Origin of the sequence: Mycolicibacter longobardus, assembly GCF_002102265.1 — a bacterium.
GTDB lineage: Bacteria > Actinomycetota > Actinomycetes > Mycobacteriales > Mycobacteriaceae > Mycobacterium > Mycobacterium longobardum.
In genome coordinates this window covers 55,777-278,525 of sequence record NZ_LQPG01000010.1, presented here as the reverse complement: position 1 = coordinate 278,525, position 222,749 = coordinate 55,777, and the positions used below count along the sequence as shown (strand labels likewise).

The window sequence follows — 222,749 nt, the reverse complement described above, 5'->3', positions numbered from 1 at the left end:
GCCAGCTGGACGTGGCGGCCCAACTGCTCGCTGAGCGCGGCCGCGACCGGCGCCAGCGACAGTTTGGGATCCGGTCCGTCCTTGGGACGGCCCAGATGCGCGGCCACCACGACCTTGGCGCCGGCGTCGACCAGAGCGCGCAGCGTCGGCACCGATGCGGTGATCCGGCCGGCGTCGGTGATGTTGCCGTTCTCGTCGAGCGGGACGTTCAGGTCGGAGCGCACCAGCACGCCCCGCCCCGAAACTCCCTCGGCGATCAGTTCTTGGACTGACTTGACGGCCACGATCGCGCTACAGCGACTTGCCGACGAGCGCGACCAGGTCCACCAGACGGTTGGAGTAGCCCCACTCGTTGTCGTACCAGGACACGACCTTGGCCTGCTTGTCGATCACCTTGGTCAGCCCGGCGTCGTACAGCGACGAGTGCGGGTCGGTGACGATGTCGCTCGACACGATCGGCGCGTCGTAGTACTTCAGGATGCCCTTCATCGGCCCCTCGGCAGCGGCCTTCATCGCGGCGTTGATGTCTGCGATCGTCGCCGACTTGCTCAGCTCGGCGGTCAGGTCGGTGACCGAGCCGGTGGGGATCGGCACCCGCAGCGCGTAGCCGTCCAGCTTGCCCTTCAGCTCGGGCAGCACCAGGCCGATCGCCTTGGCGGCGCCGGTCGAGGTGGGCACGATGTTGACCGCGGCGGCGCGGGCACGGCGCAGGTCCGAGTGCGGGCCGTCCTGCAGGTTCTGGTCCTGCGTGTAGGCGTGGATGGTGGTCATCAGGCCGCTGACGATGCCGAACTCGTCGTTGAGGACCTTGGCCAGCGGGCCGAGGCAGTTCGTGGTGCACGAGGCGTTGGAGATGATGTTCTGGCTGCCGTCGTACTTGTCGTCGTTGACGCCCAGCACGATGGTGATGTCCTCGTCGGTGGCCGGCGCGGAGATGATCACCTTCTTGGCGCCCGCGTCCAGGTGGCCCTTGGCCTTGGCGGCGTTGGTGAAGATGCCGGTGGACTCGACGACGACGTCGACGCCCAGGTCACCCCAGGGCAGGGCCGCCGGGCCCTCCCTGACCTCCAGCGCCTTGATCTTGGTGTTGCCGACGACGATGGTGTCGTCGCCTTCGAGGCTGACGTCGTAGGGCAGCCGGCCCAGGATGGAGTCGAACTTCAGCAGATGCGCCAGGCTCGCGTTGTCGGTCAGGTCGTTGACCGCGACGATCTCGATGTCGGTATTGGCACCCTGGGCTTTCTGCGCGTCCAATGCCCTGAAGAAGTTGCGCCCGATGCGGCCGAAGCCGTTCACGCCTACCCGGACCGTCACTGGTCTCTCCTTGTGTTACTCAGTTTGCTGGTGTACTCGCCGTCAGCCTAGTGCGTGACCGAGCCCACTGGGCCCACAGGCCCTTCGGTACGGGGGGACCACGAGCCGTGATCTATCGGGTGGTGATCCGGACCGGGAGCTCGTCGCCAGGCTCGGGCCACGGCTGGCGACTGAGCATGTCTGCCACCGCCACGTAACCCGCTTCGATCAGTCCGGATTTCGCATCGAAGATCCGGTAGGCCTGTTCCCTGCGGTGGATGGGTTGGCCCTCCAGCACGATCACCCGCAGATCGCCTTCGGCGAAGTGGCAGCGGCGTTGTACCGCCGCCAGCAGCTGCTCGTTGTGCAGGTGGCCTTCTCCGAAATTCCAGCCGATCAGCGGGCCGGCGATGATCTCCCCGTCGCGGATGCTGTAGTCGGCGAGGTTCGCCTGTCCTTTTAAAGCCCGGGGCAACAGGCCATTCAGGGCCCGGCCCTGCAGGTGCATGGCGCGAAACGCCCCCGGGACCTTGTCCGCCACCACGTCGGCGGTCGACTGGTCGTAGAACTTCGCCAACTGGTTGATGACCAGCGCCGAGCTCTTGACGATGTTGGACTCCACGGTGTCCTCGGTGCCGGCGCGGAAGCACCAGAAGCTGGCCGCCCAGTTTCCGGCGTAGTACCGCATCGCCGGAAGGAACGAAATCTGCTGCGGGAACATATTTCCGGCAACCGGGACCACGACGAGCCCGACGAACAGGATGGCCAGCAACAGCGGCGACCGCAGGTCGTAGACGCTGATCTCGGGGTGCTGCCCGAACAGGAAGAACAGCGAGAATCCGAAGAACACGTTCCATTCCAACGGGACTCCCATCGGGAGGTTGGAAAGGATGTTCAGGTGGAAGATCACCATGAACGCGATCAGGAACCACCGCCACGGCTGATCTCCGGCGACCAGCACCAGCAGTGCGGGCACGACGAATTCGGCTGTGGTGCCACCGACGTGCGCCATCAGCTGCGGTATCCGGGTGGGGCGCAGATCGTTGACGTGATCCCGGTACATCAGGTGCTTGACGCCGGTGAATATCTTCGAGCGCAGCAGGGCGTTGTTGCTCGTCATCACCGCGACCACGTACGGGAAGTGGTGGTTGAGTTTGGATGTGGCAGCCCCCCACCACAACCCGAGCAGGATGAGCTTGAACGCAGCCATCTGGTCGACGTAGGGGAAGAAGAACACCAGCAGGGTCAGGCCGTAATGCTCGGCGCGGGCCGCCAGGAAGATCGTCTTGTCCCGCAGACCCAGCACAATCAGGGCGACGACCGTCGGCGCGACCAGCGTCGGGTCGAGCAGGCCCACCGGGCCGGGGCCGCCCTGCCCGGGTGACAGCAACAGCCAGATACCGGAGACCAGAACGGCGGCGTACAGCGCGACGTCGACGACGGTGCGGGTGTCGCCGCGGGTGAGCGGAACCCTCTCCGGCCACGGCGGCAATCGGATTGTGTTGGGCCGCAACCAGTACAGGACACCTCCGATGGGCGGCCAGAACCGTGCGGTCAGCGGACCCGATCCGCAGCCCAGGCCCAGGATCTCGAACAGCAGGCTGAAGACCACCAGTTTCTGGTAGACGATCGGCTGCGTCCACCACTCGGCTATGCGGCCGAGCCCGCCCAGGCCCGGGGTCAGTGCGATGACCGCCGCCGCGCCCACGGCGTAGGCCGCGATCTTGAGCAGATAGATCAGGTAGACCCCCGACGGGGTGCCGAAGCCCTGTTCGGCCCAGTGCCTGCTACAGATCTGGACCCGGGTCGCCCAGGGGGTGGTGCGCCAGGTCTCGGGGTCCACGTCGGGAATCGACGGTTTGATGAACCCCATGCTGCCCTCACTTCCTGCCGTGTGCCCGTTCTGTTATAGCGGTAAGCGCAGGCGCGCGAGGGTCATTCGGGTGGGTCGGGGTCGCCTCGGAGGAGTTCTTCGGGGTGATGGGCGTGGTTGATTTCTGGTGGGGTGGTGCCGTCGGTCCAGGCGAGGCGGCCGGATTCGGTGACGATGGTCTGCTGGCGGCCGTCGGTGGTGTCGGTGTGATCGCCACCGCAGGCGAAGAACAGTTCGTCGGCGTTGGTGCGCCCACCGTTGGCCCACGGCCGGGAGTGGTGCACTTCGGAGTGATAGCCGGGCACCAGGCAGTTGGGTCGGGTGCAGCCGCGATCTCGGGCGTAGCAGATGAGGCGTTGGTCGGCGGTGGCGATGCGTTTTTGCCGGCCGAGGTACAGCGCTCGCTTGGTGTGGTCGTCGAAGACAGCGAGGTAATGGATCGCGGTGGCGGCCATCGCGATCAGGTCCCGCATCGGCAGGCGGGATCCACCGCCGGTCAGTGCCGGCGGGGGCATCGAGATGGTGGGGTTGGTCACGGCGTGGGCGGCTTGGTTGAGTTCGGCCAGGGTGGTGGTGACGACCACGGTGACCGGATGCCCACGATGGCTACCCATTTTGCCCGAGGCGATCGCGGTGGCCATGCCCAGCTTGAAGGCATCATGGCGGCGTTGCGCTGGGGTGCGGGTGTCACCGGCAGCCGGGTCGGCCGCATCGGGAAGGTGACGTCCGGGCCGGACCGCGGCGTCGATGGCTTCGAAGTAGGCGCGGGCTTGCGGGTCCAGCAGCCCGGTGAGTTTCGACATGCCGTCGGGGCCTTGGCGGCCCAACACCAGGCTCCGGCGCCGGGCCCGGTCTTCATCGGAGAACAGGCCGTCGGGATTGAGGTGATCGGCGATGCGCTGCCCGATCTTGGTGACCACTCCGGCATCCACCCGGGTGGCGTGGGCGACCAGGGCGGCTTCGGCGTCGACGACATCAGCGACCGCCACCGAGGCCGGCAGGATATCGACGGCCTGGCAGACCGCGCGAATGTGATCCTCACCAACCACGCCGGCTTCGACGGCGGCGGCCAAAGCCGGCAACTCCGGGGGGATCTGCGCGCCGGTCAGGGAGCGGCGGGCTCGGATGCGGGCGGCCAGCCGGCAGCGGCGGGTGATCTCCCGCGGGGTGATCCGCAGACGCTTCCACACTGTGGCCCGCACCGCTGCGATGGAGCCCTCGGCATCGGGTGGGTCGGCCAGTTCCCCGAAGATCCGGTACATCAATCCGCGGTTGGTGCGTTCCTGGGTCTCCAACCGCTCAGCCACATCGACCCGAAAATCCGTGCCCACCAAGTCCGATGAAGTCTCCCGCAGCACCGTATAGGCGGCATCAATGGCATCCAGGGCGGCGGAGATCCGCTCCCGCGCCGCCACCGCACCCAAAGCCGTTGCCATACCCCGACGCTAAGAACCAGTACCGACAACACCGGCGAACCGAACCGCGTCGAACGGGTGGCCTGTGGATGAAACCCCAACTGGGGATAACAAGGCTGCTCGGAAGGGCATCCAGGTAGCAGTTCTGCTACTGTCGATAGATGGCCGTTATCCCACAGAAGGAGCTGCGTAACAACGTGGCTGAAGTGCTCCGGCGAGCGGAAAGCGGCGAGGAGATCACCATCACGGTTGCCGGCAGACCGGTGGCACAGCTCGGCCCAACAGCGCCTCGGCAATGGGTCTCCGGTCAGGCGTTACGGTCGATTTGGGCCGCTCCCGCTCCTACGACATTGGACGCGGACATCGAGCAATTCACGGCCCCGCTGGTCGACCCCTTCGAATGATGCGTGCGTTGCTCGACACTTCTGTGCTGATCAGTGCAGACCCGCCGCCCGACATCAAGGCGGCGATCAGTGTCGCCTCGGTTGCTGAACTCCAATTCGGCGTGCTGGTGGCCATCGATGACGAGGAGCGAGCCCGTCGCGCGCTGCGGTTGGGCGCGATCGAATCGGCTTTCGACCCGCTACCCATCACCGTCGCGATCTCCCGCGAATGGGGCCACCTGTCCGCCGCCGTACGCAACCGCGGCGGCCAGCCTCGTCGACGCGCGATCGATCTGGCGATCGCCGCAACCGCCAATGTGCATGGCGTTCCGCTGCTGACCCACAATTGGGGCGACTTTCGCATCATCGACGACCTTGTCGACGTGCGCAGCCCCGCTGACATCCCGGCGCCCACGCCCGAGCACCCTGGCGACTGAACCGCTCCCGTCAGGCGTCTTCCAGCAACTCCGGGGTGACCGCGGACTCGGTGTCGGGTATGCCGTCCTGCTTGGCCTTGCGGTCGGCCATCGACAGCAGCCGACGAATCCGGCCCGCCACCGCGTCCTTCGTCATCGGCGGATCGGCCAGCCGGCCTAGTTCCTCCAACGACGCCTGCCGGTGCTCGACCCGCAACTTGCCGGCCGAGGCCAGATGATCGGGAACGGTGTCCCCCAGGATTGCCAGCGCGCGTTCCACCCGCGCAGCCGCCGCCACCGCAGCCCGCGCGGAGCGGCGCAGGTTGGCATCGTCGAAGTTGGCCAGCCGGTTGGCGGTCGCGCGCACCTCGCGGCGGATCCGGCGCTCCTCCCAGACCAACCGGGTGTCCTGAGCGCCCATCCGGGTCAGCAGCGCCCCGATCGCCTCGCCGTCGCGCACCACCACCCGGTCCGCGCCGCGCACCTCCCGGGCCTTCGCGCTGACCCCGAGCCGCCGCGCCGCCCCGACCAGTGCCAGGGCGGCCTCCGGGCCCGGGCAGCCGACCTCCAGCGCCGATGAGCGACCGGGCTCGGTGAGTGAACCGTGCGCCAAAAACGCTCCCCGCCAGGCGGCTTCGGCATCGGCGATGCTGCCGCCGACGACCTGGGCGGGCAGGCCCCGTACCGGGCGCCCGCGCAGGTCCAGCAGCCCGGTCTGGCGGGCAAGGGCTTCGCCGTCCTTGGTGACCCGCAGCACGTAGCGGGTGCTCTTGCGCATTCCGCTGGCGGACAGCACGTGCACGATGGCGTTGTAGCCGTACAGGTCGAAGATGTCCTTGCGCAGTCTGCGGGCGATGACGCCCAGGTCCACCTCGGCTTCGACGACCACCCGGCCGGCCACGATGTGCAGTCCGCCGGCGAAGCGCAGCAGCGCCGCGACCTCGGCGCGGCGCGCGCTGACCGAACTGACCACGAGACGGCTCAGTTCGTCCTTGACTTCGGCCGTCATCGCCACGACTTGTCACCTCCCGGCCCGAGCCCGCTCGGTCCACTCACGCCGGATTGCCGGCCCCCGCCCTCGGCCGGCGTCGCGGCAGGTGTCGGAACCGTCAGTGATGATGCGCCAACGTCCCGAACCCCGTCCAGCGCCGCCGCCAACTTTCCTGGGTCATGTAAAGGTGTACCAGGTCTGGCCACATCGACGAACTGAACCTCGGCCGCGAACAAGGTGGCGGCCCGCCGCAACTGCTCGCGTTCGCGCTCACTGGGCACCCGCCCGGCATCGATGATGATGTGGTCGACGGTGAAACCGGGTGCGTGCTGGGCCAGTACGTGCAGGTGCCGCTCCACCGAGAATCCCGCGGTCTCCCCCGGTTCGGCGACCAGGTTGAGCACCAGCGCCCGCCGGGCCTTGGTGGACTGCAGTGCCTGGGCCAGCCCCGGCACCAGCAGGTGCGGAATCACGCTGGTGAACCACGATCCGGGGCCGAGCACCACCAGGTCCGCGGACATGATGGCGTCCACAGCCTGGCGTGTCGCCGGCGGGTTGCCCGGCAGCAGCCGCACCCGGCGCACCTTTCCCGGTGTGGTCGCGATGGCCACCTGACCCCGGATCACCCGGAACAGTCGCGGGTCCGCGTCGAGCCCGGACACATCGGCTTCGATCTGCAGCGCTATCGGGCACATCGGCAGCACCCGCCCCTTGACGCCCAGCATCCGGCCGAGCTCATCGAGCGCGGCCACCGGGTCGGCCAGCACCTCGTTGAGACCGGCCAGCAGCAGGTTGCCGATCGGATGACCGGCGAGCGCGCCCGTGCCGCCGAACCGGTGTTGCAGGATGGTCGCCCACAGCCGCCCCGTGGGGCTGTCGGAGGCCAGCGCGGCCAGTGCCATGCGCAGGTCCCCGGGCGGCACCACGTCCAGCTCGCCGCGCAGCCGGCCCGATGAGCCGCCGTCGTCTGCGACGGTGACCACCGCGGTGACGTGCGGGGTCAACCGGCGGGCAGCCGACAGCGTCGCATACAGACCGTGCCCACCACCGAGCGCGACGATGCTCAGGTTGCCGTGCGCGGGCTCGACACTCATTCGCGGCCCAGATCCCGGTGCAGCACCCGCACCGACAGCTCGCTGTTGTCGGCTTCGGCATCCCGGGAGTCCAACAGCCGCGCCAACGCCTCAGCGATGGCGACACTGCGATGTTTGCCGCCGGTGCACCCGATGGCCACGGTCATGTATCGCTTTCCCTCTCGTCGATATCCGCCGACCACCAGAGTCAGAAGCCGGTGGTAGGCCTCGAGGAACTCGTCCGCACCCGACTGGCTCAGCACATAGTCGCGGACCGCCGGGTGCTGGCCGGTGTGCGGACGCAGCTCGTCGACCCAGTGCGGATTGGGCAGGAACCGCACGTCCATCACCATGTCGGCGTCCATCGGCAGGCCGTACTTGAAGCCGAAGGACTCGACCGTGATGGACGTCGGGGCGCTGACGGCATCACCACCGAACATCTCCTCGATGCTCTCCCGCAGCTCGCGCACGCTGAGCACCGATGTGTCGATGACCAGATCGGCGACCGCGCGTACCGGCGCCAGCATGACCCGCTCGGCCGCGATGCCCTCGGTGAGGGTCTGTTGCCCCTGCAGCGGGTGGCTGCGGCGGTTGCTCTCGTAGCGACGGATCAGCGCGTCGTCGCTGGCTTCCATGAACAGCACGCGGGGATTGATGCCGCGGGTCGCCAGTTCGGTGCGCACCGAGTCCAGATCCCCGGTGAAACCGGCCGAGCGCACATCCATCACCACCGCCAGCTGGGTGATCCGCGAGCCCGCCGCCAGGCCCAGATCCACCATCCGGGTGATCAGCTCCGGCGGCAGGTTGTCGGCGACATACCAACCCAGATCCTCCAGCACCTTGGCCGCGGTGCCACGTCCCGCACCGGACAGGCCGGTCACCAACACGACGTCGATGCCGGCACCGTCTCCGGGTCCGGCGACGTCGCGCTCTCGCACGCCTTTGGCTGATTCCCTGTTCATCCCGACATCCGTTGTTGTTCAGCGACGCCCGACGCGCCATCGGCTCCCAGAGCCTCGAGTACGGCCGCGGCTGTCGCCGCACCGATCCCCGGGATCGAGGTGAGCTCCTCGACGGTAGCCCTTTTCAGCCGGGCCACCGAACCGAAATGCGAGATCAAGACTTTGCGCCGGTGCTCACCGAGCCCCGGCACCGCATCCAGCACCGACGCCGTCATCCGCTTGGACCGCTTGCTGCGGTGGTAGGTGATGGCGAACCGGTGCGCTTCGTCCCGGATTCGCTGCAACAGGTAGAGACCTTCACTCTGCCTCGGCAGGATGATCGGGTCCGGCTCCGAGGGCACCCACACCTCCTCCAGGCGCTTGGCCAGGCCGATGGTGGCGACGTCGGTGATCCCGAGCTCGGCGAGCACCGCGGCCGCGGCGTTGACCTGAGGCGCACCGCCGTCCACCACATAAAGGTTGGGCGGATAGGCAAACTTGCGTGATTTTCCTTCGGGGGCAAGCGTTTCGGCGTCCAGGTGCCGACGAAACCGACGGCGGGTCACCTCGGCTATCGAGGCCACATCGTCGGAGCGGCCCTCGCCGGCCGCCTCGCGGATCGCGAAGTGGCGATAGTCCGACTTGCGGGGCAATCCGTCCTCGAACACCACCAGTGACCCGACCACGTCGGTGCCCTGCACATGGCTGATGTCGACGCATTCGATGCGCAGCGGAGCATCGGCGAGCCCCAATGCCTCCTGAATGTTCTGCAGTGCAGCGGATCTGGCGGTGAAGTCCCCGGCACGTTTCAACTTGTGTTGCTGCAGTGCGTCTTTGGCGTTCCGTTCGACTGTCTCGGCCAATACCCGCTTGTCGCCGCGCAACGGCACTCGCAACGACACCCGCGAGCCCCGCAGGTCTGACAGCCAGCTGGTCAACTCGTCGGCGTTGGAGGGCAGGCAGGGCACCAGCACCTCGCGCGGCACCGGGTTGATCGGCTCGTCGGCCGCTCCCTCCAATTCGGCCTGGTCACCGTAGAACTGGGTGACGAACTGCTCGACCAGGCTTTCCATGGAGCCCGCGGAATCACCGGGGTCGCCGGGCTTTTCCACGATCCAGCCGCGCTGCCCGCGGACCCGTCCGCCGCGCACGTGGAACACCTGCACCGCCGCCTCCAACTCGTCGTCGGCGAACGCCGCCACGTCGGCGTCGGTGCCGTCGCCGAGCACCACGGCCTGCTTTTCCAAGGCCCGCTTGAGCGCCGCGACGTCGTCGCGCAGCCGCGCGGCCCGTTCGAAGTCCAGCTGATCGGAGGCGGCCAGCATCTGCTGTTCCAGGCTACGGACCAACCGGTCGGTCTTGCCGGCCAGGAAGTCGCAGAAGTCGTCCACGATCCGCCGGTGCTCCTCGGCACTGACCCGTCCGACGCACGGCGCCGCGCATTTGCCGATGTAGCCCAGCAGACAGGGCCGGCCGATCTGCTGGTGGCGCTTGAACACCCCGGCCGAGCAGGTGCGGGCCGGAAATACCCGCAGCAGCAGATCCAGGGTTTCGCGGATCGCCCAGGCGTGCGAGTAGGGCCCGAAGTAGCGCACCCCCTTGCGCCGCGGCCCGCGGTAGACCATCAGCCGCGGGTACTCCTCATTCAGGGTGACCGCCAGCACCGGGTAGGACTTGTCGTCGCGATAGCGGACGTTGAACCGGGGGTCGAATTCCTTGATCCAGTTGTATTCGAGCTGCAGCGCCTCGACCTCGGTGTTGACCACCGTCCACTCCACCTTGGCGGCGGTGGTCACCATCTGGCGGGTGCGCGGGTGCAGCCCGGCGATGTCGGCGAAGTACGACGTCAGCCGCGACCGCAGGCTTTTCGCCTTCCCCACGTAGATGACCCGGCCGTGCGGGTCGACGAACCGGTAGACACCTGGCGCAACGGGAATGGACCCGGGCGCCGGGCGATAGGTCGCGGGGTCTGGCACGGCTTCTAGGCTAGTGTTTTCCGGCGAGCAGACGCACAATCGCACTGCGGAGGCGTCACAAATGCGAATCTACGTCTGCTCGCGAGGGGGACGGTAGCGCGCGAGTAGGGCCCGCATGGCCCGCATGGCCTCCACCGCGTCCTCCCTGTCGGCGGACTGGATGGCCACCAGCGGAATGTATTCGTCGTCGGGCAACTCCAGCCGGGCCCACCGTTTGCCGGGCGGGAAGGTCACGCCGACCACCTGCGACCACGGAATCAGCCGGTCTCCGAGCGCATTGCGGACCGACACGCCCGACTCGCCCACCCGTACCCGGGCCCGCGTCAGAAGCAGCATCGCACCGGCCACGATGAGGCCGAGCACCACCACCGCCACCCGATCGTAGGTACGAAAGATCACACCGCTGGCGCGGATCGTCAGCAGAAAGCTGACCACGACATGGATTGTCACGATCGCGATCGCCACGGCCCACACGCCGTAGCGCATCATGCGCGGACGCACCTGTAGATCCCAGTGCTGGGAGCCGGACGGGGCGGTCACGGCGCGGCGCGAAGCTCGCGCAGGGTCAGCGCCGTGCTCAGCGCGGCGGCGGCCGCCTGGGCCCCCTTGTCCTCGGTCGAATCAGGCAGACCGGCGCGGTCCAGCGCCTGCAGTTCGTCGTTGACCGTGAGCACGCCGTTGGCAACCGGGGTCGCCGCGTCCAGCGACACTCGGGTCAATCCTTGTGTCACCGCGTCGCATACGTAGTCGAAATGCGGTGTGGCACCGCGGATCACCACGCCCAGAGCGACCACGGCGTCGTGGTTGCGGGCCACCTCCTGGGCGACCACCGGGATCTCGATAGCGCCGAGCACCCGCACCACCGTCGGTTCGGCGATGCCGGCGTCGGCGGCCACCTTGCGGGCGCCGGCCAGCAGGGCGTCACAGATGCGGGTGTGCCAGGTGCTGGCCACGATCGCCAGGCGCACGCCCGAAGCGTCCAGCGCCGGCATGTCCGGCACTCCTGCGGCAGGGCTCACAGGGCTCCGCCGAACTCGTCGGGCAGGTGGCTGGACTCGTCGTAGTCCTCAAGCCCGATCAGGTCGTGGCCCATCCGGTCGCGCTTGGTCATCAGGTAGCGGATGTTCTCGGAGTTGGCCCGCACCGGCAGCGGCACCCGCTCGATGATGTGCAGCCCGTAGCCGTCCAGGCCGACCCGCTTGGCGGGGTTGTTGGTGAGCAGCCGCATCGAGCGGACGCCCAAGTCCGCCAGGATCTGCGCCCCGGTCCCGTAGTCGCGCGCGTCCGCCGGCAGCCCCAGCTTGAGGTTGGCGTCGACGGTGTCGTCGCCGGCGTCCTGCAGCTGGTATGCCTGCAGCTTGTGCAGCAGCCCGATGCCCCTGCCCTCATGGCCGCGCATGTAGAGCACCACCCCGCGGCCCTCCTGCGCCACCATCGCCAACGCGGCGTCCAGCTGCGGGCCGCAGTCGCAGCGCCGCGAACCGAACACATCGCCGGTCAGGCACTCCGAGTGCACCCGAACCAGCACGTCATCGCCGTCGTTGTGCGGCCCGGCGATCTCACCGCGGACCAGCGCGACGTGCTCGACGTCCTCGTAGATGCTGGTGTAGCCGACCGCCCGGAACTCGCCGTGCCGGGTCGGGATGCGGGCCTCGGCGACGCGCTCGATGTGCTTCTCGTGCTTGCGACGCCACTCGATCATGTCGGCGATGGAGATCAGCGCCAGGCCGTGTTCGTCGGCGAAGACTCGCAGTTCGTCGGTCTGGGCCATGGCGCCCTCGTCCTTCTGGCTGACGATCTCGCAGATCGCGCCGGCGGGCTGCAGGCCGGCCATCCGGGCCAGGTCGACTGCGGCTTCGGTGTGGCCCGGGCGGCGCAGCACGCCGCCGTCCTTGGCCCGCAACGGCACCACGTGGCCCGGCCGGGTGAAATCGTCGGCGACACTGCCCGGATCGGCCAGCAGGCGCATCGTCGTAGCCCGGTCTGACGCCGAGATCCCGGTCCCCACGTTGTTTTTCGCATCGACGGTGACGGTGTAGGCGGTGCCGTGCTTGTCCTGGTTCACCGCGTACATCGGCAGCAGGCCCAGCCGGTCGCAGATGGCGCCGTCCAGCGGCACGCACAGATACCCGGAGGTGTAGCGCACCATGAACGCCACCAGTTCGGGGGTGGCCTTCTCGGCGGCGAAGATCAGGTCGCCTTCGTTCTCCCGGTCCTCGTCGTCGATGACGACGACGGCCTTGCCCGCCGCGATGTCGGCAACCGCCCGCTCGACGGTGTCCAACTTCGTCATCTGCGCCACCTTGAGTTCGCCATCGGAAAGCGCCCGGTCGGCGCAACCCGCCCGTCCAGTATGAACCACCCCGGGACGAGCGTTTGCCCCGTGACTCATTGGGCGGGATTTGTGACCAGTCGCTCCACGTACTTGGCGATGACGTCCACCTCGAGATTGACCAGCGTGCCGACCGGTGCCCGGCCCAGCGTGGTCATCTCCAGTGTGGTCGGAATCAAAGAGACTTCAAAGAAGTGTCCTGGGTCATTGACGTCGGAGCCCAGCCCGGACACGGTCAGCGAGGTGCCGTCGACGGTGATCGAGCCCTTCTCCACCACGTAACGCGCCAGCGCCGCCGGTAGCCCGATCCGGACCACCTCCCAGTGCTGGCCGGGTGTGCGGGCCAGCACCCGTCCGGTCCCGTCGACATGGCCCTGCACGATATGCCCGCCCAGCCGGCTGCCCAGCGCGGCCGCGCGCTCCAGGTTGACCGGGCTGCCGACCTGCAGCGACCCCAGGCTGGACCGGTCCAGGGTCTCGCGCATCACGTCGGCGCTGAATCGGCCGCCGGGCTGCACCTCCACCACCGTCAGACACACCCCGTTGACCGCGATCGAGTCGCCGTGGCGAGCGTCGGAGGTGACGGTGGGCCCCTGGATGACCAGGCGCGCAGCGTCGGCCAGGTCTTCGCGGCCGACCAGCTCGCCCAGCTCCTCGACGATTCCGGTGAACATCGCACCAGGCTAGCGGCGATCGCAAGCGCGACGGAGTCGGGCGCAGCGGGTCGTCGCCATCAGGCCAGACCGCGCCTGCCCGACGGCCTCTATACGATGTCCCCCATGCGCAGACTTCTCATCGCCCTGGCCACCGCGACCACCGCAGCCGCGCTGTTCTCCGGCTGCTCATCCAAGGACGCCGGCGGGCCGCTGCCGGAAGCGCCGACGCTGGTCAAGGAATCGGCCACCACCACCGCCGACCTCCAGAGTGCGCATTTGGCGCTCTCGGTGACCGGCCAGATCAAGAACCTTCCGGTCAAGACCCTCGAGGGTGACCTGACCAACAAGCCGACCACCGCGGCCAAGGGCAGCGCGACGATCATGATGCTGGGCTCGGACGTCGACGCCAAGTTCATCGTGATCGACGGCGACCTCTACGCCGCGATCACCGGCGACGACTACGACAACTACGGCGCCGCCGACAAGATCTACGATGTGGCCGCGATCCTGAACCCGGACAAGGGCCTGGCCAACATGCTCAGCACGCTGACCGACCCGAAGGCTGACGGCCGCGACACCATCGACGGCCAGCAGACCATTCGAGTCACGGGCAATGCATCCCCCGACGCGGTGAACGCGCTGGCGCCGCAGCTGAAGGCCACCGCGCCGACCCCGGCCACGGTCTGGATCCAGGAGGAGGGCGACCACCAGCTGGTTCAGGCCCAACTGACCCCCAGCTCGGGCAACTCCATCCAGATGACGCTGTCGAACTGGAACGCCCCGGTCACCGTTGAGAAGCCCGAAGGAGCCTGATGCGGGTCAACCGCAGACTCGCGATCAGCGCGGGTAGCCTCGCGGTCCTGCTCGGCGCCCTCGACACCTATGTCGTGGTCACGATCATGCGGGACATCATGGCCCCGCAGCCGGCCGGCGTCGGGATCCCGATCAACAAGATCCAGCAGCTCACCCCGATCATCACCTGCTATCTGCTGGGTTACATCGCCGCGATGCCGCTGCTGGGCCGGGCCTCCGACCGCTTCGGCCGCAAGCTGCTGCTGCAGGTCAGCCTGACCACGTTCGCCATCGGCTCGGTGGTGACCGCGCTGTCGACGGACCTCACGACGTTGGTGGCCGGGCGCACCATCCAGGGGATCGCCAGTGGCGCCCTGCTGCCGGTGACCCTGGCCCTGGGCGCCGACCTGTGGTCGCAACGCAACCGTGCCGGGGTGCTCGGCGGGATCGGCGCCGCCCAGGAGCTGGGCAGCGTGCTCGGCCCGCTCTACGGCATCTTCATCGTCTGGCTGCTGCGGGACTGGCGCGACGTGTTCTGGATCAACGTGCCGCTGACGGCGATCGCGATGGTGATGATCCACTTCAGCCTGCCGTCGCGGGCCGAGTCCTCAGATGACGAAACTCCACCCGAACGCGTCGACGTCGTCGGCGGGCTGCTGCTGGCGGTGGCCCTGGGCCTGGCCGTCGTCGGGCTCTACAACCCGGAGCCCACCGCCAAGCAGGCGCTGCCCGACTGGGGGCTGCCGGTGCTGGGCGGCGCCCTGGTGGCCACGGTCCTGTTCGCGGTGTGGGAGCGCTTCGCCCGCACCAAGCTGATCGACCCGACCGGGGCGCGGTTCGGTCCCTTCCTGGCCGCGCTGGGCGCCTCGGTGTGTGCCGGTGCGGCTCTGATGGTGACGCTGGTCGACGTGGAGCTGTTCGGGCAGGGCGTGCTGGGTATGACCCAGAACGAGGCCGCCGGGCTGCTGCTGCGGTTCCTGATCGCGCTGCCGATCGGGGCCCTGGTGGGCGGCTGGATCGCGACCCGGGTCGGGGACCGGACGGTGGCGTTCGTCGGCCTGCTCATCGCGGCCGGCGGCTACCTGCTGATCTCGAAATGGCCGGTGGATCTGCTGAGCTACCGACACGACTTCTTCGGCCTGTTCAGCCTGCCCGCCCTGGACACCGACCAGATGCTGGCCGGCTTCGGGTTGGGCCTGGTGATCGGCCCGCTGACCTCGGCGGTGATGCGCGCGGTGCCGCAGCGCGAGCACGGTATCGCCGCGGCCGGTGTGGTGGTGGCCCGGATGACGGGAATGCTGGTCGGCATGGCCGCACTCTCGGCCTGGGGTCTGTACCGGTTCAACCAGATCCTGGTGGGCCTGCCCAAGGTGCCGGGCGGCAGCCTCGCGGAGAAGATGGCCGGCACCGCCGCCAACTCCAAGCTGGCGTTCGCCATGATGTACGGCGAGATCTTCGGGATCACCGCGGTGGTCTGTGTGGTGGGTGCGGTGCTGGGGCTGTTCATCGGCAGCAACAGCGATTCTGCCGAGGAAGCCGACCTGCCCGAGCCGGAGGCCAGCCTGGCCCGGTGAGGCCGTTAGTGCGGCACCAAGCTCAGTAGCAGGTCGGGGCCGATCTGCTCCAGGGTGTCGTAGCGCCAGCGCAGCGCCCTGGCGATGTTGGGCACCCCCACGTCGTCCACGGCGGTGACCGGCCCGCCCAGCAGGATCGGCGCCACGTAGGCCAGGATCCGGTCGATCGCGCCGGCCCGCAGGAACGCTCCGGCCAGCGTGGGACCGCCCTCGAGCAGCACATCGGTGCGGTCCGACAACGCCCGCAGCACCTCGGCCGGGTCGTGGGTGCGGATCACCATGGTGCGCGAGTCGTCGTTGAGCACCCGTGCGTCGGCGGAGATCTCGCGTTCCCCCACCACCACCCGCAGCGGCTGCCGGGCGGCCAGCGAGCCGTCGGGCAGCCGGGCGGTCAGCGTCGGATCGTCGACGAGCACCGTGCCGGTGCCGACCACGATGGCGTCGGCTGCCGCGCGACGGCGATGCAGGTCGGCCCGGGCGGCCTCGCTGGTGATCCACTGACTGGATCCGTCGGCGGCCGCACTGCGGCCGTCGATGCTGGTGGCGTACTTCCAGGTGACGTGCGGACGGCCGGTGCGCTGCTTGTGCAGCCACTCCCGCAGCGGCCCGGCGGTCACCTTGTCGGCCTGCACTCCGGAGAGCACTTGCACCCCCGCCTCGGCCAGTCGCGCCGCCCCTCCCGCCGCGGCCGGGTTGGGGTCGTCGACGGCGTAGATCACCTGCGCCACACCGGCGTCCAGCAGTGCGTCCACGCACGGCGGGGTTCGGCCGTGGTGGTTGCACGGTTCCAGGGTGATCACCGCGGTGCCGCCGTCGCTGAGTTCACCGGCCCGGCGCAGCGCCACCACCTCGGCGTGCGCCTCCCCGACCGGACCGGTTCCGCCGACGCCGACCACCCGGCCGTCGCGGTCCAGAACGACCGCTCCCACCGGTGGATTGGGGTAGGTACTGCCCTTGACGCGTTGCGCCTGTTCGACGGCCAGTGCCATCGCGGCTTCCAAGGCCGCGGAATCGCTCATCAGCGCAGATGCGGTGACGCGGCCAGGGCCTGGCGACGCAGTGATTCGACCGCGGCCGCCGGATCGGCGGCGCTGTAGACGGCCGACCCGGCGACAAAACAGTCGACACCGGCCTCGGCGGCCTGTTCGACGGTGTCGGCGTTGATGCCGCCGTCGATCTCCACCAGGATGCTCAGCTCCCCCGCGTCGACCAGCTTGCGCACCACGCGGACCTTGCTCAGCACCTCGGGGATGAACGACTGCCCGCCGAACCCGGGTTCCACCGACATCACCAGCAGGGTGTCGAAGTCTCGCAGGATCTCCAGGTAGGGCTCCAGCGGGGTGCCAGGTTTGACGCTGAGGCCGGCTTTGGCGCCGGCCGCCCGGATGTCGCGGGCCACCGCGACGGGGTTGTCGGTGGCCTCGGCGTGGAAGGTGACGTTGTAGGCGCCCGCCTCGGCGTAGGGCGGCGCCCAGCGGCCCGGGTCCTCGATCATCAGGTGGCAGTCCATCGGGATGTCGGTGGCCGCCAGCAGGCTCTCCACCACGGGCAGCCCGAGGGTCAGATTCGGCACGAAATGGGCGTCCATCACGTCGACGTGCAGCCAGTCCGCGCCTTTGACGGCGGCGGCCTCATCGGCGAGGCGGGCGAAATCCGCCGACAGGATCGACGGTGCGATCATGGGTCGTGACATGGGCCTGAGCCTACTAAGAGTGCGCGTGAGCACGTCGTTGCGGGCGGCCGGGACCGTTTGTGTAGGCGTCACGTGCCCGGCAGCGGACCGATCCATCGTTCGCTTCCGGCAATGCCTTCCGGGTGTGCGCGCAAGACGGCCTCGATGGCAGCGGTCAGGACAGTGATCGCGGCCCGGGTACGGGTGCGTGTCGAAGGGAGCAGAATCAGGCCTGAATGAGTCCGGCCCTGCGAGAGCCACTCCGCCGCCAGCGGCCGGAAGTCCTTGATGTTGTTGGTCACCACCGCCCGACCTTCGCCCGCCGCAGCCTCCAGGATCGTCCTATCGCTGCAGCCAACCAAGTCGTCGCGATCAGCGACCGCGATTACGTCATGGCCGGCCTCGCGCAACAACACGGCGATCTGCGGCGAAAGCTGCTCATCCAGCAGCGCTTTCACCTGCGCAGAGCCCGCTCGCCGGCGATGCTCGCCGCCCGCCCACGTTCGTATTGGGTCTCGTTGAATTCGATCTGGGCATCGATCTCATCGCGATACTCGCCGTAATAGGCCACCGCCGCCTGCACCAGCCCGATCGGAATCTGTAGGTATTCGGCGGCCTCACTGATCGAATTGTCGTTGTCGCGGACCGTGGCGATCACCTCCCAGACATCCAGCCCACGGCCGACCAAGCTCGCTCGCCGGCCGCTGGGCCCGTCGAGAAACTGGATCAGCGGATGCGCGTCGTGACGCAGGCCTTCCTCCACGTAACGCTGCGCGAGGGACCGTTCCGGCATCTGGGCACCTCGCGCGCGCTCGCTGAGACGCTGACGCACCCCCGGAGCGAGCCGCAGGGTGTAGTGATCAGCCACGCCACCACGGTATCACTGGTGTCACGGCGTGGCACACCGTTGGCTACCGGGGTAGCACCTGCAAAGCCGCGGCGAACATGGCGTCGGTGCCGTGCCGGTGCGGCCACAGCTGCACGTAGGGACCGTCCCCGAGCGCGTCGGTAGGCGCGAACAGCGGCCGGGTGTCCAGCGCGGTCACCGGATGCCGGCGCAGCGCATCGGCCACCACGCCGACGGTTTCGGCCAGGTGCGGCGAGCACGTCGCGTAAAGCACCACCCCGCCGGGCCGGGTCAGGGCGATAGCCGCGGCCAGCAGCTCACGCTGCAGTTTCGCCAGCAGGGGGATGTCGGCGGGTTGACGGCGCCACCGGGCTTCCGGGCGCCGCCGCAGGGCGCCCAGGCCGGTGCACGGTACGTCGACCAGCACCCGGTCGAAGCCGGGCTCCAGACCGGACTCACGGCCGTCGGCGATCAGCACGTCCACATCCAGACCGCGAGTGTTCTCGGTGACCAGGGCGGCGCGCTGCGGCGCCTGCTCCACGGCGGTGATCCGCGCCCCGGTCTGCGCTCCCAGGGCGGCCAGTAGCGCGGTCTTGCCGCCCGGACCGGCGCACAGGTCCAGCCACCGGCCGGTGTCGCCGTCCACCGGGGCCAACGCGCAGGCGCGCGCCACCAGCTGGCTGCCTTCGTCCTGGACCAGGGCCTGGCCGGCGCGCACCGCTTCGAGCCGGCCGGGGTCGCCGCCGGGCAGGTAGACCGCGTACGGCGAATACCGGCCGACTTCGCCGTCCACGGCGGCGGCCAACTCGGCAGCGGTCAGCACACCTGGCCGTGCGGCCAGATGCACCCGGGGGCGTTCGTCGTCGCCGGCCAGCACGGCGTCGAGCTCACCGGCCGCAGCGCCCAGCGCATCGGCAAACGCCTGCGCTATCCAGCGCGGGTGTGCGCGGACGAAGGCCGCATGGCCGATCGGATCACTGGCTGCGTCCGGTGCGAGCTCCGCGGTCCAGGACTGCTCGTCGCGGGCGCTGATGGTGCGCAGCACACCGTTGACGAAACCGGCTCGCGCCGAGTCGAATTCGATGGCCGCCTGCTCTACGGTGGTGGACACCGCGGCGTGCGGCTCCACCCGCGTGCGCAGCAGCTGATAGCTGCCCAGCCGCAGCAGGTCCAGCAGCACCGGGTTGATCGTGTCGGGTGAGCGTTGCGCGGCCGCACCGATGATCGCGTCGAGCAGTCCGCGGACCCGGCAGGTGCCGTAGGTCAGTTCGGTGGCGAAAGCGGCGTCGCGGCCGGTGATCCCGCGTTCGGCCAGCAGGGCCGGCAACGCCAGGTTGGCGTAGGCGTCGCGCTGCGAGACCGCCTGCAGCACGTCGAATGCGGCGCGACGTGCAGGGTCCAGTGGTTTACGACGGGTCTTGCGCGGGCCGCTCTGGCCGCGTTGCGGCCGGCGGGACGGTCCGGTCATGACGCCTGCACCCCGGAATCGAGCCGGGCCCCACGCGCCCAGTCGGCGGCATCCATGAGTTTCTTTCCGGGCGGCTGGATCTGCCCCAATCGCACCGGCTCCGATCCGGTACCCACCCAGACATCGCGGCGGCCGACGTGAATCTCCCCGGGCGACAACTCTTCCGGCCCGGCATCGGCGAGGCGGACAGGGCCGAGTTTCACGCGCAGGTCACCGATCACCGTCCAAGCCCCCGGGTGCGGAGTGACGGCGCGGATACGGCGCTCGATCACCGCGGCCGGCAGATCCCAGCGCACCCGCGCGTCGTCGACGCTGATCTTCGGCGCGTAGCTGACCCCGTCGGGCGGCTGGGGCACCGCGCTCAGTGCGCCGTCGGCTATCCCGTCGAGGGTGGCCGCCAGCAGTTCGGCACCGGAGACCGCCAGCCGGGCCAGCAGTTCACCCGCGGTGTCGTCGGCCCGGATCGTCTCGGTGGCGACGCCGTACACCGGCCCGGAGTCGAGTTCCGGCTCGATGCGGAACGTCGTCGCGCCGGTCACCTCATCGCCGGCGGCGATGGCCGCCTGCACGGGGGCCGCGCCCCGCCAGGCCGGCAGCAACGAGAAGTGCAGGTTCACCCAACCGTGCTTGGGCACCGCCAACAGCCCGTCGCGCAGCAGCGCACCGTAGGCGACCACCGGGCAGCACTCCGGCGCCAGTTCAGCCAGCTCGGCGACCGATTCGGGGGCGTTGGGTTTGGCGGGTCGCAGCACCGGGATGTCGTGGTCGAGGGCCAGGCGCGCGACCGGAGACGGCTGCGGGCTCCCCCGCCGCCCGGATGCGGCGTCCGGCCGGGTCAGTACCGCGATCACCTCGTGTCGAGGCGAGTCGATGAGCCGTTGCAACGACGGCAACGCGGTGTCCGGGGTGCCGGCGAAGACGATGCGCACCGAGACAGTCTAGGGAACCGGCGGTTCAGCGAGGCTCGACGCAGGAGAGCCGAAGCTGGGACCGCCGTATCAACACCGGCGGTTCAGCGAGGCTCGACGCAGGAGAGGCGAAGCTGGGACCGCCGTATCAACACCGCGGGTCCAGCCCCGTTCCGTACGGTGGCTGGATTGCGGCGAGCCACAGCTCGTGGGCTGCCCGGGCGCATTGATCGACGGGTTGCGATGTGTCCACGCGATGCGCGGTGTCCCACTCGAAGTCTTGAGCGGCCAGCGCGGCGGCGATCTGCGGTGTCGCATCGGAATTGCCCGGTGCCCGGTTTCTGATTCGGTCGGCCGCGACGTCAACCGGTGCCACACAGCGGATCTCGGTGATCGCCGCGTGTTTGTCGGCGGCCAGGCGACGGACCTCGGCGCGGGTTTCCGGATCGCGCCAGGTGCCGTCCAGCACCACAGACTGCCCGTCGGCCAGGCACCGGCCCGCCCGGTGCACCATCTCCCGGTAGACGGCGGCGACGTTGGCCGGGGTGTACAACCCGGAGTCGAGGTTGCCCGGCTCTCCGCCGAGTTGTCCGGAGTCGCGCAGTTCCCGACGCACATCGTCGGTGGACAGCACCACCGCCCCGGCCTGTTCGGCGAGATTTCGGGCCAGGGTCGACTTCCCGGTGCCGGGTCCGCCACCGACGAGCGCCAGCCGAACGGCACCGTCCTCCAGGTGGCGCAGGGCGATGGCGAGATGGCGTGCCGCGGCGGCGTCGGCCCCCTGTTTTCCCTGCGTCAGCTGCACGCAGTCGACTTTGGCCCGCACCACCGCGCGGTAGGCGATATAGAAGTCCCGCAGTGAGGACGGCGCGGTGTCGCCCGAGTAGGCCGTGTAGCGGTCCAGGAAATGGTCGCCGAGGTCTTTGCGCCCGAGGAATTCCAGATCCATCGCCAGGAAGGCGGCGTCGTCGATGCGGTCGATGTAGCGCAGCTCATCACTGAACTCCAGACAGTCCAGCAGCACCGGGCGGTTGTCCACCCAGAAGATGTCGTCGGCCAGCAGGTCGGCATGGCCGTCGACGATGCAGCCCTGCTCGATCCGCTGACTGAACAGACACGTCCGGCCGGCCAGGTATTCGGCGGCGAGGCCTGCAACACGCCGCAGGGACTCCGACGGGACGGCGGTGTCGGCGTGCCGGTCCAGTGTGGGGAAGTTGTCAAACCAGCGCCGGTGGATGGCCCCGGGCTCGCCCTGCAGGCTGATTCGCCGGCTGCGCTGGGTTCGGGCGTGGAAATCGGCCAGCAGGCCGGCGATGCTGTCCAGCACATATTCGACGGGTTCGCCGCGTTTCACCATCGACGCCAGCCGCTCGTCGTCGTGGTAGCGCCGCATCACGATGATCGGTTCGGAAACCGCACCGGACGGGTCGCTGAAGTGTCCGAGCCCGAAGTAGCTGTCCGGGGCAAGTCGGCTGTTCAGCTGGACTTCTCGCGTGCACGCCTCCTCGCGCTGCTCAACAGTGCGGAAATCGAGGAAGTCGGTCTGCACCGGCTTCTTGGCCTTGTAGGCCCGGTCGCCCACCAGGACAACCATGCCGGAGTGCGTTTCGTAGGCCTCGACGTAGGGCGCATCCCGGTTGCCGTGTGTCGCGAACTCCATGGCACCCAGTGTTGACTATCGCGGCCGGGCTCGCAGACGGGTCATTTCGAGGCGGGCCTGGGCCGGACGACGATCACCGAGGTCTTCGCGGCCTGGGCCACCGTGGAACCGACCGAACCCAGCAGCTGGCTGGCGAAGCCGCCACGGCCGCGACTGCCGACCACCACCAGTTGAGCCTGCTCAGCCGCGTGGACCAACCAGCGGGCGGGCTGGTCGGCGACCACTCTTCGCTCGACGGTCACATCGGGGTACTGCTCCTGGTAACCCGCGAGGCGTTCGGCGAGTACCTCGTCTGCCTGGCGCTCGTAGTCGCTTCGGTCCATGTTGAGCAGCGGCATGACCCCGACGTCGATCCAGGCGTGCAATGCCACCAGCGGTACGCCGCGGCGGGAGGCTTCGTCGAACGCGAGCGCCGTGGCCGTCTCCGATGCGCGTGAGCCGTCGATTCCCACCACCACGGGTGCGTCCGGCGCCGCATCCCGGCCGGCGCGAATGATCGCGAGCGGGCCGTGCGCGTGGTGAAGCAGGCTGGTGCTCACCGAGCCCAGCAGCAGCCGGCCGAGCGCGCCGAGTCCGGTAGCGCCGACGACCATCATCCAGCAGTCTTTGGTGACATCGATCAACGTCGGGATGACCTTCGAGTAGGCGATCTCGGTGTGCACCTCGGGCGACGCGCCCTCGCCTCGGCTGGAATCGACCACCTTGCGGGCCCGGGTGATGATCTCCTGCGCCGCGTCGGCCTGCCAGCTGGGAATGCCGTCGGTCAACGGGCCGGTGGGCCATCCGGTCTCCAGGGGAGTCACCACGTGCAGCAAAGTGATCGGCAGGTTGCGCATGATCGCCTCGTGCGTCGCCCAGGCCACCGCGGCGTCGGCTTCCACCGATCCGTCGACAGCCACGACAATCCCGGTTGTCGTCCTGACCTGTGACATCGTGTGGCCCTCCCGCCATTTTTGGTCGCCCGGCTAGCCGGTTCGACTGTGAATCTACTGTGGGCGCAGATGTCTCGGCAGAGTCCTTGGACCTGAACTGAGGAGCCGTTGGCCCTCCGGGGCGTCGGGCTACAGACCGGTCGGGTAGGTCTCCGGTGTCTGCCCGGCGATCCAGAGGCTCGTCACCTCCAGCGGCTCCAGCGCGCAGGTCTGGTCGATGTGGATGATCGCGTCGAACTGATCGGCCGGCCGGACGTGGAAATAGTGGCTCTGCCGCTCGGTCGCGGGTTGATAGATCACGCCGATGGCGCGTCCCAATCGCACCGCGTCCAGTGGATCGCCGGCCGCTGGAGTGGCCGGGCTCGGCACCAGGAATGCTTGCCGGCCGGTGGCGTGGAAGAGATCCTCGATGCTGCCGTTCAAGGCGGGCTGGACCGCCTTGCATTCGGCGGGCCCGCCCCAGTCGCTGGCCGCGGTGACGGTGCCGGTGTAGGTGCTGAAACCGATGAGGCGCACCTGGTCGCCGTAAACCTGGCGGGCCAGTTGACCGAGGGTGAGCTGACCGTCACCGCTCATCTCCGTCGCTCTGGCATCGCCCACGTGCGAATTGTGTGCCCACACCACGATTCGTGCCGGTGTGGTCGAGTCGCGACCGCGATCCAGATGCGTCAGCAACACGTCGAGGGTCTGCGCCATGTGCTGGTCGCGCAGGTTCCACGAGGTGACGCGACCGCTGAACATCGTGCGGTAGTACTCCTCGGCGTTGCGGACGGTTTGGGCGTTCTGCAAGGCGCAGAACAGTTCTTCCTCGGCGACCTGCCCGTCCTGCGCCGCATAGCTCAACGCGTTGCGCTGCAGATCGACCAACTGCGAGACCGCTTCGCGTTCACATGACGGGCCGGCGCCGAATGCCGCACCGGCTCCATAAGACTGGCCGTCGTCGGCGGAGACGTCGTCGAAGCATCCGTAGCGGGTACGGGCCCGCGCCCCCGCGGCCGGGTCGACCGTGTCGAGATAGCTGACCACTTCCTGAATCGAACGGTGCAGGCTGTACAGATCGAGGCCGTAGAAGCCGGTTTGGTGCCGGCCCGCTGATCTGCGCTCACGATTGTGGGCGCGCAGCCAGTCGACGAAGTCGCGGACCACCACGTTGCGCCACATCCAAGCCGGGAAGCGTTCGAATCCGCTCAGGGCGGCATCGGCGGTCTTGTCGTCGCCGAGGCCACGGACATAGCGGTTCACCCGATAGGCGTCGGGCCAGTCGGCCTCCGCGGCCACCGCCCAGAACCCCTTCTCCTCGATCAGCCATTTCGTGATCTCGGCGCGGGCCTCGTAGAACTCGTGGGTGCCGTGCGAACTCTCACCGATCAACACAATGCGGGCATCGCCGATCAGCTCCTCCAACACTGCCGGCGGTGGAACTCCGGCCGGAGCGTCGATCGCGACGCGACCGACCACCTCTGCCGCGGTCGGCTCCGGTGGCCTGCCGGCCCGGGTCCCGGTGGTCGGGGTGGCAAGCAGCCGGCGAACCTCGTCGTCGGTGACCTGGGTGAAGTCCCAGAACGATTCCCCGACCGCAAGAAACGGGGCGGGCATGCTGGCACACACCATGTCGTCGACGACGCCGGCGAATTCCCGGCAGGTCGACTCAGGGGCCGCCGGGACCGCGATCACCAGGTGGGCGGGCTGGGCGTCTCGCAGTGCCTGTACCGCCGCGAACATGCTGGCCCCGGTGGCCAACCCGTCGTCGACCAGGATGACGGTGCGGCCGGCCACTTCCAGGGGTGGGCGGCCGCCGCGGTAGGCGGCCTCGCGCCGAACCAACTCCCTGCCTTCACGTTCGGCGACATCGCGTAGTTGTTCGGGCGTGATGCGCAGGCCGCGCACCATGTCGTCGTTGACGACGACACGTCCCCCGCTGGCCAACGCTCCCACCGCGAATTCTTCGTGGCCGGGCGCACCGAGTTTGCGCACGATGAACGCGTCCAGCGGTACCTGCAGCGCGGAGGCCACTTCCCAGGCGACCGGGATTCCGCCGCGGGCCAAACCGAGCACGATGACGTCGTCGCGGTCCCGGTATGCGTCGAGCAGACCCGCCAAGATCCGGCCGGCCTCCCTGCGGTCACGAAATATCTGCCGCGGCTGCCGCTTCCTGACATCGGCCACGCTGGTCATCGCCGGTCCTTCATGGTGCCGTCTCCTCTTGCTCGACGACTGATATCACCGATATCACCCGAAAAGGCCACGTCACGGAAGGGGACGAAGTCCCGGATTCGCAGGGCCCTTCGTCGCCGTTGTCCCAGAGGACCAACGGCTCTTTTCCAATCACGGGATTGGCGCAACCATGGAAGGCGGGTAGAGATCGGAGGTCGAGATGTCTGCCGCGTCGGTGGAGACCGAAGTCATCCGGGCTGCCGTTCGGGCGGCCTGCCGCGCCCCGTCGATTCACAACATCCAGCCGTGGCGGTGGGTGTTCGAGCACGACGAACTGCAGTTGTTCGTCGACCCGAACCGGGTCCTGCCGTCCGACAGCGGTGGGCGTGAGGCGGTCATGGGTTGCGGGGCGGCGCTGGATCACCTTCGAGTCGCCATGGCCTCGTCCGGCCTGCACTGCCATGTCGAGCGTTTCCCCAATCCCAATGATCTGAACCACCTCGCGTCGGTTCGGTTCTCCCCGATGGACTACGTCACCGACGGGCACCGCAGTCGAGCGGACGCGATCTGGGTGCGTCGTACCGACCGGTTGCCGCTGGCCCCTCCCCCCAGGTGGGGAGCATTCGAGCCGGTGTTGCGCAACCACGTCGACCACTACGACGTGCACCTGGACGTACTGCCCGAGCAGGCGCGTACCCGACTGGCGCAGGCGGCACAGTTCGCCGAGTCGCTGCGTCTCTACGACTCCATGTACCACGCCGAATTACACCGGTGGACAGTGCCATTCGAGTCGTCGACGGGTATCCCCTACCGCGCGTTGGCCTCGTCCTCCGAAGGCGAGCGGGTCGATGTCGGACGCAGGTTTCCCACGCCGAACCACCCCGAACGCCGGACCCAGATCGCCGAAGATCAGTCCACGATTGTGGTGCTGTCCACCGAGACCGCCACGCGCGCCGCCGCTTTGGCGGCCGGTGAGGCTCTCTCCGCGGTACTGCTGGAATGCACCATGGCAGGCTTGTCCACCTGCCCGTTGACTCATCTCACCGAAGTTCAAGTCGCCCGCGACATCGTGGAGACCCTGGTGGGCGGCAACGTCGTGCCCCAGATCCTGATCCGGATCGGACATGCTCCCGACACCGAGGAACCGCCACCCCGCACCGGGCGGCGTCCGCTTGATGACGTTCTGATCGTCCGCGGCGGATAGGACGCGCGATGTTCGGGCCGCACTCCCCCTCCCGCCGGATCGTCGTCGGTCTCGACGGTTCACGCGCGGCCATGCAAGCCGTCAGGTGGGCCGTCGACGAAGCCGTCGACCGCAATGTGCCGTTGTGGTTGCTATACGCGATCGATGACACCGGCGATGGTCGCACCGATGCGGCGGCGCAGATCGCCACCGCCGAAAAGACGGTCCGCAGCGCGATCTCGACGATCGAATCACTGGGAACGCCCGTCAAGGCGGAAGCCGAGATCGTGCGTCGCCACCCGGTGACAGCGCTGTTGGAGGCCTCGCGGTCGGCAGCCATGGTCTGCGTCGGCTCCATCGGATTCGACCACGCGGTACGCGGTCGGATCGGATCCACCAGGTCGGCCCTGGCGACATCGGCGCACTGTCCGGTAGCGGTCGTGCCGCGGACCCCGCACCCCGCGTCACACGGAGCCGGGTTGGTGCTCGCCGTCGTGGACGGTTCATCGGCCACGGACCGTGTTCTTGAGCTCGGTGTCGCCGAGGCACGCCTTCGTGCCGCGCCGCTGCGTGTTTTCACCATGAGCCGCGCCCGCCGCGGCCGGCAGGCCGATACGGCGGCGCCGGTGGACCAGCGCGCCGTCGCCGATGCCGAACGCCGGGTGGCACGCTGGCGAAGCAAGCAGCCGAACCTGGACATCGAGCCGGTCAGTGACCACAACGGCCTGCTGAATTACCTTGAGCACCTGCAACGCAACGGCACGCCGATCCAGCTGATCGTGGTAGACCCGCGCCGCCCCGGCCCGGTGGATGTGTTACTGGGGGCGTCTGCTCGCGCGCCCCTGGAAGCCGCAGGCTGCACCGTGATGACCTGCGACCGGACCCGGTGGTTGTGAGCCCCGTTCAGCCGATGTGCAACGGGTCGATCTGCACCCGCACCGGGTGGTGTGACCCGCGCGCACTGAGCACCCCGATGCCGCGGCGCAACGCCACCGCCAGCGCCAGCCCGTGGTCACGGCCGGCCCGGACCAGCATTCGGATCACATCCAGCTCGTCGGGGACGCCGGCCGGACGCCGCACCCCCGGCGGCAGCGGCACCGGGCCGAGCAGATCGGCGCCGTCGGGCAGCCGCACCTGCTCCAGCAGTGCCGTCACCGATTCCGGATCACCGTCGAGGGCGGCGATGTGCACCGCGGGTGGCAGCCCGACCTCGGCGCGGGTGGCCAACTCGGCCTGGGCGTGGCCGACCGGATCCCACCGGATGAGGGCCTGCACGGTCGGTATCGACGACTCCGCGACCACCGTCACCACCCCGCCGGCGTCGCGCTCGCGCACCAGGGCCGCCGCCGCCATCCAGCGCCGCAGGGTGTCCTCGGCGGCGCGCAGATCCTGACGGCCCAGCAGCGCCCAACTGTCCAGCAGCAGCGCCGCCCCGTATCCGCGAGGGGCGCGCGGTTCGGCCCCCGGAGTGGCGATCACCAGTGCCGGGCCGTCCTCGATGCGGTCGACGATGGTGTCACCGGCGGAGGTGACGACCGGGGTGCCCGCGAAGGCGCGGCCGAGTTCTTCGGCGGTGCGGCGGGCGCCGATGACCACCGCTCGCACCGTGTCCGACCCGCAGCGCGCACACCGCAGCGCGGGGTCGACCCGGCCGCACCAGCGGCACAGCGCCGCCCCGTCGCGCTCCGGAAGCGACAGCGGTCCGGTGCAGTGCCGGCACCGGGCGATCGCGCGGCAGCGGCCGCACGCCAGCGACGGTACGTATCCGCGCCGCGGCACCTGCACCAGCACCGGCGCCCCCGCGGCCAGGGCGCTGCGGGCGCTCTGCAGGGCGACTGATGGCAACCGGGCGGTGCGCGCCGCCGGGTCGCGCTGCTCGGCGTATCCGGTGTCGTCCAACGCCACCACCCGCGGCGCGGCTGCCCGCAACACCGCCCGTGGTGCCACCAGGTCGTGCGCCCACCCGGTGTCCACCAGTGCCTGTGCCTCGGCCGTGCGGGCGTACCCGCCGATCAGAGCCGCGCAGCCCGACAGGTGCGCCCGCAACATGGCGACCTCGCGGGCGTGCGGATAGGGCGCCCGCGGTTCGGCCAGGGAGTCGTCGCCGTCGTCCCAGACCATCACCAGGCCCAGGTCGGCCAGCGGCGCGAACACCGCACTGCGGGTGCCGATCACCAGCCGAGCCGAGCCGCGCAGCGCCGACAGCCAGCGCCGGTAGCGGGTGGCAGGCCCCAGCCCAGCCGACAGCGCGACGACCGCCGACTCGTCGATCCGGGCGGTCGCGGCGCGCAGCAGCGCGTCGACGTCGCGCTGGTCCGGCACGATCGCCAGGGCGGTGCGTCCGGCCCGGATGGCGGTCGCAGCGGCTTCGGCGAACCGGTCGGTCCACGAATCCCCGGGCAGCACCTGCCACACGGCGCGCGCGGCCCGGCCTTCGCCGAGGGCGGCCAGGAACGTCCCGCCGGCCCGGTACCGTTGCCAGCCCGCCGGGTCGACCGGTTCGGGCATCGGCGTCTCGAGTGGCGTCGCTGCTTCGCGCTCCACCCGGGCGTGCCGCGGCGGTACCGCCAGCCGCAGCACGTCGGCCCGGCTGCCGGCATAGCGCGCGGCAACCGCTTCCACCAGCCGGCGAACCTCGGGGGTGAGCACCGGTTCGGACGAGACCACCCGCTCCAGCCGTCCCAGCCGGCCGGCGTGGTCGGTGTCGGCGCGGCGCTCCCAGACGAAGGCGTCGACCAGCCGGCCGTGGAAGCGCACCCGCACCCGCACCCCGGGCAGGGCGTGCTCGGACTGTTCCGGGGTGACCAGGTAGTCGAACTCCCGGTCCAGGTGCGGCACCGACAGCATCGGCAGCACCCGGGCGATGGGTTCGCTGTCGACGCTCACCACGCAGGTCTAGCAGACTCCGCCGACCGCGGCAGCCGGTGGATCACAGGCCGGGTGCCCTGTGTATCGGCGACGGCGCCCCCGGTCACGCTGAATTACCTTGCTGCGGTATGCCCGAGGAGCAGGGAGCCCAGCCGCAGGCGGTACGCGCCCGCCAGGCGGCACTCACGTCGAGATTGCAGATCGCAGCGCGGACCGACCGGGTACTGGCCGCGACAGTGCGCGACGCCGCCGAGCACGCCCGCGACGGCCGTCAGCGCCTGGACGCCATCCGCGCCGAGATCCGCGACGCGATGGCCGACCAGCGGACGCCGGCCCTCGACACCCCCGCCGGCACCCGCCAGTTCCAGCTCTTCCTGGCCGCCAAGGCCCGCGACATCTGCCGGGTGGTCACCGACGCCATCGCCGACAACCGGGTCCAGACCGCGCTGCTGCGGTCGGTGGGCGCCGGCTACGGCGTCCCCGCTCGGGTGCGCGACCGGATCAACCGGCTGGCACTCGCCGACGACATCGGCCGGGTGGAGAACGCGACCGAGGCGATCAGCGCTGCCGACATGATCCGCTACGACAACGCGCTGCGGGTCCGCGACGGGCTTGCACTCAACTCCGGCGATGGCGCCGCCCCGGTGCTGCTGCTCAGCTATGACCCGGCGGCGTTCGCCGGCCGGGGCCGGGCCGTCATCGCGATCGGTGATCCCGATACCGCGGACAACACCACCGTGTTGGTGCCCGGCGTGCACAACAGCGTCCGCGACGGCTACCTGTCACAACCGGACGGCGACAACGTCTACCGCGAGGTGGTCCGGGCCGATCCGGACCGTACCAACTCGGTCATCCTCTGGATGGGCTACCGCGCGCCGGACAGTCTGTTCGATCCGGCTGTGGCGCAACCGGCCTCGGCCCGGGCCGGCGGTCGGCTGCTGGCCGCGGACGTCAATACGCTGCGGGCGGCGCACACGGGCGCATCGCACGTCACGGTGATCGGCCATTCCTACGGTTCGACGACGGTGGCCGACGCCGCGGCAGGCTTCGGGATGCGCGCCGACGACGTGGTGCTGGTCGGCTCGCCGGGAACCGACCTGGCCCGCAGCGCCAACGACTTTCACCTGCCGGCAGGCGGGCACGTCTATGTGGGTGCGGCGTCCTCGGATCCGGTCACCGGTTTCGGTGGTGAACCGCAACTGCCCGTCCCGGGAACCTCGGCGACGGTCGGGCTCGGCAACGACCCGGCGGCCCAGGGCTACGGCTCCACCCGGTTCAAAGCCGAACCCGCGGGTCCGAGGCTGCCGATGACCGGACACGGCTCCTACTTCAGTCCCGGCGGGGAGTCGCTGTTCAGCATCGGTGACATCGCCTCCGGCCACGGCGACGCGCTGGCGCACGACCGTATGACCGCACCGCACCGCCGCCGGCTGCCGGCGTTCGACCCGGAGCGGTTACGCCCCGGGACCGGGAACCACCGGCATTGACCGGGACCGGCCGAAGAAGAACCCCGCCGTGATGAGCAGCTGCGCCGCCGCGTAGCTCCACCAGACCGGCACCGCCAGCAACTCGTTGCCCAGCACGAACCTGCTGATGGCGATCATCGCGTCCGACACCGCGAAACACACCGCGCCCACCGCCGTCCAGCGGGTGGGCAGGTCCGCCAGCAGGGCGGCGCACACCATGGCGCCGAGCACCGCGACGTAGACCGTCACCGGGACGGTCATACCTTCGCGGACCAGGCCGGGCCAGAACCAGACCAGCAGGGCCAGGCAGCTCACGCAGACCAGGCCCACCCCGATCAGCCGGCCGCGGGAGACCACCGCCAGCGGAGCCAGCGCGGCCAGGTAAGCCAAGTGCGCCAACAGGAATGCCGACAGGCCTGCCACGAATGACGGCTCCCACCACGGGATCGCCAGCAACCAGTCGCCGGTGGCCGACAGAATCAGCGCCGGGATCAACCAGCGTGCCTCGCGCAGGATCGGATGCGCGACCGCGGCAAAGGCCAGCAGCACAGCCATGGACGCCTTGAACGCGGGCTGGCCGATCCATTGCCCGGTCAGCGCTTCGCCGGGCGATGACCGCAGCGCCACCACCGTCAGAAAGACTCCGTAGCCCACGCCGGCCCAACCGGCGGCGGCCCACGCGGAGAAGACCCGTCGCGTTGCGTACGGTGTTTCCATGCCGGCTATCGACCCCATAGTGCTGAAGGTACTGGACGCCGTCCCCTTCCGACTGTCACTCGACGACGGCGTGGAGGCCGCGCGTCGCCAGATGCGGGACCTGCCCCGCCTCCCGGTCCACCCGGATCTGCCCAGTGAAGACCGGGTGATCGACGGCCCCGGCGGCGGACTGCCGGTGCGCATCTACCGGCCGCCGAGCACGGATGCCGGCGACGCCCCGGTGGTGGTGTTCTTCCACGGTGGCGGTTTCGTCGCCGGCGACCTGGACACCCATGACGGCACCGCCCGCCACCATGCGGTAGGCGCCGACGCGGTGGTGGTGTCGGTGGACTATCGACTGGCCCCCGAACATCCGTTCCCGGCGGCGGTCGAGGACGCCTTCGCGGCCACCGAGTGGGTGGCGGCCAACGCTGCCGAGTTGGGCGTCGACGCGGCCCGGCTGGCGGTGGCCGGGGACTCGGCCGGCGGGAACCTGGCCGCGGTGGTGTCTCAGCTGGCCCGCGACGGCGGCGGTCCCGCGATCGCGTTTCAGCTGCTGTGGTACCCGGCGACCACCTACGACATCACGTTGCCGTCGTTCACCGAGAACGCCCATGCGCCGATCATCGACCGCGACGCGGTCGCCGCGTTGAGCATCACCTATGCCGCCGACGTGGACCTGAGCAACCCGCCGGCGACGCTGGCGCCGGCCCGCGCCGCGAATCTGGCCGGCCTGCCGCCGGCTTACATCGCGGTGGCCGGCCACGACCCGCTGCGCGACGACGGCATCCGCTACGGCGAGTTGCTGGCCGCGGCCGGCGTGCCGGTGCAGGTGCACAACGCCGAGACCCTGATTCACGGCTATCTGGGCTACGCCGGGGCGATTCCGGTCGCCACCGAGGCCACCGACCGCGGGTTGGCGGCGTTGCGAGCTGCCCTGTGGGCCACCGTTTCCTGATCCGATGCGGCTGAACCAGGCCACTGTCGGCAGCACCGACATAGACCGCTCGGAGCGGTTCTACCGGCTGCTGGGTCTGCGGCTGATCGTCAAGACCGGCGACTATCTGCGGTTCGAGTGCCCGTCCGGGGACAGCACGTTTTCGGTGCAGCGGGTCAGCGAGGTGCCGGCGGGCGAACAGGTGACGATCTATTTCGAAACCGACGATCTGGACTGCGAATACGAGCGCCTGCGGGGTTCGATCGAATTCAGCCAGCCTCCGACCGACATGCCATGGCTGTGGCGAGAGGCCCGGCTGCGTGATCCCGACGGCCACCGACTGTGCCTGTTTCACGCCGGCGACGCCCGCCGAAATCCGCCGTGGCGGCTGAACGATTTGCCCTGACGATCTACCGTCGGGCGCGCTACCGTCGATCTCGATCGATACCGGCGACGAGGAGCAGACGTGACCGAGGGACCCGACCACGAGATTCTGATCGTCGGCGCCGGCTTCTCCGGCATCGGGGCGGCGATCAACCTCGACCGCGCCGGCATGGCGGATTATCTGATCATCGAAGCCGGCGACGGGGTCGGCGGCACCTGGCACTGGAACACCTATCCCGGTATCGCCGTGGATATTCCGTCGTTCTCCTATCAGTTCTCCTTCGAGCAGAGCCCAGCCTGGTCACGCACCTACGCGCCCGGCCGGGAACTGAAGGCGTACGCCGAGCACTGCGTGGACAAGTATGGTCTGCGCTCGCGAATCCGGTTCGCCACCTTGGTGGCATCGGCGGAATTCGACGAGGAACACGGCTGGTGGCGAGTGCGGACGGACCCCGGCGGTTCAGCGAGGCTCGACGAAGGAGAGGCGAAGCTGGAACCGCCGCATAAACCCAGTGGAGAGATCAGCGCTCGGTTCCTGATCAATGCCAGCGGGGTGCTGACCACCCCGAATCTGCCCGACATCCCCGGAGTCGACACTTTTTCCGGGGTGACCATCCACACGGCGCGCTGGGATCATTCGCAGGACCTGACCGGTAAGCGCGTCGCGGTGATCGGCACCGGCGCCTCGGCGGTGCAGGTGATCCCGGAGATCGCGCCGATCGTCTCCTCGCTCACCGTTTTTCAGCGGACCCCGATCTGGTGTTTCCCCAAGTTCGACGTGCCGCTGGCCGCACCGATGCGCTGGGCGATGCGACTTCCCGGCGGCATGGCGCTGCAACGGCTGGCCAGTCAGGCTTTCGTCGAGGCGACTTTCCCGATCGCCGCGCAGTACTTCACGGTGTTTCCGCTGGCCAAGCGGATGGAAACGGCCGGCCGGGCTTATCTGCGCCGGCAGGTGCACGATCCGGTCGTGCGTGAACAGCTCACCCCGAGCTACGCGGTCGGGTGCAAACGCCCCGGCTTCCACAACACCTACCTGTCGACATTCAACCGGGACAACGTGCACCTGGTCGTCGACCCCATCGAGCGGATCACCCCCACCGGCGTCGTCACCGCCGGCGGAACAGCCCACGAGGTCGACGTGCTGATCCTGGCCACCGGGTTCAAGGTGATGGACAGCGACAACATTCCCACCTTCGCCGTCACCGGGGCGGGCGGGCAGACCCTGAGCGAGTTCTGGGACAAGCACCGGCTGCAGGCCTATGAAGGGGTCAGCATCCCCGGATTCCCCAACCTGTTCAGTGTTTTCGGCCCGTACGGCTATGTCGGCTCGTCGTACTTCGCGTTGGTCGAGGCCCAGACCCACCACATCGTGCGGTGCCTGAAGCGCGCTCGGGGACGCGGCGCCACCCGGGTGGAGATCTCCGAGGCGGCCAACGAGCGCTACTTCGCCGAGATGATGAGCAAACGGCACCGGCAGGTGTTCTGGCAGGACAGCTGCCAGCTGGCCAACAGCTACTACTTCGACAAGAACGGCGACGTCCCGCTGCGGCCCACCACCACCGTTGAGGCGTACTGGCGCAGCCGGCGTTTCGATCTCGACGACTATCGGTTCAGCGCCTGATTTTCTAGCGCGCGGAATCAGATGGCGCGCTTGAGGTCGTCGACCTTGTCCAGCTGCTCCCACGGCAGTTCGATGTCGGTACGGCCGAAGTGGCCGTAGGCGGCGGTCGGCGCGTAGATCGGCCGCAGCAGGTCCAGGTCACGCACGATCGCACCCGGGCGCAGGTCGAAGACCTCGGGCACGATCTTCTCGATCTTCACCGGGTCGACAGTCGCGGTGCCGAAGGTCTCGATGAACAGCCCGACCGGGGCGGCCTTGCCGATGGCGTAGGCGACCTGAACCTCGACCCGCTGCGCCAAGCCGGCAGCGACGATGTTCTTGGCCACCCAGCGCATGGCGTACGCCGCGGAGCGGTCCACCTTCGACGGGTCCTTGCCGGAGAACGCGCCGCCACCGTGCCGCGCCCAGCCGCCGTAGGTGTCGACGATGATCTTGCGGCCGGTCAGACCGGCGTCACCCATCGGCCCGCCGAGGACGAACTTGCCGGTCGGGTTGATCAGCACACGAGTCGAGGAGGAGTCCAGCGTCTCGTGGGCGAGTTCCGCGAGGACGGTGTTGATCACGTGCTCCCGGAGATCGGGGTCCAGGGTGTTCACCAGGTCGATCCCGGCGGCGTGCTGGGTGGAGATCACCACGGTGTCCAGCCGGGTCGGGACGTCGTCCTCGTACTCGATGGTGACCTGGGTCTTGCCGTCCGGGCGCAGGTAGTCCAGCGTGCCGTTCTTGCGGACCTCGGTCAGTTTCCGCGACAGCCGGTGGGCCAAGGCGATCGGCAGCGGCATCAGCTCGGGGGTGTCGGCGATCGCGTAGCCGAACATCAGGCCCTGGTCGCCGGCGCCCTGGGAGTCCAGCGGGTCCGCGGCGCCCTCAACCCGGGCTTCGTGGGCGGTGTCGACACCCTGGGCGATGTCGGGCGACTGCGCACCGATCCCGATGTTGACGCCGCAGGTCTCACCGTCGAAGCCCTTGTCCGACGAGTCGTAGCCGATCTCCAGGATCCGTTCGCGCACCGTGTTGGTGATGTTGGCGAACGCCTCGCGGGCGCTGGTCGTCACCTCACCGACCACGTGCACCTGACCGGTGGTCACCAGGGTTTCCACCGCAACCCGTGAGCGGGGGTCATCGGCCAGCAGCGCGTCGAGCACCGAGTCGCTGATGGCGTCACAGATCTTGTCGGGGTGTCCCTCGGTCACCGACTCACTGGTGAACAGCCGACCCTTTTCGCTCACAATGTCACCCTCCGGGTAATCGATCCAAAAGTTAGCTCGGGCAAATATAGCTATGCGCTCCCAGGGACCGCTTGGCAGTCCGGTGCCCCCGGCACGGGCCGGGGTAATGCCTGCGCTCCCCCGCGACCGGCCCTGCGGGTGCCTACCTTACCGTCCGGGTCACCTCGATCGACAGTCCGGGTTGCCTCGGTGAGGCCCTCACGGGGTTCACGGTGTGGCCGGCGTCACCGTCTCGACCCGGGCCGCCCAGCCGACCAGCGACCGCAGGTAGCGCAGCACCAGCTCGTCGGGGTGAGCCTGCGGGTCGGTGAGATGGAGCCGGGCCAGTTCCTCCACGGCCGACAACAACAGCCTGGCGGTCGCGCCGTCGGCGTCGACCGGCCGGCCGGCGAGCCGGGACAGCCGGTCCGCGGCGATCTTCCGGGCGTAGCGACGTCCCATCTCGGTGCGGGCCCGCAATTGCGGCGGGGCTCCCGCGGGCGGGCTCAGGATGATGCGCCAGCTTGTGGGCGCCGCGTGGAGATAGGCCAGGATGCCGCGGCCCAGTGCGTCCGGGTCGTCGCCGGGTGGGCCGTCCACACTGCGCATTCCGGCGAAGGCGATCTCCGATTCGCGGTCGAGCAGGGCCGACATCAGTCCGGCCAGGTCGCCGAAGTTCTGGTACACCACCGTCCGAGTGACCTGTGCGGCGCGAGCAACCCGTTCGATGGTCACCGCGGCGAAACCCTCGGCGGCGACGATGTCGCGGGCGCAGTCGAGCAGCTGCATCCGCCGGGCCGGTGCCGGCATGCGCCGCCTGGGCGCCGGCTGCGCGCTCATCGTGATGCCGGCAGTTCGAGCAGCAGCGCCACCGCCCGGGCCGCACTCTGCGCGGCGCTCTCCATGGTCGCCGACCAGTCGGTACGGGTCCAGTCCCCGGCGAGCACCAGGCTCGGGACCGAAGTGCGCTGATCCGGACGCAGCCCATCGGTGCCCACGACCTGCGAAAAAGTGGCCTTCGGCATCTTCACCACCTGCGCGGCGACCACGTTCGCCTCGGCGGCCGCCGGATAGTAACGGCGCAGCAGTTCCATCTGCTCGGCCACGATCTGTTCGTTGGACCGGTGGATCTGCTCGTAGGCGCCGCTGGTCGTCAGGCAGTACAGCCAGGCTCCGGCCGGATCACGGCCGTGCATCCGCTGCCGGTCGAACACCTCGTCGATGATGCCCTCGCCGCCGATCACCGCCTCCATCGCCGCCTCGGTCCCCAACGGCCGGTCCAGGTAGAGGTTGGTGCTCACGATCGGCGTGTAATGCAGTTTGTCTGCCGCGGCGTAGATTTCGGCATGCTCAGGCAGGTCGTCGAGCAAGCCGCCGATATTCGAGTTGGGCACCGCGCACACCACGGCGTCTGCCGGCACTTCACTGCCGTCGGATAACTGCACGGCGCGGACCGCGTTGTCTTCCACCACGATTCGCCGGGCGATCGCCCGGTAGCGCACCTCGACGCCGAACCGCTCGAACGCGGCGAGCGCGCCGGAGATATAGAGGGTGTCGAGGTCGGTGGTGGGATAGCCGATCGTCACCGCCCGGCGGTGACGCAGCCCGAGCCGGATTCCGGTGGCCAGAACGTCGGCGAAGACCTTCGCCGCACCGCGGTCCACCGGCTCGGCGGCGATCCCGAGGGCGAGCCAGTCCCACACCGCTTTCCGGGACCGCGCGGGCATCCCGACACGTCGAAGCCACTGGTCGGTGCTCAGTTCGGGCAGATCGGCGGGTTGAAACAGCGCCTCCCCCACCAGGCGCGTGGTCGCAACGGCGGTGCGCAGCCGGTCGAGCAGGCTGGTATCGGGGTGCGCCCCGAACAGCGTCCGCACCGCGCCGAGCCCCCGAGTCGCCATGGTGGTCGTGGCGCCACCGGGCCAGCGCAGCGTTCCGCCGGTCGGAAACTCGACCATCGACCGGGTGCCGACGCTGGTCAGGTACCGGAACAGGTGCTCGTAGCCGCTGGCGATGACGTGCTGACCGTTGTCGGGGAGATCGGCTATCCCCTCCACCTGCATCGCGTGGGTGCGTCCCCCCAGCCGCCCGCGCCGCTCCAGCAGGGTCACCTTCCTGCCCGCCTCGGCCAACCAGACCGCCGCAGCCAGCCCCGCCAGGCCGCCGCCGATCACCACATATCGTCGATCGTCCATACCAGCCCCTTCCGTGTAACTTACGAATTGTAAGTTACACCGTCCGCAGAGCGGTGGCGCATCACACGAACGGGCTCGCCGGCCGCTATCCGGCGCTGGCGTCCAGGAAGGCCACCACCGCATCCACGATGCGACTGGCCATCAGTGTCTTGGACCCGGGCTCCAGGGCGGACTCGGTGCCGTCGGCGGCTAGCAGCCAGCCGTCGTTGTGGTCCACCTCGAACGCCCGACCGTCCCCGACGGCGTTGACCACCAGCAGGTCACAGCCCTTGCGCCGCAGTTTCGCGCGAGCGTGGAACAGCACGTCGCCGTTCTCGTCGCCGGTCTCCGCGGCGAAGCCGACGATGGCCCGCATATGGGGCAGTTGCCCGTCGCCACGGGCGCGTACCGCGCCGGCCAACACGTCGTCGTTGCGGATCAGTTCGATGGTCGGGCCCTGCTCCTCGCCGGGCCGCTTCTTGATCTTCGCCTGCGCCGCGCGGGCCGGGCGGAAGTCGGCGACGGCGGCGGCCATCACCAGCACCTGCGCCTCGGGCGCGTGTTTGGTGACGGCGTCATGCAACTGCTGGGCTGAGCTGACATGCACCACATCGACGCCGGCAGGATCGATCAGCCCCGCGGTATGCGCCGCGATCAACGTGACCTCCGCGCCGCGCTGGGCCGCCACGCGGGCCACGGCGTAGCCCTGTTTGCCTGAACTGCGGTTGCCGATGAACCGGACCGGATCGATCGGTTCACGGGTGCCTCCGGCGGTGACCAGCACCTTCTGCCCGGCCAGGTCGTAGGGCAGTGCGTCGGCTCGCTCCAGCAGCAACGACGCGATGGTGTTGATCTCCTCGGCCTCGGGCAGCCGGCCGGGCCCGGTGTCAGCGCCGGTCAGCCGGCCCGATGCGGGTTCGAGGACCACTGCACCGCGCGTTCGCAACGTTGCCACATTTTCCCTGGTGGCCGGGTGCTGCCACATCTCGGTGTGCATCGCCGGTGCGAACAGCACCGGGCAGCGCGCCGTGAGCAGGGTGGCGGTCAGCAGGTCGTCGGCGCGGCCCGCGACCGCACGGGCCAGGAGATCCGCGGTGGCCGGTGCCACCACCACCAGGTCGGCCTGCTGGCCGATGGCGACATGGGGAACGGCCGGCACATCGTCGAACACCCCGGTGTGCACCGGCTGCCCGGAGAGCGCCTCGAAGGTGGCCGCGCCGACGAACCGCAGCGCGGACTCGGTCGGGACGACGCGCACCGAGTGACCGGCCTCGGCCAGCTGTCGGACCACGGTGCACGCCTTGTATGCGGCGATGCCCCCGGAGACACCGACGACGACCCGCTTGCGCTCCACGGTGCCGCCCGAGTCCCTGCTACTCGCCTTCGGTGTATTCGAGCAGGTCGCCGTGGATCTCACGCATCGCGATCGAGAGCGGCTTCTCCTGCAGGCCGGGCTCGACCAGCGGCCCGACGTACTCGAGGATGCCCTCGCCGAGCTGGTTGTAGTAGTCGTTGATCTGGCGGGCCCGCTTGGCCGCGTAGATCACCAGGGCGTACTTGCTCGAAGCACGCTGCAGCAGCTCGTCGATGGGCGGGTTGGTGATGCCGAGCGGCGTGTCGTATCCGCCGATCAGAGCCGGGTCGAACTCGTCGGAATCACCGGCCGGCGACAAACTGGCCGAGTCGGTCTTCGAGGTACTCACTTAAGACAATCTCCTGAGCTCTTTGGCTGGGGCGGGTCACGCCTGTTGTTGTCCGGGCAAATCAGACCGCGCCCGGTGCGGTGTCCACCAGCAAGGATACCAATTCTGAGCAGGCTGTTTCCAATCGACTGTTGACCACGACCGTGTCGAAGTCTCCTTGCGCCGCCAGCTCGATGCGCGCGGTGTCCAGCCGGCGCTGCATGACCTCCGCGGATTCGGTCCCCCGGCCGATGAGCCGGGCCTCCAGCGTCTCCCAATCCGGCGGGGCCAGAAATACCGTGACGACCTCCGGCAGGGCCTTCTTGATGGCCCGGGCCCCGGCCAGGTCGACCTCGATCAAGACCGGGCGGCCGGCGCGGGTCGCGTCGATGACCGGGGCCGCCGGGGTGCCCGATCGTTGCAGGCCGCCGTAGATGTCGGCCCACTCCAACAACTCGTCCGCCTGGATCAGGCGTTCGAATTCCTGGGGTGTGACGAAGCGGTAGTCGACGCCGTCCACCTCCCCGGGCCGCGGGGCCCGGGTGGTGGCCGACACGCTGAAATACAGGTCCGGTACCCGCTCGCGCAGGCAACGGACCACGCTCGACTTACCGACCGCGGATGGGCCGGACAGCACCACAACGCGTCCCGCGTGTCGGCTGTCCGGCCCTCCACCGGCACTCACCGGCAGGTCAGGAGAAGTCGAACTTCTCCAGCAGCGCCTTGCGCTGCCGGTCACCCAGGCCGCGCAGGCGGCGGGTGGGGGCGATCTCCAGCTCGGTCATGATCTCCTGCGCCTTGACCTTGCCGACCTTCGGCAATGCCTCCAGCAGCGCGGACACCTTCATCTTGCCGAGGACCTCATCGGTCTCGGCGTCCTTGAGCACCTGCTTGAGATTGGTGCCGCCACGCTTGAGCCGGTCCTTGAGCTCCGCTCGGATTCGACGCGCGGCCGCCGCCTTCTCCAACGCGGCGGCGCGCTGCTCGTCGGTCAACTGGGGAAGGGCCACGATTCCTCCGTATCGTCATCATCGGCAACGCCGATGTTTTCCTTGTCTCGGCCAGGTACTCCGGCCAGAGACGACGACCGTACCCACGCCGTCTGACGAAATCTAACCCCACCCCCCGTTTCCGGCTACAAATGCCCAGCGTGCGGCGTCTGAACACGGGTGACCTGACCCGCCCCGGACGCCACCGGGCGACCCGCCGCCCGCCGGCCACCCGCCCCGCGACCAAACCCACAAAACCATGTTCTAGCTGGTCTTTTATTCGTCGCGATCGGATGTGTCGGGCGGCCCTGGCCGGCCGCAGCGCGGCGCCCGGGACCCGCCGGAAGCTCGATGGCATTGAATTCGCACCTCACGGCGTGTCGCGCGTGTCGCACCCGGACCAACTACCCCGCGTAGTAGTCGCTATCCGGCGGTCAGGTACGCCACGGCGTCGCGCAGCCGCTCGGCTGCCGCGCGCAGCGACCCGACATCGGGACCGGCACGCAGAACTTCGCGGGAGACCGCCGGCAGCAGCGTGCCCGCGGCGGCCCCTCCCAGCCCTGCCAGCGCCTCGGGACGCCCGCCCTGTGCCCCGATCCCCGGCACGAGCACCGGGCCGCCCAGGGCGCTCAGATCGGGCACCTCGCGCAGCGTGGCGCCGACCACCACCCCGATCGAGCCGGGTTGCGTTCCCGCCACCCTGTTCGCCTCGCCGGCGGCGTCGACGATCGCCTGCGCCACCGTGCGCCCGTCCGCCCGGGCGCGCTGCACGCTCGCCCCCTCCGGGTTGGAGGTGGCGGCCAGCACGAAGACGCCCCGCCGGTGGGCCGCGGCGGTCTCCAGCAGCGGCTGCAAGGATCCGAAGCCCAGGTACGGCGAGGCGGTCACCGCGTCGGCCGCCAGCGGTGAGTCACCGGCCCAGGCCGTCGCGTAGGCGGCCATCGTCGAGCCGATATCGCCGCGCTTGGCATCCGCCAGCACCAGCACGCCGGCCTCGCGCAGCGCCGCGATGGTGCGCTCCAGCACGGCGTAGCCGGCCGATCCGTACGACTCGAAGAACGCCACCTGCGGTTTGACGACGGCGAACCCGGCGAACGCCGCGACGCACGTCTCGCTGAATGCGGCCAGCCCGTCGGGTGTGGCCGGCAGTCCCCAGGAGGCGAGCAGTTCGGGGTGCGGGTCGATGCCCAGGCACAGCGGCCCGCGGGCCGCCATCGTCTCGGCCAGCCGAACGCCGAACCCCCCAGCCACTACTGCCCGCCGAGCGTGCTGTGCAGTTCCTGCAGGGAGCGCACCCCGATGTCGCCCCGGATACCGGCCTCAATGCCCTGGACCGCGGCGGCCGCCCCCTGGACGGTGGTGACACACGGGATGTTGACGCTGACCGCGGCCGAGCGGATCTCGTAGCCGTCCACGCGCGGACCGGAGTTGCCGTACGGGGTGTTGATCACCAGGTTCACCTCACCGGCCCGGATGGCGTCCACCGCCGACAGTGTCGGGCGATCGGGGCTGGGCTCCTCGAAATTCTTGCGGACCACCTCACACGGAATACCGTTGCGGCGCAGCATCTCCGCGGTGCCCTCGGTCGCCATCACCCGGAAACCCAAGTCGGCGAGCCGCTTGACCGGGAAGACCAGCGAACGCTTGTCGTGGTTGGCCACCGAGACGAAAACCGTGCCCTGGGCCGGCAGCGACCCGAAGGCCGCGGTCTGGCTCTTGGCGAACGCGGTGCCGAAGTCGCGGTCGATGCCCATCACCTCGCCGGTGGACTTCATCTCCGGGCCCAGCAGCGAGTCGATGCCGGAGCCGTCGGCGCGGCGGAAGCGATGAAATGGAAGGACGGCCTCCTTAACCGCGATCGGCGCGTGCGGGCCGACGGTGGCACCGTCCCCGGTGGCCGCCAGCAGGCCCTCGGCCCGCAGCTCGGCGATGGTGGCGCCCAGCATGACTCGGGCGCAGGCCTTGGCCAGCGGTACGGCGGTGGCCTTGGACACGAACGGCACGGTGCGACTGGCGCGTGGATTGGCCTCCAGTACGTAGAGCACGTCGTCTTTGAGGGCGAACTGCACGTTGAGCAGTCCGACCACCCCGACACCGTGGGCGATGGCCTCGGTGGCCCGGCGCACCTTCTCGATGTCGCTGCGGCCCAGCGTCACCGGCGGCAGGGCGCACGCGGAGTCGCCGGAGTGGATGCCGGCCTCCTCGATGTGCTCCATGATCCCGCCGATGTAGACCTCGGTGCCGTCGCACAGAGCGTCGACGTCGATCTCGATGGCGTCTTCCAGGAACCGGTCGACCAGCACCGGATGCTCCGGTGAGAGTTCGGTGGCCCGGGTGATGTAGCCGCGCAGGGTCTCCTCGTCGTAGACGATCTCCATGCCGCGCCCACCAAGCACATACGACGGGCGGACCAGGACCGGGTAGCCGATGTCCGCGGCGATCCGGCGGGCCTGCTCGAAGGTGGTCGCGGTCCCGTAGCGCGGCGCCGGCAGGCCGGCGCTGGTCAGCACATCACCGAAGGCGCCGCGGTCCTCGGCCAGATCGATGGCCTCCGGGCTGGTGCCGACGATCGGCACGCCGGCGTCGGCCAGCCGCTGAGCCAGCCGCAGCGGGGTCTGTCCGCCCAGTTGCACGATGACACCCACCACGCCGGGCCCGCCCTGGCCGGACTGCTGTTCGGCGTAGTACACCTCCAGCACGTCCTCGAACGTCAACGGTTCGAAATAGAGCCGGTCGGCGGTGTCGTAGTCGGTGGACACCGTTTCGGGGTTGCAGTTGATCATCACGGTCTCGAACCCGGCCTGGCTCAAGGTGATCGCGGCGTGCACACAGCTGTAGTCGAACTCGATGCCCTGGCCGATCCGGTTGGGCCCGGAACCCAGGATGAGCACCTTGGGTTTGGTGTTCTGCACGGCCACCTCGGTCTCGGCGGCCGGGTCGAGCTCGAAAGTGCTGTAGTGGTACGGCGTTTTTGACTCGAACTCCGCCGCGCAGGTGTCGACGGTCTTGAAGACCGGGTGGATCCCCAATCGGGACCGCAGCAGCCGCACCCCGTTCTCGCCGGCCAGCTCGGGGCGCAGCACGGCGATCTGATGATCCGACAGGCCGCTGTATTTGCAGCGCCGCAGCAGGTCCGCGTCCAGCACCGGGGTGTCGATGACCTCGGCGCGCAGCGCCACCAGGCCGTTGATCTGCTCGACGAACCACGGGTCCACCCCGGAGGCCTCGGCGACCTGCTCCACGCCGGCGCCGAGCCGCAGGGCCAGTTCGATGTCGTAGAGCCGTCCCTCGGTGGGGGTTCGCAACCGCTGCAGTGCGTCGTCGGCGGTCCCCTCGGGGTCGGGCTTGGTCCAGAACCCGGCGCGGTCGGTCTCCAGCGATCGCATCACCTTGCCGAGCGATTCGATGAAGTTGCGGCCCAACGACATCGCTTCGCCCACCGACTTCATGGTGGTCGTCAGCCGCGGGTCGGCGCCGGGGAACTTCTCGAACGCGAAGCGCGGCGCCTTGACCACGACGTAGTCCAGCGCCGGCTCGAAGCAGGCCGGGGTCTCTTTGGTGATGTCGTTGACGATCTCGTCGAGGGTGTAGCCGATGGCGAGCTTGGCGGCGATCTTGGCGATCGGGAAGCCGGTGGCCTTCGAGGCCAGCGCGCTGGACCGCGACACCCGCGGGTTCATCTCGATCACGATGAGCCGGCCGTCTTTGGGGTTCACGGCGAACTGGATGTTGCAGCCGCCGGTGTCCACCCCGACCTCGCGCAGGATCGCGATGCCCAGATCACGCATCCGCTGGTATTCCCGGTCGGTCAGCGTCATCGCCGGTGCGACGGTCACCGAGTCGCCGGTGTGCACGCCCATCGGGTCGACGTTCTCGATCGAGCAGACCACGACGACGTTGTCGTTGCCGTCGCGCATCAGCTCGAGCTCGAATTCCTTCCAGCCGTAGATGGATTCCTCGATCAACACATTGGCGGTCGGCGAGGCGGCCAGGCCGTCCCCGGCCATCCGGGCCACCTCGTCGAGGCTGGCCGCCAGGCCGGAGCCCAGGCCGCCCATCGTGAAAGAGGGCCGGACCACGACCGGCAGGCCGAGTTCGGCGACGGTCGCTTCGACCTCCGCCATGGTGTAGCAGACCCGGGAGCGGGCCGACTCGCCGCCGACCTTGGCCACGATGTCCTTGAACTGCTGGCGGTCCTCGCCACGCTGGATGGCTTCGAAGTCGGCGCCGATCAACTCGACGCCGTAACGTTCCAGCACCCCGTGCTCGTGCAACGCGACGGCGGTATTCAGCGCGGTCTGCCCACCCAGGGTGGCCAGCAGGGCGTCGACCTTGTTCCCGCGCTCGGCTTGTTGGGCGAGCACCTTTTCGACGAACTCCCAGGTGATGGGTTCGACGTAGGTGTTGTCGGCGTACTCCGGGTCGGTCATGATGGTGGCCGGATTGGAGTTGACCAGGCTCACCTGCAGGCCCTCGGCCTTGAGGACCCGGCAGGCCTGGGTCCCGGAGTAGTCGAACTCACAGGCCTGGCCGATCACGATCGGCCCGGAGCCGATCACCAGCACATGGCGCAGGTCGCTGCGGCGCGGCACTAGCTCTCTCCTCTTCTTGCGCGAGTTCTTCTTGCGCGAGCGTGCGCAGATGTACGCCCGCCCGCGGCATGTCGTGTGCAAACACGCACACTCGCGGCAAAGTTGCTCACTGCCCCGTTGTTCACTTCCCTGACCCCATCAGGTCGACGAACTGGTCGAACAGGTATTCCGCATCGTGCGGTCCGGCAGCGGCCTCCGGGTGGTACTGCACCGAGAAGGCCCGGCCGTCGGCGAGCTTGACGCCTTCGACCACACCGTCGTTGGCGCAGGTGTGGCTGACCACGGCCGGGCCGAAGTCAGTGTCGAAGCGCTGGCCCGCTTCTCCCTCCAGGGCGAATCCGTGGTTCTGCGCGGTCACCGCCACCCGGCCGGTGGCGTGGTCGATGACCGGGATATTGATCCCGCGATGGCCGAACACCATCTTGTAGGTGTTCAGACCCAGGGCCCGGCCCAGGATCTGGTTGCCGAAACAGATTCCGAACAACGGGATTCCGGCACCCAGCACCTCACGGGTCAACCCGACCATCCGATCGGCGGTGGCCGGGTCACCGGGCCCGTTGGACAGGAACACCCCGTCGGGCTTCAGCTCGGCGATCGCCTCGAAGTCCACCGACGACGGCAGCACGTGACTGCGAACTCCGCGGCGGGAGAAGTTGCGCGGTGTGTTGGTCTTGATGCCCAGGTCCAGGGCCGCGACGGTGAACCGGTGCGTCCCTTCGGGTTCCACCACATACCCCGCGTCGGTGCTGACCTGCCCGGCGAGGTCGGCGCCGAGCATCGACGGCTGATCTCGGACCCGGCTCACCAACTCTTCCGACGGTGCAAGCGCGTCACCGGAGAAGACCCCGGCCTTCATCGAGCCGTGGTTGCGCAGGTGGCGCACCACGGTTCGGGTGTCGACACCGGCGATCCCGACGATGCCCTGGCGCACCAGCTCGTCGTCCAGGGTTCCGGTGGCCCGCCAGTTCGATGCCCGCGGCGACGGGTCGCGCACCACATAGCCGGCCACCCAGATCTTCTCGTCGCGGCTCTCCCCATCTTCGCGGTTCCAGCCGGTGTTGCCGATCTGCGGGGCGGTGGCCACCACGATCTGCCGGTGGTAACTGGGGTCGGTCAGCGTCTCCTGGTAGCCGGACATGCCGGTGGAGAAAACCGCCTCGCCCAGGGTCTGTCCCACGGCTCCGAAGGGTTCTCCGGTGAACGTCCGGCCGTCCTCGAGAACCAGCACCGCGCGCGCGTTCATTACTCGTCTTCCTCTTCCTCGAGCCAGCGGGAGTGATCAGCGCGGTCGTCCGCACGGAAACCGGTGTCGATCTCGGTGCCCGACGGCAGTCGCCAGCGGATCGCCAGCACTCCGTTGTTATGCCGGGTTGGGATGGCGCGGCCGGCGATTCCGCGTTCGGTGCGGACCGCGATGACCGCGTCCTGCGGAATCCAGATCGGCCGAGCGCCGCTGCGCTGCACCATGATTCCCTCCGGGTAGCGGGTCAGCACCGCCTTGGTGCGATAACCCAGGTCCCCCGCCACCACCCGGTCGTTCCACTTCGGCGCCAGCGTGCAGCCGAGGTACTGACCGCGGGTGGCGTCGACGGTGGGCGGGCCCACCGTGTCGGGCACCGTCGGCAGCGTCCCGATCAGGGCGTCCTGCAGCTGGCCGCGCCGGCGCCAGCCGCGCATCATCATCCGGATCACCACGCCGATCAGCACCACCAACACCACAGCGAAGATCAGCGACCCGACCATCGTTGGCGTGTTCATGCCGGGCTCTTCCCGTCGCGGGCGGTGATCCGGCCGCGCAGCAGCGTCGCGGTGACCGCCGCCGGCAGGGTCATCGTCTCGTAGGGGGTGTTGGCCGAGCGGCTGGCCAGCTGTGTGCCGGTCACCACCCAGTTGGCGTCGACGTCCACCACGGTCAGGTTGGCCGGTTCGCCCACCTCCAGGGGGCGGCCCTGATCCGGCAGGCCGACGATCTGCGCCGGCCGCTCGCTCATCACCCGGGCCACGTCACGCCAGCTCAGCAGCCCGGGCTGCACCATGGTGGCCACCACCACCGACAGCGCGGTCTGCAGCCCGAGCATTCCGGGCCGGGCTGCGGCGAATTCGCAGGTCTTCTCGTGCTCGGCGTGCGGGGCGTGGTCGGTGGCCACGCAGTCGATGACACCGTCGGCCAACGCCTGGCGCAGCGCCGCCGCGTCGGATGCCTCGCGCAGCGGCGGGTTGACCCGGTTCATACCGTCGTAGCCGGCGAGTCGGCTGTCGTCGAGCATCAGGTGATGCGGTGTGACTTCGGCGGTCACCGAGATGCCCTGGCCCTTAGCCCATTTGAGGAGCTCAACCGTTCCGGCGGTGGACGCGTGGCAGATGTGCAGGCGGGCGCCGGCGTCGCGGGCCAGCAGCGCGTCCCGTGCGACGATCGACTCCTCGGCGACGCGCGGCCAGCCGGCCAGTCCCAGCCGGGCGGCGTTGGGGCCCTCGTGGGCGACCGAGCCGACGGTCAGCCGAGGCTCTTCGGCGTGCTGGGCGATCAACACCCCCAGTCCGGTGGCGTATTCCAGCGCCCGGCGCATGACCAGCGGGTCGGCCACGCACACCCCGTCGTCGGAGAACATCCGAACACCGGCGGTACCGGCCGCCATCATGCCCATCTCGGTCAGCTGCGTGCCGCCCAGTCCGACCGTGACGGCGCCGACCGGGTGCACGTCGACCAGGCCGATCTGCTGCCCGCGCGCCCAGACATGGTCGGTGACCACCGGCGAGTCGGCGACGGGATCGGTGTTGGCCATCGCGAACACGGCGGTGTAGCCGCCGAGAGCCGCTGCCGCCGAGCCGGTTTCGATGTCCTCGGCGTATTCGCGTCCCGGCTCGCGCAGATGGGTGTGCAGGTCGACGAAGCCGGGCAGCAGCACCTGTCCGGGCGCGTCGATGACCTCACACTCGTCGGGAACAGCCAGGCCCGCACCGATCTGGGCGATCTGGCCGTCTTCGACCAGCACGTCGACCTGGTCGCCCTCGCCGTAGCACCGCACTCCGCGGATCAGCACGCTCATGCTTCGACCGTTCCCGTCTCCCCCACCAGCAGATGGAACAGCACCGCCATCCGCACGTGCACGCCGTTGGAAACCTGTTGCAGCACCGCGGATTGCGATGAGTCCGCCACCGACGAGGAGATCTCCATACCGCGCAGCATCGGGCCGGGGTGCAGCACCACCGCATGCTCGGCGAGCATCGCCCGGCGCTTCTCCGACAACCCGTAACGCACCGAGTACTCCCGCGTGGACGGGAAGAACCCGCCGGTCATCCGTTCGGCCTGCACCCGCAGCATCAGCACCGCGTCGGCGGCAGGCAGCTCGGCGTCGAAGTCATGCGAGACCGTCACCGGCCATTCGGAGACCCCGACCGGCAGCAGGGTCGGCGGCGCCACCAGGACCACCTCGGCGCCCAGCGTCGCCAGCAGACTCACATTGGAGCGGGCCACCCGGCTGTGCACGATGTCGCCGACTATGACGACACGGCGGCCTTCGATGCCGCCGAGTCGCTGCCGCAGCGTGAGCGCGTCCAGCAACGCCTGGGTGGGGTGCTCGTGGGTACCGTCGCCGGCGTTGATCACCACCGGGCCGCCCTGCGCACCTGCGGTCCACTCGGCGAGCAGGTGGGCCGCGCCCGAGGACGGATGCCGGATGATCAGCGCGTCGGCGCCGGCGGCCCGCAGGGTCAGCGCGGTGTCGCGCAGCGACTCGCCCTTGTTCACCGAGGACCCCGACGCGGACACGTTGACCACGTCGGCGCTCATCCACTTGCCGGCCACCTCGAAGGAGACCCGGGTGCGGGTGGAGTTCTCGTAGAACATCGTGATCACGGTGCGCCCGCGCAGGGTGGGCAGCTTCTTGACCTCACGGCCCAGCAGGGCCTGGGCGAAGCGGTCGGCGTCGTCGAGGATCGCGGTGGCCTGATCGAGGTTCAGGTCCCCGGCCGCCAGCAGGTGCCTGGTGCTCATCGGGTGATCACCACCGCGTCGCGGCCATCGTGTTCGGCCAGCAGGACGTGCACGCTTTCGCCGCGAGCGGTCGGCACGTTCTTGCCGACGTAGTCGGCGCGCACCGGAAGTTCGCGGTGGCCGCGGTCCACCAGGACCGCCAACTGCACGATCCGGGGCCGTCCGACGTCGCGCAGGGCATCCAGGGCGGCGCGCACCGACCGGCCGGCGAAGAGCACGTCGTCGACCAGGATCACGCACGCATCGTCGATGCCGCCCTCGGGGATCGAGGTGGGTTCCAGGGCCCGCGGTGGCTGGCGCATCAGGTCGTCGCGGTACAGGGTGATGTCCAACGCGCCGTGCGCGATGTCCACACCGCAGAATTCGCTGATCTTGCCGGCCAGCCGCTGGGCCAGGGTGACGCCGCGGGTCGGGATGCCCAACAGCACTACCCGCGGGGCGCCCGAATCGGGATCGTCTAAGGCGGTCTTCTCGATGATCTGATGTGCGATACGAGAAACAGTGCGACCCACATCCGCCGAGGACATCAATTCCCGGTCGGTGCTGGAATTACCGGCAGCGCCCATGCGAAACCGCAGGACCTCCTTCTCCGCCTCGCGGGACGGATCGTTAAAGGATGTCGAACTGCCGGGAAGAATAGCATCCGTGCGGCTCGGGCTGCGCCATGGCGCCGACCCGCGACGCCCGGCTCCGCGCGCTTGCGATCGCCGCTAACCTGAGCCGGTGAATCTCGACCCCAACCAGGCGCCCATCCGCGAGGCCTGCGACACCGGCGTGCTCGCCGGCGCCGTGACGCTCGTCTGGCAGCGCGGCCAGGTGCTGCAGGTCAATGAGATCGGCTATCGCGATGTCGGGGCGGGGCTGCCGATGACCCGCGACACAGTGTTCCGGATCGCCTCGATGACCAAGCCGATCACCGTCGCCGCCGCGATGACCCTGGTCGACGAAGGCCGGCTGCGCCTCAACGACCCCATCGCCCACTGGCTGCCGGAGTTGGCCTCGCCGAGGGTGCTGATCGACCCGGCCGGGCCGCTTGAGGCGACCACCCCGGTCCGGCGCGCTCTCACCATCGACGACCTGATGACGCACCGCTGCGGCATCGGCTACGGCTTCTCGGTGCCCGGCCCGATCGCGCGGGAGTATCAGCGGCTGCCGTTCGGGCGGGGGCCCGAGGCCTGGCTGACGGCGCTGGCCGCGCTGCCGCTGGTGGATCAGCCCGGTGAGCGGGTGACCTACGGGCACGGCATCGATGTGCTGGGCGTGGTGCTGTCACGGATCGAGGGCAAGCCGCTGCCGCAGGTGCTCGACGAACGGATCCTGGGGCCGCTCGGGATGTCCGACACCGGCTTCTGCGTCTCCCCCGCGGCACGCGGGCGCAGCGCCACCATGTACCGCGTCGACGGAGACACCCTGCGCGACGATGCGATGGGCCCGGTGCCGATCGCCATGCCGGCGTTTCCCAACGCCGGCGGCGGGCTGATGTCCACCGCCGACGATTACCTGGCGTTCGCACGAATGTTGCTGGCGGACGGCATGGTCGACGGGACCCGGGTGCTCTCGACCCAGGCGGCGCAGGCGATGCGCACCGACCGACTCACCGATAGCCAGAAGCGGCACCCGTTCCTGGGGGCGCCGTTGTGGGTCGGCCGCGGATTCGGGCTCAACCTGTCGGTGGTGACCGATCCGGGCAAGTCGCAGCCCCTGTTCGGTCCGGGAGGTGCCGGCACGTTCAGCTGGCCGGGCGCCTACGGCACCTGGTGGCAGGCCGATCCGTCCGCGGATCTGATCCTGCTGTACCTGGTCCAGAACTCACCGACGCTGTCCACCGACGCGGCCGCGGCCGTCGCTGGCAACACCTCGGTTGCCAAACTGCGGGTCGCGCAGCCGAAGTTCTTGCGCCGGACCTACGCCGCGCTGGGGCTGTGAGCCCGGCTCACTCGCAGGCACACTCGGCACGTTTTAGAGCATCTTCCCCGCAGCGCGCGCCCTCTCCAGGGCGGCCTCGCGCATCTGCTCGCGCTCCTCGGAGGTCCATCGAGTCGTCGGCTCGAACACCAGGGTCTCGACCGTGTAGCCCAGCATGGTGAACACGTACTCCAGGTAGGGCCGCTGAAAGTCCTGCAGGTCGTGCCGGCTGCCGTCGTAGACGCTGGAGCGGGTCAAGATGAGCTGTACCGGCTTGCCGTCGCCCAACGTGCCCACGTGTTCACCGCGTTCGTTGACCGTGAAGCTGGCCATCGGTTGCACAATGACGTCGATCCACGCCTTCAAAGCATGCGGCACATGCCAATTCCACATCGGCGACGAGACCACGAGGCGGTCGAAGGAGCGGACCCGTTCGATTTCGGCCAGCACCTTCGACCAGATCTGCTTCTGCTCAGGTGTTCGTCGCTCGCCGTAGAGCGGTGCGAACTTGGCGAAGGCGGCATCGCGCCCGAAGGTGACCATCTCATCGGTCCACACCGAGAACCGTTCCACCTCGCCGACGACGTCGGCGGGCGCAGCGTGCAGGAACGCCTCGGCCAGCGCTGAGGACAGCGAATGCTCTTGCTTCGGACTCGCCTCGACCCACAGGGTTCTCATGGCGGCCATTAGATCATCGAGATCGGCGAGATCTTGACGCCGACTTCGAGTGCCCCGGCCAGCTCACGTGCGGTGTCGTAGTCGAAAACGACATGCCCACAGATGATGTCGACGTCGCGCCTGGCGCGCTGCATCGGGTTGGACAGAAAATGCACGCTGGCGCCGGATGCTTCGAGCAGATCGGCGATCACCGAGCGTGATTCGTGCACGATATGCGCCGCCGCCGCTCGGGCGTCGGCGCGAACCGCCCGGCTGATGCGTTCACGCGCAACCACCGCGTCCTGAATCCGGCCGACCGTGTCGCCGAGCAACCCGTGCAGGGCGCGCAGCCGGACCCGAGCGTCGCCGAGGCGGATCTGGGCGGCAGGCTGGTTCTTCTGCGCCGCACCGGAATACGCCATGACCCGCTCGCTCAGCCGCTGGGCGAACAGGTCGGCCACCTGTTCGGCCGCGCCGAGAGCGGGCATCGCGGCGACCAGCGCCAGCGCCGGAACCATCGGCCACCGGTACGCCGACGCATCGTGCAGCGCGGCGCCGGGCGCTGTTCCCGAGTAGATGTCGATGACCTTGACCAGTCGGTGCGCCGGCACCCAGACATCCTCGATCACCACGTCATTGGACCCGGTCGCCCGCATCCCGGCGGTGTGCCAGACATCCTCGACGGCGATGTCGGTCGCCGGCAGCAGCACCAACGCCGGGTAGGGAGCCTCATCGGGCCCGCAGATGGCGCCGACCATGATCCAGTCGGCGTCCATCACCCCGGTGGCCCACGACCAGCGCCCACTGAGGCGAATCCCGTCGCCGTCGGGCACGCCGCGGCCGGTCGGGGCCAGCGGCGCGGGGCACAGCACCGGCCCGTCGGCGAACACCTCGTCCTGGGCCTGCTCACCGAAGAGCGCCAGCATCCAGTTGTGCAGCGTGTAGAACGCCAGCGTCCAGGCGCTCGACGCGCAGCCGTGCGCCATCCGGCGAACCGGATCCAGGATCTGCGGGAAGTCGGCCTGCTGACCGCCGTAGCGCGCGGGCAGCAGCAGGCCGGCCAGCCCGGACTCGCGGTAGTCGCTGATGGTGGCGGGCGGAAGCCGGCGCAGTTCTTCGGCTTCCGCGGCACGTTCGCCCAGGCGCGAGATGAACTCCTCGGTCACGCAGAAGTCTGCAGCGGTCGTCATGCACCGGACCGTACCATACCTTTTGGTATGGAGTCAGTGGCGCAACATCACGTCCAAGAACGGTTCCCGCCAGCCCACCGCGCGTGGACTCGGCCGCGAACCGGCCAGATGCAGGATTCCGATCCCGGCGGCGAACGTGGCATTGGCCCGCATGTCCGCCTCATCGGGACCGAATCCGTCATCGAGAAAGGCCTGCCGGACGGCGGTGAGCACCCGCCGGTCCGAACTGCGCACCGCCGCCGCGACGCTGTCCTCCGAACGCGCCCACTCGCGCATCGCACGTTCGAGCATCCAATGCGCGGGCCCCACCAACGAATTCATCATGCGCGACAACCGCTCACGGGGCGGCAACGTGGCCAGCGCGTCGAAGTCGCCGCGGTCCTCATCGCGCGCAGCAGCCCAGGTATCGGTCAGGGCCTGCCGGTAGGCCTTCATGTCGGTGAAATGCCAGTAGAAGCTGCCTTTGGTGACCCCGAGCCGCCGGCAGAGGCGGTCGATGGTCAGCGCTTTCACCCCGGACTCGGCGAGAATCCGGAAGCCGGCCTGCACCCAGTCCTGCACGGACAGGCGGGAACCGCCTCCCGACCCGCCAGCGGATTCCGACTTGGCCATGGCGAGTCAGCGTACTGACCCGAATGTCAGGTTGTGTCACGCGTCGACCCCGGAAGCGTGCGTTGACCCGACATTCGGCGGGTGAGAGGCAAATCAGTCCACGTTCGCAGTCCGCGAATAGCGGGCCAGGGCATCCTGCGTGAACACCGCCAGACCCAGGTCCGGGTTGTAGCCGTGGATCTCCTTGACGTCGAGGTCTGCCAGGAAGTACAGGATCTCCTTGGAGACCACCTGACCGGGAACCAGCACCGGGAAGCCCGGCGGATACGGCACCACAAAGGTGGTCGACACCAGAGTCTTGCCGTCTGCCACGCGGCGGCCGGCGTCCCCGATCAGCACATATTCGCGGTCGGACTCCTCGTAGCCGCCGTAGAAGGCCGACCGCATGTCGCCGAATGTGCTTGCACCGCCTGGACGAAACGCCGGCGCGAACTCACTGAAGTCCGGCAGCGGCGGCAGATCCGCGGTGATCTCGACCATCTTGCGTTCCTGCAGGGCGCGGTCCTCGCTGCTGGCGGCGTTCCAGGCGCGGTCCAGTTCGCCCGAGACCCGGCGCAGCGCGTCGAGCAGGTAGTGCACGCTGGACCAGGTGACCCCGATGGTGAAGATCAGCAGCACCGAGTTGATCGAGGTCTTGTTGATCTGGATCCCGAAGCGGTCCATCAGGATCTTCTCGCGGAAGTCGTAGCCGTTCATCCCGGTCTTGCCGACGTACAGGGTGACTCGGGTCGGGTCGAGCACGAACTCGTCGGACCGCCAGGCCTCGTTCCACTCCGCCAGGGCACCCTGGCGAACCTGGCGGTAGGAGCTGACCGCCGACGCCCGGAACCGATCGGGCACCAGGTCGTCTTCGTCGAGGATGCGGAACCACTTGCTGATCACCCGGTCCTTGCGGACCCGGTGGCGAAACACCAGTGCCATGTCGTAGACCCGCCGCACCATGTGGAAGCCTTCGATGTCCACCTGCCGGCGAGCCAGGTCCAACGACGCCAGCAGCTGCTGGTTCGGCGAGGTGGAGGTGTGGGTCAGAAACGCCTCGGTGAACGCGTCTCGAACCAGCGCGTTGAAGTCCTGGTCCCGGACGTGGATCATCGAGGCCTGGCGCAGCGCCGACAGCGACTTGTGCGTGGAGTGGGTCGCGTAGACGCGCACCCGCGCCGAGGGGTCGGGCAACAGCCGGTGCTCGCTCCACTGGGAGCGGTCGACGCCCTCCATGGAGGCGCGCCAAGCCTGGTACTCCTCGGCGTAGACCGGTGAGGCGAGCATGTTCTCCAGGCGTTCGGCGGCGACCATCGCGGTGCGCTGCCGGGCCCACGGCACCGCGGTCGCGAAGGCATACCAGGCTTCGTCCCACAGGAAGCAGATGTCCGGCTTGATAGCCAGGACCTCCTCCATCACCCGCTGCGGGTTGTAGACCACGCCGTCGAACGTGCAGTTGGTCAGCGAAATCATCCGTACCCGGTGCAGCTGCCCGGCGGCCTCCAGGTCCAGCAGCGCGCGTTTGATGGTCTGCAGCGCCACCGCACCGTAGATCGCGAACGGCGCCAGCGGGTAGGCGTCCAGATACATCGGGTACGCGCCGGCCAGCACCAGGCTGTAGTGGTGGGACTTGTGGCAGTTCCGGTCGATCAGCACGATGTCGCCCGGCCGGGTCAGTGCCTGCCCGACGATCTTGTTGGCCGTCGAGGTCCCGTTGGTCACGAAGTAGGTGTTGTCGGCGTTCCAGGTCTTTGCGGCCTTGTCCATCGCGATCCGGATGGTGCCGTGCGGGTCGAGCAGCGAATCCAGGCCGCCGGACGTCGACGACGTCTCGGCCATGAAGATGTTGCGGCCGTAGAACTCCCCCATGTCCTGCAGCGAGCGTGAGTTGAAGATGCTGGCGCCGCGGGCCACCGGAAGCGCGTGGAACTGACCGACCGGCTCGGCCGCATAAGCGCGCAACGCATCGAAATACGGTGTGGCGTAGCGCTTCCGGATACCGGCCAGCACGGTGCTGTGCAGGTCGGTGACGTCGTTGAGCCGGTAGAAGGTCCGGTCGTAGACATCCGGCTCCACGTCGGCGTCGGCGGCGATCGACTCGTCGGTGAGCAGGTACATGTCGATGTGCGGGCGCAGCAGGCGCATCCACTCACCGCACTCGATGGCGTCACGACTGGAATCGACGACTCCGGCGTCGTCGTTGGTGCCCAGCAACGTGGTCATCAGCGGTACCCGGTCACGCGAACGCAGCGGCAGGTCGTGCCGCACGATCGCGGCTTGGATCTCGCCGTTGAGCGCGACCGCGGTGATGGCGTCCTCGACGCTGGACACCACCAGCAGTTCGATCTGTACCTCGTCATCGGGCTTGCGCAGCGCACGAAGGCTTTCCGCCAGGCTCTCGGGCGCCTCCGGCGGCGAGTCGTCGGCCAGCAGCACGGTATAGAACTGCTGCTGGCGGGCCTGAGCCACCAGTTCCTGATCGGACAGCGGCGAGCCGATGTCGAACAGCGCCGCGCGGTCCCCGTAGTCCGACAGCAGCCGCACCACCAGCGAGACCTGCTCGCTGAGCGACACCGTCGCCATCGCCTCGAGGTAATTGCGGAACGCCGCCAGCCGCGTCGCACCGGGAAACAGCCAGTACCGCTCAAAGGCCCCGAGGCGGTGCATCAGGCGCCGCGCCTGCGCCACGTGGTGGGCGGTGTCCAGGCCGGCGCGGTCGACCGCGGCCAACTCCCGACAGGCGTCGTCGAGCAGATTCCAGGTGTCCACTCGGGAATACGACGGGTTTGCCACCGCCGCCAACGCCGATACTCGTAGCCTCCGATGCCGTCCGTCGCTTTCCGAGCCCATGGAGCCAGTCTGCCTGTTCGACGCCGGCATCGGGACCCTTTGAGGCCGCGCTACGACACGTCGACCCCGCAATATGGGAGCCAAACACCATGCCGGCACCGCCCCTGTGGTCAGCCTCGGTCTGGTGGATCGGAGTCCGCGTCGGGCGCGGGCTCCGCCGGCTTGGTCGCGCCCCGCACCGCCAGCGATGCCGCCCGCAGCTGCGGCGTCACCAGCATCACCTGGCCCAGCACGCCGTTGACGAAGCCGGGCGAGTCGTCGGTGGACAGCTCCTTGGCCAGCTTCACCGCCTCGTCGACGGCGACGGGTTCCGGCACGTCCTCGGCGTGCAGCAGCTCCCAGATCGCCACCCGCAGGATCGCCCGGTCCACGGCCGGCAGCCGCTCCAGCTTCCAGCCCTGCAGGTGCGAGGTGATCAGGTCGTCGATGTGGGCGCTGTGCTCGGTCACGCCGCGGGCCACGGTGACGGTGTAGGGGTGCAGCGGCGCCACGTCGGGCTGCTCGCTGGCCAGCGCCATCCGAATCTCCGCGCCCTGGGCCGGGGTCAGCCCCCGGGCCTCGGACTCGAAGAGCACGTCGACGGCGCGCTTGCGGGCCTGGTGCCGGCCCTTAACCGGCTTGCCAGCGGGCATGGTCAGGAGTTGACCCGTCCCAGGTAGCTGCCGTCGCGAGTGTCGATCTTCAGCTTGTCTCCGGTGTTGATGAACAGCGGCACGTTGATCTGCGCGCCGGTCTCCACGGTCGCGGGCTTGGTGCCCGCGCTGGACCGGTCACCCTGCAGACCGGGCTCGGTGTGGGTGACCTCCAGCTCGACGCTGACCGGCAGCTCCAGGTACAGCGGCACCCCGTTGTGGAAGGCGATCTGCACCGGCATGCTCTCCAGCAGGTAGTTCGCCGAGTCTCCGACGAGCGCCTCGGGCAATGGGTGCTGCTCGTAGTCCTCGCTGTCCATGAACACGAAGTCGGCGCCGTCGCGGTACAGGAAGGTGGCGTCGCGCCGGTCGACGGTCGCGGTCTCCACCTTCACCCCGGCGTTGTAGGTCTTGTCCACCACCTTGCCCGACACCACGTTCTTGAGCTTGGTGCGCACGAAAGCGGGGCCCTTACCCGGTTTGACGTGCTGGAACTCGGTGATCTGCCACAGCTGGCCGTCGATCACCAGCACCAGTCCGTTCTTGAAGTCAGCAGTTGAAGCCACGGTCTTTTCTTCTCTCCTAGAGAATGGTCAGTTAGTTAGGGAAGTCGATTCTTCCCCTTAGCGGATTGACCTGCACTTATGGCAAGCCATTCCCGGATTTCCGACTTGCACAGCGCAAGAACGTAAGATAACGGTTGTGCCGGAACCTTTGCTGTACGCCCTCACGGAATCCTGGGAGCTGGCACTGCTGTCCGCCAACCGCTCCCCCACGACGATCACGTCCTACCTGCGCGGGGTACGGCTTTACCTGGAATGGTGTGGCGACAACGAACACGCGGAGCAGCTTACGCGGCCCACGGTGCAGCGTTACATGGGCGAGCTGATCGCCGAGGGCAAGGCTGCCAACACGGTGGCCCAGCGCCTAGCCGCCCTGAAGCAATTCGCCCGGTGGCTGGTCGAGGAAGGCGAGATCTCCGAGGACCCGCTCTGGGGCGTGCGGGCACCCAAGATCCCCACCAAAGTCACCCCGGCGCTCTCCGACGACCAGCTCAGCGCACTGCTTGCCGCGTGCCGGGGCAATGGCTTCCGGGACCGCAGGGATACCGCCATCGTGCGACTGATGTTGGAGACCGGTATCCGCGCCTCGGAAACGGTGGCACTGACCGTGGCCGACGTGGAACCGCTGCGGGGCGGCATGGTGACCATCCGGCACGGTAAGGGCAGCAAGGGACGCACCGCGCCGTTCAGCCCGCAGACAGCCACCGCGCTGGACCGATACCTGCGGATACGCGCCACTCACAATCTGGCGGCCACCCCAGCGCTGTGGCTGGGAGTCGGGGGCAACCGGGGGTTGAGTTATCACGGCCTCAACGACACCCTGCGCGACCGGGCCAAGACGGCGGGAATCTCTGGTTTCCACCTCCACCTAATGCGGCACACCGCCGCGACTCGATGGCTGCGCGCCGGGGGCAGCGAACAGGGATTGATGTCGGTGGCCGGGTGGACGAGTCGGTCCATGCTCGATCGGTACACCGGAGCGTCCGCCTCCGAACGGGCCGCCGCCGAGGCGCGCGGGCTGAATCTGGGCGAACTGTAACGAAACCGGTCAGCGGTGCCCGCCATCTCCAGTCGAATGAAAGTCATCCTATAGTCGGGCTATAGTGAAAACCCTTGCCCTACTTAGGGTTACAACGACTAGACGTCCAGAGTCTGCTACGCTAGTCAGTACAGCGCCCAGGTGAATCGGAATCCGACCGAGCCGCTGCCCTCGGAGGGGGTAGACGCCTGGACCAGCGTGACAATGTGACGAGGCACCAAGCGCAGCGCACACCGCGAGACACCGGAGTGTCGGATTCCGGCCCGGTCTCGGGAGCCGTGCGACAGAAGATTCACGCTGTCGCGGAGGTTCCCCCCCGATGAACAAAGAGCTAAGCCGGGCTGCCGGTCGGTACTCGCAGCTAAAGCGCGTCCGTTCCCTCGATGACCCCGAGGTAGTAACCGCCCACCGAAATCTGGCCACCGCTCGAATCGCCGAGCACGCCGCCGAGGTGATGCAGTCTTGCCCGCCACTACTACCCGACCAAGTGGAGCGGATCGCCCGTGTCCTGGGCGGTGAGAAGTGACTGCCATCAACGACGGGCTGACCCCCACCGAGCGGTCGCTGCGCAGCCGCACCGCCGCACACGCCTCATGGGCGAACACACCCGACCGCACTGCACGCACCGCAGCAGCCCGTCAGGCTGCGTTGAACCGCTTCGCTGACCAAGTGGACCCCCATGGCTCACTCTCCCCGGTAGAGCGCGCCCAGCGCGCGGAGAGTGCGCGAAGGGCCTATTTCGCCGGGCTGGCACTGAAGTCCGCGCGGGCACGTCGTCGCCGCGCAGGCGGTGTCGCGTGATCCGGGGCCGGTAGCAGTGAGTAGCGGCAACGCGGTGAAGGTGGGCGACCGGGTTCATCTGGATCGTGATGAGTCCCGGTACCCGAGCAGAGGCAGCTGGCCGCAGTTTCGGGCCAAGGCGGGGACCGTCGTCGAGGTGAACCGGTCAGGGCGGGGTGCCACCGAGTTTGGGGTGGCGCTCGGGAAGGTGACAGCCCGCACCGATGGTCGGGGCGCGCTCAACTGGGATGCGGGGTCTGTCTTCTGGTTCAGAGCACACGAGCTGTCGCGGGTGAGGTCCCAGAGCAACGGTGACGGCCGTATGCCCAGCCTCGGCGGTGATGAGTCCAAAGAAGCCGGGCCAGCCTGTTCTAGTGGCGATCCTGGTTTCCCCGGCTGCGCTGACGATCCGCGCCAAGGTGCTCATGTGGGTCGTCAGGAGTGCCACCGGGAAACGTCTGCGAACCTCGCCGCCGCCCGACGAGAGATCAGACGATGAGGGAGGTAGACGGAGTCGCGGAGATCCGCGAGGCCGTCGCCGCACGACCCACCCAAGGGGCGTCTTTGTCGCGTAAGTGCTTTGGCTGGCAGGCGGTTGAAGCACGGTGTCGCGAGATGCCGGATTGGATCGCCTCGGGCAGTCATCTTGAGTTGCGCTTCGGTTGGTCGAAGGAGCAGACCGCCGCCGTCGCCGACGCCCTGGGCCTCGACGCCACGATGACCGAGGACATGCGACACGTCACGGCGATGATGGTGCGCGACATCGTGGTCAACTGGCAGACCCGGGGCAAAGAGACGTTCTACTCGCGGTCACGAGACTTCTACAGCGACATGCCCCGCCGCTACCGCACCATCGAATTCCTGTCCTATCACTACGTCACTGGCGTATCGGACTGGCTGGCAAGTCGGGGGTACATCACCCAGACGTTGGGCAAGCGCAACCCCGGCCCCGGCGGCGATTCCTACCGCACATTCGCCAAACCCACCCCAGTGTTGCTCGATTTGGTCACAGGCCTGATCGATGTTGCCGAACCACGTATGGCGGAGAAGACCCCGGAGTTGATCATCCTGCGCGACGAAGGCGGCAAGTCGGTGGACTATGACGACACCGAGGAAACCCGCCGGATGCGGGCCGAGATGGTCGAGATCAATGCCCGCATGCGTGCACTGTGCCGCCCCCGCCTGGATGGCCGCGAAGTTCAAATGCCCTGGCTTGTCAGGATCTTCAACGTCGACTTCGACCACGGAGGCAGGCTCTACTTCAAAGGCAACTCCAGTCAGAACATGCCCAAGGTGGATCGGCGGCGGGTAGAGGTGGAAATCGATGATGCACTCCACACCACCACCGAACTGGACTATTCGACCTTGCATCTGGCCCTGGGCTACGCCGAGGAGGGGGAACGCCGACCTCGCCAGCCTTACGAGATCAAGGGCTTCTCCCGCGATGAGGTCAAGGTTGCCACCAACGTTGCGATCAACGCTCCTAGCGAACTGAGCGCCATCCGCGCGATCGCCATGGACCAGGCCGAGAAAGAGCGAAAGAGTCACCCCACCCGAACGGACCTGGCCCACGCCCACACGGTGTATCGCCGCCTTACTCGCAAGCACTGGAGAGCACGGAACCTAATCGGCTCCGGGGCCGGCCTTCGCCTGCAACGGATTGACTCTGACATCGCGGTGCAGGTGATGCTCTCCATGCTGCGCCAGGACATCCCGGTCCTACCCATCCACGACAGCTTTCTGGTGGCTACTCACCATCAAGAAGAGTTGTGGATGGCTATGGCATCTGCAGCCAAGGCCAGAGGCTACGACCTGGAGATTCACGGAGAAGACAACACCTTCAGGGCGCAGGCAATTACTCACCCAGGTGTCACGTCCACCAACTATCTCACCGAGGTACCCCGACCCACCCCGCACCGTCCCTACCTCCCTACTGGAGGATACTGCTCTGACCAGCACCTTTATCAGGGCACCAACGGTCGGCTGTCTAGCGAACCGAGCGGCAAGACCCGACAAAAGGAGTGTTCGGGCACCGATCCGCCCCGTTGGGTGTACCCCGGGCTACCACGGGTCTTGCTCAGATCGGTTGGCCCACCGCCAGGTTCAAAAGGCTTGGGGCTGCGCGATGGCGAACATCAACGATGTCAGCGAGCGCACCATCGAGGATATGCGCGCCTACCTGTCGGCTGGCCGGATCACCGACAACACCGACGGCGTGACCCCAGCCGAGGCAGCCGCGATGGGCTGTGTCATCGCCGAAACACAGCGCCGCGCCATGATGCGCGTTACCAGCCCCACACGCGCTGGTGTCGAGTTGGCCGAGAGCCCCCGCGATTTCGTTTCCCTTCCGTTCGGGCATGGCTGGGCGAAGCACTCGGCGACGCTTCCGAACCGAGGGCTTCGGGAATTTTTCCATGCAGGCGAACGCTGTTCATGCGGATGAACGTTTGCCCACATGAACGATGGAAGGAAAATGATGTGACCGACGAACTCAACGCCATGACGGCGACTCAGTACAAGACGTATGAGAACCGGCTGCGCCGGGTAGCCGCGCGGCAGGGCTTGCGGCTGGAGAAGTCCCGACTACGCGATCACCGCGCTGTCGGATACGGCACCTATCAGCTTGTCGATGTCGCCTCGAATACCCTCGTCAGCTATAGCGGCACCAACGGGTACGGCTTGGGATTGGATGACATCGCTACGACTCTGTACGAGTAACCGCACGCTCCACTCCAAACGACGGATTCGACAGGGTGCCCGACGGATACCGGAGAGTTTGACGATGACGAACCCCGACCTGGGTCGCCTGACCGCCGTCCCTGCGCGTGATGTGTGGTGGGATAGTCCGTCAGATCAATCGTTGTCGGGATGCTCGTCCAGGTAGTCGGTCAGCTTCTTGAGCATTGCCTCGGGGGAGATAGGTGGCTTGATGCTGAACTCCAGCTCCTGGAAGAGCATGCCAGTCAGAGTGATGAAGCCCTGGAGAAGTCGGTAGGTGCCGTGCTCCTGCGCTTGCACTTCCTCGACTTTGGTCCAGGACCGCTGGGGATCGTCACCGACGAGGTAGGAAGCCATGACGTTGATGGCCACGCGGGCGTTGTCGTCGGCCTTGTTCGGGAAGCTACCCACGCGGTCGAGCCTGCCAGACCGGCGGGTCGGCAGAAGCAGCGCCTGGACGTGGCGGCGGGCCAGGAGTCGTTGGTCAGTATCGGCATGGGGCGGGCCTGTGATGTCGATACCCTCGACAGTCACCGCCTGGTTCAGGTCATTTATCGCGTTCGTGCGGGAGACGTTCACACAGCCGCCGAGGCATCCGTTTTCCGGGCAAGGCCCGTGCTGGCACTGCTGTAAGACGCGGTGACCTGACGGTCCAAGGGCGGAGGCATCTCAGGAGGTTGCGTGCCGCGCCTATGCGCGTGCTTCCCTCGTGCCGCTGAGATGCCGTGAGATCATCGAAGTAGTCTGAAGTAGGGAGCACGAATGGCTAGCGGTTTCAAGATCAACAAGCAGGGCATCCGGCAGATGACCCGTGAGATTGAGCGAGAGTTCGCCAAGAACCCCGTTCGGGTTCCCCTTCAGGCCGACCCCTCCGGGGTGCAATTGCCGCTCGCGACGACGGTCAACACCTACCACGGTCCAGTAGTCACCGTCACGGGTAACCATGCTCAGCTCGCATGGAACAATCACGCCGTGGCTCAGGGGCAGGAGAGCACCGAGCAGGTCGCCCCCGGATACGAGGAACTGGCCGACCTCGTGACTCGGCTCCTGGCCAGCCTCCCCTCACTCAGCCTCGACACCGACGATGAGACAGAAGCACACGCCACCAGCGAGACGATCTTGCGCGAAATCGTGAGGGCGAAACCCGACAGAGGGGTCGTGAGGCGAGGCGTCACCATGCTCAAAGGCCTACTGGCCCCCATCGCATCGGGCATAAGCAAAGCAGTCACACAAGAGTCCGCCGAGGTGGCACAGCAGATGATCGAGTCACTGGGTAACACACTCCCGTTGTGAGCCATGCCCGACCAGCCAGGCGGCCAGTGGTTCGCGATCGCTGCTGCTTCGAGACCATCGCCAACGATTACACGCAGCCCCTTCCGCTACATGAATGACCGGCGGCGCTTGAACGCCGCGATGTCGGCCTTGGTCAGCAGGAACCATTCGCCGTTACGGCGGCGTTCGCGGAATCGCTCATGCCAATAGCGCTCGATCCCCACCGCGTCGTCGGTCTCAATGGTGTGCACCACTTCCAGCTTCTCGGGCAGCTGTAGCCCGATCTCATAGGCGCGCCGCCCGTGGTCGTTCGACCGACCGATCTTGTGGAACTTCCCCGACCGGACGAGGTAGACGTATCCCGGCACCGGCTGCGCGGCATCCTCGTCATCGCCGCCGGTGGAGTCCGGTACGGGCTCGTCGGCGACAGCCGGGAGCATCGCCGCGAGGATCGCCACTGACGCTCCCGTCGCATATTCCCGTTGACTGCCCGGTTTTGAGAATACTAGTTATGCGACAGGTTTTCAAGACTTCCGGGGCGTCCATTCAGCCAGGAAGTGCAGTCCGTGGTCGGCATGCTGTCGCAGTCGCATCAACCCATCGTTTTTGTGACGCGGCGGTTATGGGCATGTCGTTCCAGTCGCAGGCGGGGTACTATCGCCTCAGAGCCACTCCGCATGGCTGACCCCGAGTCGAAACAGTGCCCGTACTACTGGATCGGCATTCGAGGGCAAGGTCCTCAGGATCTGCGGTATCCCATCCAGTGCCTGACAGGCGGTGGGTACGGGGCGTCGTCTATTTGATCAGAGCCATTGGAGATGAACCATGACAGAAAACTCGGCTGAGAAGCGCGCCGCACGCAAGTATCAGGCTGAGCATCCAGGAACCACGTACCCCGAGGCGCTGCGTCGAGTTCGAGAGCTACGGGGAACGGCGGCCGCCGCCGAGAGGTATGACCTGGCCGATTATGCGCCGACTATCCAGGAAATGCTCGAGGCCGCCGTGGCGGGCGACCATCAACTCGTCGGTGTCGATTTGACGGTGAACGAGACCGGTGGATCGTTCGACGTTGATCTAGGACCCGAGATTGAAGAGGGCCCGGTTACTGTCGATGCAGTCGATGTCGATGTCAGTTCGCTCTGGTACGACGAGATGGAAGAGTTCGACGGCGGCACGTCCGTCGGGGAAGCCCACGTCGAAGCGAAGGTCACCTATTCGGTGTGCGTGTACAAGTCGACGTTGTATTCGGCACCGGACGACGTCAGGTGGGAGGTCGTTGACCACGACTGGAATGACCACTACGTCAGAGTTTCCGGGGAGTTCGAGGCTGAACTCGTATACCAGTACACCATCATCGATGGCTACGACCACGTCGACAGTCTGACGCTGGAAGACTTCGTACAGCTGAAGGATGTGTCGGCACCCCCGCTGAGCTGAACGCACCGGCACGGCGGGGCCCTGGCCCAAGGGGTTACCCCCGATCGCTTTCGAGACAGCACGCAACCCTGGATTGGCTTGGGCCGACAACGCCGACCGCAACCGACACGCCGTTGACCGACTGACCAAACTCTCGCCCTGCCGCGCGTACCGTCGAGGTTCGTCATGATCGACTGGAACACACTGGGTCAGCCTAACTTCGACCGCATCGTCGAGGCCCTGATCCGACACCGGTTCGGCGAGACGGTGCGCGCCGTCAACGGAATGGGCGGCGACGGAGGCATCGACGTCGAGATCCGGCCTGACGGCGGTGGTCTGTGGATTCTGCAGCTCAAGTACTTCCCCGACGGGTTTTCGTCAGTCCGGGGTGCGCGCCGCAAACAGATCGCGCGTTCCTTCCAAGCGGCGTCCAAGCACTCGCCCGCAAAGTGGACGCTGGTGGTGCCATGGAAGTGCACCAACTCCGAGCATAGGTTCGTCAAGAACCTAGGCGGCGGAAAAAGGCCACCCGTGATCACCATCATCGACCGGGACGAGTTGGATGCGTGGCTGGCTGACGCGCCACAGATCGAACGGTGGGCTCACCGTAACGTCACCAGTGAGCTACGGGAAATGGCGCGCGATTTCGGCCAGGAGACGGCCGCCCTGCTCGGCGGGATGCCAGATTTGGTTACCCGCGTGCACAGCCTGGGCCGACTTGCCGACGCCACAGACTTGGACTGGAAAGTTGCCTTCACCAGTGACGACGATGTCACCGCTCTGACCATCCGCCCCCGCCACCCCGACGCTGCAACCCGCAGCCCGATCCGTCTCATCGTCGAGACCGATCAACTCGACGAAGACCACCACCCCGAGCTGCAGGAGAACATCCTGCGCACTTTGGCCTACGCGCCTTCTGGCCGACTGCGCATTCCGGGTGAAGTCGTCCGATCGGTGCGCTTCGACGGGCCCGAGTTCATCACCGGCAACTACCCGCCCGGCACGGTCGAGATCGTCACCGAGCCCAGCGGCGCGGCCATAGGCCAGCGCCTCGAAGTCCGCGTCTTCCGGGATGACGACCTGATTGCTAGCTTCGAAGGCCGAATCACGCACGCCGCCCCGGGTGCGATCGGCGCCTCCATCGAAGTCTCCCTTTGTAGCGGAAATCTCGATATGCGTGTACGGCTGCCCTTTGAGGTCGATTCGCGCACCACTACCGCCTCGCCGGAGTTCCCAGCCCCAGGAATGGACTTGCGACTGAATTACGACGCGGCGGTTCGGCCAGCTCAAGCCGAAGAGGCACTCTCGACCTACCGCGTGCTTTACTTTGCGACCCGCCTGGAGTTTCGATTCAACGGTGACTTGCTCGCCGCCGTGCAGATCGGCAGTCCCCGATCTGCCAGCGACTATAACGAGGGCCTCCTCGCCATGGAACAGTTCGCCTACGACCTTGATGTCGTTCAACGCCACACTGGTCACTTCTTTGACATGCCCGACGAGCTACGTCCGGGTGACCGGGTCCGGATGCGCGTCGCCAGGCTGCTCATTGAGGGCTACGTCGTTGCGTCACCTCGTGCGCGGGTCTTGACATTGGGAATGACCGGAACGGATACCCCTGCAATTCGCGCTAGATTGCTGGAGCCGCAGCCACTCGTGTGGCCAGTCGGACCCCATACCGTCGAGGTAGCGGGCCGCGAACTCGTTATCGGTGACGTCTGCTGGGTACATCCGCAGGCAACTGCGATCAACGGTAATGAAGCGGTTGCAGCTCTCGATTCTGGCCAGGCCGAGGGCTTCGAGGTGCGCTTCCGGCCCGGTGATGATCCCTACTTCTACCTCACCCTCGCTAACCGGTCGCGCGAGGAGATTTCGCAACGTTACCTCGCCCTTTGGTCCTTGCACGGGGTCGACCAGCCCGGCGTCGTTGACGGCCAGGACTCTTTTGAACTTGCCTGAGGTCGTTGCACTCACATGCAGCGGCGTGCTCGGCCGTCCCTGCTCACCATTAGGCAGGTCTCGGAGCGGGCCGCAGATGACGGCTTCTCAGAAGACCAACGATCACCCATCTCATACGAGACCACTTTCAAGAATCGTCACCTGCTGATACGGCACGAAAACGACGCCGCGTTGTAGTCCTCTCGAAACTAAAGAATTGAGATGAACGCTCGGCGGCGACTGCATCGACGGCTACCGTCCGCTGTGTTGCGGGCAGTACGCCAGGATCGAGGTCTCCACGATGGCGGTCACCTTGGTCTTGTCGGGCTTGTCGGGGCGCTCTTCCTGCCCCTCGTAGGTGACATCGATGGTCTGCTGCTTCGAATGAGTGCCCAGGTAGGTGCAGACCTCGTGGCCCATCGTGATCGCGCCGGGACGATCTTTGATGGTGAGTCCGCGAGCTTTCAGCGTCTCGATGAAGAACTCGTCGGCCTCTGGCTGTGTTCGCTGGGTCGGAACGGGCCGCCGATCCGCTTCGCTTCCAGGCCTCTGTCGGGGGGCCGACGTGCTGCGCCGTGCAGCAGAACTTCTCGCGTCGCGGATGCCGTCCATGCACCCCTGCATGTAGTCGGCTGAGTCGATCTTGGGACCGAGGCCCTTTAACGCCAGGTCTTTTCGGCCATCCAGGCTGTCCTCGCATATTTCCTTGGGGCTCATGCCGTGCTTGTCTAGCAGTTCGTCCAAGAACTTCGGCTCCGACCCGTCTTGGTACCCGATGTTGTAGGAGTCTGAGTGGTCCGAAGGATGCATGTGAATGAGTACTGCGATCAACACCCATATCGCCCCGATTGCTGCCCCCGACGCCGCTAACCAACGGCCACGCTGAGAGGTCTGGCGTATATGCACCAGCTCAACGACTCCGAGCGCCATTCCTGTTAGTGCAACAGCGGTGAAGGCATAGAAGGCCCAGCCAAGTGGTACGCACCCGCCTCCGAGCCCCCCGATCAGTGCTAGGACCAAAGACCAGGTTGCCCAACGGCTTCGGCGCATCTCGATAAGTTGTTCGTCTAGTTCCTGCACCTGACCGACGGGTCCTTCTGACGCCGCGCCATCAAGCCTGGCCGAGGTTGGGGCAGCCTGGGTAGGCGCTTCGTGGAGTTCGGGTGTGGGAGCCGCGAGTGTTGCTGCCCCAGCGGCGGCGATTGTCGCGTGGCTGACGGGCGCTGGCAGAGCGGCCCGAGCTGCCTGAGCGAGGTCCCTGGTGGTGGGGTAGCGCTCGTCGGGGTCCTTGGCCATGCCGATGGCGATGACGCCGTCCATCGCAGGGGGCACGCTGTCCCGGATGGTCGACGGTCGTGGGGGCGGGTCGAACATGTGGCCTGTCGCGATCTGCTCCAGGCTCTCGCCGGGAAACGGCTGCTGTCCGGTCAAGGTCTGGTGCAATACGCAAGTCAGCGCGTAGACGTCGGCGCGGGCGTCGGCTGCGCCGGTTCGGAACCGCTCCGGGGCCATGTACGGCCACGTCCCGAGCGTCATGCCGGTGCTGGTCAGTCCGGTCTCCCCGGCGACCCGGGCGATCCCGAAGTCGATCAGGTAGGCGAAGTCGTCTTCGCCGACAAGGATGTTGGAGGGCTTGACGTCGCGATGGGCAAGGCCGATCCCGTGGGCGGCCTGTAGCGCTGATGCGATCTGCTCGATGAATGGCTACCGCACGGTCGGGGTCCAGTGGTCCCTGGGCGAGCAGGGCCTGAAGGTCACGGCCATCGACGAGACGCATCGCTACGAACAGACGGCCATCGATCTCGCCGAAGTCGTAGATCGGCACCACATGCGGCTCGTTGAGGCTGGCCGCCGCCTTCGCCTCCCGCAGGAAACGTTTCTGGAACCCGTCGTCACCGGCCAGATGTGCGGGTAGCACTTTGACGGCCACGGTGCGTTCGGTGATCGTGTCGAAGGCTCGCCAGACCTCTCCCATGCCGCCACGGCCCAGAACTTCGACCAGCTGGTAGCGCCCGAACGGTGTGCCTTCCATGCGGTTCCCTTCTCAGTGGTGGCTCATCGCAAGTCGAGTGTCGGATGTTCGTATGTCAGGGAGCTTGGTGCGCTGCGCGCTGCTTCCGGTGATGGGACATCATTCATATCCAAGGTCTTTGAGTCCGGCCAGGCACCCCGCGACGATGTCCTCGCGGTTTAGCCCTCCGCCGTATTCCGTACCCCAGCGGCCAACGGCGGCACATGCGAACTTAGGGGCATTGCCCTTTCCGGCCAGCTCCTTGCCCCAGTCGTGGGCATGCTCATACCCGTATCGCCATGACTCGTTGTGCCCGGTAACGCTTGTGCACCCGGCGACTTGCGATGCGAGGGCAAGCGACGCAACAGCCACCATCAAGATTCGGTACCGCTGTCGTCGTTGTCCCGTCATCGGCCCTCCCTCGTCGTGATTAGGGGAGGGCTCGGCGAGTTGCCCCTCCGTGCGGTCCCTTCCAAGTGGCATCGTTCGCCCGCAGCCTAGGAGCGCAGGGTGACAGACTTGCTGGCGCTCAGCGATTTAGATCGGCCCGGTCTTGGCGTTGTGCGCTGGACAGTATGAAGAAGTCGCGCCCTTGACGATCCAGGTTGCGTTGTAGCTGGGGTTGCGAACACCCCACATGTTCAGCTTCCCGACTACGGCTCCGGTAACGGTGGGTGAGTCCTTGCCCTGGTCGAACAAGTTGCAGACCAGGTGGCCGGTGGCGATCAGCTCACCCCGGTTGTAGTCCTTGACGTCGAAACCTGTATCCCTCAGGTAAGACAGGCCATTGAGGAATTTCGAATCGGCATTGTCGGCCAACGCGGGAGTGGCCGGGCCAACCAAAATCGCTCCGGCTGCTAGCACTCCAGCCAAGACGGTGGCGAACTTCCTGGTTCTCATTCGGTTCCCTTCTGTGGGGCGAAACGTGGGTCTGCTGCATCGCCGGGGCGCTATGGCCGGTGTCATCACACGGACAAACTCGGGCAAGTACACCTGCCTATTCACCGGCTACGTCTGGTGACTCCACCTATGTGGAGTGGCTGGGAACCGGTGGTGATGCCAGTTCTGCGAGGTGTCGGGGACTGTGATTCCTTGACTGTGCTCGTGTCATGTCAGTTGGGCAGGTTGTCGGTGTTCTCGTACCAGCGGCCGATGTCGTTGCATAGCAGCGGTAGACCCTCCGGAGACTGCGCGATCCCCTGACTTTTGCCGCAGTAGGTTCCAGGGTCGCGGACTCCGATCAGTGGTGGCACGGCCGTCCAGTGCCCTTGTGACGGGTTGTAGATGTCGGCCAGGCAGAGGTAGGCCTCTCCGAATCTGCCCAGGCCGAAAGGGAAATGACGGCGGGGGGCGCAGGACGCTCCCTTGGCTGCTCCGCTGCGGATATTCGGTGCGCAGCTTGGCCCGTCACATGGCGTTGCCGACGCGCCTGGTGCAGGTGCCGTGACCGCTGCAGCGATGGCAGCGCACGCCGCCGCAAACCGTGTCATCGCAACCAGGTACGGGCGACGCGTTGGTTTGGCGGTCACGGGTAGCCGACCTCTGGGCAAAGGTTGTCGACGGCCACGTGGACGACAGATCCGACTTCCGCACTGCTGAAGCGGCGGGAGCCGCCGTCTTCGAGGGTGTCCCAGATGATCCCCTTGGCGTCGTCGGATGAGCCCCCGCTCCGTCTAACCTGGCACGCTTGGTGCCCCGCCTTGAGTACCACGTCGTCGGTTGGCCTGGGGCGCAGCAAGTACTGGTCGACCGCCGCCAGGTACTGCTGTTCGCCCGGACCGCTGGCGAACGGTTCGGCGGTTGCGGACGCTGCTGCCGCCACAGTGAGGCCACCTACCGCGAGCAGGATGCAGACCCCGGTTCTGAGTCGATCTCGAAGATGGGAGTCAGTGCGCCCGGTGGTCGGTGCGCAGGTCTGTGTAAGCCCGACCATTGATCCCAAAACCGCTGCCCCACGCCTGATTTTCTTCACTTCCGTTCTCCCTGCTTGGTCGATGCGAACTGGTCACCAGCTGACGCGGCTATCGCTCCCCTGGACTGTTACCGTCCGGTCCGTCTGCACCATCAACACCCGCTGGTGTGCCGATGCCGCCTTCACCACCGCTGCCGCCACTACCGCCAGCGCCGTCCCCGATAGCATCGCCGCCCGCGCCGCCATTGCCGCCGCCGCCACCTGCGGCCTGCTGACCGCCGGGGGTGAGCCCGCCGTCACCACCTTGGCCGCCGTTGCCGCCGTCACCGGCTGCGCCATCGTGGCCAGCTATCTGGCCGTGCCCTGCCGCAGCACCCTGCCCGCCGACACCGCCATCACCACCACGGCCTCCCTCGGTAGGACTCGTCGCATGATCGGTACCGTTAGCACCCCTGCCGCCGTCACCGCCGGACCCACCGTTGCCGCCATTGCCTGCCACGTGACCGTCTCCGCCGACGCCACCCGCCCCACCGGAACCTCCGTTTCCGCCATCGCGGCTGCTGAACCACGGGGAGGCTGCGCCTTGTTCATAACCCTGCGTGCCGGGCGATCCTGCGCCCCCATCACCGCCACGACCGCCGTTACCGTCCCACGCACGGGTGATGCCGTCGACTTCCAGGCCGCCACGGCCCCCGTTCCCTCCCCCGCCGCCATCTCCGGCTGCAAAACCACCGAAGGCCGTAGGAGGTGATGACTGACCATCTACCCCAGCGCCGCCATTGCCGCCGTTACCGCCCCGACCGGCGATGCCGTTGATTCCATCAGCAGCGCGGATACCACCGAGGCCCTTGCCGCCCGCGCCTCCTGCACCGGCGTTGCCTCCATTGCCACCGCCTTGACCCGCGTAGCCATCCGGGTGGTTCTCCCCGCCGATCACGTTAAAGCCGGTGGAGTGCCCGTCAGCACCGTCTGCTCCGTGACCGCCGACGCCACCATCACCGCCGTTGCCGCCTTCTCCGCCCTCACCGAGATCACCTGATCTGCCGTCACTGGCGAGCAGTCCGCCCCGGCCGCCGCCTCCGCCTAGACCCCCGTTGCCGCCGTTTCCTCCGTTACCGCCGTTGGTCCCGTCCCCGGCTACTGCGCCTGGTTGAGAAAGTCCGGCTGCGCCGTCGGCTCCGTCTCCGCCGCGACCACCCGTACCCCCGTCACCGCCGTGACCACCGGCACCGAAAAGCTGGCCGCCAGCACCGCCGACACCACCAGCGCCGCCGTCTCCGCCAGCACTGCCCGAGCCGCCATGAACACCACCTACGGCCCCGTCGACAACTGCAGCGTTTGCACCGGCCCCTCCGCTGCCCCCCTTGCCGCCCTCGCCGCCAGCACCGAACAGCAGTCCGCCCGCACCGCCAGCACCACCCGCGCCGCCATCGCCACCGAGACCAGCGTGAACGCCCAGAACACCGGCACCGCCATTACCGCCGTTACCACCACTGCCGCCGTTGCCGAAGAACACGCCGCCGCTACCACCAGCGCCGCCCGCTCCGCCGTTGCCGCCGAACTGGCCATCACCGCCGTTGGTGCCGTTACCGCCGTTGCCGAACAGGAAGGCGGCGTTGCCACCCTCGCCGGGCGTGCCGTTCACCGGGGCCGGAAGCGCAAAGGTGGTGAATCCACCGGCTTCACCGTCGGTGGCGCTCCCGGCGTTTCCGCCGTTGCCGAAGAACCATCCGGCGTTGCCGCCGCTGCCGCTGTAGCCGTAGCCGTTACCGCCATCGCCGAACAACCATCCAGCGTTGCCGCCATCAGGGTTGGCGGCTGTGCCGTCAGCGCCGTCACCGATCAGGTACTGCCCCGATATCGAGTTGACGAAGTTGGCGAATGCTTGGCCGCCGGAGCTGTCGATCCAGGTGTCGATGGAGGTATGCAGCGGGGTGTAGAAGAACTCGTTGAACAGGACTGCTCCGAAGCCGGGGTCGTCCAAGTTCAGAAGTAGGGCATCCCAGTTGTCTTGCAAGAGCAGGGCATCCCACGCCGAGCCGAGCACCTCGGCGTCGGCCCACGTCGAGGACTCGAACAACGACGCCACCGTATCGATGATCACGTCACCAACTTCGGCCCGTGCGGCGGGCACAGTGGTCAACGGCGTCACCCCGAACGCCAGGAACGCACCGACGGCGGTACCGACGCCCAGTGCGCGACGGCGACCGGTTTTGCCATCGTAAGAGCGAGTCTTGTCGGCGCGTCGACCCGGCTCCACGGAACGGCGATGAGCCATCAATCTGTCCCCCTTTTGAGGCATCAAGGGATTTCTCAGGTTGTCCCCAGGTGTCCGTTCACGTTACAGGCCGTTTACGCATGGGTGCAATCGACATGAGTGTATTGCGCTCTGGCCGATTCCGCGCGGGCCGTATGTCGTTGGACACCGTGCCCGACGACCAGCCCAAGCCAGCCCTCAACCAGACCACCCGCCTTTTCGGGGAACGGGTCCGCGACCGCCGCATGGCACTGGGCCTCAGCCAAGAGGCCGCTGCTGTCCGCTGCGGCGTTCACTGGACTCAATTTGGAAAAGTGGAACGGGGCCAGCGCAGCCTGCGCCTAGAAACGATCGTCAAGATCGCCGCAGGTCTCGAAATCGATGCCGGGGAGCTGGTAAGTAACCTGCCCATGCCGCCACAACCCTGACCCCTGGGGACGTGACCACGCCTATCGCGGCCCGATCGAGGAACACATCGCCGACCACTTGAGTCCCTGCGGGTCGTGGACGTTCATGCGATCGAAGCGGTCGTTGTCAGCACGCAGCTTGGCGATGTGTTCTGGGTCGACAGTGGCGGGCCAGTACCCCAGCTCCTCGGCAAGCCTGCGGAGCTCATCCTTTGTCGAGCTTGCCGGGTTTCCTATTGAGGTCAAGATGGGTTGACCTACCACCAGAAGGGTCGGTCTCCAGGTCACGCAGACGCTTCCTCTCCGCGTGCCGGGCGGCCTGGTCGCCCTGTCGCGAGTAGATCGACTGGTGCCACTCTTTGACAGGTTGTGGCTCACCGATCCAGCCGCGTTCAGCGCTCATCGGCCTCGGCTCCGACGGTATCGGAGACGACCGCATCCACCCGGGCGTCGAAGTCTCCACCTTCACGGGGCATCTCAAGGCTCAGTTCAGATCCCTCGACCAGGTGATCTCGACGTTGAGTGCCATCACTCGACACCGTCGCCACCTCCCTCGGCAACTTCCACAAGCAGTCCGCGTCCGACCATGTCCGAGAACCATTCATGAAGTATCTGGCGACGACGAGGATCACCACCGGACATCTCCTCGACGTATAGGCGCTCCAACTCCGCGATCGCGAACTCCTGGCCGTCTACAGTGCGCCGATAGAGGAGATCGTCGCCATCGAGATCGTCGTAGATACCCACAAGGCCGCACTCGATCACATACTCGCGAATCGCAGCATCGCCGTACATGCGGTATTCGCGTTTGAGCAGGGTGTCGTCGTCGAGTGCCTCAATCTCCGAAGCCAGCGACGCGAGCAGTTCCTGGTCGCGCCAAATTGTCCCAGTGCTGGTTTCCCTGTACAGGGTCACAACGCCTCCGCTACCACAGGCCCCTGCCGAAGGGCCGCTCTTGCCGACACCGGTTGGTGTGGGCCGCTTCGTCATCCGAGCCACCCACGAGCGTGGGGTTGGCGTGCCATCAAGTCGGAGCTTGGCGACGGCAACTCATGAAGCCCCTCCAGAATATCGCGGTGCGTCGACAGGTCAGGTGGCAATCGAGAGGAATTAGGAAACAGGAAGATCCGGCCGACAACGGCCGGGGGGTTCGGATGGTGGCAAGTAGCGCAATCGGAGAGTGAGATCCAAACCGCCGTCACTTGCTACTTGTTGCTGCGTCTCGGTAGGCCCACTATAGGGGCCGCATCGCTCAGAATTCCTTGCTCTGCAGGGACTTTTGGTAGGTAAGCGCGTGCCATCAACGTCAACCAGTTGGTACTTCGCTGTGCCCCGATCGGTACACCCGAGCATCCGCTTCCGAACGGGCCGCCGCCGAGGCGCGCGGGCTGAACTTGACTAGATCCGAAGTCCGCCACTCCACGGGACGATATCGTGAGCGAAACCCATGGGTGAACCCGCCAACGCGTCACATCCTCAAACCACGACCACAAGAAAAGGAGAGGTGGGATGAAACTACTCATCGCCGCTCTTGCGGCAAGCATCGCAGCGGCACCGATTGCTAGTGCTGATGACCAATCACTCCTCGACCGTAACCAATCATTTCTCGACCGGGCTCACGAGCTTGGCGTGCCAAGTCAGTACGGCTTCCTTGGGCGTGCGGATGACAACTCCACTCTTTATCGAGGATTGGAGATTTGCCGCAACCTCAGAGACGGCATGACCCTTGAGCAGATGGAACCGAAGCCGTCTGGTAGCCCGATCCTCGACGCTTCTCCGATGTTCTATTGGGAGATTGCTCAGGCGGCACAGCAGAAAATTTGCCCTGACACCCTTGGTGTGCCCAGTGAAAGACCGAATACCTAGCTAGCCTCGACGTTTCATGCCGGGGTTGTGGTGTGGCTGAGCAACTTGGGATTGCCGTTTTCGGGGGTCGGCCTGTGGCGGGTCGCCCGATGACGTCGGGTGGCGCTGGGGTCCTTGGTCTTTCAGCTCGCAGGGGCAATCGTTTCGGTCGTCAAGTCGGTGTGGGTAGGGCGTTGAGCCTGGTCACGGCATCAGCGAGGAGTTGGGCCCAAGGGCTGCGGGAGGCCAGGCGCAGATGAGTTCGTTAGGCGTGGCGGCTGATTCGTGCGGCGGTGGAAAACAGTCGCAGGCGCAGTCGTTTCGGTTCCCAGCACCGGGCGGAGTGCCCGGGCAGTCACAACGAATTACCGTGAAAGCGCGAGGCTAAGTCACGTCGTCGGTCTAGACGGCTCAGGATCGCCTCCGCCCTGCCCAAGGGGGTTCCCCTTCCCGTGATTGTTCACCAGGAGTCCGCTCAGGCATCAGCAATCGGCCACCAGAGTGCGCTCTCCCCCACTCCCCAAGCTCAGCATCGCCTGGCGGTGTACCTGAGTCTCGGCGCGCCTTCGCCCTTAGATCGTCGCCCCAAGTGGGCCGGTTCGGCGGTGGCCACGGTAGGTCACTTCCTCGGCCTCACCACGGTTAGCTGATCCCTAAGATAATTACCCGCACAGTGTTGGCCCGCGACCTCGTTTTACCTGGTCAGAGCACAGCGCTACCTAATCCAGAATGGTCAGTTCCTTGGGGAACCGAGTCAGCAATTCCGGGGCTTGCCCGGGGGTATCCGCGACCACGAGCGTGTCCTCGATGCGGACGCCGCCACGATCAGCCAGATAGACGCCGGGCTCCACGGTCACCACAGCACCGGCAAGCAGTGTACCGTCGGCCGCCGCGTTGATTCCCGGCGCTTCGTGAATCCGCAGGCCCACCCCGTGGCCGAGGCCGTGTCCGAAGGTGTCGCCGTACCCGGCCTCGGCGATCACGGTGCGCGCGGCGGCGTCGACCTCGCATAACCCCGCGCCGGGCTGCAGCGCGTGGCGCCCGGCCCGCTGGGCGGCCGCGACCACCTGGTAGATCTCCCGCTGCCAGTCGGCCGGCGGCCCCAGTACGAAGGTTCGGGTCATATCGGAGTGGTAGCCGGCCACCAGCGCGCCGAAGTCGATCTTGACGAAGTCGCCGTCGGCCAGCACCGCGTCGGTGGGCCGGTGATGCGGGATCGCCGAGTTGGGCCCCGCCGCCACGATCGTCTCGAAAGATGCGGCGTCGGCGCCGTGATCGAGCATCAGGGCTTCCAGTTGCCGGCCGACCTCACGTTCGGTGCGGCCCGGCCGCAGGCCACCGCGTGCCACTAGATCACTCAGGGCGGCGTCGGCCGCCTCGCAGGCCAGCCGCAGCAGGGCGACTTCGCCGGCGTCTTTGACCTCGCGCAGCGCCTCCACCGTGCCCGAGGCGCGGACCAGCTCGGCTCGCCCGTTCGCTCGTCCGGTCTCTAGGGCCGCCGACAGCGCGTCGAACCCGTCCACGGTGACCACGTGGGCCTCGAACCCCACCCGGTGCGCCCCGGCCGCCGCGGCCTCCGTGACCAGATGACACGCCCCGGCGCGCTCAATGGCAATCTGCAGGTCGGGGGCCTGCCGGGCGGCCTGGGTGCGATATCGCCCATCCGTCGCCAGCACGGCCGGCCGGCCGTCCGCGTAGACCAGCAGGGCCCCGGCCGAACCGGTGAATCCGGACAGATAGCGCACGTTGACCAGGTCGGTGACCAGCATCGCGTCCAGCTCGGCGGCGTGCATTTCGGCACTCAGACGCGCCCTACGGGAGGAATGTGTCACGCGGTGTGACGGTACTCGCTACGCTGTGGCCCCATGAGCAAGTGGTTTCTGCGGGGTTTGGTCTTCGCTGCACTGATGGTCGTGGTCCGCCTTATCCAGGGGGTGCTGATCAACGCCTTCGAGTCGAAAGCGAGCCTGATCAGCCTGACGCTGATGATCTTGTTCGCGATCGGCGTGATGGTGTGGGGCTACGCCGACGGCCGCGCGGACGCCAAGGCCCATCCCGACCCGGACCGGCGCGATGACCTCGCCATGACCTGGCTGGGTGCCGGGCTGGCCGCGGGCCTGCTCAGCGGCCTGGTCTCCTGGATCATCGGCCAGTTCGACAAGGCGCTCTACATCAGCACCTTCTTCAACGAGCTGACCAGCTTCGCGGCCTTCACCGCGCTGCTGGTCTTCGTGACGGGGGTGGCCGCGGTCACGCTCGGGCGCCGCCGCATCGACAAGGACTACGAGAAGCTGCCGGTGCGCCACCACGGCCTGGCCGCCGAAGGCCAGCCGGCAACCGATGTGTTCGCCACCGTGGGCGCCCCGCCGGCCACCGAAGCCGAGTCCGCCGCCCAGGCCGAGGCGGCCACCCAGACCGAAGCCGGCGCTACCCTGGGCGCCCCGGCCGCAGGTTTCACCACCGAGGAGTACCCGGCCGACGCGACCACCGAGATCCCGGCGGTCGAGGACCCCGAAACTCAGCCCGGCGACTCGGCCAGGTAGCGCAGCGCCAGCAGATACCCGCGCACCCCGAGGCCGACGATCACCCCGCTGGCGATCGGGCTCAGGTAGGAGTGCCGCCGAAAGTCTTCCCGGGCATGCACATTGGAGATGTGGACTTCGATGAGCGGCGCGGGCAACTCGGCGCAGGCGTCGCGCAGCGCCACTGAGGTGTGGGTCAGGCCACCCGCGTTGAGGATCACCGGCTCGGCGGCGTCGGCGGCCTGATGAATCCACTCCAGCAGCTCGGCTTCGCTGTCGCTCTGGCGCACCACGACGTCGACACCCAGCTCGCTCGCCTCACGCTCGATCAGCGCCTTCAGGTCCGCGTAGCTGGTGCTGCCGTAGACATCCGGCTCACGCCGGCCCAGACGCTGAAGGTTCGGGCCGTTGATGACGTTGATCCGGTTCATCGTCGCTCCAATCGGAATCGCCGACCCACCTCGTCGTAGGCGGCCGCCAGCAGCATCGGGTCGGGTCCTTCCAGCCGGCCCGGCTTGGCCAGCCCGTCGAGCACCACGAACCGCAGCACGCCGGCCCGGGTCTTCTTGTCCCCCATCATGTATTCCAGCAACGCGGGCAGGGCGTCCTCGTAGTAGCTGACCGGCAGGCCGAGCGACAACAGAATCGAGCGGTGCCGGTCGGCGGTCGCGTCGTCGAGGCGTCCGGTGATGCGGGCCAGCTCCGCGGCGAAGACCAGCCCGACCGATACCGCGTCGCCGTGACGCCACTGGTAGTGCTCCAACGCCTCGATCGCGTGCGCGAGAGTGTGGCCGTAGTTGAGGATTTCGCGCAGGTCCGACTCTTTCTCGTCGGCGGCGACCACTTCGGCCTTGACGGTGATGGCACGCCGGATCAGCTCGCCGAGCACCTCACCCGCCGGGTCCATCGCGGCTTCCGGATCGGCTTCGATCAGGTCCAGGATCACCGGATCGGCGATGAAGCCGGCTTTGACGATCTCCGGCATGCCGGCGACGATCTCACGCTGCGGCAACGTCTCCAGCGTGGCCAGGTCTACGACCACCGCGGCGGGCTGGTGGAACGCGCCGACCAGGTTCTTGCCGGCCTCGGTGTTGATGCCGGTCTTGCCGCCGACCGCGGCGTCGACCATCGCCAGCAAGGTGGTGGGCACGTGCACGATCGAGATGCCGCGCAACCAGGTGGCCGCGGCAAACCCCGCCACGTCGGTGGCGGCACCCCCGCCGAGACTGACCAGCGCGTCGCGGCGATCCAGCCCGATACGTCCCAGCACATCCCAGATGAAGCCGAGCACCTGCAGCGATTTGCCGTCCTCGGCATCCGGGATTTCGATGCGGTGCGCCTCGATACCCTTGTCGGACAGGAAGGTTCGGATTCCCTCGGCAGTCGCCTCCAGCGTCGGCTGGTGCAGGATCGCGACCTTGTTGCGGCCGGCGAGCAACCCGGCGAGATCTCCGAGCAGGCCTTTGCCGATCACCACCGGGTAGGGCGGGTCGGTGGCCACCGTCACGGTGATCGGCTCGGGAATGTCGGTCACTTGCGTCCTCCGGTCTGTCGTGCGGCCAAGGTGGCGGGTGTGGGCGGCGAACCCGCGGGTGGCGATGCAGCCGGCTGCTGCGCTGACCCGGCGGCGCGGCCGGCCGATGCGGTGGCCTCCAGCCGGGACACGATATAGCGCACCACCGCCCCCGGGTTACGCCGGTTGGTGTTGACTCGAATCGTCGCCAGCCGCCGGTACAGCGGCACCCGCTGCGACATCAGCTCACGAAACTTCTCGGCCCGGCCGGGGCCGGCCAGCAGCGGCCGTACCGTACTGCCACCGGTGCGCCGGATCCCCTCGGCCGCGCTGATCTCGAGGAACACCACCGTGTGCCCGGCCAGCGCTTCCCGCACCCCGGGTGTGGTGACGGCTCCCCCACCCAGCGACAGCACCCCCTGATGGTCGGCCAGCGCCCCGCGGATCACCTCTTCCTCGATACGGCGGAACTCCTGCTCGCCGTCGGTGGCGAAGATGTCGGCGATACTGCGGCCGGTTTTGGCCTCGATGGCGGCATCGGTGTCCAGCATCTCGACACCGAGGGCCTTGGCCAGGCGCCGCCCGATGGTGGACTTGCCCGCCCCGGGCAACCCCACCAGAACCGCTCGGGGCGCCACCGCTACCCCGACGCCCGGGCCTGGTCGCCCGGCTCACGGTCGGCCACCGAACGTCGGTAGGCCTCGATGTTGCGCCGGGTTTCGGTCAGCGAGTCCCCGCCGAACTTGTGCAGCGCGGCGCGGGCCAGCACCAACGCCACCATGGCTTCGGCCACCACGCCCGCCGCCGGCACCGCGCACACGTCGGAGCGTTGATGGATCGCCACCGCTTCGTCGCCGGTGGCCATGTCGACGGTGGCCAGGGCCCGCGGGACGGTGGAGATCGGCTTCATCGCCGCGCGCACCCGCAGCGGCTGGCCGTTGGTCATGCCGCCTTCGAGCCCGCCGGCCCGGTTGGTGGAGCGCACCACGCCGTCGGGACCCGGGTACATCTCGTCATGAGCCGCGCTGCCGCGGCGGCGCGCGGTGGTGAAACCGTCGCCGATCTCGACGCCCTTGATCGCCTGGATGCCCATGATCGCCGCGGCCAGTTGGCTGTCCAGCCGGTCGTCGCCGCTGATGAAGGAACCCAGCCCGATCGGCAGGCCCGACACCACCACTTCCACCACCCCGCCCAGGGTGTCGCCGTCGGCCTTGGCCGCTTCGATCTCGGCGATCATGGCCTCTTGGGCCTGCTGGTCGTATGCCCGCACCGGACTGGCGTCGATGGCGTCCAGGTCAGCCGGTTGCGGCACCGGCCCGTCGTAGGGGTCGGACGCCCCGATCGAGATCACATGGGAGATCACCTGAACGCCCAGTGCCTGGTCCAGGAACGCCCGGGCAATGGTGCCCGCGGTCACCCGGGCGGCCGTCTCCCGCGCACTGGCCCGCTCCAGCACCGGGCGAGCGTCGTCGAAGCCGTATTTGAGCATGCCCGCATAGTCCGCGTGGCCGGGCCGCGGCCGGGTCAGCGGTGCGTTGCGAGCGCCGCCCTCGCTGTCGAGCACGGCCTGGTCCACCGGGTCGGTGGACATCACCGTCTCCCATTTGGGCCATTCGGTGTTGCCGATCTCGACGGCGATCGGGCCGCCCAGGGTGACGCCGTGGCGCACCCCGGACAGCACGGTGACCGCGTCGGCCTCGAACTTCATTCGGGCGCCGCGACCGTAGCCCAGACGCCGGCGGGCGAGTTGGGCGGCGATGTCAGCCGAGGTGACGGCCACTCCGGCGACCATGCCCTCGACCAAGGCCACCAACGCGCGACCGTGTGATTCCCCGGCGGTTATCCAACGCAACACGTGTCCCATCTTCCCATGCCGGTCATGTCCGCCCGGGCTTGGAGGACTTTACGGTTGCGCACATCGACCGCTCAGCGCGGCAACAACCGGGATTGGCTCCGCCCACCGCCCCGCAACGGGGTTCGTGGGGATTCAGGAGCCGTTTTTGAGGATCAGATAGGTGACGGCGTCGGGGCCGTTGTTCGCGTTCAGCTGGCTGCCCGCATTCCCGACGACGCCGTCGAGGATCCTGTCGAAGTCCTCGGCGGAGGTCTCCGGGTCGATCAGCACCAGCGGAGACTCACCGGGCGCGACAGCCGAACTCGGGTCCAGCAGGTACCCGCCGAACGAATCCGCGTTGGCGGCAGAGGTCTGCGCGAACAGGTCCAGCCACTGTACGGTCGCGTCGGTTCCCTCGGCGCTGGACAGCTGAACCGCCGGAACCTGCACGTCAGGCAGGGACGGCGATGCCATGTTGTTGGCGAGTACGGTGCCGCCGACCACGACCGCAGCAGCTGCCAATCCCCCGATTAAAGTTCGCTTCACGGTCACCCCCTCGTTGGCTCATCCCGGTCAGCAGTAGTTCAATACGGTGATATTACCTAATAACGGGCTGAGTGGCAAACATTCCTGGCAAAGGCAATATTGGCATTAATTTGTGGCGCTCGTCTCAGTCCGGGCCCGCTACCTGGGCGTACCTGGGCTCACCTAGGCCGCTCGCCACCCCTCGGTCCCGCTCAGCACACCCCCAGCCCGGCAGCCACGGCGCTGGCCAGGCACATCGACGGCCCGTGCGGCACCGTCCGCTCCCGGCGTGCCGCCACCGCGAACAGCCCCCACAGTCCGGTCAGCAGCGGAGCCGACACCGCGGCCAGAAACCACACGTCGGCGCCGAAGCAACCCGTGAGCGCCCCGAGGCCTGCCGCGAGTTTGACGTCACCGGCGCCCAACCCGGCCGGCACGATCAGGTGCACCAGCAGGTAGACGGCGGTCAAGGCCGCCGCCCCCGCCAGCGCAGCGCCCCCGCGGCCCGCCCCGGCCGCCACCGCGGGCACCACCACCGCCGCGGGCAGGGTCAGCCAGTTCGGCAGCCGGCGCTGCCGGATGTCGTAGCCGCTCAACACTGCCAGCCACACCACGACCAGGCCCGCCACCGCCCCCTCCATGGGGTCATGTTCAGGCCGGGTCGGTCACCGCGCAAGTCATCTCGGCGCGGGGCGCGGGCCGGCCGGTGAACAACTCGACCTGGGTGAACGCCTGGTGCAGCAGCATCTGCAGGCCGCTGATCACGGTGCCGCCCGCGGCGCTCACCGCGACCGCCAACGGTGTCGGCCAGGGCTCATAGATCGCGTCCAGCAGCACCGGCACTCCCGCCAGCACCGGCGCGTAGCGGGCCGCGACGTCGGCGGGAAGGGTGCTGACCATCACCGCGGCGGCGGCGGCCGCCGCACCCAGAGCCGGATCGTCCAGCGCGCAAAAACGGGCCGGCACACCGGCATCGGTGGCCAAGGCCACCACCCGGGCGGCGTTGTCCGGGTTGCGGGCGGCCACCGTGATGTCATCGACCCCAAGTTCGGTCAAGGCGACGACCGCGGCCGGGGCGGTGCCCCCCGAGCCCAGCACGATCGCCCCGCCCGCCGAAACGAGACCCGCCGACCTGAGCGCCCCGGTCACCCCGTCGACGTCGGTGTTGTCGGCCAGCCAGCCGGTCGCGGTGCGCACCAGGGTGTTCGCCGAGCCGATGCGTTCGGCACGTTGGGTGCGTTCGTCGGCGAAGGCCAGGGCGGCGAACTTGCCCGGCATGGTGACCGACACACCGACCCATTCCGGCCCGAATCCGGCGACCAGCGCCGGCAGCTCCTCCGCGCTGCACTCGATGCGGTCATAGGTCCACCCCCGCAGGCCCAGCGCCCGATAGGCCGCCAGGTGCAGCTGCGGTGAACGCGAGTGGGCGATCGGCGACCCCAGCACTGCGGCTCGGCGCGGCCCCGGGTCAGCGGGAGCTGTCGAGGACACCGCTGCCCAGCGCCATCTGGATGTTGCTCAGATGCTCCTGATAGTTATGGGTGAACAGAGTTGTGCCGTCCTTGTCGACGGTGACGAAGTACAGCCAGTCACCCGGATCGGGATGCTCGGCGGCCTTGATCGCCTCCACTCCCGGTGAACAGATCGGGGTGGCCGGCAGCCCGTCGGAGGCGTAGGTGTTCCACGGCGTCACCTTGGCCCGGTCGGCGTCGGTGGTCGCGACCTCCTGCCGGTCCAGCGGGTAGTTGACCGTCGAGTCGAATTCCAGCCGCTGCGGCTCGTTGAGGCGGTTGTCGATGACCCGGGCCACCTTGGCGAAATCCTGCGGTAGGGCTTCGCGCTGCACCAATGACGCCACCACCAGCAGTTCATAGGGAGTCATGCCCAGCTGTTCGGCCGTGCCGGGCAGTCCGGACTTGGCCAGTTCCGCGGCGCTCTGGCTGATCAGCTTGGACAGCACGGTCGACGCCGGCCCGGTCGGGTCGACGTTCCAGGTGCCCGCCGTGATCAGTCCCTCGATGCGCCGGTGGTCGCGGCCCATCTTGGTGACCGGTCCAATGGCCCAGTCCGGTACGGACAGGGCCTCCGGAGTCTCCGTCTCCGCGGCGCGCCGCAGGTCCTGGGCCTTGAGGCAGTGGCGATCGCCGTTGAGGTCCAGACAGCTGGCCTCGGCGATCAGGCTGAACACCCCCGGCGTCACCCGGTCGGTCTTCATGTCGGTGATGTCGTCCAGCTGGCGGCCTTCCGGAATCACCAGCTTGCCCACCCGATTCTCCGGGTCGATGAGCTGCTGCACCGCGGCGGCGGCCGGGATCTCGGCCCGCAACCGGTAGAAGCCGGGCTGGATCGCCGCTATGGCGGCGTTACCCTGCGCGGCGTCGAGGAACGTCCCGACATTGGCGATCACGCCGGCGGCCAACATGGTTTCGGCGATCGCGGTGGTGTAATCGCCCTCCTCGACCTCGATCAGCACCTGCTGGCCGCCGTCGCCGGTGTAGTCCACCACGGGACCCGAGTGCCAGAACTTGGAGCCCAGGAACACCGCGGCGACCACCGCCATGGTGACCAGCGCGACACCGAGTGCACCGACCAGGCGGCGGCGCCGGTTGTGCTGGCGTTGCCGACGTTTGTCGCGGGCCCGCTGGGTCCGGCCCATCCGGCGCCGCGGCGCTCCGACCGCTTCGGGTTTGGCCTTCTTCGCGGAATTGTCGTCAGACATCCTTGTCCTCCGTCGGCGTCGCCGGGGCCGCCGTCTGGCCCGCCCGGCGCTGGTCGAGCCAGCTCTGCAGGATCGTCACCGCGGCGGCCTGATCGATCACCGAACGCTGACGTTTGGAGCGCACCCCGGCCTGATGCAGTGACCGCGCCGCGCTGACGGTGCTCAGGCGTTCGTCGGCCAGCCGCACCGGGGCCGGCCGATCGCGTTTGGCCAGCACCCGGGCCAGGTCGTCGGCCACCGCGATGGCGTCCTCGGCGGCCGACCCGGTCCGGTCCGCCAGGGTCCGAGGCAGTCCGACCACCACTTCGACGACGTCGAATTCGTCGGCCAGGTCGGCGAGCCGACGCAGGTGCGAACCCGAGGTGTGCCTGCGGACGGTCTCCACCGGGGTGGCCAGCAGCCCGTCGGGGTCACTGCACGACACCCCGATGCGCACACTGCCCACATCCACTCCGAGCCGTCGTCCGCGGCCGGGATCATCCGGCCCGCCAGGCCGGTCCGGGGTGCGATGGCGGGGTGAGGTCACGCCGGCGCGCTCCGGGCGACCGCCGAGCGGACCGCCGCCAGGGCGGCGTCGATCCCGCTCGAGTCCTTGCCGGAGCCCTGCGCCAGGTCCGCTTTGCCGCCGCCGCGGCCGGACACCGCCGCCGCCAGGTCCTTGACCAGATCGTCGGCGCGCAGCCCGAGTTCCTGCGCGGCCGCGTTGGCGGCGACCACGTAGGGCACGCTGTCCGGCGAACCCGGGGGTGCATCTGCGATCAGCGCCACCACTGCGGGTCCCTCGCCCAGTTTTCCGCGGATGTCGCCCGCAAGGGAACGTAAGTCGCCTGCGCCGATACCGTTGGACATTTTTTGAGCCACCAGTCGCACGTTACCGACTTGCTCGGCGCCGGCGGCGGCATTTGACGCAGCAGCCCGCGCGCCGGCCAGCCGGGCGCGGTCCAATTCCTTCTCCGCGGCCCGCAACCGTTCCACCAGGGTGGCGACCCGGGCCGGTACCTCCTCCGACGGCACCTTCAGCGAGGAGGCCAGGCCGGCCATCAGCGCCCGCTCCTTGGCCAGGTGCCGGAACGAGTCCAGCCCGACATAGGCCTCCACCCGGCGTACTCCGGACCCGACCGACGATTCGCCCAGGATGGTGACCGGGCCGATCTGCGCCGAGTTGTGCACATGGGTGCCGCCGCACAACTCCAGCGAGAACGGGCCGCCGATCTCGACCACCCGCACCCGATCGGGGTACTTCTCGCCGAACATCGCCATGGCGCCCATGGCCTTGGCCTTCTCGAGGTCTTCGGTGAAGGTGTGCACCTCGAAGTCGGCCTGCACCGCCTCGTTGGTGACCTCTTCGACTTGGCGGCGCTGCTCATCGCTGAGCGCGCCCTGCCAGTTGAAGTCGAACCGCAGATAGCCCGGCCGGTTCAGCGAGCCGGCCTGAACGGCGTTGGGCCCCAACACCTGCCGCAGTGCGGCGTGCACCATATGGGTGCCGGAGTGGCCCTGGGTGGCGCCCTTGCGCCAGCCGGGATCGACGGCCGCGGTGACCGTGTCGCCCTCGACGAATTCACCGGACTCGACGTTGACCCGGTGCACGAACAGCGTCTGGGCGATCTTCTGCACGTCGGTGACCGCGGCGTGAGCTGTTCCGGCGCTGATAGTGCCGGCGTCGGCGATCTGCCCGCCGGCCTCGGCGTAGAGCGGGGTGCGGTCCAGCACCAGCTCGACGTGGTCAGCGGCCACGTCCTCGTGGGACACCACCGGCACCCGCCTGCCGTCGACGAAGATGCCCAGGATGCGGGCTTCGGTGCTGAGCTCGTCGAACCCGGTGAACTCGGTGGGTCCGGCGTCGATCAGCTCCCGGTAGGCGCTCAGGTCGGCGTGGGCGTGCTTGCGGGCGGCGGCGTCGGCTTTGGCGCGCTGGCGCTGCTCGGCCATCAGGGAACGGAACCCAGCCTCGTCGACCTGCAGTCCGGCTTCCGAGGCCATCTCCAGGGTGAGCTCGATCGGGAAGCCGTAGGTGTCGTGCAGGGTGAAGGCGTCTTTGCCGGACAGCACGGTGACCCCGGCGGATTTCGTGGCCTCCGCCGCGTCTTCGAACAGCTTGGAGCCCGACGTCAGGGTGCGGTTGAACGCGGTCTCCTCGGCCACCGCGATCCTGCTGATCCGGTCGAAGTCGGAGACCAGCTCCGGATACGACGGGCCCATCGCGTCACGCACCGTCGCCATCAGCTCACCGACAATCGGGCCCTCGATACCCAGCAGCTTGGCCGAACGGATCACCCGGCGCAGCAGTCGGCGCAGCACGTAGCCGCGACCGTCGTTGCCGGGGCTCACCCCGTCGCCGATCAGGATGGCCGCGGTCCGGGAGTGGTCGGCGATGATCCGGTAGCGCACGTCGTCGGCGTGGTTGCCGGTGTCATAGGGACGGGCGGCCACTGCGCCTACTGCGTCAATAACCGGCCTTACCAGATCGGTCTCGTAGACGTTGTGCACACCCTGGAGCAGGAACGCGACCCGTTCGATGCCCATCCCGGTGTCGATGTTCTGGCGCGGCAGCGGCCCGAGGATCTCGAAGTCCTCCTTGGAGGTGCCCTCGCCGCGCTCGTTCTCCATGAACACGAGATTCCAGATCTCGATGTAGCGGTCCTCGTTGGCGACCGGGCCGCCGTCGACGCCGAATTCGGGGCCGCGGTCGTAGTAGATCTCCGATGACGGCCCGCAGGGGCCGGGGATGCCCATCGACCAGTAGTTGTCGGCCATGCCGCGACGCTGGATCCGCTCGAGCGGCAACCCGGCGATCTCCTGCCACAGCGCGATGGCCTCGTCGTCGTCGAGATAGACGGTGGCCCAGATCCTTTCCGGATCCAGCCCGTACCCCCCCTCGTCGACGCTGTTGGTCAGCAGCGTCCAGGCCAGCTCGATCGCGCCGCGCTTGAAGTAGTCACCGAACGAGAAGTTGCCGGCCATCTGGAAGAAGGTGTTGTGCCGGGTGGTGATGCCCACCTCGTCGATGTCCGGGGTGCGGATGCACTTCTGGATGCTGGTGGCGGTGGCGTACGGCGGGGTTCGCTGGCCCAGGAAGAACGGCACGAACTGCACCATGCCGGCGTTGATGAACAACAGGTTGGGGTCATCCAGGATCACCGAAGCGCTCGGCACCTCGGTGTGGCCCGCCTTCACGAAGTGATCAAGGAAGCGCTTCCTGATCTCGTGTGTCTGCACTATCTATCGCTTCCCGCCGTCTCGCTCATTTAGACGGCACTACAGTACCGGTCTGCCCATCGCGTTTTTTGTAGGCAAGGACCCTCAGGTGCCGGCGCCCACAAAACTCAGTCGCACGCTCCGGCGTGGGTTGTCGCGGTTGAGATCGACCAGGACGACGGACTGCCAGATTCCCAGCAGCGGCTCACCGCCGGCCACCGGCACCGTGATCGACGGCGCCACGATCGCCGGCAGCACATGGTCGGCGCCGTGCCCCGGCGACCCGTGGGCGTGCCGGTAGCGATCGTCGCGCGGCAGCAACCGCTCGAGGGTGTCGACGAGGTCGGAGTCGGACCCGGCGCCGGTCTCGATGATCGCCACCCCGGCCGTCGCATGCGGCACGAAGACGTTGCACAACCCGTCGCCGTGGGCCGCGCAGAACGACCGCACCTGCGCGGTGAGGTCGACGGTGCGACGAAGGGTGGTGTCGACGTCGAGCACTTCGGTGTCCATTACTCCAGGGTAGAGACTCGCTTTATGCGGCGAGCAGACACAGAATCGTGCGATCCGGGGCCGTCAACGTGCGATTCTGTGACTGCTCGCGGGGTGATCGGTGGGGTGAGAATCAGCGCTCACCGTTGATCAGCGCGAGGCGCGCCAGGGTGTTCTGCGCCATTTTCACGTGTGCGGCGTCGACCAGCACCCCGTTGACCCCGACCGCGCCCAGACCCTTCGCCTCGCCCTCGCGGTAGGCCGCCATGTTGCGTTCGGCCAGCGCGATCTCCTCGGCGGTCGGCGAATACACCGCGTTGGCCACCGGGACCTGGCTGGGGTGGATCGCCCACTTGCCGGTGTAGCCCAACAGCGAGCCACGCCGGGCCTCCTGCTCGTAGCCGGCCAGGTCGGCGTAGTCGGGGTAGGGCGCGTCGATGGCGTCGATTCCGGCGATGCGGGCCGCGACCAGCACCTTGCTGCGGGCGTAGTGCCAGAAGTCGCCGGGATAGTCCCAGATCGGCACGAAGTTGGTGTCCACCCGCGCGCCCTGGGACAGCGAGAAGTCGCCGACGCCGAAGATCAGGGCGTCGATCCGCGGGCTGGCCTTGGCGATCTCTTCGGCGTTGGCCAGGCCCTCGACCTCTTCGATGAGCACTTCGAGGCGGATCTTGCGGTCCAGCCCGAGCTTGGCCTCCAGCTGGGTGAGCAGCAGATCGACCCACCACACGTCGCGGGCGATGCAGGCCTTGGGAACGACGATGGTGTCCAGGTTCTGTCCGGCGGCGGTGACGACCTCGATGATGTCGTCATGGCACCACTGGGTGTCCAGGCCGTTGATCCGGATGGCGCGCGCGGTGCGGCCCCAGTCCAGGTCGTTGAGCGCAGCGATGACCTTGGCGCGGGCGGCCACCTTGTGGGCGGGCGCGGTCGCGTCTTCCAGGTCCAGGAAAACCAGGTCGGCTTGGGAGGCGGCGGCACGCGCAAACATGTGGTCGTTGGCGGCGGGCACGGCCAGCTCGGAACGGCGCAGCGGCATTGGGGTCTCCTTCACAGCACGCCGCGGGCGTGCAGATCGTCGATGTCGGACGGGGTCAGGTCGAGCAGTTCGCGATAGACGTCGGTGTTGTGTTCGCCCAAGCGCGGACCGAGATGCTCGACGCGTCCGGTCGCGGCCGAGAATCTCGGCACCGGGGCCTGAACGGTCATCGCGCCGAGTTCGGCGTCGCCGACCTTGACGAACACCTCGCGGTGGGCCAGCTGTTCGTCGGCGACCAGGTCGGTGATGTCGTAAACCGCTGCGGCCGCGACCTGTTCGGCCTCCAAGACCGCCATGGCCTCGGCCAGGGTTCTGCCGGCGACCCAGTCCGCGACCACCCGGTCGACCTCGGCGGCGCGGGCCAACCGGCGTTGCGGGTCGCTGAAATCGGCGTCGTCGACCAGGTCGGCGCGCCCGATCGCGCGAAACACTCGCAGCGCCAGCGCCGGTGAACTGCCCGACATCGCCAGCCAGCGGCCGTCGGCGGTGCGATAGGTGTTGCGCGGCGCGGAGATGTCCCAGCGGTTGCCGGCGCGGGCCGGCACCAGCCCGAGCTGGTCGTAGCCGAGCAGCGTCTGTTCCAGCAGGCGGGCCAGCGGGTCGATGAGGTTGACGTCGATCAACTGGCCCGGCGCACCGTGCACGTCCCGGTGGTACAGCGCCATCATCACCGCGTAGACGGCGTTCAGCGACGCCACCCCGTCGGCCAGCATGAACGGCGGCAGGGTCGGCGGGCCATCGGCTTCGCCGGTGATGTTGGCGAACCCGCTCATCGCCTCACCGAGGGTGCCGAAGCCGGGCCGTTCGCTTTTGGGGCCGGACAGGCCGTAGCCGGTGATGTGCAGCATCACGATGCGGTCGTTGACCGCGCGCAGCGCCTCATAGTCCAGCCCCCACCCGCGCAGCGTCTGCGGCCGGGTGTTCACGATCACCACGTCGGCGTGCGCCGCCAGTCTGCGCACCAGATCCTGGCCTTCGGGCACCCGCAGGTTGCAGGTGATCGACCGTTTGTTGCGCGACACCGACTTCCACATCAGCCCGACGCCGTCGCGCTGATGACCCCAGCTGCGGATCGGATCCCCGGAGCCGGGTTGCTCGACTTTGATCACGTCGGCGCCGAACTCCCCGAGATAGGTGGCCACCAGCGGCGCCGCGGCCAGGGTGGCCAGGTCGAGCACCCGGATGCCTTCGAGCATCATGCGGCGCGGGGCGGACGCGACAGGCCCAGGTGGTCACGCAGGGTGGCGCCCTGGTAGCCGGTGCGGAACAGGCCGCGGCACTGCAGCTCGGGGACGACCATGCGCACCACGTCTTCGAAGGCTCCCGGCAGATGTGTTGCCGCCAATACGAATCCGTCGCAGGCGCCGGTGTGAAACCACTCCTCCATCTGGTCGGCGACCTGGGCTCCGGTGCCGACGAACCGCGGTCCCTGCAGCAGGGTCGCCCGGTGCCCGGCCAGGTCGCGCAGCGTGACCGTGTCGCCGCCGATGTGGGCTCGCAGGTTCTGCACCAGCCCACGGATCCCGGACGCCGATGCGATCAGCTCGTCGGTGATCGGGGCATCGAGGTCGTGCTGGGCGAAGTCGTAGTTCATCAGCTCCGAGAGCAGGGTGAGCGAGGCCATCGGGTGCACGAGGTCGTTGAGGAAGACCTGCTCGCGGTGTTTGGCATGGTCCTCGGACTCCCCCACCACCGCGTAGGCCATCGGGCACAGCTTCACCGAGGACGGGTCGCGGCCGGCGTCGGCGATGCGCTGCTTCTGGTCGGCGTAGTGACCGCGGGCGACCTCGATGCCGGGGTCGCCGGTGAAGATCAGATCCGCCCAGCGAGAGGCGAATTCACGCCCCCGGCCCGAGGACCCGGCCTGGATGATGACCGGGCGGCCCTGCGGGGTCCGTGGAACGGTCAGCGGCCCGCGTACCGAGAAGTACTCGCCCCGATGGCGCAGCTCGTGCACCTTGTCGGGGTCGGCGAAGCGGCCGGCGTGCCGGTCGGCCACGATCGCGTCGTCCTCCCAGCTGTCCCACAGGGCGGCCACGGTGTCGAGGAATTCGTCGGCGCGGTCGTAGCGCGCGTCGTGATCCAGATGGCTGTCCAAGCCGAAGTTCTGGGCTTCGCCGTCGTTGACCGAAGTGACCACGTTCCACGCGGCGCGCCCTCCCGACAGGTGATCGAGGGTGGCGAAGGTGCGCGCCACGTGAAACGGCGCGTAGTAGGTGGTGGAGTAGGTCGCGCCCAGCCCGATCCTCGAGGTGGCCTGGGCCAGGACGCCGAGCACGGTGGCCAGGTCCAGCTTCACCGGCCGTGCGCCGTAGCGCACCGCCTCGGCAACCGAGTCACCGTAGATGCCCGGCATCGCCAGCCGGTCGTCGAAGAACATCAGGTCGAAGCAGCCCTGTTCGAGCTGGCGGCCGATCTTCGCGTAGTAGGCGGCGTCGAGGTAGCCGTGCTCGGTGGCCGGGTGACGCCACGATCCGGCGTACACGGAGGCGTTGCCGGCTTGCATGAAGGCGACGAGGGCCATCTGATCGGTGCGGGAGGTCATGATTGATATCTACCATCTGATATATCAGATATCAACTGTGGTATTCGGTGTGTACCATTCCTGCCGTGACGGCCAACAACGTCGACATCGGCGGCACCGTGCGCGAGCGCGCCGCACGTGAGCTGCGCAACCGCATTCTCACCGGCGCACTGGCCCCCGGCACCCGCCTCGACCTGGACGCGATCACCGCGGAGTTCGCCACCAGCCGCACCCCCGTCCGCGAGGCGCTGCTGGAACTGTCCTACGAAGGGCTGGTGCAGGTGGCGCCGCGCAGCGGTGTGACGGTGATCGGGATACGCCCCGAGGACGTCCTGGACAGCTTCACCATCCTGGGCGTGCTGACCGGCCAGGCCGCGGCGTGGGCAGCCGAGCGGCTCACCCCCGAAGACGTCAAGCACCTACGCGCACTGGTGGCCGAGGTCGAGTCGCTGCGCGGTTCCGACGGCATCGGGGACGCCAACTGGCACTTCCATCAGGAGATTCACCGCGCCGCCCACTCGCCGCAGCTGCTCATCCAGATCCGCCATGCGGCACGGGTGGTGCCGACGAACTTCCTGACCGTGTTCCCCGAACATGAGCACCATTCGCTGGAAGACCACCGCAAGCTCGTCGCTGCGCTGGCCGACGGGGACGCCGAGGCGTCGCGGGCCATCGCCGAGCAACACGTTCTGGACGCCGGGCGCTCGCTCGCCGATTGGCTGGGCCAGGCCGGCTCCGGCTGAGTCACCGGTGGCTCAGCTCCGGCGACGGATGAAGGCACGCAGCCTCTCCAACCGCCCGGCGATCTCCCGCTCGGCGCCCCGGCCGGTGGGCTGATAGTAGTCGACACCGACCAGTTCATCCGGTGGATATTGCTGTGCCACAACGCCTTCCGGATTGTCGTGGGCGTAGCGGTAGCCGACCGCGTTGCCCAGAGATTGGGCCCCCGCGTAATGGCCGTCGCGCAGGTGCGCCGGTACCGCCCCGGCCTTACCCGCCTTGATGTCGTTCATCGCCGCACCCAGCGCGGTGGTCACCGCATTGGACTTCGGAGCGGTCGCCAGATGCACGGTGGCATGCGCCAGGGTCAGCTGCGCCTCCGGCATACCGATCAGCGCGACGGTCTGCGCGGCGGCGACCGCGGTCTGCAGCGCGGTCGGATCTCCCATCCCGATGTCCTCGCTGGCCAGGATCATCAGCCGGCGCGCGATGAATCGCGGATCCTCCCCCGCGACCAGCATCCGGGCCAGGTAGTGCAGCGCGGCGTCGACGTCGGAGCCACGCACCGACTTGATGAACGCACTGATGACGTCGTAGTGCTGGTCGCCGTCGCGGTCGTAGCGCACCGCGGCCTGATCCAGCGACCCCTCGACGATCTCGACGGTCACGCGCTGCCCCGCTTCGGCAGCCACCTCGAGTGCCGTCAGGGCGCGGCGCGCATCCCCGGCGGCCAACCGGACCAGCAGGTCCACCGCGTCGGGCGCCACCTCGATGCGCCCGCCCAGCCCACGCTCGTCGTCGATGGCGCGGCGCACCACGGCGGCGATGTCCTCGGGCCCCAGCGGCCGCAGCTGCAGAATCAGCGACCGCGACAGCAGCGGCGCCACCACCGAGAACGACGGGTTCTCGGTGGTGGCCGCCACCAGCAGCACCACCCGGTTCTCCACCGCGGCCAGCAGCGCATCCTGCTGGGTTTTGGAGAACCGGTGTACCTCATCGATGAACAGCACGGTCTGCTCGCCGTAGGCGGCCGCGCGCCGGGCGGTGTCGATCACGGCGCGCACTTCTTTGACCCCGGCGCTCAGCGCCGACAGCGCCTCGAAGCGCCGGCCGGTGGCGCCGGAGATCAGCGAGGCCAGGGTGGTCTTGCCGGTACCGGGCGGGCCGTAGAGGATGACCGACGCCGCCCCGGAGCCATCGACCAGGCGGCGCAGCGGGGATCCCTGACCCAGCAGGTGATCCTGGCCGACCACCTCGTCCAGGGAGGCCGGGCGCATCCGCACCGCCAGCGGTGCGGAGGTGCCGGTGCCGGGCTCGGGTGCCGGGGCGCCGGTCAGGTCGAACAGTCCGTCGGACACGCCTTCAGGCATACCATGCGCCGCCGGATCGCCGCCGCGTTCCGCTGTGACGGCGGCGGCTCCGGCAGCGTCAGCGTCAGCGTCAGCGGTGCACGATCACCCCGCGGATGTTCTTGCCCTCGCGCAGGTCCGCGTAGCCCTCGTTGACCTGTTCCAGGGTGTAGCGGCGGGTGACCAGCTCGTCGAGCTTGAGCTGGCCGGCGTCGTAGAGGCGCAGCAGTCTCACGATGTCGTACTGCGGGTTGGCGCCCCCGAACAGGGTGCCCTTGATGGTCTTGCCGAACAGTGCCAGCTGGGTGCCCGAGACCTGCACGTTGAGGTCCTCCATGCGGCCCAGAGCGGCGATCACGACGGTGCCGCCCTTGCCGATGGTGTTGAACGCCGCGGTCGTGATGGCCTCGTCCAGGTCGCCGACGGTGATCAGGGCCTGGTCGGCCATCTGTCCCCAGGTCAGTTCGGCGATCTGGACCATCGCCTCCTCGGGGGTGGCGAACGCGTGGGTGGCGCCGAGCCGCAGGGCGGTGTCGCGTTTGAACTCCACCGGGTCGACCGCCACCACGTACTTGGCGCCGGCGTGCGCGGCGCCCTGTACCGCGTTGATGCCGACCCCGCCGACGCCGTAGACCACCACGGTGTCGCCGGCGCGCACCCCGCCGTCGTAGTTGGCGGTCGCCCAGCCGGTCGGCACGCCGCAGCCCACCAGCACCGCGGTCTCCAGCGGCAGCCAGTCGTCGACCTTGACCACCGAGTGCTGTGGGACGGTCGCCCGCTCGGCGAAGGTGCCCAGCATGCAGAACCCGCCGTAGTCGGTGTCACCCGAGTGGAATCGGAAGGTGCCGTCGGGCATGCAGCCCTCCAGGATGGTGGCGCCCATGTCGCACAGGTTCTGCCGCCCGGTCGAGCAGTACCGGCAGACTCCGCAGCTGGGGATGAAGCAGCACACCACGTGATCGCCCGGCTTGACCTTGGTGACCCCGGGGCCGACGTCCTCGATGATCCCCGAGCCCTCGTGCCCTCCGACGATCGGGAACCGCGCGGGCCAGTCGCCGTCGGCCAGGTGCAGGTCCGAGTGGCACAGGCCGGCGGCGGTGAACTTGATCAGCACCTCGCCCGGGCCGGGCCCGTCCAGGTCCAACTCGATGATCTCGAAGGGCTGGTTGGGCGCATGCGCCACGGCGGCAATTGTTTTCATGACTGACATCCAACCGGCTCGGGAGCCATGGCGGCCGAATTCAGCCGGATTGCCACGCCGGTCCAGCTCGCCTCTCTTCGTCGAGGCTCGCTAACCGCCGGATTGCGTCACGAAGTCGATAAGTTCCTCGACGCGGCCGATCAGCTCCGGCTCCAGGTCGGTCCAGTCCCGCACCCGGCCCCGGATGCGCTGCCAGGCCGCGGCGATGTCGGCCTGGCCGGCATGCGGCCAGCCCAGCGCGGCGCAGATCCCGTGTTTCCACTCCACGTTGCGCGGGATCTTCGGCCACTCCCGCAGACCGAGCCGGCCGGGCTTGACCGCCTGCCAGATGTCGACGTACGGATGCCCGACGATCAGGGTGTGCGCACCGCTGGGTCCGCGGCGCACCGTCTCGGCGATGCGGGTCTCCTTGGAGCCGGCGACCAGATGGTCGACCAGCACCCCGAGCCGACGGCCCGGCCCGGGCTGGAACTCGGCCACGATGCCGGCCAGGTCATCGATTCCGCCGAGGTATTCGACCACCACTCCCTCGACCCGAAGGTCCTCACCCCAGACCTGCTCGACCAGTTCGGCGTCGTGGCGGCCCTCCACGTAGATCCGGCTGGCCAGGGCCACCTTGGCGCGGGCGCCCGGCACCGCCACCGATCCCGAGGCGGTGCGCGCCGGCGCCTTGGGTGCGCTGGGCCGCGGCTCGGTCAGGATCACCGGCTTGCCGTCGATCAGGTAGCCGGGGCCGACGGGGAAGCCGCGGGTGCGGCCATGGCGGTCTTCGAGGTCCATCCGTCCGTAGGCCACCCGCACCACTGCGCCGACGTAGCCGCTCTGAGCGTCCTCGACCACCATGCCGCGTTCCACCGGAACCTCGACGGACCGGATCTTGCGGGCGGTGTGCGGGTTGTCGGCGAGGATGTCGGTTCCATAGCGGTCGGCCACGGCAGGCAGCTTAGGCGGGCATCGCTCCGCCGAGTGGGACCCTGGCGACGCGATTCCGGCGCGTCCCGTCGTGAGAATCCCACTCGGCGGGAAGGGCCGGGGACCAGCGAGCGGGACAGCCCCACACGGCAAGAATTCCTCTTAATTTCTAAGAGATCTCTCGCAACATACGTAACAATAACAACTCAGTTAACTAAAGCATCTTTTGTTTACTTTTGCCTCAAACAATAACAACAGACTCATTTGTATCTTTAGGTGCTGAAAATGTGCAATTTCATCATTTATCGCGTTAAGCTCGTAAACCTCACTGATAGACAACTATCACGGAGGTTGTGATATGTACCGGAACACGGCACGGCGTGTCGTGCAGTTCGGGAGGCGGCACCGCAACTGGTCCGCATCCGGGCTGGTCACCGGGGGGATTGTGGGAGCGCTGCTGGCCTCGACCGGAATCGCTCGTGCAGACAACATGTTGATGGGCTGGGACGCCGTCGCGCAATGCGAATCGGGCGGCAACTGGGCCGCCGATACCGGGAACGGTTTCTACGGTGGACTGCAGTTCAAACCGTCGACCTGGCACGCATTCGGCGGTGTGGGATCGCCGGCGAAGGCGTCACGCGAGGAACAGATCGCCGTCGCCAATCGGGTCCTGGACGAACAGGGTCCCTATGCCTGGCCCCATTGCGGTCCGGGGCGGGTATTCCCGTCGTCGGTGAAGGGCTGGGTGCCGCCGGCGATGCGCGGTCTGCTCAAACCGTTCTGGTGAGTCCGGCTACTTCGGCGACAGCACCGCCTGGGTCTGGGTGACCCGCGCGACCAGCTTGCCCCGATCGTCGGTCAGATCGGTCTGCACCACGATCGTCGTCCGGCCGACGTGCAACGGAAGACTGGTCGCGGTGACGGTGCCCTCGCGCACCGCCCGGAAGAAGTTGGTCTTCGACTCGATGGTCGAGGTGCTGGCGCCGTGGGGCAGATTCGCCACCGCGCACACCGCGCCGACGGTGTCTGCGAAGGCCATCAAGGCTCCCCCGTGCAGGATGCCGGCGGTGGTGCATCGCTCCGGCGCCCACGCCATGGCGGCGCGCACCTGTTGCGGTGTCAGTTCGACGAACTCGATCTGCAGGGCGGCCGCGAACGGCATATTGGCGATGACCAACCGGGCGAACTCGGCCGAATCCATGCCTGCCAGCCTTGCCGACAGCGCCGTCGCTGTCCAGGGGCGGCCTCAGCGCTGCTGGGGCACCGCGTCGATCCCGGCTTCCTTGCGCTGGGCCGCGGTGATCGGGGCCGGGGCATCGGTCAGCGGGTCGATGCCGCCGCCGGACTTCGGGAATGCGATCACCTCGCGGATCGAGTCCACCCCGGCCAGCAACGCCACCACCCGGTCCCAGCCGAACGCCAGCCCGCCGTGCGGCGGTGCGCCGAAGCTGAAGGCGTCCAACAGGAATCCGAACTTTTCGGCAGCCTCGGCTTCACCCAACCCCATCACCTTGAAGACCTGCTGCTGGACGTCACGGCGGTGGATACGGATCGAACCGCCGCCGATCTCGTTGCCGTTGCACACCACGTCGTAGGCGTCGGCGAGCACGGTGCCGGGGTCGGATTCCACGCTGCCGGCATACTCCGGCTTCGGCGAGGTGAAGGCGTGGTGCACCGCGGTCCACGCTCCGGAGCCGACGGCGACGTCACCGGCGGCGGTGGCGTCGTCGGCGGGCTCGAACAGCGGCGGGTCGACCACCCAGGTGAACGCCCAGGTGTTCGGATCGATCAGATCCAGGCGCCGGGCGATCTCGCCGCGGGCTGCCCCCAGCAACGCCCGGGACGGCTTGGCCGGCCCGGCCGCGAAGAAGATGCAGTCCCCCGCCGCGGCGCCGACGTGCCCGGCCAGCCCGGCGCGTTCGGCGTCGGTGAGGTTCTTGGCCACCGGCCCGGACAGCTCACCGTCCTCGCCGATCAACACGTACGCCAGGCCCTTGGCTCCGCGCTGCTTGGCCCATTCCTGCCAGCCGTCCAGGGTGCGCCGCGGCTGCGATGCCCCGCCCGGCATCACGACGGCACCCACGTAGGGAGCCTGAAAGACCCGGAAAGTGGTGTCGGAGAAGAACTCCGTGCACTCCACCAGTTCTAGGCCGAATCGCAGGTCGGGCTTGTCGGAGCCGAACCGGCGCATCGCGTCGGCGTAGCTGATTCGGGGCAGCGGAAGCGGCAGGTCATAGCCGATCAGTGCCCACAGCGCTTTGAGCACCTGCTCGGCGATGCCGATCACGTCCTCGGCGTCGACGAAGCTCATCTCCAGATCCAGCTGGGTGAACTCCGGCTGACGGTCGGCCCGGAAGTCCTCGTCCCGGTAGCAGCGCGCGATCTGGTAGTAGCGCTCCATACCGGCCACCATCAGCAGTTGCTTGAACAGCTGAGGGCTCTGCGGCAGCGCGTAGAACGAACCGGGCTGCAGCCGCGCCGGCACCAGGAAGTCGCGGGCGCCCTCCGGGGTGGATCGGGTCAGGGTGGGGGTTTCGATCTCGACGAACTGGTGCTCGGCCAGCACCGCACGGGCGGCCGCGTTGACCTTGGAACGCAGCCGCAACGCCGCGCCGGGGCCGTCCTCGCGACGCAGATCCAGATACCGGTGCCGCAGCCGGGCTTCCTCGCCGGCCGACTCGTCGAGTTGAAACGGCAGGGGCGCAGCCTCATTGAGCACCTTCAGCGCCGTCGCGTTGACCTCGATGGCCCCGGTGGGCAGCTCGGGATTCTCGTTGCCCTCGGGGCGAACTTCGACTACACCGGTGACCGCCACACAGAACTCCGCCCGCAGGCGGTGGGCCTGCTCGAGCACCGCGGCATCGCGAAACACCACCTGCGACACCCCGGAAGCGTCGCGCAGGTCGATGAAGATGACCCCGCCGTGGTCGCGTCGGCGCGCCACCCAGCCGGCCAGCGTGACGCTCAGCCCGGCGTCGGTGGCCCGCAGTGAGCCGGCGTCGTGGCTGCGCAGCACGAATACCCCCTTGTTGACGGATTGCTAGGTAACGGTTCGACGGTCGCCAAGTCTAGAGGCATCTCGCGGCACTGCCCCGCGCCGGTCGGTGCTCTAAGCTGGCTGACTGTGACCAACGGCACCGATGACCTCGACTTCGACTACGACGACGAAGACGACGAAGACGAGTACGACGAGGACGCCGCGGCCGCACCGAAACAGGCCAAGAGCCTCAAATGGGGGCTGGCAGCCGTGGTCGTGCTGGCGGTGGTCGCCTTGGTGCTGGTCGCGGTGGTGCTGGTGGGCGGTAGCCCGGCCAAGGGTCCGCTGGACGGCACGGCCGCCAGCCGCAACGCGAGCGCGTCGGGCATCGCCAGCGCCGACGACACCGGGCCGGTGTCGATCATCATCAACGACCCCAGCTGCGTCGCCTGGGGGTCGATCAGCAGCAACCTGTCCAACACCCTGTCGATGCTGGGACACGGCAAGTGGAACGAGCGCGATCAGTCGATTCCGGCCGCCGCGTGGGACGACGAGCAGAAGAAGGAGTACCTGGTCGCCGGGCAGGTGGTGCGCAACGCCGCCGCGCAGACCGTCGGGCTGGTGAAGCTGACCCCGCACCGGGTGATGCGCGAACTCTACGAACAGTTCATCGCCTACGCCCGCACCTTCGTCGAACACATTCCCACCTACACCGAGCGGGACGCCGCCCTGGCCGGCACCGCACACAGTGCGGCGTCGGCGCTGGCCGCGATCTGCGCCGCCGCCAACAACGGCTCAGCGGCGACCCGCGCACCGCTGGTCGAGGCACAGGCGACGCCCACCAAGACCGCCCCGCCCGGCAACCCCACCAACCCGCAGCGCTACCTGACCGGTCCCAACCCGGTGTGCGCGGACTGGAAGACCACACTGGACAAGTTCGGCGCCGACGCCGCCGAGTGGCATGGGATCGACCCCAGCATCCCGGGGACCTACTGGAACCCCCAGCAGAAGGCGGTCAACCTGGCGGTCGGGCCGATCATGATCAGTCTGGCCAACAAGATGCAGCAGCTCGGCCGTCGCAGCAACAACCCCACGCTGCAGGACTTCGCGGAGCTGTCCGCGCAGTACCGGCGGGCGTTCGTGCTGGCGCTGCCGACCTATGACCCGTCCGACAACTATCTGGCCAACGCCGCGACGTTCATCTCGACCACGGTGTTGGGCGCGTGCGCATCGGCAGCGACGACGGGGTGACAGACCGGCCCCCGCGTGGGGCCACCACCGGTTGGCAAGACCGTTGGGGGCCCAGCTGACCCGACCCCATCAGCGCGGCGAGCGGCGCAGTGACCCGCAGAAAAACCAGTGCCCCGCCACCTTGCTGGTGGCGAGGCACTGATCCCGTTATGAAAGTGTTCTAGGCCCAGCTGGAGCCGACGGAGGCGTCGGTGTTGGCCATGTTGTTGCCGGCGGTCTGCACCTTCTGACCATGAGCGTTGGCCTGCTCATAGATCACCGCGAAGTTGCGGCCCAACTGCGCCACAAACTCCTGGCAGGCCACCGAACCCGCGCCGCCCCAGAAGTCCCCGGCGGCCAGCACATCGTGCACGATCGCCTGGTGCTCAGCCTCCAGCGAAGCGGCCTGCGCGCGGATCAGCGCACCGTGAGCGTTGACATCACCGAACTGGTAGTTGATAGACATCAGTCATAGCTCCTTTTGCTAGCTGCCCGACAGGATCTGCTGCGAGGCAGCTTCCTGCTGCTCGTAGTGGTTGGCGTCACGAATCAGGCCATCGCGGACCCCGTGCAGCATCGTCACGATGTTGCGAAACGCGGTCTGCATCTGACCCATGGTGTCCATCGACGTCCGCTCGGCCAGACCACCCCAGCCAGCGCCGGAGATGTTGGTCGAGGACGCCCACATCCGGCGGGCCTCATCCTCAACGGTCTGCGCATGCACATCGAAACGACCCGCCATGGCACGCATGGCGTCCGGGTCGGTCATAAAACGGGCGGTCATGATTTCTCCTTCTTGCTCGGAATTCGTTGTGGTGCCGGACGCCGGTCCGGCGGACACGTGTGTTCAGGGCCCCTTCCGCTACCCGCCGGCCGGCGAACGGGGCATAACTTTGGGGGCCTTGGCGGCGACAGCGCCGAGTCCGCGTCCGGCCATCGCGCCCATCAGCGCGTTGCCGAACGGGCCGCCGGGCATTCCCGACGACGCCGACATGGTCTGGATCGGGGCGCTGACGGTGGTGGCCGGCAGCACGGGGGCGGCACGGACCATGCCGTCGGCGGCCATCGACCAGGCCTGCGGCACCTTCAGCGCGCCCATCGAGGCGGCCTGACCGAGCTTGGCGGAGATGGCGTTGGTCGCCGAACTGAAGTGGCCGGCCAGCACGCCGACCGCGCCTTGCAGCTTGTCGTTGACGAAGTCGCCGATCTGGGTCATCAGGGTGCCGGCGCCGCCCCCACCGGCGGTCTGTCCGGCCAGTGCGCCCGTACCGGCTGCCCCACCCATCCGGGCGAACTGCATCAGCATCGGCAGCATTCTGGCACCCATCATCAGCGGCATACTCGCCGTGTTGATGGGTGACATTATCGAGCTGATCTGCGTGGCGAGAAGGGTCTCGTCGGCGATGCCGATCATGGACGGATCGATGCCGGCCGCATCGAAGAGTCCGCCGACGGTGGCAAAATCATAGCCCGGGTTGGTAGGCGGGGTGCCGGGGGTTCCGGGTACCACCGGATCCCCACTCGCAGCCGATCCCGGCGTTGCCCCCTGCGCGGACTGCGGCGGCGGCGGCTGCTGCTGCAGCGCGTTGTTGTTGGCCTCCGCGGCCCCGCTGTAGGTGTCCATCGCGGCGCCGTCGGTGGCCCACATGACCTCATACTGGTGCTCGACGGTCTGGATCAGCGGGGTGTTCTGCCCGAAGAAGTTGGTCGCGATCAACGCCAGCAGCATCGCCCGGTTGGCCGCGATCACCGGCGGGGGTACCGACGCCGAGCGCGCCGCCTCGAACAACGCCGCAGCCTGCGTCGCGAGCTGGGCGTTTTCCGCGGCGTTGGCCGCCGCCGTCTCCAGCCAGGTCACATAGGGCGTGACGGCAGCCGTCGCCGACGCCGAGCCGAGCCCGGTCCAGGTCGAGTCCAGATTGGCGATCACCGAGTGCGTGGACGTCGCGGACATCGCAAGCTCTGCCGACAGCTGAGCCCAGGCTTCGGCGGCCTCCAGCAGCGGTGCCGAACCCGGTCCGGTATATATCAAGCCGGAATTGATCTCCGGCGGAAACAGACTGAAGCTCATCTATGCGCCCCGCCTCAACCGGCCGAAGAGGCGTTGACGGCCTCGGTGAAGGCGTAGGCACTCCCGTTGCTGCTCAACGTCGCCGCGATCTGCTGGTGCACCGCCGCGGCCTGAGCGCCGACCTCCTGGAACAGCGCGCCGTGAACGGAGAACTGGGCCGCGGTCAGCGCGGACACCAGGTCGGCGGCAGGCGCGATCACACCGGTGGTGGGGGCAGCGGCCGCCGCCACTCCCGCGGTCATGGAGTCCCCGATTCCGGACAGGCTTCCGGCAGCAGCCGTCAGATTCTCTGGCTGGGCGGTTACGAACGACATCTTGGGCCTCCTGGGAACGTGCGCGCGAGTCGGTGAAATGTTGGCTGGGCGAAGTCTGCGTCAATACTTGACGTAGGTCACTCTAGCGGACCGTTGCGATAACGGCCTGATAAAGGTGTGACTGCAGAGGCGAACGACAACTCACGTCCGGTACCAGGCCGAGCTGGCAGGAGACGAGCTGACGCGTTCACCTGGCGGCAACCTCTCTAGAGAGACGTGGCAGAAACCTATGGCAGGCCGTCGCGAGTGAGCCCCACTGCCGGCCGGATGCAGAACGTAACACCGCTACCAGCAAGCGGTACAGCAGCGCGACAAACATTCAGTAAAGGTTTGGAAACTGGTCATACAAGGGTGGAGACGCTTAATTAACTAAGCGGATTTGTCACAGCCAACCGGCCTGAACGGGGTCTGACGGCCGGTTCCGGTGTGCGAAGCTAAGGTGGCCCAAAACCGGACGGGCCGGCCCCCTGTACCCACGGACAACCCCACGGAGCGTGCGATGACCTTCAACGAAGGTATGCAGATCGATACCAGCACCACCTCGTCCGGCGGTGCCGGCCGTGGGATCGCCATCGGCGGTGGTGTCGCGGGGCTGGTGGTGTTGGTGGTGGCGCTGTTGCTGGGGGCCGACCCCGGTGACGTACTCAGCCAGCAGCCGGTGGATCCCGGGCAGTACGCAGCGCCGGGCTTCGATCTGAACAAGTGCCGCACCGGCGAGGACGCCAATAGATACGTGCAGTGCCGGGTGGTCGCCACCGCCAACTCGGTGGACGCGGTGTGGTCCGACCTGTTACGCGGTTACACCCGCCCGCAGGTGCAGCTGTTCAGCGGACAGACGTCCACCGGCTGCGGAGTGGCCAGCAGTGCCGTGGGTCCGTTCTATTGCCCGGCGGACCGGACCGCCTACTTCGACACTGACTTCTTCAACGTGCTCGTCGACCAGTTCGGCTCCAGCAGCGGCCCGCTGGCACAGGAATACGTGGTGGCCCACGAGTTCGGCCACCACGTGCAGAACCTGCGCGGCGTGCTCGGCCGGGCCCAGAGCGGCGCGCAGGGCCCGACCGGCGCCGGAGTCCGCACCGAACTGCAGGCCGACTGCTACGCCGGGGTGTGGGCGCACTACGCATCGGTGACCAAGCAGGCGAGCACCGGGGTGCCGTTCCTGCAGCCGCTGAGCGACGACGACATCCGCGACGCCTTGTCGGCGGCATCCTCGGTGGGCGACGACCGCATCCAGGAAGCCGCGACCGGCCGGGTCAACCCGGAGTCCTGGACCCACGGCGCCTCGGCGCAGCGTCAGCACTGGTTCACCGTCGGCTACCAGACCGGCGACCCCAACCAGTGCGACACCTTCGCCACCAGCAACCTGGGCTAGCGGCGGACGCCGCCGTCAGGTCAGCCCGGGAGCAGTCCGCGCAGCTCGGCACGGCCCGCGTCGTCGAGCGGCAACAGCGGGCGCCGCGGCACTCCGGCCGGCACCCCGAGTAGCTCCAAGCCCGCCTTGACCGTGGTGGGCAGCCCACCGGCCACGATGAACTCCAGCAGCGGCTTGAGTTCGTCGTAGCGCGCCTGCGCGGTGTCCAGGTCTCCCCCGGTGACCGCCGCGTACAGATCCAGGCATGGTTGCGCGCGCAGGTTGGGTGCCGCAGTGCACCAGCCGGCGGCACCGGCGCGCAGTGCCTCGAGCACGAGCGGGTTGCTGCCGTTGAAGAACGGCAGGCGTCCGCCGGACAGCTCGGCTATCCGCAGCATCCGGGTCAGATCTCCGGTGGACTCCTTGACCATGGTGACGTGCTCGATGCTCTCGAACATGCCCACCAGCAGCTCGGGGCTCATGTCCACCCCGGAGGTGGCCGGGTTGTTGTAGGCGACGATGTCGATGCCGACGGCGTCGGAGACGGCCGCGTAGTGGGCGGTGATCTCCCGTTCGGAGAGCTTCCAGTACGACACCGGCGAGACCATCACCGCAGCAGCACCGGCCTGCGCCGCGTAACGGGCGCGCCGCACGGTGCGCGCGGTGGTCAGGTCCGACACCCCGACCAGCACCGGAAGCCTCCCGGCTACCGCCGCCATCGTGGTGTCGACGACGATGTCGAATTCGTGCTCGTCAAGGTAGGCGAGTTCACCGGTGCTGCCCAAGGGGGCGATGGCGTGCACGCCGGCGTCGAGGAGTCGCTGGGTGACGGTAGTCAGGACGGCGGTGTCGATACCCTCGTCGTTGAACGGCGTTATCGAGTAGCCGATGACGCCGCGCAAAGGTGCTGCCACGAAGTGCTCCTTGAGTTATCCGGTGATTGCGTCGGGGTGGCCGGCCAGTGCACGGCGGGCGTAGTAGGCGAAATTGGCCACGCTGCGGCTGGGCGACAGGGTCCAGTCGTGGGCTTCGCGGGCCAGCTTCTCCGGGAGTTCCCTGATGGTCCCGGCGGCCATGGCGGCCAGCTGCAGGGCGGCCGCACGCTCGATCAACACCGCCAGGGAGCAGGCCTCCTCGACGCTGGCGGCGGCCACGATCTGACCGTGGTGCGCCAGCAGGATCGCCTTCTTGTCGCCGAGGGCTTCCGTGATTATCTCGCCCTCCTCGTTGCCGACCGGTACGCCCGGCCAGTTCGGCAGAAAGGCGCAGTCGTCGTAGAGCGGGGTGGTGTCCATGTGGGAGATGACCAGCGGTGTCTCCAGCATCGACAGGGCGGCCACATGGAAGGGGTGGGTGTGCACGATGCACTGCACATCGGGGCGGGCCCGGTAGATCCAGCTGTGGAAGCGGTTGGCGGGGTTGGCCATGCCCGGAGTCCCCGAGTCCGCAAGAACACAGAGGTCTTCGTCGACGAGCAGCAGGTTGGCGTCGGTGATCTCGTCGAAGCCCAGGCCGAGCCGCTGGGTGTAATAGGTGCCGGACGCCTCGGCCCGGGCGGTGATCTGCCCGGCCAGGCCCGAGTCGTGGCCGCGATCCGACAGCGCCCGGCAGGTCAGCGCCAGCTTCTGGCGGGTGGACCACTGCACTTGCGCGAAGTTCTCCGCAAGGCCCCGCTGGGCACGCTGCATCAAATCGGATTTGGAATCGTCGAACGTGGTTCCCACGGCAACTCCTCGGTGGCGGCCAGTGATGACACCACCTTATGCGATAGGACACCTTGTGTCATATCTGTGCGATCATGGACACATGACTGAACTGTTGCGGACCGTCCGCAAGCAGCGAGGACTGACTCTCGAAGACCTCGCCGGGCGAACCGGGCTGACCAAGAGCTACCTGTCCAAGATCGAACGCAGCCGCAGCACGCCATCCATCGCGACGGCCATCAAGGTCGCCCAGGCCCTGGATGTCGATGTGGCGCAACTGTTCTCCGAACAGCGCGAGGAGGACAAGATCACCGTCGACCGGGCCGCCGACCGCAGCGCGAATCGGCAACGCTACCGGGCGATCGCGTCGGGAATGCTGGGAAAGTCGATGTCGCCGTTCGTGGTGCGCCCCACCGGGCGCACGCTTCGCGAGGCTGACCCGCTGCACGCCCTGCACACCGGTCAGGAGTTCGTGTTCGTCCACGCAGGAACGGTGGAGCTGGAATACGGCGATGCGACCTGGACCTTGGCGGCCGGTGACAGCGCCTACTTCGACGCCTCGATCAACCACCGCATCCGCACGGTCGGGCCCCAACCCGCCGAGGTCGTCGTCGTCGCGGAGGCCGGCCCGCAATGACCAACGACACCCAACTGTTGTTCTCCTACGGCACCCTGCAGCTACCGGAGGTGCAACGCAGCACGTTCGGGCGCGAGCTCGACGGCCGGCCCGACGCGATCGTGGGCTATGACCTCGACTACGTGATGATCACCGATCCGGAGGTGGTGGCGGTCAGCGGCAGCGACCGTCACCCGATCCTGCGCCCATCGGCAGCACCCGGTGCCCACATTGACGGCACGGTGTTCGCGATCAGCACCGCGGAACTGGCGGCCGCCGACGACTACGAAGTCGACGCCTACCGGCGGGTTTCGGTGCCGCTACGCTCCGGCGCGCAGGCCTGGGTGTACGTGTTCGCCGACTGAGGTGTCGCTACCAAGGCCGGGTCGAGCAGGACACACCGCTGCCGCCCTGCTGCGACACCACCACTTCGCCGTCGACGGCGATCTCGCAGTGGAACTCGGGGTTGATCCTCAGACCTCCGCTGGCGGTGACCAGCGCCCACTGGCTCGGGTCGGCCAGGGTGGTCGTGTAGACCAGGGGCTGTCCCCCGCTGATCGGCACGCGAACCGTCTCCAGGTACTCCGAGGAGTTGGCGTTGTAAGCCGACATGCTGGGCGGGTCGGTCTTGATGTAGGAGATGTTGCCGGTCAGGTCGCTGGTGGCGGTGATGGTGTAGGTGACCTCGTGGCCGCCGGCCGAGCTCTTCTTCGGGGCTTCGGCCGGCGATTGGGGAGCACTTTCCGTCGGGGATGGCGCCGGCGCCTCAGCCGAAGGTTCTGTCGGGGTTTCCGGGTCCGCCAGTGACGTCGCCTGGCCGGCCAGCATTCCGACCGCCGCCGCCAGCAGCGCCGTGCCGACCCCGGCTGTCGCTTTCCGCATGATCGTCATACCGCGTAACGCTACCGGAGCTTGCCGAGTGACGACTTTTGTCACGCTCTGAGTCGGCGTGCGTACAACAACTCGACATTCGGCTTGGTCCCGGTCCAACCGGCTGCCCGAAGTGCGGTCTGGACCCGCTCGAGTATGACGGCCGGCCGATCCCGAAGCAGGCCACTGCTGACTCGGACGATCACCCAACCTCGTGCCGCCAACTCGGCGTAACGGTCGATGTCCGCAGTTCGTTGCCGGGGATCGGTCCAATGCTGAGCACCGTCGAACTCCACTCCCACTCGGTATTCGGGCCAGCCCATGTCGATGCGGGCGAATGGGCGTCCGTAGTCATCTCGCACGACGATCTGGGTCACCGGCGGCGGCAGGCCACTGCGAATCATCAACAGTCGCGTCCGAGTCTCCTGCGGTGACTCGGCCCCGCCGTCCATCAACGAGACCGCTTGCCGCAGCTGAGTTATGCCTCGTGCACCGCCATGACGGTCGGCCACTTCTGCCACCTCACCCGGGACGAGTCCGGTGGCATGTCCCAGTGCGTCAAGCCGGATCACCGCGGTCACCAGTCCCGTCCGGCGCCCGACATCGAATGCGGTCCGCGCGACAGTAGTGGTCGGTATCCCCCGGATCAGACATGTCTCGTCCGGCCGCAACTGCTCGCGACGGATGACGATCCCGTCAACGGAGCCGGGAGCAGTCCGGTTCAGCTCGGCCGGCAATCGGGCATCCAACCACCGCGAACCGTGCAACGCCGCGGCGGAGACCCCGGCAACCGTGGCGGCGCGGCCCGACCACAACCAGGCCGCAACCGCGCGGGTGACGGGCGTGAGTTCCTGCCCATTCGGCAGGTAGACGTTGCGGTAGAGCATCTGATGCCGGCTACGCAGCGTCCGCCTGGTGACCCGGCCCGCCGCCAGCGCCTCGGTGCCTACGAAGGGCCAGCCTGCTTGCCTCATGGCGGTCACACTGACGGTTCACGCCGTCATCCGTGTGCCGAGCGTCGGGTTATGTCACGCGTTCTGTGGATAACCGTGTATCAAGGCGACATTCGGCGTAGGACGTCGGCCACGACGTCCTCAAGCGCAACGTCGACCTGCTCCCCGGCGGCCAGATTCTTGACGCCGACGGTGCCGGCCTCCAGGTCGCGGTCCCCGGCGACCAGGGCGAGCGCGGCTCCGGAGCGGTCAGCAGCGCGCATCGCGCCCTTGAGGCCGCGGTCCCCATAGGCCAGGTCCACCCGCACCCCGGCCGCGCGCAACTGCCCGGCCACCACGGCGAGCCGCAGCTTGGCCGCCTCCGAAAGGCCCACCCCGAACACGTCGCACCGGGTGGTCTGGCCCACGCTCTTGCCCTCGGCGGCCAGCGCCAGCAGGGTGCGGTCCACCCCGAGCCCAAAGCCGATTCCGGACAGATCCTGCCCGCCCAGCTGGCGCATGAGCCCGTCGTAGCGGCCACCGCCGCCGATCCCGGACTGCGCGCCCAATCCGTCGTGGACGAACTCGAAGGTGGTCTTGGTGTAGTAGTCCAGCCCGCGCACCATGCGGGGGTTCACCACGTAGGGCACCCCGAGCGCATCCAGGTGCGCCAGCACGGTGTCGAAGTGCATCCTCGCGGCCTGCGAGAGGTGATCGAGCATGAGCGGGGCGTCGGCGGTCATCTCACGCACCTGCGGGCGTTTGTCGTCGAGCACCCGCAGCGGATTGATCTGCGCGCGCCGGCGAGTCTCATCATCGAGGTCGAGGCCGAACAGGAACTGCTGCAACAACTCTCGATAAGCCGGCCGGCAGGTGTCGTCGCCCAGCGAGGTGAGCTCCAGCCGGAAGCCGTCCAGGCCCAGCGAGCGAAAGCCCGCGTCGGCGACGGCGATCACTTCGGCGTCCAGCGCCGGGTCGTCGACGCCGATCGCCTCCACCCCGACCTGCTGAAGCTGCCGATACCGGCCGGCCTGCGGACGCTCGTAACGGAAGAACGGCCCCGAGTAACACAGCTTGACCGGCAGCTGGCCGCGGTCCAGCCCGTGCTCGATCACCGCACGCACCACCCCGGCGGTGCCCTCGGGCCGCAGCGTCACCGACCGGTCGCCACGGTCGGCGAAGGTGTACATCTCCTTGGAGACCACGTCGGTGGACTCCCCCACCCCGCGGGCGAACAGCGCGGTGTCCTCGAAGATCGGCAGCTCGATGTCGCCGTAGCCGGCGCGGCGAGCGACCGCCAGCAGCCCGTCGCGCACCGCGACGAAACCGGCCGAGGCCGGCGGAACGTAATCGGGCACCCCTTTGGGTGCGGCAAACGTGCTCACGCACTGAGCCCTTCCAGGAACGGGTTGTACCGGCGTTCGGCGCCGATGGTGGTCTTCGGTCCGTGGCCGGGCAGCACCACTGTCGCATCGTCAAGAGTCAACAGCTTGTCGACGATCGACGTCATCAGCTCCCGGCCACTGCCGCCGGGCAGGTCGGTGCGCCCCACCGAGTTCTGGAAAAGCGTGTCACCACTGAACACCACCTCTTTGGCGTCGCCTTCCACTCGGAAGACCACCGAGCCGCGGGTGTGCCCCGGGGTGTGGTCGACCGTGACGGGGGTGTCGCCGAGGCCGAGCTTGTCCCCGTCGCGGTCCAGTTCGACCAGCTGCTTGGGCTCGGAGAACATCACCTTGCTCAGTGCGCCGAACAGTGCCTGGCCGGGCAGCGTGCCAAGGGACCGCAGCGGGTCGGTGAGCATGAAGCGGTCCTCGGGGTGGATGTAGGTGGGGCAGCCGTAGGTGTCGGAGACCTTCTGCGCCGACCAGATGTGGTCGATGTGGCCGTGGGTGAGCAGCACCGCCGACGGCGTCAGCCGATTCTCGTCGAGGATGTGCTGAAGCCTGGCCATCGCGCGCTGTCCGGGGTCGACGACGATCGCATCGGCGCCCTTACGCCGCGCCAGCACGTAGCAGTTGCACGCCAGCATTCCAGCGGGGAATCCGGTCACCAACACATCGACCAGTTTCCCATTGCGCGCCCACTCGGCGGTGACGCGGGCAGCCCACGCCGGCTCTGGCAGACTTGGAACCCGACTCAGTCAGCGAGACAGGGAGGTTACTGCCGGTGCCCACGAACTCAGAACGGCGTGCCGCCGCCAAGCGCAATCTGGACCAACAGGTGCAGCAGCGTGCCGAGGCGGCCCGCAAGCAGCGCCGCCTGCTGATGATCGTCGGCGCGGTGGCGGCGGTGCTGCTGATGGCCGGTGTGGTGTTCGTGGTCCTGCGCGACGACGGCGACGCGGGCAACATCAACGCGAGCGGCTCCTCGGAATCCTCAGCGGCCTCGCCGGCACCCACGGGCGGCGCGGGGCAGCTGCCGAAGTTCACCGCGTCGCCCGAACTGGGCGCCAACTGCCAGTACCCGAAGGCGCGCCCGGCCAGCAAGGCGGTCGAGCCGCCGCGCTCCGGCAAGGTCCCGACCGATCCGGCAGAGGTCAGCGTGTCGATGATGACCGACCAGGGCCCCATCGGTCTGATGCTCAGCAACGCCCAATCACCGTGCACCGTCAACAGTTTCATCAGCCTGGCCGCGAAGGACTTCTTCAAGGACACGCAGTGCCACCGGCTGACCACATCGCCGACGCTGAGTGTGCTGCAGTGCGGCGATCCGGCCGGCGACGGCACCGGTGGCCCCGGGTATGAGTTCGCCAACGAGTACCCCACCGACCAGTACGAATCCGGCGACCCGGCCGCCCAGCGGCCGGTGACCTACCCGCGCGGCACCGTGGCCATGGCCAACGCCGGGCCCGGCACCAACGGCAGCCAGTTCTTCCTGGTGTACCGGGATTCGATGCTGCCGCCCCAGTACACGGTGTTCGGCAAGATCCAGGACGACGGCCTGGCCACCCTGGACAAGATCGCCGAGGCCGGTGTGCAGGGCGGCGCCGACGACGGCCCGCCGGCCGTCAAGGTGACCGTCAAGTCGGTGCAGGCCGACTGACGGGGGCGGTGCCTAAGCCGCCGACGTGATCCGGTAGACGTCGAAGACGCCCTCGACGTTGCGGACCACGTTGAGCAGGTGCCCGAGATGCTTCGGGTCGCCCATCTCGAAGGTGAACCGGCTGATCGCCACCCGGTCTCGTGACGTGGTGACCGAGGCCGACAGGATGTTGACCTTCTCATCGGCGAGCACCTTGGTGATGTCCGACAGCAGCCGGTGCCGGTCCAAGGCCTCGACCTGGATGGCGACCAGGAACACCGACGACGGCGAAGGCGCCCATTTGACCTCGATGATCCGCTCGTCCTGCTGGCGCAGCGCGTCGGCATTGGTGCAGTCGGTGCGGTGCACCGACACCCCGCCGCCGCGGGTGACGAAACCCATGATCTCGTCGCCCGGCACCGGGGTGCAGCACTTGGCCAGCTTGGTCAGCACCCCGGTGGCGCCGGGCACCGCGACGCCGACGTCGTCGGTGTGGCGCTCGCGGCGCGTAATGGTCAGCGGGGTGGAGCGTTCGGCCAGATCCTCCTCGGCCTGGTCCACCCCGCCGAGCTGGGCCACCAGCCGTTGCACCACGTGGTGTGCCGAGATGTGGTTCTCGCCGACCGCGGTGTAGAGCGCGGACACGTCGCTGTAGTGCAGTTCGCGGGCTACCGCGGCCATCGACTCGCCGTTGACCAGGCGCTGCAGCGGCAGGCCCACCCGGCGCACCTCGCGCGCCATCGCGTCCTTGCCGGATTCCAGCGCCTCCTCGCGGCGCTCCTTGGCGAACCACTGCCGGATCTTGGCCTTGGCGCGCGGCGACACCACGAACTGCTGCCAGTCCCGCGACGGCCCGGCGTTCTGCGCCTTCGAGGTGAAAACCTCGACCACTTCCCCGTTTTCGAGCTTGCGCTCCAGCGCCACCAGCCGGCCGTTGACGCGGGCGCCGATGCAGCGGTGGCCGACCTCGGTGTGCACCGCGTAGGCGAAGTCGACGGGGGTGGATCCGGTGGGCAGGGTGATCACATCGCCCTTGGGGGTGAACACGAAGATCTCTTTGACAGCCAGGTCATACCGCAGCGACTCGAGGAATTCGCCGGGGTCCGCGGCTTCCCGCTGCCAGTCCAGCAGCTGGCGCATCCAGGCCATGTCGTCGATCTCTGCGGCGGTGTTGAGATGCGGAACACCGTTGCGGCCCTTGGCTTCTTTGTAGCGCCAGTGGGCGGCAATGCCGTATTCGGCGGTGCGGTGCATCTCGCGGGTCCGGATCTGGATCTCCAGAGGTTTGCCCTCCGGGCCGATCACCGTGGTGTGCAGAGACTGGTAGACCCCGTAGCGCGGCTGGGCGATGTAGTCCTTGAACCGGCCGGCCATCGGCTGCCACAGCGAGTGCACGACGCCGACCGCCGCGTAGCAGTCCCGGATCTCGTCGCACAGGATCCGCAGCCCCACCAGGTCGTAGATGTCGTCGAAGTCGCGGCCCCGCACGATCATTTTCTGATAGATCGACCAGTAGTGCTTGGGCCTGCCCTCGACGGTGGCGGCGATCTTCGACTTCGCCAGCGTGTTGACGATCTCAGCGCGCACCTTGGCCAGGTAGGTGTCCCGCGACGGCGCCCGATCGGCCACCAGCCGCACGATCTCCTCGTAGCGCTTCGGGTGCAGGATCGCGAACGACAGGTCCTCGAGTTCCCACTTGACGGTGGCCATACCCAGCCGATGTGCCAGTGGCGCAATGACTTCCAGCGTCTCACGCGCTTTGCGGGCCTGCTTCTCCGGCGCCAGGAAGCGGATGGTGCGCATGTTGTGCAGCCGGTCGGCGACCTTGATCACCAGCACGCGCGGGTCACGCGCCATGGCGATGACCATCTTGCGGATGGTCTCGGCCTCGGCCGCGGTGCCCAGCACCACCTTGTCCAGCTTGGTCACCCCGTCGACCAGGTGGGCGACCTCGTCGCCGAATTCGCCGGCCAGTGCCTCCAGCGTGTAGCCGGTGTCCTCGACGGTGTCGTGGAGCAGCGCGGCCACCAGCGTGATGGTGTCCATGCCCAGCTCCGCCAGGATGGTGGCCACGGCGACCGGATGGGTGATGTAGGGATCACCGGAATGGCGCGTCTGGGTGGCGTGCCGGTCTTCGGCGACCTCATAGGCGCGTTGCAGCAGCGCCAGATTGGCTTTCGGGTAGTACTGCCGGTGCACCGCGACCAGCGGCTCCAGCACCGGGCTCAGGGCGCCGCGCTGGGCGGTGATGCGGCGGGCGATCCGGGCCCGCACCCGCCGGGAGGCACTGGTGGGGACCTTCAGCAGATCGGTCTTCTCGGTGGGCGAGTCCTGGGCCACGGCTTCGTCATCGGCCTGGGCAACATCAACGCCGTGCTGCTCATCCGCCACTGAACTCACCTCCGACCACGAGAATACGGCTAAACGAGATGCAGGCTGTCCAGCCGCAACGGTGCCACCGCGGCACGCCCGCCCATTCCGGCCAGCTCCAACACCACCGCCGCCGCAACCACGTCTGCTCCGGCGCGACGCAACAGTCGCTGCGTAGCGGCCAGGGTACCGCCGGTGGCCAGGACGTCGTCGACGATCACCACCCGGCGGCCGGCCAATTCGATTCCGTTGGCCGGGATCTCCAGCACGGCGTGGGCGTATTCGAGCTGATAGGCCTCCGACAGCACCGGCGGCGGCAGCTTGCCGCCCTTGCGGACAGCCAGCGCCCCCACCCCGAGCCGGTCGGCGACCGCCCCGGCCAGCAGAAATCCCCGCGCGTCGATGCCGGCCACCAGCTCCGCCCCGGCAGCGACGCGGGCCAAGGCGTCGGTGACCGCGGCCAGCCCGGCGGCGTCGGCGAACACCGGGGTCAGGTCTTTGAACGCGATTCCCGGGCTGGGGAAGTCGGCCACCTCGCGGGTCAGCGACGCGATGATCTCGGCGGCGCCCCGCGCCGGCCCGGCCGGGTTCACTGCTGCAGCGCCCAGCGGTCCATGTTCCAGCCGGCGCCCCACCGGGTGGGGTTGGCGGCGACACCGTAGGTCTTCTTCGACGACAGCAGGGTGCGTTGCTGTCGGTACAGCGGCAGGGTCGGCATGTCGGCCCACAGCACCGGGGCGCTCTCCCCCAGCAGCCGGACCAGCTCCGCGGGGTCGGCGGTGATGGCCAGCGCGGAGATGATGCCGTCGATCTGGTCGTTGTGGTAGCCGGACAGGTTGTTGCCGTTACCGCTGAACAGCTCGTAGGCGTCCATCACCGACGACCCGGTCGAGCCGCTGCCGGTGGATCCGCCGGTGCTGGCCAGCAACACGTCGATCTGGCCCTCCCGCAGCGCCTGCGGGCCCACGGTGTCCGAGGCCACCTCGGTGACGGTGATGCCGGCCGGCGCGCACGACCCGGTGATCGCCCCGACCACCGCGGCCAGCCGGGTGTTGGGCCCGCGGTAACCGATTCGCACCGTCAGGGGTTTGCCGGTCAGCGCCTCGCGGGCGGCGTTCGGGTCGGCGTGCGCGAACTGTTCGGCCTCGGGCACGTTCTCGGCCTGGTCGAAGGCGTCGTCGATGGCGGTGTTGAGCCGCGAGTTGACCACCGGCACGCCCGCGTCGCGGGCGATCACGTCGCGCGGAGTGCACAGCGCCACGGCACGGCGGGCCGGAGTCTCCGACAGCGGGCCGGACGGGGCGAAGATGAGCTGCTCGATGCCCCCAGACGGGCTGTCGTCGCTCTGGTAGTCGTCCGGGGTGATCAGCGAACCGGCGGATCCGGTGGCCACATCGACGACCTCGACCACGCGCTTGTTGACCCGTTCGGCGATATCGGCGCCCTGCGGCCACACCGTGATCCGTTTGGTGACCGGCTTGGCGCCCCACCACAGGTCGTTGGCCACCAGCACCACGGCGCCGCCCTCGAGCACCGAGTCGATCTTGTAGGGGCCCGACGACGGGAAGTGCCGCAGGTCGGCACTGCGGTCAAGCTGCCAGGTGGTGTTCCATGCCTCGGCGATCTTGGGCATGACGTCCTCGGGGGGACCGAGTTTCCCCAGCACCGCGTCGGTGGTGTTCACACCGAGTTTGTCGCTGATGATGTGCGCCGGCATCATCGACGTCGCGGTGAACAGCTCCTCGTAGTCGACGATGTTGCGGTCGGGAAAGAACGACACCCGGGCCTTCTTCGCGCCGGGCTGGCACTCGATGTTGTCGATGTCGAGGTAGCCGGCTCGGCTGGCCGCGTCGAAGCCGGGGAAACGGCCGGACTGAGCCGCCCACGCCAGCACCAGGTCGTCGCAGGTGATGGGTTTGCCGTCGGAATACACCGCCGCGTCGGCGATCTGGTAGTCCAGCACCAGCGGGGCGCGGCCCACCACCGAGATGCTGCCGAAGTCGTGGTCGGTGACGATCTGGCCGTCCGGCCCGTGGTAGCCGAAGCCGGTCAGGGTGCGGGAGAACGCCTGGGGCCCGGCCGAGGCGGCGCCGGCCACCGTGGTGCTGTTGTAGGTGATCAGGCCGCCGTCCACGGCGTAGTCGATCTGATCGACCGTGGCGCTGGTGCACGCCGACACCGACCAGGCGCCGAGGCTGGTGACGATCGCCACCAGCAGCGACACAGCGTGCCGCCAGCGGGCCGCCATCGCCGGTTACCGTCCGGTGCCGGGCTTGCCGGTCGGACGCTGGGTGCGCCGGCTGGTGGGACGTACCGGTTTGGCACCGGCGGCCGGCGCGGCCGGCGCGGCCGCCACCGAATCCGCTTCGTCGGCGGTGGTGTCGGCGGCGTCCGCGGTGTCATCGTCCACGGCAGCCGCCTTCGAGCCGGCCGCGGCGTTGCGCCGCCGCATCACCCGGCGGGTGTGGTTCTGCACCAGCTCGGTGCGTTCCCGCAGGGTGACCAGCAGCGGCGTGGCCAGGTAGATCGACGAATAGGTGCCGACGACGACGCCGACCAACTGCACCAGCGCAAGGTCTTGGAGAGTCCCCACCCCCAGCAGCCATACCGCGACCACCATCAGCGAGATGATCGGCAGCGCCGAGATCAGACTGGTGTTGATCGACCGCATGAAGGTCTGGTTGATGGCCAGGTTGGCTTGCTCGGCATAGGTCAGCTTGGGTTTGTGCTGGAAATCGTGTGTGTTCTCCTCGACCTTGTCGAACACGATCACGGTGTCGTAGATGGAGAACCCGAGAATCGTCAGCAAGCCGATGACGGTGGCCGGCGTGACCTCGAATCCGACCAGCGAATACACCCCGGCGGTGACGAGGATGTCGAAGACCATCGAAATCATCGCCGACAGGGTCATGTACCACTCGTAACGCACGGTGATGTACAGCGAGGCCAGCAATAGGAAGACCACCAGGGCGATCACGGCCTTCTGGGTGATCTGACTGCCCCAGGTCTCCGACACCGCCGAGTCGCTGATCGCCTGCTTGCTGGGCTGCCCGTTGGGGCCGGCCGGCTGGAAGGCGTCGAAGAGGTCATCGCGCAGCTTCTCGGTCTGCTCGTTGGTGAGCGTCTCGGCGCGGATCTGCACGGTCGCCGAGGTGCCGTTGCCGACCACGACCACAGATTCAGGGCTGTTGCCGACGCTCTTACGGAACACCTCTTCGACCTGGGTGACGCTGGTGTCGCCGCGCGGGAACGACACCTTGGTGCCGCCGGCGAAGTCGATGCCGAAGGTGAAGCCGCGGACCAGGATGCTCACGATGGCGATGGCCACCATCACGCCGCTGATCGCGTACCACATCCGCCGTTTGCCGATGACCTCGAACGCACCGGTGCCGGTGTAGAGCCGCGACAGGAAGCTGTGCTTCGGCGCCTTGGCCGAGGTCTTCGTCTTGCGGGCGGTTTGTTCTGTGGCGGTGCGGCTCTCGGTGTGTTCTACCGCCGCGGCGTCGTTTTTCGCGGACTTCGTCCCGCGCTTCGTGCCGCCCTTGGTGCTCGGTTTGGCCATCTGGCTATCCCTGTCCCGTCGACTGGGCGGTTGTTACCCGCGTGCGCGTTTTGGCTGCGGCCTTGCCGCCCGTTCCGCCTCCCGATTTGGCCACCGCGCGCCGCTCGCGTGCGACCTGCTGGACCGCACCGAGGCCGTTGTAGGACGGCTTGGCCAGCGTCGGCGACTTGGACGCCAAGTACACCAGCGGCCAGGTCACCAGGAACACCACCACAATGTCGAGGATCGTGGTCAGGCCCAGCGTGAACGCGAAACCCTTCACCTGGCCGACCGCCAGGAAGTACAGCACCGCCGCGGCCAGGAAGGTCACCGCGTTGCCGGACACGATGGTCTTGCGCGCCCGCGTCCACCCGCGCGGCACCGCCGAGCGGAAGGACCGGCCTTCCCGGATCTCGTCTTTGATGCGTTCGAAGAACACCACGAACGAGTCGGCGGTGGTACCGATACCGATGATCAGACCGGCGATACCGGCCAGGTCGAGCGTGTAGTTGATGTATCTGCCCAGCAGCACCAGGATCGCGTAGACCATGGCGCCGGCCAGCACCAGCGACAGCGCCGTCAGCACGCCGAGCACCCGGTAGTAGAGCAGCGAGTAGATCAGCACTAGTGCCAGGCCGATCGCACCGGCGATCAGACCCGCCTTCAGCGACGTCATTCCCAAGGTGGCCGAGACGGTTTCGGCTTCCGACGCCTCGAACGACAGCGGCAGCGACCCGTACTTCAAGACGTTGGCCAGCTGACGCGCACCATCCGGGGTGAATCCCGGTGACCCGCCGGTGATCTGGGTCCGGCCGCCCGGGATGGCCTCCTGGATCTGCGGGGCGCTGACCACCTGCGAGTCGAGCGTGAACGCAGTCTGGGTGCCGATGTGGGCCGCGGTGAAGTCGGCCCAGACGTCGGCCGCTCCACTCTTGAACTGCAGCTGGACGATGTTCGAGCCGCTGCGCTGGTCCATACCCGAAGTGGCGTCGGCGATCTGGTCACCGCTGATGATCGACGGCGCCAGCAGGTAGGCGGTCTGGTGGTCCTGCGAGCAGGTCACCAGCGGCAGGTCCGGGTCGTCGTTGCCGGCCAGCACGTCTTCCTTGTCGCAGCGACCGGCCTGGATCTGCAGGGCCAGCGCCTGCACCACCTTGTTGTCGCTCTGCCGCAACCGCTTCTCAGCGGCGATGCGGCCCGCCAGACCCTGCGCCTGGCCGCCCTGACCGGGGAGCCCCGGTAAGCCGGGCAAGCCGAGACCGGGCAGGCCGGGAAGCTGCGGACCGGGGCTCGGCGCCTCGCCGGGCGAACCCGGCGCGGTCGGTTCCGACGTGTTCTCGGGGCCGGGACTCTCCGAGGTGGTGCCCGGTGCCGGGGTCGGCTCCTGCGGGAAGGGCCGCGGCTGGGCCGGCGGGATCAGAGGCTGCTGCGGGAAGGATCCCCCGTTGCCGCCGAACGTGCCTTCTCCACCTGCCCCGGATCCGCCGGGCAGGGTTTGGTCACCGGGAGTGGACTGACCCCCGGTGAACGGCGAGCCGGGCTGGGCGGGGATACCGGGGGCGCCGGGAAGCAGGCCCGGAGGCAGACCCGGAGCGCCGCCGCCGGCTCCCGGAGGCAAGCCGGGGATACCGCCGCCGGCCCCGGGAGGCAGACCCGGGATACCGCCGCCGGCCCCGGGAGGCAGACCCGGGATACCGCCACCGGCTCCCGGAGGCAGGCCGGGGATGCCGGGTGCGCCTCCACCGGGAAGGCCAGGCATCCGGCCGCCGGCGGCCTGTGCCGCCTCCTGCACGGACACGCCGCTGATCACCGGCCGGATGTAGAGCCGGGCCGTCTGGCCCAGCGTGCGGGCTTCGTTGCCGTCGCTGCCGGGCACGGTGATGACCAGGTTGTTGCCGTCGATGATGACTTCGGAGCCGGACACCCCGAGGCCGTTGACCCGGGCGCTGATGATCTGCTGCGCCTGGTTGAGCGCTTCGCGGGTCGGCGAGGAACCGTCCGGCGTGCGCGCGGTGAGCGTCACGCGGGTGCCGCCCTGCAAGTCGATGCCGAGCTTGGGTTCGGCGAGCTTGTTTCCGGTCAGGAACACCAGCAGGTAGACGCCGATGAGCATTGCCAGGAACACCGCCAGGTTGCGGGCAGGGTGCACCGGCACCGAGGGCGATGCCACGTTGTTGGGTCTCCTTCGCTCATTGCGCGATGCGCTCTCGAGATCGTCGGGGCTGGTCCACGCGCGGTCCGCCCGCAGCGATCAGTTCGACTGCACCCGCCAAAGGGTACGTGCCCGACCGGCGGGCTCGCTCGTTGGGCGGGCGTTCCGCGCGTCGGGGGCTAAGTGCCTTCGGCGGCCTGTTCGACCGCGGCCTCGGCAGTGAGCTCCTCCGGCTCGATCCTGTCCCGGACTGCGAGCTTCATCCAGGTGGTCACCACGCCCGGCGAGATCTCCAAGTCGACGTCGTCATCGGTGATGCGGGTGATGGTCCCCTGCAGGCCAGAGGTGGTGTGCACACGGTCACCGATCCGCAGCGACTCGTGCAGGTCGATGGTGGCTTGCATCGCGCGCTTCTGCCGCCGCGAGGCGAAGAACATGAACGCGCCCATGACGATGAGCAGCGGCAGGAAGGCAACCATGTTGTTCATGACGACAACCGATCTTTCGACTTGTTCGAACTAGTCTCCGGCCCCGGCCCACATGGGATGTGGCGGGCCACTGTGATGACAACAGTGTGCCATTGTGTCCGGCCACTCCGAGTCGGTACCGGTTGTCCCACCCCCTAGGCTGTGGGTGCTAGGGGTCAGGATTCTCGAGGGAAGGTTTGGCCGATGAGGAACATCGCGTGTGGTCTCGCGACCGCCATTGCACTGGCGGCGGCTCCCCTGGCGGTGGGAACGTTCGCGTTGCCCGCCGTCGGCTCGGCTGCGCCGCTGGACTGCCCCGGCGGCCAGTACTGGGAACCGAGCACCAACACCTGCATGCCGCTCGGCCAGGGACCGACACCGCTGGACTGCCCCGGCGGCCAGTACTGGGAACCGAGCACCAACACCTGCATGCCGCTCGGCCAGGGACCGACGCCGCTGGACTGCCCACCCGGCGAATATTGGCAGCCTTTCGCCCACGCGTGCCGGCCGCTCGGCCAGGTCTGATCCGGGGAAACAACCGTCAAGGAGGCCAAATCCATGCCTGTGCCAACGGTGCCGCAGAGCCGTCACCTGGCCACTGAGATCCCCGGACCCGGCTCGGTGCGGCTGGCGCAGCGTCGTACGGCGGCCGTAGCGCGCGGGGTGGCCAGCACGCTGCCGGTCTACGCGGCACGTGCCGGCGGCGGCATCGTCGAGGACGTGGACGGCAATCGGCTGATCGATCTGGGCTCGGGCATCGCGGTGACCACGGTGGGCAACGCCGCTCCGCGGGTGGTGGATGCGGTGCGCAGCCAAGTCGCCGAGTTCACCCACACTTGTTTCATGGTCACCCCCTACGAGGGGTATGTGACTGTCGCCGAAGCGCTGAACCGGCTCACCCCGGGCAAGTTCGAGAAACGGTCCGTGCTGCTCAACTCCGGCGCCGAGGCTTTGGAGAACGCCGTCAAGATCGCCCGGTCCTACACCCGCAAAACCGCGGTGGCGGCGTTCGACCACGGCTACCACGGCCGTACCAACCTGACGATGGCATTGACCGCCAAGTCGATGCCGTACAAGAGCGGGTTCGGCCCGTTCGCGCCCGATATCTACCGCGCGCCGGCGTCCTACCCTTACCGAGACAGCCTGATCGACAAGGATCTGGGCACCGACGGCGAGCGGGCCGCCGAACGGGCCATCGGCGTCCTCGAGAACCAGATCGGCGCCCACAACCTGGCCGCGCTGGTCATCGAACCGATCCAGGGCGAGGGCGGGTTCATCGTCCCGGCACCGGGATTTCTGCCTGCGCTGCTGGCCTGGTGCCGCGACAACGACGTGGTGTTCATCGCCGACGAGGTGCAGACCGGTTTCGCTCGCACCGGGGCGATGTTCGCCTGTGAGCATGAGCCGATCGCGCCCGACCTGATCTGCACCGCCAAAGGCATCGGCGGTGGGCTGCCGCTGGCGGCGGTCACCGGGCGTGCCGAGATCATGGATGCCCCGCAGGTCAGTGGCTTGGGCGGGACGTTCGGCGGCAACCCGGTGGCCTGCGCGGCCGCGCTGGGGGCGCTGGCCACCGTCGAGGCCGAGGACCTGGTGGGGCGCGCCCAGCGGATCGAGCGGGCGGTGTTGGAGCGCCTGAGCCGGCTGCAGGCCGACGACGACCGCATCGGCGATGTTCGCGGCCGCGGCGCCATGATCGCCGTCGAACTGGTGCGGCCCGAGACCGCCGAACCGGATCCTGCCCTGACGAAGGCGCTGGCGACAGCGTGTCATCGGGCCGGCGTGATCGTGCTGACCTGCGGGACGTTCGGCAATGTGCTGCGGCTGCTGCCGCCGCTGACCATCAGCGACGAGCTGCTGGCCGAAGGCTTGGACGTGCTGGCCGACGAACTGGCCAAGCTGTAGTCGACGACTCAGTCGGGTTCGCGGTCGGCGACCAGCTCGTTCAGCAAGTCCGTGATGTGGGTAAGGCCGGCGGCGGTCGTATCAAGCCGTACTCGGATGGCGCTGAAGCCGTCATCAACGCGAGCGAATCCTTCGTTGACATGGCGCCGCAGGTCAACCAGGTCCTCGCGCATGGCATTGAAGCTTGCCGTGGTGGCCTGATGGAAATCACGCATCTCACCACGGAAATCACGCATCTCACCGCCGAGCTGCTCGACGTCGCGGTCTGCTCCCCCGGCGAGCACTCGCGCGGCAACCGCGTCTTGCTTGGCCTGCTGCAACTGCCCGGTCAGTTCGTCGACCCGTGATTCCAATGCGTCCACGCGGGCTTCAAGGTTTTCCGGCCCCTCCGTCATGCGACGAAAGCCTACCGAGCCGCGGTCCAAAGTGCTGTCGCCCATTCACAACCCGGGTCGACCTAGTCGAACAGCCCCTGTTGCCCCAGCCCGCCTGCCCCAGCCGGCGGCACCATGCCCAGATGCGTCCAGGCCGCCGGAGTCGCGACACGGCCCCTGGGGGTGCGCGCGACCATCCCGGCCCGCACCAGGAACGGCTCGCAGACCTCCTCGACGGTGGCGGCTTCCTCCCCCACCGCGACCGCCAGCGTGGACACCCCGACCGGGCCGCCGCCGAAGCTGCGGGTCAACGCCGACAGCACCGCCCGGTCCAGGCGGTCCAGGCCCAATTCGTCGACGTCGTAGACCGCCAGCGCGGCCTTGGCCACATCGCAGGTGATCACCCCGTCGGCGCGCACCTCGGCGTAGTCCCGCACCCGGCGCAGCAGTCGGTTGGCGATCCGCGGCGTACCACGAGACCGCCGGGCCACCTCCGCGGCGGCCTCAGCCCCCAGCTCGATCCCGAGGATCTTCGCCGAGCGTGCCAGCACCCGCTGCAGTTCGGCCGGCTCGTAGAAATCCATGTGCGCGGTGAACCCGAACCGGTCCCGCAGCGGGCCGGTCAGCGCACCGGAGCGGGTGGTCGCACCAACCAGGGTGAACGGCGCCACCTCCAGCGGAATCGACGTGGCCCCAGGACCTTTCCCGACGACGACGTCGACCCGGAAGTCCTCCATCGCCAGGTACAGCATTTCCTCGGCGGGCCGGGCGATGCGGTGGATCTCGTCGATGAACAGCACGTCGTGCTCCACCAGATTCGACAGCATCGCCGCCAGATCCCCGGCGCGTTCCAGCGCCGGCCCCGACGTCACCCGCAATGAGCTGCCGAGCTCGCTGGCGATGATCATCGCCAGTGACGTCTTACCCAGTCCGGGCGGGCCGGACAGCAGGATGTGATCCGGTGTGCCGCCGCGGTTCTTGGCGCCCTCGATCACCAGCTGCAGCTGCTCACGCACCCGGGGCTGTCCGATGAACTCGGCCAGACTGCGCGGCCGCAGGCCGGCGTCGATATCGCCTTCGCCCACCGTCAGCGCCGGGGACACCTCGCGGGCGTCGGGGTCGTCGGGCTCACTCACTTGGTCTTCCCCAGCCGGCTCAGCGCGGTCCGCAACGCGTCGGACGTGCTGATCTCGGGTTCGTCGGCCAGCACCTTGTCAATGGTCTCCTCGGCCTGCTTGGCCGCAAAGCCAAGTCCGACAAGGGCTTCGACCACCGGCGCCCGCACCGCGTGACCGCCGAAGGCGCCGCCGGGAGCGGCCACCGGCCCGATCTTGTCGCGCAGTTCCAGCACCAGTCGCTCGGCGCCGCGCTTACCGATCCCGGGCACCCGGGTCAACGCGGCGACGTCGCCGTCGGCCAGCGCCCGGCGCAGCGCGGTTGCGTCGTAGACCGCCAGGGTGGCCAGGGCGATCTTGGGTCCGATCCCCGACACCCCGATCAGCGTGAGAAACAGATCCCGCGCCTCGGCGTCGGGAAAGCCGTACAGCGTCATCGAATCCTCACGCACGATCATCGCGGTGATCAACCGGGATTCGCTGCCGCGGTGCAGCGCCGACAGTGTCGACGGCGTGGCCATCAGCTTGTAGCCGACGCCGGCCGCTTCGACCACCGCGTGGTCGAGTGCGATGTCGATGACCTCGCCGCGCACCGAAGCGATCATGCTCGGGCCGCCTTGAGCTTGGCGGTGTAGCGCCGCCGCTGTTCGGCGGCCAGTGCCTCGGCCGCTGCCATCCGGGCGATCATCGGGGCCCGCCAGCAGTGGCAGATCGCCAGCGCGAGCGCATCTGCCGCGTCCGCGGGGGTCGGTTTCTGCTGCAGGCCAAGGATTCTGGTGACCATCGTCGTCACCTGGGCCTTGTCGGCGGAACCATTGCCGGTGACGGCCGCCTTGACCTCGCTGGGGGTGTGAAAGTGCACGGCGATGCCCCGGCGGGCGGCCTGCAGTGCGATCACCCCGCCGGCTTGGGCGGTGCCCATGACGGTGGAGACGTTCTGCTGGGAGAACACCCGCTCGACGGCCAGGACATCGGGCCGGTGGGTGTCCAGCCAGTGCTCGGCGGTGTCACTGATGGTCAGCAGGCGTTGCGGCAGCGGCTGATCGGCCGGGGTGCGCACCACATCGACATCCAAAGCGGTGACTTGGCGGCCGTGCCCGCCTTCGACCACCGACAGCCCGCACCGCGTCAGCCCGGGGTCGACGCCCATCACCCGCACCACACGCTCCCTACTGTAGTGAACATCTGTTCGAACAGTAGTGCCTGGGACCGACGTCGGCCGGCAGGACACGCGGTGGCCCGACGACTTCCGGCTACACCACCCGCAAGCCCGCGGGGATCCGCTCCGGGTCGCGCCAGAACGCGTCGCGGGTGAACCGATTGAACAGGTCCGGCGGCAATATCGTCTCGCGCGGGTCGGCCCTGACCTCGCCGTGCACCGCGTGCAGACCCGGCGTCCCGGCCCGTTCGTCGAAGTCGGTGACGTCATAGTCGACATGGGCGAAGTCATGCACGTAGGCCGGCTCATCGATGAAGTCGTAGATGGCGCGCATCGTGCGCTCCGGGTCGGTGGTCAAGGTCTCGTACTGCACAACCAGCAGCCGGTCCCGCTCCGCGCCGTAGCAGGCCTGTTTGAGCATGTCGTAGGGGGCCCCGACCATTCCGTCCTGCCCCACGATCCCGTTGGCGCGGGTGTAGACGGTGCCGCCGGGGTTGAATCCGAAGATCGACGACGGGGTGAACACGTTGCGCTGGACCAACCGTTCGATGCTGTCGACCACCCACGGCAACTCGCGCACGCAGGCGATGACCTTGGCCTGCGCGAACAACCGTGAGACCGCCGGCATCCAGCCACACCACGCCCGGTTGGTATCGAAGATCACCTCGGCGGGGCAGTCACCGTAGAAGCTGTCGAACAGCCCGCGCAGGATCCGTTCCCGCTTCGCGTCGTCGATGAACACCGAGAACTCGTTGCGTGCGCTCATCTCACCGAGCAGGGCGCCGAACAACCCGGCCAGCGGGCCGGACATGCCGGCTTCGAAACGCGGGTTCTGCCGCAATAACGCGGCCAGTAGGGTTGAACCCGAGCGCGGCAGACCCGAGATGAAATGAATCGCCGGCACCGGCGTGGCCCGCTACTCGGCCTCGAGAGCTGCCAGCACCTCGTCGGACAGGTCGACGTTGGTCCACACGTTCTGCACGTCGTCACTGTCCTCAAGGGCCTCGACCAGCTTGAACACCTTACGAGCCCCCTCGACATCCACCGGAACGCTCACCGACGGCTGAAAACTCGCCTCCGCCGACTCATAGTCGATCCCGGCATCGACCAGCGCACTACGCACCGCCACCAGGTCACCCGGTTCGGAGATCACCTCGAAGCTCTCCCCCAGGTCGTTGACATCCTCAGCCCCGGCCTCCAACACCGCCACCAGCACGTCGTCCTCGGTCAACCCGTTCTTGTCCAGCGTGACCGTGCCCTTGCGACTGAACAGATACGCCACCGAACCCGGGTCGGCCATCTGGCCACCATTGCGAGTCATCGCCACCCGCACCTCACTGGCCGCGCGATTCCGGTTATCCGTCAGACATTCGATCAACACCGCCACACCGTTGGGCCCATACCCCTCATAGGTGATGGTCTGGTAATCCGCCCCACCGGCTTCCTCGCCGGCACCACGCTTGCGAGCCCGCTCGATGTTGTCGTTGGGCACCGAGTTCTTCTTGGCCTTCTGGATGGCGTCATAGAGCGTCGGATTCCCCGACGGGTCACCACCGCCGACGCGGGCGGCGACCTCGATGTTCTTGATCAACCGCGCAAAATTCTTCCCCCGGCGGGCGTCGATGACGGCCTTCTTGTGCTTCGTGGTGGCCCACTTGGAATGGCCGCTCATCGGCTTCCTACCTCACTGTCGCAGCAAAACTTCGCGCGACGAGTCTACGTGTCAGGCCGGCTCGCGCGCCGGGGGCTGCCCGGGCGGGAAGAACCCGGGCGCCCACTGCTCGATCAGCGCGGCGTAGTTGACGTGCGCGTCGAGCTGCACCGCGACCCCCAGCAGACCGCCCAGTGTGCGCAGCAACATGACGTATCCGGCCGGAATGGTCATCTGGCGGGCCATCTTGAATCGGTCGCCGAAACCTTCCGCCATCGGGTCGGTGGTGACCAGCGCCGACTTCTGGAACCACTTGCGGGTGAAGTGGAACTCCCCGGAGCGCAGCGGGTCGATGTAGGGCCACAGCGGCTGGATGTAGTCCACCAGCTGCTCGGCGGTCAGGTCGTAGTCGGCCGGCATGAACCCGAGCTGTTTGAGCAGCCGGATCGCCTCATCCCACTGCTCGTCGCGCGCCCAGCACAGCAGCTCGGCGAACTCCGGGGGGATACCGTCGGGATGTTGGGCCACCGCGCCGAAGTCGATGACACCCAGCCGGCCGTCGGGCAGCAGCATGAAGTTGCCCGGGTGCGGGTCGGCATGCACCAGCCCGACCCGCGCCGGCGAGCTCAGCGTGAACTCCAGCAGCAGCGCACACGCGGAGTCCCGCTCCTCTTTGGTGCCGCTGCGGATGATCTCCGACAGGCGCCGGCCTTCGATCCACTCCGAGACGATGACCTTCGGCGCGCTGGCGATCACCGCCGGCACCGCGAACTTCGGGTCCCCGGCGAAGGCCTTGGCGAAGGCACGCTGATTGTCGGCTTCCTGGCGGTACTCCAGTTCCGCTTCCAGGGTGTCGTTGATCTCCGCGACCACCCGGTCCACGTCGGCGCCGGGAACCACCTGCTTGGCGACCCAGTTGAACCGCTGAATCAGTTTCAGGTCGGCGCGCAGCGCCTCGTCCGCGCCGGGATACTGGATTTTCACGGCGACGTCGCGCCCGTCGTTCCAGACCGCCCGGTGCACCTGCCCGATGCTCGCCGATGCGGCGGGGGTGTCGTCGAACGACGCGAAGCGTTCCCGCCATTTGGTGCCTAGCTGGGCGTCGAGCACTCGGTGCACCTTGGCCGCCGGCAACGGCGGGGCCTCGCTCTGCAGCTTGACCAATGCCTCGCGGAACGGTTCGGCGAACTGCGGAGGAATCGCGGCCTCCATCACCGACAGCGCCTGCCCGACCTTCATCGCGCCGCCCTTGAGCTCGCCGAGCACCTTGAACATCTCGTCGGCGGCCTTCTCCAGGAGTTCGGCGTTGACCTCATCCTTGGACATGCCGGTCATCCGCTTGCCCACACCCAGCGCTGCGCGTCCGGCGACCCCGGCCGGAAGGCTCGCCAGCTTTACTGCGCGGCGGAAGCCGCCCCGCGCGATATCTGCCATGGATACATCATGGCCTGGCAGGATCGACGACAACATCCCGGGCACGGCGAAACGCCGTGGCCAACCCGGCGACAGTCAGTCCCGGCTTGTGACGATGTCGACGAACAATCGGTGGATACGCCGGTCTCCGGTGACCTCCGGGTGAAACGAAGTGGCCAGTACGCGGCCCTGCCGCACCGCAACGGGATGTCCGGCGGCCTCGGCCAGCACCGTGACGCCGGGACCGACCCGTTCCACCCACGGCGCCCGGATGAACACCGCGTGCACCGGCCCGTCCAGGCCGTCGAAGGCGATCTCCCCTTCGAAGGAATCGACCTGGCGCCCGAAGGCGTTGCGCCGCACGGTCATATCGATCCCCGACAGGGGGATGGCGGCGCGGCCCTGCGCGCCCGCGTCGAGGATCTCGCTGGCCAGCAGGATCATTCCCGCACAGGACCCGTAGGCCGGCATCCCGTCGGCCAGCCGGGCCCGCAACGGGTCCGCCAGCTCCAGCTCGCGCAACAGGTGGCTGATCGTGGTCGACTCGCCACCGGGGATCAGCAGGGCCTCGACGGCGTCCAGCTCCGCGCGACGGCGCACCGGCACCGGCTCGGCGCCGACCGCGGCCAGCGCAGCAAGGTGTTCTCGGACGTCACCCTGCAGTGCGAGCACGCCGATGCGCGGGCCGCTCACTGGCCGGTCGGTTGGTATCCGGACGGGTAGCGGGTCAACCCCTCCTGCATAACGGCGGCCACCATGTCCCCGGACCGGTTGTAGATCTTCCCCTGGGTCAACGACCGCCCGGCACCCGCCGACGGCGACGACTGGTCGTAGAGCAGCCATTCGTCGGCCCGGAAGGGGCGCAGGAACCACATGGCATGGTCCAGCGACGCCACCTGCAGGTGGTCGCGCTCGCCGGGGTGATTCGCCCAGGAGGTGCCCAGCAGGGTCAGGTCGCTCATGTAGGCCAGCGCGCAGATGTGCAGCACCTGATCGTCGGGCAACCGGTCGCGATGACGGAACCAGACCTGCTGCTCGGCGACCTTGCCCGGAATGTGCGGCAACTGCTCGCGCGGCACCCGGCGCAGGTCCCACTCGGCGAACGCCTTGAAACCCTCGTCGTCGAAGGCCTTCATCGCGGCGATGTCGGGCAGGTCGGTGGGGTCCGGCGCATCGGGCATCACATCCTGGTGCGCGATGCCGCGTTGCTCGCTCTGAAACGAGGCCGACATGTTGAAGATGGTCTCGCCGTGCTGAACGGCGTCGACCCGCCGGGTGCAGAACGAGCCGCCGTCGCGGACCCGATCGACCAGGAACACCGTGGGCGCCTTGGCATCTCCGGGACGCAGGAAATAACCGTGCAGCGAGTGGACCCGGTAGCGGGGGTCCACGGTGCGCACCGCCGACACCAGTGCCTGGCCGGCGACATGACCGCCGAAGGTGCGCTGGTTGTCCGCGGAGAGCGGGCTGAACACACTCCCGCGGTAGATGTTGACCTCGAGTTGCTCGAGATCGAGGATCTCTTCGATTGCCACGATGACGTCAGAATATCGACGGTGATGTCTGACAAAAGTAGTACACTGGCCACATGCCGACGGTTACCAAGCGAGAGCTCAATCAGCGCACTGCGGCGGTGCTCGATCAGGTCACCGAAACGGACGATGTCGTGGTGACCGAGCGAGGCAAACCGCGATGGCGGGTGAGCGTTGTCCGCGCTCAGGATTCCACGTTGGCGCGACTGGAGCGCGAGGGCCGCTACACCCCGCCAGCCGCCAAGCCCGCATCCTGGCCGACAGCCCCGGGTGGACCCTCCTACACCGACGGTCAGGTCGACGCCCTGCTGGATGAGATGCGCGGGAATCACTGAATCGTGGCGCCGGCCCTGGTCTACCTGGACACCTCGGTGGCGCTGCGGACCGTCCTCGATGTTCCCGAACGCGGGCGCCTCCAGTCCTGGATGCAGACGCCGGCGACGACGTTCCTCTCCTCCAGACTCCTTCGCACCGAGGTGGTTCGCGTGCTGCGCCGCGACGACCGTCCGCTTTCCGACGCGGCACCGCTCTTGGACCGCGTCGGGATGCTGGACATCACCCGGGAGACGCACAACGTCGCCGAGTCGATCGAACGCCACATCGGGACCCTCGACGCCCTGCACCTGGCGACCGCCCTGCTGATCGGCGAGGTTGTCTCGGTGGCGACGCACGACACCACCATGAAAGATGTTGCCGAGCACCTGGGCCTGCGGGTGATTGACCCCGTCGAGAACGCACAATGAGCTGTCGGCCCCAGGCTATCGACCGTAGTGATAGCGGCAGGCGGCGATACGGATGTCTGCTTCGGCCACCTTGTACACCAACCGATGCTCGTCGGTGATCCGGCGCGACCAGTAGCCCGCAAAGTCGTGTTTGAGCGGTTCAGGCTTTCCGATCCCCTCGTTCCCATTTCGGGCGATATCCGCGATCAACTGGTTGATGCGCTTGAGCACCTTGCGATCCTGGGCCTGCCACCAAAGATAGTCACACCAGGCGTTCTCGTCCCAGATCAGACGCATCAGTCAGTGTCGATTAAGCCGTGCTCAACTCCGTCGCCGCCCTCCAAGCGCTCCATGGCGTCGAGCAGGCGACGCGCGTTCGCCGGTGAGCGCATGAGATAGGCCGTCTCCCGCAGCGACTCGAAGTCGGCAAGGGAGACGATCACCACAGGCTCGTGGCCCGCGCGGGTGATCACGACCTCTTCACGATCGGCCACGACGCTGTCGAGCACCTCGGCGTAGCGCGCTCGCGACTCGGTGTAACTCATTGTCTTCATGCCGCCTCCTGTACAGGAAAGCGTACGCGGACATATGCGCGGCGTCTACCAGCCGCGTTCGGCGAGCCGGTGCGGTTGCGCGATGTCCTCCACGTTGATGCCGACCATGGCCTCGCCCAGCCCGCGCGACACCTTCGCCAAGACGTCCGGGTCGTCATAGAAGGTGGTGGCCTTGACGATGGCCGCCGCACGCGCCGCCGGGTCACCGGATTTGAAGATGCCGGAGCCGACGAACACGCCCTCGGCGCCGAGCTGCATCATCATCGCCGCATCCGCCGGGGTGGCGATGCCGCCGGCGGTGAACAGCGTCACCGGCAGCTTTCCGGCCCTGGCCACCTCCGCGACCAGCTCATAGGGCGCCTGCAGTTCCTTTGCGGCAACGAATAATTCGTCTTGTGACAGCGACGTGAGCCGACGGATCTCGCCGCCGATGGAACGCATGTGGGTGGTGGCGTTGGAGACGTCGCCGGTGCCGGCCTCGCCCTTGGAGCGGATCATGGCCGCGCCCTCGGTGATCCGGCGCAGGGCCTCACCCAGATTGGTCGCCCCGCACACGAACGGCACAGTGAACCGCCACTTGTCGATGTGGTGGGTGTAGTCGGCGGGCGTGAGCACCTCGGACTCGTCGATGTAGTCCACCCCGAGGCTCTGCAGGATCTGTGCCTCGACGAAGTGCCCGATGCGCACCTTGGCCATCACCGGGATGGTCACCGCGGCGATGATGCCCTCGATCATGTCCGGGTCGCTCATCCGCGAAACCCCGCCCTGGGCACGGATGTCGGCGGGCACCCGCTCCAGCGCCATCACCGCGACGGCACCGGCGGCCTCGGCTATGCGGGCCTGATCGGGGGTGACGACGTCCATGATGACGCCACCCTTGAGCATCTCGGCCATGCCGCGCTTTACCCGCGCAGTACCCGTCTGCCCGCCGGGTGCCGAACCGTTCTGCGCCGCGCTGTCCACTGAATGCTTCTCCTCGCTCGTGATACTCGCCCAGTGTAGTGGGCCGCCTCCAGCCGTTTTTCGGCCTCGCCACCGCGCAGCTATGCCAGCGGCGTGAAGACGGGACCCGCGGCGGGTGGATCGGTGGTCAGGGCGGGCAGCACGAACACCCGCACGTAGCGGCGAACCTGGTCGGGGTCGTCCGCACCGGGTATGAGTCCCAACAGCAGGCCGAGGGCCACCGCCAGCACGAATCGGGCGGCGTCGCCGGGACGAAGGCCGGCGCGCAGTTGCCGGCCGGCCTGCTGGAATCCGATCTCGTAGAGCCCGGACAGCAACTCGCCCAGGGTGCTCGACCGGGCGATGAGCGCCGCGACGTTGCCGTCGTCGGTGTGCTCGGAGATCACCCGCAGCAGCGGGTCCTGCGCGACTTCGGTGGCCACGATGACCAGGGACTCCGTCACCAGCGTGCCGGGTTCAAGCGGCGGTTCCAGCTTCGCCTCTCCTCCGTCGAGCCTCGCTGAACCACCGGGTTCGGTCGCCGGTTCCAAACGGGTGGTGATCTCGGCGATCTTGCGTGCCGCCACCCGCACCACCAGCGCATCCAACAGCTCGTCCCGGGTGGCGAAGTGGCGGTAGATCACCGCGCGGGTGTAGCCGGCTTCGCGCGCGATGACCTGCATCGTCGAGGCCCGGTAGCCGCGCTGCGCGAATGAGCGTTCGGCGGCGTCGAGCAGCAGCTCGCGGGCATGCTCGGGCGGGTTGCCGCCACCGGGTGGCCTGCCGCGGCCCCGCGCTGTCTTCGCGCTCATCGCTTTCCCAACATATATGGACATATCCACTCAAATGTCTATTATTAACCCCATGGCTGCACCATTCGCCGGCGTACCCGAGCAGCGGGACTGGCGCGGAGTATTCGGTTCCTGGCGACTGTTTGCCAACCCGGGGAAGAACGGCGGGTCCGCCTTCGAGCTGATCGTGGGGCTGGCGGCCCCGATCCTGGCCCGCAGCTACCACCAGCTGCGGGCGCATCCCAACGGTCGGCGGTTGTTCGCCGAGAAGCCGGACCTGCTGGCGGTGCTCGGGGACGACGACTATCTGGCCACGCTGCCGGTGGGATCGCTGGGTCACGCCTACCGGTCGTTTCTGCGCACCAACCGGCTCGACGCCGGCGTATTCGACGTGGACACGGTGATCCGGCCGATCGCCGAGCGCCGAGGCTGGGACGACGATTTCTTCTACATGATGCGGCGCGGCACCGCCCTGCACGACATGTTCCACACCCTGGGCGGGTACGGGCCGGACATGGGCGGAGAGTTCGGCAACCTCGGGTTCCACTGCGGCCAGATGGAGCCCTCCGGTGCCCTCAAAGCGTTCACCCTCACCGGGTTGGGCTCCCTCATTCCCGCGTCCCCGCGCCGCAAGCTGCGCTACTTCCGCGAGGCGGTGCGCCGCGGACAACGCGCCGACAATCTGATGGCGGCCCCCTACGAGGAGCTGTTGGACAAGCCGATCAATGAGGTGCGGGAGCTGCTGGGGGTCGAGCCGACGTCTCGCGCCCATCCGGACGGGCACCTGTTCATCGGGTGGATGCCGCCGGGGATGAAACCGCCGACCCGGTGGGACTACGACGCGACGCTGCAGAGCGCCTGACCTAGCGGATCGATCGCAGGCGCGGGGATTCGGCGGCGTTCGCCGCGGCCGCGGCTTCGGCGAGGCGGTCGCCCAGTTGCAGCGGGTAGACCTTCTCACCGCCGGCGGTCAGTGCCGCGATCTCGGCAGCATCGCACCAGCGATGACCGTTGAGGTAGTCCTGCTCCAGCCCGGTCCGGCCGGCACCGGACGGCTCGAAGCGGTCGGTGCGGTAGGTGAAGAAGAATTCCTGACTGTTGAGCCGCTCACCGTTGAACTGAAAGATGGCGTCGCGCCGCCAGATCGGTCCGACCAGCTCGCCGGGCTTGATCTGCAGACCGGTCTCCTCGGCCAGTTCGCGCGCCGCCGCGTCGGCGAGCGGCTCGTCGGGCAGCACCTGCCCACCGACGGTGAACCACCAGCGCGGTGCCGGTGCGTTGCCGTCGTCCGGCAGGGCCGGATCGCGACCTCGCAACAGCAGCACCGACCCGGCCTCATCCAGCAGCACCACCCGCGCCGAGACGCGCGGTTCCAGCACGCCGCGATCACCGTGGGCCACCATCCCGGCTCGTTCCACGATCTCGAAATATGTTGGCATGGGCGCTGTCCCGCCGAGATGCAGCGCCCGGACCAAAGGACGCTCGCGCAGTGCGACCGTGTCGCGGACCGCGTCGTTGTGGAATCGGCGGGCCAGCAACACCCGGGCTTCGGCATCGGCCAGCTCGGCGACCATCGCGTGCGGCAGCGACTCGGTGTCGACCATCGCGAGCTCTGCCGACAACGCGTTCTCGGCCGTCTCACGCGAGTCTCGCGACGCCCGCTCGGCGACATCGGCCAGGGCCGCCAGCCGCCGGCCGGCCACCGCGTCCCCGTGGGCCTCGATCGCCACCGCCCGGGAAACCACCGCGCGGCGTGCCAGCGCCGCGTCCAGCGCCTGCCAGGACAGGTCGCAGCGCACATGCAGGCGGTTGAGCCGGCTGGCTGTCTGGTACGCCCAGGCCACCGCGGCGGCCAGCACCGCCACTCCGACCAGCACCAGCACAGTCACCACGATGGTCAGCTCCATCAGTCGCCCACCGAGACCTTGCTGCCGACCCCGGCGACCGTCTCGTAGACCCGTACGATCTGGTCGGCCACCACCGGCCAGTCGAAGCGCCGGACCGCCTCGGTGCCGGCAGCCACATACGAGGCCCGCAGCTCGTCGTCGTCGAGCACCTCGATCAGGGCGGCGGCCAGCGCCGCGTCATCGCCGACCGGCACCAGCCGGCCCGCCTCCCCGTGACGCAGCACCCGGCGGAAGGCGTCCAGGTCGCTGGCGACCACCGCGGTGCCGGCGGCCATCGCCTCGGTCAGCACAATGCCGAAGCTCTCCCCACCGGTGTTGGGTGCGCAGTACACGTCGGCGCTGCGCAGCGCCGAGGCCTTCTCAGCGTCGTCGACCTGCCCGAGAAAGCGCAGATGGCCGGCCAATGTCCCTGCGGTGCGGCGCAATCCGTCTTCATCGCCGCGGCCGACGATCAGCACCTCGACGTCGCCGAACTTCTCGACCAGGGTCGGCAGCGCACCCACCAGCACCGCCATCCCCTTGCGGGGTTCGTCGTAGCGGCCCAGAAACAACACCGTACGACCGGGGCGAGGGTAGCCGGGCAGCGGCTGCGCGGTGGCGAACGCCGCCACGTCGACCCCGTTGGGGATCTCCACCGCGTCGGACCCCAGCGCCTCCATCTGCCAGCGCCGGGCCAGATCCGAAACTGCGATACGGCCGATGATCTTCTCGTGCATCGGCCGCAGCAGGCCCTGCACCACACTCAGCGTCAACGATTTGGTGGTCGAGGTGTGAAAGGTCGCCACGATCGGGCCCTCGGCCACGTTCAGCGCCAGCATCGAAAGGCTGGGGGCGTTCGGCTCATGCAGGTGCAATACGTCGAAATCGCCTTTGGCCAACCACTTCTTGACCTTGCGATGCGCGGCCGGGCTGAACTGCAGCCGGGCCACCGACCCGTTGTAGGGGATCGCGACGGACTTGCCCGCCGAGACCACATAGTCGGGCAGGGAGACGTCCGGCGACGCCGGCGCCAGCACGCTGACCTCGTGCCCGCGGGCGCGCAGCACTTCGGCAAGTTGCAGCACATGAGCCTGCACCCCGCCCGGCACGTCGAACGAGTAGGGACAGACCATGCCGATGCGCATCAGCTCTCCCCCAGGCGCGCCCGTCGAGATTCGGGCAGGTCGGCCACCCACTGCGGCTGCATCATGTGCCAGTCAGCCGGGTAGGCGGCGATACCCTCGGCGAACGTGCCTGCCAGGGCCTGAGTGATCCCACCGACATCACCGCCGGCGCAGTCCAGCGGCGGATGAATCCGGATCCCCCAGCCCGCGCCGTCGAACCAGGAGTGCACCGGCAACAGCGCCGCACCGGTCTGAATGGCGAGTTTGGCCGGACCGGCCGGCATTCGGGTGGACTCGCCGAAGAAGTCGACCGCCACGCCGTTGTGGGTCAGATCGCGGTCGGCCATCAGACACACCAGCCCGTTGTCGCGCAATCGCTCGGTCAACGTCTCGAACGGCGGGTGGGTGCCACCGGACAGGGGCAGCACCTCGAATCCGAGGCTCTCCCGGAAGGCGAGGAATCGCCGGTACAACGACTCGGGTTTGAGGCGCTCGGCGACGGTGGTGAAGCCGCCGTGGGTCTGGGCCAGCCACACCCCGGCCATGTCCCAGTTGCCGCTGTGCGGCAAGGCCAGCACGGCACCGCGTCCGTCCTCCAGCGCCGCGGTGACGTTGTCTGCGCCCACGACGGTCTCGTGCAGCTGCGCCGCCAGGGCCGCATGGTCCATGGCCGGCAGCCGGAACGCCTCCCGCCAGTAGCGGGCGTACGAGGCCAGCGAGGCCCGCATCAGCTCCGAGGGCACCTCCTCCGGCGCGACCCCGGTCACCCGGGCCAGGTTCTTGCGCAGTTGTTCGGGGCCCCCGCCGCGGGCGGCGTACAGGGCACCGGCCTCGAAAGTGTTGCGGGCGACGAATTCCGGCATCGCGCGCACCAGCATCCAGCCCGCGGCGAATCCGGCGTCGGTGGCCCAGGCGTCCAGCTGGCTGAGCCCGGGAACTCGCAGACCGCGCGGGATGAAAGTCACGATCCGCCTGTTCCCTCGCCGTCGAGTTCGCCATGCAGCGGTTCGACCGCGCCCGGCGAGGTCCGCACGGTGTGCAGGCGCTGAGCGCAGGTGATCAGGCTGGCCACCGCCAGCAGCCACATCGCCACGTGCAGCGCCCACGGCAGGGGGAACACCGGCAGGTCCGACAGTCCGGCACCCACCAGCACGATGATGAGCCGTTCCGGTCGTTCGATGTAGCCGCCGTCGCCGCGCAGGCCGCTGGCCTCCGCGCGGGCCTTGATGTAGGAGATCACCTGGGAGGTGACCAGGCAGATCAGCGTCGCGACCACCAGCGGCGCGCTCTGCAGCCCGAACGCCGCCCACCAGGCCAGCCCGCAGAACACCGCCCCGTCGCTGATCCGGTCGCAGGTGGCGTCCAAGACGGCGCCGAAAGCGCTGCCACCGCCGGTTTGGCGGGCCATCGCGCCGTCGACCATGTCGAAATGCACGAAGAACCAGACCAGCAGGGTGCCCGCGAACAGCTGCCCGGTCGGGAACAGCGTCAGCGCCGCGAGCACCGCGCCCGCGGTGCCCACGATCGTGACGATGTCGGCGGTGAGCCCGGCCCGCAGCAGGGCCCGCGCCACCGGAGTGGTGAGACCGGCGAACGTCGCCCTCGACAGAAACGGCAGTCGGCTCATGACTGTCTGGCCCACTCGTCGGCGAGCAGCCGGCGGGTGTCACGCAGCAACTGCGGGATCACCTTGGAACCGCCGACGATCGTGATGAAGTTCGCGTCGCCGCCCCAGCGCGGTACGACGTGCACGTGCAGGTGCTCGGCCAGCGAACCTCCGGCCGTCTCACCCAGGTTCAGCCCGACGTTGAACCCGTGCGGGTGCGACACCGCCTTGATGACGCGAATCGCCTTCTGGATGAATGCCATCAGTTCGGCGCCCTCGTCGTGGGTGAGGTCTTCGAACTCCGAGAACCGCCGGTAGGGCACCACCATCAGGTGTCCCGGGTTGTACGGGTAGAGGTTGAGCACCGCGTAGACGTGCTCACCGCGCGCCACCACCAGGCCGTCCTCGTCGGACAGCGTGGGGATGTCGGTGAACGGCTGGTGGGATTGCGCCGAACCGGACTCCGAACGCTTGAGCGGCGCCTCGGCCAGATAAGTCATCCGATACGGCGTCCACAGTCGCTCCAGCCGGTCGGGCTCACCGGCGCCGGTGTCCACGATCGCGTCCTCGCCGGCCTGATCGCCGGTCACTGGGCTTCACCCGTCTTGAGGCCGGCCTGGAGGGCCTCCGCGGTGGGCACGGTGTTGTCGCGCGCGGCGATCCAGCCGGCGATCGCGGCAACCGCCTCGTCGCGCGGCACCCCGTTGATCTGGGTGCGGTCGGCGAACCGGAAGCTGACCGCACCCGCGTCGACGTCGCGGTCGCCGGCCAGCAGCATGAACGGGATCTTCTGGTTGGTGTGGTTGACGATCTTCTTGGGCATCCGGTCGTCGCTGGCGTCCACCTCGACCCGCACTCCGTGGCGGCGCAGTTGCGCGGCGACGTCTTCCAGGTAGGCGACGTGCTGGTCGGCGACCGGGATGCCCACCACCTGCACCGGCGCCAGCCAGGCCGGGAAGGCACCGGCGTAGTGCTCGGTCAGCACACCGAAGAAGCGTTCGATCGAGCCGAACAGCGCCCGGTGGATGAGGACGGGCCGCTGGCGCGTCCCGTCGGAGGCGGTGTACTCCAGCTCGAAGCGGTCGGGCATGTTGAAGTCGAGCTGAATGGTCGACATCTGCCAGCTGCGGCCGAGCGCGTCCTTGACCTGCACCGAGATCTTCGGCCCGTAGAACGCGGCGCCGCCCGGGTCGGGCACCAGGTGCAGGCCAGACGCCTCGGCGACCTCGCGCAGGGTGTTGGTCGCCTCCTCCCACACCTCGTCGGAGCCGACGTACTTCTCCGGGTCTTTGGTGGACAGCTCCAGGTAGTAGTCGTCCAGGCCGTAGTCGGCGAGCAGGTCGAGCACGAAGCGCAGCAGCGAGGCCAGCTCCTCGCGCATGTTCTCCCGGGTCGTGTAGATGTGCGCGTCGTCCTGGGTCATGCCGCGCACCCGGGTCAGCCCGTGCACCACACCGGAGCGCTCGTAGCGGTAGACGCTGCCGAACTCGAAGAGCCGCAACGGAAGTTCCCGGTAGGAGCGCCCGCGCGACCGGAAGATCAGGTGGTGCATGGGGCAGTTCATCGGCTTGAGGTAGTAATCCTGGCCGGGTTTGCGCAGGTAGCCGTCCTCGCCGTACTCGGCGTCGATGTGCATGGCCGGGTACATGCCCTCGCGGTACCACTCGAGGTGCCCGGAGGTCTCGTAGAGTTCGGACTTGGTGATGTGCGGGGTGTTGACGAACTGGTAGCCGGCCTCGATGTGCTTGCGCCGCGAGTACTCCTCCAGCTCCCGCCGGATGATCCCGCCCTTGGGGTGGAAAACCGGTAGGCCCGAACCGATCTCGTCAGGAAAGCTGAACAGGTCCAGCTCGACGCCGAGCTTGCGGTGGTCGCGCCGCAGCGCCTCCTCGATCAGTTCGAGGTGGCGGTCCAGGGCCTCCTGGGATTCCCACGCGGTGCCGTAGATGCGCTGCAGGCTGGCGTTGTTCTGGTCACCGCGCCAGTAGGCGGCCGAAGACCGGGTGAGCTTGAACGCCGGGATGAACCGGGTGGTCGGGATGTGCGGACCGCGGCACAGGTCACCCCAAATCCGTTCCCGGGTACGGGGATTCAGGTTGTCGTAGGCGGTGAGCTCATCACCGCCGACTTCCATGATCTCGCTGTCCCCGGACTTGTCGTCGACCAGTTCGAGTTTGTAGGGCTCACCGGCCAGTTCGGCGCGGGCGGCCTCCTTGGACTCATAGACCCGCCGGTGAAACAGCTGGCCGTCCTTGATGATGGCGCGCATCCGCTTCTCCAGCTTGGCCAGATCTTCGGGGGTGAACGCCTCGGGCACGTCGAAGTCGTAATAGAAGCCGTCGGTGATGGGCGGGCCGATACCGAGCTTGGCGGACGGGAACAGCTCCTGCACCGCCTGGGCCAGCACGTGGGCACAGGAGTGCCGGATGACGCTGCGGCCGTCGTCGGTGTCGGCCGCCACCGGGATGACCTCGGCGTCGGCGTCGGGCATCCAGCTCAGATCACGCAGTTGGCCCTCGGCGTCGCGCACCACCACGACGGCATCGGGTGCTCCCCGGCTGGGCAGGCCCGCAGCGCGCACCGCATCGGCCGCGGTCGTCCCGGCAGCCACCCGGATCGGGCTTGCCGGGGCGGGGATGGCGGGCGCGCTCATGGGCTGGTCTCCAGTGGGGCTGTCGGGCTGTGGGAACAGGTCGCGACCATGCTATCGGGGCGGGCGTCGCCGATCGCCCCAGGTCGAGCAAAGGTCACCGGCCGCTAGGGCTCGATCAGGTTTATCCGTGCGATGGCGGCCGGGTAATTCTTGTCGAAGTCCACCCGATCTTCACCGATCTGGGCCGAGTCGACGATGTAGGCGACGTTGACCCACAAATCACGCATTGTCGGGCTCATCGGCGTTCCCACCAGGCGCGCGCAGATGATCAGCCCTGGAACCCACACTGCGGGTGGCCGGTCGGGTGGCCGGACGACCAGGTCCGCGCTGGCCCGGTCGATGTCGAAGCCCGGCGTCGGCCAGGCGTTGACCGCGATCCGCTCTTGGAGCCAATCAGGTATCTCCTGCGGCGGCTCGGGGACGAACAGCAGTGGTTGGTCGAGCTTGACCATGCAATAGTCCGGCCGGTCGTCGCCGGGCAGGAACCGGATCAGCTCACCTGCCAACGGGAGCCGTGCCGCGAACTCCTCTGGCCCGGTGTCCATCTCGTCGAAAATGATCCTCGGCACGTTCGACAGCATCGCACACAGGAAGTTGCACGGGACGGCGGTTGCCTCACGGCTGGCCGGGTTTGAGGACCACGAACAACGCCTCGGCGTCGGTCAGCACGGTGTCGCCGTCGCACACTGTGGTCTCGACGAAGATCTTCCGGCCCTCCGTCCGGCTGACCCACGCCTCGACCTGCAACTCCTTGTCGATCGGCACGATCTGGCGGTAGTTGACGTGCAGATAGGCGGTGCGCTGGTACGGGCCGCCGGTCAGCACCCACGACGCGGTTCCCAGCACCGAGTCGAACAGCAGCGCGATGGCCCCGCCGTGCGCGGCCCCATTGCGGCCCAGGTGGAACCGCCGGAAGCGGGCCCAGCCGCGCAGCCGCCCGTCGTCGTCCTTCTTGAGCTTCATCGGCACCGGCAACAGGTTGCCGCGCATCGGCAGGTCCAGCCGGCGCCCCGACGGTGATGACCATTCGTCGGTGTCGAACGGGGCCAGCAGGTCGCAGACGTCCTGCAACGCGTCGGCTGCCTTGCCGATCACCTCGGCGGGGGCATCGGCGGCGCGGGCATGGTCCTGCAGCGCGCGCATGGCCTCCAGGAACCGGCCGTAGTCCGGCCCGCCCTTCTCGGTCGGTTCCGGCGGATTGAAACCGCCGCCGGCGTGTGGGGCTTTCACGCCCCTATTAAACGTTCCTGCCCTCATCTGGCGGACGGCCCGCCCGCGATGGCAAGGTTGGGCCGGTGGACTTGAGCACGCTGCGTGACCTCCCGCTCACCTACGCCGAAGTGGGCGCCACCGCCGGCACACTGCCCGACGGGTATCACCATCTGGACCTGACCGCACCGATCGGCCGGGGCCGGCAGCGTTTCGAGCAGGCCGGCGACGCGGTGCTGCGTTGGGGGATGCTGCGCGGCGCCGGGCTGGGTGTGCGAGTGGAGGCGGACAGCGACGTCGCCGCCGTCGGCGGGGTGGTACTGGTGCGGCTCGGTGTCATGAAAGCACCGTGTCGGGTCGTCTACGTCGTGTCGGAGCCCGACCGGCGCGGCTTCGCCTACGGCACCCTGCCCGGACATCCCGAGTCCGGTGAGGAGCTTTTCTCGGTGCGCTACGACCCCGCCGAGGACACGGTGTACACGCAGGTTCGGGCGTTCTCTCGGCCGGCCACCTGGTGGATCAAGGCGGGTGGTCCCGTGGGACGGCTGGCGCAGCGCGTGATGGCCAAACGCTATCTGCGGGCAGTGTGACCCGTCAGCTCCAGCGGGCCAGCAGCCGTTGCGCCCCGGTGCACAGCTCGTCGAGGACCACCCCGGCCGGACGGCTATCGGTGAGCACGCCCACGCCCTGGCCCGCATCGACCGGGGCCACCCGCTGATCCCCGGCGGCGATCCCGGCGGCCAGCTCCGCAGCCGCCTCCGGGTCACCGGCCAGGGTTTCCTCGTGTCCCATCCAGCGGCCGGTGAACTCGTTGCGCAACACCCGCGACGGGAACCGCGCCGGCCAGTCCAGCCGCTGGCCGACGTCGAATACCCGGGTGGTGACGGTGTCGGTGCCGGCGGCCGCGATCAGCGCGCGGCGGGCGCTGTCGGCGGTCAGCGCCTCGGGACAGGCCGACAGGCAGGTGCCCAGCCAGGCGCCGGCGGCCCCGGCGGCCAGCACCGCGGCCAGGCTGCGCGGCGAGCCGATGCCGCCGGCGGCCAGCACCGGCACCGTCACGGCGTCCAGAACGGCGTCCAGCAGTGGCAGCGTGGCCAGCCGGGTGTCGCCGTGCCCGCCGCCCTCGGCGCCGCGGGCCACCAACACGTCCAGCCCGGCGTCCTGCGCTCGTCGGGCGGTCTCGGCGTCGTAGACCTGGGTGGCGGCGAGGATGCCGGCCGCATGGGCTCGGTCGACCCAGGTCAGGTCGGCGCCGAAGCTGACCGACAGCAGCGCGGGGCGGGCGGCCAGGGCGGCGTCGAGCAGGTCAGGCCGGTCTCGGATCACCCAGTCCACCAAGCCGATTCCGAACCGCGGTGCCTGCTCGAGCGCGGCCAGCTCGGTGGCCAGCGACGCCGCGGTGGCGGTGCTGCCCATGCCGATCATGCCCAGCCCGCCCGCCGCGGTGACCGCCGCGGCCAGCCGCCCACCGGCCACCCCGCCCATCGGGGCGTTGAGGATGGGCAACCGCAGCCCGGCGCGCAGCGACCAGGGTGTGCTGAGTTGCGCCGCGGTCACGCTCCGTGCGATGCGCTCTTGGTGACCGTCAGCAGCACCACCGCGTCCTCCAGCGATTCCAGCGCGTGGCGGGTGCGCGGCAGAGTGACGAGCTCCCCGGCCGAACCCTCCCAGGCGTCGTCGCCGGCGGTAAGCCGCACCCGGCCGCGCAGGACCTGCAGGGTCGACTCCCCCGGGCTGTCGTGTTCGGCCAGCGACTGGCCGGCCTGCAATGCGACCAGGGTCTGGCGCAGGTGGTGCACCGAACCGCCGTACACGGTGTGCGCCGCGCGCCCGCTGTGGTGTTGCTTGGCCTCGGCCAGCTTCTCGTCGGCCAACGCGTTCAAGGAGGTCGATTCCATCGGTATTCCTTCGGCTCGGTGGGCGGATGGTGTTCGGATCGGACGGATCGGACGGCTCAGCGGGTCAGCAGGAGAATGCCCAGCCAGACCAGCGCGGTGACTTTGACCAGCTCCAACGCGATGTAGGCGTAGTGGGCGCGCGAGCGGGGCACATCCAGCCCCGACAGCACCTGATCGGCGCGGCGACTCAGGGACGGCCGCACCGCGAGCACCTGAGCCACCAGCATGGCCAGGGCGATCGCGTACGTCACCGCAACGCCGGCGCCGGGCCGCTCGAGCGCAAACGCCACCGCGATGGCCGCGGCCAGCAGGAACTCTGCGGTGTTGAGAGCCCGAAAGACCAACCGGCCGATGCCCAGACAGATCGGGACCGTCGCGTTGGGCGCCCGAAACTTCAGCGGCGCCTCCATGAAAGAAATCGCGATCACCATGCCCAGCCAGAGGAAGGTTGCGGCGGTCGCGACGGCGGAACCGACACTCACCCGGCGGGTCCGTCCACGCGCACCGCCCCCGCGGGCGAAGGGGCGCTGCGGGCACCGTTCGAAGGCGTAGCCCCGTTGGGATACAACGACTTCAGGTGTGCCACGCACAGGTCGGGCTGGGCGAACGGCTCAAGGCGGTCGACGGTCACCGGCGCCTCCCAGGCCTCCAGCGCGCCCTGCATCAACCCCAGGTGGATCGGGCAGATGACTTCAGCGGCGTTTTCAGCGAGCTCCAGGAACGGGCAGTGCCGCAATCCGAGCTGCATCTCGCCGGCGCCATCGGGTTCGAGCTGCTCGGGTTGGAAGCCCAACTCGTCGAGCATCTCGATGAGATGGCCGGTCGACTCCTCGGCGTCGACGGGTCCGGTCGGGTGGTGCAGCGGCTGCAGTCGCCGGCCCCACTCCCGGCCCGCGGCCAGTGCCTTGCTGCTGGCGTCCTGGTCGGCGGCTAGGCCGATGGTGAGGATCTCCGCCAGCAGCCGGAATCGGCGGGTGCCGCCGCGGTCCATCTGCCGGATAGCGCGGAACATCAGCGCCGGTCGGCCCCGTCCCTTGTGATCGGGTTCGGTGTGTTCGACCCGGCCTTCCTCGACCAGGGTGTCCAGGTGGAACCGCACCGTGTTGGGGTGCACCCCCAACGTGTCGGCGATCTGCGCGATGCTCAGCGGTTCTTCCGCGGCCTGCACCAGCCGAAGCACGTCGAGGCGGCGTCCTCCAGGTCCTCCAGCTGGCGCGGGCGGTTTGACGATGTCGCTCACTCCCCCTGAGGGGGATAGCCGGCCACCAGCGGGGTGTCGATGCCGAGCGGGCCGATCTTGGCGGCGCCACCGGGCGATCCGAGCGCTTCGTCACGGCCCGGCAGCGGCTCGGCGAAGAACGCCACGTTGTCGGCCAGGTGGGGTTGCAGCTCATCCGGAAGGTCATCTTCGTAATAGATGGCCTCGACCGGGCACACCGGCTCGCAGGCCCCGCAGTCCACACATTCATCAGGATGGATGTAGAGGGCGCGGCCGCCTTCGTAGATGCAGTCGACCGGGCACTCCTCCACGCAGGCCCGGTCCATCACGTCAACGCACGGCTTCCCGATCACATATGCCATGGGCACAGAGTTTACACAAGGGATTTTGTAGAAACTAGAAAGGCGGGCCTAAATGCCGGCGGGCGGACTCGCCCTCCTCCGGTGAGCCTTTCGGGATCTCGATAATCCGCGAAATATGTTGTCCTGCAACATGATATATGACGTCTGCGCCGCCTGGGCTACCGCGCCGGCGACTCTGCCGCCACCCCGGCGATGACGGTCGAGTAGAAACAGATGATGGCTGACAACTCCGGCTACGGCGCCTTCCCCTCCCTTCGACTCGAGACCGGCGGCAACGGCGTGCTGCAACTGGTGCTGGACTCCCCCGGGCTAAACTCCGTGGGGCCGCAGATGCACCGTGACCTCGCCGACGTGTGGCCGGCGATCGAGCGCGACGACCGGGTGCGGGCGGTGCTGGTTCGCGGCGAGGGCAAGGCCTTCTCCGCCGGCGGCAGCTTCGAGCTGATCGAGAAGACCATCGGCGACTATGCCGGGCGGATGCAGGTGCTGCGGGAGGCCCGCGATCTGGTGCTGAACATGGTCAACTTCTCCAAGCCGGTGATCTCGGCGATCAACGGGCCCGCCGTGGGCGCGGGCCTGGTGGTGGCACTGCTGTCTGATATCTCGGTGGCCGGGCGCACCGCCCGGCTGATCGACGGCCACACCAAGCTGGGAGTGGCCGCCGGGGACCACGCGGCGATCTGCTGGCCGCTGCTGGTCGGCATGGCCAAGGCAAAGTACTACCTGTTGACCTGCGAGACCCTGCACGGCGAGGAGGCCGAACGCATCGGGTTGGTCTCCAAGTGCGTCGACGACGACGAGGTACTGGCCACCGCGACCCGCATCGCCGACGACCTGGCCCACGGCGCGCAGGATGCGATCCGCTTCACCAAACACAGCCTCAACTACTGGTACCGGCAGTTCGCGCCGGCCTTCGAGACCGCGTTGGGGCTGGAATTCCTCGGCTTCTCCGGGCCCGACGTGCACGAGGGCCTGGCCGCCATCCGGGAGAAACGCAAGCCTCAGTTCGGATGAGCCCGGGCGAGGCCAATACACCTTGGTGTGTATCATGGTGTCATGTCTCGGACAAACATCGAGATCGACGACGCACTCATCGACGCCGTCCAGCGGATCTATCGTTTGGACTCCAAACGCAGTGCCGTCGACTTCGCATTGCGGCGGCTCGTCGGCGAAGCGTTGAGCGTCGAGGAAGCGTTGTCGTTGCAGGGCACCGGTTTCGACTACACCAACGAGGAACTCGAATCGTTCTCCGTTCCGGAACACGCCGCCGAATCGCCCGGATGATCGTCGACACGTCAGTCTGGATCGAATTCTTGCAGGGCTCGGACTCCACCTCGACTCGTTGGGTCACGGAACGTATCGCCGAAGAATCGCTGCTGACCGTTCCCGAGGTTGTCCTCATGGAGCTGATGATCGGGACCACCGACGAGAAGATCGCGGCAGTCCGACGCAGGTTCTTGCAACGATTCTCCATCGAACCGCTGGCAGCGGTACGTGATGCCGAAGACGCGGCGGCAATTCACCGACGCTGCCGACGCGGCGGAGACACCGTGCGCAGCCTTATCGACTGCCAAATAGCCGCTATGGCGATGCGGTTGAAACTTGTTGTGGTACACCGTGATCATGACTTCGAAGTCATTCGCACGCACTGCGGATTACAGACACTGCCGCTGTTCTGAACAGCCCCGCACCGGCTAACCCGGTTGCGGCGCGACCGCCTGTTCCTTGGCCCACCGGTAGTCGGCCTTGCCCGACGGCGAACGCTGCACCTGAGCGCAGAACACCACGTCCTTGGGCAGCTTGTAGCGCGCGATGTAGCGGGCCGCCTCGTCGATGATGTCATCGGCGGCGGCGTCGGCGCCCTGGGTCAGCTGCACCACCGCGACCACCTCGTTGCCCCATCGCTCACTGGGCCGTCCGACCACCACGACGTCGTAGACGGCGGGATGGTGCGCGACCGCGGCTTCGACCTCCTCGGCGAAGATCTTCTCCCCGCCGGAGTTGATGGTCACCGAGTCGCGGCCGAGCAGTTCGATGTCACCGTCGGCATCCCAGCGGGCCCGGTCGCCGGGGACTGAATGGCGAATGCCTTCGATGACCGGGAAGGTCCGCGCGGACTTCTCCGGGTCACCGAGGTATCCCAACGGCACGTAACCCTGCTGGGCCAGCCAGCCGATCTCGTCGTCGCCGGGTTTGAGAATGCGGGTCATGTCCTCGCTGACCACCACCGCACCCGGGTTGGGGGTGAATCGCCCGGTGGAAGCCTGGTCGCGGCTGGTGGTCTGCCCCATCTGCGCGCCGGTCTCCGACGAGCCGCCGGCATCGAGGATCGTCAGCTGCGGCAGCAGCTCCAGGATCCGTTGCTTGAGCGGGGCGGTCAGCGGCGCACCACCGCTGGCCAGCACGAACAGTCCCGACAGGTCATACTGCCCCGCTGCAGCGTTTTCCAACGCGTCGGCGAGCGGGCGGGCGAAGGCGTCGCCGACGATGGACAGCGAGATGACCCGCTCCCGGGCGGCCAGCTCCCAGGTCGCGACCGGGTCGAACCGGTCGGTGGTCGCCGACATCACGAACGGCCGCCCGCCCAGCAGCGTGATGAATGCGGCCCACTGGGCGGCGCCGTGCATCAGCGGCGCCACCGTCATCGAACCGGGGCCTCCGGTCCGGGTGCGTTCGACGATTTCCGCCAGGCTGGTGGGTACGGCGCCGGTACCGAACTCCCGGCCGCCCATGGCGTTGATGAAGATGTCGTGCTGGCGCCACAACACGCCCTTGGGCATTCCCGTGGTGCCGCCGGTATAGAGCACGTACAAGTCGTCCGGGGACAGCACCACGTCCAGCGGGTCGGCGGACGTGGCGGCCAGCAGCTCCTCGTAGCGCACCGCGCCGGGCAGCGGTGCGTTGCCGGAGTCGTCGTCGACGTGGATCAGCGGCATGTCCGGTAGCCGGTCACCGGCCTGCTGCAGCGCTTCGGCCAACGTGGGCGCAAACCGGGCGTGGTACATGACCGCCTCGGCGGAGGCGTTGGTCAGCAGGTAGACCAGTTCGTCGGCGACGTAGCGGTAGTTGACGTTGAACGGCGCGACCCGGGCGTTGTAGGCCCCGAGCATGCCTTCCAGGTATTCGTTGCCGTTGGCCAGGTACAGCGCGAGATGACTCTGCCCGGATTCATCCGGGGCCAGCTCGGAGCGCTCGCGACGCGCACCCAGACCCCACTCGTGCAGTGCCCGCGCCAGCCGGCGAGACCGATCCTCGATCTGCTTGTAGCTGAATCGCCGGTCGCCGAAGACGACGCAATCGCGCTCCGGGTGGGCCGTCGCCACCGCCGAGAACACTTGGGCGAGGTTGAATTCCACTGCCGCTCCTCGAATCGATCCAGCACCTGCAGCACGCGCGGCTAACGCTACAAGGTGGCGCCTGTTCGGCCCGGTGACCGTGCCGATGAGCGGATTCGGCCGAAGTCAGGGATGATTGGCCGCATGTCCGTCGATGTCCTGCTCTTCTCGATCCCGCCCGCGCTGGTTTACCTGCTCGTGGGCGGCGTGATCGGTCTGGAGAGCCTGGGCATCCCGTTGCCGGGTGAGCTGATGCTGGTGGGAGCCGCGCTGTTGTCGTCGCGGCACGAGTTGGCGGTCGACCCGGTCGGGGTCGCGCTGGCGGCGATGGTGGGCGCGGTGATCGGTGACTCGATCGGCTACTCGATCGGGCGGCGCTTCGGCATGCCGCTCTTCGACCGCCTGGGCCGGCGATTCCCGAACCACTTCGGACCCGGCCACATCGCCCTGGCCGAACGGTCGTTCGGCCGCTGGGGCGCCACCGCGGTGTTCTTCGGCCGATTCGTCGCGCTGCTGCGCATCCTGGCGGGTCCGCTGGCCGGGGCATTGAAGATGCGATACCAGCATTTCCTGGCCGCCAATGTGCTCGGAGCCATCTGCTGGGCCGGTGGAACCACGGCCCTGGTCTATTACGCCGGCGTGGCGGCTGAGCACTGGCTGTCCCGCTTCTCCTGGGTGGCGTTGCTGGTCGCGGTGCTCGCCGGGTTGATCGGCACCATCGCGCTGCGGGGCCGATTCGGCGCCCAGATCGCGGAGCTGGCAGCGCAGCATCACCCGGAACCCGATCCCGTCGAATAGGGACCGAATAGGGGTTGTCCCCGCGCCGTCGCCGGAGCATGGTGGAAGGGACCGGCGGCGCCGCCGGGGCGTCGCCCCGATCACCCGGAGGCCCCATGTTCGCGCGCGCAACAACCATCCACGCTCATCCGTCCTTCTTGGATGAGGGAATCACCCACGTCCGCCACGTAGTGATGCCCACCCTGGCCGACATGGACGGCTGCGCGGGAATGTCCATGCTGGTCGACCGCGACGCCGGCCGGTGCATCATCACCTCGTCCTGGCTGGACGAGGACACCCTGCGGGCCAGCGAGGCCGAAGCCCAACAGCTGCGCGACCGTGCCACCGAAATCTTCCACGCCACCGCCGAGATCACCCGCTGGGAGATCGCCGCGGCACGCCGCGATCACCGGTCCCGGCGGTACGCCGGTGTGCGCGTCACCTGGCTGCGGACCGACCCGGCCGACTGCGAGCGGATGGTCGACACCTACAAGCTGGCGCTGATGCCCGAAATGGAGGATCTCGACGGCTTCTGCAGCACCACCCTGCTGGTGGATCGGTCCTCAGGACGCGCGGTGTCCTCGGTCAGCTTCGACGACCGGGCGGCCATGGTGGCCAGCCGCAGCGGCGAGCAGGCGATCTGGGCCAAGGCCGTCAATGACGCCGGCGCCGAGATCCTCGAGGTCGCCGAGTTCGACCTCGCGATCGCCCATCTGAACGCGCCCGAGATGGCCTAGACGCCCCCGGGGATGCTCCGGCGACCGCCCCGGCCGCCGGAGCGCTGAGCATGCCAACACCCATTCGGACGAATACGCTCGTGGCCGAACCGCTCACGGGGAGGGCCTGCGTGTCATGACGAGCCAGCGGCAGCCGCGCTCGACCCCGGCGAAGACACCGAGCTGTCCGAAGACTCGACGGATCCGGTTCCGTTTCGATGACGGTGACGCGCACGGCAAGTATTTCGCCGACGGCGACATGGTGCTCAGTCATTTCCTCGCCGGTCTGTCCGGCGGCTTCCCGGCAGGCGAGGAGTCCTTCATCCGGTCGGTGCGCCGATTTGCCGACCGAGCCACCGACCCGGTGTTGAAGAAGCAGGTGGCCGGCTTTATCGGGCAGGAGTCCACCCACGGCCAGGAACACCGCCGGCTCAACGCGGTGCTCGCAGCCAAGGGCTATCCGATCCGCTGGCAGGACTCGAATGCTGTGCACCGCTGGCGGATTCGGGCCGAGCGACGCACACCAGCGATCGTGCACCTGGCCCAGACCGCAGCGCTGGAGCATTACACCGCGGTCCTGGCGAAGCGCATTCTGTCCAGCGACGAGATCCAGGCCATTCCGGGGACGCCCGAAGTGTGGCACCTGCTGAATTGGCATGCCGTGGAAGAACTCGAGCACAAGTCGGTGGCGTTGGACCTCTATCGCGCCGTCGGCGGCTCCGAGCGAATCCGGATCGCGGCGATGGCCGTATTGATCGTCGCCACCGCCCCGCTCATCGCGCTCGGGTTGGCGATCTCCCTGGCCCGCGATCCGGTGGTCCGCCGGCAACCGCGCCGGGTGCTGCGCGGAGTGTTCGCCCTCTACCGCGGGCCTCTCTTCCGAGGATTCCTGCGGGACGCGGCGGCATACCTGCGTCCCGGATTCCACCCGGACGACGTCGATACCGATGCGCTACTTGATCATTGGCGCTCACGACTGTTCGGCGCCGACGGCACACTGAACGGCCACTTGCGTTGAGAAGCGGTACGGGTGACCGCACGTTAGTCTTTGGTCGCGGCGCGTTGCCGCCTTTGCTAGGAGGTATCACCCATGCGTTCTTTCAGCGTGGCCGTGGCGGTAGCGGTTGCCGCCATGTTCGGTTGCGTGCCCGTGGTGGTGGCGGCCCCGAAGGATTACTGCGCCGAACTCCACGGCGGCAATGCCGGCCGCACGTGCGAGATCCAACTCTCCGAGCCCGGGTACAGCGTCGACATCAGCATGCCGCTGAACTACCCGGACCAGAAGTCGGTTGCCGAGTACATCGCCCAGACACGCGACGCGTTCCTCAACTCGGCCAAGTCGGGCGCGTCTGGCAGCACGCCGTACAAGTTGAGCGTCAAGCCGACGGAATACTCCTCGTCCATTCCCCCGCGCGGCACCCAAGCAGTGGTGTTCACGGTGGACCAGAACGTCGGCGGGGCGCAGCCACAGACGACGTACAAAGCGTTCAACTGGGACCAGACCTACCGCAAGCCGATCACCTACGCGGCCGCCCCGGACGACAAAGACCACGCGCCGTTGTGGCAGGTGGATGATCCGCTGAAGACCGTCGCGCCGATCGTCCAGGCTGAACTGCAGCAGCAGCTGGCACCGGCGCCCACCCAATCAGGGCAGTCGGCTGCGACCACGTCCGCCACGGCGCCGCCACAGTTGCCGATCGCGCAAACCGCGCTGTACGACCCCGCCAACTATCAGAATTTCGCGGTGGTCAACGACGGGGTGATCTTCTTCTTCGACCAGGGCGTGTTGTTGCCCGGCTCAGCCGGGGCTCTCCACGTGCTGGTGCCGCGGTCTGCCATCGACCCGATGATCGCATGACAGCCGCCGTCAGCTGCCGATCGGGACGAATCCGCTGCCCGGTCCGTCGCCGGCGTTGACGTCGGCCAGGATCGCGCTGAACCTGGTCAAGTACGTAAGCCCCTGCGGAGGCCGATACCGGCTCATGCTCACGCCACCGCCGTAGGCCAGGCCCACCAGCAGACCGTTCAGCGTTACCGGGGCTCCCACATCGCCCGCATCAAATTGCTCCCGCATCGTCATACGCGGCCACCCGTCGAAAATGATGCGATTGCAGATGCCAGGGGTGACAGGTCCCCACTTACACACCTCAGAGTCGAACACCGGGTCCGGGCCGATGCCGTTGATCGCAATGCCGGCGTAGTCCGAGACTGGGATGAGCTCGGGAACATCGAACCTGACCACCGCGTAGCGTAGGTCGCCGTTGACGGCCACCACGGTGCCTACGGTGGTGTCTGTTCCCGCGACCGCGACGGCTGCCCCAGGTCCACCGCAATACGCTCCGGTGAAACCCACCACATCACCAAACCGGTCACGTCCGATCGTGGTCAGCGTGCAGTAGTTGTTGCCGTCGACGACGATGACGGCCCCACCGCCCAAGATCACCATGGCAGCCGCGGGTGGAGCTGCAGGCAGGCCAGCGCCGACGATCAGCAGGAGGGCGAGAACCAGCCGCCAGCAAGCAGGGCGCAAGGATTCTCTCCCTTCGATTCAGCTGACGCCGTAGCTCGCCTATCGGTCAGTCGAATGGGTTCGGGACGGATGCGCCATCAGCCCCCGGTGTCCCGGGCGTGCCGTCGGCGCCGCCGTTGCCGCCGTTGCCACCGGGGTTCTGGAAAGTGCCTCCGCCGTTTCCGCCGTTGCCGCCGGCACCGTTGCCGTTGGGGCCGACCTGGCCGCCATTGCCACCGTTGCCACCGCTGCCGCCTGTGGCGCCCAGCGGGTGGGAACCACCGTTGCCGCCGTTGCCACCGACTCCCCCGATACCACCGTCGGCGCTTCCGCCGGTCCCGCCGATCCCCCCGGTGCCACCACTGGTATCAGGTCCGACGCCGCCATTGCCGCCATTGCCGCCGTCACCGCCCTGGCCTGCGGTACCGGCACCACCGCCACCGCCGCCTCCACCACCGGCACGTGACCAGCTGCCGGTGCTGCTGCCTTCTCCGCCCTGGCCGCCCGCGCCACCGATACCCCCGTCGCTGGCGCCGCCGTTGCCGCCGACACCGCCGTTGCCGCCAGTACCGCTGCTGGGGCTCAGGCCGGTGCCGCCGCCTATGCCGCCGGCACCACCGTGGCTGGCAGCTCCGCCATCAGTGCCGTCACCGCCGTTGCCGCCATTGCCGCCTACCCCGCCGTTACTGCTACCGCCCAAGGGGTTGCCCATGCCCCCGGCGCCGCCGCTACCGCCGGCGCCGGCGACGCTGCCTGCACCGCTGGCCTCGCCACCATGTCCACCGGCACCGCCCGCACCGCCGTCGCGGCCACCACCCAAGCCGCCGCCGATGCCTCCGCTACCGCCGGTACCACCGTTGCCGGCGGTGCTGCCGACACCGGTCGCCGAGCCGCCATCGCCACCGACACCACCGACACCACCGTCGCGGCCACCACCCACGGCACCGCCGTTACCACCACCGCCGCCGTTACCACCGTTACCGGCGGTGCTGTGGTCACCGATAGCCGCGCCGCCGTTGCCGCCGACACCGCCGACACCACCGTCGCGGCCACCACCCTGACCGCTGCTGGGCGCGCCGATGCCGCCGTCACCACCATTGCCGGCGGTACTGCCTTCACCGACAGCGGCACCGCCGTGGCCACCATTGCCACCGTTGCCACCGTCAAGGTCTCCCTGTCCGTAGACGAAGATGCCGCCCTTGCCGCCATTGCCGCCGTTGCCCGCGACACTGCCGGCGCCGCTGGTAGCACCACCGTCTCCACCATTGCCGCCGACGCTGGCATCCCTACCCAGCCAGTAGCTCGACATGCTGCCGTCGCCGCCGTTGCCGCCGGCACCGCCCGTGCTGCCGACGCCGTCAGCGCTGCCGCCATCACCACCGTTTCCGCCATTGCCGGCGGCACCACCGATCGCGAAAATTCCCGGCGCGCGACCACTGGCACCGCCGTTACCACCGGCGCCGCCGATCCCGCCATCGCCGACGGAGTTGCCACCGTGTCCGCCGTTGCCGCCATCACCGTTGGTGCTGAACAACATTCCGCTTCGGCCGCCGGCGCCGCCGTTGCCGCCGTCGCCCGCCTGTAGGCCATCAAGGCCCGCGCCGCCGTTGCCTCCAGCGCCCCCGTTGCCGATCCAGTTAGCGGCACCACCGACACCACCATCGGCGCCGGCGCCACCGTCACCGCCGGCACCGCCGTTGCCCAACCAGCCGCCGGCACCGCCGGCGCCACCGGCAATACCGTCTTGCGTACTGCTCCAACCGGTTCCGCCGTCACCGAAGATCCATCCGCCGGCGCCGCCGTCAGGGTCGACCTCGGTGCCGTCGACGCCGTTGCAGATCAGGCCGCAGGCGCCGCCGAAAGCAAACAGCGGGTTGATGAAGTCGTTGACCTGCGCACCGACCGGACTGTCGATCCAGTCCTGCATCGCAGCGTGCAGCGGCAGATAGATGTCGTTCTGGAACCAGTCGGCGAAATCAGTACCGACAGCCGCGCCGGGCAGGTCATCACCGACGAACAATGACGCCAGATCAACCGTCGACGCCGGATCCAGACCACCCCAGTAACCGGGATCGAACACCGCACCCCACGCAGCCGGATCCAACAGATCAGCGAAGAAGTCCTCGAAGTCAGCGTGGGCTACCGGCGCCAATCCGAACGCCGCCAACGCCCCGACAGACGCTCCAGCAGCAGCCACCCGCCGCGACGGAGCGGAGCCATTTGCCTTAAACCAACCTGAGATATTCACCCCATGTGCCTACCACGAAAGGTAGGAGCCCGCCATTCGACGAGCGAGGCGGCCTGAAGGCCTTGTGAGGCGGGCGCGTCGGCACGTAATGGCGGTTGCAGTAATACCGCTTTACTGTTTTACGGGTGAGTGGGACCATAGAGCTATGACTTTTCATGGCTTCGTGGCTGTCCAGGGCCGCGGTGTTGTTGCACTGCCGGCCGAGCTGCGTCGGCGGTTGCATCTCGACGAGTCGGGGGCTCAGGTCGAGATCACCGAGCGTGAGGACGGGGTGCTAGAGCTTCGGCCGGCGCTACCAGTACCTGCCGATCAACGATGGTTCTGGGAGGACCGCTGGCAACGACGGGAAAAGGAAGTCGACGAGCACGTGGCGGCCGGACGGGTGACCGTCCACGACGACAGCGCGGCCTTCCTTGATCATCTCGATCACCTCGACGCCCAGGCCCAGGCCGACGACCCTGATCAGCCGTGAAGTTCGAGACGACCCCAGCTTTCGATGCCGATTACCGCAGACTGAAGGTCGAGCACCGAGCGACCTTCCGGGACGTCGTGAGGACGAGATTCGCCCCGGCGTGCGACGCCTACGCCGCCGATCCGGCGACTCCGTGGCCGCGATCACTGCGCGTCAAGGCCGTGCAAGGCGCGCCGGGCATTCTGGAGATGTCGTGGTCCTTCGCCAGCCCGGATGGCCGCGCCACCTTCGAACTGCTCACCGTCGCTGATGAATTGCGCTGTCGATGGCGCCGCGTCGGAGATCACGACGTCTTCAAATCCCCCTAGCTTTGCAGCCCGCTGCCTCGACCACGACCGAGTGTGTCGGCTGGGCATCGCGGCCCGTGTGTCGAGCCGCCGGGCGGGCAGGACCCACCGCCGACAACTAGTGACTCACGCGGGTGACACGCGGACCCACTTACCTTAAGCCAACCTGAGATATTCACCTCGTGTGCCTGTCGCGAAAGGGAGGAGGCCGCCATTCGACGGCGAGACCGAAAGAGCGCAGCGGGTAGCGATAACCGGCCGAACAGTCGAGAGCTGGGGGCGGCAACCGCGGGCCGCCACCCCCGCCGCTGACCACGCGGGTCGCTCTGGGCCAGTTCAGCTTCGCCGCAAGGCGCCCGAAACGGAAAAACCACCTGCTAGCAGGTGGCTTTCGGTGGTCCCGGCTGGGATCGAACCAGCGACCTTCCGCGTGTGAGGCGGACGCTCTCCCCCTGAGCTACGAGACCGGATGAACGAGGTCGAACACTAGCACGCCGGGCACGCCGAGCCTCAATGCGCAGGCGGATTTTCGTGCGACTCGCCGGTCTGACAGGCCAAGTTGTGTTGTCTCACATGAGTGGACTAATGTTCTGCATCGCGACGGGCGACGATCTCGCCCGTGGCACGCGGATGTAGCGCAGTTGGTAGCGCATCACCTTGCCAAGGTGAGGGTCGCGGGTTCGAATCCCGTCATCCGCTCGAGGGTGTCAAGTGGCATCAACCCCTTGCGGTGGAGTGGCCGAGTGGTGAGGCAACGGCCTGCAAAGCCGTGCACACGGGTTCGATTCCCGTCTCCACCTCCGTCCTAGGCTCTAAGCGCGGTTAGCTCAGCGGGAGAGCGCTTCCCTGACACGGAAGAGGTCGCTGGTTCAATCCCAGTACCGCGCACCACAGTTTCACCAGCTCAGAGGCACTACCGAGAACCATTACCCGGCCCGTATGCAACAAGCATGCAACAGCGGTCCAACTGAGCAGGCTTCCGCCAACACGGAAGACACCACGCAGGACTCCCCGCGCTAATCCGGTTCGGCTCGGCCTGCCTCATGCCGTCGGTCGGCCTTTTCTTGCTCGACGAGCCCTCGCCGTGCCGCGAGGCGCTCCAGGGACTCCAGCTCATCCGGATTCAGTCGCACTTGCCGTACACGGCGGCGGAGCCTGTTGGGCCGGCTCACCTTCACATGCGGGGGCAGCGGCTGTCCGTCGTCGGGCTGGTCGATGGTGGCCTCGGCCTCCGCAGCGACCCGGTTGAGCAGGTCGGTCAGTTCCCGGTCTTTGTCTTTCATGGCCATCTCCTCGTCACCCGGAACCCAACTGTGCGTTGAGCGCCACCTCTTTGGCCTCTTTGGCGACGTCGCCCAGCCCGGGGTCGGCCAGCATACGGTCGACCTCCGACAAGCTCGACACGGCAAAAGCCCCTGCCACCACCGTGGTGGCGACAGGGGCTTGGCTGTAAAGCGTTGCAGGCCTGCGCGTTAGCTCTTCTTGGACTTCAGCGCCAGGCCGACCACCGCGGTCACGATGGTGCCCAGCACGCCGCCGCCTACCAGGCTGCCGGCCGCTTGGGCCCAGTCGAACCCACCGGCGACACCGCTGGAGAGAACGCTGTTCAGCAGCCCGCCACCGGCCAGACCGCCGAGACCGCCACTGATCAAGCTACCGAGGCCGCCCGGACTGGGGATCTTTGCCGACGTGTCGGCCGCTTTGCCTCCGAGAGCGCCCCCAAGAGCGCCTGCGATCAGCGATTCGAGCATTGTGTAACCCCTTTGCCGTAGTTGCGCCGCCTTGTTAGCTGCGCCAACGGATCAGTTATAACGAAGATCATGCCTGGCTAAGTCGCATTTCGCAGAGATCCGCCAACGTCAACCATCGGTTGACGAACCCATATCGTCAACCTACAGTTGACGATATGGCCAACCCGACTCCGCTCACCCCGTCAGTCCGCCTCGATGACCTGATCAACGCCATCACCGGAGTACACGACAATCCACTGGAACAGTTGACCGACGCCGTACTGGCAGCCGAGCATCTCGGCGAGGTCGCCGACCATCTGATCGGGCACTTCGTCGACCAGGCACGCCGGTCCGGCGCTTCGTGGACCGATATCGGCAAGTGCATGGGCGTCACCAAGCAGGCGGCGCAGAAGCGGTTCGTCCCGCGGGCCGAGACCACCGGACTCGACGCCGAGCAGGGCTTCGCCCGCTTCACGCCCCGGGCACGCAATGCCGTCGTGGCGGCCCAGAACGCTGCCCACCAGGCGCGCAATGCCGAGATCACCCCCGACCATCTGGTCCTGGGCCTGCTGCAGGACCGCGGCGCGTTGGCCACCGCGTTGCTCACCGCGCAGCATGTCGACCCCGACGCCGTCGTCGCCGGTGTCACCCTGCCGCCCGGCGGCACCGGATCGCCCGCATTGATTCCGTTCAGCGGCCCGGCCCGCAAAGCACTGGAGTTGACCTTCCGCACCGCACTTCGCCTCGGACACAACTACATCGGCACCGAGCACCTGCTGCTGGCGCTGCTCGAGGAGGAGGACGACACCGGGCCCCTGCACCGTGCCGGAGTGGACCGGGAACGCGCCGAGGCCGACCTCGCGCAAGCCCTGGAGTCGATCAGCACGAACCTGGCCGGCGGCGCAGCCGATCCCGCGAACTGACCGCTGTCCCATCTGGCGGGCCAGGGCGGCTGCACCCGCGATCACGATGTGCCATCATGCCCAGAAGCAAACGAAGGGGACATGATGCATCGCTGGATTCTGGCCCTGGTCACTTCCGTCGTCACCGCGTTGGCCGCTTTGATGGCACCCGCCGCCGGATATGCCACGCCCACCACCAACCCCGAGGCGCCGATCGGCCGGCTCGGCGACACGCTGCGCATCCAGTACAAGGACGAGGCGTTCGGTCCGCTGGTGGCAGATGTGACGGTGCACGACGTGGTGCCCAGTGAGATCCCGCCGGGCTGGGGCGCGAACGGGACGCCGCGCTGGCGCAACCAGGGCGGCCCGTGGCGGGCGAACGTGACCATCCACCCGATCTCGGTGCCCAACCCCTACATCATGGCGGCCTCGGTCACCTTCGACGGCGTGACGCCCGGCGGCGACGCGTACGTGTCCAAGCACACCGACGACCCGACGGCCCTGGACGCGGTCCTGACCAACGCCCCGGCGGGCTCCACCGTCAACGGCGGCGTCTACTGGGATGTCTACCGCGGCCTGGTCACCCACGTGGTGATGCTGTCGCGCAACACCGGGCTGCGCCTGGCGCAGTGGAACCTCTGAGCTAGTCGACCCTACTGAGCCCTACTGAGCGCGAGCAGCCGCGAGGTGGCGCGCAGGTACTTCTTGCGGTATCCCCCGGCCAGCATCTCGGCGCTGAAGATGTCGTCCAGCTTGGCTCCGGAGGCCACCACCGGGGTGCCCGCGTCATAGAGCCGATCGGTCAGCGCCACCAGCCGCAGCGCCACGTTCTGATCGTCGATGGGGTGCGCACCGGTGAGGAACACGGCGGTGACGCCTTCGATCAGGGTCAGGTACCGCGACGGGTGCATGGTGGCCAGGTGCGCGCAGAGCGCGTCGAAGTCGTCCAGTGTCGAGCCCGGCAGCTCCGCGGCACGCTGGGCGACCTGCTGCGCCGACGGTGGTTCGGGCGCCGGCGGCAGGTCCCGGTGCCGATAGTCCGGACCGTCGACCCGAACCGGGGTGAAAATGCTTGACAGAGCACTGATTTCGCGCAGAAAGTCCTGAACGGCGAAACGTCCCTCGCCGAGTTGCTCGGGCAGCGTGTTGGACGTGGCGGCGACAGACACCCCGCGCGCCACCAGTTCGGACAGCAGCCGCGACACCAGCGTGGTGTTGCCCGGGTCGTCGAGTTCGAACTCATCGATGCACACCACGGTGTAGCCGCCGAGCAACTCGATGCATTCGGTGAATCCGAACACCCCGGCCAGCTGGGTGAGCTCCATGAACGTCGCGAACGCCGTCCCATGCGACTCGGCCCCGCCCGGGGTCTCGGTGATCTCGCGATAGACCGAGGCCAGCAGATGCGTCTTGCCAACGCCGAAACCGCCGTCGAGGTACAGCCCCACGCCCGGCAGCACCTCACGCTTGCCGAACAGCTTGCGCCGCCCCGCCCGCCGGGCCAGCGCCTGCGCGCAGAACGTGGTGCAGGCGGTCACCGCGGCCGCCTGGGTGGGCTGCGCCGGGTCGGGACGGTAGCTGGCGAAGCTGGCCTCAGAGAACGTCGGCGGCGGCTTGAGCTGCGCAATCAGACGCTCCGGTGAGACCGCCGGATGCCGGTCCACCAGATGACCGATCGACTCGACAGCGGGATTAGGCACGCAGGAACTGTAGCCACATGGTGCAATCGAGGCCATGTCCGACCTCAGCGCAGACCCGGGATTCACCCTGCTGGGTTCGGCCACACCCGTCGACGACGCCGAACTGGCACGGCTGTACGCCTATCCGCCGGCCGACCAGCCGCGAATCTGGGTCCGGGCCAATTTCATCGGCAGCATCGACGGCGGCGCCACGGTGGCGGGCACCTCCGGCGGGCTGGCCGGGCCGGGCGACCGCACCCTTTTCATGCTGCTGCGGGCATTGGCCGACGTCGTCGTGGTCGGGGCGGGAACGGTCCGGGTCGAGAACTACGGCGGAGCGCGTCTGGGCGTCGCGCAGCGCCAGAGCCGCCGTGACCGCGGACAGTCCGAAGTGCCCCGGCTGGCGATCGTGACCCGGGCCGGGCGACTGGACCGAGACCTGCGGGTGTTCAACGACACCGAGCTGGCGCCACTGGTGCTGACCTGCTCGAAGAACGCCGCGGACACGCGACGCCGGCTGGCCGGGCACGCGGAGGTCCTGGACTGCTCGGGAGATGATCCCGAGCGCGTGGACGAGGCCGCCGTGCTGGCCGCGTTGGCCGAGCGCGGGCAGTATCGGGTGCTCACCGAAGGCGGACCGACCCTGCTGGGCTCTTTCATCGAGCGCGGGCTGCTCGACGAGCTGTGCCTGACCGTGGCCCCGTATCTGGTCGGGGGTCTGGCCCGCCGCATCGCCACCGGTCCCGGCGAGCTGACCACCCCGATGCACTGCGCGCATCTGCTCACCGACGAATCCGGCTACCTCTACGGCCGCTACGTCAAAAGCGGGCGCCTATAAGGTGACAGGCATGACCAGCTACTCCAGGTTCGCCCGGATCACGGTTGCGGCGGCCGCCGCACTGGCCGTGTCCGCGCCCATGCTGGCAGGCTGCGCGCCCGGGCTGGCCGCCGACCCGCGGTTCGCCACCGACTCCGGTGCCGGGCCCCAGGGCCAACCCGAGTCCACACCGGACAATGCCGGGCCGCCGCCGATCGAGGTCCCCAAGAACGAACTGCCCTGGCATGACTGCACGGCACGGGTGTTCGGCGATGCCGCGTTGCCCGCCACCCCCGGGGTGCGGCTGGACTGCTCCAGCTATGACGCCGACCTCGATCCGCTCGGCGGCGGTTCCTCGGCGATCAGCATCGGGGTGGTGCGGGCCCGATCGGTGCAGACCCCGGCCGACGCCGGACCGGTAGTGTTCACCACCGGCTGGGACCTGCCGTCGTCGCTGCAGCTGCCGATCTGGCTGGCACGGGCGGGCGCCGACGTGCTCAAGAGCCACCCGATCATCGCTGTGGACCGGCGTGGCATCGGGATGTCGAGTCCGGTGGACTGCCGCGATCGCGGCCAGCGCGACGAGATGTGGAACCAGGCGCAGTTCGCCCCCGGCGACGACCCGGTGGCCAACCTGGGCACCATCACGATGGAAGCCACCACCGACTGCACCGACTCCATCTCGCCCGGCGAGTCCGCCTACGACAACGCCCACGCCGCCACCGATCTCGAACGGCTGCGCAGCATCTGGGACGTCCCGGCGTTGGCACTGCTGGGGATCGGCAACGGCGCCCAGGTGGCACTGGCCTACGCCGGCTCCCATCCCGGCAAGGTGGCCCGGCTGGCACTGGACTCCCCCATCCCGCTCGGGGTGGCCGCCGAGGCCGCCGCCGAGCAGCGGGTCAAAGGCCAGGAGGCGGCCTTCGAGGCGTTCGTCGCGCAGTGCGTCGCGGTGAACTGCCCCCTGGGACCCGAGCCGAAGGGCGCCGTCGACGCGGTGCTGGACTCCGCCCGTTCCGGGCACGGCCCGGGCGGCGCGTCGGTGGCCGCGGTGACCAACGCCATCATCACCGCCCTGGGTTATCCCACCGGCGACCGCGTCCACACCACCAACGAATTGGCCAAAGCGCTGGAGACCGCGCATTCCGGCGACGCCAATCTGCTGACCAACCTGATCAACCGCGCCCAGGGCACCACCGGCAGCGACGGCCGCTTCATCAACTTCTGCGCCGACGCGCTCAACCGGCCCACACCCGATCGGGTCCGGGAGCTGGTGGTCGCTTGGGGTAAGGAATACCCACAGTTCGGCGCGGTCGGCGCCCTGGATATGGCGCAGTGCCTGAGCTGGCCCAGCAGCAGCACTCCGGAGGCACCGAAGGAACTCAAGATCGACGTGCTGCTGCTCGGGGTGCAGAACGACCCGATCGTCGGCGAAGACGGGGTGGCGGCCACCGCCGCGGCCGTCATCAACGCCGGCGCGGCCAGCAAGCGGGTGATGTGGCAGGGTATCGGACACGGTGCGACGGTGTACTCGTCGTGCACGCTGCCGCCGCTGATCGGTTATCTGGACAGCGGAAAGTTGCCCGAGACCGACGTCTACTGCCCGGCCTGACCCTGCTCCGGTGTACGGTTCGCTGGTGACGGCAGCCGACTCCTTGACCAAGCGGGCGGGCACCGCCCTACTGGCCGCGTTCCGGCCTCCCACCAGCGCCCCGAGCACCGCGACGGTGCTGCGCTCGGTGCTGTGGCCGGTGGCCATCATGTCGTTGATCCACCGCTCCGTGATCCTGCCGCTGAACGGCAACATCACCGACGACTTCAAGCCGGTGTACCGGGCGGTGCTCAACTTCCGGCGCGGCCTGGACATCTACAACGAGCACTTCGACTACGTCGACCCGCACTACCTCTACTCACCGGGCGGCACCCTGCTGATGTCGCCGTTCGGGTACCTGCCGGAGACCCTGTCGCGGTACACGTTCATCGCCACCAACACGATCGCGATCCTGATCGCCGCCTATCTGTTGCTGCGGCTGTTCGGCTTCGGGCTGACCTCGGTGGCGGCCCCGGCCCTGCTGGCGGCGATGTTCCTCACCGAAAGCGTCAGCAGCACACTGGTGTTCACCAATATCAACGGCGTGATCCTGCTGGCCGAGGTGCTGTACTTCCGCTGGCTGCTCGACGGCCGGGAGAGTCGCCAGTGGTGGGCCGGTGTGGCGATCGGGCTGACCCTGGTGGTCAAGCCGGTGCTGGCGCCGCTGCTGCTCCTGCCTCTGCTGAGCCGGCAGTGGCGGCCGTTCGTCGGGGCGATCGCGGTGCCGGTGCTGTTCAACCTGGCGGCGTTTCCGCTGGCCAGCGACCCGACCAGCTACTTCACCCAGACGGTTCCCTACATCATGGGCACCCGCGACTACTTCAACTCCTCGATCCTGGGTAACGGCGTGTTCTTCGGCCTGCCTCCCGCGCTGATCCTGTTCATGCGGGTGTTGTTCACCGTGCTCGCCGCGGTCAGCCTGTGGCTGCTGTACCGCTACTACCGCACCCGCGACCCGCGGTTCTGGATGCTGACCTCCTCTGGTGTGCTGCTGACCGCATCCTTCCTGGTGCTGTCGCTGGGCCAGGGCTACTACTCGATCGTGCTGTTCCCGTTCCTGATGACGGTGGTGCTGCCGAACTCGGTGCTGCGCAACTGGCCGGCGTGGCTGGGGGTCTACGGGTTCATGACCCTGGACAAGTGGCTGATCTTCCGGTGGATGAACATCGGACGGCCGCTGGACTACCTCAAGATCACCTACGGCTGGTCGCTGCTGCTGATCGTGGTGTGTGCCGTGCTGTGCTACCGCTACCTGGACGCCCGCGAACAGGGTCGCCTGGACGACGGAATCGATCCGGCGTGGCTGGCGTCCGAGCGCGACCGGGCTACCGTGGAGGCATGACGTCTCCCAAGGTGTCCCTCACCGACGATGAGTGGCGCGCGAAACTGACCCCCGAAGAGTTCGCGGTGCTGCGTCGCGCCGGCACCGAGCCGCCGAACACCGGCGAATACACCGACACCACCACCGAAGGTATCTACGAGTGCCGGGCGTGCGGTGCCGAATTGTTCCGCAGCACAGAGAAATTCCACTCGCACTGCGGTTGGCCGTCGTTCTTCGACCCGGCCGACTCCGACGCGGTGATCCTGCGCCCGGACAACTCGCTGGGGCGGCAGCGCACCGAGGTGTTGTGCGCGTCCTGCCACAGCCACCTGGGCCATGTCTTCGCCGGCGAGGGCTATCCCACCCCGACCGACCAGCGCTACTGCATCAATTCGATCTGCCTGCGGCTGATCCCGTCGCCCTGATCTGCTCGCGGCGAGTGGGAACCTGACGACGCGGCACGCCGACAGTGCGTCGCGGGTTTCCGTCTGGCGCAAGGCCCTACGGCAGCGACGTCACCAATTGCTCGATCTCGACCCGGGGACCCGTGAAGAACGGTGTCTCCTCCCGGGCGTGCAGGCGGGCCTCGGTGTTACGCAGGTCGCGCATCAGGTCGACGATCCGGTCGAGTTCAGGCGCTTCGAACGCCAGAATCCACTCATAGTCACCGAGCGCGAACGCGGGCACCGTGTTGGCCCGGACATCCTTGTACCCCCGGGCGGCCATCCCGTGTTCGGCCAGCATCCGGCGGCGATCCTCCTCGGGCAGCACGTACCACTCGAGCGACCGCACGAACGGGTACACGCAGACATAGGCGCCCGCCGGCTCACCGGCAATGAACGCGGGGACATGACTCCGGTTGAATTCGGCCGGCCGGTGCAATGCCACGCTGCTCCACACCGACTCGCAGGCCCGGCCCAGGGCGGTGCGGCGGAAGCCGGCGTAGGTAGCCTGCAGGTCCTCGATCCGCTCGGCGTGGGTCCAGATCATGAAGTCGGCGTCGGCGCGCAGACCGGCTACGTCGTAAACCCCGCGGACCACCACGCCGCGCTCTTCCTGCTGCTTCAGGTAAGTGGCGACCTGGTCGGCTATCTGCTCACGGGTGTCGGGATCCCCGTCGAGGATGCCGGGCCGAACCGAGAACACCGAGAACATCACATAGCGGAGGGTGGAATTCAGCTTGTCGTAGTCGAGGTGCGCCATGCCTCATATGCTGCCACGACGCGCGGCGCCGATCTCTGGCGGTGTTCTAGGGAGCCGGAGTGGCGCTGATCACCGACGCCACAGCACGATCGGCCGCGGCGATGCAGGCCGGCACCCCGATCCCGTCCAGGTAGTTGCCGGCGACCGCCACCGTCGGCGGCAGCGCGGCACGCAGCCCGGTCACCAGGGCCGCATGCCCCGAACGGTATTGCGGCATCGCCGCAGGCCAGCGCTGCACCCGCACCTCGATCGGGTCCACCGTGACCCCGAAGACGGTCTGCAGGTCCTGTACCGCCCACCCCACCAGCTCCGCATCGGAGGCACCGATGCGGGAGTCGCCGAACCGGCCGAAGGACAACCGCAGCAACTCCACCTTGCCGCCGTAACCCCGGTCGCCCCACTTGCGCGACGTCAGGGTGATCGCCTTGGCGTGCAACCTCTCCCCGGTGGCGACCAGCACCCCGGAATTGTTGGTGAACGCCGCGCCGGCCGGGACCGCCATCGCCACCACCACCGATGATGCGCTGACGATCTGGCTGGCCGCCGCCGCGGTGCGCGGGGCGAACCCGGTTGCCAGCCGGGCCAGCACCGGAGCGGGCACCGCGACCACGACTCGGTCGGCGCGGTGGTGGCCGCCGGCGGCGTCGCGCAACTGCCAGCCGTCGCCGACCGGATCGATCTGGGTCACCGCCGACTGCACCCAGCGCAGTCCACTGCTGCGTACCAGCGCGTCGACCAGCACCCGGTAGCCACCGGTGATCGCACCGAACACCGGGACACCGGTGCTGGCCGGCAGGGCCCGCCGCACCGCCTCGGTCAGGCTGGGAGCACCCTCGTCCAGCACCGCGGCCAGGCCCGGCACCGCTGAGCGCAGCCCCACCGTCGCCGCCGAACCCGCATACACCCCGCCGATCAGCGGATCCACCGAACAGGCGACGACCTGCGCCCCGAACCGCTCAGCCACCAACGCACCCAGCGCCGGATCGCTGCCGGGTTCGTAGTCCAGCGGGCGGCCGGGTTCGCCGGCAATTCGGGCAAGGGTCTCCGGGTCGACCAACCCGGCCATCGACTCCGGCGAGGACGGGATCCCGCTGAGCGTGTCCGGCGGCAACGGATGCAGCCGGCGGTGGCTGTACAGCAGCGGCCGCACCCCGGTGGTGGCGCGCTGCCGGTCGGCCAGCCCCAGCTCCGCCAGCAGGGCGGGCACCTCGGGCCGGCGGGCGACGAACGCCTCCGCCCCCACGTCCATGCCGATCCCGCCCACGGTCTCGGTGCGCAGCACCCCGCCGAGCCGATCCGCCGGTTCGAAGACGGTGATGTCTACCGCATCGCCGAGCGCCGCACGCAGCCGATGGGCGGCGACCAGACCGGAGATCCCGCCCCCGACAACGCAATACGACGTGGTCACAATGAATGGACCAGCGACACCAAGTCGGTGAGCACACCGGGGTCGGTTTCCGGCAGCACACCGTGTCCGAGGTTGAACACGTGTCCCGACGCTCCGGCGACAACGGCCGCGCGACCGTCGGCGACAACATCCTGCGCCGCACGCTGCACCACCGGCCAGCCCGCCAGCAGCACCGCCGGATCCAGGTTGCCCTGCAGGGCGGTGCCGGGGCCGACTCGAGCGGCCGCATCGGTCAACGAGGTCCGCCAGTCCACCCCGACCACGGACGCTCCGGCCGCCGCCATGGCGCCCAGCAGCTCGCCGGTCTGCACCCCGAAATGCGTCATCGGCACCTCCCGCTCGGCGAGGGTGGCGAACACCCGCGCGCTGTGCGGCGCCACGAAACGGCGGTAGTCGGCCAGGCACAGCGTTCCGGCCCAGGAGTCGAACAGCTGGATGGCGTCCACCCCGTGGTCGAGTTGGACGGTCAAGAACGCGATGGTCAGGTCGGTGAGCCGGGTCATCAGTTCATGCCAGCTGTCCGGGTCGGCCAGCATCATCGCCTTGGTGCGGGCGTGGGTCCGGCTGGGACCCCCTTCGACCAGGTAGGACGCCATGGTGAACGGCGCTCCGGCGAAACCGATCAGCGGCACCTCACCCAGCGCGTCCACCAGCAGTGACACCGCTGCCGCGACGGCCGTCACCTGCTGGGGGTCCAGCGGCTTGAGCGCGGCCACGTCGGCCGCACTGCGCACCGGGTCGGCGATCACCGGCCCGACGTCGGGGACGATGTCCAGGTCCACCCCGGCGCCACGCAGCGGCACCACGATGTCGGAGAACAGGATCGCCGCGTCGACCCTGTGGCGGCGCACCGGCTGCAGGGTGATCTCGCAGACCAGCTCGGGATCGAAGCAGGCCGCCAGCATGCTGTGCTGGGCGCGAAGCTCACGGTATTCCGGCAGCGACCGGCCGGCCTGCCGCATGAACCAGACCGGTGTCCGGCTGGGTCGGCGGCCGGCGACGGCGGCCAGGTACGGGGAATCGGGCAGCTCACGACGGGCACTCATCGCGCTCAATGCTGCCACGGACGGTTGCGCGGGCGGGAATCGTCTCGGTTCATACGGGTTCATGCGGCGGTCCCAGCCCAATTCGGCGCGCCTGTCTGCGCCGACCGGCGCCGGGGGTTAGCGTGAGATCGGTGGCCCGCGTCGCGGCGGTGCGCCATAGCACCTGTGGGCCGGCCGCCGGCGACGCGGCGCACAGCGATGAGTTAAGGAGCGGCACCCGTGACATCAGCCGAGCCTGCCCCATTCCGCGAAGCGGTGGCGACGATGCACGCCGCGACGGTGCGGTCAGAGATCGAATTGGGCCCGATCCGGCCGCCGCAACGCCTGGCGCCCTACAGCTACGCGCTGGGGGCCGAGGTCAAGCATGCCGACACCGAGTTCGTCCCGGAGGACTCCGACGGCGACGCGTTCGGCCGGCTGATCCTGCTGTATGACCCCGACGGCACCGACGCGTGGGACGGCACCATGCGGATGGTGGCCTTCATCCAGGCCGACTTGGACCCGCAGGAGGCGATCGACCCGCTGTTGCCCGAAGTCGCGTGGAGCTGGCTGGTCGAGGCGCTGGGCGCCCGCACCGACCACGTCACCGCGCTGGGCGGCACCGTCACCGCAACCACCTCGGTGCGGTACGGCGACATCTCCGGCCCGCCGCGGGGACACCAGCTGGAGTTGCGCGCCTCCTGGACCGCGACCACCCCGGAACTGGGCACCCATGTCCAGGCGTTCTGTGAGGTGCTCGAACACGCGGCCGGTCTGCCCCCGGTCGGGATCACCGACCTGAGCTCGCGAACCCGCGTCTGAGATGTCCGGGCAGACCACAGAACCGGCTACCGAAGAGCCCGAGCCCACGCCGCTGCCGCATCCCGCCGACGGAGTACCGGAGGTGTCGGTCACGCGCACCCAGATCGGCGCCGCAGCCGACCTGCTGGCCGCCGGCCGCGGGCCGTTCGCGGTGGACGCCGAGCGGGCATCGGGCTTCCGCTACTCCAATCGGGCCTATCTGATCCAGATCCGGCGTGCCGGCGCCGGCACGGTGCTGATCGATCCGGTCGGTGCCGGCGAGGACCCGGCGGCCCTGCTGCGCCCGGTCGCCGAGGTGCTCGACGACGACGAGTGGATTCTGCACGCCGCAGACCAGGATCTGGCCTGCCTGGCCGAGGTCGGCATGTGGCCCAAGGCCTTGTACGACACCGAACTGGCCGGGCGGCTGGCCGGTTTCGATCGGGTCAATCTGGCCGCGATGGTGCAGCGGCTGCTGGGCCTGGGCCTGGCCAAGGGCCACGGTGCCGCCGACTGGTCGAAACGTCCGCTTCCCCCGGAGTGGCTCAACTATGCGGCGCTCGACGTCGAGGTGCTCATCGAACTGCGTCAGGCTGTCGCCGAGGTACTGGCGCAGCAGGGTAAAACCGATTGGGCGGCGCAGGAATTCAATCATCTTCGGGTCACCGACTTCACCACGTCGACGCGCCGGGACCGCTGGCGGCGTACCTCGGGTCTCCACAAGGTCCGCGACCGGCGCGGCCTGGCCGCCGTCCGTGAACTCTGGACGGTGCGCGACCGGATCGCCGCACGCCGCGACATCGCGCCCGGGCGTGTGCTGCCCGACTCGGCGATCATCGCCGCCGCCGTCGCCAACCCCACCACCGTCGACGAACTGCTCGCCCTGCCGGTCTTCGGCGGGCCCAAACAACGCCGCAGCGCGGCGACGTGGCTGGCTGCGCTGGCCGCGGCCCGTGACAATCCGGAGCCGCCGGAAGCCGGCGAACCCTACAGCGGTCCCCCGCCGCCCTCGCGCTGGTCACGGCGCAAGCCCGAGGCCGCCGCGCGGCTGGAGGCGGCCCGCGCCGCGCTGAGCGAGGTGTCCGAGCAGGTGAACGTACCGACCGAGAACCTGCTCACCCCCGACCTGGTGCGACGGCTGTGCTGGGACTGGAAGCCGCCGACATCGGACACCGCGGTGGTGATCGAGGAGTTCCTGGTCGGCGGCGGCGCACGCCCCTGGCAGCGTGAGCTGACGGTGCACGCGCTGGCCCGCGCGCTCGGGGCTGCCGTCGGCTAGTTGTCCAGCTGCTCGTTGTCCAGCTGCTCGCTGACCTCTTCCACGCAGCTGCTGCCCATCGCCGCAACCCAGCCGGTGATCTGGCGGGCCACATCCTGCGCGGTCAGGCCGACCTCGGCCAGCAGCTCACCGCGGGAGGCGTGATCGAAGAAACGTTGCGGCAGCCCGACGTCGCGGCAGGGCACGTCGATCTGCGCGTGCCGCAGCGCCGCCGACACCGCCGAACCGATACCGCCGGCCATGCCGTTGTCCTCGCAGGTGACCACCAGCTTGTGTGCGTCCGCCATCTCGACGAGCGCCTCCGGCACCGGCAGCACCCAGCGCGGGTCGATCACCGTCACCCCGATGCCCTGATTGTGCAGCCGGTCGGCCACCGTCAGTGCCATGGGCGCGAAGGCGCCGATGGCGACCAGCAGGACATCGCCGGGCAGCCCGTCGGCCGGAACCGCCAGCACGTCCACCCCCGACCGTCGTTCGATCGCGGGAATGTCTTCGCCCACATCCCCTTTCGGGAATCGCAGCGCAGTGGGGCCGTCATTGACGTCCAGCGCTTCACCGAGCTCTTCGCGCAGCCTGGCGCCGTCGCGTGGTGCGGCCACCCGCATGCCGGGCACGATCCCCAGGATCGACAGGTCCCACATGCCGTTGTGGCTGGCGCCGTCGGGTCCGGTGATCCCGGACCGGTCCAGCACCAGCGTGACCGGCAGCTTGTGCAGCGCGACGTCCATCATGAGCTGGTCGAAGGCACGGTTGAGGAACGTCGAGTAGACCGCCACCACCGGGTGCAGACCGCCCATCGCCAGCCCGGCCGCCGACGTCAGCGCGTGCTGCTCGGCGATCCCGACGTCGAACATCCGGTCCGGGTAACGCTGCCCGAACGGGGCCAGCCCGGTGGGGCCGGGCATGGCGGCGGTGATCGCGACGACGTCGCGGCGCTTGGCCCCGTATTCGATCAGCGCATCGGAGAACGTCGCCGTCCAGCCGGGGCCGGCGGTCTCGGTGGCGTACCCGGTGAGCGGGTCGATCACCCCGCAGGCGTGCATCTGCTCGGCCTCGTCGTTCTCGGCCGGACCGTAACCCTTGCCCTTGCGGGTGACGACGTGCACGATCACCGGCCCGCCGAAGCCCCGCGCGCGGCGCAGCGCGGACTCCACCGCGGCCTCGTCATGACCGTCGATCGGGCCCAGGTACTTCAAGCCCAGGTCAGTGAAGAGCGCCTGCGGCGCCAGCGCGTCCTTGAGCCCCGCCTTGACGCTGTGGATCACCTGGTAGCCGAGCTCACCGACGACCGGGACGCCGCGCACCGCGGCACGGCCCCGCTCCAGCAGCTGCTCGTAGAACGGCTGCAGGCGCAGCGCGGCCAGGTGGTCGGCGAAACCACCGATGGTGGGCGCGTAGCTGCGGCCGTTGTCGTTGACCACGATCACCACGGGCCGTTTGCCGGCGGCGATGTTGTTCAACGCCTCCCAGCACATGCCCCCGGTCAGGGCGCCGTCGCCGACGACGGCCACCACGTGCCGGTTGCGGTGCCCGGTCAACTCGAAGGCCTTGGCCAACCCGTCGGCGTAGGACAGCGCCGAGCTGGCGTGGCTGGACTCCACCCAGTCATGCTCGCTCTCGGCGCGCGACGGGTAACCCGACAGCCCACCCTTCTTGCGCAGGGTGTCGAAGTCGGGGCTGCGCCCGGTCAGCATCTTGTGCACGTAGGCCTGATGCCCGGTGTCGAAGATGATCGGGTCGTGCGGCGAGTCGAACACCCGGTGCAGCGCCAGCGTCAACTCCACCACGCCCAGGTTGGGTCCCAGATGCCCGCCGGTCGCGGCGACCTTGTGGATCAGAAACTCGCGGATCTCCGCCGCCAGAGCGGTCAGCTGCCGCCGTGAAAGGTGCTGCAGATCGGCGGGGCCGCGGATCCCTTCAAGCATCCAGCCAGTGTACGCAGAGGGCACAGGGTGACCGTGTTGTCGACTCCGGCTCCTTGGCCTACCAGGGGCCAAACAGCTCCGCCAGGGCGTCCCGAAGTTCGGGATCTGCCAGCAGGACTACCTCGTCGCCGGCCTGAAGTTCGGTGTCCCCCCGCACCGGCACCAGGCCGGGGGTGCGGAGCACGACGCTCACCCATATGTCGCCGACGCGGTCACCGAGCTCATCTACTGTGCAGCCCTCGGCGGCAGACCCGGAGGCAACGCTGAACCGATGGACCCCCTGCGGTTCGTCCGCGAGCCGGACGGCCATCTCCCATGGCTGGGTGTCCACGGTGCGCATGGGTAGGCGTAGCAGACGCGCGAGACTCGGCACCGTGCCGCCCTGCACCAGAACAGAGAACATGACGACGACGACCACAATGCCGTACAGCCGTTCGGCGTCGGCGATATGGGCGGCCCGCAGGAACTCGCCCAGCAGAATCGGCACCGCGCCTTTGAGGCCGGCGACGAGTATGAAGAGACGTTCATTTCTCTCCAGTTGCACGCCGACCAGACAGGCACTCACCGCCAATGGCCTGATCAGCACTGTTAGCGCCACGCCGAGAACGAGCCCGGGAATCCATACATCTGAGTGGACAAGTAAGCCAAGGTCGACGGTGAGACCCAGAATGGCAAAAGCGACGATTTCGGCCAGCCCGGCCAGGGCTGCATGGAATCGCTTTATCTCCGGCTTGTAGGGTGCGCGGGCGTCGCCGATCACGATGCCGGCGACGAACACCGCCAGAAATCCAGAGCCGTGCGCAAGAGTGGCAATGCCGTACAGCAACAGGCAGCATGCCAACGTGCGAAGCGAGTAGAGACCTTCACTGGGCAATGCCACCCGACGCATGAACGCCAGCAGGACTCGGCCGCCGATCACTCCGACGGCCGTGCCGATCACCATTTGCAAAGCGAATTGGGTTCCCACGCTGAGGAACCCTGCTGCGCTGATACCACCCGCGGCGATCAGGCCGGACATCAAGGAGATACCGACCGGATCGTTCGTACCGGATTCACCCTCCAGGATGGTGCTGCTGCGTCCGGCAATCTCGCGTTTGCCCAGGACGGAGAAGACCACGGCCGGATCGGTGGGAGCCACAGCGGTCGCGACCAGCAGCGCCAGATACCAGCTGATTCCACATAGCAGGTGCAGCAGCAGCGCAGCTCCGGCAGCGACGAGGCCGGTGCCCACGACACCAACCGACAAAATGGGGACCGCCGCCGCCCGAAAGCGCGACAGCCCGATGTGCATGCCGCCGTCGAACAACACCAACACCAATGCGATGGTGATCACCCGTTCCACGGTCCGCTCGGATGGCGGCTGCACCACCGGCACGACACGCACCACCACCGCCGCGCCGACTAGCACGAGCAAGGCCACCGGGACCTTCACCCGCTCGGTGAGGCGATTTGCCAGCACTGCGACTAAACCCAGGGCACTGCACAACAAGATGATCAGTGCGTAGCGAAGAGTCTCGTTCACGACGGCGACCCGGATGCGCTGGTCAACAAGGCGACGCACTCGACGTGGTGTGTTAGCGGGAACGCGTCGAACACCCGGATCTGCTCCACGGCATAACCGTGACCGCGGTAGAGCCCGATGTCACGGGCGAAAGCCGCCGCCTCGCAACCGATGTGCACCACGCGTGGCACGCCCGCGGCCGCCAACAGGTCGATCACCTCACGCCCGGCACCTGCGCGCGGCGGGTCCAACACCGCGACGTCGGCCGCGGAGCGCTCACCGCCCAGTACCCGGCGTACCGAGTCGGTCCGCACCGATACCTGCGGCAGGTCGGCGAGCGCCGCGCGGGCGGCCCCCGTCGCGGCCCGCGAGGTGTCGACGCTGACAACCCGACCGGACTCCCCCACCGACCCGGCAAGTGCGGCGGCGAAGATCCCGGCCCCGCCGTAGAGGTCCCAGGCGGTCGCCCCGGTGTCGGCCTGCGCCCAGTCCGCGATCAGGGCACTGTAGAGCGGCGCCGCCCGCCGGTGTGCCTGCCAGAACGCGGTCACCGGGATCTGCCAGCGCCGGCGCCCCACCCACTGGGTGGCGTGATAGTCGCCCTCGACCACCTCGGGGCGATGGTCGCGGCCTGTACTGACCACATGGCGGACGCCGTCGTCGTCGACCACCACGTGCAGGTGGTCACCGGGCCGCCAGCTGTGCTCGGCCAGCCCCTTGGTCATCCCGCTCGGCAACTGGCCACACCGCAGGTCGGTGACCAGCTCGTCGCTGTGATAGCGGTGAAATCCGGCCCGCCCGTCGGCGCCCACCTCCAGGCGAACCCGGCTGCGCCAGCCCGTCGGGCCGTCATCGCCCAGGGGTTCGGCCGCGCCGTGCCACTCGTAGCCGCCGAGGCGGGCCAGTTGGTTGGAGACCACCTCGCCTTTGAGCGCGCGCGCCATGGCCGGGTCGGCGAACGCCAGGTCGCAGCAGCCCGCGCCGTCCACTCCGGCGATCGGGCACAGTGAGTCGATCCGGCCGGCCGCCGGTTCGATCACCTCGACGCATTCGGCGTGCCAGTAGGAGCCCCGCTCGGCGGTGACCCGTACCCGCACCCGTTCGCCGGGCAGCGCGTAACGCACGAAAACCACCCGGCCGTCGTGGCGGGCCACACAACTGCCGCCGTTTGCGGGCGCCCCGGTGCCCAGGGTCAGCTCCTGATCGATCACTCCAGAAAGCCCCGTCGGGTGTCGCCCGGCGCATGGTGCGGCGCCATGACCTTGCGCCGCTCGGAGGAGTTCAGCTGCCAGGGCACCGAGGTCACCATGACCTGCGGCATGAACAGCAGCCGGGTCTTGAGCCGCAGCGCACTCTGGTTGTGCAGCAGCTGTTCCCACCAGCGCCCCACCACGTATTCGGGGATGTAGACGGTTACCACGGTGCGCGGCGACTCTTTACTGAGGCGTTTGACGTACTCAAGCACCGGCCGGGTGACCTCGCGATACGGCGAGGCGATCACCTTCAGCGGCACGGTGACATCACTTTCCTCCCAATCGCGGACCAGCGCGCGCGTCTCGGCGTCATCGACGCTGACGGTGATCGCCGCCAATGAGTCCGGGCGAGTAGCCCGGGCATAGGCCAGCGCGCGGCGGGTGGGTAGATGCAGCTTGGACACCAGTACCAGGGCGTGGTTGCGACTGGGCAGCATCGCCTGGTCCTCCAGGGCGGCCGACTGGGCGGCCAATTCCGCGCTGACGGCGTCGTAGTGCCGGCGGATCAGCTTCATCAGGGCGAACAGGACCGATATCACCACGATCGCGATCCATGCGCCAGCGACGAACTTGCTGGCGATCACGACGATCAACACGGCCCCGGTGGCGACGAACCCGATCGTGTTGACCACCCGGGAACGCCTCATCTTGACTCGGACCGCTCGGTCGGTTTCAGTGCGCAGCAACCCGTTCCAGTGCCGGACCATGCCGATTTGGCTCAACGTGAAGGAGACGAACACCCCGACGATGTAGAGCTGGATCAACGCGGTCACCTCTGCGCCGAACACCACGATGAAGCCGATGGCCACCACTGCCAGGAACCCGATACCGTTGGAGAAGGCCAGCCGGTCGCCGCGGGTGTGCAGCTGACGCGGCAGGTAGGAATCCTGGGCCAGGATCGATCCCAGCACCGGGAAACCGTTGAACGCGGTGTTGGCGGCCAACGCCAGGATCAGCGCGGTCACCCCGGCGATGATCCACAAGCCGGGTGGAAAGCCGCGGAACACCGTCTCGGCCAGCTGAGCCACCAACGTCTTCTGCTCGTAGTCCGGCGGCGCCCCGATCAGCTGTTCGTGCGGGCGGGCGGCGATCTTCACCCCGGTCTCGCGGGCCAGCACGATGATGCCCATCATCATGGTGACTGCGATCACACCCAACATCAGCAGCGTGGCGGCGGCATTGCGCGACTTCGGTTTGCGGAACGCCGGCACACCGTTGCTGATCGCCTCCACCCCGGTCAGCGCCGCACACCCGGACGAGAACGACCTGGCCACCAGGAACACCAGGGCCACGCCGACCAACTCGCCCTGAGCAGAGTGGATCTTGAACGCCGCCGATTCGGCCTGCAGCGGGTGGCCCAGCACGAAGATCTGGAACAGCCCCCAGCCCAGCATGACGAAGACTCCGATCATGAACGCATACGTCGGGAAGGCGAATGCGGTGCCCGATTCGCGGATGCCGCGCAGGTTGGCAGCCGCCACCACGACGACGGTCCCCACCGCGAACACGACCTTGTGATCGGCGATGAACGGTATCGCCGAGCCGACGTTGGCGATCGCCGCCGAGATCGAGACCGCAACCGTCAGAACGTAATCCACCATCAACGCGCTGGCGACGGTCAGACCCGCGGTCGCACCCAGGTTGGTGGTGACCACCTCGTAGTCCCCACCGCCGGACGGGTAGGCGTGCACATTCTGGCGGTAGGAGGCCACCACCATCATGAACAACAACGCCACCGCCAGGCCGACCCACAGCGACATCCGGTAGGCCGCCAGGCCCGCCACCGACAACACCAGAAAGATCTGTTCGGGTCCATAGGCCACCGACGACAGCGCATCGGAGGCGAACACGGGCAGCGCGATGCGCTTGGGCAACAGCGTGTGACTGAGCCGATCGCTGCGGAACGGCCGGCCCAGAACCAGCCGTCGAGCCGCCATGGAAATCTTCGACACGAGAGCCAAGGGTAAGCCAAGCGGGCCATGGCGGTAGCGTTCACCGAATGCGGGCGCTGCACCAGTCGAGAGCCAGCCGAAATCGGCCGAAAGGACCTAGCACGTGCGGGTAGTTGTGATGGGATGCGGCCGGGTGGGTGCCTCGGTGGCCGACGGACTGTCCCGGATCGGCCACGAAGTCGCCATCATCGACCGGGACAGTGCCGCGTTCAACCGGCTCAGCCCGGAGTTCAGCGGCGAACGGGTGCTCGGCATGGGTTTCGACCGCGATGTGCTGCTGCGCGCCGGAATCGAAGGGGCCGGTGCGTTCGCCGCGGTGTCCTCGGGTGACAACTCCAACATCATCGCGGCACGGCTGGCCCGTGAGACGTTCGGTGTGACGCGGGTGGTCGCCCGTATCTACGACGCCAAGCGGGCCGCGGTCTACGAACGCCTGGGTATTCCGACCATCGCCACCGTGCCGTGGACCACCGACCGGCTGCTCGACGCCCTGACCCGCGAAAGCGAGACCACCAAGTGGCGTGACCCCACCGGCACCGTCGCCGTCGCCGAGGTCGTCCTGCACGAGGATTGGATCGGCCGGCCCGTGACCGATTTGGAACGGGCCATCAGCGCACGGGTGGCGTTCCTGATCCGGTTCGGCACCGGCGTCCTGCCCGAGCCCAAGACCGTGATCCAGGCCAGCGACCAGGTGTACATCGTGGCCGTCTCCGGGCGCGTCGCGGAGGCGATCGCGATCGCCGCGCTGCCGCCCAGCGAGGATCTGGACCAATGAAAGTCGCGATCGCCGGGGCCGGCGCCGTCGGCCGGTCCATCGCCCGCGAGCTGCTTGACAGCGACCACCAGGTGACGCTGATCGAACGCAACCCCGGGCACGTCGACATCGAGGACATCGCCGACGCGCAGTGGCAGCTGGGTGACGCCTGCGAGCTGAGCCTGCTGGAGTCGGTGCACCTGGAGACCTTCGACGTGGTGATCGCCGCGACCGGCGACGACAAGGCCAACGTGGTGCTGTCGCTGCTCGCCAAGACCGAGTTCGCGGTACCCCGGGTGGTGGCCCGGGTGAACGATCCCCGCAACGAATGGCTGTTCACCGATGCCTGGGGCGTGGATGTGGCGGTGTCCACCCCGCGCATGCTGGCCTCGCTGGTCGAGGAGGCCGTCGCCGTGGGAGATGTGGTGCGGCTCATGGAGTTCCGCAAGGGCCAGGCCAACCTGTTGGAGATCACGCTGCCCGACAACACCCCGTGGGGCGGCAAGCCGGTGCGCAAGCTCACGCTGCCCCGCGATGCCGCCCTGGTGACGATTCTGCGCGGCGCGCGGGTGATCGTGCCGCAGGACGACGAGCCCCTCGAAGGCGGCGACGAACTGCTGTTCGTCGCGACCACCGGGGTGGAGAACGAACTGCGTGAGCTGCTGCTACCCGCTCACTGACCGGGGTTCGCAGTCGGCTGCAGCGGGAGCGGGACGCTCGTCGAGCACCCGCTGCACATATTTGACCGCCAGGTAGGTCACCACCGCGGCCACCGCGGTGAACGGCCAGCCCATGGCGATGCGCGCCACCCCCAGCCAGCCCGTCTCATCGGCGTCGTAGAGCAGGCGTTGCACCACGAATCGGGAGCCGAACACCAGCACCCAGGTCAGCGTCGCCAGATCGTAGGCGTAGATCGCCGCCCGCAGCTCGCGCCAGGTCAAGTCCTGGCCGCTGGCCCAACTCCAGATGTAGCCGACCACCGGGCGGCGGATCAGGATCGATCCGGCGAACACCACCGCCCAGATCAGCGACGACCAGATCCCGAGCAGGAAATACCCCTTGGAATCACCCATCAGATAGGCGATCAGGGTGCAGATGGCCACTCCGAAGAACCCGGACACGGCCGGCTGGGTGGATTCCCGGCGGATCAGCCGCCACACCAGCACCGCCGCGGCCACGCCCAGCGCCGCCACGACCGCGGCCTGCAGTCCGAAGGCGCTGGAGACCGGCACGAACACCACGATCGGCAGCGAGGAGTAGATCAGCCCGGCAACCCCGCCGATCTGCTCCAGGAGCCGCTGCGGCCCCTGGGCCCCCTCGGCGCTGAAGTCGTCCGTCACTGCTGGATTTCGTAGTGGGGGTTGTAGATGGCCTTGCAGCCGCTGTCGAGTTTGCCGAGCCGGCCGTGCACCCGCAGAGTGCGGCCGGAGTCGATTCCGGGGATGCGTCGCTGCCCCAGCCACACCAGCGTCACGGTGTCGGTGCCGTCGAACAGCTCGGCGCGAACCCCGCCGACGCACCCCTTGGCATTGGCTTCCACGCTGCGCAGCACCCCGACCATGGTGACCTCTTGGCCGCGTTCGCAGTCGATCGCGCGTTGCGCGCCGGTATTGAGCGCCTCGTCGGACAGCTCCTCGACGTCACGCAGCTCGGGATCTTCCGTCAGTCGCCGAGTCAGCCGGCGCAGGTACCCTTCCGGAGCAGCCATTGCCCTCTCCCTTAATCGTGTGCGCACGCTACGGTAGACCTGTTGATTACCTAATGCCACACGACCGGCCTGTGGGGTCGCGGGCAACACCCGACACGATCAGAGGTGGCATTCGATTTGCGCGGCGTGACGGCCGTTCTGCTGCCGGGGACCGGGTCCGACGACGACTATGTACGCCGGGCTTTCTCGCACCCGTTAGAGCAGGTCGGCGCCGAACTGATCACGCACCGGCCGCAGCCCGCAAGCCTCATCGAGGGGTATCTGGGAGCGCTGGACGCTGCGGCGGAGCGGTCCGGCCCGATCATCGTCGGCGGGGTGTCGATCGGTGCGGCGGTGGCCGCCGCGTGGGCGCTGCGCCATCCCGAACGTGTCGTGGGGGTGCTGGCCGCGCTGCCCGCCTGGATGGGTGCTCCCGACGACGCACCGGCCGCCCACGCCGCCCGCTACAGCGCCGAGCAGTTGCGTACTGAGGGCCTGGCCGCGGTGGTGGCCCAGATGCGGGCATCCAGCCCGGCGTGGCTCGGCGACGAGTTGACCCGCTCGTGGACGGCCCAGTGGCCGCAGCTGCCCGACGCATTGGAGGAAGCGGCGGCCTATGTCGCTCCGACACGCGGCGAGTTGGCGGGCCTCACGGTGCCGATGGGCGTGACGGCGGCGGTCGACGACGCCGTGCATCCCTTGCAGACCGCTTCCGAATGGGTGGCCGCCGCGCCGCGGGCGGCGCTGTGCACGGTCACCTTGGATCAGATCGGTGCCGACCCGGCCGCGCTGGGCACCGCCTGCCTGACGGCGTTGACGAATGCTCCTGGCTAGTCCACGACTTTGACACTGCGTCCACGGCGCACCCCCACGGCGTGTCGCCGCCCTGGCCGCAGTGTCAATCCGTCTAACCGCCGGGTTTGATACGCCGGTCCAGCTTCGGCTCTCCTTCGTCGAGCCTCGCTAACCGCCGGGTTTGATACGGCGGTCCAGCTTCGGCTCTCCTTCGTCGAGCCTCGCTAACCGCCGGTGATAGTGCGCAACTGCTGCATCGCGGAGCCCTCCGCGCTGCGGCGGGCGGTCGGTGCGGGCGGCACGTCACCGCCGCCGACCGGCGGCGCGGCGCCGGCCTGCTGCGCTACCGCCTGCTGGGCTGCGGCCTGCTGAGCCGCGGCCTGCTGAGCCGCGGCGGCCCGAAGCTGCTCGGCCATCGGTTCGGGCAGGCGTACCGGCAGCGGCGTGCGCACCGGCAGCGGAGTGTCGCCACGGCGGACAACCGTGTCCGCCAGCGCCTCCCGCGCCTGCTGGGTGAGCACATCCAGCGACTCGCGCGGACCGTTGATCACGCAACGCACCATCCAGCGGTAGCCGTCGACTCCGATGAACCGGACCGCGCCGGCCGCCACGCCGACCACCTCCCGGCCCCACGGGCCGTCGATGATGCTGACGTTCGCGGAGTCCCGGCGCAGCGCGTCGGCCAACTCGGATGCGATCTCACGCCACAGTCCCGCCGACTTGGGCGCCGCGTAGGCAGCGATGTTGAACCGGCCGTGGGGCGTCACCAGCCACACCGCGCTGGGCACACCCGCCTCGCTCAACTCGACCTGGACCTGGGCACCCGCCGGCATCGGCACCAGCACCGAACCCAGGTCGAGCCGCGCCGCCGTCGCCACCGAGGGGTCGTCGAAGTCCTCGATGTCGAAGGGGCCGTCCAGCTCCTCCACCGGCCCAAGGTCGAACTCGACCGGTTCGCGAGAGGATTCCGGCTCGGTGCTCGCCGGCTCGTCGGCGTCAACCTTGCCCTTGCCCCTACCGAATGCCATCACTGCCGCCCATCTTCATCACTCGTCGTCACAAACTCGCATGCCCACCGGATGAGCCGTGCCCGTCGGCGCCACGGGTCGTCGCGGCCAGCCCGGCCTCATCGAACGACGTCACCTCGACCAGCTCGGGAAGCTCCACCCGCTGCACCAGCAGCTGGGCGATCCGGTCTCCGCGCTGGATCTGGATCGGCGTCGCCGGGTCAAGGTTGATCAACGCCACCTTGACCTCACCACGATAGCCCGCGTCGATCGTTCCGGGACTGTTGACGATCGAAAGACCCACCCGCGCAGCCAAACCCGAGCGCGGGTGCACCAATCCGACCATGCCGAACGGGATAGCCACCGCAATCCCGGTAGGCACCAGGGCACGTTGCCCCGGGCCCAGCTCGACGTCGACCGCGCTGTAGAGGTCCACGCCGGCGTCGCCGGCGTGAGCACGATTCGGCAACGGCAGATCCGGATCCAGGCGAACAACCGCGAGACTGGGTGACACGAGGCGCAAGACTACTCTTAGCCGGATGTCGGGATCGCGCCTGAACCACCGCGCATCGCAAACCGTGCGGTACAGCGAACAACTGTGGGTGCCGTGGTGGTGGTGGCCACTGGGGCTGGTGGGCAACGGGCTCATGGCATACGAAGTCCGGCTCGGCCTGCGCAATCTGCCCGGCTGGGTCCCGTTCGCCGCGTTCTTCGGGATCACTGTGGCCGCCCTGCTGTGGCTGGGACGCATCCGGGTCCGCGTCACCGAGAGCGGCGGCGAGACGCAGCTGTGGGTGGGCGAAGCGCATCTGCCCGCCAGCGCGATCGCACGCGCCGCCGAAGTGCCGCGTACGGCCAAATCAGCGGCACTCGGACGCCAGCTCGATCCGGCGGCGTATGTCGTGCATCGGGGCTGGGTAGGGCCCATGGTGTTGGTCGTCCTCGACGATCCCGACGACCCGACACCGTATTGGCTGGTCAGCTGCCGGCATCCGCAGCGGGTGCTGGCGGCCCTGGAGAACTGAGCAGGACTGAAACGGGACGGGCTGGGTCAGGCCGCGCAATCGGTGCAGATCATCACGCCGTTCTTCTCGCTGGCCAGGCGACTGCGGTGCTGAACCAGAAAGCAGCTCGAACAGGTGAACTCGTCGGCCTGCTTGGGCACGACACGCACCGACAACTCTTCGCCGGACAGGTCCGCGCCCGGCAGCTCGAAAGATTCGGCGGATTCGGATTCGTCGACGTCGACCACGGCGGACTGCGCCTCGTTGCGCCGCGCCTTGAGTTCCTCCAATGAATCCTCGGAAACATCATCGGTCTCGGTGCGCCGCGGGGCGTCGTAATCGGTAGCCATGGTCTTCTCCCCTCAGTCCCCTCGTAACCCTGCGCGAGCTTTGTACCAGCGTCGAACGCATCCACCAAATGATTCGTGCCCGGATCGCGCCCAGATCAACTGTGATTTACGTCACATTCCGTTGCTGACCACGGTCATCGCCCACGTACGCGCCCTCTAGAGTGCGTACGTGGTCGCGCAAATCACTTCCGGCACCGAGTTCGACAAGCATGGTCGGCCGTTTCGGCGGCGCAACAACCGACCGGCCGCCTACGCGCTGGCCGGTCTGGCGCTGCTGACCGCGCTTACGTGGGCGGTGGCGCTCACTCGGCCGACCGATGTGCACGAGGTCGCGGTGTGCAACGCCCCGCCCGCACCCACCGAGCCGGACCAGCCGCGGCTGGGCACCCAGGTGCCGCGCGCCGCGATGATCAGCACCACCCCGGCCAAACTCGCCGACATCAAAGCCCGCGTCCTCAACGCCAGCGGCCGCGCCGGACAGGCAGCCGACATCGCCGACGCGCTGCGCGACGACGGTTTCGCCCAGCCGACCGCGGCCAACGACCCGATCTACGCCAACGACCGGCTGGACTGCCAGGGCCAGATCCGCTTCGGCCCGGCCGGCCAGGCCGCGGCCGCGGCCCTGTGGCTGGTGGCGCCGTGCACCGAACTGTTCCGCGACGACCGCGGCGACGACTCGGTGGACCTGGCGGTCGGAAGCGACTTCGTCAGCCTGGCCCACAGCGACGACATCGAAGCCGCACTGGCCGGCCTGCGGCCGGACGCCACCGGACTGCCCGACCCGGCGTTGCTGACCAAGATCCATTCCGGCACCTGCTGACCACCGATCCGCCCAGGAGATCCGATGACCGGCACTGACCCCGACCCCTCCCCGCCCGCGGACCGCCCGCTAGCCGATGGCGGCGACCCGCCGCACGCGGCTTCGCCACGATTGCGATCGCCGCTAGCCGGCGCGCGACGGCAACGACGTGGCTTCGGCGTCGACGTCGGCGGCAGCGGGATCAAGGGCGGCGTCGTCGATCTCGACACCGGCGAGCTGATCGGTGAGCGATTCAAGCTGCCCACCCCGAACCCCGCGACACCGGCCTTGGTCGCTCAGACCGTCGCGGCGGTGGTCCGGGACTTCGGCTGGACCGGCCCGCTGGGTGTCACCTATCCCGGCGTGGTGGTCGACGGCATCGTGCAGACCGCCGCCAACGTGGACAAGTCCTGGATCGGGGTGGACGCGAAGGCGGCGATCGAGGCCCAACTCGACGGCCAGCCCGTGGTCATCCTCAACGACGCCGACGCCGCCGGGCTCGCCGAAGAGCGCTTCGGGGCCGGCAAGAACAACACCGGCGTGGTCGTGCTGCTCACCTTCGGGACCGGGATCGGCTCGGCGGTGATCCACAACGGAAAGCTGCTGCCCAACACCGAACTCGGGCACATCGAGGTAGGCGGCAAGGAGGCCGAGCACCGGGCCGCCGCATCGGTCAAGGAGCGCAAGAACTGGACCATGGAGAAGTGGGCCAAGCAGGTGACCATGGTGCTGGAGGCGGTCGAGAACGCCCTGTGCCCGGACCTGATCATCGTCGGCGGCGGTATCAGCCGTAAAGCCGATAGGTGGGTCCCGCTGCTGGACAACCGGACTCCGGTGGTCGCCGCGACCCTGCAGAACAGCGCCGGGATCGTCGGGGCCGCGATGGCGTCCGCCGCCGACGTGACCCGCTGAATTCCGCCCGCTGGACGATTGCCGCGGGCCGCTGTCGTTACAATGGTCGACGGCGGCCGCCTAACCGATAGCGGCGACTATCCCAGTTGATCACCCAACTGAAATAGAGCCGACATTCGACATACCCGACACTTTCGGTCGCGCACGATGCTGCGACCCGGAAGTCAGTCCGACCGAAGGGGTGGACGTGGCAGCGAGCAAGGCACAGCCGGCGACTGAGGAGCCCAAGAAGCGCAGCGCCACCAAGGCACCTGCCAAGGCCGCCGCCAAAGCCACCAAGGCCCCCGCCAAGACCGCCGCCCCTGCAGCCGCCAAGCGGACCCCGGCCAAGGCCACCAAGGCGGCTGCGCCCGCCAAGAGGGCCACCAAGTCGACAGCGCGCACCGCAACCAAGGCCGCCGCCGGACCCGACGCCGGCGATGCCAAGCCCAAGACACGGTCGACCCGGGGCCCGGCGAAGAAGGCCGCCGCCAAAGCCACCAAGGCCGGCGCCAAAGACGCCGACCTCGTGACCGACGACGTCGTCGACACCGATATCGAGCTGGACGGCGAACCCGGCGAGGACGACATCGTGGGTGCCGACGCCGACCTGAGCCTGGACGAACTGGACGACGACGAACCCGAGTCGGCCGCGGAGGGCGACGAGGCCGCCTCGACCCCGGCCGCGGCGGCCGAGGAAGCCGGCGAGGACGACGAGATCGCTGAACCCAGCGAGAAGGACAAGGCCTCCGGTGACTTCGTCTGGGACGAAGAGGAGTCCGAAGCGCTCCGGCAGGCCCGCAAGGACGCCGAGCTCACCGCCTCTGCCGACTCGGTCCGCGCCTACCTCAAGCAGATCGGCAAGGTCGCGCTGCTCAACGCCGAAGAGGAGGTGGAGCTGGCCAAGCGGATCGAGGCCGGCCTGTTCGCCACCCAGAAGATGGCCGAGCACGCCGAGAAGGGCGAGAAGCTGGCCGTCGCCTACCGACGTGACATGGCGTGGATCTGCCGGGACGGCGACCGCGCCAAGAACCACCTGCTGGAGGCCAACCTGCGACTGGTGGTGTCGCTGGCCAAGCGGTACACCGGCCGCGGGATGGCGTTCCTGGACCTGATCCAGGAGGGCAACCTGGGCCTGATCCGCGCGGTGGAGAAGTTCGACTACACCAAGGGCTACAAGTTCTCCACCTACGCCACCTGGTGGATCCGCCAAGCCATCACCCGCGCCATGGCCGACCAGGCCCGCACCATCCGCATCCCGGTCCACATGGTCGAGGTGATCAACAAGCTCGGCCGCATCCAGCGTGAGCTGCTGCAGGACCTGGGCCGCGAACCCACCCCCGAGGAACTGGCCCGGGAGATGGACATCACCCCGGAGAAGGTGCTGGAGATCCAGCAGTACGCCCGGGAGCCGATCTCGCTGGACCAGACCATCGGCGACGAGGGCGACTCCCAGCTCGGCGACTTCATCGAAGACAGCGAAGCCGTGGTCGCCGTCGACGCGGTCTCTTTCACCCTGCTGCAGGATCAGCTTCAGTCGGTCCTCGAGACGCTCTCGGAGCGCGAAGCCGGTGTGGTGCGGCTGCGGTTCGGGCTCACCGACGGCCAGCCCCGCACTCTCGACGAGATCGGCCAGGTCTACGGCGTGACCCGGGAACGTATCCGCCAGATCGAGTCGAAGACGATGTCGAAGCTGCGGCACCCCAGCCGATCTCAGGTCCTGCGCGACTACCTCGACTAGTGACACGACCATGGCCAGGACTCCCCCGTCGGCACTGATCAGCGGCCTCAACGCATTTCGAGGCGGCCTGCAGCGGCTGCGGCAGGCGACCGTCCCGGCCTCCGTCGCTGTCATAGAGCTGGGGTTCGGTGGCTGGCTGACCCAGGCCATGTCCGCCGCGGTGCGGCTGGGGATCACCGATGCGCTCGCCGACGGCCCGCTGACGGCCGCGGAGGTGGCCCGCCGCGTGCACACCGACCCCAGTGCCACCTACCGGCTGATGCGCGCACTGGCCAGCAACTCGGTGCTCAAACTGCGCCGCGACGGCCGATTCGCCCTGACCCGCATCGGGCGGGCTCTGGTCTCGGACGATCCGGCCGGTGTGGCGCCGATGATCACGTTCATCGGCCACCCGGCGCACCGTGAACACTGGTCGAACCTGGAACACTCCGTGCGGACCGGCGAGACCGCTGTGGACAAGATTCGCGGGATGCCGTTTTTCGAGTACCTGGACACCGACCCCGAACTGGCGCAGGTATTCAACGACGCGATGACCGGGGCGTCTGCCGTGGCGATCGAAAGCGCTGTTCCCGCATATGATTTCAGCTCCAGCAAGCTGATCGTGGACGTGGGCGGCGGCCACGGCGCGCTGCTGGCCGCGGTGTTGCGTCAGGCACCCGACGCCCGTGGCGTGCTGTTCGACCTGCCGCAGGTGGTGACCGGCGCCGGGCCGGCGATCGCAGAGGTGGCGTCACGCTGCGACATCCAGGGCGGGTCGTTCTTCGAGTCGGTCCCCGCCGGCGACACATATCTGCTCAAGACCGTGATCCACGACTGGGACGACGAACGGGCGTGCGCGATTCTGCGCAATGTCCGCAACGCCATCACCCCCGGGGGCAAGCTGCTGCTGTTCGAGATGGTGCTGCCCGAGGGCGCTCCCGCCCACCTGGGACTGCTGCTCGACCTGGAGATGCTGGTGGCCGGAGGCGGTAAGGAGCGCACCCGGCGCGAGTACGCCGAGCTGCTGTCCCAGGCGGGATTCGAGTTGCAGCGCGTGGTGCCCACGACAAGCCCGCTGGCGATCGTCGAGGCCCGTCCGATCTGAGACGCCGATGCCCGCAGCGCGCGTAGGATCGCCGAGCATGCCGAGCGATGACGCGTCGAACCAGACTTTCGCCGCGCTGCTGAAGCGGGCGGTGGCCCACGGGCATCGGGTGCCGCCCGAGGCCGACCTCAATCCCGCGGTGCTCGACGCCATCAACGCCGTCGCCGCCGCCTGGCCACGGGTGCCCGCGGTATTGATCAACAGGGCTCAAACCACGTTCGCCCGTAGCGAACTCACCCGGGCGGCCGCGGCCAAGCCCACCACCCCCATCAACGTCAATCCGCAGGCCCGAACCCGCCGTCCGGGCCGGGCCGATACTCCCTGACCCCGATCACCGCGTCGACGGGCAACGGCCCGTACAGGTGCGGGAACAGCATCGCCTCCGGATCGCCCGGCACGCCCGGCTCCCAGCGCACCGGTGCGGCCACCTTTGCCGGGTCCACCTGCAGCAACACCAGATCCGTGCGACCCCGGTAGAGCCGATTCGCGGGCAGGTGCACCTGCTGCGGCGTCGACAGGTGCACAAACCCCACGCTGTCCAACGACTCCGGGCGCAGTGCCCCGCCCACCTGTGCGGCCACCCAGTCGCGGGTGCCGCACAGGTGCACGAGGATGTCGGAGGGTTCGGCCGGCGTCATGGCATCCGATCCTGCCGCAGCCCCGCGCCGGGGTGAGACACGACACAGCCGAAGCGGGGAACAACGCCGAACGCGCCAGCGTCTGACACACTTGACGACAACCGCGAGAACGGAGGAGCCCATGAACGCGACTCTGACCAGTCCCGAACTCACTCGGGCTGATCGATGCGACCGGTGCGGTGCCGCCGCCCGGGTACGCGCCACGCTGCCCTCCGGAGCCGAACTGCTGTTCTGCCAACACCACGCCAATGAGCACGAGGCCAAGCTGATCGAGCTGGCTGCCGTGATACAGACCGCCCCGGTCGAGGCGTAGCCAATCCCAGGGCGAATCCCAGACGCGCAAGCCGCACGCAACACGCCCGTCACCGGGGAGTGTGCAGGCGCACCACTCGTCAGGAATGCTGGGCTGGTCATGACTGACCAGATCCCCACACCTTCCCGTCACCACCTGTTGCGCATCGCGCGCCGCACCTTGGTGAAGAGCTGGGACGACTCGATCTTCGCCGAGTCGGCGCAGGCCGGCTTCTGGTCGGCGCTGTCGCTGCCACCGCTGCTGCTGGGCATGCTGGGCAGCCTGTCCTACGTGGCGCCGCTGTTCGGACCGAACACGTTGCCCACCATTCAGGACCGGCTGATCGGCATGGCCAGCAGCTTCTTCTCCAAGAACGTGGTGGTGGAGATCATCGAGCCCACCGTGCGCGACATCGTGGCCAACGCGCGCGGCGAGGTGGTCTCCCTGGGCTTCGTGATTTCGCTGTGGGCCGGTTCCTCGGCGATCTCGGCGTTCGTCGACTCGGTGGTCGAGGCACACGACCAGACACCGCTGCGCCACCCGGTGCGGCAACGGTTCTTCGCCCTGGGCCTGTACGTGGCGATGCTGGTGATCGCCGTTGCCGCGGCTCCGTTCCTGGCGCTGGGCCCGCACGCAGTGGCCGAGCACCTGCCGGAGCGGTGGACCGACCTGTTGCGGTTCGGCTACTACCCGGCGCTGGTGTTGGGCCTGCTGCTGACGGTCACCGTGCTCTACCGAGTGTCGCTGCCCAAGCCGCTGCCCTCGCATCGGCTGGTGCTCGGCGCGGTGCTGGCCACCACGGTGTTCGTCGTGGCCACCATGGGGCTGCGGATCTACCTGCGCTACATCACCAGCACCGGCTACACCTACGGCGCGCTGGCGACGCCGATCGCCTTCCTGCTGTTCGCGTTCCTGCTCGGCTTCGCCATCATGCTGGGCGCGGAGTTGAACGCCGCGGTTCAGGAGGAGTGGCCGGCGCAGGCCACCCATCTGCACCAACTGCGCACCTGGGTGCTGTCACGGACCAACCTCAACGGCCGTGGCACCGATTCGGCCGACGACCCGGTCAGGCCTTCTTGAGAGTGGCGTAGATCCGCTTGCAGTCCGGGCAGACCGGTGAGCCCGGCTTGGCCGACTTGGTCACCGGGAACACCTCACCGCACAGCGCCACCACGTGCGTGCCCATCACCGCGCTCTCGGCGATCTTGTCCTTCTTGACGTAGTGGAAGTATTTCGGGGTGTCGCCGCCGGTCCCGTCGTCGACGCGTTCGTCGGCATCGGTGCGCTCGAGGGTGTCGGTCTGTATGCCCATGTGCCCATTCTGCCCAGAACTGGAGATGATCCAAAACCCCTCGTGCCGGAACACCGGTCGTGTGGGACAGTGGAGTGATGAAGCACGGCCCCGAGCTGGGTTTCGACGACGACGGTCGGCCGGTCCTGATCACCGCGGCCGCCCCGTCCTATGAGCAGCAGCACCGCGAACGGGTGCGCAAGTATCTGACGCTGATGGCGTTCCGGGTCCCCGCGCTGATCCTGGCCGCCATCGCCTACGGGATGTGGCACAACGGCCTGATCTCGCTGCTGATCCTGCTGGCGTCGATACCGCTGCCGTGGATGGCGGTGCTGATCGCCAACGATCGGCCGCCCCGCAGCGCCGAGGAACCTCGCCGGTATGACGCGGCACCCACCCGCACGCCGCTGTTCCCCACCGGGACCCGCCCTGCCCTGGAGCGGCCCCTCGATCGGCCAAGGCCCCCGGAATAGGATCGGCCAAGGCCCCCGGAATAGGGCGACAACGGTGCCGGCCGGGCGGCGCACGGTACCGGTTCTTAGCACATTCTCAAAGTCATCGGCGTATTCCCGCACGTCAAGTGGTGTGGAAATGCGATCGGCCGGGAACTCTGCACTCGTGTCAGTCGTTGACACGAGTGACAGCGCAAGCCGATCAACGGGAGGCCGCAATGGCAAAGGCAGATGCCACCACCAGTCGTATCGACGGCGACCTGGACGCGCAGAGCCCGGCCGCAGATCTGGTGCGGGTGTACCTCAACGGTATCGGCAAGACCGCATTGCTCAATGCCGCTGACGAGGTGGAACTGGCCAAGCGCATCGAGGCCGGCCTGTACGCACAGCACCTGCTCGACACCCGCAAGCGCTTCGGCGAGAAGCGCAAGCGCGAGTTGGCCACGGTGGTCCGCGACGGCGAGGCAGCCCGCCGGCACCTGCTGGAGGCCAACCTGCGCCTGGTGGTCTCACTGGCCAAGCGCTACACCGGTCGGGGCATGCCGCTGCTGGACCTGATCCAGGAGGGCAACCTCGGGTTGATCCGCGCGATGGAGAAGTTCGACTACGCAAAGGGATTCAAGTTCTCCACCTATGCCACCTGGTGGATCCGCCAGGCCATCACCCGGGGCATGGCCGACCAGAGTCGCACCATCCGACTGCCGGTGCACCTGGTCGAGCAGGTCAACAAGCTGGCGCGGATCAAGCGCGAGATGCACCAGCAGCTCGGCCGCGAGGCCACCGACGAGGAGCTCGCGGCCGAATCCGGCATTCCGGCGGAGAAGATCAACGACCTGCTGGAGCACAGCCGCGACCCGGTCAGCCTGGACATGCCGGTCGGCTCGGACGAGGAGGCTCCGCTGGGTGACTTCATCGAGGACTCCGAGGCGATGTCCGCGGAGAACGCGGTGATCTCCGAGCTGCTGCACACCGATATCCGCAGCGTCCTGGCCACGCTCGACGAACGCGAGCATCAGGTGATCCGGCTGCGGTTCGGCCTCGACGACGGGCAGCCCCGCACGCTGGACCAGATCGGCAAGCTGTTCGGCCTGTCCCGCGAGCGAGTCCGCCAGATCGAGCGTGAGGTGATGGCCAAGCTGCGCCACGGCGAGCGCGCCGACCGGCTGCGCTCGTACGCCAGCTGACGCCGGCTCGAGCCAGGTTCCGGCGGGCTGGCGCGCACCGCGGTGGCCCGCCGGACATGCATTCTCGGTTGCGCGCGGCGCGTCGCTGGCTAACCGTGCGCCGCGCTGCCAAAGTAGACTCGTCGGCGACGGAAGGTGCCGAATGAATGAGTTGGTTGATACCACCGAGATGTACCTCAGGACGATCTACGACCTTGAGGAAGAAGGTGTCACCCCGCTGCGCGCACGGATAGCCGAGCGACTGGAACAAAGCGGGCCGACGGTCAGCCAGACGGTGTCCCGCATGGAACGCGATGGCCTGTTGAAGGTGGCCGGTGACCGCCACCTCGAACTCACCGAGAAGGGCCGCGCGCTGGCGGTCGCGGTGATGCGTAAGCATCGGCTGGCCGAGCGCCTGCTTGTCGACATCATCGGGCTGCCGCTCGAGGAGGTCCACGCCGAGGCCTGCCGGTGGGAGCACGTGATGAGCGAGGATGTCGAGCGTCGCCTGGTCAAGGTGCTCGACAACCCGACCACATCGCCGTTCGGCAACCCGATCCCCGGTCTGCTGGACATCGGCTTCGGCGCGGGCTCCGGCTCCGGAGAGTCCGATCTGGTGCGGCTGACCGAATTGCCGGCCGGCTCGCCGGTGGCGGTGGTGGTGCGCCAGCTCACCGAACACGTGCAGGGCGACATCGACCTGATCACCCGGCTGAAGGAGGCCGGCGTGGTTCCCAACGCTCGGGTGACCGTCGAGGCCGAGGGCGACGACGGCGTGACCATCGTGATGCCCGGCCACACCGACGTGAGCCTGCCCTATGAGATGGCGCACGCCGTCAAAGTCCAAAAGGTCTGAGCGGCACCACTTCACCCCGCCCGCTGACCGAAGGTCTGCCGCTGCGGCAGCTGCACACCGAGCTGGTGCGCCAGCCGATAGCCGGTATCAGCCAAGCCGCGGATGCGCTCCGGCCTCAGACCCGACTGCAACGCCGTATCAAGCAGGCCCGCCATCCGGTGCTCCGGCGCACAGCGCAAGGCAGCCTCCAATGACACCCCGGCCAGCGGCCCGTCCCCACGCGCATAGGCGCTGAACGCCAACAGCACCAGTGCCTCCGCCCGCCACGGCTCGGGCAGGGCGCGTGCCAGGGCCGACCACAGCATCTCCGCATCGGAGGCGTGTTCGCCGATCGCCAACGCGCACAAGGTGTCCCGGACAAGCACGTCGGTGAGCGGACAGCCCAGCCGCGCCAGCTCCGCCTCGGCCGGTTCCCGGCCGGCCGCCAGTGCGACGACGGCGGCCAGCACCTGTTCGACGTCGCGGCGGGCCCGATCCCGCGGATCGCTCTCCCCCGCTGCGGCCCGATCCGCCGCACAGTCGTCGATCAGGGCGGCCACCGCGGCACTGCGCGCGGCGTCGTCGGGAGTGATCACCGCCTGCAGGTCCGCACGGCGGGCATAAAGACGCCTGCCCTCCAGCACCGCGGCGGCCGCCAACGGCGAGGACCCCGGGTCGTCGACCCGGCCACCGGCGCCGCAGCCGTCGACGCAGTGCCACCGCCCGCCGTGTGCCACCCGGTCCACCACATGCGTGCTCAACAGCAGAATGTCGTGGCGCGACAACTCCTCGGTCAGGGCGGCGATCAGCCGGCGATGCTCGTCATTGCAGACCGGACAGCGCGCCCCCTGAGCGTCGACGATCACGGCGATCGCCGCCGCAGGAGCCCCAGCCGCGGCGATGTCCGCGAGGTGGCCGACGGTGTCGACGAGTTCGTCGGACAGATCGACTCGCAGCACCGAGCCCAGTTCACCCCCGTCCACCGAAACCAGGACCAGGGATTTCTCCGGCACGAAGCCGAGGATGGCCGGCAGCGCGGCGATCAGCGCTCCGGGCCGGTTCAGTGTGAATTCCGGTTGCTTCGTCGTCATGGCAGCAACGTTGACGACCGCCACCGTCATCGGGGACCCGCCCGGTCGGCGTGAGCCACAACTTTGTGGATGAACCGGCAACTGTGAGCCGATCGTGTTCGAGATGCACGAAGCGACCAATGGGGCGCAATCGTCTGTGTCATGGAATTGTCTGTGTCATGGATTCGAAACGGGAGTACGACGTCATCGTGATCGGTTCAGGTCCGGGGGGACAGAAGGCCGCCATCGCGTCAGCCAAGCTCGGCAAGTCGGTTGCGTTGGTAGAACGCGGCCGGATGATCGGCGGGGTCTGCGTCAACACCGGCACCATTCCATCCAAGACGCTGCGTGAAGCGGTGCTGTATCTCACCGGGATGAATCAGCGGGACCTCTATGGCGCCAGCTACCGGGTCAAGGACAAGATCACACCGGCGGATCTGCTGGCCCGCACCCAGCATGTGATCGGCCGGGAAACCGAGGTGGTGCGCAACCAGTTGATGCGCAACCGCGTCGACCTGCTGGTCGGCCACGGCCGATTCGTCGACCCGCACACGATCGTCGTCGAGGGACCGGGCGGAGCCGAAACAACCACTGTCACCGGCGATTACATCGTGATCGCGACCGGGACCCAGCCGGTCCGGCCATCCGGGGTCACGTTCGACGAGGAGCGGGTGCTGGACTCCGACGGAATCCTCGACCTGAAGTTCATCCCGGCGTCGATGGTGGTGGTCGGCGCCGGTGTGATCGGGATCGAGTACGCGTCGATGTTCGCGGCCCTGGGAACCCGGGTGACGGTGGTTGAGAAGCGGGAGTCGATGCTGGAGTTCTGCGATCCGGAGGTGGTCGAAGCCCTGCGATTCCACCTGCGCGATCTGGCGGTGACTTTCCGGTTCGGTGAAGAGGTGACCGCTGTCGATGTCAGTCCCAACGGCACCGTCACCACCTTGGCCAGCGGCAAGCAGATTCCCGCCGAGACGGTGATGTACTCGGCCGGGCGACAGGGCCACACCGACCACCTCGATCTGGCCAACGCCGGCCTGGCGAGCGACAACCGTGGCCGGATCATCGTCGACCAGCAGTTCAAGACGAGCGTGGGCCACATCTACGCCGTCGGTGACGTGATCGGCTTCCCCGCGCTGGCCGCGACATCGATGGAGCAGGGCAGGCTGGCCGCCTATCACGCATTCGGCGAACCGACCGACGGGATCACCGACCTGCAACCGATCGGGATCTACTCGATCCCGGAGGTCTCCTACGTCGGGGCGACCGAACTGGAACTGACCCGCGACGCGATCCCCTATGAGGTGGGGGTGGCCCGGTACCGGGAACTGGCCCGCGGCCAGATCGCCGGCGACTCCTACGGAATGCTCAAGCTGCTGGTGTCGACAACCGATCTGAAACTGCTCGGCGTGCACATCTTCGGCACCAACGCAACCGAGATGGTGCATATCGGCCAAGCGGTCATGGGGTGTGGCGGCACGGTGGAATACCTGGTGGACGCGGTCTTCAACTACCCGACGTTCTCCGAGGCGTACAAGAACGCGGCGCTGGACGTGATGAACAAGATGCGGGCCCTGCAGCAGTTCCGCGGCTGAGACGCCTACCGGGGATTTCATCGCTGAGCGAACGTCACACCCCTGGGGAATGCGGCCGGCGCTCACGTGCGTTCGTAACACATACGCGCACCGTTTTCCGGTGCGGTCGACATGGGGGAAACTAGACGGTGCGATCCACAGCAGATTCGCACGATGAGGAGGCGAACGCGATGGCCGACTATCCGGACACTCCCGAACGGGACCGGCATTACCAGGCCGAGCAGGGCGGCATGTACGAGCTGGAGGTTCCGGCGCCGCAGCTGACGTCGGCGGACGGCGCGGGCCCGGTGCTGATCCACGCGCTGGAGGGCTTCTCCGATGCCGGCCATGCGATCCGGTTGGCGGCCGGGCACCTCAAGTCCTCCCTCGACAGTGAGCTGGTGGCGTCGTTTGCCATCGACGACCTGCTCGACTACCGGTCCCGGCGGCCGGTGATGACGTTCAAGTCCGACCACTTCACCAACTACCAGGAGCCCGAGCTCAGCCTGTACGCGTTGCGCGACAGCGCGGGGACTCCGTTTCTGCTGCTGGCCGGCATGGAGCCGGACCTGAAGTGGGAGCGGTTCATCAATGCGGTACGGCTGTTGGCCGAGCGGCTCGGGGTGCGCCGGACCATCGGGTTGGGCACCATCCCGATGGCGGTACCGCACACCCGGCCGGTGACGCTGACCGCGCACTCCAACAACCGTGAGTTGATCAGCGAATTCACCCCGTGGATCACCGAGGTTCAGGTCCCGGGCAGCGCCTCCAACCTGCTGGAGTACCGGATGGCTCAGCACGGTCACGAGGTGGTCGGCTTCACCGTGCACGTGCCGCACTACGTGGCCCAAACCGACTACCCGGAGGCCGCCGAAGCCCTGCTCAAGCAGGCCGCCCAGACCGGCGCCCTGGAGCTGCCGCTGGCCGAGCTCCGCGACGCGGCGGCCGTCATCCGCGCCAAGATCGACGAACAGGTCGAGGCGAGCGCCGAAGTGGCGCAGGTGGTGACGGCCCTGGAACACCAGTACGACGCGTTCATCGCCGCCCAGAAGAACCGCTCGCTGCTGACCCGCGACGAGGAGCTGCCCAGCGCCGACGAGCTCGGCGCCGAGTTCGAACGCTTCCTGGCGCAGGAGGCGAAGAAGAATCTCGACGGCGACGACTGACGGGTCGCCGAGGCCTACCCAGTTCGCCGAAGCGTGGCGGTCAGGTGGTTCTGCGCCGGCTGACCGACCGCGCCCATGTCCAGCGTGTAGGACAACTCGTCACCGTCGAGGCGATAGTGCCGGCTCAGGACGGCCACTTCTTTGGCCGTCGGCGTCAGCCCGATCGTCGGCGCGGACATCTCGAGTTCCACACCGTTGGCGGTCAGCGTGTAGCTGCCGACCTCGATCTCGCTGATGCCGCTCGGATGTGCCAGCACCCATTCGATCCGGCCGGGTTGCGGTACCCGCAGATACCCGGTCTCGGCGTGCAGGGGCAGGCCGTCGGCTGCCGACTTGGTCTTCTGGCCGTACACCAGGAACGGTTTGCCGACGTGTGAGAACACCACCTCTTCGAGGTAGTCGAACGGCGCGATCGTGGGGTAAACCCCGGAGCCCCGGCCGGACCAGGTGCCCAACAGCGGTGCCAGCTCCGCAAGATTCGGATGCAGCTCGGGTGCCATGCAGTGAGCGTAGCGGCGACCGCAAGCGCGGCGGAGCCAGGCGAAGCGGGTCGCCGCCATCAGCCCAGCGGGGTGCGGTCAAGCAGACCTTAACCGGTACTGGGCACCTCGCGGTGCTCGCGCAGCGCCTCGATCTCCCGCTCGAAGTCAGCCGCCGACGAGAAGGACCGGTAGACCGAGGCGAATCGGAGATAGGCCACTTCATCGAGCTCGCGCAGTGGACCCAGAATCGCCAGGCCCACCTCGTGACTGGGGATCTCCGGCGAACCCGCGGCCCGCACCGCGTCTTCCACTTGCTGGGCCAGCAGATTCAGCGCGTCGTCGTCGACCTGGCGGCCTTGGCAGGCCCGGCGTACCCCGCTGATGACCTTCTCGCGGCTGAACGGCTCGGTGACGCCGCTGCGTTTTACCACCGCCAGCACCGCGGTCTCCACGGTGGAGAAGCGGCGGCCGCATTCCGGACAGGACCGGCGGCGCCGGATGGCCTGGCCCTCATCGGTTTCGCGGGAATCCACCACCCGGGAGTCTGGATGGCGACAAAACGGGCAGTGCATTGCCGCTCCTTCGCCGTGCCGGGAGCCCGGTTCCTCAGAAGGCTGAGGCACCTCGGACCACTGGGACAACTGCGAGCGTACCTGCGCAGGTCCCCGGAAGTGGGCCACCCCAGGCGCCAGCGGCGAGCGAACCGACACCGAACGTCAGCCGAGCGGCGCGATCAGCGTCTGGCCGGCATCCAGGGCCACCGACTCCAAACTGTTGAGCTCGCGAATGCGTTCGACGACCTGGCCGGTCGGCGCGTCGGGTGCGACCCGGGCCGCCAGGCGCTGCAGGCTCTCGCCACTCTGGACGCGCACCACACCGAGCTGCTCCGGCACCGCGGTTCCTCCGCCTGCGGCCGCCGCGCCGAACTGGGCGATCAGGCCGAGCCACACGGTGATCGCCGCGGCGATCAGTGCCAGCGCGACGGTGGTCGCCGGGGTGATGGCCTTGACCGGCTGCGGCCGGTGCGGAGTGCGTGACATCAGCACCCCGGCACCGCGGTGCCGCAGTGGTGCGCCACCGGGCCGGGACCGGGCCAGACGCACCGGACGGGTCTGCACCGGGTACGCGCGACCGGACGTTCCGGGGCCGCGATGCACCCTGACCCGCTCGGGACGGGCGGATTCGAAGCTCGGGGTGACGGTGTCGATGAGCATCATGGCGGTTCTCCCTCACTCGGCGTCGGCGACCCTGTTCGCTCGACTGTTCGAATACTAATCGATTGTATGTTCGATGTCCGAACATGTGATCGATTCGTTGTCGAAAACATTAGCGAAGGGGTCCGACAAGTTCGAACGCCCGCGCGACACGCCTCGAACACATGTTTGATAAATCACCGGCATGCGACTAGATTCGCTCCTATGAGCGACAGCAGCAGTAATACGGCGGCGTCAGCGTCTGGTTCACCGCTGACCGCCCGGCAGCGCACCATCCTGAACGTCATCCGCGCCTCGGTGAACGAGCGGGGTTACCCGCCGAGCATCCGCGAGATCGGCGACGCGGTCGGGCTGACCTCGACTTCTTCGGTCGCACACCAGCTTCGCACGCTGGAACGCAAGGGCTATCTGCGCCGTGACCCCAACCGCCCCCGCGCCGTCGACGTCCGCGGCCCGGAGGAGTCAGCCCCCGCCGAAGCCGCACAGCGAACCGACTTCGCCGGCTCGGATGCGCTCCCCGAGCCCACCTTCGTGCCGGTCCTCGGCCGGATCGCGGCCGGCGGGCCGATCCTGGCCGAGGAAGCCGTCGAGGATGTGTTCCCGCTCCCCCGCGAATTGGTGGGCGAAGGAGAACTGTTCCTGCTCAAGGTGGTCGGCGAGTCAATGGTCGACGCCGCGATCTGCGACGGCGACTGGGTGGTGGTGCGCCAGCAGAACGTCGCCGACAACGGCGACATCGTGGCTGCCATGATCGACGGCGAAGCCACCGTCAAGACCTTCAAACGCACCGGCGGTCAGGTGTGGCTGATGCCGCACAACCCCGTGTTCGACCCCATCCCGGGCAACGACGCGGTGGTGCTGGGCAAGGTCGTCACCGTCATCCGGAAGATCTGACGATGTTCGCGCCGTGCCCACCTTTCGATGAGGAGTCGGCGCGACGCAAGGTCCAGGCCGCCGAGGACGCCTGGAACACCCGGGATCCCGCGCGCGTGGCGCTGGCCTACACCGAGGACTCGGTGTGGCGTAACCGCGACGAGTTCATCACCGGACGTCCGGCGATCGAGACATTCCTGCGGCGCAAGTGGGCCGCTGAACGCGACTATGCGCTGCGCAAAGAGCTCTGGTGCTACCAGGAAAACCGAATCGCGGTGCGCTATCAGTACGAATGCTGCGACGCGGACGGCCAGTGGTGGCGCAGCTACGGCAACGAGCTGTGGGAGTTCGCCGCGGACGGCCGGATGAGCCGCCGCGAGTCCAGCATCAACGACATCCCCATCACCGCAGAGCAGCGACGCATCTTCGGGCCCCGCCCGTCCAGGGAGAGAAGCGTGCCGCTGCCGCTGCGGTGATCAGCCAGCCCTGGTGAAGCCGTTGAGGCGCGCCGCCTCCTCGGTGGCGAACCAGATCTCGGCGAGGGTGTCGTCATACAGCGCATTCTGCGGGGTGTAGTAGAGCCCCGAGCCGATGTTCGCCTTGATCGGATAGCCCGCCGGCTGCTGGTAGGGGTCATCCAGCGGCAAGTGCATCACCGGATGCGCCGATTCGTCGGCGCCGAACGTGCGCGGTTCCGCGCCGAACATGCGGGGCTCCGGGGCGGAACCGAACGGCCGCGTCTCCGTGACGCCGGCGCCGAAGGTGCGGGGTTCGGCCCCGGCGATTCCGTGGCCCACCGAATGCCGGCCGGTACCGAAATCCTCCTCGGTCACCACCCGGGTCGGCGCGGTGTCGGCCTCGTCCTCGTCATCGACGTCAGCCTCGGCCTCGCCGTAGTGCAACCACGGCGCGTCCGGGATCGACGAGGTGGACAGTTCCGGCTCCGGCGCGTAGGACGACGAGCCATAGCGACTCGGCAGCCGGACCGTGCCCTCGTGCTCGCGGGGGTCCCCGCGGTGGTCATGGTGGGCCCACTGCTCGTCATCGTCGTCGTAGTCGTCGGTGACCGGGGCGGGCATCGCGATCGGCGCGCGGGGCGGCGCCGGAACCGGACGACGCCGCTGCCACCACATCGCCGCACCGGCGAGCGCCCCCAGCACCGCGAGCACCGCGACCGGGATCAGCACCCACATCCAATTCCAGTGCGTCTCCCTACCGGCGCCGCTGGAGGTGGCCGTGCTGCCGTCCGGCAGGTTCATCCCGGGGATCTGGAGGCCCGACAGCGCCTGCGCCAGGTCAGCGGGTTCGGTGCTGAAGGTGTTGGTGGCCTGGTTCCAGGCGATCAGCCCGCCGGTGAACTTCTGCGACACCACGTCGCCGTCGACGGTCTGGTCACCCACCGGGGCGCCCAGCTTTCCGGACGCTCCGTCGAGCTTGTCCCAGGCGGCCTTCATCGCGCTGCGCACCACGAAGGCGCCGTTGTCGGGGCTGAAGAAGATCACCGGCTCGTCCTCGGCAGCGAACGAATTGAACTTGCTGCCGGAGACGGCGCCGTCGGCCGTACTGGTGATCGGGAAGCCCAGGTCACTGCCGGCAGGCCCGCCCAGCGATTCGTACTTGGCCAAGACCTCACCCTCGAGCGCGTTGGCCCCCGTGACCGGACTGAAGTAGATCTTGCCGCGGGCGAAATCCTGGCCCACGCCGTTCTCGCCGACCTGGTATTCGTCACCCTGCTTGGCCCCGAGTGCACCGGACGGACCACCGGCACTGCGCCAGACCTGGTCGATGGCCGCGGTCGGGTCGACCTGGGCCTGCACGTCGGCGAGCTGGGCCGCCAGTTCGGGCGGCACGGTGGTGAACGTCTTGGTCGCGCTGTCGAAGGACAGCGCGCCGGCGCTGAACTTCTGCGTGACGACGGCGCCGTCGTAGTGCTCGTCCTCGACCGGCACGCCGAGCGCACCAGTGGAGCTGCCCAGCTTGTCCCAGCCGGCGTTGATCGGCCCGCGCACCACGTGAGCGCCGTGCTCAGACGTCCAGTAGATCAGCGGGTTGTCGGCACCGGAAAAGGTGGCGAGCCGGCTGTCCGGGACCAGCCCGGCCACCTCATCGCTGTTGGGGAACCCGAGACCACCGCTCGCCGCACCGCCCAGCGACTCGTACTTGTCCAGGATCGCGCCGTAGAGCGCCTTGGCTCCGGTCTCCGGGGTGAAGTAGATCGTGCCGCCGTTGAAGTCCTGAGCGAACCCGGGGCCGGCGGGGTGCACGTCGCCCTTGGGAGCGCCCAGTGGCGACCCGTCACCGCCGGCCGCCTGCCATGCCGCCGTGATGGCGTCATGGGCGTCGCTGTCCGGCGACGCCGTCGCGGTCTGCACCGACAACAGCACGGTGACCGTCGCCGCGAGGCCGAGCGCCATGCGCACCGCCGTCTTGCCGAAACGATCTTTCCGATTAGCCACCGGCCCTCCCAGGCATCATTATCGACGCAAATATTCCCGGCATAGACTTTCCCGCAATCGGCCCGTATTGCGAAGCCAAGTCACCGATATTGCGGAAACAGATACCCACCCGATGCCGAAATGATGCCATACGCGCCCCGGCGCGATGAAGGGTCCACACGCCTAAATCCGCAGGTAGCAAGCTCCGGCCCGCCCGGGCGCAACGCCCAGGCATGCCCGATGCCCCCGGACTAAACGCCGAGGCTGCGACCGATGATCTCTTTCATGATCTCGGTGGTGCCGCCGTAAATCGTTTGAACACGGGCGTCCAGATAGGCCCGCGCGACCGGGTATTCGCGCATGTAGCCGTAGCCGCCGTGCAGCTGCAGGCACCGGTCGATCAGGTGCACCTGCTTCTCGGTCGAGTACCACTTGGCCATCGCCGCCTGCTCCACCGTCAGCTTCTTGTCCAGGTGCAGCCGGACGAACTCATCGACCATCATCCGCACCACGGTGGCTTCCGTGGCCAGCTCGGCCAGCAGGAACCGGCTGTTCTGGAAACTGCCGATCGGCTTGCCGAACGCTTTGCGCTCCTTGGTGTACTGGATCGTCTGCTCCAGCACCGCCTCCATCGCCCCAGCGGCCATGATCGCGATCGAGATTCGCTCCTGCGGCAGGTTCTGCATCAGGTAGATGAAGCCCATGCCCTCCTCGCCGAGCAGGTTCTCCACTGGGACGTGCACGTCGGTGAACGACAGCTCGGCGGTGTCCTGGGCGTCCAGACCGATCTTGTCCAGGTGCCGGCCGCGTTCGAAGCCCTCCATGCCGCGCTCCACGACCAACAGGCTGAAGCCCTGCGCGCCCTTCTCCGGGTCGGTCTGGGCGACGACGATCACCAGGTCGGAGTGGATGCCGTTGGTGATGAACGTCTTGGATCCGTTCAGGACGTAGTGGTCGCCCTGCTTGACCGCGCGGGTCTTGATGCCCTGCAGGTCACTGCCGGTGCCCGGCTCCGTCATGGCGATCGCGGTGATCAACTCACCGGTGCAGAACTTGGGCAGCCAGCGCTGCTTCTGCTCCTCGTTGCACAGTTCCAGCAGGTAGGGGGCGCAGACGTCGTTGTGCAGGCTGAAACCCAGGCCGCTGTAGCGGCCCGCGGTGACTTCCTCGGTGATGATCGTGTTGTAGCGGAAGTCGGGGTTGCCGCCGCCGCCGTACTCCTCCGGCACCGCCATGCCCAAGAAGCCCTGCTTGCCGGCCTCCAGCCACACGGAGCGGTCGACGATCTTGGCCTTCTCCCACTCCTCCTGGTAGGGGGCGGCGTGGCGGTCCAGGAAGGCGCGGAACGACTCCCGGAACAGCTCGTGTTCGGGCTCGAACAGGGATCGCTGGTATTTGATTGCGGCGCTCATCGCCTGACCTCCGAGATCGACAGGAACTTTCCGACGACAATAGACCAACCGGATGGTTGGGAGGTCCGGCGGTCCGGGTTATCGCACCGAAACCGTGCGGCTACCGCGCGTCCGCCCCGGTCCGGCGCGGGCCGCCCCGCCGTGCCGGACGCTGGGAGGCTCCCGGCGCCGCACCGCGACGCCGCCGTCCGCTGCCCGATCCCCGGCCCGCTGCCTTGGGTGAGGCGGGACGCGTAGGCGGGGCCACCTTGGGGGCGGGCATCTGTACCGGGGCGACCTCGCCGACCAGCGCCTGCACCGGCACGGAGTCCGCGCCCACCTGCTGCGGGGCGACGGTGATCCCGGCCCGGCGCAACAGCACCTGGGTGTCCTTGCGCTGTTCGGGCAGCACGACGGTCACCACGTCACCGGCGCTGCCCGCGCGTGCCGTACGGCCCGAACGGTGCAGATAGGCCTTGTGCTCGGCCGGTGGGTCAACGTGGACCACCAGCTGCACCTCGTCGACGTGCACGCCGCGCGCGGCGATGTCGGTGGCCACCAGCACCCGGGCCGCCCCGGTGCTGAACGCGGCCAGGTTGCGGTCACGGGCCGGCTGGGACAGGTTGCCGTGCAGGTCGACCGACGGAATCCCGGCCTCGGTCAGCTGTTTGGCGAGCTTGCGCGCCTGATGCTTGGTGCGCATGAACAGAATTCGCCGGCCGGTGCCGGACGCCAACCGGTGCACCAGGTCTTTCTTGTCCTGAGCCCCCGCGACGTGAAACACGTGATGGGTCATGGCCGGCGGAGGCGCCGCGATGTCATCGACCGAATGCGATACCGGGTCGTGCAGGAAGCGCCGCACCAGCTTGTCCACCCCGTTGTCCAGCGTCGCCGAGAACAGCAGCCGCTGGCCGGTGGCGGGCGTGGCGGCCAGAATCCGGGTGACACCGGGCAGAAAGCCGAGATCGGCCATGTGGTCGGCCTCGTCGAGCACGGTGACCTGCACCGCGTCCAGGCTGATCAGCCGCTGCTTCATCAGGTCTTCGAGGCGTCCGGGGCAGGCCACCACGATGTCGACGCCGCCGCGCAGCGCGGTCTCCTGCCGGCTCTGCGACACCCCGCCGAAGATGGTGGTGACCTTCAACCCGTAAGCCGCCGCAAGCGGTTTCACCGTCTCGGTGATCTGGGTGGCCAGCTCACGGGTGGGTGCCAGCACCAGGCCCGACGGCCTGTTGGGGCTTCGCTTGACGTCGGCCAGCCTGGCTACCAAGGGAATTGAGAACGCCAGCGTCTTGCCGCTGCCGGTCTTTCCGCGGCCCAGCACATCACGGCCGGTCAGGGTGTCGGGCAGGGTACGGATCTGAATCGGGAACGCAGCGGTGATTTCGTTGTCGTTCAGCGCCGCCACAAGTGGTGCGGGCACGCCGAGGGTGCCAAAGGATACAAAAGATGCAGTCATGAGTACGGTGCCTTTCAGGCATCGGTTGCGCTGCGGTCCGCGACGACGAGATCGAGCGGCTGAGGGCGCAAAGTGGCGAGATTGCCGGTGGGCAAAATCGATCGCCGCGAGAAGAGCTTGTGCTGGATCGCACCGTTGACCTTCGATTGTCGAAGGTGAGTAAGCGTTCCACGACGTGCTGGCGTCACTTCTTTCACACCGGCGTTGGTTCGAGCCTAGCCCACCGGTGCGGGTTCTCCGAAACTCTTGTGACCGATCACACGGGAGAAGGCACTGCTAGGACGGGCCGAATTCCCGCAGGCTGGCGGCCAGCGCGGCGGGAACGCGGGCGCGAATCCGGGTGCCGCCTTCGCCGTGCTCGGCGTGGGACACCCTGCCCTGTTCATGCACCCGCGCAACCAAATCGCCCCGACCATAAGGAATGACGACATCCACGGCGGTGTCGACCGGTGCCACCAGCTCCCCCATCCGGCGGCGCAGCGCGTCGATACCCTCGCCGGTGTGCGCCGAGACGAACACCGCCTCGGGCAGCGCGCGCCGCAGCTGAGCCAATGCCAGATCGCCGGCGGCGTCAATCTTGTTGACCACCAGCAGTTCTGGGACCTGCTGGCCGTCATGCTCGGCGATGACCTCGGAGACCACCTCGCGCACCGCGCTGATCTGCGCCAGTGGTGCGGGGTCGGAGCCGTCCACCACGTGCACCAGCAGGTCGGCGTCGGCGACTTCCTCCAGGGTGGAGCGGAATGCCTCCACCAGCTGGGTGGGCAGATGCCGCACGAAACCGACGGTGTCGGTCAGCACGAAGGGCCGATCGTCCTCGAAATACCCACGGCGCGTGGTGGGTTCGAGGGTGGCGAACAGTGCATCCTGAACCAGCACCCCGGCACCGGTCAGCGCGTTGAGCAGGCTGGACTTGCCGGCGTTGGTGTAGCCGACGATCGCCACCGACGGGACGTCACTGTGCCGGCGACGACTGCGCTGGGTGTCGCGCACCTGCTTCATCGCCTTGATCTCACGGCGCAGCTTGGCCATCCGTTCCCGGATTCGGCGCCGATCGGTCTCGATCTTGGTCTCACCGGGGCCGCGCAGCCCCACCCCGCCGCCGCTGCCACCGGCCCGGCCACCGGCCTGCCGCGACATCGACTCACCCCAGCCACGCAGCCGCGGCAGCATGTACTGCATCTGGGCCAGCGCCACCTGCGCCTTGCCCTCGGCACTGGTGGCGTGTTGGGCGAAGATGTCGAGGATCAGCGCGGTCCGGTCGATCACCTTGACTTTGACCGCCTTTTCCAGCGCGGTCAGCTGAGCCGGGGACAGCTCGCCGTCACAGATCACGGTGTCCGCGCCGCTCGCCAACACCATCTCCCTCAACTCCTGTGCCTTCCCCGAACCGATGTAGGTGGCCGGGTCGGGCCGCTCCCGACGCTGGATCAGGCCCTCGAGCACCTCCGAGCCCGCGGTTTCGGCCAACGCCGCCAGCTCCACCATGCTGGCGTCGGCCTCGGCGGCGGTGCCCTCGGTCCACACACCGACCAACACCACTCGTTCCAGCCGCAGTTGGCGGTACTCGACCTCGGAGATGTCGGCGAGTTCGGTGGACAGCCCGGCGACCCGGCGCAGCGCAGCGCGATCGTCGAGGGCCAGCTCACCGGTGCTGGGCTGCGGCCCCGAGTCCGGATAACTCACTGCGCCGCCCACCATTGCGGTGCGATGTCACCGCGGGCCACCAGCTCCGACGGGCCGCGCAGATAGCTGGTGGCCTCGGTGACGGTGACGCTGACCTGCCCACCGGGTATGTCGACGCGCAGCGTGCCGGTAGACGCGCCGGTGTGCGCCAGGGCCGCCACCGCGGCGGCCACCGTGCCGGTGCCGCACGATCGGGTCTCGCCCACTCCGCGCTCATGCACCCGCATCGACACCGCGCCGTCATGCGGTGCGGTCAGGATCTCCACGTTCACTCCGTTCGGGAACTGGGCGGCGTCGAACGACACGGGTGCGCCGACGTCCAGGGCGGCCAGATCTGCGGCCGACAGCCCGGGATCCACACAGGCCAGGTGCGGGTTTCCGACATCAACGGCCAGCCCCGCAAACCGCCGCCCGCCGACGACGGCTTCAAAGGCCTGGCCCCCGCTTCCCAACCGGTTCGGTTTGCCCATGTCGACGGTGATCTCGGCCCGCACATCGTCGGCGTGGTGCACGGTCACCGGGCGCGGCCCGGCCAACGAGCCGACCACGAACTCGTCGCGGGGTTCCAGGCCGGCCGCCCGCAGGTAGTGGGCGAAAACCCGGACCCCGTTGCCGCACATCTCGGCCACCGACCCGTCGGCATTGCGATAGTCCATGAACCAGTCGCCGGCCGCCACCCCTTCGGGCAGGTGATCGAGCACGCCTGCGCGCACCGCGGCGCCCGCGGTGGTCACCCGCAACAGACCGTCGGCGCCCAGGCCGCGGCGCCGATCGCACAGCGCCGCCACCGCGGCGGCGGTCAGGTCCAGCTCCACGTCCAGGTCCGGCAGCAACACGAAGTCGTTCTGGGTGCCGTGGCCCTTGGCGAAAAGCATGTGCTCAGGATACGTGCCGTGCGGCGGCCAGGGCCGCGTCGAGCAGGCCGTCGGCCGCCGCGTCCAGCCACTGAATGCGGTGATCGCGGCGAAACCAGGACCGCTGCCGGCGCACATAGCGGCGAGTCCCGACAAAGGTCGGTTCCCGGGCGCCGGCACCGTCGCCGCCGGAGTCGAGGTCGGCGATAACCTGGGCGTAGCCCAGGGCTCTGGAGGCGGTGACACCCTCGCGTAGCCCGGCCTGCAGCAGCGCCACCACCTCATCGACCAGGCCGTGGGCGAACATCATGTCGGTGCGCGCGGACAGCCGCTCGTCGAGAAGGGCGGTGTCCCAGTCCAATCCGATGATCACGGTGTCCCACCGCGGGGCACCGATGGTGGGCGCGGAGGCGGCGAAGGGCTGCCCGGTCAGCTCCACCACCTCCAGTGCCCGCACGATGCGCCTGCCGTCGGTGGGCAGGATCGCCGCTGCCGCGGCGGGGTCGGCGCCGGCCAGTTCGGTGTGCAACGCCGCGACCCCGACTTCGGTCAGCCGCTGTTCGTAGCGGGCCCGCACCGCTGGATCGGTGGCCGGAAACGACCAGTCGTCGAGCAGCGCCTGCAGGTAGAGCATCGATCCGCCGACGATGATCGGGACCGCGCCGCGGCCCAGGATCGCCTCCACGTCGGCCGCCGCGGCCTGCTGGTAGCGGGCCACCGTGGCGGTCTCGGTGACGTCGAGCACGTCGAGTTGATGGTGCGGGATGCCGCATCGCGCTTCCGGCGACAGCTTCGCGGTGCCGATGTCCATGCCGCGGTAGAGCTGCATGGCGTCGGCGTTGACTATCTCACCGCCGAGGCGCACGGCGAGGTCCAGCGCGAGCTGCGACTTGCCGGTACCGGTGGGCCCGACGACCGCGATCGGCCTCACGGCTGCCAGACCCCGACGAAGTAGCCGACCCCGTAGGGGGCGCCGCGGTAGAGCTGGGTGACGTTGCGCGGGGCAGTTCCGGCCAGCCCGGCCAGGGCTGCGAACCCGGCCCTGCCGACGACCTGCGGGGGTAGCCCGGCCAGGGCGGCGATGTCTCCGCCGGCCAGCGCGTCGTCCAGGGCGCGCTGACGCTCGACGTCGGCCGGGTTGTGCCCACCCGGCGCGGCCGGTGTCAAGGTGTTGGCGCCGTCGGCCAGCACCAACACCCCGACGGGCTCGGCGGTCCGGTCGATCTCCTCGCGCATGCCCCGGCCGACGGCGAGCGCCGCGCCGGGATCGGCGCAGGCGTGCACCACCACGTGCGCGTCCGGCCGGATCTGAGCGCGCACCCACCCGGCGACCAGCGCGCACAACGGCAAATCGGCCGCTCGCTGGGCGTTCGGTGCCAGCCGCACCTCGACGTCGGCGCCGAATCCGGCGAAACTGCCCGCGCTGTCGGGTTCATACGCCGCGTCCGGCCCGGCCCCGACCGCCACCCAGCGCAGCGGCAGGGCCTCGGCGGCGGCCAGCGCAGCGGCGCGCAGCTCAGCCGCCTCGGCGGCGCTGCCGGCCAGTTCGGGCACCAGCACCGGTGCCGACGGCATGATCGCTATCGGGCCCAGCACGGCACCAAAGCTAGCTGCTCGTCGGCGACGCCACCGGCTCGGCCACGTCGGCGCCGGCCTCGGCGACGATCGTGGCGGCCTCACCGCGGGCCAGTGCCGCCGTCGAGATGACGATCACCACCACCCCGATGATCACCGCGATGTCCTCGATGCCGCCGGCCTGGATGTGCTCGTTGAGCAGCAGAACCCCCAGCGCACTGGCCACCAGCGGTTTGGCCACGATCATCGTCGGCATCGACGCGGTCAGCGCACCGGCCCGAAACGCCGACTGCTGGAAGATCATCCCGGCGAGCGTCGCCGCCAGCCAGGGCACCAGCACAGGCGATTCCAGCGCGTCTTCCAGACCCTCGGCCTTGATCAGCTCGACGAGCACCTTCGTCAACAACGCGAACACCGCCAGGGACGTACCGGCCACCACGGCCAGCAGCACCGCCGCCAACGGCCGGCCCTTGAACCGCCGGGCAGCCACCACACAGGCCACCAACAACGTGACCACCACCGCCGACACCGCGATCCAGGTGCTGGCCGGCGCGTGCTGTTTGCCCTCGGTCGGGTCACCGACAATCACCACCACCGCCAGCGCCGCGGCCAGCAGCATGGCCCACATCCACTCCCAGTTGCTGACCCGGCGCTTGGTCAGCCAGGCATACATCGGCAGTGCGAACAGCAGCGCGGTCACCTGCAGCCCGGTCACCAGCATCACCGAACCCACCGCCAGCGCCATCGCCTGCAAGACGTAGTTGCCTACCGCCGCCGCGCCGCCCCCCCACCACCGCAGGTCGCGCAACGACAACCAGAACAGTTGCAGGTGGCCCACCTGCTGGTCGGTGACCTCCTGGGCCGACCGCTGGCGGATCACGTCGCCGATCGCGGACGCCAGCGCGGCGCACAGCGCGAGCAACGCCGCTAAGACATTCCCTGTCGACATGGCCCCCTCCTCAACCGCGCAAGAATACCCGCAGATGGCGTGACGGCCGGGGAACGCGAGGCCGGCGGCGGCCGACTACGCCGCGGCGACGGCCGGATCGTCTTCGGCGGTCGCCTGGTCAAGCGACAGCGCCGCGACCGCCGCGATCAACAAAGCCACCGCCAGCACCAGGATGAACTCGCCCTCGCGACCGGGCCGTAGCACCTCGCCGAGCAGCACCACGCCCAGTGTGGCGGCCACCATCGGCTCCAGCACCGTCATCGTCGGCAATGAGGCTGTCAGAGCTCCGGCCCGAAACGCCGATTGTTGGAACACCGCCCCGGCCAGCGCCAAGGTCGCCCACGCGTACAGCTCCGGGGAGCTCAGCAGCGTTCGCGGGCCGTGGCCGATCATCTCGACGACGCCCTTGGTCAGCACCGCCACGATGCCCCACGAGATGGCCGACACCGCCGCCAGCAGCACCGCCGCCACCGGCCCGGTGAAGACACGTGCCCCCACCAGGCACAACAACACCACCGGCCCCAGCAGCGCGATCACCCAGACCCAGGCGTCCAGCGACGCGCGGGCCTGCCCGGCGGTGGGATGACCGACGGTGATGACGACCGTCTCGGCCACCACCAGCAGTGCCGCCCACAGCCACACCGAACGACCCAGGCGGCGGCCGGTTTGGCGCGCACCGAGCGGCAGGGCGAACAACAGCGAGGTGACCAGCAGCGACTCCACCAGCAGCACCGAACCCAGTCCGAGCGCCGCGGCCTGCAGGCCGAAACCCACCACCCCGGCCACGGTCCCGACCCACCAGCGCCGGTCGGCCAGCAGCCGGGCGAACAGCGCGGCGTGCCCGATGGCCTGGCCGCCGACCCGGTGGGCGCTGCGCTGCTGGATCACATCGCTGATCGCGATGAACAGCGCTGCCCCGAGCGCGAGCAGCACGGCGACGGTCTCCTTCGCCATGGCCGGCCTCCTACTCTGTGCCGCGCTGACACCGGCGGCGATCGGACAGGCTACAGCCCGGTTCATGCGGCGGTCCCAACTTCGCCTCTCCTCCGTCGAGTTAGCGGCACGCCGCGGCGGGTAGCTGCTTGAATACTCTTGAATGCACTTGAATGCCTCAAGGCAGTTCGAAGGCGCCGCGGTGCGCGGCAGATGCGCGGGTTATCCCGCGAAGGGTTAGGTGACGACAGCGATGACCACTGACAGCGGTTCGTCCGCCCCCGCCCCACGCCCGGGGCCTCGCCCTGGGCCCCGCCCCGGCCCCAAACCCGGTGCCCGGCCCGCCGCGGTCATCGTCACACCGCCCACGGGCGACCCGCATCGGTTCGGGCGGGTCGACGACGACGGCACGGTCTGGCTGGTCACCTCGGCCGGCGAGCGGCAGATCGGCTCCTGGCAGGCCGGGGACCCCGAGGCGGCGTTCGCCCACTTCGGCCGGCGCTACGACGACCTGAGCACCGAAGTGACCCTGCTCGAGGAGCGGCTGACCTCCGGCAGCGGCGACGCCCGCAAGATCAAGGCATCCGCGGCGGCGCTGGCCGAGTCGTTGCCCACGGCCAGTGTCCTCGGCGACATGGACGCCCTGGCGGCCCGGATCGCAGCGGTCAGCGAGCACGCCGACACGATCGCCGCAGCGCACCGGGCGGAGCGCGATGAGCAGCGGGCGGCGGCGACAGCACGCAAGGAGGCCCTGGCGGCCGAGGCCGAGGAGCTGGCCGCGAACTCGACGCAGTGGAAAGCCACCGGTGACCGGCTGCGAGCCATCCTCGACGAGTGGCGCACGATCACCGGCCTGGACCGCAAGACCGATGACGCGCTGTGGAAGCGCTACGCGGCGGCGCGGGACGCCTTCAACCGGCGGCGCGGGTCGCACTTCGCCGACCTCGACCGCGGGCGCGCCGGGGCGCGCGAGGAAAAGGAACGGTTGTGCAAGCAGGCTGAGGAGCTGTCCGGCTCCACCGACTGGGCGGCCACCAGTGCCGCGTTCCGTCAGCTGCTCACCACCTGGAAAGCGGCCGGGCGGGCGTCGAAGGATGTCGACGAGGCACTGTGGCAGCGGTTCAAGGCCGCTCAGGACACGTTCTTCTCCGCCCGTAACGCCGCCAACGCCGAACGCGACGCCGAGCTCGAGGCCAACGCCACCGCCAAGGAGGCACTGCTGGCCGAGGCCGAGCGGATCGACCCGGCCAACCAGAACGCCGCGCGGGCCGCGCTGCGCTCGATCGTCACCAAATGGGATGCCCTCGGCAAGGCGCCCCGGGAGCGGTCCGCCGAGCTGGAACGACGACTGCGGGCGGTGGAGAAGAAGGTGCGCGACGCCGGTGCTGCCGCCGACGCTGCCGTGGTCGACCCGGAAGCCGAGGCCCGGGCAGCCCAATTCCGCACCCGCGCCGAGCAATTCGAACGTCAGGCACAGAAGGCGCAGGCCGCCGGCCGGGACAAGGAGGCCGCCGAGGCCAGCGCCAGCGCCGAACAGTGGCGCCAGTGGGCCCAGGCCGCCGAAAAGGCGCTCAACAAGCGCTGACCCACGCCCGAGGTTTGACGATCGGCCGTCGCGGGCTACCCCCCATGGTGACAACGACCAACTCTCACTGGGGGTATCGGGCATGGCCAGCAATATCACCGCAGCGCTCGACGTCAAACGACCGATCCGGACGGTCTACAACCAATGGACCCAGTTCGAATCGTTCCCGAGATTCATGGAGGGCGTCGAGGAGGTGAAGCAACGCGACGACACGCATCTGCACTGGAAGATCAAGGTCGGACCGGCGACCCGTGAGTTCGACGCGACCATCACCGAACAACATCCCGAAGAACGCGTCGCCTGGCGATCCGACGCCGGTCCCAGCCACGGTGTGGAGTGGTGACGTTCCACAAGATCGACGACGACACCACCCGGGTGACCACCCAGATGGACATCGACCCGGATGGTTTCGTGGAGAACGTCGCCGACAAACTCAACATCCTGGACCATCGGGTCCACGCGGACCTCAAACGGTTCAAGGACTTCATCGAGAACGAACCCACCGAAACCGGTGCGTGGCGCGGAGACGTGCCGCGACGCTGATGCACCCGGCGGGCGAAGGCTACTCGGCCGGCGGCGGGTCCTTCGGGCGGTCGAGACCATCCAGCAGGTTCTTCGACTGCAGCTGCGCGGTGCTGCGCCGTCGCTCCTCTTCGGCGGCGAGCTGGAGCGCGGTGCGCGACCACACCACCTGGGCCCAGTGAAACGTCAGCACTACCAGCGTGATCCAGGCCAGGATCAGCCCGATTCCCGGGCCCGGTTCGCCGAGCACCGCGGTCTGCCGCGACCACACGGCAAGGAGCCCGGTCGCACTGGCCACCGCCGAGCCCGCCAGCGCCACCCAGGCCACCGCCCAACGTCGGGTGATCAAGGCCAGCAGGGAGAACCCGACACCGAACACCAGCGCCAGCCACATGAACAGCTGCGATGGCAGAGTCAGCAGTGCATCGTCGGTACGGTTGCCCGGGAACAGCACATCCCAGCCGCGGACCGAACCGGTGTGCGGCAGCAGAAACGAGCCCAAGAGTACGAACACGCAGACCGCGACCACCAAACCTCTGCCGCCGGGGTCGATCTCACCCGCCACGCGCCGTTCCGCGGCTTCGATGTCGGCACGGTAGGCCTCGAAGTCACCCTGGTTGTGCCCGCTGCCGCTCACGACGACGCCCCCGGCATCTTGGGCATGCCAAGCCCGACACCGGGCCCCGGTCCGGCGTGGATATCACCGGCCCTGGTGCGCCGGTGACTCAGTAGCGCCCCATCGGCCAGCATGTGGTGGGGTGCGGCGCCGGTCACCGTCGTGGTCACCACGTCGCCGGGACGGACCTGCGCTGCCCCCGGAGCGAAGTGCACCAGCCGGCCGTCGCGGGCCCGGCCGCTCATCCGCGCCGTCTGGGCATCCTTGCGCCCCTCCCCGACCGCCACCAGCAGCTCGACGGTGCGGCCGATCTGGGCCTGGTTCTCTTCCAGCGAGATCTTCTCCTGCAGCTCGATCAGACGGTCATAGCGTTGCTGGACAACCTCTTTGGGCAGCTGATCAGGAAGCTCGGCCGCCGGCGTACCGGGCCGCTTGGAGTACTGGAAGGTGAATGCGGCCGAGAATCGGGCCGCGGACACCACGTCGAGGGTGTCGGCGAAATCCTGCTCGGTCTCGCCGGGGAATCCGACGATCAGATCGGTGGTGATTGCCGCGTCCGGAATCGCGGCCCGGACCCGGTCGAGAATGCCCAGGTAGCGCTCGGCCCGGTAGGAGCGGCGCATCGCGCGCAGCACCTGGTCCGAGCCGGATTGCAGCGGCATGTGCAGGGTGGGACAGACGTTCGGGGTCTCCGCCATCGCCTCGATGACATCGTCGGTGAACTCCGCCGGATGCGGTGAGGTGAATCGGACTCGCTCCAGACCGTCGATGCGTCCGCAGGCCCGCAGCAGCGACGCGAACGCGCCGCGGTCGCGCGGCAGCGCCGGGTCGGCGAACGAGACACCGTAGGCGTTGACGTTCTGGCCCAGCAGGGTCACCTCCAGAACGCCTTGGTCAGCCAGGGCGGTGACCTCGGCGAGGATGTCATCGGGGCTGCGGTCCACCTCACGCCCGCGCAGCGACGGCACGATGCAGAAGGTGCAGCTGTTGTTGCAGCCGACAGAGATGGAAACCCAGGCCGCATAAGCCGATTCCCGCGCGGCGGGCAGCGAGGACGGGAACTCCCGCAGTGATTCGACGATCTCGACCTGGGCGCGCTGGTTGTGCCGGGCGCGTTCCAGCAGCACCGGCAGCGACCCCAGGTTGTGGGTGCCGAAGACGACGTCCACCCAGGGCGCCCGGCTCAGCACGCCGTCCTTGTCCTTCTGGGCCAGGCAGCCGCCGACGGCGATCTGCATGTTGGGGTTGCTGCGCTTGTTGGGCGCCAGGTGACTCAGGTTGCCGTACAGCTTGTTGTCGGCGTTCTCCCGCACCGCGCAGGTGTTGAACACCACCAGGTCGGCGTCGGCGCCCTCGGCGGCGCGGCGGTAACCGGCCTGCTCCAGCATGCCGGCGATGCGTTCGGAGTCGTGAACATTCATCTGACAGCCGTAGGTGCGCACCTCGTAGGTGCGCAGCTGTTCGGAAATCACCGGCGAACTCACCCGGACTATGGTACGGCGGTTGGCCGCACCCGGATCTATCGGAGTGACCCGGCCGATAGCGGCGCCCGGGCCCAGCCTTCCTGGGTAGGGTCGGATGCCATGACCAGCGGCGGGCCGGATCCGGTGCCGATGATCGCCATCCGAGACGTCAACAAGTACTTCGGCGGCCTGCATGTGCTCAAGGGCATCAATCTGCAGGTCGCCCGCGGCGAGGTGGTGGCGATCCTCGGCCCGTCGGGCTCCGGCAAGTCCACCCTGTGCCGCACCATCAACCGGCTCGAAGTCGTCGACTCCGGTGTCATCGCCATCGACGGGCAGCCGCTGCCGGCCGAAGGCCCGGCGCTGGCCCGGCTACGCGCGCAGGTGGGAATGGTGTTCCAGTCGTTCAATCTGTTTCCGCACAAGACCATCCTGGACAACGTCACACTGGCACCGATGAAGGTGCATAAGACGCCTCGGGCGCAGGCGCAGCGGCAGGCGATGGCACTGTTGGAACGGGTCGGGGTGGCCGATCAGGCCGACAAACACCCCGCGCAGTTGTCCGGAGGGCAGCAGCAGCGAGTGGCGATCGCCCGCTCGCTGGCGATGGACCCCAAGGTGATGCTGTTCGACGAGCCGACCAGTGCGCTGGATCCGGAGATGATCAGCGAGGTGCTCGATGTGATGACCGCCCTGGCCGACGACGGGATGACCATGGTGGTGGTCACCCACGAGATGGGCTTCGCCCGCCGCGCGGCCGACCGGGTGGTGTTCATGGCAGACGGCGCCATCGTGGAGGACGCCGCCCCGGCGGAGTTCTTCAGCGCACCGAAGTCTCCGCGCGCCCAAGACTTTCTCGCCAAAGTTCTCGATCACTGATGCTGGCCGGGCGAACGTTGCACATGCGGGTCTGCGCCGTACTCGCGGTGGTGTCGGCACTGCTGGTGGCGTGCACGCCCAACGACAGCGGCAAGATCACCGTCGGCGTCAAGTTCGACCAGCCCGGGTTGAGCGTCAAGAAACCGGACGGCACACTCAGCGGATTCGATGTCGATGTGGCCCGCTACGTCGCGTCGCGACTCGGCTACCCGCCGGACCGCATCACCTGGATCGAGGCCCCGTCCGCCCAGCGCGAGATGCTGTTGCGCAACGGCCAGGTCGACTACCTGGTGGCTACCTATTCGATCACCGATTCCCGACGGCAGAAGGTCGACTTCGCCGGCCCCTACCTGCTCACCGGCCAGTCCCTGCTGGTCCGCGCCGACAACACCGACATCACCGGCACCGCGTCGCTGCAGCGGCACAAGAAGCTGTGTTCGGTGTCGGGCTCGACCCCGGCCCAGCGGATCAAGGACCGCTACCCGGGCGTGCAACTGCAGCGCTACGACACCTACTCAGCGTGCGTGGAAGCCCTGCGCAACAATGCGATCGACGCGGTGACCACCGATGACGTGATCCTGGCCGGGTATGCCGCCCAGAGTCCCGGGTCCTTCAAGCTGGTCGGCAAACGGTTCTCGGAAGAGAAGTACGGGATCGGGGTGCAAAAGGGCAACGACGGGTTGCGGCGGCGGATCAACGACGCGATCGAGGAGATGGAACGCGACGGCTCCTGGCGGACGGCGTTCGTGGAGAATTTCGGCGCCGCCGGTTTCGCGGTGCCCGTCCCGCCGCCCATCGAACGATGATGTTCGCCGAATACCGGGGCCAGATTCTGCAAGCCTTCACCGTCACCGTCGAGTTGGCGGTGTTGTCCGGTGCCATCGCGTTGGTTCTGGGCACCGGGCTGGCCGCGATGCGGCTGGCTCCGGTTCCGGTGCTGCGCGGGGTGGGCGCCACCTATGTCCACCTGGTGCGCAACACGCCGCTGACCCTGCTGTTGCTGCTGTGCTCGTTCGGACTGTCCCAGACGCTGGGCGTGACGCTGACCGATCCGCATTCACCGACGTCGATCGACGACAGCAATTTCCGGCTCGCGGTGCTCGGGCTCAGTGTGTACACCGCGTCGTTCGTCTGCGAGGCGGTGCGTTCCGGCGTCAACACGGTGGGCATCGGGCAGGCCGAGGCCGCCCGGTCGCTGGGCCTGAGCTTTACCCAGAACCTGCGGATCGTATTGTTGCCCCAGGCTTTTCGTGCCGTGATCATCCCGCTGGGCTCGGTGCTGATCGCACTGACGAAGAACACCACGTTGGCGTCCGCGATCGGCGTCGCCGAAGCGGCGCTGCTGATGAAGACGATGACCGAGAACACCGCGGCCCTGCTGGGGGTGGGCGCGGTGTTCGCCGCGGGCTTCGTTGTGCTCACGCTGCCGCTGGGCCTGCTGTTCGGGTATCTGGACCGGCGCTGGGCGGTGTCGCGATGAGGTCCGCGGCACCGGCGACGGTGCTGTTCGACGCACCCGGACCGCGGGCCCGCGCCCGCCACCATGCGCTGTCGGCGGTCACGGTGCTTGTCGTCGGGCTGCTGTGCTGGGTGATCTATTCGCGGCTGTCCGCCAAAGGCCAACTGGCGGCCGAGAAGTGGACGCCGTTCCTGACCGCTGACCTGTGGCGGACCTACGTGCTGCCCGGCGTGGTGGGTACGCTGACCGCGGCGGCCTGGTCGATCGGGCTGGCACTGATCCTGGGTGTCGCTCTGGGGGTCGGCCGGCTGTCGAGAGTCCGGCCGGTCCGCTGGAGTTGCGCGATGGTGGTGGAGTTCTTCCGGGCGATCCCGGTGCTCATCATGATGATCTTCGCCTACTTCGTCTACGGCCTGCTCAATGCCTTCCCGCCGCAGCATCTCGCCCTGGCCGGAGTGGTCACCGGCCTGACCCTCTACAACGGCGCGGTCATCGCCGAGATCGTGCGGGCCGGGGTGAAAGCCCTGCCCGGCGGACAGTCCGAGGCGGCCGCCGCACTTGGTCTGGGCTGGGGCAAGTCGATGCGCCTGGTGCTGCTGCCGCAGGCCGTCACCGCGATGCTGCCGGTTCTGGTATCGCAACTGGTGGTGGTGCTCAAGGACACCGCGATCGGCTACCAGATCACGTTCGTGGAGATGGTGCGCCAGGGCACCGTGGTCGGCTCCCAGTACAGCAACTACCTGCCTGCGCTGCTGGTGATCGCGGCGCTCATGATCACCGGAAACATGGTCCTGTCGGCCGGTGCGATCGGGCTGGAGCGCCGGCTACGCCGGGCCCGCCACACTCCTTTGGAAGCGGCCCCGATCGAGCCGGAGGGCACCCCCGGCGCCCGGGTGGTTTAGGCGCTGCGCACACGCTGCCCGCCGTCTAGAGTCAGATCCGACAGTTAGCGACAGGAGACCCCCATGGCCATCACTCCCAAGGACGCATTCAACGCCGCACGTGATATCGCCGCTCACGCCGTCGAGAAGGCCTCGGACATCGTTGAGGACGCCGGCGACATCATTCGCGGGGACATCTCCGGCGGCGTCAACGCGATCGTCCAGGATTCCGTGGAGATCGCCACTCACGCCGTCGAGCGGACCAAGGAAGTCTTCACCAGCAAGGACGAGGCCGAGGAAGACGCCTGACCCTTCCTTGAGGGAAATGCTCGACGCCAGATGTCGATATCTGGCGTCGGGTTCACTTTTCTTGAAATAGGCTTGGCGGATGGCGGACCGACAACGCAGGTCAGATCGTCTTGCCCAGGTAGTTGATGAGTGCCGCGCCGCAGTCCGCGCCGCACCCGACGCCACGTCGCTGTCCCAAACCCCGGATCGGCTGCTGGGCACACTCGCCAGGAAGGCCGGATACCAACGCTTATCGTCGAAATTCTGCGAAGAACTCGATGCGCAGCTACGAGCGGCGGGGATATCCACCGTCCCCGACCTACGCGACCCGACAAACGACCGGCGAACACGGATCTACCTCTTCGATGCGAAGCACCGCCCCCCGGGCATCCAGAGCCCCAGTGGTCTTTTCAAGGAAGAGAAAGCACTCTCAGAATTTCTGCAGAAAAACTTGGAAACGTTGCCTGCGCTAAAAAAGCTTGGCTTGCGATTTCGTGATTCGGAAGTGCCGATCACCCCCCGGTGCTATCTCGATATTCTGGCTGAAGACAAGAAAACCAAAGCCCTCGTCGGTATTGAATTGAAGGCCCAAGAGCCCAAACGGGACCTCGTCTCGCAAGCGGGCAGCTATATGACCGCGTTGAAGAAAATGTCGGCTGCCAAGGATCTGCCAACGCCTCGCCTCCTCATCGTGACTGGCCAGCCGGACCAAGAGTTTCAGCGCGATATTAAAACCTTATCGGAAAAATACGGAGTGCCTGTGCAGTGGCTGATCTACACGATCTCACTGACCCTCAAAGAGGTTTAGAACCGTCCACACCTCCGTATCGCTGGGCCATTTTTTGTCGGTGCTCACCGATAAAATAGTTGAGTGCAGGCAATAGCATCCACTTGGCCCGTTTGCGGAAAATGTTGCGAGGTAGCCCACTTCTCGTGGATGGGTGGTGCCCACCATTGCGCTGTTGCCGAACCAAAGGAAGACCTCGACGAATCCCCACTGCGAATCGAGAACCACCACCCACAGCAACTTGAGTTTCCGGAATGGATCCGCAGCAATGCGGACAGGTTCGTCTACACCGACGAACGGGGACTGCACTATCTGCTGTGGCGACTGATTGACAATGCCGTCGGTGAGGCGGCTGCCGGCCACGCCACCGCTGTGACGGTCCGACTCCTCGACGATGGCGGCGTCGAGGTCAGCGATAACGGTCGCGGGATCTCAGCCGGCGAACCCGATCCCTTCCTGCCGACCACCTACCGAGTCGCCGCAGCCTGGACACCGGACTGGGACGACACATCGGATCGCTGCTTCGGAACATTCGGGGGTACTCGGTCCGCCGGCATTTGGATCGTGAATGCATTGTCGACCCGCCTGGAAGTCGAAAGCACCCATGCTGATCGGCACTGGATCAGCCGGTACGAACGCTCCGGGTCCGGCGCGTTTGAAATCGGCGATACAGCCTCCGCGACGGGAACCACCGTGCGCTTCTGGGCCGACAGAGCTGTTTTCGGCGCCGCGGACTACGACTTCAATACGGTGACCCGGCGCTTGCATCAGCTGGCTTTTCTGAACAGCGGGCTGACCATCGGAATTGTCGATGAGCGGAGGCCCGAACCGCCCAGGTCGTACACCTTCTGCTTCACCGACGGCCTGACGGGAATGGTCAAGAAGCTCAACCGCACACGCGTGCCAATCCACGAGGACGTCATCCACTTCTGCGGGCGAGGCGCCGCGGGCGACGTCGAGGTCGCGATGCAGTGGACCGGCGGCTATTCGGCGAGAGTCAGTACCTTCGCCGACAACGCGGACACCAGCGACTATCTCAGCTCTCACGAGAACGGCTTCCGGACTGCTCTCACCGACGTCATCAGCAGATACGCGAGGGATCGCAAGCTGATGCGAGATACTGAACCCGATCTGTCCCCCGACGACATCTGCGAGGGGTTGACGGCGGTCGTCGTGGTCCGACATGCCGAACCTGGCAGCCTTGTGAACCATGAGGTCAAGACGGCCGTCCAGGATCTGTGCAAGCACCACCTGACTCGCTGGCTCGAGTCCAACCCCATCGACGCTGACGCGATTACCGAAAAGGCGATCCGTGCTGCGGATTGCCGACGGACACCCGTACGAACCGGTTGTGGGCGGATGCTCGGATGACGACACTGCTCACGCCCGGAAACCGGAATCAGACGGCCGACCAGCTCAGACGGTGGATCTGCATGGCCTGGGTAAGCACCGGATCGTCGCGCCGAACCGGTGATTGCCGCAATCGGTTCGTTATGGCTGCCGGCGAGTCGACAGCACCGGCCCGCTCGTAGATCGCCCACAATCGCAGCGCATCGCCATGGCGCGACTGGAACTGGATCCCGGTCAGCGGTGCGCCCTCAGCCGTCGACAAGGTGTAGATCCACGCCGAGATCGCCTGAGTCAACGCACGCGGCCTGCTGTCGCGCACGGCGGCCGCATCGACATCGTCGAGTCCGAGGCTTCGGGCTAACGGCAGAAAGCGGTGCCGCAGGGTGGGCAGAGTGAGCTGATGCGCCGGAAGGGCAAATGCCCCAGAAATTTTCGCTTCCCCAAGAATTCGCCGCTCACACCAGTTCGGCGAGATAGTGCCTGCGGCTGCAGTGGGATACTGCTCGTCATCGTCGATCTCCGCGAGCTCGTTTACGAGCTGCGGATCAGCACGGAATCGGGCCAGCACCTCCAGGTGGCAGGCCAGCGCCGACGACCCGACGTACAGCGTGCGCCAGATACCGTCGGGATCATCCCAGCGGCCGTTGAACCGACCGTGATCGGCGTATTCCCACGGCGTCCAACTCCACGGGTCGGCCGAGTATCCGACCCGATAGACCCTGGTGCCAGAGATCTGGTGGTACCGCAGCGGCCCCGACGATGTCTGAATTTGGGCCAGTGAGTTCATTTACCCGACGGCGGCGAACTGTCGAGCGGCGGCGATGACGCGGGCACCATCGGCCTCCAAATCGCCGTTGCGCAGCAGACGGGCCGGCGACTGGTCATCCAGGCTCGGATTGAGTCCCTGAAACCACGCTTGGGCGACCTGTACAGAGTCGCGCTCGGCGATGATTCGCGCGGCCCGATAGGCCAGGCGCAGCCGTTCTAGGTCAGCGGGCTTGCCAATCGCACGAGCACCCTCCGCCCACTGACGGACTGCGCGGGTCTCCTTGACCCCGCCGAGGTAGGCGACCAGCTTGGCTCCGAGCAGCTCACGGAGAGCACCAACGAGTTCCGCGCTGGTCATGGTCAGGGCATCACGGTATGCGGCCAGGTCCGGTCTCGCCGAAGTAATGGTCATGGGATGCACCGCCCTACACTTTCATAGCCCCGCTCAAATCACACACTACTTCACACTATATATCCCATGCCAGATCACTGCAGCGATCCTATGTGCGGACTACCAACGAATGCCACTGCGATCCGATTACAGCCGGATGCGCCGATAACCGTTTCAGACCCGGCGGCGCTCCCGCTCGGCAGCCAGTTCGGTGCTGACCACGTCGTAGGCCATCGACGGGTTGTAGCCGCGCCGAGCCAGCATCGCCACCAGCCGCCGGGTGACCCGCACGTCGTCTTCGCCGAGGGTTTCCCGGCGAAGCTTGGCGTGTACCAGCTGTTCGGCGCGGTCCCGCTCGGCGCCGGCGTCGATACCGGCCAGCGCCCCGGCGATCACGTCCTCGCCGACGCCCTTGGTGCGCAGCTCGGCGGCCAGCGCCTTGCGACCCTTGCCCGCGCGCTCACGCCGGGACCGCACCCACTGTTCGGCGAAATCGGCGTCGTCGATCAGCCCGGCGGTGGCCAACCGATCCAGCACCCGGTCACTGACGTCCTCGGGATAGCCCCGTTTGATCAGCTGACCGGCGAGCTCGGCGCGGGTGCGAGCCCGGGCGGTGAGCAGGCGAAGGCACAGTGACTTCGCCTGCTCCTCGCGCTTGGGCTCCGCTGCCTCGACCAGCTCAGAAGTCGACGGGGGCGGGCAGGACTTCATCGGCCAGCTCATCGGTCAGCACGGCGCCGATACCGAGCTTCTCTTTGATCTTCTTCTCGATCTCGTTGGCCACGTCGACGTTCTCCAGCAGGTAGTTGCGGGCGTTCTCCTTGCCCTGCCCCAGTTGTTCGCCGTCGTAGGTGAACCAGGAGCCGGACTTGCGGATGAAGCCCTGGTCCACGCCCATGTCGATCAGTGAGCCCTCACGGCTGATGCCCCGGCCGTAGAGAATGTCGAACTCGGCCTGCTTGAACGGCGGCGACACCTTGTTCTTGACGACCTTGACCCGGGTGCGGTTACCGACTGCGTCGGTGCCGTCCTTGAGGGTCTCGATCCGGCGAACGTCCAGGCGCACCGAAGCGTAGAACTTCAAAGCCTTTCCGCCCGTGGTCGTTTCAGGACTACCGAACATCACCCCGATCTTCTCCCGCAGCTGGTTGATGAAGATGGCGGTGGTACCCGAATTGTTCAGTGCGCCGGTCATCTTCCGCAGCGCCTGGCTCATCAGCCGGGCCTGCAGACCCACGTGACTGTCCCCCATCTCGCCCTCGATCTCCGCGCGCGGCACCAGGGCGGCCACCGAGTCGATGACCAGGATGTCCAGCGCGCCGGAGCGGATCAGCGTGTCGGCGATCTCCAGCGCCTGCTCCCCGGTGTCAGGCTGAGACACCAGCAACGCGTCGGTGTCCACACCGAGCTTCTTCGCGTACTCGGGGTCCAGCGCGTGCTCGGCGTCGATGAATGCCGCGATACCGCCGGCGGCCTGGGCGTTGGCCACCGCGTGCAGCGCCACGGTGGTCTTACCGGAGGACTCCGGGCCGTAGATCTCGACGACCCGGCCGCGGGGCAGCCCGCCGATGCCCAGCGCCACGTCCAGTGCGATCGACCCGGTCGGAATGACCGAGATCGGCTGACGCACCTCGTCCCCGAGGCGCATCACCGAGCCTTTGCCGAAACTCTTGTCGATCTGGGCCATCGCCAGTTCGAGTGCTTTTTCGCGATCAGGGGCTTGCGCCATGATGCCTCTCCTGTGGTTCGGTGTTCGGTTGACCGGTTCTCGGTCGATTGGCCGTGACGCTAGCGACAGGGTCCGACAAACCGGCGAACTCTCACCACAGTAGGCGAACGAATGTTCGAATCAAGTCAGACACGCGGCGTGTCGGCGTGTCCGACTTTCACAGCAGTCAGGCCACCCGCATCACGTGCGCCGACGCCCCGATGGTGGTGTCCTCGGCGCCCATCATGGTGCGCATGAAGGCCTCCTGCTCACGCCGCCCGCGCAGCGCCGCGCGGTCCAGGCCACCGGGCAGGACCAGCGCCGCGGCGCTGCGAACCAGGTTCACCGGCATCCGCAGCAGCGGGTACCACGGCAGCACGAAGGCCGGTAGGCCCAGCTTTCGCATCGTGCGCGGCCCCAGGAAGCTGCCGGTCAACGACAGGTGTTGGGCCCGTGCGATACGGCGACGCAGGCCGGCCGGCCCGCGAAAGTGCCATTCCAGCGGATCATCGGCCATCGGGGCCGCCAGCTGCTTGGTGGTCTCGTCGGGCGCAGAAAGTGCGCCGAGGGTCTGGTAGAGGATGGCAACGCCGTCCCGGAAGCTGTGCGGCAGCCAGTCGTCGCTGACACCCATCAGCCAGCCGACGTAGCGAGTGGTGTGCGCGATGTCGTCGAGTTCGCTCGGGGACAGCACGATTCCGAGCCCCAACCCGCCGGCCGGTGGTGCGATCAGCGCTCCCACCAGGGTGGCGGCCATGTCGGTCTGGTTGACCGGCAATCCCCACTCCTCACCGCGCCAGTCCGGCAGCGCGGCCACGTGCCGACGTACGAATTCATGGATCAACCGGACCCGGATAGTGGCCTGATAGCCGACGCCGAGCGGCTCCAGTCCACCCTCACCGCTGACATCCAACGCCCATTGCAGGGTCTCGGCGAACCGCTTGTTCGAGCCTTTCTCCAGCACACCGGTGCGCAGCAGCGTCTTGTTGAACGAGGAGAACTGGTAGCCGCCGAGGAAGGAGACGTCGCGGGCGATGTAGGTGCCATCGGCGCCGCCCCGGCGCAGGGCGCGCTGGCCCCGTCGCACCCGGTCCATGTCGACCCAGTCCGGGACCGGCTCGAACTCACCGAAAAACTCCCGCAGCGGCTCCGGTGCGTCCGGCACCGAGGCCAGCCCGTGGGCGAGGATCTGGTCGAACAGCGGGCGCGCTTCCTTGGCCTGCGACATCCACTCGACGAGCCGCGCCATCGGCTCCCCGCCGGCGGTCAGGTCCGCGCCGATCTGGCGCCACCGCTCGGGCGTAGGCTTCGCGATCCCCATCGCCGTCGCCATCAGCCGAATGCTGGCCGGAATCGTGCCGGGCGCGTCCGGATGCCGAGTGGGGACAGCCAGTGCGGGTGCGTTCATCGGGCAACCTCCAGCGGTGTTTTGGATAACATCCGTATTCCGAAACTAAACGCGCTAGTAGGGTGATGTCAATGAAACGCCCTGAGGTGGTGCGTGACTACGGCGGAATCAGCGCGGACGACCGTCGCGCCGAACGCCGCGGCAAGCTGCTGACCGCCGGCCGCCAGCTCTGGGGCGAATCGGGAATCGGGGACGTCACGGTCCGCGGCGTCTGTACCCTCGCGGGGCTCACCCCACGCTATTTCTACGAGCAGTTCCCCAACCGCGACGCACTGCTGTTCGCGGTCTCCGACGATGTCCGGGATCAGCTGCTCGAAGCGATGGTCACCGCCGGCGTCGGCGACCCCGGCACGCTCACCGACAAGCTCCGGTCCGCACTGACGGCCTTCCTCGATCTCATCGCCGTCGACCCCCATATCCACCGCATCGCCACCAGCGACCTGTCCGCGGTCCCCGGGCTCAATGAGCACCGCGCCCGCATCCTCGACATGATCACCGACTCGATCGTCGAGCACGCCCCCGGTGTCCTCGACGGCCCGGCTCCCCCGCCCGCGGAGTTACGCCGCGGTGCGCTGTTCATCGTCGGCGGCGTCAACCAGATCATCGAAGGCTGGCTGGCCAACCCGGTCGAGACCACGACCGAACTGGCCGCCATCTGCTCAGACCTCGCCGTTGCCCTGGTCCGCAGCATCATGGCGCCGAGCGATCCGTCTCACCACTGATCTCGGGGTACGTCGAAGTCCGCGCACAGCGCCCACCACACGTCGCGCGGTTCCACACCGTCCTCGATCGCCTGCGCGGCGGTCCGCCCGCCGACCGCGGTCAGCACATGGTCGGCCAGCACCGAGGCGCCGTACGCGGCACCGAAACGTGACGTCACCAAGTCGTGGAATTCGGTCAGGCGCACGCATCCCAACCTACCCAGCCCCGGACAGCGCCTCCTGGCACACCCGTACCGGATCGGCCACATCGGTGGCGCCGTCGGCGGCCCGTCGCGCGGCATCGCGGTAGCTCGGCGACGCCAGTACGTCCCCCACCGCCTCGGCCAGCGCGGCACCGGTCAGCGGCCGGATCAGCCGTCCGCTGCCCTGGCGCACCACGCGGTTGGCGATCTCCCACTGATCGCCGCCGCCGGGCACCACCACCAGCGGCACCCCGCTGAGCAGGGTCTTGGCGACCATGCCGTGTCCGCCCCCGCAGACGACCAGATCGGCATGGGTCAGCAGTTCGTCCTGACGTCCCAGCCCGGCAACGGCCCATGGCGGCAACGTCAGTGCCGGGCCCCCCAGCCGCGACACCGCCACCCGGGCGCCGACCGGCAGCGCGGCGCCGGGCACCAGGTGCTCCAATGCCAGCTCGGCCAGCCCGGCGGCCCCGGTCGACGCCGTGGACGGCGCCACCACCACCAGCGGGCCGGAGCCCGCGGGCACCGTCAGCAGCTGCTCGGTCGGCTCGAAGTGCAACGGCCCGACGACCACGGCCTCGGCCGGCCAGTCGGGCCGGGGCACCTCCAGGGCCGGCAGCGTGGCGATCAGGCGCCGTAGCGGCCCGGGATCGCGGTCCGGCAGGCCGATACCCACCCGGGCCTCGGCCCGCTGGCGCAGGCCGCCGCGCACCGACCGTGCCGTCAGGGACCGCATCACCGCGTCGCGCAGCCGACCCCGCACCCCGGTGCCCGGCGCCAGCCCGCTGCCGATCGGCGGCAGTCCCTTCGAAGGCAGGTACAGCGGGTGCGGGCTGAGCTCAACCCACGGGATGCCGAGCAGTTCGGCGGCCATCCCCCCGCAGGCGGTGATGACGTCGGAGACCACCAGGTCCGGCGCGAGTGTCCGCAGCTGATCGCGGTTCTGCCACGCCATGCGCGCCGCCCGCTGATGGAGCTTGGCCCCGTCGTCGGCGTCGTCGTCGGCGGCGGTGGCGTCGAGTCCGAGCAGCTCGGCGGCGTCCACCCCGGCAGCACGTGCGGTGTCGAGCCACTGCACCCCGGTCAGCAGGGTCGGCGCATGCCCGGCCGCCGCGAAGAGCTTGCACAGCGCTATCGCCGGGAACGCG

At 68.3% G+C, this 222,749-nt stretch carries 232 protein-coding genes, 4 tRNA genes, 3 pseudogenes and 1 riboswitch (2 of these 240 only partly in view); of the genes and pseudogenes, 80 read left to right on the top strand and 159 right to left on the bottom strand.

Annotation, left to right across the window (positions count from 1 at the left end):
• The 4 genes from AWC16_RS05825 to AWC16_RS05810 all read right to left on the bottom strand — a co-directional run.
• A protein-coding gene (locus AWC16_RS05825) for a phosphoglycerate kinase (protein ID WP_085263816.1) crosses the window boundary here: on the bottom strand, positions 1–284 show its 5' portion. 955 nt of this gene lie to the left of the window's left edge; only the first 284 of its 1,239 coding nucleotides appear in the window; the start codon lies at positions 282–284; its stop codon lies off the left edge, out of view.
• 7 nt (positions 285–291) lie between these two features.
• Positions 292–1,314 carry a type I glyceraldehyde-3-phosphate dehydrogenase gene (gap, locus tag AWC16_RS05820; protein ID WP_085263815.1) on the bottom strand — a complete coding sequence of 341 codons (1,023 nt, stop codon included), beginning with the start codon at positions 1,312–1,314 and terminating at the stop codon, positions 292–294.
• 112 nt (positions 1,315–1,426) lie between these two features.
• Complete coding sequence (locus tag AWC16_RS05815; RefSeq protein WP_085263814.1) at positions 1,427–3,166, bottom strand: DUF3556 domain-containing protein; 1,740 nt, start codon at positions 3,164–3,166, stop codon at positions 1,427–1,429.
• A 62-nt stretch (positions 3,167–3,228) separates the two neighbouring features.
• Positions 3,229–4,602, bottom strand: a complete 1,374-nt coding sequence (locus tag AWC16_RS05810; protein ID WP_085263813.1) for an HNH endonuclease signature motif containing protein — start codon at positions 4,600–4,602, stop codon at positions 3,229–3,231.
• 140 nt (positions 4,603–4,742) lie between these two features.
• Here AWC16_RS05810 and AWC16_RS05805 point away from each other — a divergent pair, with 140 nt between their 5' ends.
• Together AWC16_RS05805 and AWC16_RS05800 are read left to right on the top strand one after the other, a co-directional pair.
• Entirely contained in the window at positions 4,743–4,985 is a 243-nt protein-coding gene (locus tag AWC16_RS05805; protein WP_085263812.1) for a type II toxin-antitoxin system Phd/YefM family antitoxin, read from the top strand.
• On the top strand, positions 4,985–5,401 hold the full coding sequence (locus AWC16_RS05800) for a PIN domain-containing protein (protein ID WP_085263905.1): 417 nt from the start codon (positions 4,985–4,987) through the stop codon (positions 5,399–5,401). The genes AWC16_RS05805 and AWC16_RS05800 overlap by 1 nt, the downstream gene beginning before the upstream one ends.
• 10 nt (positions 5,402–5,411) lie before the next feature.
• On the opposite strand, the gene whiA is transcribed toward AWC16_RS05800, so the two are convergent.
• From whiA to AWC16_RS05760, 8 genes are all read right to left on the bottom strand, one after another.
• Positions 5,412–6,389, bottom strand: a complete 978-nt coding sequence (gene whiA / locus AWC16_RS05795; protein WP_085263904.1) for a DNA-binding protein WhiA — start codon at positions 6,387–6,389, stop codon at positions 5,412–5,414.
• Positions 6,386–7,465, bottom strand: coding sequence for a YvcK family protein (locus tag AWC16_RS05790; protein ID WP_085263811.1), 1,080 nt, complete (start codon positions 7,463–7,465; stop codon positions 6,386–6,388). Before AWC16_RS05790 ends, whiA begins: the two co-directional genes overlap by 4 nt.
• Positions 7,462–8,406 (bottom strand): RNase adapter RapZ, encoded by a 945-nt coding sequence (gene rapZ, locus AWC16_RS05785; RefSeq protein ID WP_085263810.1) that lies wholly within the window; start codon positions 8,404–8,406, stop codon positions 7,462–7,464. The genes AWC16_RS05790 and rapZ overlap by 4 nt, the downstream gene beginning before the upstream one ends.
• The gene (gene uvrC / locus AWC16_RS05780; RefSeq protein ID WP_085263809.1) at positions 8,403–10,361 is read right to left on the bottom strand and encodes an excinuclease ABC subunit UvrC; all 1,959 of its coding nucleotides are present in this window, start codon (positions 10,359–10,361) and stop codon (positions 8,403–8,405) included. The genes rapZ and uvrC overlap by 4 nt, the downstream gene beginning before the upstream one ends.
• A gap of 69 nt (positions 10,362–10,430) precedes the next feature.
• A complete protein-coding gene (locus AWC16_RS05775) occupies positions 10,431–10,901 on the bottom strand; it encodes a PH domain-containing protein (protein WP_109561294.1) in 471 nt (156 codons plus the stop codon).
• Positions 10,898–11,380, bottom strand: a complete 483-nt coding sequence (gene ribH, locus AWC16_RS05770; RefSeq protein WP_085263808.1) for a 6,7-dimethyl-8-ribityllumazine synthase — start codon at positions 11,378–11,380, stop codon at positions 10,898–10,900. The genes AWC16_RS05775 and ribH overlap by 4 nt, the downstream gene beginning before the upstream one ends.
• Positions 11,377–12,654, bottom strand: coding sequence for a bifunctional 3,4-dihydroxy-2-butanone-4-phosphate synthase/GTP cyclohydrolase II (locus AWC16_RS05765; protein WP_085263807.1), 1,278 nt, complete (start codon positions 12,652–12,654; stop codon positions 11,377–11,379). Before AWC16_RS05765 ends, ribH begins: the two co-directional genes overlap by 4 nt.
• Positions 12,655–12,749: 95 nt before the next feature.
• Entirely contained in the window at positions 12,750–13,367 is a 618-nt protein-coding gene (locus AWC16_RS05760) for a riboflavin synthase (RefSeq protein ID WP_085263806.1), read from the bottom strand.
• Positions 13,368–13,463: 96 nt separating this feature from the next.
• On the opposite strand from AWC16_RS05760, the gene AWC16_RS05755 reads away from it, so the two are divergent.
• Together AWC16_RS05755 and AWC16_RS05750 are read left to right on the top strand one after the other, a co-directional pair.
• Positions 13,464–14,162, top strand: coding sequence for an LppX_LprAFG lipoprotein (locus tag AWC16_RS05755; protein ID WP_085263805.1), 699 nt, complete (start codon positions 13,464–13,466; stop codon positions 14,160–14,162).
• Positions 14,162–15,715: an MFS transporter gene (locus tag AWC16_RS05750; protein ID WP_085263804.1), complete on the top strand. Its 1,554-nt coding sequence runs from the start codon at positions 14,162–14,164 to the stop codon at positions 15,713–15,715. Before AWC16_RS05755 ends, AWC16_RS05750 begins: the two co-directional genes overlap by 1 nt.
• A gap of 5 nt (positions 15,716–15,720) precedes the next feature.
• On the opposite strand, the gene ribD is transcribed toward AWC16_RS05750, so the two are convergent.
• The 9 genes from ribD to AWC16_RS05705 all read right to left on the bottom strand — a co-directional run bounded on the left by ribD (position 15,721) and on the right by AWC16_RS05705 (position 25,377).
• Entirely contained in the window at positions 15,721–16,734 is a 1,014-nt protein-coding gene (gene ribD / locus AWC16_RS05745) for a bifunctional diaminohydroxyphosphoribosylaminopyrimidine deaminase/5-amino-6-(5-phosphoribosylamino)uracil reductase RibD (protein WP_085263803.1), read from the bottom strand.
• Positions 16,734–17,408, bottom strand: coding sequence for a ribulose-phosphate 3-epimerase (gene rpe, locus AWC16_RS05740; RefSeq protein ID WP_085263802.1), 675 nt, complete (start codon positions 17,406–17,408; stop codon positions 16,734–16,736). Before rpe ends, ribD begins: the two co-directional genes overlap by 1 nt.
• Before the next feature lie 68 nt (positions 17,409–17,476).
• On the bottom strand, positions 17,477–17,845 hold the full coding sequence (locus tag AWC16_RS05735; protein ID WP_085263801.1) for a DUF5615 family PIN-like protein: 369 nt from the start codon (positions 17,843–17,845) through the stop codon (positions 17,477–17,479).
• Positions 17,842–18,255 carry a CopG family transcriptional regulator gene (locus AWC16_RS05730; RefSeq protein WP_133055916.1) on the bottom strand — a complete coding sequence of 138 codons (414 nt, stop codon included), beginning with the start codon at positions 18,253–18,255 and terminating at the stop codon, positions 17,842–17,844. Before AWC16_RS05730 ends, AWC16_RS05735 begins: the two co-directional genes overlap by 4 nt.
• 43 nt (positions 18,256–18,298) lie before the next feature.
• Positions 18,299–19,702, bottom strand: coding sequence for an RsmB/NOP family class I SAM-dependent RNA methyltransferase (locus AWC16_RS05725; protein WP_085263799.1), 1,404 nt, complete (start codon positions 19,700–19,702; stop codon positions 18,299–18,301).
• On the bottom strand, positions 19,699–20,631 hold the full coding sequence (fmt, locus tag AWC16_RS05720; protein WP_085263798.1) for a methionyl-tRNA formyltransferase: 933 nt from the start codon (positions 20,629–20,631) through the stop codon (positions 19,699–19,701). The genes AWC16_RS05725 and fmt overlap by 4 nt, the downstream gene beginning before the upstream one ends.
• Positions 20,632–20,758: 127 nt before the next feature.
• Positions 20,759–22,270 carry a bifunctional aminoglycoside phosphotransferase/ATP-binding protein gene (locus AWC16_RS05715; protein WP_207572265.1) on the bottom strand — a complete coding sequence of 504 codons (1,512 nt, stop codon included), beginning with the start codon at positions 22,268–22,270 and terminating at the stop codon, positions 20,759–20,761.
• Between the two features lie 41 nt (positions 22,271–22,311).
• Positions 22,312–23,202: a universal stress protein gene (locus AWC16_RS05710; protein WP_085263797.1), complete on the bottom strand. Its 891-nt coding sequence runs from the start codon at positions 23,200–23,202 to the stop codon at positions 22,312–22,314.
• A 129-nt stretch (positions 23,203–23,331) separates the two neighbouring features.
• Positions 23,332–25,377, bottom strand: a complete 2,046-nt coding sequence (locus AWC16_RS05705; RefSeq protein WP_085263796.1) for an erythromycin esterase family protein — start codon at positions 25,375–25,377, stop codon at positions 23,332–23,334.
• 199 nt (positions 25,378–25,576) lie between these two features.
• Here AWC16_RS05705 and AWC16_RS05700 point away from each other — a divergent pair, with 199 nt between their 5' ends.
• Together AWC16_RS05700 and AWC16_RS05695 are read left to right on the top strand one after the other, a co-directional pair.
• A complete protein-coding gene (locus AWC16_RS05700; protein WP_085263795.1) occupies positions 25,577–26,560 on the top strand; it encodes an Acg family FMN-binding oxidoreductase in 984 nt (327 codons plus the stop codon).
• Between the two features lie 8 nt (positions 26,561–26,568).
• The gene (locus AWC16_RS05695) at positions 26,569–27,435 is read left to right on the top strand and encodes a universal stress protein (RefSeq protein WP_085263794.1); all 867 of its coding nucleotides are present in this window, start codon (positions 26,569–26,571) and stop codon (positions 27,433–27,435) included.
• 7 nt (positions 27,436–27,442) lie between these two features.
• Here AWC16_RS05695 and AWC16_RS05690 read toward each other — a convergent pair whose 3' ends face one another.
• A complete protein-coding gene (locus AWC16_RS05690; RefSeq protein WP_085263901.1) occupies positions 27,443–29,386 on the bottom strand; it encodes a primosomal protein N' in 1,944 nt (647 codons plus the stop codon).
• A gap of 149 nt (positions 29,387–29,535) precedes the next feature.
• Between AWC16_RS05690 and AWC16_RS05685 the strand changes: the two genes are divergently transcribed.
• Complete coding sequence (locus AWC16_RS05685) at positions 29,536–30,894, top strand: DUF4226 domain-containing protein (protein ID WP_085263793.1); 1,359 nt, start codon at positions 29,536–29,538, stop codon at positions 30,892–30,894.
• On the opposite strand, the gene AWC16_RS05680 is transcribed toward AWC16_RS05685, so the two are convergent.
• Positions 30,862–31,590, bottom strand: coding sequence for a lysoplasmalogenase (locus tag AWC16_RS05680; RefSeq protein ID WP_109561292.1), 729 nt, complete (start codon positions 31,588–31,590; stop codon positions 30,862–30,864). The genes AWC16_RS05685 and AWC16_RS05680 overlap by 33 nt on opposite strands.
• Between AWC16_RS05680 and AWC16_RS05675 the strand changes: the two genes are divergently transcribed.
• The 3 genes from AWC16_RS05675 to AWC16_RS05665 are packed head-to-tail and all read left to right on the top strand — an operon-like array spanning position 31,589 to position 34,514.
• Positions 31,589–32,527 (top strand): alpha/beta hydrolase, encoded by a 939-nt coding sequence (locus AWC16_RS05675; RefSeq protein ID WP_085263791.1) that lies wholly within the window; start codon positions 31,589–31,591, stop codon positions 32,525–32,527. The genes AWC16_RS05680 and AWC16_RS05675 overlap by 2 nt on opposite strands.
• Positions 32,528–32,531: 4 nt before the next feature.
• Positions 32,532–32,912: a VOC family protein gene (locus AWC16_RS05670; RefSeq protein WP_085263790.1), complete on the top strand. Its 381-nt coding sequence runs from the start codon at positions 32,532–32,534 to the stop codon at positions 32,910–32,912.
• A gap of 60 nt (positions 32,913–32,972) precedes the next feature.
• On the top strand, positions 32,973–34,514 hold the full coding sequence (locus AWC16_RS05665; RefSeq protein ID WP_085263789.1) for a flavin-containing monooxygenase: 1,542 nt from the start codon (positions 32,973–32,975) through the stop codon (positions 34,512–34,514).
• A gap of 17 nt (positions 34,515–34,531) precedes the next feature.
• Here the strand turns inward: AWC16_RS05665 and metK are convergent, their stop codons facing one another.
• The 14 genes from metK to pyrR all read right to left on the bottom strand — a co-directional run bounded on the left by metK (position 34,532) and on the right by pyrR (position 49,719).
• Positions 34,532–35,743, bottom strand: coding sequence for a methionine adenosyltransferase (metK, locus tag AWC16_RS05660; RefSeq protein ID WP_085263788.1), 1,212 nt, complete (start codon positions 35,741–35,743; stop codon positions 34,532–34,534).
• 207 nt (positions 35,744–35,950) lie between these two features.
• Positions 35,951–36,532, bottom strand: coding sequence for a TetR/AcrR family transcriptional regulator (locus AWC16_RS05655; RefSeq protein ID WP_207572264.1), 582 nt, complete (start codon positions 36,530–36,532; stop codon positions 35,951–35,953).
• A 26-nt stretch (positions 36,533–36,558) separates the two neighbouring features.
• The gene (gene hpnE, locus AWC16_RS05650; RefSeq protein WP_085263786.1) at positions 36,559–37,917 is read right to left on the bottom strand and encodes a hydroxysqualene dehydroxylase HpnE; all 1,359 of its coding nucleotides are present in this window, start codon (positions 37,915–37,917) and stop codon (positions 36,559–36,561) included.
• A gap of 85 nt (positions 37,918–38,002) precedes the next feature.
• Entirely contained in the window at positions 38,003–39,250 is a 1,248-nt protein-coding gene (gene coaBC, locus AWC16_RS05645; RefSeq protein WP_085263785.1) for a bifunctional phosphopantothenoylcysteine decarboxylase/phosphopantothenate--cysteine ligase CoaBC, read from the bottom strand.
• 19 nt (positions 39,251–39,269) lie between these two features.
• Positions 39,270–39,599, bottom strand: coding sequence for a DNA-directed RNA polymerase subunit omega (gene rpoZ, locus AWC16_RS05640; RefSeq protein ID WP_085263784.1), 330 nt, complete (start codon positions 39,597–39,599; stop codon positions 39,270–39,272).
• Positions 39,600–39,660: 61 nt separating this feature from the next.
• A complete protein-coding gene (gene gmk / locus AWC16_RS05635) occupies positions 39,661–40,263 on the bottom strand; it encodes a guanylate kinase (RefSeq protein WP_085263783.1) in 603 nt (200 codons plus the stop codon).
• Between the two features lie 7 nt (positions 40,264–40,270).
• Positions 40,271–40,588: an integration host factor, actinobacterial type gene (gene mihF / locus AWC16_RS05630; protein ID WP_085263782.1), complete on the bottom strand. Its 318-nt coding sequence runs from the start codon at positions 40,586–40,588 to the stop codon at positions 40,271–40,273.
• Positions 40,589–40,990: 402 nt separating this feature from the next.
• A complete protein-coding gene (gene pyrF / locus AWC16_RS05625) occupies positions 40,991–41,818 on the bottom strand; it encodes an orotidine-5'-phosphate decarboxylase (RefSeq protein WP_272937806.1) in 828 nt (275 codons plus the stop codon).
• A complete protein-coding gene (gene carB / locus AWC16_RS05620) occupies positions 41,818–45,159 on the bottom strand; it encodes a carbamoyl-phosphate synthase large subunit (protein ID WP_085263781.1) in 3,342 nt (1,113 codons plus the stop codon). Before carB ends, pyrF begins: the two co-directional genes overlap by 1 nt.
• Positions 45,160–45,280: 121 nt before the next feature.
• Positions 45,281–46,402, bottom strand: a complete 1,122-nt coding sequence (gene carA / locus AWC16_RS05615) for a glutamine-hydrolyzing carbamoyl-phosphate synthase small subunit (protein ID WP_085263780.1) — start codon at positions 46,400–46,402, stop codon at positions 45,281–45,283.
• Positions 46,402–46,917, bottom strand: coding sequence for a PH-like domain-containing protein (locus tag AWC16_RS05610; RefSeq protein WP_085263779.1), 516 nt, complete (start codon positions 46,915–46,917; stop codon positions 46,402–46,404). Before AWC16_RS05610 ends, carA begins: the two co-directional genes overlap by 1 nt.
• Complete coding sequence (locus tag AWC16_RS05605) at positions 46,914–48,206, bottom strand: dihydroorotase (RefSeq protein ID WP_085263778.1); 1,293 nt, start codon at positions 48,204–48,206, stop codon at positions 46,914–46,916. The genes AWC16_RS05610 and AWC16_RS05605 overlap by 4 nt, the downstream gene beginning before the upstream one ends.
• The gene (locus tag AWC16_RS05600; protein WP_085263777.1) at positions 48,203–49,153 is read right to left on the bottom strand and encodes an aspartate carbamoyltransferase catalytic subunit; all 951 of its coding nucleotides are present in this window, start codon (positions 49,151–49,153) and stop codon (positions 48,203–48,205) included. The genes AWC16_RS05605 and AWC16_RS05600 overlap by 4 nt, the downstream gene beginning before the upstream one ends.
• Complete coding sequence (pyrR, locus tag AWC16_RS05595; RefSeq protein ID WP_085263776.1) at positions 49,150–49,719, bottom strand: bifunctional pyr operon transcriptional regulator/uracil phosphoribosyltransferase PyrR; 570 nt, start codon at positions 49,717–49,719, stop codon at positions 49,150–49,152. The genes AWC16_RS05600 and pyrR overlap by 4 nt, the downstream gene beginning before the upstream one ends.
• Positions 49,720–49,876: 157 nt before the next feature.
• Here pyrR and AWC16_RS05590 point away from each other — a divergent pair, with 157 nt between their 5' ends.
• The gene (locus AWC16_RS05590) at positions 49,877–51,079 is read left to right on the top strand and encodes a serine hydrolase domain-containing protein (RefSeq protein ID WP_085263775.1); all 1,203 of its coding nucleotides are present in this window, start codon (positions 49,877–49,879) and stop codon (positions 51,077–51,079) included.
• Positions 51,080–51,112: 33 nt separating this feature from the next.
• Here AWC16_RS05590 and AWC16_RS05585 read toward each other — a convergent pair whose 3' ends face one another.
• From AWC16_RS05585 to efp, 6 genes are all read right to left on the bottom strand, one after another.
• Positions 51,113–51,736, bottom strand: coding sequence for an NAD(P)H-dependent oxidoreductase (locus AWC16_RS05585; RefSeq protein WP_085263899.1), 624 nt, complete (start codon positions 51,734–51,736; stop codon positions 51,113–51,115).
• An 8-nt stretch (positions 51,737–51,744) separates the two neighbouring features.
• Positions 51,745–52,905, bottom strand: a complete 1,161-nt coding sequence (locus AWC16_RS05580) for an acyl-CoA dehydrogenase family protein (RefSeq protein WP_085263774.1) — start codon at positions 52,903–52,905, stop codon at positions 51,745–51,747.
• Between the two features lie 33 nt (positions 52,906–52,938).
• Positions 52,939–53,517 (bottom strand): TetR/AcrR family transcriptional regulator, encoded by a 579-nt coding sequence (locus AWC16_RS05575; protein ID WP_085263773.1) that lies wholly within the window; start codon positions 53,515–53,517, stop codon positions 52,939–52,941.
• 93 nt (positions 53,518–53,610) lie between these two features.
• Complete coding sequence (locus AWC16_RS05570) at positions 53,611–56,346, bottom strand: aminotransferase class I/II-fold pyridoxal phosphate-dependent enzyme (RefSeq protein ID WP_085263772.1); 2,736 nt, start codon at positions 56,344–56,346, stop codon at positions 53,611–53,613.
• Positions 56,347–56,456: 110 nt separating this feature from the next.
• Positions 56,457–56,978: a transcription antitermination factor NusB gene (nusB, locus tag AWC16_RS05565; RefSeq protein WP_085263771.1), complete on the bottom strand. Its 522-nt coding sequence runs from the start codon at positions 56,976–56,978 to the stop codon at positions 56,457–56,459.
• Between the two features lie 2 nt (positions 56,979–56,980).
• Complete coding sequence (efp, locus tag AWC16_RS05560) at positions 56,981–57,544, bottom strand: elongation factor P (protein WP_085263770.1); 564 nt, start codon at positions 57,542–57,544, stop codon at positions 56,981–56,983.
• A gap of 136 nt (positions 57,545–57,680) precedes the next feature.
• Between efp and AWC16_RS05555 the strand changes: the two genes are divergently transcribed.
• Both AWC16_RS05555 and AWC16_RS05545 read left to right on the top strand, forming a co-directional pair.
• Positions 57,681–58,580, top strand: a complete 900-nt coding sequence (locus AWC16_RS05555; RefSeq protein WP_085263769.1) for a tyrosine-type recombinase/integrase — start codon at positions 57,681–57,683, stop codon at positions 58,578–58,580.
• A gap of 1,395 nt (positions 58,581–59,975) precedes the next feature.
• Complete coding sequence (locus AWC16_RS05545; RefSeq protein WP_085263768.1) at positions 59,976–62,078, top strand: hypothetical protein; 2,103 nt, start codon at positions 59,976–59,978, stop codon at positions 62,076–62,078.
• Between the two features lie 135 nt (positions 62,079–62,213).
• On the opposite strand, the gene AWC16_RS23840 is transcribed toward AWC16_RS05545, so the two are convergent.
• Positions 62,214–62,657 (bottom strand): hypothetical protein, encoded by a 444-nt coding sequence (locus AWC16_RS23840; protein WP_133055915.1) that lies wholly within the window; start codon positions 62,655–62,657, stop codon positions 62,214–62,216.
• A 183-nt stretch (positions 62,658–62,840) separates the two neighbouring features.
• On the opposite strand from AWC16_RS23840, the gene AWC16_RS05535 reads away from it, so the two are divergent.
• A complete protein-coding gene (locus AWC16_RS05535) occupies positions 62,841–63,371 on the top strand; it encodes a hypothetical protein (protein WP_085263766.1) in 531 nt (176 codons plus the stop codon).
• A gap of 86 nt (positions 63,372–63,457) precedes the next feature.
• Here the strand turns inward: AWC16_RS05535 and AWC16_RS05530 are convergent, their stop codons facing one another.
• The gene (locus tag AWC16_RS05530) at positions 63,458–63,808 is read right to left on the bottom strand and encodes a GIY-YIG nuclease family protein (protein ID WP_085263765.1); all 351 of its coding nucleotides are present in this window, start codon (positions 63,806–63,808) and stop codon (positions 63,458–63,460) included.
• A gap of 367 nt (positions 63,809–64,175) precedes the next feature.
• Here AWC16_RS05530 and AWC16_RS05525 point away from each other — a divergent pair, with 367 nt between their 5' ends.
• Entirely contained in the window at positions 64,176–64,787 is a 612-nt protein-coding gene (locus AWC16_RS05525; protein WP_085263764.1) for a hypothetical protein, read from the top strand.
• Positions 64,788–64,952: 165 nt separating this feature from the next.
• A complete protein-coding gene (locus AWC16_RS05520; RefSeq protein ID WP_085263763.1) occupies positions 64,953–66,722 on the top strand; it encodes a PDDEXK family nuclease in 1,770 nt (589 codons plus the stop codon).
• Between the two features lie 231 nt (positions 66,723–66,953).
• On the opposite strand, the gene AWC16_RS24960 is transcribed toward AWC16_RS05520, so the two are convergent.
• The 5 genes and pseudogenes from AWC16_RS24960 to AWC16_RS25505 all read right to left on the bottom strand — a co-directional run bounded on the left by AWC16_RS24960 (position 66,954) and on the right by AWC16_RS25505 (position 72,902).
• The gene (locus AWC16_RS24960; RefSeq protein ID WP_234812144.1) at positions 66,954–67,313 is read right to left on the bottom strand and encodes a DUF732 domain-containing protein; all 360 of its coding nucleotides are present in this window, start codon (positions 67,311–67,313) and stop codon (positions 66,954–66,956) included.
• A gap of 600 nt (positions 67,314–67,913) precedes the next feature.
• Positions 67,914–68,733 (bottom strand): annotated as a pseudogene (locus AWC16_RS05510) (serine/threonine-protein kinase); the annotation flags it as partial.
• A gap of 516 nt (positions 68,734–69,249) precedes the next feature.
• Entirely contained in the window at positions 69,250–69,612 is a 363-nt protein-coding gene (locus AWC16_RS05505; RefSeq protein WP_165759166.1) for a DUF732 domain-containing protein, read from the bottom strand.
• Positions 69,613–70,237: 625 nt separating this feature from the next.
• On the bottom strand, positions 70,238–70,534 hold the full coding sequence (locus tag AWC16_RS05500) for a DUF732 domain-containing protein (RefSeq protein ID WP_165759165.1): 297 nt from the start codon (positions 70,532–70,534) through the stop codon (positions 70,238–70,240).
• Between the two features lie 199 nt (positions 70,535–70,733).
• Entirely contained in the window at positions 70,734–72,902 is a 2,169-nt protein-coding gene (locus AWC16_RS25505; RefSeq protein WP_165759164.1) for a PGRS repeat-containing protein, read from the bottom strand.
• Between the two features lie 80 nt (positions 72,903–72,982).
• On the opposite strand from AWC16_RS25505, the gene AWC16_RS05480 reads away from it, so the two are divergent.
• On the top strand, positions 72,983–73,309 hold the full coding sequence (locus AWC16_RS05480; RefSeq protein ID WP_409370658.1) for a helix-turn-helix domain-containing protein: 327 nt from the start codon (positions 72,983–72,985) through the stop codon (positions 73,307–73,309).
• 371 nt (positions 73,310–73,680) lie between these two features.
• Here the strand turns inward: AWC16_RS05480 and AWC16_RS24235 are convergent, their stop codons facing one another.
• A complete protein-coding gene (locus AWC16_RS24235) occupies positions 73,681–73,827 on the bottom strand; it encodes a hypothetical protein (protein WP_165759163.1) in 147 nt (48 codons plus the stop codon).
• Positions 73,817–74,278, bottom strand: coding sequence for a hypothetical protein (locus AWC16_RS05475; RefSeq protein WP_207572263.1), 462 nt, complete (start codon positions 74,276–74,278; stop codon positions 73,817–73,819). Before AWC16_RS05475 ends, AWC16_RS24235 begins: the two co-directional genes overlap by 11 nt.
• Positions 74,235–74,346: riboswitch (SAM riboswitch) on the bottom strand. (Overlaps the previous gene by 44 nt.)
• 451 nt (positions 74,347–74,797) lie before the next feature.
• On the opposite strand from AWC16_RS05475, the gene AWC16_RS05470 reads away from it, so the two are divergent.
• Positions 74,798–75,154 carry a DUF732 domain-containing protein gene (locus AWC16_RS05470; protein ID WP_085263757.1) on the top strand — a complete coding sequence of 119 codons (357 nt, stop codon included), beginning with the start codon at positions 74,798–74,800 and terminating at the stop codon, positions 75,152–75,154.
• Positions 75,155–75,305: 151 nt separating this feature from the next.
• Here the strand turns inward: AWC16_RS05470 and AWC16_RS24950 are convergent.
• Together AWC16_RS24950 and AWC16_RS05465 are read right to left on the bottom strand one after the other, a co-directional pair.
• Positions 75,306–75,479 (bottom strand): annotated as a pseudogene (locus AWC16_RS24950) (transposase); the annotation flags it as partial.
• Between the two features lie 373 nt (positions 75,480–75,852).
• Positions 75,853–76,965: a M24 family metallopeptidase gene (locus tag AWC16_RS05465; RefSeq protein WP_085263756.1), complete on the bottom strand. Its 1,113-nt coding sequence runs from the start codon at positions 76,963–76,965 to the stop codon at positions 75,853–75,855.
• 33 nt (positions 76,966–76,998) lie between these two features.
• On the opposite strand from AWC16_RS05465, the gene AWC16_RS05460 reads away from it, so the two are divergent.
• Complete coding sequence (locus tag AWC16_RS05460) at positions 76,999–77,676, top strand: B-4DMT family transporter (protein WP_085263755.1); 678 nt, start codon at positions 76,999–77,001, stop codon at positions 77,674–77,676.
• Here AWC16_RS05460 and aroQ read toward each other — a convergent pair.
• The 14 genes from aroQ to AWC16_RS05390 form a co-directional block, all read right to left on the bottom strand.
• The gene (gene aroQ / locus AWC16_RS05455) at positions 77,652–78,086 is read right to left on the bottom strand and encodes a type II 3-dehydroquinate dehydratase (RefSeq protein ID WP_085263754.1); all 435 of its coding nucleotides are present in this window, start codon (positions 78,084–78,086) and stop codon (positions 77,652–77,654) included. The two genes, AWC16_RS05460 and aroQ, sit on opposite strands and share 25 nt — an antisense overlap.
• Positions 78,083–79,180, bottom strand: coding sequence for a 3-dehydroquinate synthase (gene aroB / locus AWC16_RS05450; protein ID WP_085263895.1), 1,098 nt, complete (start codon positions 79,178–79,180; stop codon positions 78,083–78,085). The genes aroQ and aroB overlap by 4 nt, the downstream gene beginning before the upstream one ends.
• Before the next feature lie 5 nt (positions 79,181–79,185).
• Entirely contained in the window at positions 79,186–79,806 is a 621-nt protein-coding gene (locus tag AWC16_RS05445) for a shikimate kinase (protein ID WP_085263753.1), read from the bottom strand.
• A gap of 2 nt (positions 79,807–79,808) precedes the next feature.
• Positions 79,809–81,023: a chorismate synthase gene (gene aroC / locus AWC16_RS05440; protein WP_085263752.1), complete on the bottom strand. Its 1,215-nt coding sequence runs from the start codon at positions 81,021–81,023 to the stop codon at positions 79,809–79,811.
• 132 nt (positions 81,024–81,155) lie between these two features.
• Entirely contained in the window at positions 81,156–81,548 is a 393-nt protein-coding gene (locus AWC16_RS05435) for a hypothetical protein (protein ID WP_234812133.1), read from the bottom strand.
• 191 nt (positions 81,549–81,739) lie between these two features.
• Positions 81,740–82,168: a prepilin peptidase gene (locus AWC16_RS05430; RefSeq protein WP_085263750.1), complete on the bottom strand. Its 429-nt coding sequence runs from the start codon at positions 82,166–82,168 to the stop codon at positions 81,740–81,742.
• A gap of 10 nt (positions 82,169–82,178) precedes the next feature.
• Positions 82,179–83,018: a shikimate dehydrogenase gene (locus AWC16_RS05425; RefSeq protein ID WP_085263749.1), complete on the bottom strand. Its 840-nt coding sequence runs from the start codon at positions 83,016–83,018 to the stop codon at positions 82,179–82,181.
• Positions 82,996–84,246 carry an endolytic transglycosylase MltG gene (locus AWC16_RS05420; RefSeq protein WP_085263748.1) on the bottom strand — a complete coding sequence of 417 codons (1,251 nt, stop codon included), beginning with the start codon at positions 84,244–84,246 and terminating at the stop codon, positions 82,996–82,998. The genes AWC16_RS05425 and AWC16_RS05420 overlap by 23 nt, the downstream gene beginning before the upstream one ends.
• Entirely contained in the window at positions 84,239–84,772 is a 534-nt protein-coding gene (gene ruvX, locus AWC16_RS05415) for a Holliday junction resolvase RuvX (RefSeq protein WP_085263747.1), read from the bottom strand. Before ruvX ends, AWC16_RS05420 begins: the two co-directional genes overlap by 8 nt.
• Positions 84,769–87,465: an alanine--tRNA ligase gene (gene alaS / locus AWC16_RS05410; RefSeq protein WP_085263746.1), complete on the bottom strand. Its 2,697-nt coding sequence runs from the start codon at positions 87,463–87,465 to the stop codon at positions 84,769–84,771. The genes ruvX and alaS overlap by 4 nt, the downstream gene beginning before the upstream one ends.
• Positions 87,466–87,549: 84 nt before the next feature.
• The gene (locus AWC16_RS05405; protein WP_085263745.1) at positions 87,550–87,957 is read right to left on the bottom strand and encodes a YjbQ family protein; all 408 of its coding nucleotides are present in this window, start codon (positions 87,955–87,957) and stop codon (positions 87,550–87,552) included.
• 112 nt (positions 87,958–88,069) lie between these two features.
• Positions 88,070–88,975 (bottom strand): HpcH/HpaI aldolase/citrate lyase family protein, encoded by a 906-nt coding sequence (locus tag AWC16_RS05400; protein ID WP_085263894.1) that lies wholly within the window; start codon positions 88,973–88,975, stop codon positions 88,070–88,072.
• An 11-nt stretch (positions 88,976–88,986) separates the two neighbouring features.
• A complete protein-coding gene (locus AWC16_RS05395) occupies positions 88,987–90,171 on the bottom strand; it encodes a CaiB/BaiF CoA transferase family protein (protein ID WP_085263893.1) in 1,185 nt (394 codons plus the stop codon).
• Positions 90,171–91,520: an LLM class flavin-dependent oxidoreductase gene (locus AWC16_RS05390; RefSeq protein ID WP_085263744.1), complete on the bottom strand. Its 1,350-nt coding sequence runs from the start codon at positions 91,518–91,520 to the stop codon at positions 90,171–90,173. The genes AWC16_RS05395 and AWC16_RS05390 overlap by 1 nt, the downstream gene beginning before the upstream one ends.
• Positions 91,521–91,585: 65 nt before the next feature.
• On the opposite strand from AWC16_RS05390, the gene AWC16_RS05385 reads away from it, so the two are divergent.
• Complete coding sequence (locus AWC16_RS05385) at positions 91,586–92,242, top strand: GntR family transcriptional regulator (protein WP_085263743.1); 657 nt, start codon at positions 91,586–91,588, stop codon at positions 92,240–92,242.
• 12 nt (positions 92,243–92,254) lie between these two features.
• On the opposite strand, the gene AWC16_RS05380 is transcribed toward AWC16_RS05385, so the two are convergent.
• From AWC16_RS05380 to AWC16_RS05370, 3 genes are all read right to left on the bottom strand, one after another.
• Positions 92,255–93,589, bottom strand: coding sequence for a replication-associated recombination protein A (locus AWC16_RS05380; protein ID WP_207572262.1), 1,335 nt, complete (start codon positions 93,587–93,589; stop codon positions 92,255–92,257).
• 70 nt (positions 93,590–93,659) lie between these two features.
• Entirely contained in the window at positions 93,660–94,769 is a 1,110-nt protein-coding gene (locus AWC16_RS05375; protein ID WP_085263741.1) for an NDMA-dependent alcohol dehydrogenase, read from the bottom strand.
• Positions 94,770–94,859: 90 nt separating this feature from the next.
• On the bottom strand, positions 94,860–95,702 hold the full coding sequence (locus AWC16_RS05370; RefSeq protein ID WP_085263740.1) for a DUF3097 domain-containing protein: 843 nt from the start codon (positions 95,700–95,702) through the stop codon (positions 94,860–94,862).
• Positions 95,703–96,039: 337 nt separating this feature from the next.
• Between AWC16_RS05370 and AWC16_RS05365 the strand changes: the two genes are divergently transcribed.
• Positions 96,040–96,468 carry a transglycosylase family protein gene (locus AWC16_RS05365; RefSeq protein ID WP_207572261.1) on the top strand — a complete coding sequence of 143 codons (429 nt, stop codon included), beginning with the start codon at positions 96,040–96,042 and terminating at the stop codon, positions 96,466–96,468.
• A 6-nt stretch (positions 96,469–96,474) separates the two neighbouring features.
• Here the strand turns inward: AWC16_RS05365 and AWC16_RS05360 are convergent, their stop codons facing one another.
• Both AWC16_RS05360 and aspS read right to left on the bottom strand, forming a co-directional pair.
• Positions 96,475–96,882 carry a PaaI family thioesterase gene (locus tag AWC16_RS05360; protein ID WP_085263739.1) on the bottom strand — a complete coding sequence of 136 codons (408 nt, stop codon included), beginning with the start codon at positions 96,880–96,882 and terminating at the stop codon, positions 96,475–96,477.
• A gap of 45 nt (positions 96,883–96,927) precedes the next feature.
• Positions 96,928–98,697 carry an aspartate--tRNA ligase gene (aspS, locus tag AWC16_RS05355; RefSeq protein WP_085263738.1) on the bottom strand — a complete coding sequence of 590 codons (1,770 nt, stop codon included), beginning with the start codon at positions 98,695–98,697 and terminating at the stop codon, positions 96,928–96,930.
• Between the two features lie 108 nt (positions 98,698–98,805).
• Between aspS and AWC16_RS05350 the strand changes: the two genes are divergently transcribed.
• Entirely contained in the window at positions 98,806–99,909 is a 1,104-nt protein-coding gene (locus AWC16_RS05350) for a hypothetical protein (RefSeq protein ID WP_085263737.1), read from the top strand.
• 160 nt (positions 99,910–100,069) lie between these two features.
• Here AWC16_RS05350 and AWC16_RS05345 read toward each other — a convergent pair whose 3' ends face one another.
• The 4 genes from AWC16_RS05345 to AWC16_RS05330 form a co-directional block, all read right to left on the bottom strand.
• Complete coding sequence (locus AWC16_RS05345) at positions 100,070–100,354, bottom strand: WXG100 family type VII secretion target (RefSeq protein ID WP_013827941.1); 285 nt, start codon at positions 100,352–100,354, stop codon at positions 100,070–100,072.
• A gap of 18 nt (positions 100,355–100,372) precedes the next feature.
• Positions 100,373–100,672, bottom strand: coding sequence for a WXG100 family type VII secretion target (locus tag AWC16_RS05340; protein WP_085263891.1), 300 nt, complete (start codon positions 100,670–100,672; stop codon positions 100,373–100,375).
• A gap of 78 nt (positions 100,673–100,750) precedes the next feature.
• The gene (locus tag AWC16_RS05335; protein ID WP_085263736.1) at positions 100,751–101,959 is read right to left on the bottom strand and encodes a PPE family protein; all 1,209 of its coding nucleotides are present in this window, start codon (positions 101,957–101,959) and stop codon (positions 100,751–100,753) included.
• A 14-nt stretch (positions 101,960–101,973) separates the two neighbouring features.
• Complete coding sequence (locus AWC16_RS05330) at positions 101,974–102,273, bottom strand: PE family protein (RefSeq protein WP_085263735.1); 300 nt, start codon at positions 102,271–102,273, stop codon at positions 101,974–101,976.
• Between the two features lie 499 nt (positions 102,274–102,772).
• Between AWC16_RS05330 and ypfJ the strand changes: the two genes are divergently transcribed.
• Positions 102,773–103,648, top strand: coding sequence for a KPN_02809 family neutral zinc metallopeptidase (gene ypfJ / locus AWC16_RS05325; protein ID WP_085263734.1), 876 nt, complete (start codon positions 102,773–102,775; stop codon positions 103,646–103,648).
• Between the two features lie 20 nt (positions 103,649–103,668).
• Here ypfJ and AWC16_RS05320 read toward each other — a convergent pair whose 3' ends face one another.
• Complete coding sequence (locus AWC16_RS05320; protein ID WP_085263733.1) at positions 103,669–104,541, bottom strand: dihydrodipicolinate synthase family protein; 873 nt, start codon at positions 104,539–104,541, stop codon at positions 103,669–103,671.
• A 15-nt stretch (positions 104,542–104,556) separates the two neighbouring features.
• Complete coding sequence (locus tag AWC16_RS05315; RefSeq protein WP_085263732.1) at positions 104,557–105,351, bottom strand: aldolase; 795 nt, start codon at positions 105,349–105,351, stop codon at positions 104,557–104,559.
• Between the two features lie 82 nt (positions 105,352–105,433).
• Here AWC16_RS05315 and AWC16_RS05310 point away from each other — a divergent pair, with 82 nt between their 5' ends.
• Together AWC16_RS05310 and AWC16_RS05305 are read left to right on the top strand one after the other, a co-directional pair.
• Positions 105,434–105,967, top strand: coding sequence for a helix-turn-helix domain-containing protein (locus AWC16_RS05310; RefSeq protein WP_085263731.1), 534 nt, complete (start codon positions 105,434–105,436; stop codon positions 105,965–105,967).
• Positions 105,964–106,311, top strand: a complete 348-nt coding sequence (locus AWC16_RS05305) for a gamma-glutamylcyclotransferase family protein (protein ID WP_085263730.1) — start codon at positions 105,964–105,966, stop codon at positions 106,309–106,311. The genes AWC16_RS05310 and AWC16_RS05305 overlap by 4 nt, the downstream gene beginning before the upstream one ends.
• Before the next feature lie 7 nt (positions 106,312–106,318).
• On the opposite strand, the gene AWC16_RS05300 is transcribed toward AWC16_RS05305, so the two are convergent.
• From AWC16_RS05300 to AWC16_RS05285, 4 genes are all read right to left on the bottom strand, one after another.
• Positions 106,319–106,837: a hypothetical protein gene (locus AWC16_RS05300; protein ID WP_085263729.1), complete on the bottom strand. Its 519-nt coding sequence runs from the start codon at positions 106,835–106,837 to the stop codon at positions 106,319–106,321.
• A gap of 41 nt (positions 106,838–106,878) precedes the next feature.
• Positions 106,879–107,790: an endonuclease domain-containing protein gene (locus AWC16_RS05295; RefSeq protein WP_085263728.1), complete on the bottom strand. Its 912-nt coding sequence runs from the start codon at positions 107,788–107,790 to the stop codon at positions 106,879–106,881.
• Positions 107,791–107,870: 80 nt separating this feature from the next.
• The gene (gene hisS / locus AWC16_RS05290) at positions 107,871–109,133 is read right to left on the bottom strand and encodes a histidine--tRNA ligase (RefSeq protein ID WP_085263727.1); all 1,263 of its coding nucleotides are present in this window, start codon (positions 109,131–109,133) and stop codon (positions 107,871–107,873) included.
• Positions 109,130–109,807, bottom strand: a complete 678-nt coding sequence (locus AWC16_RS05285; protein WP_085263726.1) for an MBL fold metallo-hydrolase — start codon at positions 109,805–109,807, stop codon at positions 109,130–109,132. Before AWC16_RS05285 ends, hisS begins: the two co-directional genes overlap by 4 nt.
• A 110-nt stretch (positions 109,808–109,917) precedes the next feature.
• On the opposite strand from AWC16_RS05285, the gene AWC16_RS05280 reads away from it, so the two are divergent.
• Positions 109,918–110,793, top strand: coding sequence for a peptidylprolyl isomerase (locus tag AWC16_RS05280; RefSeq protein ID WP_085263725.1), 876 nt, complete (start codon positions 109,918–109,920; stop codon positions 110,791–110,793).
• Between the two features lie 12 nt (positions 110,794–110,805).
• On the opposite strand, the gene AWC16_RS05275 is transcribed toward AWC16_RS05280, so the two are convergent.
• The 6 genes from AWC16_RS05275 to yajC form a co-directional block, all read right to left on the bottom strand.
• The gene (locus tag AWC16_RS05275) at positions 110,806–113,112 is read right to left on the bottom strand and encodes a RelA/SpoT family protein (RefSeq protein WP_085263890.1); all 2,307 of its coding nucleotides are present in this window, start codon (positions 113,110–113,112) and stop codon (positions 110,806–110,808) included.
• A gap of 80 nt (positions 113,113–113,192) precedes the next feature.
• Positions 113,193–113,735 carry an adenine phosphoribosyltransferase gene (locus AWC16_RS05270; protein ID WP_085263724.1) on the bottom strand — a complete coding sequence of 181 codons (543 nt, stop codon included), beginning with the start codon at positions 113,733–113,735 and terminating at the stop codon, positions 113,193–113,195.
• Positions 113,732–115,390 (bottom strand): ABC transporter substrate-binding protein, encoded by a 1,659-nt coding sequence (locus AWC16_RS05265; RefSeq protein ID WP_085263723.1) that lies wholly within the window; start codon positions 115,388–115,390, stop codon positions 113,732–113,734. The genes AWC16_RS05270 and AWC16_RS05265 overlap by 4 nt, the downstream gene beginning before the upstream one ends.
• Positions 115,391–115,396: 6 nt before the next feature.
• The gene (secF, locus tag AWC16_RS05260; RefSeq protein ID WP_085263722.1) at positions 115,397–116,704 is read right to left on the bottom strand and encodes a protein translocase subunit SecF; all 1,308 of its coding nucleotides are present in this window, start codon (positions 116,702–116,704) and stop codon (positions 115,397–115,399) included.
• A 4-nt stretch (positions 116,705–116,708) separates the two neighbouring features.
• Positions 116,709–118,853, bottom strand: coding sequence for a protein translocase subunit SecD (gene secD, locus AWC16_RS05255; protein ID WP_133055913.1), 2,145 nt, complete (start codon positions 118,851–118,853; stop codon positions 116,709–116,711).
• A gap of 161 nt (positions 118,854–119,014) precedes the next feature.
• Positions 119,015–119,323 carry a preprotein translocase subunit YajC gene (gene yajC / locus AWC16_RS05250; RefSeq protein ID WP_085263721.1) on the bottom strand — a complete coding sequence of 103 codons (309 nt, stop codon included), beginning with the start codon at positions 119,321–119,323 and terminating at the stop codon, positions 119,015–119,017.
• 183 nt (positions 119,324–119,506) lie between these two features.
• Between yajC and AWC16_RS05245 the strand changes: the two genes are divergently transcribed.
• Both AWC16_RS05245 and gabT read left to right on the top strand, forming a co-directional pair.
• Positions 119,507–119,827: a hypothetical protein gene (locus AWC16_RS05245; RefSeq protein WP_085263720.1), complete on the top strand. Its 321-nt coding sequence runs from the start codon at positions 119,507–119,509 to the stop codon at positions 119,825–119,827.
• A 39-nt stretch (positions 119,828–119,866) separates the two neighbouring features.
• Positions 119,867–121,207, top strand: a complete 1,341-nt coding sequence (gene gabT, locus AWC16_RS05240; RefSeq protein ID WP_085263888.1) for a 4-aminobutyrate--2-oxoglutarate transaminase — start codon at positions 119,867–119,869, stop codon at positions 121,205–121,207.
• An 8-nt stretch (positions 121,208–121,215) separates the two neighbouring features.
• Here the strand turns inward: gabT and AWC16_RS05235 are convergent, their stop codons facing one another.
• The 9 genes from AWC16_RS05235 to tesB form a co-directional block, all read right to left on the bottom strand.
• Positions 121,216–121,602 carry a hypothetical protein gene (locus AWC16_RS05235; RefSeq protein ID WP_085263719.1) on the bottom strand — a complete coding sequence of 129 codons (387 nt, stop codon included), beginning with the start codon at positions 121,600–121,602 and terminating at the stop codon, positions 121,216–121,218.
• A gap of 62 nt (positions 121,603–121,664) precedes the next feature.
• Positions 121,665–122,717: a Holliday junction branch migration DNA helicase RuvB gene (ruvB, locus tag AWC16_RS05230; RefSeq protein WP_085263718.1), complete on the bottom strand. Its 1,053-nt coding sequence runs from the start codon at positions 122,715–122,717 to the stop codon at positions 121,665–121,667.
• Positions 122,714–123,301, bottom strand: coding sequence for a Holliday junction branch migration protein RuvA (ruvA, locus tag AWC16_RS05225; RefSeq protein WP_085263717.1), 588 nt, complete (start codon positions 123,299–123,301; stop codon positions 122,714–122,716). The genes ruvB and ruvA overlap by 4 nt, the downstream gene beginning before the upstream one ends.
• Positions 123,298–123,855 carry a crossover junction endodeoxyribonuclease RuvC gene (gene ruvC, locus AWC16_RS05220; RefSeq protein WP_085263887.1) on the bottom strand — a complete coding sequence of 186 codons (558 nt, stop codon included), beginning with the start codon at positions 123,853–123,855 and terminating at the stop codon, positions 123,298–123,300. Before ruvC ends, ruvA begins: the two co-directional genes overlap by 4 nt.
• Positions 123,856–123,949: 94 nt before the next feature.
• Complete coding sequence (locus AWC16_RS05215) at positions 123,950–124,759, bottom strand: sulfotransferase family protein (protein WP_085263716.1); 810 nt, start codon at positions 124,757–124,759, stop codon at positions 123,950–123,952.
• 12 nt (positions 124,760–124,771) lie between these two features.
• Positions 124,772–125,527: a YebC/PmpR family DNA-binding transcriptional regulator gene (locus tag AWC16_RS05210; protein ID WP_085263715.1), complete on the bottom strand. Its 756-nt coding sequence runs from the start codon at positions 125,525–125,527 to the stop codon at positions 124,772–124,774.
• 51 nt (positions 125,528–125,578) lie between these two features.
• Complete coding sequence (locus AWC16_RS05205; protein ID WP_085263714.1) at positions 125,579–126,940, bottom strand: ABC1 kinase family protein; 1,362 nt, start codon at positions 126,938–126,940, stop codon at positions 125,579–125,581.
• Positions 126,941–127,015: 75 nt separating this feature from the next.
• Positions 127,016–127,612, bottom strand: coding sequence for a pyridoxal 5'-phosphate synthase glutaminase subunit PdxT (pdxT, locus tag AWC16_RS05200; RefSeq protein WP_085263713.1), 597 nt, complete (start codon positions 127,610–127,612; stop codon positions 127,016–127,018).
• Positions 127,609–128,454 (bottom strand): acyl-CoA thioesterase II, encoded by an 846-nt coding sequence (tesB, locus tag AWC16_RS05195; RefSeq protein WP_085263712.1) that lies wholly within the window; start codon positions 128,452–128,454, stop codon positions 127,609–127,611. Before tesB ends, pdxT begins: the two co-directional genes overlap by 4 nt.
• 53 nt (positions 128,455–128,507) lie before the next feature.
• Here tesB and AWC16_RS05190 point away from each other — a divergent pair, with 53 nt between their 5' ends.
• Together AWC16_RS05190 and AWC16_RS05185 are read left to right on the top strand one after the other, a co-directional pair.
• Positions 128,508–128,786: a type II toxin-antitoxin system Phd/YefM family antitoxin gene (locus AWC16_RS05190; protein WP_085263711.1), complete on the top strand. Its 279-nt coding sequence runs from the start codon at positions 128,508–128,510 to the stop codon at positions 128,784–128,786.
• 3 nt (positions 128,787–128,789) lie between these two features.
• The gene (locus AWC16_RS05185) at positions 128,790–129,194 is read left to right on the top strand and encodes a PIN domain-containing protein (RefSeq protein WP_085263710.1); all 405 of its coding nucleotides are present in this window, start codon (positions 128,790–128,792) and stop codon (positions 129,192–129,194) included.
• Positions 129,195–129,209: 15 nt separating this feature from the next.
• On the opposite strand, the gene AWC16_RS05180 is transcribed toward AWC16_RS05185, so the two are convergent.
• From AWC16_RS05180 to AWC16_RS05165, 4 genes are all read right to left on the bottom strand, one after another.
• Positions 129,210–129,470, bottom strand: coding sequence for a Txe/YoeB family addiction module toxin (locus tag AWC16_RS05180; protein ID WP_085263709.1), 261 nt, complete (start codon positions 129,468–129,470; stop codon positions 129,210–129,212).
• A complete protein-coding gene (locus tag AWC16_RS05175; protein WP_085263708.1) occupies positions 129,470–129,727 on the bottom strand; it encodes a type II toxin-antitoxin system Phd/YefM family antitoxin in 258 nt (85 codons plus the stop codon). Before AWC16_RS05175 ends, AWC16_RS05180 begins: the two co-directional genes overlap by 1 nt.
• A gap of 45 nt (positions 129,728–129,772) precedes the next feature.
• Positions 129,773–130,690 (bottom strand): pyridoxal 5'-phosphate synthase lyase subunit PdxS, encoded by a 918-nt coding sequence (gene pdxS, locus AWC16_RS05170; protein WP_085263707.1) that lies wholly within the window; start codon positions 130,688–130,690, stop codon positions 129,773–129,775.
• An 80-nt stretch (positions 130,691–130,770) separates the two neighbouring features.
• Positions 130,771–131,481 (bottom strand): helix-turn-helix domain-containing protein, encoded by a 711-nt coding sequence (locus AWC16_RS05165; protein WP_085263706.1) that lies wholly within the window; start codon positions 131,479–131,481, stop codon positions 130,771–130,773.
• Positions 131,482–131,533: 52 nt separating this feature from the next.
• On the opposite strand from AWC16_RS05165, the gene AWC16_RS05160 reads away from it, so the two are divergent.
• Positions 131,534–132,322, top strand: a complete 789-nt coding sequence (locus AWC16_RS05160) for a Coq4 family protein (protein ID WP_085263705.1) — start codon at positions 131,534–131,536, stop codon at positions 132,320–132,322.
• Between the two features lies 1 nt (position 132,323).
• Here AWC16_RS05160 and AWC16_RS05155 read toward each other — a convergent pair whose 3' ends face one another.
• From AWC16_RS05155 to AWC16_RS05120, 8 genes are all read right to left on the bottom strand, one after another.
• Entirely contained in the window at positions 132,324–133,367 is a 1,044-nt protein-coding gene (locus AWC16_RS05155) for an NUDIX hydrolase (RefSeq protein ID WP_085263704.1), read from the bottom strand.
• On the bottom strand, positions 133,367–134,491 hold the full coding sequence (locus tag AWC16_RS05150) for a glycosyltransferase family 4 protein (RefSeq protein WP_085263703.1): 1,125 nt from the start codon (positions 134,489–134,491) through the stop codon (positions 133,367–133,369). The genes AWC16_RS05155 and AWC16_RS05150 overlap by 1 nt, the downstream gene beginning before the upstream one ends.
• Complete coding sequence (locus AWC16_RS05145; protein ID WP_276062399.1) at positions 134,491–135,414, bottom strand: phosphatidylinositol mannoside acyltransferase; 924 nt, start codon at positions 135,412–135,414, stop codon at positions 134,491–134,493. The genes AWC16_RS05150 and AWC16_RS05145 overlap by 1 nt, the downstream gene beginning before the upstream one ends.
• Before the next feature lie 17 nt (positions 135,415–135,431).
• Entirely contained in the window at positions 135,432–136,097 is a 666-nt protein-coding gene (gene pgsA, locus AWC16_RS05140; protein WP_085263701.1) for a phosphatidylinositol phosphate synthase, read from the bottom strand.
• The gene (locus tag AWC16_RS05135) at positions 136,094–136,666 is read right to left on the bottom strand and encodes an ATP adenylyltransferase (protein ID WP_085263700.1); all 573 of its coding nucleotides are present in this window, start codon (positions 136,664–136,666) and stop codon (positions 136,094–136,096) included. The genes pgsA and AWC16_RS05135 overlap by 4 nt, the downstream gene beginning before the upstream one ends.
• Positions 136,663–138,729: a threonine--tRNA ligase gene (gene thrS / locus AWC16_RS05130; RefSeq protein WP_085263699.1), complete on the bottom strand. Its 2,067-nt coding sequence runs from the start codon at positions 138,727–138,729 to the stop codon at positions 136,663–136,665. Before thrS ends, AWC16_RS05135 begins: the two co-directional genes overlap by 4 nt.
• Positions 138,730–138,833: 104 nt before the next feature.
• Positions 138,834–139,298: a hypothetical protein gene (locus AWC16_RS05125; protein WP_133055912.1), complete on the bottom strand. Its 465-nt coding sequence runs from the start codon at positions 139,296–139,298 to the stop codon at positions 138,834–138,836.
• 46 nt (positions 139,299–139,344) lie between these two features.
• Positions 139,345–139,986, bottom strand: a complete 642-nt coding sequence (locus AWC16_RS05120) for a PaaI family thioesterase (protein WP_207572260.1) — start codon at positions 139,984–139,986, stop codon at positions 139,345–139,347.
• Between the two features lie 38 nt (positions 139,987–140,024).
• Between AWC16_RS05120 and AWC16_RS05115 the strand changes: the two genes are divergently transcribed.
• A complete protein-coding gene (locus AWC16_RS05115; RefSeq protein ID WP_085263696.1) occupies positions 140,025–140,528 on the top strand; it encodes a DUF1990 family protein in 504 nt (167 codons plus the stop codon).
• 4 nt (positions 140,529–140,532) lie between these two features.
• Here the strand turns inward: AWC16_RS05115 and AWC16_RS05110 are convergent, their stop codons facing one another.
• From AWC16_RS05110 to fdxA, 5 genes are all read right to left on the bottom strand, one after another.
• Positions 140,533–141,423, bottom strand: coding sequence for an NAD(P)H-dependent flavin oxidoreductase (locus tag AWC16_RS05110; protein WP_085263886.1), 891 nt, complete (start codon positions 141,421–141,423; stop codon positions 140,533–140,535).
• A 68-nt stretch (positions 141,424–141,491) separates the two neighbouring features.
• The gene (locus AWC16_RS05105; RefSeq protein ID WP_085263695.1) at positions 141,492–141,836 is read right to left on the bottom strand and encodes a cupin domain-containing protein; all 345 of its coding nucleotides are present in this window, start codon (positions 141,834–141,836) and stop codon (positions 141,492–141,494) included.
• A 56-nt stretch (positions 141,837–141,892) separates the two neighbouring features.
• Positions 141,893–142,318, bottom strand: a complete 426-nt coding sequence (locus tag AWC16_RS05100; RefSeq protein ID WP_085263694.1) for a hypothetical protein — start codon at positions 142,316–142,318, stop codon at positions 141,893–141,895.
• A complete protein-coding gene (locus tag AWC16_RS05095; RefSeq protein WP_085263693.1) occupies positions 142,315–143,076 on the bottom strand; it encodes a helix-turn-helix transcriptional regulator in 762 nt (253 codons plus the stop codon). The genes AWC16_RS05100 and AWC16_RS05095 overlap by 4 nt, the downstream gene beginning before the upstream one ends.
• Positions 143,073–143,417, bottom strand: coding sequence for a ferredoxin (gene fdxA, locus AWC16_RS05090; protein ID WP_085263692.1), 345 nt, complete (start codon positions 143,415–143,417; stop codon positions 143,073–143,075). The genes AWC16_RS05095 and fdxA overlap by 4 nt, the downstream gene beginning before the upstream one ends.
• A gap of 216 nt (positions 143,418–143,633) precedes the next feature.
• Here fdxA and AWC16_RS05085 point away from each other — a divergent pair, with 216 nt between their 5' ends.
• From AWC16_RS05085 to vapC, 3 genes are read left to right on the top strand one after another with little or no spacing between them, the layout of a single operon-like run.
• Positions 143,634–144,431, top strand: a complete 798-nt coding sequence (locus AWC16_RS05085) for an enoyl-CoA hydratase/isomerase family protein (protein WP_085263885.1) — start codon at positions 143,634–143,636, stop codon at positions 144,429–144,431.
• A gap of 42 nt (positions 144,432–144,473) precedes the next feature.
• Positions 144,474–144,701 (top strand): type II toxin-antitoxin system VapB family antitoxin, encoded by a 228-nt coding sequence (locus AWC16_RS05080; protein ID WP_085263884.1) that lies wholly within the window; start codon positions 144,474–144,476, stop codon positions 144,699–144,701.
• Entirely contained in the window at positions 144,698–145,096 is a 399-nt protein-coding gene (gene vapC, locus AWC16_RS05075; protein ID WP_085263691.1) for a type II toxin-antitoxin system VapC family toxin, read from the top strand. Before AWC16_RS05080 ends, vapC begins: the two co-directional genes overlap by 4 nt.
• A gap of 15 nt (positions 145,097–145,111) precedes the next feature.
• Here the strand turns inward: vapC and AWC16_RS05070 are convergent, their stop codons facing one another.
• Positions 145,112–146,773, bottom strand: a complete 1,662-nt coding sequence (locus AWC16_RS05070; RefSeq protein WP_085263690.1) for an acyl-CoA synthetase — start codon at positions 146,771–146,773, stop codon at positions 145,112–145,114.
• A gap of 123 nt (positions 146,774–146,896) precedes the next feature.
• Between AWC16_RS05070 and AWC16_RS05065 the strand changes: the two genes are divergently transcribed.
• The 4 genes from AWC16_RS05065 to AWC16_RS05050 all read left to right on the top strand — a co-directional run bounded on the left by AWC16_RS05065 (position 146,897) and on the right by AWC16_RS05050 (position 150,103).
• Positions 146,897–147,550 carry a DedA family protein gene (locus AWC16_RS05065; RefSeq protein ID WP_085263689.1) on the top strand — a complete coding sequence of 218 codons (654 nt, stop codon included), beginning with the start codon at positions 146,897–146,899 and terminating at the stop codon, positions 147,548–147,550.
• A 95-nt stretch (positions 147,551–147,645) separates the two neighbouring features.
• Positions 147,646–148,266, top strand: a complete 621-nt coding sequence (locus AWC16_RS05060; protein ID WP_085263688.1) for an antibiotic biosynthesis monooxygenase — start codon at positions 147,646–147,648, stop codon at positions 148,264–148,266.
• A 115-nt stretch (positions 148,267–148,381) separates the two neighbouring features.
• Positions 148,382–149,263 carry a metal-dependent hydrolase gene (locus tag AWC16_RS05055; protein WP_085263687.1) on the top strand — a complete coding sequence of 294 codons (882 nt, stop codon included), beginning with the start codon at positions 148,382–148,384 and terminating at the stop codon, positions 149,261–149,263.
• A gap of 72 nt (positions 149,264–149,335) precedes the next feature.
• Complete coding sequence (locus AWC16_RS05050; RefSeq protein ID WP_085263686.1) at positions 149,336–150,103, top strand: esterase; 768 nt, start codon at positions 149,336–149,338, stop codon at positions 150,101–150,103.
• Positions 150,104–150,112: 9 nt separating this feature from the next.
• Here the strand turns inward: AWC16_RS05050 and AWC16_RS05045 are convergent, their stop codons facing one another.
• Positions 150,113–150,691: a chymotrypsin family serine protease gene (locus tag AWC16_RS05045; protein WP_085263685.1), complete on the bottom strand. Its 579-nt coding sequence runs from the start codon at positions 150,689–150,691 to the stop codon at positions 150,113–150,115.
• Positions 150,692–150,821: 130 nt separating this feature from the next.
• Positions 150,822–152,951: a PGRS repeat-containing protein gene (locus AWC16_RS25500; protein ID WP_165759162.1), complete on the bottom strand. Its 2,130-nt coding sequence runs from the start codon at positions 152,949–152,951 to the stop codon at positions 150,822–150,824.
• Positions 152,952–153,147: 196 nt separating this feature from the next.
• Between AWC16_RS25500 and AWC16_RS05030 the strand changes: the two genes are divergently transcribed.
• The gene (locus AWC16_RS05030) at positions 153,148–153,474 is read left to right on the top strand and encodes an AbrB/MazE/SpoVT family DNA-binding domain-containing protein (RefSeq protein ID WP_085263684.1); all 327 of its coding nucleotides are present in this window, start codon (positions 153,148–153,150) and stop codon (positions 153,472–153,474) included.
• Entirely contained in the window at positions 153,471–153,782 is a 312-nt protein-coding gene (locus tag AWC16_RS05025; protein ID WP_085263683.1) for a hypothetical protein, read from the top strand. The genes AWC16_RS05030 and AWC16_RS05025 overlap by 4 nt, the downstream gene beginning before the upstream one ends.
• A gap of 374 nt (positions 153,783–154,156) precedes the next feature.
• On the opposite strand, the gene AWC16_RS05020 is transcribed toward AWC16_RS05025, so the two are convergent.
• Positions 154,157–154,228: transfer RNA gene (locus AWC16_RS05020), tRNA-Val, on the bottom strand.
• A 159-nt stretch (positions 154,229–154,387) separates the two neighbouring features.
• On the opposite strand from AWC16_RS05020, the gene AWC16_RS05015 reads away from it, so the two are divergent.
• The 3 genes from AWC16_RS05015 (at position 154,388) to AWC16_RS05005 (ending at position 154,652) form a co-directional block, all read left to right on the top strand.
• Positions 154,388–154,460: transfer RNA gene (locus AWC16_RS05015), tRNA-Gly, on the top strand.
• Positions 154,461–154,490: 30 nt separating this feature from the next.
• A tRNA-Cys gene (locus tag AWC16_RS05010) sits at positions 154,491–154,561 on the top strand.
• A 16-nt stretch (positions 154,562–154,577) separates the two neighbouring features.
• Positions 154,578–154,652 (top strand) — tRNA-Val (locus AWC16_RS05005).
• A gap of 125 nt (positions 154,653–154,777) precedes the next feature.
• Here AWC16_RS05005 and AWC16_RS05000 read toward each other — a convergent pair.
• Both AWC16_RS05000 and AWC16_RS04995 read right to left on the bottom strand, forming a co-directional pair.
• Positions 154,778–155,044, bottom strand: coding sequence for a hypothetical protein (locus AWC16_RS05000; protein WP_133055911.1), 267 nt, complete (start codon positions 155,042–155,044; stop codon positions 154,778–154,780).
• A gap of 189 nt (positions 155,045–155,233) precedes the next feature.
• A complete protein-coding gene (locus tag AWC16_RS04995) occupies positions 155,234–155,512 on the bottom strand; it encodes a hypothetical protein (RefSeq protein WP_109561283.1) in 279 nt (92 codons plus the stop codon).
• Positions 155,513–155,667: 155 nt separating this feature from the next.
• On the opposite strand from AWC16_RS04995, the gene AWC16_RS04990 reads away from it, so the two are divergent.
• Together AWC16_RS04990 and AWC16_RS04985 are read left to right on the top strand one after the other, a co-directional pair.
• A complete protein-coding gene (locus AWC16_RS04990; RefSeq protein WP_085263681.1) occupies positions 155,668–156,414 on the top strand; it encodes a Clp protease N-terminal domain-containing protein in 747 nt (248 codons plus the stop codon).
• Positions 156,415–156,498: 84 nt separating this feature from the next.
• Complete coding sequence (locus AWC16_RS04985) at positions 156,499–157,035, top strand: hypothetical protein (protein ID WP_085263882.1); 537 nt, start codon at positions 156,499–156,501, stop codon at positions 157,033–157,035.
• An 11-nt stretch (positions 157,036–157,046) separates the two neighbouring features.
• On the opposite strand, the gene zapE is transcribed toward AWC16_RS04985, so the two are convergent.
• Entirely contained in the window at positions 157,047–158,129 is a 1,083-nt protein-coding gene (gene zapE / locus AWC16_RS04980) for a cell division protein ZapE (protein ID WP_085263680.1), read from the bottom strand.
• On the opposite strand from zapE, the gene AWC16_RS04975 reads away from it, so the two are divergent.
• The 4 genes from AWC16_RS04975 (at position 158,128) to msrB (ending at position 162,226) form a co-directional block, all read left to right on the top strand.
• Positions 158,128–158,910 (top strand): pyrimidine reductase family protein, encoded by a 783-nt coding sequence (locus tag AWC16_RS04975; protein WP_085263679.1) that lies wholly within the window; start codon positions 158,128–158,130, stop codon positions 158,908–158,910. The genes zapE and AWC16_RS04975 overlap by 2 nt on opposite strands.
• 79 nt (positions 158,911–158,989) lie before the next feature.
• Positions 158,990–160,501: an alpha/beta fold hydrolase gene (locus tag AWC16_RS04970; protein WP_234812141.1), complete on the top strand. Its 1,512-nt coding sequence runs from the start codon at positions 158,990–158,992 to the stop codon at positions 160,499–160,501.
• Between the two features lie 10 nt (positions 160,502–160,511).
• Entirely contained in the window at positions 160,512–161,822 is a 1,311-nt protein-coding gene (gene aftC, locus AWC16_RS04965; protein WP_085263677.1) for an arabinofuranan 3-O-arabinosyltransferase, read from the top strand.
• Positions 161,819–162,226: a peptide-methionine (R)-S-oxide reductase MsrB gene (gene msrB / locus AWC16_RS04960; RefSeq protein ID WP_085263676.1), complete on the top strand. Its 408-nt coding sequence runs from the start codon at positions 161,819–161,821 to the stop codon at positions 162,224–162,226. The genes aftC and msrB overlap by 4 nt, the downstream gene beginning before the upstream one ends.
• 76 nt (positions 162,227–162,302) lie before the next feature.
• Here the strand turns inward: msrB and hemQ are convergent, their stop codons facing one another.
• Genes hemQ through hemE form a run of 3 tightly spaced genes read right to left on the bottom strand, consistent with a single transcriptional unit; the run spans position 162,303 to position 165,458 of the window.
• On the bottom strand, positions 162,303–163,004 hold the full coding sequence (gene hemQ, locus AWC16_RS04955) for a hydrogen peroxide-dependent heme synthase (protein WP_085263675.1): 702 nt from the start codon (positions 163,002–163,004) through the stop codon (positions 162,303–162,305).
• A 46-nt stretch (positions 163,005–163,050) separates the two neighbouring features.
• On the bottom strand, positions 163,051–164,415 hold the full coding sequence (locus AWC16_RS04950) for a protoporphyrinogen oxidase (protein WP_085263881.1): 1,365 nt from the start codon (positions 164,413–164,415) through the stop codon (positions 163,051–163,053).
• Positions 164,409–165,458: a uroporphyrinogen decarboxylase gene (gene hemE, locus AWC16_RS04945; protein ID WP_085263674.1), complete on the bottom strand. Its 1,050-nt coding sequence runs from the start codon at positions 165,456–165,458 to the stop codon at positions 164,409–164,411. Before hemE ends, AWC16_RS04950 begins: the two co-directional genes overlap by 7 nt.
• Positions 165,459–165,677: 219 nt before the next feature.
• Here hemE and AWC16_RS04940 point away from each other — a divergent pair, with 219 nt between their 5' ends.
• Together AWC16_RS04940 and AWC16_RS04935 are read left to right on the top strand one after the other, a co-directional pair.
• Positions 165,678–166,259, top strand: a complete 582-nt coding sequence (locus tag AWC16_RS04940; protein ID WP_085263673.1) for a DUF3000 domain-containing protein — start codon at positions 165,678–165,680, stop codon at positions 166,257–166,259.
• 1 nt (position 166,260) lies between these two features.
• Positions 166,261–167,517, top strand: a complete 1,257-nt coding sequence (locus AWC16_RS04935; RefSeq protein WP_085263672.1) for a ribonuclease D — start codon at positions 166,261–166,263, stop codon at positions 167,515–167,517.
• Here AWC16_RS04935 and dxs read toward each other — a convergent pair.
• The 4 genes from dxs to AWC16_RS04915 are packed head-to-tail and all read right to left on the bottom strand — an operon-like array spanning position 167,514 to position 174,148.
• On the bottom strand, positions 167,514–169,442 hold the full coding sequence (dxs, locus tag AWC16_RS04930) for a 1-deoxy-D-xylulose-5-phosphate synthase (RefSeq protein WP_085263671.1): 1,929 nt from the start codon (positions 169,440–169,442) through the stop codon (positions 167,514–167,516). The genes AWC16_RS04935 and dxs overlap by 4 nt on opposite strands.
• Before the next feature lie 58 nt (positions 169,443–169,500).
• On the bottom strand, positions 169,501–170,964 hold the full coding sequence (locus AWC16_RS04925; protein WP_085263670.1) for a cation:proton antiporter domain-containing protein: 1,464 nt from the start codon (positions 170,962–170,964) through the stop codon (positions 169,501–169,503).
• Positions 170,961–172,154 carry a class I SAM-dependent RNA methyltransferase gene (locus AWC16_RS04920; protein ID WP_085263669.1) on the bottom strand — a complete coding sequence of 398 codons (1,194 nt, stop codon included), beginning with the start codon at positions 172,152–172,154 and terminating at the stop codon, positions 170,961–170,963. Before AWC16_RS04920 ends, AWC16_RS04925 begins: the two co-directional genes overlap by 4 nt.
• Positions 172,151–174,148, bottom strand: coding sequence for an APC family permease (locus tag AWC16_RS04915; RefSeq protein WP_085263668.1), 1,998 nt, complete (start codon positions 174,146–174,148; stop codon positions 172,151–172,153). The genes AWC16_RS04920 and AWC16_RS04915 overlap by 4 nt, the downstream gene beginning before the upstream one ends.
• Before the next feature lie 103 nt (positions 174,149–174,251).
• On the opposite strand from AWC16_RS04915, the gene AWC16_RS04910 reads away from it, so the two are divergent.
• A complete protein-coding gene (locus AWC16_RS04910) occupies positions 174,252–174,923 on the top strand; it encodes a potassium channel family protein (RefSeq protein ID WP_085263667.1) in 672 nt (223 codons plus the stop codon).
• Positions 174,920–175,582 carry a potassium channel family protein gene (locus AWC16_RS04905; RefSeq protein WP_085263666.1) on the top strand — a complete coding sequence of 221 codons (663 nt, stop codon included), beginning with the start codon at positions 174,920–174,922 and terminating at the stop codon, positions 175,580–175,582. The genes AWC16_RS04910 and AWC16_RS04905 overlap by 4 nt, the downstream gene beginning before the upstream one ends.
• On the opposite strand, the gene AWC16_RS04900 is transcribed toward AWC16_RS04905, so the two are convergent.
• Together AWC16_RS04900 and AWC16_RS04895 are read right to left on the bottom strand one after the other, a co-directional pair.
• Positions 175,568–176,242: a DUF3159 domain-containing protein gene (locus AWC16_RS04900; protein ID WP_085263665.1), complete on the bottom strand. Its 675-nt coding sequence runs from the start codon at positions 176,240–176,242 to the stop codon at positions 175,568–175,570. The two genes, AWC16_RS04905 and AWC16_RS04900, sit on opposite strands and share 15 nt — an antisense overlap.
• The gene (locus AWC16_RS04895; protein WP_085263664.1) at positions 176,239–176,610 is read right to left on the bottom strand and encodes an OB-fold nucleic acid binding domain-containing protein; all 372 of its coding nucleotides are present in this window, start codon (positions 176,608–176,610) and stop codon (positions 176,239–176,241) included. The genes AWC16_RS04900 and AWC16_RS04895 overlap by 4 nt, the downstream gene beginning before the upstream one ends.
• Positions 176,611–176,715: 105 nt before the next feature.
• Here AWC16_RS04895 and AWC16_RS04890 point away from each other — a divergent pair, with 105 nt between their 5' ends.
• On the top strand, positions 176,716–177,423 hold the full coding sequence (locus AWC16_RS04890) for an alpha/beta fold hydrolase (protein ID WP_085263663.1): 708 nt from the start codon (positions 176,716–176,718) through the stop codon (positions 177,421–177,423).
• 185 nt (positions 177,424–177,608) lie between these two features.
• Here the strand turns inward: AWC16_RS04890 and AWC16_RS04885 are convergent, their stop codons facing one another.
• A complete protein-coding gene (locus tag AWC16_RS04885) occupies positions 177,609–178,412 on the bottom strand; it encodes a DUF3710 domain-containing protein (RefSeq protein WP_085263662.1) in 804 nt (267 codons plus the stop codon).
• Positions 178,413–178,440: 28 nt separating this feature from the next.
• On the bottom strand, positions 178,441–178,905 hold the full coding sequence (dut, locus tag AWC16_RS04880; RefSeq protein ID WP_085263661.1) for a dUTP diphosphatase: 465 nt from the start codon (positions 178,903–178,905) through the stop codon (positions 178,441–178,443).
• 25 nt (positions 178,906–178,930) lie between these two features.
• Here dut and AWC16_RS04875 point away from each other — a divergent pair, with 25 nt between their 5' ends.
• Entirely contained in the window at positions 178,931–179,416 is a 486-nt protein-coding gene (locus AWC16_RS04875; RefSeq protein ID WP_085263660.1) for a DUF3093 domain-containing protein, read from the top strand.
• A gap of 26 nt (positions 179,417–179,442) precedes the next feature.
• On the opposite strand, the gene AWC16_RS04870 is transcribed toward AWC16_RS04875, so the two are convergent.
• On the bottom strand, positions 179,443–179,745 hold the full coding sequence (locus AWC16_RS04870; RefSeq protein ID WP_013829371.1) for a DUF4193 domain-containing protein: 303 nt from the start codon (positions 179,743–179,745) through the stop codon (positions 179,443–179,445).
• Between the two features lie 169 nt (positions 179,746–179,914).
• Between AWC16_RS04870 and cei the strand changes: the two genes are divergently transcribed.
• From cei to AWC16_RS04845, 5 genes are all read left to right on the top strand, one after another.
• Complete coding sequence (cei, locus tag AWC16_RS04865) at positions 179,915–180,565, top strand: envelope integrity protein Cei (protein ID WP_085263659.1); 651 nt, start codon at positions 179,915–179,917, stop codon at positions 180,563–180,565.
• Between the two features lie 24 nt (positions 180,566–180,589).
• Positions 180,590–181,456 carry a polyphosphate--glucose phosphotransferase gene (gene ppgK, locus AWC16_RS04860; protein ID WP_085263658.1) on the top strand — a complete coding sequence of 289 codons (867 nt, stop codon included), beginning with the start codon at positions 180,590–180,592 and terminating at the stop codon, positions 181,454–181,456.
• A 187-nt stretch (positions 181,457–181,643) separates the two neighbouring features.
• Positions 181,644–183,176, top strand: coding sequence for an RNA polymerase sigma factor (locus AWC16_RS04855; protein WP_085263880.1), 1,533 nt, complete (start codon positions 181,644–181,646; stop codon positions 183,174–183,176).
• A 10-nt stretch (positions 183,177–183,186) separates the two neighbouring features.
• Positions 183,187–184,260 (top strand): methyltransferase, encoded by a 1,074-nt coding sequence (locus tag AWC16_RS04850; RefSeq protein WP_085263657.1) that lies wholly within the window; start codon positions 183,187–183,189, stop codon positions 184,258–184,260.
• A gap of 37 nt (positions 184,261–184,297) precedes the next feature.
• The gene (locus AWC16_RS04845) at positions 184,298–184,585 is read left to right on the top strand and encodes a hypothetical protein (protein ID WP_085263656.1); all 288 of its coding nucleotides are present in this window, start codon (positions 184,298–184,300) and stop codon (positions 184,583–184,585) included.
• Here the strand turns inward: AWC16_RS04845 and AWC16_RS04840 are convergent.
• Positions 184,536–184,898, bottom strand: coding sequence for a DUF952 domain-containing protein (locus AWC16_RS04840; protein WP_085263655.1), 363 nt, complete (start codon positions 184,896–184,898; stop codon positions 184,536–184,538). The two genes, AWC16_RS04845 and AWC16_RS04840, sit on opposite strands and share 50 nt — an antisense overlap.
• Before the next feature lie 121 nt (positions 184,899–185,019).
• On the opposite strand from AWC16_RS04840, the gene AWC16_RS04835 reads away from it, so the two are divergent.
• Together AWC16_RS04835 and AWC16_RS04830 are read left to right on the top strand one after the other, a co-directional pair.
• Positions 185,020–185,211 carry a DUF7455 domain-containing protein gene (locus AWC16_RS04835; protein ID WP_085263654.1) on the top strand — a complete coding sequence of 64 codons (192 nt, stop codon included), beginning with the start codon at positions 185,020–185,022 and terminating at the stop codon, positions 185,209–185,211.
• 99 nt (positions 185,212–185,310) lie between these two features.
• Positions 185,311–186,270 (top strand): YihY/virulence factor BrkB family protein, encoded by a 960-nt coding sequence (locus AWC16_RS04830; protein ID WP_085263653.1) that lies wholly within the window; start codon positions 185,311–185,313, stop codon positions 186,268–186,270.
• On the opposite strand, the gene AWC16_RS04825 is transcribed toward AWC16_RS04830, so the two are convergent.
• Positions 186,257–186,496: a DUF3039 domain-containing protein gene (locus tag AWC16_RS04825; RefSeq protein WP_085263879.1), complete on the bottom strand. Its 240-nt coding sequence runs from the start codon at positions 186,494–186,496 to the stop codon at positions 186,257–186,259. The genes AWC16_RS04830 and AWC16_RS04825 overlap by 14 nt on opposite strands.
• A gap of 65 nt (positions 186,497–186,561) precedes the next feature.
• On the opposite strand from AWC16_RS04825, the gene AWC16_RS04820 reads away from it, so the two are divergent.
• The 3 genes from AWC16_RS04820 (at position 186,562) to AWC16_RS04810 (ending at position 188,952) form a co-directional block, all read left to right on the top strand.
• Positions 186,562–186,954: a DUF3099 domain-containing protein gene (locus AWC16_RS04820; RefSeq protein ID WP_085263652.1), complete on the top strand. Its 393-nt coding sequence runs from the start codon at positions 186,562–186,564 to the stop codon at positions 186,952–186,954.
• A gap of 197 nt (positions 186,955–187,151) precedes the next feature.
• The gene (locus tag AWC16_RS04815; protein WP_085263651.1) at positions 187,152–188,117 is read left to right on the top strand and encodes a sigma-70 family RNA polymerase sigma factor; all 966 of its coding nucleotides are present in this window, start codon (positions 187,152–187,154) and stop codon (positions 188,115–188,117) included.
• A gap of 142 nt (positions 188,118–188,259) precedes the next feature.
• Entirely contained in the window at positions 188,260–188,952 is a 693-nt protein-coding gene (locus AWC16_RS04810) for an iron-dependent transcriptional repressor DtxR (protein WP_085263650.1), read from the top strand.
• Between the two features lie 11 nt (positions 188,953–188,963).
• Here AWC16_RS04810 and AWC16_RS04805 read toward each other — a convergent pair whose 3' ends face one another.
• Positions 188,964–190,022, bottom strand: a complete 1,059-nt coding sequence (locus tag AWC16_RS04805; protein ID WP_085263878.1) for a DUF4192 domain-containing protein — start codon at positions 190,020–190,022, stop codon at positions 188,964–188,966.
• Between the two features lie 158 nt (positions 190,023–190,180).
• Here AWC16_RS04805 and sthA point away from each other — a divergent pair, with 158 nt between their 5' ends.
• Both sthA and AWC16_RS04795 read left to right on the top strand, forming a co-directional pair.
• A complete protein-coding gene (gene sthA / locus AWC16_RS04800; protein ID WP_085263649.1) occupies positions 190,181–191,596 on the top strand; it encodes a Si-specific NAD(P)(+) transhydrogenase in 1,416 nt (471 codons plus the stop codon).
• A gap of 170 nt (positions 191,597–191,766) precedes the next feature.
• Positions 191,767–192,741, top strand: a complete 975-nt coding sequence (locus AWC16_RS04795; protein ID WP_085263877.1) for a proteasome assembly chaperone family protein — start codon at positions 191,767–191,769, stop codon at positions 192,739–192,741.
• Positions 192,742–192,755: 14 nt separating this feature from the next.
• Here the strand turns inward: AWC16_RS04795 and AWC16_RS04790 are convergent, their stop codons facing one another.
• The 3 genes from AWC16_RS04790 to AWC16_RS04780 form a co-directional block, all read right to left on the bottom strand.
• Positions 192,756–193,241, bottom strand: coding sequence for a peroxynitrite isomerase (locus tag AWC16_RS04790; RefSeq protein ID WP_085263648.1), 486 nt, complete (start codon positions 193,239–193,241; stop codon positions 192,756–192,758).
• Positions 193,242–193,330: 89 nt separating this feature from the next.
• Complete coding sequence (nrdR, locus tag AWC16_RS04785; RefSeq protein ID WP_085263647.1) at positions 193,331–193,795, bottom strand: transcriptional regulator NrdR; 465 nt, start codon at positions 193,793–193,795, stop codon at positions 193,331–193,333.
• 144 nt (positions 193,796–193,939) lie between these two features.
• Positions 193,940–194,440: a LysM peptidoglycan-binding domain-containing protein gene (locus AWC16_RS04780; RefSeq protein ID WP_085263646.1), complete on the bottom strand. Its 501-nt coding sequence runs from the start codon at positions 194,438–194,440 to the stop codon at positions 193,940–193,942.
• 201 nt (positions 194,441–194,641) lie between these two features.
• On the opposite strand from AWC16_RS04780, the gene lexA reads away from it, so the two are divergent.
• Both lexA and AWC16_RS04770 read left to right on the top strand, forming a co-directional pair.
• Complete coding sequence (gene lexA, locus AWC16_RS04775) at positions 194,642–195,331, top strand: transcriptional repressor LexA (protein ID WP_085263645.1); 690 nt, start codon at positions 194,642–194,644, stop codon at positions 195,329–195,331.
• A 2-nt stretch (positions 195,332–195,333) separates the two neighbouring features.
• Positions 195,334–195,786, top strand: coding sequence for a nuclear transport factor 2 family protein (locus tag AWC16_RS04770; protein WP_085263644.1), 453 nt, complete (start codon positions 195,334–195,336; stop codon positions 195,784–195,786).
• Here AWC16_RS04770 and AWC16_RS04765 read toward each other — a convergent pair whose 3' ends face one another.
• From AWC16_RS04765 to AWC16_RS04725, 10 genes are all read right to left on the bottom strand, one after another.
• A complete protein-coding gene (locus AWC16_RS04765; protein WP_085263643.1) occupies positions 195,787–197,724 on the bottom strand; it encodes an LGFP repeat-containing protein in 1,938 nt (645 codons plus the stop codon).
• 272 nt (positions 197,725–197,996) lie between these two features.
• Entirely contained in the window at positions 197,997–199,157 is a 1,161-nt protein-coding gene (locus AWC16_RS04760) for an acyl-CoA dehydrogenase family protein (RefSeq protein WP_085263642.1), read from the bottom strand.
• 100 nt (positions 199,158–199,257) lie between these two features.
• Positions 199,258–200,595, bottom strand: coding sequence for a DEAD/DEAH box helicase (locus AWC16_RS04755; RefSeq protein ID WP_085263641.1), 1,338 nt, complete (start codon positions 200,593–200,595; stop codon positions 199,258–199,260).
• 14 nt (positions 200,596–200,609) lie between these two features.
• Entirely contained in the window at positions 200,610–200,792 is a 183-nt protein-coding gene (locus AWC16_RS23830; RefSeq protein ID WP_133055910.1) for a hypothetical protein, read from the bottom strand.
• A gap of 79 nt (positions 200,793–200,871) precedes the next feature.
• A complete protein-coding gene (gene hflX, locus AWC16_RS04750; RefSeq protein WP_085263876.1) occupies positions 200,872–202,281 on the bottom strand; it encodes a GTPase HflX in 1,410 nt (469 codons plus the stop codon).
• Positions 202,278–203,156 carry a diaminopimelate epimerase gene (gene dapF / locus AWC16_RS04745; RefSeq protein ID WP_085263640.1) on the bottom strand — a complete coding sequence of 293 codons (879 nt, stop codon included), beginning with the start codon at positions 203,154–203,156 and terminating at the stop codon, positions 202,278–202,280. Before dapF ends, hflX begins: the two co-directional genes overlap by 4 nt.
• Positions 203,157–203,160: 4 nt before the next feature.
• Positions 203,161–204,066: a tRNA (adenosine(37)-N6)-dimethylallyltransferase MiaA gene (gene miaA / locus AWC16_RS04740; protein ID WP_085263639.1), complete on the bottom strand. Its 906-nt coding sequence runs from the start codon at positions 204,064–204,066 to the stop codon at positions 203,161–203,163.
• Positions 204,063–204,731, bottom strand: coding sequence for a class III extradiol ring-cleavage dioxygenase family protein (locus tag AWC16_RS04735; RefSeq protein ID WP_085263638.1), 669 nt, complete (start codon positions 204,729–204,731; stop codon positions 204,063–204,065). Before AWC16_RS04735 ends, miaA begins: the two co-directional genes overlap by 4 nt.
• Before the next feature lie 10 nt (positions 204,732–204,741).
• A complete protein-coding gene (locus tag AWC16_RS04730) occupies positions 204,742–205,659 on the bottom strand; it encodes a DMT family transporter (protein WP_085263637.1) in 918 nt (305 codons plus the stop codon).
• 75 nt (positions 205,660–205,734) lie between these two features.
• The gene (locus AWC16_RS04725; protein ID WP_085263636.1) at positions 205,735–206,613 is read right to left on the bottom strand and encodes a DMT family transporter; all 879 of its coding nucleotides are present in this window, start codon (positions 206,611–206,613) and stop codon (positions 205,735–205,737) included.
• A gap of 232 nt (positions 206,614–206,845) precedes the next feature.
• Between AWC16_RS04725 and AWC16_RS04720 the strand changes: the two genes are divergently transcribed.
• On the top strand, positions 206,846–208,177 hold the full coding sequence (locus AWC16_RS04720) for a DUF349 domain-containing protein (RefSeq protein ID WP_085263635.1): 1,332 nt from the start codon (positions 206,846–206,848) through the stop codon (positions 208,175–208,177).
• An 82-nt stretch (positions 208,178–208,259) separates the two neighbouring features.
• Positions 208,260–208,720 (top strand): annotated as a pseudogene (locus tag AWC16_RS04715) (SRPBCC family protein).
• 19 nt (positions 208,721–208,739) lie between these two features.
• Here the strand turns inward: AWC16_RS04715 and AWC16_RS04710 are convergent.
• Positions 208,740–209,336 carry an Rv2732c family membrane protein gene (locus AWC16_RS04710; RefSeq protein ID WP_085263634.1) on the bottom strand — a complete coding sequence of 199 codons (597 nt, stop codon included), beginning with the start codon at positions 209,334–209,336 and terminating at the stop codon, positions 208,740–208,742.
• Entirely contained in the window at positions 209,333–210,799 is a 1,467-nt protein-coding gene (gene miaB, locus AWC16_RS04705; RefSeq protein ID WP_085263633.1) for a tRNA (N6-isopentenyl adenosine(37)-C2)-methylthiotransferase MiaB, read from the bottom strand. The genes AWC16_RS04710 and miaB overlap by 4 nt, the downstream gene beginning before the upstream one ends.
• Positions 210,800–210,898: 99 nt before the next feature.
• On the opposite strand from miaB, the gene AWC16_RS04700 reads away from it, so the two are divergent.
• The 7 genes from AWC16_RS04700 to AWC16_RS04670 all read left to right on the top strand — a co-directional run bounded on the left by AWC16_RS04700 (position 210,899) and on the right by AWC16_RS04670 (position 216,443).
• Positions 210,899–211,657: an amino acid ABC transporter ATP-binding protein gene (locus AWC16_RS04700; RefSeq protein ID WP_085263632.1), complete on the top strand. Its 759-nt coding sequence runs from the start codon at positions 210,899–210,901 to the stop codon at positions 211,655–211,657.
• Positions 211,657–212,463, top strand: a complete 807-nt coding sequence (locus AWC16_RS04695) for a glutamate ABC transporter substrate-binding protein (protein ID WP_085263631.1) — start codon at positions 211,657–211,659, stop codon at positions 212,461–212,463. Before AWC16_RS04700 ends, AWC16_RS04695 begins: the two co-directional genes overlap by 1 nt.
• Positions 212,460–213,137, top strand: a complete 678-nt coding sequence (locus AWC16_RS04690) for an amino acid ABC transporter permease (RefSeq protein WP_085263630.1) — start codon at positions 212,460–212,462, stop codon at positions 213,135–213,137. Before AWC16_RS04695 ends, AWC16_RS04690 begins: the two co-directional genes overlap by 4 nt.
• Positions 213,134–214,018, top strand: coding sequence for an amino acid ABC transporter permease (locus AWC16_RS04685; RefSeq protein WP_085263629.1), 885 nt, complete (start codon positions 213,134–213,136; stop codon positions 214,016–214,018). Before AWC16_RS04690 ends, AWC16_RS04685 begins: the two co-directional genes overlap by 4 nt.
• A 63-nt stretch (positions 214,019–214,081) precedes the next feature.
• Complete coding sequence (locus AWC16_RS04680; protein ID WP_085263628.1) at positions 214,082–214,306, top strand: Rv1893 family protein; 225 nt, start codon at positions 214,082–214,084, stop codon at positions 214,304–214,306.
• 79 nt (positions 214,307–214,385) lie between these two features.
• Positions 214,386–215,093 carry a PDDEXK family nuclease gene (locus AWC16_RS23825; RefSeq protein WP_133055909.1) on the top strand — a complete coding sequence of 236 codons (708 nt, stop codon included), beginning with the start codon at positions 214,386–214,388 and terminating at the stop codon, positions 215,091–215,093.
• A 129-nt stretch (positions 215,094–215,222) separates the two neighbouring features.
• The gene (locus tag AWC16_RS04670; RefSeq protein WP_085263626.1) at positions 215,223–216,443 is read left to right on the top strand and encodes an ATP-binding protein; all 1,221 of its coding nucleotides are present in this window, start codon (positions 215,223–215,225) and stop codon (positions 216,441–216,443) included.
• 28 nt (positions 216,444–216,471) lie between these two features.
• Here the strand turns inward: AWC16_RS04670 and AWC16_RS04665 are convergent, their stop codons facing one another.
• From AWC16_RS04665 to AWC16_RS04645, 5 genes are all read right to left on the bottom strand, one after another.
• Positions 216,472–217,209, bottom strand: coding sequence for an RES domain-containing protein (locus AWC16_RS04665; RefSeq protein ID WP_085263625.1), 738 nt, complete (start codon positions 217,207–217,209; stop codon positions 216,472–216,474).
• A complete protein-coding gene (locus AWC16_RS04660; RefSeq protein WP_085263624.1) occupies positions 217,210–217,602 on the bottom strand; it encodes a hypothetical protein in 393 nt (130 codons plus the stop codon).
• 153 nt (positions 217,603–217,755) lie between these two features.
• Positions 217,756–218,292, bottom strand: coding sequence for a recombination regulator RecX (recX, locus tag AWC16_RS04655; protein ID WP_085263623.1), 537 nt, complete (start codon positions 218,290–218,292; stop codon positions 217,756–217,758).
• The gene (gene recA, locus AWC16_RS04650; protein WP_165759169.1) at positions 218,261–219,313 is read right to left on the bottom strand and encodes a recombinase RecA; all 1,053 of its coding nucleotides are present in this window, start codon (positions 219,311–219,313) and stop codon (positions 218,261–218,263) included. Before recA ends, recX begins: the two co-directional genes overlap by 32 nt.
• 163 nt (positions 219,314–219,476) lie before the next feature.
• Positions 219,477–220,697, bottom strand: coding sequence for an oxygenase MpaB family protein (locus tag AWC16_RS04645; protein WP_085263621.1), 1,221 nt, complete (start codon positions 220,695–220,697; stop codon positions 219,477–219,479).
• 71 nt (positions 220,698–220,768) lie between these two features.
• Here AWC16_RS04645 and AWC16_RS04640 point away from each other — a divergent pair, with 71 nt between their 5' ends.
• Entirely contained in the window at positions 220,769–221,419 is a 651-nt protein-coding gene (locus tag AWC16_RS04640; RefSeq protein WP_085263620.1) for a TetR/AcrR family transcriptional regulator, read from the top strand.
• Here the strand turns inward: AWC16_RS04640 and AWC16_RS04635 are convergent.
• Both AWC16_RS04635 and AWC16_RS04630 read right to left on the bottom strand, forming a co-directional pair.
• Entirely contained in the window at positions 221,410–221,604 is a 195-nt protein-coding gene (locus AWC16_RS04635; RefSeq protein ID WP_085263619.1) for a DUF3046 domain-containing protein, read from the bottom strand. The two genes, AWC16_RS04640 and AWC16_RS04635, sit on opposite strands and share 10 nt — an antisense overlap.
• Before the next feature lie 10 nt (positions 221,605–221,614).
• On the bottom strand, positions 221,615–222,749 hold the 3' portion of the coding sequence (locus AWC16_RS04630) for a glycosyltransferase (protein ID WP_085263618.1). 38 nt of this gene lie beyond the right edge of the window; the window shows 1,135 of its 1,173 coding nt (coding positions 39–1,173); its start codon lies beyond the right edge, outside the window — the gene reads right to left on this strand; its stop codon occupies positions 221,615–221,617.

Bases quoted from the DNA above. Each gene is read 5' to 3' on its own strand.
- AWC16_RS05575 (WP_085263773.1), bottom strand. From the start codon at position 53,517: ATGGCCAAGTCGGAATCCGCTGGCGGGTCGGGAGGCGGTTCCCGCCTG.
- AWC16_RS04665 (WP_085263625.1), bottom strand. From the start codon at position 217,209: ATGAACTCACTGGCCCAAATTCAGACATCGTCGGGGCCGCTGCGGTAC.
- AWC16_RS05505 (WP_165759166.1), bottom strand. From the start codon at position 69,612: ATGAGAACCAGGAAGTTCGCCACCGTCTTGGCTGGAGTGCTAGCAGCC.
- AWC16_RS05180 (WP_085263709.1), bottom strand. From the start codon at position 129,470: ATGCGTCTGATCTGGGACGAGAACGCCTGGTGTGACTATCTTTGGTGG.
- AWC16_RS04810 (WP_085263650.1), top strand. From the start codon at position 188,260: ATGAATGAGTTGGTTGATACCACCGAGATGTACCTCAGGACGATCTAC.
- AWC16_RS04830 (WP_085263653.1), top strand. From the start codon at position 185,311: ATGACTGACCAGATCCCCACACCTTCCCGTCACCACCTGTTGCGCATC.
- AWC16_RS05545 (WP_085263768.1), top strand. From the start codon at position 59,976: ATGCCGGATTGGATCGCCTCGGGCAGTCATCTTGAGTTGCGCTTCGGT.
- AWC16_RS05360 (WP_085263739.1), bottom strand. From the start codon at position 96,882: ATGGATTCGGCCGAGTTCGCCCGGTTGGTCATCGCCAATATGCCGTTC.
- AWC16_RS04700 (WP_085263632.1), top strand. From the start codon at position 210,899: ATGACCAGCGGCGGGCCGGATCCGGTGCCGATGATCGCCATCCGAGAC.
- AWC16_RS05000 (WP_133055911.1), bottom strand. From the start codon at position 155,044: ATGAAAGACAAAGACCGGGAACTGACCGACCTGCTCAACCGGGTCGCT.
- fdxA (WP_085263692.1), bottom strand. From the start codon at position 143,417: ATGGCATATGTGATCGGGAAGCCGTGCGTTGACGTGATGGACCGGGCC.
- ypfJ (WP_085263734.1), top strand. From the start codon at position 102,773: ATGACCTTCAACGAAGGTATGCAGATCGATACCAGCACCACCTCGTCC.
- AWC16_RS04840 (WP_085263655.1), bottom strand. From the start codon at position 184,898: ATGACGCCGGCCGAACCCTCCGACATCCTCGTGCACCTGTGCGGCACC.
- AWC16_RS05405 (WP_085263745.1), bottom strand. From the start codon at position 87,957: ATGGACACCGAAGTGCTCGACGTCGACACCACCCTTCGTCGCACCGTC.
- AWC16_RS25505 (WP_165759164.1), bottom strand. From the start codon at position 72,902: ATGGCTCATCGCCGTTCCGTGGAGCCGGGTCGACGCGCCGACAAGACT.
- AWC16_RS05535 (WP_085263766.1), top strand. From the start codon at position 62,841: ATGGCTAGCGGTTTCAAGATCAACAAGCAGGGCATCCGGCAGATGACC.
- AWC16_RS05710 (WP_085263797.1), bottom strand. From the start codon at position 23,202: ATGTCACAGGTCAGGACGACAACCGGGATTGTCGTGGCTGTCGACGGA.
- AWC16_RS23825 (WP_133055909.1), top strand. From the start codon at position 214,386: ATGGCGGACCGACAACGCAGGTCAGATCGTCTTGCCCAGGTAGTTGAT.
- AWC16_RS05680 (WP_109561292.1), bottom strand. From the start codon at position 31,590: ATGGAAACACCGTACGCAACGCGACGGGTCTTCTCCGCGTGGGCCGCC.
- AWC16_RS05120 (WP_207572260.1), bottom strand. From the start codon at position 139,986: ATGAGGGCAGGAACGTTTAATAGGGGCGTGAAAGCCCCACACGCCGGC.
- aroQ (WP_085263754.1), bottom strand. From the start codon at position 78,086: ATGAACCGGATCAACGTCATCAACGGCCCGAACCTTCAGCGTCTGGGC.
- dxs (WP_085263671.1), bottom strand. From the start codon at position 169,442: ATGCTTGAAGGGATCCGCGGCCCCGCCGATCTGCAGCACCTTTCACGG.
- AWC16_RS05085 (WP_085263885.1), top strand. From the start codon at position 143,634: ATGGCTGACAACTCCGGCTACGGCGCCTTCCCCTCCCTTCGACTCGAG.
- nrdR (WP_085263647.1), bottom strand. From the start codon at position 193,795: ATGCACTGCCCGTTTTGTCGCCATCCAGACTCCCGGGTGGTGGATTCC.
- AWC16_RS05375 (WP_085263741.1), bottom strand. From the start codon at position 94,769: ATGAAAACAATTGCCGCCGTGGCGCATGCGCCCAACCAGCCCTTCGAG.
- ribD (WP_085263803.1), bottom strand. From the start codon at position 16,734: ATGAGCGATTCCGCGGCCTTGGAAGCCGCGATGGCACTGGCCGTCGAA.
- AWC16_RS04835 (WP_085263654.1), top strand. From the start codon at position 185,020: ATGAACGCGACTCTGACCAGTCCCGAACTCACTCGGGCTGATCGATGC.
- AWC16_RS05050 (WP_085263686.1), top strand. From the start codon at position 149,336: ATGCGTTCTTTCAGCGTGGCCGTGGCGGTAGCGGTTGCCGCCATGTTC.
- AWC16_RS05105 (WP_085263695.1), bottom strand. From the start codon at position 141,836: ATGGAATCGACCTCCTTGAACGCGTTGGCCGACGAGAAGCTGGCCGAG.
- AWC16_RS05690 (WP_085263901.1), bottom strand. From the start codon at position 29,386: ATGCTGTCGGTGCCGCACCTGGACCGGGAGTTCGACTACCTGGTCACC.
- AWC16_RS04645 (WP_085263621.1), bottom strand. From the start codon at position 220,697: ATGAACGCACCCGCACTGGCTGTCCCCACTCGGCATCCGGACGCGCCC.
- AWC16_RS05165 (WP_085263706.1), bottom strand. From the start codon at position 131,481: ATGAGCGCGAAGACAGCGCGGGGCCGCGGCAGGCCACCCGGTGGCGGC.
- AWC16_RS04875 (WP_085263660.1), top strand. From the start codon at position 178,931: ATGTCGGGATCGCGCCTGAACCACCGCGCATCGCAAACCGTGCGGTAC.
- AWC16_RS05470 (WP_085263757.1), top strand. From the start codon at position 74,798: ATGAAACTACTCATCGCCGCTCTTGCGGCAAGCATCGCAGCGGCACCG.
- hemE (WP_085263674.1), bottom strand. From the start codon at position 165,458: ATGAGTGCCCGTCGTGAGCTGCCCGATTCCCCGTACCTGGCCGCCGTC.
- AWC16_RS05420 (WP_085263748.1), bottom strand. From the start codon at position 84,246: ATGTCTGACGACAATTCCGCGAAGAAGGCCAAACCCGAAGCGGTCGGA.
- AWC16_RS05045 (WP_085263685.1), bottom strand. From the start codon at position 150,691: ATGGTGATCTTGGGCGGTGGGGCCGTCATCGTCGTCGACGGCAACAAC.
- AWC16_RS05175 (WP_085263708.1), bottom strand. From the start codon at position 129,727: ATGAAGACAATGAGTTACACCGAGTCGCGAGCGCGCTACGCCGAGGTG.
- AWC16_RS05030 (WP_085263684.1), top strand. From the start codon at position 153,148: ATGACTTTTCATGGCTTCGTGGCTGTCCAGGGCCGCGGTGTTGTTGCA.
- whiA (WP_085263904.1), bottom strand. From the start codon at position 6,389: ATGACGGCCGAAGTCAAGGACGAACTGAGCCGTCTCGTGGTCAGTTCG.
- vapC (WP_085263691.1), top strand. From the start codon at position 144,698: ATGATCGTCGACACGTCAGTCTGGATCGAATTCTTGCAGGGCTCGGAC.
- pyrR (WP_085263776.1), bottom strand. From the start codon at position 49,719: ATGGGCGCTGCCGGTAATTCCAGCACCGACCGGGAATTGATGTCCTCG.
- AWC16_RS04765 (WP_085263643.1), bottom strand. From the start codon at position 197,724: ATGGCGCTCGGCCTCGCGGCGACGGTCACCGTGCTGTTGTCGGTGCAG.
- AWC16_RS05155 (WP_085263704.1), bottom strand. From the start codon at position 133,367: ATGGAGCTGACCATCGTGGTGACTGTGCTGGTGCTGGTCGGAGTGGCG.
- AWC16_RS05800 (WP_085263905.1), top strand. From the start codon at position 4,985: ATGCGTGCGTTGCTCGACACTTCTGTGCTGATCAGTGCAGACCCGCCG.
- AWC16_RS05245 (WP_085263720.1), top strand. From the start codon at position 119,507: ATGAGGAACATCGCGTGTGGTCTCGCGACCGCCATTGCACTGGCGGCG.
- AWC16_RS05400 (WP_085263894.1), bottom strand. From the start codon at position 88,975: ATGCCGCTGCGCCGTTCCGAGCTGGCCGTGCCCGCCGCCAACGACCAC.
- AWC16_RS05475 (WP_207572263.1), bottom strand. From the start codon at position 74,278: ATGACGAAGCGGCCCACACCAACCGGTGTCGGCAAGAGCGGCCCTTCG.
- AWC16_RS05760 (WP_085263806.1), bottom strand. From the start codon at position 13,367: ATGTTCACCGGAATCGTCGAGGAGCTGGGCGAGCTGGTCGGCCGCGAA.
- AWC16_RS05605 (WP_085263778.1), bottom strand. From the start codon at position 48,206: ATGAGCGTGCTGATCCGCGGAGTGCGGTGCTACGGCGAGGGCGACCAG.
- AWC16_RS04905 (WP_085263666.1), top strand. From the start codon at position 174,920: ATGAAAGTCGCGATCGCCGGGGCCGGCGCCGTCGGCCGGTCCATCGCC.
- AWC16_RS05080 (WP_085263884.1), top strand. From the start codon at position 144,474: ATGTCTCGGACAAACATCGAGATCGACGACGCACTCATCGACGCCGTC.
- secF (WP_085263722.1), bottom strand. From the start codon at position 116,704: ATGGCCAAACCGAGCACCAAGGGCGGCACGAAGCGCGGGACGAAGTCC.
- AWC16_RS05330 (WP_085263735.1), bottom strand. From the start codon at position 102,273: ATGTCGTTCGTAACCGCCCAGCCAGAGAATCTGACGGCTGCTGCCGGA.
- AWC16_RS05430 (WP_085263750.1), bottom strand. From the start codon at position 82,168: ATGGAGGGGGCGGTGGCGGGCCTGGTCGTGGTGTGGCTGGCAGTGTTG.
- AWC16_RS05390 (WP_085263744.1), bottom strand. From the start codon at position 91,520: ATGACCTCCCGCACCGATCAGATGGCCCTCGTCGCCTTCATGCAAGCC.
- AWC16_RS05110 (WP_085263886.1), bottom strand. From the start codon at position 141,423: ATGGGCGGGGTGGCCGGTGGGCGGCTGGCCGCGGCGGTCACCGCGGCG.
- AWC16_RS05790 (WP_085263811.1), bottom strand. From the start codon at position 7,465: ATGAGTGTCGAGCCCGCGCACGGCAACCTGAGCATCGTCGCGCTCGGT.
- ruvA (WP_085263717.1), bottom strand. From the start codon at position 123,301: ATGATCGCTTCGGTGCGCGGCGAGGTCATCGACATCGCACTCGACCAC.
- AWC16_RS05055 (WP_085263687.1), top strand. From the start codon at position 148,382: ATGACGAGCCAGCGGCAGCCGCGCTCGACCCCGGCGAAGACACCGAGC.
- AWC16_RS05765 (WP_085263807.1), bottom strand. From the start codon at position 12,654: ATGACGAAGTTGGACACCGTCGAGCGGGCGGTTGCCGACATCGCGGCG.
- AWC16_RS04770 (WP_085263644.1), top strand. From the start codon at position 195,334: ATGTTCGCGCCGTGCCCACCTTTCGATGAGGAGTCGGCGCGACGCAAG.
- AWC16_RS05750 (WP_085263804.1), top strand. From the start codon at position 14,162: ATGCGGGTCAACCGCAGACTCGCGATCAGCGCGGGTAGCCTCGCGGTC.
- AWC16_RS05365 (WP_207572261.1), top strand. From the start codon at position 96,040: ATGTACCGGAACACGGCACGGCGTGTCGTGCAGTTCGGGAGGCGGCAC.
- AWC16_RS05310 (WP_085263731.1), top strand. From the start codon at position 105,434: ATGACTGAACTGTTGCGGACCGTCCGCAAGCAGCGAGGACTGACTCTC.
- AWC16_RS24960 (WP_234812144.1), bottom strand. From the start codon at position 67,313: ATGGACGGCATCCGCGACGCGAGAAGTTCTGCTGCACGGCGCAGCACG.
- hemQ (WP_085263675.1), bottom strand. From the start codon at position 163,004: ATGGCGCACCTCGACTACGACAAGCTGAATTCCACCCTCCGCTATGTG.
- AWC16_RS04970 (WP_234812141.1), top strand. From the start codon at position 158,990: ATGCTGGCAGGCTGCGCGCCCGGGCTGGCCGCCGACCCGCGGTTCGCC.
- AWC16_RS05265 (WP_085263723.1), bottom strand. From the start codon at position 115,390: ATGGCGGCCCGCTGGCGGCACGCTGTGTCGCTGCTGGTGGCGATCGTC.
- AWC16_RS05600 (WP_085263777.1), bottom strand. From the start codon at position 49,153: ATGAGCACCAGGCACCTGCTGGCGGCCGGGGACCTGAACCTCGATCAG.
- AWC16_RS05585 (WP_085263899.1), bottom strand. From the start codon at position 51,736: ATGAGAACCCTGTGGGTCGAGGCGAGTCCGAAGCAAGAGCATTCGCTG.
- AWC16_RS05340 (WP_085263891.1), bottom strand. From the start codon at position 100,672: ATGACCGCCCGTTTTATGACCGACCCGGACGCCATGCGTGCCATGGCG.
- AWC16_RS05345 (WP_013827941.1), bottom strand. From the start codon at position 100,354: ATGTCTATCAACTACCAGTTCGGTGATGTCAACGCTCACGGTGCGCTG.
- AWC16_RS04935 (WP_085263672.1), top strand. From the start codon at position 166,261: ATGTCCGGGCAGACCACAGAACCGGCTACCGAAGAGCCCGAGCCCACG.
- msrB (WP_085263676.1), top strand. From the start codon at position 161,819: ATGACGTCTCCCAAGGTGTCCCTCACCGACGATGAGTGGCGCGCGAAA.
- AWC16_RS05065 (WP_085263689.1), top strand. From the start codon at position 146,897: ATGTCCGTCGATGTCCTGCTCTTCTCGATCCCGCCCGCGCTGGTTTAC.
- AWC16_RS04695 (WP_085263631.1), top strand. From the start codon at position 211,657: ATGCTGGCCGGGCGAACGTTGCACATGCGGGTCTGCGCCGTACTCGCG.
- AWC16_RS04985 (WP_085263882.1), top strand. From the start codon at position 156,499: ATGCATCGCTGGATTCTGGCCCTGGTCACTTCCGTCGTCACCGCGTTG.
- AWC16_RS05685 (WP_085263793.1), top strand. From the start codon at position 29,536: ATGCCCGAGGAGCAGGGAGCCCAGCCGCAGGCGGTACGCGCCCGCCAG.
- pgsA (WP_085263701.1), bottom strand. From the start codon at position 136,097: ATGAGCCGACTGCCGTTTCTGTCGAGGGCGACGTTCGCCGGTCTCACC.
- AWC16_RS04730 (WP_085263637.1), bottom strand. From the start codon at position 205,659: ATGTCGACAGGGAATGTCTTAGCGGCGTTGCTCGCGCTGTGCGCCGCG.
- AWC16_RS05805 (WP_085263812.1), top strand. From the start codon at position 4,743: ATGGCCGTTATCCCACAGAAGGAGCTGCGTAACAACGTGGCTGAAGTG.
- AWC16_RS05695 (WP_085263794.1), top strand. From the start codon at position 26,569: ATGTTCGGGCCGCACTCCCCCTCCCGCCGGATCGTCGTCGGTCTCGAC.
- AWC16_RS05755 (WP_085263805.1), top strand. From the start codon at position 13,464: ATGTCCCCCATGCGCAGACTTCTCATCGCCCTGGCCACCGCGACCACC.
- nusB (WP_085263771.1), bottom strand. From the start codon at position 56,978: ATGCCCGCTGGCAAGCCGGTTAAGGGCCGGCACCAGGCCCGCAAGCGC.
- AWC16_RS05525 (WP_085263764.1), top strand. From the start codon at position 64,176: ATGACAGAAAACTCGGCTGAGAAGCGCGCCGCACGCAAGTATCAGGCT.
- AWC16_RS04755 (WP_085263641.1), bottom strand. From the start codon at position 200,595: ATGACTGCATCTTTTGTATCCTTTGGCACCCTCGGCGTGCCCGCACCA.
- AWC16_RS04885 (WP_085263662.1), bottom strand. From the start codon at position 178,412: ATGGCATTCGGTAGGGGCAAGGGCAAGGTTGACGCCGACGAGCCGGCG.
- carA (WP_085263780.1), bottom strand. From the start codon at position 46,402: ATGAACGCGCGCGCGGTGCTGGTTCTCGAGGACGGCCGGACGTTCACC.
- AWC16_RS05160 (WP_085263705.1), top strand. From the start codon at position 131,534: ATGGCTGCACCATTCGCCGGCGTACCCGAGCAGCGGGACTGGCGCGGA.
- AWC16_RS05610 (WP_085263779.1), bottom strand. From the start codon at position 46,917: ATGAACACGCCAACGATGGTCGGGTCGCTGATCTTCGCTGTGGTGTTG.
- ppgK (WP_085263658.1), top strand. From the start codon at position 180,590: ATGACCGGCACTGACCCCGACCCCTCCCCGCCCGCGGACCGCCCGCTA.
- AWC16_RS04685 (WP_085263629.1), top strand. From the start codon at position 213,134: ATGAGGTCCGCGGCACCGGCGACGGTGCTGTTCGACGCACCCGGACCG.
- AWC16_RS05295 (WP_085263728.1), bottom strand. From the start codon at position 107,790: ATGAGGCAAGCAGGCTGGCCCTTCGTAGGCACCGAGGCGCTGGCGGCG.
- AWC16_RS05305 (WP_085263730.1), top strand. From the start codon at position 105,964: ATGACCAACGACACCCAACTGTTGTTCTCCTACGGCACCCTGCAGCTA.
- AWC16_RS05460 (WP_085263755.1), top strand. From the start codon at position 76,999: ATGAGCAAGTGGTTTCTGCGGGGTTTGGTCTTCGCTGCACTGATGGTC.
- AWC16_RS04725 (WP_085263636.1), bottom strand. From the start codon at position 206,613: ATGGCGAAGGAGACCGTCGCCGTGCTGCTCGCGCTCGGGGCAGCGCTG.
- AWC16_RS05395 (WP_085263893.1), bottom strand. From the start codon at position 90,171: ATGCTCGAAGGCATCCGGGTGCTCGACCTGGCCACCCTGGCCGCGGCG.
- hpnE (WP_085263786.1), bottom strand. From the start codon at position 37,917: ATGGACGATCGACGATATGTGGTGATCGGCGGCGGCCTGGCGGGGCTG.
- AWC16_RS05580 (WP_085263774.1), bottom strand. From the start codon at position 52,905: ATGACGACCGCTGCAGACTTCTGCGTGACCGAGGAGTTCATCTCGCGC.
- AWC16_RS05655 (WP_207572264.1), bottom strand. From the start codon at position 36,532: ATGCCGGCACCGGCCCGGCGGATGCAGCTGCTCGACTGCGCCCGCGAC.
- AWC16_RS04760 (WP_085263642.1), bottom strand. From the start codon at position 199,157: ATGAGCGCCGCAATCAAATACCAGCGATCCCTGTTCGAGCCCGAACAC.
- AWC16_RS04690 (WP_085263630.1), top strand. From the start codon at position 212,460: ATGATGTTCGCCGAATACCGGGGCCAGATTCTGCAAGCCTTCACCGTC.
- AWC16_RS04640 (WP_085263620.1), top strand. From the start codon at position 220,769: ATGAAACGCCCTGAGGTGGTGCGTGACTACGGCGGAATCAGCGCGGAC.
- AWC16_RS05670 (WP_085263790.1), top strand. From the start codon at position 32,532: ATGCGGCTGAACCAGGCCACTGTCGGCAGCACCGACATAGACCGCTCG.
- AWC16_RS05335 (WP_085263736.1), bottom strand. From the start codon at position 101,959: ATGAGCTTCAGTCTGTTTCCGCCGGAGATCAATTCCGGCTTGATATAT.
- AWC16_RS05060 (WP_085263688.1), top strand. From the start codon at position 147,646: ATGTTCGCGCGCGCAACAACCATCCACGCTCATCCGTCCTTCTTGGAT.
- AWC16_RS04850 (WP_085263657.1), top strand. From the start codon at position 183,187: ATGGCCAGGACTCCCCCGTCGGCACTGATCAGCGGCCTCAACGCATTT.
- AWC16_RS05675 (WP_085263791.1), top strand. From the start codon at position 31,589: ATGCCGGCTATCGACCCCATAGTGCTGAAGGTACTGGACGCCGTCCCC.
- AWC16_RS04660 (WP_085263624.1), bottom strand. From the start codon at position 217,602: ATGACCATTACTTCGGCGAGACCGGACCTGGCCGCATACCGTGATGCC.
- yajC (WP_085263721.1), bottom strand. From the start codon at position 119,323: ATGAACAACATGGTTGCCTTCCTGCCGCTGCTCATCGTCATGGGCGCG.
- AWC16_RS05705 (WP_085263796.1), bottom strand. From the start codon at position 25,377: ATGACCAGCGTGGCCGATGTCAGGAAGCGGCAGCCGCGGCAGATATTT.
- recX (WP_085263623.1), bottom strand. From the start codon at position 218,292: ATGAAGTCCTGCCCGCCCCCGTCGACTTCTGAGCTGGTCGAGGCAGCG.
- thrS (WP_085263699.1), bottom strand. From the start codon at position 138,729: ATGAGCGCGCCCGCCATCCCCGCCCCGGCAAGCCCGATCCGGGTGGCT.
- AWC16_RS05480 (WP_409370658.1), top strand. From the start codon at position 72,983: ATGGGTGCAATCGACATGAGTGTATTGCGCTCTGGCCGATTCCGCGCG.
- rapZ (WP_085263810.1), bottom strand. From the start codon at position 8,406: ATGAACAGGGAATCAGCCAAAGGCGTGCGAGAGCGCGACGTCGCCGGA.
- sthA (WP_085263649.1), top strand. From the start codon at position 190,181: ATGGATTCGAAACGGGAGTACGACGTCATCGTGATCGGTTCAGGTCCG.
- AWC16_RS04990 (WP_085263681.1), top strand. From the start codon at position 155,668: ATGGCCAACCCGACTCCGCTCACCCCGTCAGTCCGCCTCGATGACCTG.
- AWC16_RS05190 (WP_085263711.1), top strand. From the start codon at position 128,508: ATGCCGACGGTTACCAAGCGAGAGCTCAATCAGCGCACTGCGGCGGTG.
- AWC16_RS05235 (WP_085263719.1), bottom strand. From the start codon at position 121,602: ATGACGGAGGGGCCGGAAAACCTTGAAGCCCGCGTGGACGCATTGGAA.
- AWC16_RS05210 (WP_085263715.1), bottom strand. From the start codon at position 125,527: ATGAGCGGCCATTCCAAGTGGGCCACCACGAAGCACAAGAAGGCCGTC.
- AWC16_RS05570 (WP_085263772.1), bottom strand. From the start codon at position 56,346: ATGGGCTCGGAAAGCGACGGACGGCATCGGAGGCTACGAGTATCGGCG.
- AWC16_RS05815 (WP_085263814.1), bottom strand. From the start codon at position 3,166: ATGGGGTTCATCAAACCGTCGATTCCCGACGTGGACCCCGAGACCTGG.
- AWC16_RS04680 (WP_085263628.1), top strand. From the start codon at position 214,082: ATGGCCATCACTCCCAAGGACGCATTCAACGCCGCACGTGATATCGCC.
- AWC16_RS04790 (WP_085263648.1), bottom strand. From the start codon at position 193,241: ATGGCACCCGAGCTGCATCCGAATCTTGCGGAGCTGGCACCGCTGTTG.
- AWC16_RS05205 (WP_085263714.1), bottom strand. From the start codon at position 126,940: ATGGCAGATATCGCGCGGGGCGGCTTCCGCCGCGCAGTAAAGCTGGCG.
- AWC16_RS05300 (WP_085263729.1), bottom strand. From the start codon at position 106,837: ATGACGATCATGCGGAAAGCGACAGCCGGGGTCGGCACGGCGCTGCTG.
- AWC16_RS04670 (WP_085263626.1), top strand. From the start codon at position 215,223: ATGGGTGGTGCCCACCATTGCGCTGTTGCCGAACCAAAGGAAGACCTC.
- dapF (WP_085263640.1), bottom strand. From the start codon at position 203,156: ATGCTTTTCGCCAAGGGCCACGGCACCCAGAACGACTTCGTGTTGCTG.
- AWC16_RS05715 (WP_207572265.1), bottom strand. From the start codon at position 22,270: ATGGAGTTCGCGACACACGGCAACCGGGATGCGCCCTACGTCGAGGCC.
- AWC16_RS05700 (WP_085263795.1), top strand. From the start codon at position 25,577: ATGTCTGCCGCGTCGGTGGAGACCGAAGTCATCCGGGCTGCCGTTCGG.
- AWC16_RS04870 (WP_013829371.1), bottom strand. From the start codon at position 179,745: ATGGCTACCGATTACGACGCCCCGCGGCGCACCGAGACCGATGATGTT.
- AWC16_RS05725 (WP_085263799.1), bottom strand. From the start codon at position 19,702: ATGACCGGACCGTCCCGCCGGCCGCAACGCGGCCAGAGCGGCCCGCGC.
- AWC16_RS04845 (WP_085263656.1), top strand. From the start codon at position 184,298: ATGCCGAGCGATGACGCGTCGAACCAGACTTTCGCCGCGCTGCTGAAG.
- AWC16_RS04975 (WP_085263679.1), top strand. From the start codon at position 158,128: ATGTCCGACCTCAGCGCAGACCCGGGATTCACCCTGCTGGGTTCGGCC.
- AWC16_RS04995 (WP_109561283.1), bottom strand. From the start codon at position 155,512: ATGCTCGAATCGCTGATCGCAGGCGCTCTTGGGGGCGCTCTCGGAGGC.
- AWC16_RS04795 (WP_085263877.1), top strand. From the start codon at position 191,767: ATGGCCGACTATCCGGACACTCCCGAACGGGACCGGCATTACCAGGCC.
- AWC16_RS04720 (WP_085263635.1), top strand. From the start codon at position 206,846: ATGACCACTGACAGCGGTTCGTCCGCCCCCGCCCCACGCCCGGGGCCT.
- zapE (WP_085263680.1), bottom strand. From the start codon at position 158,129: ATGGCCTCGATTGCACCATGTGGCTACAGTTCCTGCGTGCCTAATCCC.
- AWC16_RS05150 (WP_085263703.1), bottom strand. From the start codon at position 134,491: ATGCGCATCGGCATGGTCTGTCCCTACTCGTTCGACGTGCCGGGCGGG.
- AWC16_RS04895 (WP_085263664.1), bottom strand. From the start codon at position 176,610: ATGGCTGCTCCGGAAGGGTACCTGCGCCGGCTGACTCGGCGACTGACG.
- AWC16_RS05520 (WP_085263763.1), top strand. From the start codon at position 64,953: ATGATCGACTGGAACACACTGGGTCAGCCTAACTTCGACCGCATCGTC.
- AWC16_RS04780 (WP_085263646.1), bottom strand. From the start codon at position 194,440: ATGATGCTCATCGACACCGTCACCCCGAGCTTCGAATCCGCCCGTCCC.
- lexA (WP_085263645.1), top strand. From the start codon at position 194,642: ATGAGCGACAGCAGCAGTAATACGGCGGCGTCAGCGTCTGGTTCACCG.
- AWC16_RS04805 (WP_085263878.1), bottom strand. From the start codon at position 190,022: ATGACGACGAAGCAACCGGAATTCACACTGAACCGGCCCGGAGCGCTG.
- AWC16_RS05380 (WP_207572262.1), bottom strand. From the start codon at position 93,589: ATGCCTGAAGGCGTGTCCGACGGACTGTTCGACCTGACCGGCGCCCCG.
- AWC16_RS04815 (WP_085263651.1), top strand. From the start codon at position 187,152: ATGGCAAAGGCAGATGCCACCACCAGTCGTATCGACGGCGACCTGGAC.
- AWC16_RS05810 (WP_085263813.1), bottom strand. From the start codon at position 4,602: ATGGCAACGGCTTTGGGTGCGGTGGCGGCGCGGGAGCGGATCTCCGCC.
- rpe (WP_085263802.1), bottom strand. From the start codon at position 17,408: ATGTCACGACCCATGATCGCACCGTCGATCCTGTCGGCGGATTTCGCC.